The sequence below is a fragment of the Spirillospora sp. NPDC048824 genome (assembly GCF_043198455.1).
Taxonomy (GTDB): Bacteria; Actinomycetota; Actinomycetes; order Streptosporangiales; family Streptosporangiaceae; genus Spirillospora.
Genome location: NZ_JBICUS010000010.1, coordinates 53,432 through 278,736 on the forward strand (window position 1 = coordinate 53,432; position 225,305 = coordinate 278,736).

General features: G+C 70.8%; 214 protein-coding genes, 4 tRNA genes, 2 pseudogenes and 1 riboswitch (2 of these 221 running past the window's edge). Of the genes and pseudogenes, 106 read left to right on the top strand and 114 right to left on the bottom strand.

The features are described 5' to 3' along the window. Both ACGFIS_RS20950 and ACGFIS_RS20955 read right to left on the bottom strand, forming a co-directional pair. On the bottom strand, nt 1-445 hold the 5' end (the start) of the coding sequence (locus ACGFIS_RS20950; RefSeq protein WP_392972193.1) for an epoxide hydrolase family protein. The gene continues 683 nt to the left of window position 1, outside the view; only the first 445 of its 1,128 coding nucleotides appear in the window; the start codon lies at nt 443-445; the stop codon falls past the left edge of the window. After that, nucleotides 438-821 carry a nuclear transport factor 2 family protein gene (locus tag ACGFIS_RS20955; protein WP_392972195.1) on the bottom strand — a complete coding sequence of 128 codons (384 nt, stop codon included), beginning with the start codon at nt 819-821 and terminating at the stop codon, nt 438-440. Before ACGFIS_RS20955 ends, ACGFIS_RS20950 begins: the two co-directional genes overlap by 8 nt. Before the next feature lie 89 nt (nt 822-910). Here ACGFIS_RS20955 and ACGFIS_RS20960 point away from each other — a divergent pair, with 89 nt between their 5' ends. The 3 genes from ACGFIS_RS20960 to ACGFIS_RS20970 all read left to right on the top strand — a co-directional run bounded on the left by ACGFIS_RS20960 (nt 911) and on the right by ACGFIS_RS20970 (nt 2,792). Beyond that, complete coding sequence (locus ACGFIS_RS20960; RefSeq protein WP_392903860.1) at nt 911-1,369, top strand: MarR family winged helix-turn-helix transcriptional regulator; 459 nt, start codon at nt 911-913, stop codon at nt 1,367-1,369. Next, nucleotides 1,366-1,869 carry a GNAT family N-acetyltransferase gene (locus ACGFIS_RS20965; protein ID WP_392903857.1) on the top strand — a complete coding sequence of 168 codons (504 nt, stop codon included), beginning with the start codon at nt 1,366-1,368 and terminating at the stop codon, nt 1,867-1,869. The genes ACGFIS_RS20960 and ACGFIS_RS20965 overlap by 4 nt, the downstream gene beginning before the upstream one ends. A gap of 275 nt (nt 1,870-2,144) precedes the next feature. Continuing rightward, nucleotides 2,145-2,792, top strand: a complete 648-nt coding sequence (locus ACGFIS_RS20970; protein ID WP_392972197.1) for a dihydrofolate reductase family protein — start codon at nt 2,145-2,147, stop codon at nt 2,790-2,792. 150 nt (nt 2,793-2,942) lie between these two features. On the opposite strand, the gene ACGFIS_RS20975 is transcribed toward ACGFIS_RS20970, so the two are convergent. Further along, nucleotides 2,943-3,335 carry an ATP-binding protein gene (locus tag ACGFIS_RS20975; RefSeq protein ID WP_392903852.1) on the bottom strand — a complete coding sequence of 131 codons (393 nt, stop codon included), beginning with the start codon at nt 3,333-3,335 and terminating at the stop codon, nt 2,943-2,945. 82 nt (nt 3,336-3,417) lie between these two features. Here ACGFIS_RS20975 and ACGFIS_RS20980 point away from each other — a divergent pair, with 82 nt between their 5' ends. Next, complete coding sequence (locus ACGFIS_RS20980; protein ID WP_392903849.1) at nt 3,418-4,308, top strand: Scr1 family TA system antitoxin-like transcriptional regulator; 891 nt, start codon at nt 3,418-3,420, stop codon at nt 4,306-4,308. After that, the gene (locus tag ACGFIS_RS20985; protein ID WP_392972199.1) at nt 4,305-4,484 is read left to right on the top strand and encodes a DUF397 domain-containing protein; all 180 of its coding nucleotides are present in this window, start codon (nt 4,305-4,307) and stop codon (nt 4,482-4,484) included. The genes ACGFIS_RS20980 and ACGFIS_RS20985 overlap by 4 nt, the downstream gene beginning before the upstream one ends. Before the next feature lie 73 nt (nt 4,485-4,557). Here ACGFIS_RS20985 and ACGFIS_RS20990 read toward each other — a convergent pair whose 3' ends face one another. Next, entirely contained in the window at nt 4,558-5,139 is a 582-nt protein-coding gene (locus tag ACGFIS_RS20990; protein ID WP_392903844.1) for a hypothetical protein, read from the bottom strand. 472 nt (nt 5,140-5,611) lie between these two features. Here ACGFIS_RS20990 and ACGFIS_RS20995 point away from each other — a divergent pair, with 472 nt between their 5' ends. Continuing rightward, nucleotides 5,612-5,974 (top strand): hypothetical protein, encoded by a 363-nt coding sequence (locus ACGFIS_RS20995; protein WP_392903841.1) that lies wholly within the window; start codon nt 5,612-5,614, stop codon nt 5,972-5,974. Here the strand turns inward: ACGFIS_RS20995 and ACGFIS_RS21000 are convergent, their stop codons facing one another. From ACGFIS_RS21000 to ACGFIS_RS21010, 3 genes are all read right to left on the bottom strand, one after another. Continuing rightward, a complete protein-coding gene (locus ACGFIS_RS21000) occupies nt 5,975-7,411 on the bottom strand; it encodes a hypothetical protein (protein ID WP_392972201.1) in 1,437 nt (478 codons plus the stop codon). Next, nucleotides 7,408-9,078 (bottom strand): NAD(P)/FAD-dependent oxidoreductase, encoded by a 1,671-nt coding sequence (locus ACGFIS_RS21005; protein ID WP_392972203.1) that lies wholly within the window; start codon nt 9,076-9,078, stop codon nt 7,408-7,410. Before ACGFIS_RS21005 ends, ACGFIS_RS21000 begins: the two co-directional genes overlap by 4 nt. Before the next feature lie 253 nt (nt 9,079-9,331). Beyond that, entirely contained in the window at nt 9,332-9,868 is a 537-nt protein-coding gene (locus tag ACGFIS_RS21010) for a MarR family winged helix-turn-helix transcriptional regulator (RefSeq protein ID WP_392903834.1), read from the bottom strand. Nucleotides 9,869-10,002: 134 nt separating this feature from the next. Between ACGFIS_RS21010 and ACGFIS_RS21015 the strand changes: the two genes are divergently transcribed. Continuing rightward, nucleotides 10,003-10,935: an NADP-dependent oxidoreductase gene (locus ACGFIS_RS21015; RefSeq protein WP_392903832.1), complete on the top strand. Its 933-nt coding sequence runs from the start codon at nt 10,003-10,005 to the stop codon at nt 10,933-10,935. An 11-nt stretch (nt 10,936-10,946) separates the two neighbouring features. Here ACGFIS_RS21015 and ACGFIS_RS21020 read toward each other — a convergent pair whose 3' ends face one another. Beyond that, on the bottom strand, nt 10,947-11,900 hold the full coding sequence (locus tag ACGFIS_RS21020) for an alpha/beta fold hydrolase (protein WP_392903830.1): 954 nt from the start codon (nt 11,898-11,900) through the stop codon (nt 10,947-10,949). Nucleotides 11,901-12,055: 155 nt separating this feature from the next. On the opposite strand from ACGFIS_RS21020, the gene ACGFIS_RS21025 reads away from it, so the two are divergent. After that, nucleotides 12,056-12,922, top strand: coding sequence for a helix-turn-helix domain-containing protein (locus ACGFIS_RS21025; RefSeq protein ID WP_392903828.1), 867 nt, complete (start codon nt 12,056-12,058; stop codon nt 12,920-12,922). Nucleotides 12,923-13,012: 90 nt separating this feature from the next. On the opposite strand, the gene ACGFIS_RS21030 is transcribed toward ACGFIS_RS21025, so the two are convergent. From ACGFIS_RS21030 to dnaB, 3 genes are all read right to left on the bottom strand, one after another. Continuing rightward, a complete protein-coding gene (locus ACGFIS_RS21030; RefSeq protein ID WP_392903825.1) occupies nt 13,013-13,996 on the bottom strand; it encodes a CU044_5270 family protein in 984 nt (327 codons plus the stop codon). 32 nt (nt 13,997-14,028) lie between these two features. Then, a complete protein-coding gene (locus tag ACGFIS_RS21035; RefSeq protein WP_392903823.1) occupies nt 14,029-14,586 on the bottom strand; it encodes an RNA polymerase sigma factor in 558 nt (185 codons plus the stop codon). Between the two features lie 136 nt (nt 14,587-14,722). After that, entirely contained in the window at nt 14,723-17,155 is a 2,433-nt protein-coding gene (dnaB, locus tag ACGFIS_RS21040) for a replicative DNA helicase (RefSeq protein ID WP_392903820.1), read from the bottom strand. Between the two features lie 340 nt (nt 17,156-17,495). Between dnaB and ACGFIS_RS21045 the strand changes: the two genes are divergently transcribed. Together ACGFIS_RS21045 and ACGFIS_RS21050 are read left to right on the top strand one after the other, a co-directional pair. Then, nucleotides 17,496-18,824, top strand: coding sequence for an MATE family efflux transporter (locus ACGFIS_RS21045; protein ID WP_392903817.1), 1,329 nt, complete (start codon nt 17,496-17,498; stop codon nt 18,822-18,824). 57 nt (nt 18,825-18,881) lie between these two features. After that, on the top strand, nt 18,882-19,070 hold the full coding sequence (locus ACGFIS_RS21050; protein ID WP_052357975.1) for a hypothetical protein: 189 nt from the start codon (nt 18,882-18,884) through the stop codon (nt 19,068-19,070). Between the two features lie 21 nt (nt 19,071-19,091). Here the strand turns inward: ACGFIS_RS21050 and ACGFIS_RS21055 are convergent, their stop codons facing one another. The 6 genes from ACGFIS_RS21055 to ACGFIS_RS21080 form a co-directional block, all read right to left on the bottom strand. Continuing rightward, entirely contained in the window at nt 19,092-19,919 is an 828-nt protein-coding gene (locus ACGFIS_RS21055; RefSeq protein ID WP_392903814.1) for a peptidoglycan recognition family protein, read from the bottom strand. Nucleotides 19,920-20,211: 292 nt separating this feature from the next. After that, nucleotides 20,212-20,658 (bottom strand): 50S ribosomal protein L9, encoded by a 447-nt coding sequence (gene rplI, locus ACGFIS_RS21060; RefSeq protein ID WP_358453198.1) that lies wholly within the window; start codon nt 20,656-20,658, stop codon nt 20,212-20,214. A 16-nt stretch (nt 20,659-20,674) separates the two neighbouring features. Then, on the bottom strand, nt 20,675-20,911 hold the full coding sequence (gene rpsR, locus ACGFIS_RS21065) for a 30S ribosomal protein S18 (protein WP_019631633.1): 237 nt from the start codon (nt 20,909-20,911) through the stop codon (nt 20,675-20,677). Between the two features lie 78 nt (nt 20,912-20,989). Continuing rightward, nucleotides 20,990-21,556 carry a single-stranded DNA-binding protein gene (locus tag ACGFIS_RS21070; protein ID WP_392903810.1) on the bottom strand — a complete coding sequence of 189 codons (567 nt, stop codon included), beginning with the start codon at nt 21,554-21,556 and terminating at the stop codon, nt 20,990-20,992. 37 nt (nt 21,557-21,593) lie between these two features. After that, nucleotides 21,594-21,884 carry a 30S ribosomal protein S6 gene (rpsF, locus tag ACGFIS_RS21075; protein ID WP_392903807.1) on the bottom strand — a complete coding sequence of 97 codons (291 nt, stop codon included), beginning with the start codon at nt 21,882-21,884 and terminating at the stop codon, nt 21,594-21,596. A gap of 268 nt (nt 21,885-22,152) precedes the next feature. Then, nucleotides 22,153-22,320, bottom strand: a complete 168-nt coding sequence (locus ACGFIS_RS21080; RefSeq protein WP_392903805.1) for a hypothetical protein — start codon at nt 22,318-22,320, stop codon at nt 22,153-22,155. Nucleotides 22,321-22,552: 232 nt separating this feature from the next. On the opposite strand from ACGFIS_RS21080, the gene ACGFIS_RS21085 reads away from it, so the two are divergent. The 4 genes from ACGFIS_RS21085 (at nt 22,553) to ACGFIS_RS21100 (ending at nt 25,402) form a co-directional block, all read left to right on the top strand. Then, entirely contained in the window at nt 22,553-22,858 is a 306-nt protein-coding gene (locus ACGFIS_RS21085; RefSeq protein ID WP_392903803.1) for a hypothetical protein, read from the top strand. A 51-nt stretch (nt 22,859-22,909) separates the two neighbouring features. After that, nucleotides 22,910-23,677 (top strand): deoxyribonuclease IV, encoded by a 768-nt coding sequence (locus tag ACGFIS_RS21090; protein WP_392903801.1) that lies wholly within the window; start codon nt 22,910-22,912, stop codon nt 23,675-23,677. A gap of 190 nt (nt 23,678-23,867) precedes the next feature. Beyond that, nucleotides 23,868-24,245 (top strand): DUF4190 domain-containing protein, encoded by a 378-nt coding sequence (locus ACGFIS_RS21095; RefSeq protein ID WP_392903798.1) that lies wholly within the window; start codon nt 23,868-23,870, stop codon nt 24,243-24,245. 218 nt (nt 24,246-24,463) lie between these two features. Further along, nucleotides 24,464-25,402 carry a MerR family transcriptional regulator gene (locus tag ACGFIS_RS21100; protein ID WP_392972205.1) on the top strand — a complete coding sequence of 313 codons (939 nt, stop codon included), beginning with the start codon at nt 24,464-24,466 and terminating at the stop codon, nt 25,400-25,402. 35 nt (nt 25,403-25,437) lie between these two features. Here the strand turns inward: ACGFIS_RS21100 and ACGFIS_RS21105 are convergent, their stop codons facing one another. From ACGFIS_RS21105 to ACGFIS_RS21120, 4 genes are all read right to left on the bottom strand, one after another. Continuing rightward, the gene (locus ACGFIS_RS21105) at nt 25,438-26,904 is read right to left on the bottom strand and encodes a glycosyltransferase family 87 protein (RefSeq protein WP_392903794.1); all 1,467 of its coding nucleotides are present in this window, start codon (nt 26,902-26,904) and stop codon (nt 25,438-25,440) included. A 207-nt stretch (nt 26,905-27,111) separates the two neighbouring features. After that, complete coding sequence (locus ACGFIS_RS21110; protein WP_392903792.1) at nt 27,112-29,649, bottom strand: transglycosylase domain-containing protein; 2,538 nt, start codon at nt 29,647-29,649, stop codon at nt 27,112-27,114. A 286-nt stretch (nt 29,650-29,935) separates the two neighbouring features. Next, the gene (locus ACGFIS_RS21115) at nt 29,936-32,518 is read right to left on the bottom strand and encodes a transglycosylase domain-containing protein (RefSeq protein WP_392903790.1); all 2,583 of its coding nucleotides are present in this window, start codon (nt 32,516-32,518) and stop codon (nt 29,936-29,938) included. Nucleotides 32,519-33,460: 942 nt separating this feature from the next. Next, the gene (locus tag ACGFIS_RS21120; RefSeq protein WP_392903788.1) at nt 33,461-33,718 is read right to left on the bottom strand and encodes a DUF5318 family protein; all 258 of its coding nucleotides are present in this window, start codon (nt 33,716-33,718) and stop codon (nt 33,461-33,463) included. Nucleotides 33,719-33,819: 101 nt separating this feature from the next. Here ACGFIS_RS21120 and ACGFIS_RS21125 point away from each other — a divergent pair, with 101 nt between their 5' ends. The 4 genes from ACGFIS_RS21125 (at nt 33,820) to ACGFIS_RS21140 (ending at nt 39,079) form a co-directional block, all read left to right on the top strand. Beyond that, complete coding sequence (locus tag ACGFIS_RS21125; protein ID WP_392903786.1) at nt 33,820-34,467, top strand: helix-turn-helix transcriptional regulator; 648 nt, start codon at nt 33,820-33,822, stop codon at nt 34,465-34,467. A 63-nt stretch (nt 34,468-34,530) separates the two neighbouring features. After that, on the top strand, nt 34,531-35,610 hold the full coding sequence (locus ACGFIS_RS21130; RefSeq protein WP_392903783.1) for an inositol-3-phosphate synthase: 1,080 nt from the start codon (nt 34,531-34,533) through the stop codon (nt 35,608-35,610). A gap of 254 nt (nt 35,611-35,864) precedes the next feature. Continuing rightward, entirely contained in the window at nt 35,865-37,634 is a 1,770-nt protein-coding gene (locus ACGFIS_RS21135) for an ABC transporter substrate-binding protein (RefSeq protein WP_392903780.1), read from the top strand. A 134-nt stretch (nt 37,635-37,768) separates the two neighbouring features. After that, complete coding sequence (locus ACGFIS_RS21140) at nt 37,769-39,079, top strand: MFS transporter (RefSeq protein WP_392903778.1); 1,311 nt, start codon at nt 37,769-37,771, stop codon at nt 39,077-39,079. Between the two features lie 7 nt (nt 39,080-39,086). Here ACGFIS_RS21140 and ACGFIS_RS21145 read toward each other — a convergent pair whose 3' ends face one another. Next, nucleotides 39,087-40,400, bottom strand: a complete 1,314-nt coding sequence (locus tag ACGFIS_RS21145; protein WP_392903776.1) for an adenosylmethionine--8-amino-7-oxononanoate transaminase — start codon at nt 40,398-40,400, stop codon at nt 39,087-39,089. Beyond that, entirely contained in the window at nt 40,397-41,860 is a 1,464-nt protein-coding gene (locus ACGFIS_RS21150) for a CCA tRNA nucleotidyltransferase (protein WP_392903773.1), read from the bottom strand. The genes ACGFIS_RS21145 and ACGFIS_RS21150 overlap by 4 nt, the downstream gene beginning before the upstream one ends. A gap of 380 nt (nt 41,861-42,240) precedes the next feature. On the opposite strand from ACGFIS_RS21150, the gene ACGFIS_RS21155 reads away from it, so the two are divergent. From ACGFIS_RS21155 to ACGFIS_RS21180, 6 genes are all read left to right on the top strand, one after another. After that, on the top strand, nt 42,241-42,786 hold the full coding sequence (locus tag ACGFIS_RS21155; RefSeq protein WP_392903771.1) for an aminoacyl-tRNA deacylase: 546 nt from the start codon (nt 42,241-42,243) through the stop codon (nt 42,784-42,786). A gap of 181 nt (nt 42,787-42,967) precedes the next feature. Continuing rightward, nucleotides 42,968-45,421: a DUF6049 family protein gene (locus tag ACGFIS_RS21160; RefSeq protein ID WP_392972207.1), complete on the top strand. Its 2,454-nt coding sequence runs from the start codon at nt 42,968-42,970 to the stop codon at nt 45,419-45,421. A 112-nt stretch (nt 45,422-45,533) separates the two neighbouring features. Then, nucleotides 45,534-47,147, top strand: coding sequence for a murein biosynthesis integral membrane protein MurJ (murJ, locus tag ACGFIS_RS21165; RefSeq protein ID WP_392972316.1), 1,614 nt, complete (start codon nt 45,534-45,536; stop codon nt 47,145-47,147). Nucleotides 47,148-47,339: 192 nt separating this feature from the next. Further along, nucleotides 47,340-48,965 (top strand): protein kinase family protein, encoded by a 1,626-nt coding sequence (locus ACGFIS_RS21170; RefSeq protein WP_392972209.1) that lies wholly within the window; start codon nt 47,340-47,342, stop codon nt 48,963-48,965. A 184-nt stretch (nt 48,966-49,149) separates the two neighbouring features. Then, nucleotides 49,150-49,758, top strand: coding sequence for an RNA polymerase sigma factor SigM (gene sigM / locus ACGFIS_RS21175; RefSeq protein WP_392903764.1), 609 nt, complete (start codon nt 49,150-49,152; stop codon nt 49,756-49,758). Further along, nucleotides 49,755-50,522, top strand: a complete 768-nt coding sequence (locus tag ACGFIS_RS21180; protein WP_392972211.1) for an anti-sigma factor family protein — start codon at nt 49,755-49,757, stop codon at nt 50,520-50,522. Before sigM ends, ACGFIS_RS21180 begins: the two co-directional genes overlap by 4 nt. 56 nt (nt 50,523-50,578) lie before the next feature. On the opposite strand, the gene ACGFIS_RS21185 is transcribed toward ACGFIS_RS21180, so the two are convergent. Continuing rightward, nucleotides 50,579-51,151, bottom strand: a complete 573-nt coding sequence (locus tag ACGFIS_RS21185) for a dienelactone hydrolase family protein (RefSeq protein ID WP_392903760.1) — start codon at nt 51,149-51,151, stop codon at nt 50,579-50,581. Nucleotides 51,152-51,274: 123 nt separating this feature from the next. Here ACGFIS_RS21185 and trxB point away from each other — a divergent pair, with 123 nt between their 5' ends. Beyond that, nucleotides 51,275-52,228, top strand: coding sequence for a thioredoxin-disulfide reductase (trxB, locus tag ACGFIS_RS21190; protein WP_392903758.1), 954 nt, complete (start codon nt 51,275-51,277; stop codon nt 52,226-52,228). 73 nt (nt 52,229-52,301) lie between these two features. Further along, nucleotides 52,302-52,616 carry a thioredoxin gene (gene trxA, locus ACGFIS_RS21195; RefSeq protein WP_392903756.1) on the top strand — a complete coding sequence of 105 codons (315 nt, stop codon included), beginning with the start codon at nt 52,302-52,304 and terminating at the stop codon, nt 52,614-52,616. 122 nt (nt 52,617-52,738) lie between these two features. Here the strand turns inward: trxA and ACGFIS_RS21200 are convergent, their stop codons facing one another. Beyond that, on the bottom strand, nt 52,739-53,356 hold the full coding sequence (locus tag ACGFIS_RS21200; protein ID WP_392903754.1) for a GNAT family N-acetyltransferase: 618 nt from the start codon (nt 53,354-53,356) through the stop codon (nt 52,739-52,741). Between the two features lie 379 nt (nt 53,357-53,735). Between ACGFIS_RS21200 and ACGFIS_RS21205 the strand changes: the two genes are divergently transcribed. Together ACGFIS_RS21205 and ACGFIS_RS21210 are read left to right on the top strand one after the other, a co-directional pair. Then, complete coding sequence (locus ACGFIS_RS21205; RefSeq protein ID WP_392972318.1) at nt 53,736-54,968, top strand: PLP-dependent aminotransferase family protein; 1,233 nt, start codon at nt 53,736-53,738, stop codon at nt 54,966-54,968. A 103-nt stretch (nt 54,969-55,071) separates the two neighbouring features. After that, nucleotides 55,072-56,013, top strand: a complete 942-nt coding sequence (locus ACGFIS_RS21210; protein ID WP_392972213.1) for a D-alanine--D-alanine ligase — start codon at nt 55,072-55,074, stop codon at nt 56,011-56,013. Between the two features lie 1,152 nt (nt 56,014-57,165). Here ACGFIS_RS21210 and ACGFIS_RS21215 read toward each other — a convergent pair. The 3 genes from ACGFIS_RS21215 to rsmG all read right to left on the bottom strand — a co-directional run bounded on the left by ACGFIS_RS21215 (nt 57,166) and on the right by rsmG (nt 59,992). Then, entirely contained in the window at nt 57,166-58,155 is a 990-nt protein-coding gene (locus ACGFIS_RS21215) for a ParB/RepB/Spo0J family partition protein (protein WP_392903748.1), read from the bottom strand. Beyond that, nucleotides 58,152-59,030 (bottom strand): ParA family protein, encoded by an 879-nt coding sequence (locus ACGFIS_RS21220; protein ID WP_392903744.1) that lies wholly within the window; start codon nt 59,028-59,030, stop codon nt 58,152-58,154. The genes ACGFIS_RS21215 and ACGFIS_RS21220 overlap by 4 nt, the downstream gene beginning before the upstream one ends. A 284-nt stretch (nt 59,031-59,314) precedes the next feature. Then, the gene (rsmG, locus tag ACGFIS_RS21225) at nt 59,315-59,992 is read right to left on the bottom strand and encodes a 16S rRNA (guanine(527)-N(7))-methyltransferase RsmG (RefSeq protein ID WP_392903741.1); all 678 of its coding nucleotides are present in this window, start codon (nt 59,990-59,992) and stop codon (nt 59,315-59,317) included. Between the two features lie 179 nt (nt 59,993-60,171). On the opposite strand from rsmG, the gene ACGFIS_RS21230 reads away from it, so the two are divergent. Further along, the gene (locus tag ACGFIS_RS21230) at nt 60,172-60,639 is read left to right on the top strand and encodes a DUF6458 family protein (protein WP_392903739.1); all 468 of its coding nucleotides are present in this window, start codon (nt 60,172-60,174) and stop codon (nt 60,637-60,639) included. Nucleotides 60,640-60,884: 245 nt separating this feature from the next. On the opposite strand, the gene ACGFIS_RS21235 is transcribed toward ACGFIS_RS21230, so the two are convergent. Genes ACGFIS_RS21235 through rpmH form a run of 5 tightly spaced genes read right to left on the bottom strand, consistent with a single transcriptional unit; the run spans nt 60,885 to nt 63,382 of the window. Next, entirely contained in the window at nt 60,885-61,370 is a 486-nt protein-coding gene (locus ACGFIS_RS21235) for a protein jag (RefSeq protein ID WP_392903737.1), read from the bottom strand. Nucleotides 61,371-61,407: 37 nt separating this feature from the next. Next, nucleotides 61,408-62,466 (bottom strand): membrane protein insertase YidC, encoded by a 1,059-nt coding sequence (yidC, locus tag ACGFIS_RS21240; protein WP_392903734.1) that lies wholly within the window; start codon nt 62,464-62,466, stop codon nt 61,408-61,410. Beyond that, nucleotides 62,459-62,866, bottom strand: coding sequence for a membrane protein insertion efficiency factor YidD (gene yidD / locus ACGFIS_RS21245; RefSeq protein WP_392972215.1), 408 nt, complete (start codon nt 62,864-62,866; stop codon nt 62,459-62,461). The genes yidC and yidD overlap by 8 nt, the downstream gene beginning before the upstream one ends. Then, nucleotides 62,863-63,231: a ribonuclease P protein component gene (rnpA, locus tag ACGFIS_RS21250; RefSeq protein WP_392903729.1), complete on the bottom strand. Its 369-nt coding sequence runs from the start codon at nt 63,229-63,231 to the stop codon at nt 62,863-62,865. The genes yidD and rnpA overlap by 4 nt, the downstream gene beginning before the upstream one ends. Nucleotides 63,232-63,244: 13 nt before the next feature. After that, the gene (gene rpmH, locus ACGFIS_RS21255) at nt 63,245-63,382 is read right to left on the bottom strand and encodes a 50S ribosomal protein L34 (protein ID WP_392903727.1); all 138 of its coding nucleotides are present in this window, start codon (nt 63,380-63,382) and stop codon (nt 63,245-63,247) included. Nucleotides 63,383-64,031: 649 nt separating this feature from the next. Here rpmH and dnaA point away from each other — a divergent pair. The 12 genes from dnaA (at nt 64,032) to ACGFIS_RS21315 (ending at nt 80,342) form a co-directional block, all read left to right on the top strand. Beyond that, complete coding sequence (gene dnaA / locus ACGFIS_RS21260) at nt 64,032-66,191, top strand: chromosomal replication initiator protein DnaA (protein WP_392903726.1); 2,160 nt, start codon at nt 64,032-64,034, stop codon at nt 66,189-66,191. A 663-nt stretch (nt 66,192-66,854) separates the two neighbouring features. Continuing rightward, nucleotides 66,855-67,997, top strand: coding sequence for a DNA polymerase III subunit beta (gene dnaN / locus ACGFIS_RS21265; protein ID WP_392903724.1), 1,143 nt, complete (start codon nt 66,855-66,857; stop codon nt 67,995-67,997). A 111-nt stretch (nt 67,998-68,108) separates the two neighbouring features. Further along, nucleotides 68,109-69,029, top strand: coding sequence for a phosphogluconate dehydrogenase (NAD(+)-dependent, decarboxylating) (gene gnd / locus ACGFIS_RS21270; protein WP_392903721.1), 921 nt, complete (start codon nt 68,109-68,111; stop codon nt 69,027-69,029). Between the two features lie 38 nt (nt 69,030-69,067). Then, nucleotides 69,068-70,213, top strand: a complete 1,146-nt coding sequence (recF, locus tag ACGFIS_RS21275) for a DNA replication/repair protein RecF (protein ID WP_392972217.1) — start codon at nt 69,068-69,070, stop codon at nt 70,211-70,213. Continuing rightward, nucleotides 70,210-70,743 (top strand): DUF721 domain-containing protein, encoded by a 534-nt coding sequence (locus tag ACGFIS_RS21280; protein ID WP_392903717.1) that lies wholly within the window; start codon nt 70,210-70,212, stop codon nt 70,741-70,743. The genes recF and ACGFIS_RS21280 overlap by 4 nt, the downstream gene beginning before the upstream one ends. A gap of 302 nt (nt 70,744-71,045) precedes the next feature. Continuing rightward, on the top strand, nt 71,046-72,962 hold the full coding sequence (gene gyrB, locus ACGFIS_RS21285; RefSeq protein WP_392904056.1) for a DNA topoisomerase (ATP-hydrolyzing) subunit B: 1,917 nt from the start codon (nt 71,046-71,048) through the stop codon (nt 72,960-72,962). Between the two features lie 85 nt (nt 72,963-73,047). Next, nucleotides 73,048-75,552: a DNA gyrase subunit A gene (gene gyrA / locus ACGFIS_RS21290; RefSeq protein WP_392903714.1), complete on the top strand. Its 2,505-nt coding sequence runs from the start codon at nt 73,048-73,050 to the stop codon at nt 75,550-75,552. Between the two features lie 42 nt (nt 75,553-75,594). Further along, nucleotides 75,595-76,836: a DUF3566 domain-containing protein gene (locus ACGFIS_RS21295; protein WP_392903711.1), complete on the top strand. Its 1,242-nt coding sequence runs from the start codon at nt 75,595-75,597 to the stop codon at nt 76,834-76,836. A 67-nt stretch (nt 76,837-76,903) separates the two neighbouring features. Further along, nucleotides 76,904-76,980: transfer RNA gene (locus ACGFIS_RS21300), tRNA-Ile, on the top strand. Nucleotides 76,981-78,133: 1,153 nt separating this feature from the next. Further along, nucleotides 78,134-78,367, top strand: a complete 234-nt coding sequence (locus ACGFIS_RS21305; RefSeq protein WP_392903710.1) for a hypothetical protein — start codon at nt 78,134-78,136, stop codon at nt 78,365-78,367. Continuing rightward, nucleotides 78,324-79,241 (top strand): AraC family transcriptional regulator, encoded by a 918-nt coding sequence (locus tag ACGFIS_RS21310; protein WP_392903707.1) that lies wholly within the window; start codon nt 78,324-78,326, stop codon nt 79,239-79,241. The genes ACGFIS_RS21305 and ACGFIS_RS21310 overlap by 44 nt, the downstream gene beginning before the upstream one ends. Before the next feature lie 183 nt (nt 79,242-79,424). Continuing rightward, a complete protein-coding gene (locus ACGFIS_RS21315; protein WP_392903704.1) occupies nt 79,425-80,342 on the top strand; it encodes a DMT family transporter in 918 nt (305 codons plus the stop codon). Nucleotides 80,343-80,457: 115 nt separating this feature from the next. Here the strand turns inward: ACGFIS_RS21315 and ACGFIS_RS21320 are convergent, their stop codons facing one another. Together ACGFIS_RS21320 and ACGFIS_RS21325 are read right to left on the bottom strand one after the other, a co-directional pair. Continuing rightward, nucleotides 80,458-81,249 carry an SDR family NAD(P)-dependent oxidoreductase gene (locus ACGFIS_RS21320; protein ID WP_392903701.1) on the bottom strand — a complete coding sequence of 264 codons (792 nt, stop codon included), beginning with the start codon at nt 81,247-81,249 and terminating at the stop codon, nt 80,458-80,460. A 17-nt stretch (nt 81,250-81,266) separates the two neighbouring features. Next, nucleotides 81,267-81,476: a hypothetical protein gene (locus ACGFIS_RS21325; protein WP_392903699.1), complete on the bottom strand. Its 210-nt coding sequence runs from the start codon at nt 81,474-81,476 to the stop codon at nt 81,267-81,269. Nucleotides 81,477-81,705: 229 nt separating this feature from the next. Here ACGFIS_RS21325 and ACGFIS_RS21330 point away from each other — a divergent pair, with 229 nt between their 5' ends. From ACGFIS_RS21330 to ACGFIS_RS21340, 3 genes are all read left to right on the top strand, one after another. Further along, nucleotides 81,706-81,825: a DLW-39 family protein gene (locus ACGFIS_RS21330; RefSeq protein WP_392903696.1), complete on the top strand. Its 120-nt coding sequence runs from the start codon at nt 81,706-81,708 to the stop codon at nt 81,823-81,825. A gap of 22 nt (nt 81,826-81,847) precedes the next feature. Then, the gene (locus tag ACGFIS_RS21335) at nt 81,848-82,204 is read left to right on the top strand and encodes a hypothetical protein (protein ID WP_392972220.1); all 357 of its coding nucleotides are present in this window, start codon (nt 81,848-81,850) and stop codon (nt 82,202-82,204) included. 117 nt (nt 82,205-82,321) lie between these two features. Beyond that, nucleotides 82,322-82,394 (top strand) — tRNA-Ala (locus tag ACGFIS_RS21340). 560 nt (nt 82,395-82,954) lie between these two features. Here ACGFIS_RS21340 and ACGFIS_RS21345 read toward each other — a convergent pair. The 16 genes from ACGFIS_RS21345 to ACGFIS_RS21420 form a co-directional block, all read right to left on the bottom strand. Continuing rightward, nucleotides 82,955-83,440, bottom strand: a complete 486-nt coding sequence (locus tag ACGFIS_RS21345; RefSeq protein WP_392972222.1) for a hypothetical protein — start codon at nt 83,438-83,440, stop codon at nt 82,955-82,957. Next, a complete protein-coding gene (locus tag ACGFIS_RS21350; protein WP_392903690.1) occupies nt 83,437-83,742 on the bottom strand; it encodes a hypothetical protein in 306 nt (101 codons plus the stop codon). Before ACGFIS_RS21350 ends, ACGFIS_RS21345 begins: the two co-directional genes overlap by 4 nt. A gap of 45 nt (nt 83,743-83,787) precedes the next feature. Further along, nucleotides 83,788-85,527 carry a thiol reductant ABC exporter subunit CydC gene (gene cydC, locus ACGFIS_RS21355; RefSeq protein WP_392972224.1) on the bottom strand — a complete coding sequence of 580 codons (1,740 nt, stop codon included), beginning with the start codon at nt 85,525-85,527 and terminating at the stop codon, nt 83,788-83,790. A 46-nt stretch (nt 85,528-85,573) separates the two neighbouring features. Then, nucleotides 85,574-87,229 carry a thiol reductant ABC exporter subunit CydD gene (cydD, locus tag ACGFIS_RS21360; protein WP_392972226.1) on the bottom strand — a complete coding sequence of 552 codons (1,656 nt, stop codon included), beginning with the start codon at nt 87,227-87,229 and terminating at the stop codon, nt 85,574-85,576. Continuing rightward, entirely contained in the window at nt 87,226-88,242 is a 1,017-nt protein-coding gene (cydB, locus tag ACGFIS_RS21365) for a cytochrome d ubiquinol oxidase subunit II (RefSeq protein WP_392972228.1), read from the bottom strand. The genes cydD and cydB overlap by 4 nt, the downstream gene beginning before the upstream one ends. 14 nt (nt 88,243-88,256) lie before the next feature. Then, nucleotides 88,257-89,678, bottom strand: coding sequence for a cytochrome ubiquinol oxidase subunit I (locus ACGFIS_RS21370; protein ID WP_392972230.1), 1,422 nt, complete (start codon nt 89,676-89,678; stop codon nt 88,257-88,259). 138 nt (nt 89,679-89,816) lie between these two features. Further along, nucleotides 89,817-91,106, bottom strand: a complete 1,290-nt coding sequence (locus tag ACGFIS_RS21375) for a hypothetical protein (protein WP_392972232.1) — start codon at nt 91,104-91,106, stop codon at nt 89,817-89,819. A 15-nt stretch (nt 91,107-91,121) separates the two neighbouring features. Next, nucleotides 91,122-92,384, bottom strand: coding sequence for an ATP-grasp domain-containing protein (locus ACGFIS_RS21380; RefSeq protein WP_392972234.1), 1,263 nt, complete (start codon nt 92,382-92,384; stop codon nt 91,122-91,124). Nucleotides 92,385-92,451: 67 nt separating this feature from the next. Then, nucleotides 92,452-93,720 carry an MFS transporter gene (locus ACGFIS_RS21385; protein WP_392903673.1) on the bottom strand — a complete coding sequence of 423 codons (1,269 nt, stop codon included), beginning with the start codon at nt 93,718-93,720 and terminating at the stop codon, nt 92,452-92,454. Then, on the bottom strand, nt 93,717-94,985 hold the full coding sequence (locus ACGFIS_RS21390; RefSeq protein ID WP_392903672.1) for an ATP-grasp domain-containing protein: 1,269 nt from the start codon (nt 94,983-94,985) through the stop codon (nt 93,717-93,719). The genes ACGFIS_RS21385 and ACGFIS_RS21390 overlap by 4 nt, the downstream gene beginning before the upstream one ends. Before the next feature lie 31 nt (nt 94,986-95,016). Further along, nucleotides 95,017-96,117: a serine/threonine protein kinase gene (locus tag ACGFIS_RS21395; RefSeq protein ID WP_392903670.1), complete on the bottom strand. Its 1,101-nt coding sequence runs from the start codon at nt 96,115-96,117 to the stop codon at nt 95,017-95,019. Next, on the bottom strand, nt 96,110-97,531 hold the full coding sequence (locus ACGFIS_RS21400) for an iron-containing redox enzyme family protein (RefSeq protein ID WP_392903668.1): 1,422 nt from the start codon (nt 97,529-97,531) through the stop codon (nt 96,110-96,112). The genes ACGFIS_RS21395 and ACGFIS_RS21400 overlap by 8 nt, the downstream gene beginning before the upstream one ends. Then, complete coding sequence (locus ACGFIS_RS21405; protein ID WP_392972236.1) at nt 97,528-98,646, bottom strand: 50S ribosomal protein L11 methyltransferase; 1,119 nt, start codon at nt 98,644-98,646, stop codon at nt 97,528-97,530. Before ACGFIS_RS21405 ends, ACGFIS_RS21400 begins: the two co-directional genes overlap by 4 nt. A gap of 56 nt (nt 98,647-98,702) precedes the next feature. Beyond that, nucleotides 98,703-99,110 carry a Rieske (2Fe-2S) protein gene (locus tag ACGFIS_RS21410; protein WP_392903664.1) on the bottom strand — a complete coding sequence of 136 codons (408 nt, stop codon included), beginning with the start codon at nt 99,108-99,110 and terminating at the stop codon, nt 98,703-98,705. Between the two features lie 179 nt (nt 99,111-99,289). Then, complete coding sequence (locus ACGFIS_RS21415) at nt 99,290-100,672, bottom strand: iron-containing redox enzyme family protein (protein ID WP_392903661.1); 1,383 nt, start codon at nt 100,670-100,672, stop codon at nt 99,290-99,292. A gap of 639 nt (nt 100,673-101,311) precedes the next feature. Next, nucleotides 101,312-101,569: a hypothetical protein gene (locus ACGFIS_RS21420; protein ID WP_392903659.1), complete on the bottom strand. Its 258-nt coding sequence runs from the start codon at nt 101,567-101,569 to the stop codon at nt 101,312-101,314. Nucleotides 101,570-101,731: 162 nt separating this feature from the next. Here ACGFIS_RS21420 and ACGFIS_RS21425 point away from each other — a divergent pair, with 162 nt between their 5' ends. Both ACGFIS_RS21425 and ACGFIS_RS21430 read left to right on the top strand, forming a co-directional pair. Then, nucleotides 101,732-102,208: a rhodanese-like domain-containing protein gene (locus ACGFIS_RS21425; protein ID WP_392903656.1), complete on the top strand. Its 477-nt coding sequence runs from the start codon at nt 101,732-101,734 to the stop codon at nt 102,206-102,208. A 210-nt stretch (nt 102,209-102,418) separates the two neighbouring features. Then, nucleotides 102,419-103,900: a DEAD/DEAH box helicase gene (locus ACGFIS_RS21430; protein WP_392972239.1), complete on the top strand. Its 1,482-nt coding sequence runs from the start codon at nt 102,419-102,421 to the stop codon at nt 103,898-103,900. Nucleotides 103,901-104,006: 106 nt separating this feature from the next. Here the strand turns inward: ACGFIS_RS21430 and ACGFIS_RS21435 are convergent, their stop codons facing one another. Together ACGFIS_RS21435 and ACGFIS_RS21440 are read right to left on the bottom strand one after the other, a co-directional pair. Beyond that, a complete protein-coding gene (locus ACGFIS_RS21435) occupies nt 104,007-104,834 on the bottom strand; it encodes an acyltransferase (protein WP_392903650.1) in 828 nt (275 codons plus the stop codon). A gap of 127 nt (nt 104,835-104,961) precedes the next feature. After that, on the bottom strand, nt 104,962-105,435 hold the full coding sequence (locus ACGFIS_RS21440; protein ID WP_392903647.1) for a hypothetical protein: 474 nt from the start codon (nt 105,433-105,435) through the stop codon (nt 104,962-104,964). Between the two features lie 173 nt (nt 105,436-105,608). Here ACGFIS_RS21440 and ACGFIS_RS21445 point away from each other — a divergent pair, with 173 nt between their 5' ends. Both ACGFIS_RS21445 and ACGFIS_RS21450 read left to right on the top strand, forming a co-directional pair. Beyond that, entirely contained in the window at nt 105,609-106,133 is a 525-nt protein-coding gene (locus ACGFIS_RS21445) for a peptidylprolyl isomerase (protein WP_392903645.1), read from the top strand. Nucleotides 106,134-106,208: 75 nt separating this feature from the next. Next, nucleotides 106,209-107,108 (top strand): rhomboid family intramembrane serine protease, encoded by a 900-nt coding sequence (locus tag ACGFIS_RS21450; protein ID WP_392903643.1) that lies wholly within the window; start codon nt 106,209-106,211, stop codon nt 107,106-107,108. Nucleotides 107,109-107,219: 111 nt separating this feature from the next. On the opposite strand, the gene ACGFIS_RS21455 is transcribed toward ACGFIS_RS21450, so the two are convergent. Then, nucleotides 107,220-107,477 (bottom strand): cell division protein CrgA, encoded by a 258-nt coding sequence (locus ACGFIS_RS21455; protein ID WP_392903640.1) that lies wholly within the window; start codon nt 107,475-107,477, stop codon nt 107,220-107,222. 147 nt (nt 107,478-107,624) lie between these two features. On the opposite strand from ACGFIS_RS21455, the gene ACGFIS_RS21460 reads away from it, so the two are divergent. Genes ACGFIS_RS21460 through ACGFIS_RS21475 form a run of 4 tightly spaced genes read left to right on the top strand, consistent with a single transcriptional unit; the run spans nt 107,625 to nt 109,743 of the window. Next, entirely contained in the window at nt 107,625-108,296 is a 672-nt protein-coding gene (locus ACGFIS_RS21460; protein WP_392972241.1) for a DUF881 domain-containing protein, read from the top strand. A gap of 35 nt (nt 108,297-108,331) precedes the next feature. Continuing rightward, nucleotides 108,332-108,964, top strand: coding sequence for a class E sortase (locus ACGFIS_RS21465; protein WP_392904053.1), 633 nt, complete (start codon nt 108,332-108,334; stop codon nt 108,962-108,964). A gap of 8 nt (nt 108,965-108,972) precedes the next feature. Next, nucleotides 108,973-109,161, top strand: coding sequence for a hypothetical protein (locus tag ACGFIS_RS21470; RefSeq protein WP_392903635.1), 189 nt, complete (start codon nt 108,973-108,975; stop codon nt 109,159-109,161). Nucleotides 109,162-109,179: 18 nt separating this feature from the next. After that, a complete protein-coding gene (locus tag ACGFIS_RS21475; protein WP_392972243.1) occupies nt 109,180-109,743 on the top strand; it encodes an anthranilate synthase component II in 564 nt (187 codons plus the stop codon). A gap of 211 nt (nt 109,744-109,954) precedes the next feature. Here ACGFIS_RS21475 and pknB read toward each other — a convergent pair whose 3' ends face one another. Genes pknB through ACGFIS_RS21510 form a run of 7 tightly spaced genes read right to left on the bottom strand, consistent with a single transcriptional unit; the run spans nt 109,955 to nt 119,130 of the window. Beyond that, nucleotides 109,955-111,772: a Stk1 family PASTA domain-containing Ser/Thr kinase gene (pknB, locus tag ACGFIS_RS21480; RefSeq protein ID WP_392972245.1), complete on the bottom strand. Its 1,818-nt coding sequence runs from the start codon at nt 111,770-111,772 to the stop codon at nt 109,955-109,957. A 22-nt stretch (nt 111,773-111,794) separates the two neighbouring features. Beyond that, complete coding sequence (locus ACGFIS_RS21485) at nt 111,795-113,213, bottom strand: serine/threonine-protein kinase (protein WP_392903627.1); 1,419 nt, start codon at nt 113,211-113,213, stop codon at nt 111,795-111,797. After that, nucleotides 113,210-114,691, bottom strand: a complete 1,482-nt coding sequence (locus tag ACGFIS_RS21490; protein WP_392903624.1) for a peptidoglycan D,D-transpeptidase FtsI family protein — start codon at nt 114,689-114,691, stop codon at nt 113,210-113,212. The genes ACGFIS_RS21485 and ACGFIS_RS21490 overlap by 4 nt, the downstream gene beginning before the upstream one ends. Before the next feature lie 10 nt (nt 114,692-114,701). Beyond that, a complete protein-coding gene (locus ACGFIS_RS21495) occupies nt 114,702-116,288 on the bottom strand; it encodes an FtsW/RodA/SpoVE family cell cycle protein (RefSeq protein WP_392903622.1) in 1,587 nt (528 codons plus the stop codon). Next, entirely contained in the window at nt 116,289-117,869 is a 1,581-nt protein-coding gene (locus ACGFIS_RS21500) for a Stp1/IreP family PP2C-type Ser/Thr phosphatase (protein ID WP_392903620.1), read from the bottom strand. After that, nucleotides 117,866-118,363: an FHA domain-containing protein gene (locus ACGFIS_RS21505; protein ID WP_392903617.1), complete on the bottom strand. Its 498-nt coding sequence runs from the start codon at nt 118,361-118,363 to the stop codon at nt 117,866-117,868. The genes ACGFIS_RS21500 and ACGFIS_RS21505 overlap by 4 nt, the downstream gene beginning before the upstream one ends. 11 nt (nt 118,364-118,374) lie before the next feature. Next, nucleotides 118,375-119,130 carry a DUF3662 and FHA domain-containing protein gene (locus tag ACGFIS_RS21510; RefSeq protein WP_021596783.1) on the bottom strand — a complete coding sequence of 252 codons (756 nt, stop codon included), beginning with the start codon at nt 119,128-119,130 and terminating at the stop codon, nt 118,375-118,377. A gap of 127 nt (nt 119,131-119,257) precedes the next feature. Here ACGFIS_RS21510 and ACGFIS_RS21515 point away from each other — a divergent pair. Then, nucleotides 119,258-119,340: transfer RNA gene (locus ACGFIS_RS21515), tRNA-Leu, on the top strand. Nucleotides 119,341-119,740: 400 nt separating this feature from the next. On the opposite strand, the gene ACGFIS_RS21520 is transcribed toward ACGFIS_RS21515, so the two are convergent. Both ACGFIS_RS21520 and ACGFIS_RS21525 read right to left on the bottom strand, forming a co-directional pair. Then, nucleotides 119,741-120,367, bottom strand: coding sequence for a pyridoxamine 5'-phosphate oxidase family protein (locus ACGFIS_RS21520; protein ID WP_392972247.1), 627 nt, complete (start codon nt 120,365-120,367; stop codon nt 119,741-119,743). Nucleotides 120,368-120,529: 162 nt separating this feature from the next. After that, nucleotides 120,530-121,615 carry an AraC family transcriptional regulator ligand-binding domain-containing protein gene (locus ACGFIS_RS21525; RefSeq protein ID WP_392972249.1) on the bottom strand — a complete coding sequence of 362 codons (1,086 nt, stop codon included), beginning with the start codon at nt 121,613-121,615 and terminating at the stop codon, nt 120,530-120,532. 334 nt (nt 121,616-121,949) lie between these two features. Here ACGFIS_RS21525 and ACGFIS_RS21530 point away from each other — a divergent pair, with 334 nt between their 5' ends. The 3 genes from ACGFIS_RS21530 to ACGFIS_RS21540 are packed head-to-tail and all read left to right on the top strand — an operon-like array spanning nt 121,950 to nt 124,640. After that, nucleotides 121,950-122,486 (top strand): carboxymuconolactone decarboxylase family protein, encoded by a 537-nt coding sequence (locus ACGFIS_RS21530; protein ID WP_392903609.1) that lies wholly within the window; start codon nt 121,950-121,952, stop codon nt 122,484-122,486. 57 nt (nt 122,487-122,543) lie between these two features. Next, nucleotides 122,544-123,746, top strand: a complete 1,203-nt coding sequence (locus ACGFIS_RS21535) for an MFS transporter (RefSeq protein ID WP_392903607.1) — start codon at nt 122,544-122,546, stop codon at nt 123,744-123,746. A gap of 15 nt (nt 123,747-123,761) precedes the next feature. Continuing rightward, nucleotides 123,762-124,640 (top strand): alpha/beta fold hydrolase, encoded by an 879-nt coding sequence (locus ACGFIS_RS21540; RefSeq protein ID WP_392903606.1) that lies wholly within the window; start codon nt 123,762-123,764, stop codon nt 124,638-124,640. Nucleotides 124,641-124,736: 96 nt separating this feature from the next. Here ACGFIS_RS21540 and ACGFIS_RS21545 read toward each other — a convergent pair whose 3' ends face one another. From ACGFIS_RS21545 to ACGFIS_RS21555, 3 genes are all read right to left on the bottom strand, one after another. After that, entirely contained in the window at nt 124,737-125,879 is a 1,143-nt protein-coding gene (locus tag ACGFIS_RS21545) for a site-2 protease family protein (RefSeq protein ID WP_392903604.1), read from the bottom strand. 91 nt (nt 125,880-125,970) lie between these two features. Next, the gene (locus ACGFIS_RS21550; protein WP_392903602.1) at nt 125,971-126,204 is read right to left on the bottom strand and encodes a hypothetical protein; all 234 of its coding nucleotides are present in this window, start codon (nt 126,202-126,204) and stop codon (nt 125,971-125,973) included. Between the two features lie 76 nt (nt 126,205-126,280). Beyond that, nucleotides 126,281-127,528 carry an APC family permease gene (locus ACGFIS_RS21555; protein ID WP_392903600.1) on the bottom strand — a complete coding sequence of 416 codons (1,248 nt, stop codon included), beginning with the start codon at nt 127,526-127,528 and terminating at the stop codon, nt 126,281-126,283. 225 nt (nt 127,529-127,753) lie between these two features. Here ACGFIS_RS21555 and ACGFIS_RS21560 point away from each other — a divergent pair, with 225 nt between their 5' ends. Continuing rightward, the gene (locus ACGFIS_RS21560; protein ID WP_392903597.1) at nt 127,754-128,560 is read left to right on the top strand and encodes an SDR family NAD(P)-dependent oxidoreductase; all 807 of its coding nucleotides are present in this window, start codon (nt 127,754-127,756) and stop codon (nt 128,558-128,560) included. Between the two features lie 240 nt (nt 128,561-128,800). Here ACGFIS_RS21560 and ACGFIS_RS21565 read toward each other — a convergent pair whose 3' ends face one another. Continuing rightward, nucleotides 128,801-130,189 carry an MFS transporter gene (locus ACGFIS_RS21565; RefSeq protein WP_392903595.1) on the bottom strand — a complete coding sequence of 463 codons (1,389 nt, stop codon included), beginning with the start codon at nt 130,187-130,189 and terminating at the stop codon, nt 128,801-128,803. A gap of 84 nt (nt 130,190-130,273) precedes the next feature. On the opposite strand from ACGFIS_RS21565, the gene ACGFIS_RS21570 reads away from it, so the two are divergent. Next, complete coding sequence (locus tag ACGFIS_RS21570) at nt 130,274-130,873, top strand: TetR/AcrR family transcriptional regulator (RefSeq protein WP_392972251.1); 600 nt, start codon at nt 130,274-130,276, stop codon at nt 130,871-130,873. A 42-nt stretch (nt 130,874-130,915) separates the two neighbouring features. Then, nucleotides 130,916-131,323, top strand: coding sequence for a phosphoribosyl-AMP cyclohydrolase (locus tag ACGFIS_RS21575; RefSeq protein WP_392903590.1), 408 nt, complete (start codon nt 130,916-130,918; stop codon nt 131,321-131,323). Nucleotides 131,324-131,344: 21 nt separating this feature from the next. Here ACGFIS_RS21575 and ACGFIS_RS21580 read toward each other — a convergent pair whose 3' ends face one another. Next, nucleotides 131,345-132,370 (bottom strand): saccharopine dehydrogenase family protein, encoded by a 1,026-nt coding sequence (locus ACGFIS_RS21580; protein WP_392972253.1) that lies wholly within the window; start codon nt 132,368-132,370, stop codon nt 131,345-131,347. Between the two features lie 101 nt (nt 132,371-132,471). Between ACGFIS_RS21580 and ACGFIS_RS21585 the strand changes: the two genes are divergently transcribed. Both ACGFIS_RS21585 and ACGFIS_RS21590 read left to right on the top strand, forming a co-directional pair. Beyond that, nucleotides 132,472-133,416 carry a helix-turn-helix domain-containing protein gene (locus ACGFIS_RS21585; RefSeq protein ID WP_392903584.1) on the top strand — a complete coding sequence of 315 codons (945 nt, stop codon included), beginning with the start codon at nt 132,472-132,474 and terminating at the stop codon, nt 133,414-133,416. A 139-nt stretch (nt 133,417-133,555) separates the two neighbouring features. Continuing rightward, on the top strand, nt 133,556-134,359 hold the full coding sequence (locus tag ACGFIS_RS21590; RefSeq protein ID WP_392972255.1) for a transporter substrate-binding domain-containing protein: 804 nt from the start codon (nt 133,556-133,558) through the stop codon (nt 134,357-134,359). Between the two features lie 32 nt (nt 134,360-134,391). On the opposite strand, the gene ACGFIS_RS21595 is transcribed toward ACGFIS_RS21590, so the two are convergent. Together ACGFIS_RS21595 and ACGFIS_RS21600 are read right to left on the bottom strand one after the other, a co-directional pair. After that, nucleotides 134,392-135,090 (bottom strand): hypothetical protein, encoded by a 699-nt coding sequence (locus ACGFIS_RS21595; RefSeq protein ID WP_392903581.1) that lies wholly within the window; start codon nt 135,088-135,090, stop codon nt 134,392-134,394. Next, nucleotides 135,087-135,731, bottom strand: coding sequence for an RNA polymerase sigma factor (locus tag ACGFIS_RS21600; protein ID WP_392903578.1), 645 nt, complete (start codon nt 135,729-135,731; stop codon nt 135,087-135,089). Before ACGFIS_RS21600 ends, ACGFIS_RS21595 begins: the two co-directional genes overlap by 4 nt. Nucleotides 135,732-135,857: 126 nt before the next feature. Here ACGFIS_RS21600 and ACGFIS_RS21605 point away from each other — a divergent pair, with 126 nt between their 5' ends. The 3 genes from ACGFIS_RS21605 to ACGFIS_RS21615 all read left to right on the top strand — a co-directional run bounded on the left by ACGFIS_RS21605 (nt 135,858) and on the right by ACGFIS_RS21615 (nt 139,437). Further along, complete coding sequence (locus tag ACGFIS_RS21605) at nt 135,858-136,388, top strand: hypothetical protein (RefSeq protein WP_392972257.1); 531 nt, start codon at nt 135,858-135,860, stop codon at nt 136,386-136,388. After that, nucleotides 136,385-138,637: a bifunctional polysaccharide deacetylase/glycosyltransferase family 2 protein gene (locus ACGFIS_RS21610; protein ID WP_392903572.1), complete on the top strand. Its 2,253-nt coding sequence runs from the start codon at nt 136,385-136,387 to the stop codon at nt 138,635-138,637. Before ACGFIS_RS21605 ends, ACGFIS_RS21610 begins: the two co-directional genes overlap by 4 nt. A 194-nt stretch (nt 138,638-138,831) precedes the next feature. Further along, nucleotides 138,832-139,437 carry a TenA family protein gene (locus ACGFIS_RS21615; RefSeq protein WP_392903570.1) on the top strand — a complete coding sequence of 202 codons (606 nt, stop codon included), beginning with the start codon at nt 138,832-138,834 and terminating at the stop codon, nt 139,435-139,437. 46 nt (nt 139,438-139,483) lie between these two features. Here ACGFIS_RS21615 and ACGFIS_RS21620 read toward each other — a convergent pair whose 3' ends face one another. Further along, entirely contained in the window at nt 139,484-140,566 is a 1,083-nt protein-coding gene (locus ACGFIS_RS21620; RefSeq protein WP_392903567.1) for an alkene reductase, read from the bottom strand. Between the two features lie 92 nt (nt 140,567-140,658). Here ACGFIS_RS21620 and ACGFIS_RS21625 point away from each other — a divergent pair, with 92 nt between their 5' ends. Continuing rightward, the gene (locus ACGFIS_RS21625) at nt 140,659-141,108 is read left to right on the top strand and encodes a MarR family winged helix-turn-helix transcriptional regulator (protein ID WP_392972259.1); all 450 of its coding nucleotides are present in this window, start codon (nt 140,659-140,661) and stop codon (nt 141,106-141,108) included. Nucleotides 141,109-141,165: 57 nt separating this feature from the next. On the opposite strand, the gene ACGFIS_RS21630 is transcribed toward ACGFIS_RS21625, so the two are convergent. The 3 genes from ACGFIS_RS21630 to ACGFIS_RS21640 form a co-directional block, all read right to left on the bottom strand. Beyond that, nucleotides 141,166-143,478 carry a heavy metal translocating P-type ATPase gene (locus tag ACGFIS_RS21630; protein ID WP_392972261.1) on the bottom strand — a complete coding sequence of 771 codons (2,313 nt, stop codon included), beginning with the start codon at nt 143,476-143,478 and terminating at the stop codon, nt 141,166-141,168. A 27-nt stretch (nt 143,479-143,505) separates the two neighbouring features. Further along, a complete protein-coding gene (locus tag ACGFIS_RS21635) occupies nt 143,506-144,459 on the bottom strand; it encodes a hypothetical protein (RefSeq protein ID WP_392903558.1) in 954 nt (317 codons plus the stop codon). A gap of 61 nt (nt 144,460-144,520) precedes the next feature. After that, a complete protein-coding gene (locus ACGFIS_RS21640; protein WP_392903555.1) occupies nt 144,521-144,727 on the bottom strand; it encodes a heavy-metal-associated domain-containing protein in 207 nt (68 codons plus the stop codon). A 361-nt stretch (nt 144,728-145,088) separates the two neighbouring features. Here ACGFIS_RS21640 and ACGFIS_RS21645 point away from each other — a divergent pair, with 361 nt between their 5' ends. Beyond that, on the top strand, nt 145,089-145,952 hold the full coding sequence (locus ACGFIS_RS21645) for an Fpg/Nei family DNA glycosylase (RefSeq protein ID WP_392903552.1): 864 nt from the start codon (nt 145,089-145,091) through the stop codon (nt 145,950-145,952). A gap of 107 nt (nt 145,953-146,059) precedes the next feature. Here the strand turns inward: ACGFIS_RS21645 and ACGFIS_RS21650 are convergent, their stop codons facing one another. Then, nucleotides 146,060-146,497: an SSI family serine proteinase inhibitor gene (locus ACGFIS_RS21650; RefSeq protein WP_392903550.1), complete on the bottom strand. Its 438-nt coding sequence runs from the start codon at nt 146,495-146,497 to the stop codon at nt 146,060-146,062. Nucleotides 146,498-146,567: 70 nt separating this feature from the next. Between ACGFIS_RS21650 and ACGFIS_RS21655 the strand changes: the two genes are divergently transcribed. The 4 genes from ACGFIS_RS21655 to ACGFIS_RS21670 all read left to right on the top strand — a co-directional run bounded on the left by ACGFIS_RS21655 (nt 146,568) and on the right by ACGFIS_RS21670 (nt 151,488). Further along, nucleotides 146,568-146,903, top strand: a complete 336-nt coding sequence (locus ACGFIS_RS21655) for a rhodanese-like domain-containing protein (protein WP_392903548.1) — start codon at nt 146,568-146,570, stop codon at nt 146,901-146,903. 99 nt (nt 146,904-147,002) lie between these two features. Continuing rightward, nucleotides 147,003-147,119: riboswitch (TPP riboswitch) on the top strand. After that, nucleotides 147,112-148,467, top strand: coding sequence for a purine-cytosine permease family protein (locus ACGFIS_RS21660; protein ID WP_392972263.1), 1,356 nt, complete (start codon nt 147,112-147,114; stop codon nt 148,465-148,467). (Overlaps the previous riboswitch by 8 nt.) A 75-nt stretch (nt 148,468-148,542) precedes the next feature. Further along, nucleotides 148,543-150,558: a PAS domain-containing protein gene (locus ACGFIS_RS21665; RefSeq protein WP_392903542.1), complete on the top strand. Its 2,016-nt coding sequence runs from the start codon at nt 148,543-148,545 to the stop codon at nt 150,556-150,558. A gap of 390 nt (nt 150,559-150,948) precedes the next feature. Next, nucleotides 150,949-151,488, top strand: a complete 540-nt coding sequence (locus ACGFIS_RS21670; protein ID WP_392903539.1) for an ATP-binding protein — start codon at nt 150,949-150,951, stop codon at nt 151,486-151,488. Nucleotides 151,489-151,532: 44 nt separating this feature from the next. On the opposite strand, the gene ACGFIS_RS21675 is transcribed toward ACGFIS_RS21670, so the two are convergent. After that, nucleotides 151,533-152,741 (bottom strand): arginine deiminase, encoded by a 1,209-nt coding sequence (locus ACGFIS_RS21675; RefSeq protein WP_392903536.1) that lies wholly within the window; start codon nt 152,739-152,741, stop codon nt 151,533-151,535. Nucleotides 152,742-152,809: 68 nt separating this feature from the next. Between ACGFIS_RS21675 and ACGFIS_RS21680 the strand changes: the two genes are divergently transcribed. From ACGFIS_RS21680 to ACGFIS_RS21690, 3 genes are all read left to right on the top strand, one after another. Then, nucleotides 152,810-154,174 (top strand): MFS transporter, encoded by a 1,365-nt coding sequence (locus tag ACGFIS_RS21680; RefSeq protein WP_392903534.1) that lies wholly within the window; start codon nt 152,810-152,812, stop codon nt 154,172-154,174. Between the two features lie 286 nt (nt 154,175-154,460). After that, on the top strand, nt 154,461-155,657 hold the full coding sequence (tuf, locus tag ACGFIS_RS21685; RefSeq protein ID WP_392903531.1) for an elongation factor Tu: 1,197 nt from the start codon (nt 154,461-154,463) through the stop codon (nt 155,655-155,657). 230 nt (nt 155,658-155,887) lie between these two features. Next, a complete protein-coding gene (locus ACGFIS_RS21690) occupies nt 155,888-156,772 on the top strand; it encodes an endonuclease/exonuclease/phosphatase family protein (RefSeq protein WP_392903529.1) in 885 nt (294 codons plus the stop codon). Between the two features lie 49 nt (nt 156,773-156,821). On the opposite strand, the gene ACGFIS_RS21695 is transcribed toward ACGFIS_RS21690, so the two are convergent. Continuing rightward, entirely contained in the window at nt 156,822-158,381 is a 1,560-nt protein-coding gene (locus ACGFIS_RS21695) for a long-chain-fatty-acid--CoA ligase (RefSeq protein ID WP_392903526.1), read from the bottom strand. A gap of 87 nt (nt 158,382-158,468) precedes the next feature. Further along, nucleotides 158,469-158,639, bottom strand: coding sequence for a hypothetical protein (locus ACGFIS_RS21700; protein ID WP_392903523.1), 171 nt, complete (start codon nt 158,637-158,639; stop codon nt 158,469-158,471). Between the two features lie 214 nt (nt 158,640-158,853). On the opposite strand from ACGFIS_RS21700, the gene ACGFIS_RS21705 reads away from it, so the two are divergent. After that, nucleotides 158,854-159,579 (top strand): response regulator, encoded by a 726-nt coding sequence (locus ACGFIS_RS21705; RefSeq protein ID WP_392904050.1) that lies wholly within the window; start codon nt 158,854-158,856, stop codon nt 159,577-159,579. Continuing rightward, nucleotides 159,576-160,691, top strand: coding sequence for a sensor histidine kinase (locus ACGFIS_RS21710; protein ID WP_392903521.1), 1,116 nt, complete (start codon nt 159,576-159,578; stop codon nt 160,689-160,691). Before ACGFIS_RS21705 ends, ACGFIS_RS21710 begins: the two co-directional genes overlap by 4 nt. A 79-nt stretch (nt 160,692-160,770) precedes the next feature. On the opposite strand, the gene ACGFIS_RS21715 is transcribed toward ACGFIS_RS21710, so the two are convergent. Next, the gene (locus tag ACGFIS_RS21715) at nt 160,771-161,148 is read right to left on the bottom strand and encodes a hypothetical protein (RefSeq protein ID WP_392903519.1); all 378 of its coding nucleotides are present in this window, start codon (nt 161,146-161,148) and stop codon (nt 160,771-160,773) included. Between the two features lie 209 nt (nt 161,149-161,357). On the opposite strand from ACGFIS_RS21715, the gene ACGFIS_RS21720 reads away from it, so the two are divergent. From ACGFIS_RS21720 to mptB, 3 genes and pseudogenes are all read left to right on the top strand, one after another. Next, nucleotides 161,358-161,693, top strand: coding sequence for an STAS domain-containing protein (locus ACGFIS_RS21720; RefSeq protein ID WP_358453622.1), 336 nt, complete (start codon nt 161,358-161,360; stop codon nt 161,691-161,693). A gap of 187 nt (nt 161,694-161,880) precedes the next feature. Further along, nucleotides 161,881-162,612 (top strand): glycosyltransferase family 2 protein, encoded by a 732-nt coding sequence (locus ACGFIS_RS21725; protein WP_392903515.1) that lies wholly within the window; start codon nt 161,881-161,883, stop codon nt 162,610-162,612. Further along, nucleotides 162,609-163,499: pseudogene (gene mptB, locus ACGFIS_RS21730) on the top strand (polyprenol phosphomannose-dependent alpha 1,6 mannosyltransferase MptB); the annotation flags it as partial. The gene ACGFIS_RS21725 and the pseudogene mptB, both read left to right, overlap by 4 nt. A 526-nt stretch (nt 163,500-164,025) precedes the next feature. On the opposite strand, the gene ACGFIS_RS21735 reads toward mptB, so the two are convergent. Beyond that, complete coding sequence (locus tag ACGFIS_RS21735; RefSeq protein ID WP_392972265.1) at nt 164,026-166,296, bottom strand: hypothetical protein; 2,271 nt, start codon at nt 166,294-166,296, stop codon at nt 164,026-164,028. A 54-nt stretch (nt 166,297-166,350) separates the two neighbouring features. Here ACGFIS_RS21735 and ACGFIS_RS21740 point away from each other — a divergent pair, with 54 nt between their 5' ends. The 5 genes and pseudogenes from ACGFIS_RS21740 to ACGFIS_RS21760 all read left to right on the top strand — a co-directional run bounded on the left by ACGFIS_RS21740 (nt 166,351) and on the right by ACGFIS_RS21760 (nt 170,185). Beyond that, nucleotides 166,351-167,694, top strand: coding sequence for a glycosyltransferase 87 family protein (locus ACGFIS_RS21740; RefSeq protein ID WP_392903511.1), 1,344 nt, complete (start codon nt 166,351-166,353; stop codon nt 167,692-167,694). Continuing rightward, nucleotides 167,694-168,152, top strand: a complete 459-nt coding sequence (locus ACGFIS_RS21745) for a DUF4446 family protein (protein WP_392904048.1) — start codon at nt 167,694-167,696, stop codon at nt 168,150-168,152. The genes ACGFIS_RS21740 and ACGFIS_RS21745 overlap by 1 nt, the downstream gene beginning before the upstream one ends. Before the next feature lie 170 nt (nt 168,153-168,322). Then, nucleotides 168,323-169,261, top strand: a complete 939-nt coding sequence (gene pheA, locus ACGFIS_RS21750) for a prephenate dehydratase (protein WP_392903508.1) — start codon at nt 168,323-168,325, stop codon at nt 169,259-169,261. Nucleotides 169,262-169,404: 143 nt separating this feature from the next. Continuing rightward, nucleotides 169,405-169,533: pseudogene (locus ACGFIS_RS21755) on the top strand (UbiC family transcriptional regulator); the annotation flags it as partial. A gap of 28 nt (nt 169,534-169,561) precedes the next feature. Continuing rightward, on the top strand, nt 169,562-170,185 hold the full coding sequence (locus ACGFIS_RS21760) for a GntR family transcriptional regulator (protein ID WP_392903505.1): 624 nt from the start codon (nt 169,562-169,564) through the stop codon (nt 170,183-170,185). Here ACGFIS_RS21760 and ACGFIS_RS21765 read toward each other — a convergent pair. Both ACGFIS_RS21765 and ACGFIS_RS21770 read right to left on the bottom strand, forming a co-directional pair. Beyond that, nucleotides 170,096-170,527 carry a type II toxin-antitoxin system VapC family toxin gene (locus tag ACGFIS_RS21765; RefSeq protein ID WP_392903503.1) on the bottom strand — a complete coding sequence of 144 codons (432 nt, stop codon included), beginning with the start codon at nt 170,525-170,527 and terminating at the stop codon, nt 170,096-170,098. The two genes, ACGFIS_RS21760 and ACGFIS_RS21765, sit on opposite strands and share 90 nt — an antisense overlap. Further along, entirely contained in the window at nt 170,512-170,883 is a 372-nt protein-coding gene (locus ACGFIS_RS21770) for a hypothetical protein (protein ID WP_392903501.1), read from the bottom strand. Before ACGFIS_RS21770 ends, ACGFIS_RS21765 begins: the two co-directional genes overlap by 16 nt. A 133-nt stretch (nt 170,884-171,016) precedes the next feature. Between ACGFIS_RS21770 and ACGFIS_RS21775 the strand changes: the two genes are divergently transcribed. The 5 genes from ACGFIS_RS21775 to ACGFIS_RS21795 all read left to right on the top strand — a co-directional run bounded on the left by ACGFIS_RS21775 (nt 171,017) and on the right by ACGFIS_RS21795 (nt 176,513). Further along, a complete protein-coding gene (locus tag ACGFIS_RS21775; RefSeq protein WP_392903498.1) occupies nt 171,017-171,739 on the top strand; it encodes a DsbA family oxidoreductase in 723 nt (240 codons plus the stop codon). 126 nt (nt 171,740-171,865) lie between these two features. After that, on the top strand, nt 171,866-173,509 hold the full coding sequence (locus ACGFIS_RS21780; RefSeq protein WP_392903495.1) for a hypothetical protein: 1,644 nt from the start codon (nt 171,866-171,868) through the stop codon (nt 173,507-173,509). Nucleotides 173,510-173,523: 14 nt separating this feature from the next. Beyond that, on the top strand, nt 173,524-174,372 hold the full coding sequence (locus ACGFIS_RS21785) for a class I SAM-dependent methyltransferase (protein ID WP_392972267.1): 849 nt from the start codon (nt 173,524-173,526) through the stop codon (nt 174,370-174,372). Nucleotides 174,373-174,382: 10 nt separating this feature from the next. Beyond that, complete coding sequence (gene serS, locus ACGFIS_RS21790; protein ID WP_392972269.1) at nt 174,383-175,642, top strand: serine--tRNA ligase; 1,260 nt, start codon at nt 174,383-174,385, stop codon at nt 175,640-175,642. 64 nt (nt 175,643-175,706) lie between these two features. Then, nucleotides 175,707-176,513 carry a Cof-type HAD-IIB family hydrolase gene (locus ACGFIS_RS21795; protein ID WP_392903488.1) on the top strand — a complete coding sequence of 269 codons (807 nt, stop codon included), beginning with the start codon at nt 175,707-175,709 and terminating at the stop codon, nt 176,511-176,513. Between the two features lie 52 nt (nt 176,514-176,565). On the opposite strand, the gene ACGFIS_RS21800 is transcribed toward ACGFIS_RS21795, so the two are convergent. Continuing rightward, nucleotides 176,566-177,114: a bacterial proteasome activator family protein gene (locus ACGFIS_RS21800; RefSeq protein ID WP_392903486.1), complete on the bottom strand. Its 549-nt coding sequence runs from the start codon at nt 177,112-177,114 to the stop codon at nt 176,566-176,568. A gap of 10 nt (nt 177,115-177,124) precedes the next feature. Continuing rightward, nucleotides 177,125-178,081: an NAD(P)H-quinone oxidoreductase gene (locus ACGFIS_RS21805; RefSeq protein WP_392903483.1), complete on the bottom strand. Its 957-nt coding sequence runs from the start codon at nt 178,079-178,081 to the stop codon at nt 177,125-177,127. Nucleotides 178,082-178,254: 173 nt separating this feature from the next. Here ACGFIS_RS21805 and ACGFIS_RS21810 point away from each other — a divergent pair, with 173 nt between their 5' ends. The 4 genes from ACGFIS_RS21810 to ACGFIS_RS21825 all read left to right on the top strand — a co-directional run bounded on the left by ACGFIS_RS21810 (nt 178,255) and on the right by ACGFIS_RS21825 (nt 181,266). Beyond that, entirely contained in the window at nt 178,255-180,456 is a 2,202-nt protein-coding gene (locus ACGFIS_RS21810) for an AAA family ATPase (RefSeq protein WP_392972271.1), read from the top strand. Nucleotides 180,457-180,480: 24 nt separating this feature from the next. After that, a complete protein-coding gene (locus tag ACGFIS_RS21815; RefSeq protein ID WP_392903478.1) occupies nt 180,481-180,855 on the top strand; it encodes a signal peptidase I in 375 nt (124 codons plus the stop codon). 83 nt (nt 180,856-180,938) lie between these two features. Beyond that, nucleotides 180,939-181,027, top strand: a tRNA-Ser gene (locus tag ACGFIS_RS21820). 74 nt (nt 181,028-181,101) lie between these two features. Then, nucleotides 181,102-181,266 (top strand): hypothetical protein, encoded by a 165-nt coding sequence (locus ACGFIS_RS21825; protein WP_392903475.1) that lies wholly within the window; start codon nt 181,102-181,104, stop codon nt 181,264-181,266. 7 nt (nt 181,267-181,273) lie between these two features. On the opposite strand, the gene ACGFIS_RS21830 is transcribed toward ACGFIS_RS21825, so the two are convergent. Further along, on the bottom strand, nt 181,274-182,005 hold the full coding sequence (locus tag ACGFIS_RS21830; RefSeq protein ID WP_392903473.1) for a M15 family metallopeptidase: 732 nt from the start codon (nt 182,003-182,005) through the stop codon (nt 181,274-181,276). A gap of 162 nt (nt 182,006-182,167) precedes the next feature. Between ACGFIS_RS21830 and ACGFIS_RS21835 the strand changes: the two genes are divergently transcribed. After that, nucleotides 182,168-182,590: a hypothetical protein gene (locus ACGFIS_RS21835; RefSeq protein WP_392972273.1), complete on the top strand. Its 423-nt coding sequence runs from the start codon at nt 182,168-182,170 to the stop codon at nt 182,588-182,590. Between the two features lie 5 nt (nt 182,591-182,595). On the opposite strand, the gene ACGFIS_RS21840 is transcribed toward ACGFIS_RS21835, so the two are convergent. After that, nucleotides 182,596-183,057, bottom strand: coding sequence for a MarR family winged helix-turn-helix transcriptional regulator (locus ACGFIS_RS21840; protein ID WP_392903469.1), 462 nt, complete (start codon nt 183,055-183,057; stop codon nt 182,596-182,598). A gap of 165 nt (nt 183,058-183,222) precedes the next feature. Here ACGFIS_RS21840 and ACGFIS_RS21845 point away from each other — a divergent pair, with 165 nt between their 5' ends. Then, the gene (locus ACGFIS_RS21845) at nt 183,223-184,233 is read left to right on the top strand and encodes a pirin family protein (protein ID WP_392972275.1); all 1,011 of its coding nucleotides are present in this window, start codon (nt 183,223-183,225) and stop codon (nt 184,231-184,233) included. A gap of 273 nt (nt 184,234-184,506) precedes the next feature. Further along, nucleotides 184,507-185,700 carry an ATP-binding protein gene (locus tag ACGFIS_RS21850; RefSeq protein WP_392903463.1) on the top strand — a complete coding sequence of 398 codons (1,194 nt, stop codon included), beginning with the start codon at nt 184,507-184,509 and terminating at the stop codon, nt 185,698-185,700. A gap of 176 nt (nt 185,701-185,876) precedes the next feature. Here the strand turns inward: ACGFIS_RS21850 and ACGFIS_RS21855 are convergent, their stop codons facing one another. Both ACGFIS_RS21855 and ACGFIS_RS21860 read right to left on the bottom strand, forming a co-directional pair. Beyond that, a complete protein-coding gene (locus tag ACGFIS_RS21855; RefSeq protein ID WP_392903461.1) occupies nt 185,877-186,716 on the bottom strand; it encodes a MauE/DoxX family redox-associated membrane protein in 840 nt (279 codons plus the stop codon). Further along, the gene (locus ACGFIS_RS21860) at nt 186,710-187,708 is read right to left on the bottom strand and encodes a hypothetical protein (protein ID WP_392903458.1); all 999 of its coding nucleotides are present in this window, start codon (nt 187,706-187,708) and stop codon (nt 186,710-186,712) included. Before ACGFIS_RS21860 ends, ACGFIS_RS21855 begins: the two co-directional genes overlap by 7 nt. A 290-nt stretch (nt 187,709-187,998) precedes the next feature. Here ACGFIS_RS21860 and ACGFIS_RS21865 point away from each other — a divergent pair, with 290 nt between their 5' ends. The 3 genes from ACGFIS_RS21865 (at nt 187,999) to ACGFIS_RS21875 (ending at nt 192,081) form a co-directional block, all read left to right on the top strand. Then, nucleotides 187,999-188,478 carry a SigE family RNA polymerase sigma factor gene (locus tag ACGFIS_RS21865; RefSeq protein WP_392903456.1) on the top strand — a complete coding sequence of 160 codons (480 nt, stop codon included), beginning with the start codon at nt 187,999-188,001 and terminating at the stop codon, nt 188,476-188,478. A gap of 104 nt (nt 188,479-188,582) precedes the next feature. Beyond that, on the top strand, nt 188,583-190,205 hold the full coding sequence (locus ACGFIS_RS21870; protein WP_392903454.1) for a long-chain fatty acid--CoA ligase: 1,623 nt from the start codon (nt 188,583-188,585) through the stop codon (nt 190,203-190,205). A 262-nt stretch (nt 190,206-190,467) separates the two neighbouring features. Further along, entirely contained in the window at nt 190,468-192,081 is a 1,614-nt protein-coding gene (locus tag ACGFIS_RS21875) for a sigma-70 family RNA polymerase sigma factor (protein WP_392903452.1), read from the top strand. A gap of 4 nt (nt 192,082-192,085) precedes the next feature. Here the strand turns inward: ACGFIS_RS21875 and ACGFIS_RS21880 are convergent, their stop codons facing one another. After that, nucleotides 192,086-192,847, bottom strand: coding sequence for a MerR family transcriptional regulator (locus ACGFIS_RS21880; RefSeq protein ID WP_392903450.1), 762 nt, complete (start codon nt 192,845-192,847; stop codon nt 192,086-192,088). Between the two features lie 92 nt (nt 192,848-192,939). Here ACGFIS_RS21880 and ACGFIS_RS21885 point away from each other — a divergent pair, with 92 nt between their 5' ends. Beyond that, complete coding sequence (locus tag ACGFIS_RS21885; protein ID WP_392903447.1) at nt 192,940-193,932, top strand: adenylate/guanylate cyclase domain-containing protein; 993 nt, start codon at nt 192,940-192,942, stop codon at nt 193,930-193,932. A 3-nt stretch (nt 193,933-193,935) separates the two neighbouring features. Here the strand turns inward: ACGFIS_RS21885 and ACGFIS_RS21890 are convergent, their stop codons facing one another. The 20 genes from ACGFIS_RS21890 to ACGFIS_RS21985 all read right to left on the bottom strand — a co-directional run bounded on the left by ACGFIS_RS21890 (nt 193,936) and on the right by ACGFIS_RS21985 (nt 214,544). After that, entirely contained in the window at nt 193,936-194,397 is a 462-nt protein-coding gene (locus ACGFIS_RS21890; protein ID WP_392903445.1) for a MarR family winged helix-turn-helix transcriptional regulator, read from the bottom strand. Nucleotides 194,398-194,529: 132 nt separating this feature from the next. Then, nucleotides 194,530-195,888: an alpha/beta hydrolase domain-containing protein gene (locus ACGFIS_RS21895; RefSeq protein ID WP_392972278.1), complete on the bottom strand. Its 1,359-nt coding sequence runs from the start codon at nt 195,886-195,888 to the stop codon at nt 194,530-194,532. A gap of 78 nt (nt 195,889-195,966) precedes the next feature. After that, nucleotides 195,967-197,400 carry an FAD-dependent oxidoreductase gene (locus tag ACGFIS_RS21900; RefSeq protein ID WP_392903439.1) on the bottom strand — a complete coding sequence of 478 codons (1,434 nt, stop codon included), beginning with the start codon at nt 197,398-197,400 and terminating at the stop codon, nt 195,967-195,969. Nucleotides 197,401-197,441: 41 nt separating this feature from the next. Beyond that, nucleotides 197,442-198,263 carry an IclR family transcriptional regulator gene (locus ACGFIS_RS21905; protein WP_392903438.1) on the bottom strand — a complete coding sequence of 274 codons (822 nt, stop codon included), beginning with the start codon at nt 198,261-198,263 and terminating at the stop codon, nt 197,442-197,444. 90 nt (nt 198,264-198,353) lie between these two features. After that, entirely contained in the window at nt 198,354-199,583 is a 1,230-nt protein-coding gene (locus ACGFIS_RS21910; RefSeq protein WP_392972280.1) for a DUF4437 domain-containing protein, read from the bottom strand. Nucleotides 199,584-199,648: 65 nt separating this feature from the next. Next, a complete protein-coding gene (locus ACGFIS_RS21915; RefSeq protein WP_392903434.1) occupies nt 199,649-201,142 on the bottom strand; it encodes a class I adenylate-forming enzyme family protein in 1,494 nt (497 codons plus the stop codon). A 223-nt stretch (nt 201,143-201,365) separates the two neighbouring features. After that, the gene (locus ACGFIS_RS21920; protein ID WP_392972282.1) at nt 201,366-201,887 is read right to left on the bottom strand and encodes an alpha/beta fold hydrolase; all 522 of its coding nucleotides are present in this window, start codon (nt 201,885-201,887) and stop codon (nt 201,366-201,368) included. 44 nt (nt 201,888-201,931) lie between these two features. Continuing rightward, nucleotides 201,932-203,107: a hypothetical protein gene (locus tag ACGFIS_RS21925; RefSeq protein WP_392972284.1), complete on the bottom strand. Its 1,176-nt coding sequence runs from the start codon at nt 203,105-203,107 to the stop codon at nt 201,932-201,934. A 151-nt stretch (nt 203,108-203,258) separates the two neighbouring features. Next, the gene (locus ACGFIS_RS21930) at nt 203,259-204,119 is read right to left on the bottom strand and encodes an HpcH/HpaI aldolase/citrate lyase family protein (protein WP_392903429.1); all 861 of its coding nucleotides are present in this window, start codon (nt 204,117-204,119) and stop codon (nt 203,259-203,261) included. After that, entirely contained in the window at nt 204,116-205,276 is a 1,161-nt protein-coding gene (locus ACGFIS_RS21935) for an acyl-CoA dehydrogenase family protein (RefSeq protein WP_392972286.1), read from the bottom strand. The genes ACGFIS_RS21930 and ACGFIS_RS21935 overlap by 4 nt, the downstream gene beginning before the upstream one ends. Then, complete coding sequence (locus ACGFIS_RS21940; RefSeq protein WP_392972288.1) at nt 205,277-205,708, bottom strand: Zn-ribbon domain-containing OB-fold protein; 432 nt, start codon at nt 205,706-205,708, stop codon at nt 205,277-205,279. It abuts the gene before it with no gap. After that, nucleotides 205,705-206,853: an acetyl-CoA acetyltransferase gene (locus ACGFIS_RS21945; protein ID WP_392903422.1), complete on the bottom strand. Its 1,149-nt coding sequence runs from the start codon at nt 206,851-206,853 to the stop codon at nt 205,705-205,707. Before ACGFIS_RS21945 ends, ACGFIS_RS21940 begins: the two co-directional genes overlap by 4 nt. Further along, a complete protein-coding gene (locus ACGFIS_RS21950) occupies nt 206,850-207,305 on the bottom strand; it encodes a MaoC/PaaZ C-terminal domain-containing protein (RefSeq protein ID WP_392903419.1) in 456 nt (151 codons plus the stop codon). Before ACGFIS_RS21950 ends, ACGFIS_RS21945 begins: the two co-directional genes overlap by 4 nt. Then, nucleotides 207,302-207,802: a MaoC family dehydratase N-terminal domain-containing protein gene (locus tag ACGFIS_RS21955; RefSeq protein ID WP_392903416.1), complete on the bottom strand. Its 501-nt coding sequence runs from the start codon at nt 207,800-207,802 to the stop codon at nt 207,302-207,304. The genes ACGFIS_RS21950 and ACGFIS_RS21955 overlap by 4 nt, the downstream gene beginning before the upstream one ends. Beyond that, a complete protein-coding gene (locus ACGFIS_RS21960; protein WP_392903413.1) occupies nt 207,799-209,106 on the bottom strand; it encodes a RidA family protein in 1,308 nt (435 codons plus the stop codon). Before ACGFIS_RS21960 ends, ACGFIS_RS21955 begins: the two co-directional genes overlap by 4 nt. After that, on the bottom strand, nt 209,103-210,494 hold the full coding sequence (locus tag ACGFIS_RS21965) for an MmgE/PrpD family protein (protein ID WP_392903411.1): 1,392 nt from the start codon (nt 210,492-210,494) through the stop codon (nt 209,103-209,105). Before ACGFIS_RS21965 ends, ACGFIS_RS21960 begins: the two co-directional genes overlap by 4 nt. Then, nucleotides 210,491-211,741, bottom strand: a complete 1,251-nt coding sequence (locus ACGFIS_RS21970; RefSeq protein ID WP_392903408.1) for a CaiB/BaiF CoA transferase family protein — start codon at nt 211,739-211,741, stop codon at nt 210,491-210,493. The genes ACGFIS_RS21965 and ACGFIS_RS21970 overlap by 4 nt, the downstream gene beginning before the upstream one ends. Further along, entirely contained in the window at nt 211,738-212,772 is a 1,035-nt protein-coding gene (locus tag ACGFIS_RS21975; RefSeq protein WP_392903406.1) for an LLM class flavin-dependent oxidoreductase, read from the bottom strand. The genes ACGFIS_RS21970 and ACGFIS_RS21975 overlap by 4 nt, the downstream gene beginning before the upstream one ends. Beyond that, a complete protein-coding gene (locus tag ACGFIS_RS21980; protein WP_392903404.1) occupies nt 212,769-213,305 on the bottom strand; it encodes a MaoC family dehydratase in 537 nt (178 codons plus the stop codon). The genes ACGFIS_RS21975 and ACGFIS_RS21980 overlap by 4 nt, the downstream gene beginning before the upstream one ends. Nucleotides 213,306-213,785: 480 nt before the next feature. Continuing rightward, the gene (locus tag ACGFIS_RS21985; protein ID WP_392903402.1) at nt 213,786-214,544 is read right to left on the bottom strand and encodes a FadR/GntR family transcriptional regulator; all 759 of its coding nucleotides are present in this window, start codon (nt 214,542-214,544) and stop codon (nt 213,786-213,788) included. A gap of 418 nt (nt 214,545-214,962) precedes the next feature. On the opposite strand from ACGFIS_RS21985, the gene ACGFIS_RS21990 reads away from it, so the two are divergent. The 5 genes from ACGFIS_RS21990 to ACGFIS_RS22010 all read left to right on the top strand — a co-directional run bounded on the left by ACGFIS_RS21990 (nt 214,963) and on the right by ACGFIS_RS22010 (nt 218,332). Then, a complete protein-coding gene (locus tag ACGFIS_RS21990; RefSeq protein ID WP_392903399.1) occupies nt 214,963-215,388 on the top strand; it encodes a Fur family transcriptional regulator in 426 nt (141 codons plus the stop codon). Nucleotides 215,389-215,419: 31 nt separating this feature from the next. Continuing rightward, a complete protein-coding gene (locus tag ACGFIS_RS21995) occupies nt 215,420-216,883 on the top strand; it encodes a catalase (RefSeq protein ID WP_392903396.1) in 1,464 nt (487 codons plus the stop codon). Nucleotides 216,884-216,956: 73 nt separating this feature from the next. Next, nucleotides 216,957-217,343, top strand: coding sequence for an ankyrin repeat domain-containing protein (locus ACGFIS_RS22000; protein WP_392903393.1), 387 nt, complete (start codon nt 216,957-216,959; stop codon nt 217,341-217,343). A gap of 217 nt (nt 217,344-217,560) precedes the next feature. Continuing rightward, nucleotides 217,561-217,698: a hypothetical protein gene (locus ACGFIS_RS22005; protein WP_392903391.1), complete on the top strand. Its 138-nt coding sequence runs from the start codon at nt 217,561-217,563 to the stop codon at nt 217,696-217,698. A 25-nt stretch (nt 217,699-217,723) separates the two neighbouring features. Beyond that, a complete protein-coding gene (locus tag ACGFIS_RS22010; protein ID WP_392904044.1) occupies nt 217,724-218,332 on the top strand; it encodes a sigma-70 family RNA polymerase sigma factor in 609 nt (202 codons plus the stop codon). A 250-nt stretch (nt 218,333-218,582) separates the two neighbouring features. Here the strand turns inward: ACGFIS_RS22010 and ACGFIS_RS22015 are convergent, their stop codons facing one another. From ACGFIS_RS22015 to ACGFIS_RS22035, 5 genes are all read right to left on the bottom strand, one after another. Continuing rightward, complete coding sequence (locus ACGFIS_RS22015; RefSeq protein WP_392903388.1) at nt 218,583-221,189, bottom strand: tetratricopeptide repeat protein; 2,607 nt, start codon at nt 221,187-221,189, stop codon at nt 218,583-218,585. Beyond that, complete coding sequence (locus tag ACGFIS_RS22020; protein WP_392972290.1) at nt 221,189-221,557, bottom strand: hypothetical protein; 369 nt, start codon at nt 221,555-221,557, stop codon at nt 221,189-221,191. Before ACGFIS_RS22020 ends, ACGFIS_RS22015 begins: the two co-directional genes overlap by 1 nt. A 207-nt stretch (nt 221,558-221,764) precedes the next feature. Beyond that, nucleotides 221,765-222,946, bottom strand: coding sequence for a hypothetical protein (locus ACGFIS_RS22025; RefSeq protein ID WP_392903382.1), 1,182 nt, complete (start codon nt 222,944-222,946; stop codon nt 221,765-221,767). Nucleotides 222,947-223,027: 81 nt separating this feature from the next. Next, on the bottom strand, nt 223,028-223,219 hold the full coding sequence (locus ACGFIS_RS22030) for a DUF397 domain-containing protein (RefSeq protein ID WP_392903380.1): 192 nt from the start codon (nt 223,217-223,219) through the stop codon (nt 223,028-223,030). Beyond that, entirely contained in the window at nt 223,210-224,079 is an 870-nt protein-coding gene (locus ACGFIS_RS22035) for a helix-turn-helix domain-containing protein (RefSeq protein WP_392972292.1), read from the bottom strand. Before ACGFIS_RS22035 ends, ACGFIS_RS22030 begins: the two co-directional genes overlap by 10 nt. Before the next feature lie 75 nt (nt 224,080-224,154). Here ACGFIS_RS22035 and ACGFIS_RS22040 point away from each other — a divergent pair, with 75 nt between their 5' ends. Beyond that, entirely contained in the window at nt 224,155-224,550 is a 396-nt protein-coding gene (locus ACGFIS_RS22040) for an ATP-binding protein (protein ID WP_392903376.1), read from the top strand. Between the two features lie 223 nt (nt 224,551-224,773). Beyond that, nucleotides 224,774-225,305: the 5' portion of a carotenoid biosynthesis protein gene (locus ACGFIS_RS22045; protein WP_392972294.1), read on the top strand. The gene runs 212 nt beyond the window's last position; 532 of the gene's 744 nt are visible here — the first part of the coding sequence; it begins with the start codon at nt 224,774-224,776; the stop codon falls past the right edge of the window.

The window sequence follows — 225,305 nt, forward strand, 5'->3', positions numbered from 1 at the left end:
CCTCGCGTGTCGCCCCGGACAGCGTGAATCCCGGCAGCGACGGGATCACGACGTGGAACGCGTCCGCCGGGTCGCCACCGTGCGCACGCGGGTCGGTGAGGGGCCCGATCACGTCCAGGAAGTCGGCGACCGTGCTCGGCCACCCGTGCGTGATGATCAGCGGCAGCGCGTCCGGCTCCGGCGACCGCACGTGGACGACATGGATGTTCGCCCCGTCGATCTCCGTCGTGAACTGCGGCAACGCGTTGAGTTTCGCCTCCTGTGCCCGCCAGTCGTACGTCGTCCGCCAGCGCTCGGCCAGGTCCTTCACCCGGCCGAGCGGGATGCCGTGATCCCATCCGATGCCGGGAAGCTCGTCCGGCCACCGCGTGCGGTCGAGCCGCTCGGCGAGGTCGTCGAGGTCGGCCTGCGGGACGTCCAGCCGGAACGGCGTGATCTCAGACATTCGCGACCTCCCAGATCGGACGCGCCTGCACCCGCGAGATCCGCCAGCCGCCCTCAGTGCGGGCGGCGACCAGCTCATAACGCTCACCCAGCAGCCGAGGCCCGCCTTCATGCGCGAAGACGACGAGCAGGTTCGCCCTGATCGTGGCCTGGTCTGCGTCCACATCGATCAGCCGGTCGGTGATGAAGTGCTGGGTCGGCACCGTGTGGTTGCGCCGCGCCTGCGCGACCAGCGCGTCGACGCCCTTCGCGACCCCGCCGAGCGTGTGGGCCTCCGCGTCTTCGGTGAAGAGGGCGCGTCCCTCATCGAAGCTCTTGTCGTCCAGCCACAGCCCCAGCCGGCTGACCAGCTCGGTCAGTTCACGACGATCGTCCATGATCCCCTCATTTCATTGGTAGTGCCAACGTTGGTGAGACCAACGTTATCAATCGTTGGCAGAACCAACAACCCGGTAAACTGATCCGCATGATGACGGCCGACACCCGGACGCCCGCACGCCTCCGGCACGCCCCGAGCTGGCTGATCAACCTGGCCTCCGCGCACAGCCACCGCCTGGTCAGCGACGGTTTCGCCGCCGCGGGCGCCCGCGGCTACCACTACCGGCTGCTCGCCGCCCTCGATGAGAACGGCCCGTCCAGCCAGGCCGCCCTCGGCCGCCGCACCGGCATCGACCGCAGCGACGTCGTCGCCGCCCTGAACGAACTCGCCGGGAAGAACCTGGTCGAACGCTCCCCCGACCCGTCCGACCGCCGCCGCAACGTCATCACCCTCACCCCGGACGGCTCACGCCACCTGAACGAACTGCAGGAGGTGGTGGACCAGGTCCAGGACGACCTTCTCGCCGCCCTCACCCCGTCCGAACGCGACCAACTCACCGACCTGCTGACCCGGGTCATCGACCACCACACCCGGAGCCGCCCATGATCCGATTCGTTGAACTCCCCACCACCGCGATGACCGCCCTGCTGGACGGCGACCTGGCCGCCGCGAGCGCCATCGCCGGAGTCGCCCTCACCGACTACTTCGTCACCGACGACGCGAAATCCCTCTGGAAGTTCCGGCTCGCCCAACTGGCCCGCGAACCGGGGGACACGCCCTGGATCGTGCGCGCCGTCCTAGCGGAGCCCCAGGGTGTCGTCATCGGACACGCCGGCTTCCAGAGCGCACCGACCCCCGAGGGAAGGGTCGAGGTCGCCTACGCCGTGGACCCCGCTCACCGCCGCCGGGGTTACGCCCGCGCGATGCTCACCGCCCTGCTCGACCGCGCCGCGTCCGAACCGTCCGTCAAGACCGTCCGCGCGTCGATCAGCCCCGACAACGCCGCATCGCTGGCGACAATCGCAGGCCACGGCTTCACCCACGTCGGCGAACAGTGGGACGAAGAAGACGGCCGAGAGCTGCTGTTCGACCGCCCCGCCCGCTGAAGGCAGGGGGCCCGCCGCCCCGGACGCCGCCGGTGCTCGATCACTCGACCACATGGTCGTCGACACCATCTCCGAACTGTCAGTTGCTCCCCGTGGCTCATCTCCCTGTGCAGGGCAGTTGGTCCTGGTGTGCCGGGAATAGGTGCCACCTGGACGCTGACGTGGTGAGCGAGATGACCAAAACCACGACGAGGTGATGTCGAGACGGTCGGGTCGGCTCCGACCTTCTCGTGACGGCACCGGACGATGGTGCCGATGGAGAGAAGGAGCACCCGATGTCCAAGGTTCGCGTTCACAACTTCGCCATCTCGCTGGACGGCTTCGGCACCGGTGCCGGGCAGGCCCCGGACGCCCCGTTCGGCCACGCCGGCGAGCGCCTGCACGAGTGGATGTTCGCCACCCGGTTCTGGGGCGAGATGACCGGCGCCCAAGGCGGCGGCTCCGGCGCCGACCACGCGTTCGCCGCGATGCACGGCCCCGGCATCGGCGCCGAGATCATGGGCGCCGGAAAGTTCGGCCCGCCCGGCTGGCAGGACGACCCCGGCTACAGGGGCTGGTGGGGCCCCAACCCGCCGTTCCACACGCCGACCTTCGTGCTCACCCACCGGCCCCGGCCGGCGATCGAGATGGAGGGCGGCACCACGTTCCACTTCCTGGACGCCTCACCCGCGGAGGCGCTCGCCACGGCCCGCGAAGCGGCCGGTGGCCAGGACGTCCGCCTGGGCGGCGGGCCTTCGGTGATACGCGACTTCCTCGCCGAGGGTCTGGTCGACCACATGCACGTGGTTCAGGTGCCGATCCTGCTCGGCCGCGGCGTCCGGCTCTGGGACGGCCTGGAGTCGCTGGAGGACACGTACGACATCGAGGCGGTCTCCACGCCCAGCGGCGTCACGCACCTGACGTTCACCAACAAGCGTCTGTGACCAGGAAGCCGCGAGGTCTCCGGTAACCGGGACGGACCCGACCGATTGCCCGCCAGATCCCGCGCTCGTCCCGCGCGATCGTCCAGCCGGGGAAGAGGTGCTGGAGCAGCAGCAACGTGACGGGCTCGTTCGCCTCGGGCCGCCGGTGGGTCAGCGAAGCTCGGCCCACACGACCTTCCCTTCCTCGTTGAGGGGGCGGACGCCCCACCTCTGTACCAGCTCCGCCATCAGGGCCAGCCCACGGCCGGACGTCGCGGCGTAGTCGTCCGGCTTGATCACCGGCCGGCCCTCCCCGCCGTCCCACACCTCCACGACCACGAGGCCGTCGCGCTCGTCCTGGAACACTCGCACGACGATCGGCCCTTTCCCGTGCTGCCATGCGTTGGTGACCAGCTCGCAGACGACGAGCCGTCCCACGTAGTCGTCGGCGATTCCCCACTCCGCGAACCGCTCGGCGAGGAACCGCCGCGCCAGCCGCGGAGCCTCGTCTGTGGGATCGAGTACGAGCGTCGGGGTCTCGGGCGCACATGTCGGAGCGGCCACTTCAGATCACCTCCGGAACATTCCGTGATTGGGCTGTAACGGAGCGTCCCGCGCGAAAGAATGCCAACGAGGCACAGAACACGTGGTCGCGGGCATCACGGCGACTCTGCGTTCGCCACCGTTCATCGTTCGGTCATCACCGGTCGGAGGAGACGACATGCCACAACGTCCGAAGCGCCTGACCCCCTCGCGCGGCCCCCTGGACCTGTTCGGATCCGAGGTGCGCCGATACCGGCAACTGGCGGGGTTCTCCCTCGCCCAAGTCGCGGACCAGATCCCGTACGCCGCGTCCACCATCGGTGAGATCGAGCGAGGCGAGTCAAGCTGCGACCGAGTGTTCGCCGAGCAGTGCGACCAGGTACTCGACACCCGAGAAGCCCTCGCCCACCTCCACGACGGCCTCTTCGACGGCCGCACGGCCGTCTTCCCCGAACACTTCGCCCGATGGCCCGAGTACGAGGCCAAGGCCGAGACCTTGCGTTCCTACCAGCCGCTCGTGATCCACGGCCTGTTGCAGACGCCGAGTTATGCCGAGGTGCTCCTGTACGGCGACCAGCAAGCGGTGCAAGGCCGGATCGACCGGCAGGCCATCCTCGTCAGGGACGAACCGCCCCCGCCGAGGCTGATCTACATCCTGCCGGAACGGGTCCTGCGCTCACGGGTCGGCACCGCCGAGGTGATGTACGAACAACTTCACCGACTCGCCGATGCCGTATCCCCACGCCTGTCCGTTCAAGTGATTCCGGACGGTGCCCCACATCCGGGCAACTCGGGAGCCTTCATCATCGCGACCCTGCCCGGCAGCCTGCGGGCCGCTTACACTGTCTCCGAGCCGCACGGCAGGATTTTGGATGGGCTGTCCGACATCGAACGACTGGACGAGCGGTTCGCGGACATTTCCACTTACGCACTTCCGGCCGAACTGTCGGCAGTGCTGATCAGGGAGATCGCGGAGGAAGTATGGAAGCCATGACCCCCCACCCCGCGTGGCGAAAGAGCAGCCACAGCAGTTCACAGGGGGACGACTGCGTTGAACTGGCCGGCCTCAACGGAGTCATCGGTCTCCGTGACAGCAAGGACCCGGACGGCCCCAAGCTGCTCATGGACGCCGACGAATTCACGGCCCTTGTGGCGGCGCTCAAGCGCTGACCTTCCGGAGAACGGAGGAGCGATGAGAAACGTGACCCCTCGCCTCACCTGGATCGGGGCGCAGGAGAAGCTCCTATAGGCCGGAACGATGGGTGGAGAGCCAGTCGGGATGCGCGGCCTTGAGGGCGTCTCTGATAGCGCTGTTGGGCGCGAACACATCTCCACCACCGTCGTAGGGATGGTAGAGCCAGCGGAGGTCGAGTGGGGCCAGGCCGACTCCCGCGATAACGTCATCGGTCACCAGCCGGAACAGGGGATCCAGGGCCTCTCTGCTGCGCGGACGGCGACTGATGTATAGATGCTCATAAAGAACGTCATCGGGGAACTCATCGTCGTGGACGCGACTACCCCAGTGCCGGGCATCCGGATCGACTTCTTGGAGCCGGCTCATGCGAACGGCCGGTTGAGAGTCCCCGTTCCACTCGTGAGTGACCACATACAGCTCATCTTCATTCGGCCCCAGCTCGTTCAACAGGGTGTGATGCCGTTCGAGCACGATTGCGTACTCGGCCTCGTCATCGGGGTATCTCTTGGACTCCGGGAGGCTGTGAAAGCGAACCCATCGGTCTTGACACACAGAGCGCATCTGAACATCACCTGCTCGGGCCGGCCACTGCCGCTCCCACAGAGCCGACAGCGCTTCGAGATCGTTCATGCTCGTCACCCCGTTCTCGAACCATGCGCCCGCGCAGAATACGAGCCCTCTAATGCAGGCCGCCACGCCGGCAGCCACGACAAGCCTGGCGAATCGTTTCGCCCCGCACGCTCCAGCCGCCCACCGTCGTAACCGTTTGAAGGCTGGGTCCTGCATCTGACGGGGGCATCCCGCGAACAACTCAGGGCAACTGGCGATCAGCGAACCTGTTTCCGGCGGTGACGGCGTCCAGCCAAGCGAGCATCTTGAGCAGGGTCAGCTTCCAGTGCAGCGCGTCTGGGTTTCGTGCCTCGCTTCGTGTTCTGATGGCATCAGGTTCCGCGTGTGTCGTTTGGGAGGCGGCGATCGGGGTGCGGCCCACAGGCCGGGCTGACGCGGGAAATGACGAGCGGGGAGGACAGTTATGGCGTCGCTGCCGCCAAATCCGGTGTTGGAGTCGCTTGAGCCGCTGATAGGTGAGTGGAGAGTCGAGGTGCCCCAGTTCGGGGACGGGTCCGCACCGGTGAGCATCGAGTGGCTTGAGGGGCGGGCCTTCGTGCGCATCCAGGCCGAGCCGCCGGATCCGGCGCCGAACTCCACGCAGCTCGTCAGCGGGGACGACTCGTCCAACGTCTACACCGTCCTCTACTACGACTCGCGTGGCGTGTCCCGCGTCTACCGAATGACCTTTGAGGGCGGCGTCTGGAAGATGTGGCGGGACGCGCCGGGCTTCGACCAGCGCTTCACCGGGACGCTCAGCGACGACGGGCGCACCATCCGGGCGACGTGGGAGAAGTCCCTGGACAACGCCACCTGGGAGCACGACTTCGACCTGATCTACACCAAGGTCGGCTGATCAGGCGCCGGCCACCATGACCGGGATCGTCAGCGCGATCAGGGCCGTCAGGGTCCACAGGGCGGGGGCCGAGCCGAGGACCTGTTCGCGGCGGGCGGTGGCGCGGGCCGCTTCCAGGTCGTTGCGGGTCAGCCACCACGGATTCTCCCGGTGTTCCAGCCAGGCGTGGACGGCGCCCAGCGCGCCCCCGTAGGCGAGATGGCCGATGAGGCTCGCGAAGTCCGCGGCGATGGTCGGGGCCGTCCACCACAGGGGGACGTCCAGCACCGCGGGCATCAGGGTCAGGCCGCCGAAGACCCACCAGAAGAACCCGTAGGAGAGCCCCCAGCCGACGCCGGACACCAGGTCGTAACCGCGTCCGCGGAACAGCAGCGCGTAGGACACGCCGATGCCCTGGGCGATGAGGAGGTGGACGGCCCACCCGGCGACATCGCCGCCCGCGCCGACGAGTTTCGCCACCGTGGTCAGCACGTCCACGGCGCCCCACACGAGACCGAAGAGGACGCCGCCGACGAGTCCGGACAGCGCGCCGTAGCCGACGACCCGCAGGCCGCGTGTCCCGATCGGACGGTTGCGGAGCCGCACGTCGTCGACGAACAGGGCGCGGGCGAGTGCGCCGAGCCAGCCGAAGACGGCCGCGATCCCGGCGCCCGCCAGCAGGTACGGCGGCAGCCTGGTCGCGGCGTCCGCCACGGCGGGCCGCGACCAGTCGAGGGTGCCCTCGTCCAGCAGCGGCGCGACGGTGAGGCCGGCGACGACCCACCACAGGAAGCCGTAGGCGGTGCCGCGGACGATCGCCGGGCCGGTCCCCTCCGCGCGCCCGGTGAACAGCAGCGGGTAGGCGATGCCCATGCCGACCGCGACGGCCGGCAGCCATCCGAGCCGCGCCCCGGCGCCGACTCCGAAGGCGAGGACGAGGAGGCCGCCGACGATCACGGCGGCGAGCAGCCCTCGCAGGAGGGTTCTCGGACGGAGATGGTCCCGTGCGGCGGACCGGCCGTCCCGCTGGAGGAGCGCGAAGCCGACCGCGGTGACCGCGCCGTAGTAGAGCTGGCCCAGCAGGCTCGGCAGCGCCGCCTGCGCGGCGTCCAGGCTCCAGGTCATCGGCGTTCCCGACAGCAGCGGCAGCAGCGTCAACGTCCCCAGGAACCACCAGAACACGCCGTAGGCCAAGCCCCAGAACAGCAGCTCGCTCGACCGGATCCGCTGGTGCACCGCGAGCAGCCCGAATCCGGCGCCCACCGTGACCGCGATCATCATGTGCAGGACGAAGCCGAGCCACGGCGCGCTGGACCCGGCGAGCACCGCGACGTCCGGGAGTGTGCCGAGCGACAGCATCGCCGTGCCCCAGACCAGGCCCCCGGCCGCGCCGGCGAAGGCGCCGGCGGGTGCGCCGCGTCCGGGGAACGCCGGCTCGCGGACCGCCTCCGCCGTCATCGCGCACCTTGCCCGGGCAGCGGCGCCGGAGCGTCGGCGGGTGGGCCGGTGACGACGATGTCGCGTGGGAACGCCGTGTCCAGGACCCAGTCGAGGAGGACGCGGACACGGCGCTCGACGCCGGGCAGCTTGGCGAGGTAGATGCCGCGCCACAGCAGCCAGGCGACCAGGCCGGAGAAGGGACGTCCGCGGATCTCCCCCGCGGCGGTGCGATGGCCGAGCGCGACGAAGGTCCCGATGGTCCGGAAGCGGAACGGGTGGGGGCGCTGGCCCCTCAGGACGGCGGCGATGTTGTCGGCGACCGCCTTGCCCTCGCGCATCGCGTGCTGGGCGGTCGGCGGGTAGAGGGTGCCGTCCTCGGTGGGGATCTGGGCGCAGTCACCGATCGCCCAGACGCGGTCCAGTTCGAACGCGCGCATGGTCCGGTCGACGACGACCTGGCCGCGGCGGCCGCTCTCACCGGGAAGGATCCGCAGCAGCGGGTTCGACCGGTTGCCCGCCGTCCACACGAAGGTCGCCGTCTCGATCACCTCGCCGTCGTCGAGCCGCACACTGCGGCCGGTCGCGCCGGCCGCGCGGGCACCGAGCCGGAACTCGATGCCGCGGGCCCGCAGCTTCTTCAGCGCGTAGTCGCCCAGCCGGTCCGACAGTTCGGGGAGGATGCGCTCGTCAGAGTGGACGAGGATGAAACGCGGCTCGTCCGGGTCGATGGCGGGGTAGAAGTGGAGCACGTCGTGGGTGAGGTCGTACAGTTCGGCGACCGACTCCGTCCCCGCGAACCCGCCGCCCGCCACGACGAAGGTCAGCAGCCGCCTCCGCTCCGCCGGATCGGCTTCCTGGTCGGCGCGCTCCAGCAGCGCCAGCACCCGGTCGCGCAGCCGCACCGCGTCCGCGAGCGACTTCAGCGTCAGCGCGTGCTCCGCCACGCCCGGCAGGTCGGGGAAATGCGGGACGGACCCGGCCGCCAGCACCAGATGCTCGTACCCGACGGGCTCGCCCCCCGACTCAAGGACGACGCGCCGCCGTGCGACGTCGACGCCGGCGACCCGCCCGTGCCGGAACCGCGTGTGGGACGCGGCGGCCCGGACCGGTGAGCTGATGTGCCGCTCCTCCAGCCCGCCGGACGCGACCTCGGCCAGCATCGGCGTGAACAGCAGATAGTTGGAGTCGCTGATCAGCGTCACGTCGATGCGGTGACCGCGCAGGTTCAGCCGTTCGAACCGGCGCGCGGCGCTGACGCCGCCGAAACCTCCCCCGACGATGACGACGCGCGGTGCGGGCTTTTCCGAAGTTTCCGGGCGTGCGGGCAGCCGCCGCACGGAGACGTGGAACAGCATCCCGGCGAGCGTCCCCTGGAGCAGTGAGCCGACCAGTTCCGGATACACGGCCGTGGCGGCCCCGACCGACCAGGTCGGGCTGCTGCCCCGCAGCCACGGATCCAGCGTCAGCCACCACACCGTCCAGCCGAGGAGGCCGAGCAGCAGCCCGCCCGCCGCCGACACCGCCGGGCCGGACGGCCGCCGGCCGACGAACACGCCCAGCAGTTCACCGACGACGGCCGCGTACACGGCGAAAACCGCCCAGCCGAACGTCCCGTGGGACGCGAGCAGGTTCTGCGAGGCCATCAGCGCGCCGACCGCCAGCCCCGACACCAGCCCGCTGCCCATCCCGATGAGCACCCTGACGCCACCCCTGAGCGCCGTAGGTCCCTGCTCCCGAAGCCGCACGTCGAATCACCGTCCCCGCCGTGGGCGGGGCCGCCCGCTCGTCCCCGTCCCAGCGCACCCCGGGACCGCGCGAACCGCCACCCGTGAAAACCGGCGCGTCCCGACTCCGAGGCACTCGCTTCCCCGTACGGGCGGACGCGGCCGGCCGGTTCAGCGGAGCGACCTCGAATTCCGCCGCGAGGGGCGGGGCCGGTCACGGCGCGGCCGGGGCCTCCGGAGGAGTGCGGCGCTTGCGGGGGGCGGCGGAGCGGGGCGGCCGGGTGCGCATGTGGTCGCGCACGCGGGTCATGATGTCGCCGAGGTGGTGCAGGTCGTCGCCGGAGAGCGGATCGAACAGCAGGCGGCGGACGCCCTCGACGTGGCCGGGCAGGACGCGGCCGAAGAGGGCCAGCCCGTCCTCGGTGATGGTGACCAGGGTGGCGCGCTCGTCGTCGCGGCCGGGCGCGCGGGTGACGAGGCCCGCCTTCTCCAGCTGTCCGGCCTGGTAGGTGAGGCCGCTGCGGCTGTAGACGACGCCGTCGGCCAGCTGCGTCATGGTCAGCGGGCCGTTCGCGTCGGCGAGGCGGGCCAGGAGCTGGAACTGCACGTAGCTGAGGTCGCCCTCGGCACGTAGCTGCTGCTCGACCTGATGCTGGAGCAGGCTGACGGCCTCCATGAGCATGAAGTAGGCCCTGAGCTGCTGGGGATCGAGCGCCTCACCGGCGTCGGCGTCTGGGCGGGTGGCGCTCATGCCGTCATCGTACGTGCTTCGAAATCAAAGCAATGTGACGAGGCCCACCCGTCCGACGGGTATTGCTTCGAAGTCGAAGCAGGTTACGGTCCTTACATGCTTCGACTTCGAAGCACTGACGGAGGAGAGAGATCATGAAGGCAGTGCGCTACCACTCCTACGGCGACAGCGGCGTCCTGGTGTACGAGGACGCCGACCGTCCGGCGGCGGGAGCGGGACAGGTGGTGGTGAAGGTGGCCGGTACCTCGTTCAACCCGGTGGACGCCGGGCTCCGCGGCGGATACCTGCGAGAGCCCTTCCCGCTCGCCCTCCCGCACACCCCGAACTTCGACGTGGCGGGCACCATCGCGGAGGTCGGCGAAGGGGCCGGCGACTGGAGCATCGGCGACGCCGTGGTGGCGTTCCTGCCGATGAACGAGCCGGGAGCAGCCGCCGAATACGCCGTCGCACCCGCCGAGGCGCTCGCCGCCGCCCCCCGCACGGTCGAGCCGGCCGACGCGGCGGCACTGCCCTCGTCCGGCCTGACGGCCTGGCAGGCGTTGTTCGAGCACGCCGATCTGAAGGCCGGGCAGAGCATCCTGGTCAACGGCGCGGGCGGTGCGGTCGGCGGCTACGCCGTCCAGCTCGCCGTGCAGGCGGGCGCCACCGTGACCGCGACCGCGAGCGCCCGCAGCGCCGACCGCATCCGTTCCTACGGGGCCGACCGGATCGTCGACTACACCGGCACGCCCCTTCCGCAGGCGGTCGCCGGGCAGCGGTTCGACGTCGTCCTGAACCTGGTGAGGACCACCCCCGGGGAGACCTCGCAGCTCGTGGACCTGGTCGCCGACGGCGGAGCCTTCGTCAACACCGTTCCGCCCGGCCCGCAGGACGCCGGACGCGGAGTACGGACGGTGCAGATGTTCGTGCGCAGCGACGCCTCCCAGCTCGCCGGCCTCGTCACCCGCGTCGACGCCGGCGACCTGAAGATCGACGTCGCCCAGCGGCGCCCCCTGGCCGACCTGCCCGCCGTCCACGACGATTCCGACGCCGGACGCCTGCCCGGCAAGACCGTCCTGATCCCCTGACCCGGTCTCGGTCAGGCCCGCGGCGCGCCGTGAGTCTCCGCGAAGGCCAGAAGGTGCTCGGCGGTCCGCGACGGATCCTCCAGCATGGGTGAATGTCCCAGGCCGGGCAGCAACACGACCCTCGCGCCCGGGACGGTGCGGTAGTCGGCAGCGGAGGAGGGCCGCCATCTCCGGTCCTCCTCGCCGAACATCACCAGCAGCGGCTTGCCGAGGGCCGCCAGCCGATCGGGGAGAGCGCGCCGCTCCAGAAAGTCGTCCGCCGCCCGCGATGTCGCGGTGAGCGCGTGGTAGGTCATGGCGCGCACGTCGTCGACGAGTTGCTGCGGGACGTCGTAGCCGCGGCGGCTGAACGCGGTGCCCAGACCTTGGCGAACGACCCTGTCGGTCCGGAACCGCCACAGCAGTTGCCCGACGGCGGGCACGAACAGGAGCCGGCCGACGAACCCGTCCGAGACGAAGGCGTCCAGGCGGGGCCCGGAGTCGATGAGCGCCACCGCACTCACCAGATCGCGCCGCTGCTCGGCGAGTGCGGTGGCGACCGAACCGCCGGTGGAATGGCCGACCACCAGGGCGTGCTCCACGCCGAGCCGGTCCAGTACCTCACCGACCCGGCGTCCCTGCTCCGGTATCGCGTAGCCCTCGCCGGACGGTTTGGCCGACCGGCCGTGCCCGAGCAGATCGACCCGGAGGACGCGGTAGGACCCCGCCAGCTCCGGAACGAAGGAGTCCCACCAGCGGGTCGACCCGGCGAGCCCATGAATGAGGACGAGCGCCGGGGCGTCACGGGGGCCGTCCTGGCGCACGTGGACGCCCCCGCCGTCGAGAGGCAGGATCGAGGTCCCGGCGGCCTGCGCGTCCTGCCGCGACACCACCGCCGCGTTCGCCACGAGCAGCCCGCCGACCGTGAGGAGGACGGCCGAGACAACGATGACGCGGCGCCCGCGGCGGCTTCCCGCGCGTCTCACGTCCGGCCGCCCGGGAGAGGACCTCGGAACGGCGTCGTCCAACGGCCGGGGTCACCGGCCCCCAGAAAAGTGACCATGGGCCCACTGTCGCCGTCCGCTCGCGCCGTGGCTTGAACGAATGTTCCCGGTCGGGCGGCTCCGCCTAGCATGTGGGGATGCGGCGCAGCGCGCACGAACGTGACGATACGGCCGTGTGGGACGTCGTCCGTCCGGCGCGGTCCAGCCGGGTCGCGGGTGTCGGCATGGCCGGGTTCCGCGACCGCGGCACGTCCGCGGCCGCCCACCGGGCGGTGCCGCATCCGGCCGTGACGCTGGCGCTGATGTTCGGCGGCGGCTCACTCGTCGTGGACGACGCAGGCGGGCGGCGGCACCGGGGAAGTCTCGTCGCCGGGCTCGGGTTCGGACTCGGCCCGGTCTGGATGCGGGGCGAGAACTTCGAGGGCGTGCAGGTGCGCCTGTCCCCGGTGGTCGCACGCGCGATCCTGGGCGCGTCCCCGGCGGAGTTGGACGGCGCCGTGGTGGCCCTCGACGACCTGTGGGGCCGGGAAGCATCACGGATCCAGGAGCAGCTCAGCGAAGCCTCCTCGTGGGAAGCCCGTTTCGCGTTGACGGACGCGCTGCTCTCCCGCCGACAGGAGGCCCGGTCGTCCGTGGACCCGGAGGTCACCCGCGCCTGGAACCGGATCGTCGCCTGCCGCGGTCTGCTCCGGGTCGACGAACTGGCGGCCGAGGTCGGCTGGAGCCGCAAACGCCTGTGGTCCCGGTTCCGCTCGCAGATCGGCCTGCCGCCCAAGCGCGCCGCGAAGCTCGTCCGATTCGACCATGCCGCCCACCGCCTGGCCGCGGGCGGGGACCCGGCCCGGGTCGCGGCGGAGAGCGGCTACGCCGACCAGCCCCACCTGCATCGGGACGTCGTGGCGCTCACCGGGGCGACCCCGTCGACCGTCGCCGGTGAACCATGGCTGGCGGTCGACGACACCGCATGGACGAGCCACGGGGACCGGCAACCCCCGCCCCCGTAGGTTCTCCGCCTCGGCGTTGAACTCTCCGCACCCCGCGCGGTGCGCGCCGCGGAGGAAACCACCGCGGCGCGCACCGTCCGGGATGCCCCGTCAGGGCCGCCGGCCGGGATCGTCGACGACAGCGATGGCGTCGCGGACGATGAGACGCTGCAAGGTCCCCGCCTTCACCGTGTCCGAGGGTTCGCCGTCCGACTCGGTCGTGTGGTTCTTGACCGCGATCGCACGCTCCCCGAGGTAGGCGTAGGTCTTCGGATCGAGGAGCACCTCCTCGTGCAGCCACCCGTGGAAGGTCCGTCCCAGGGCGATCACCGGCCGGCCGTTGACGTCGACCCTGCCCTCGATCGGCTTCACGTCGGGGATCAGCTTGATGGCCCGGAAGATCGCCGCCTCCCTCTCGGGGGACTGGACGCTTTCACGCAGAATGGTGACCAGCGTCTGGTAGGCCATCTCGTAGTGGCCCTTGCTCCCACCGACCTTCCGCAGCAGCGCCTCGGGGTCGCTCGGAAGAGGATCGAACTCGGCCGCGACGGACGGGGTCCGGAGTTCGGGCCCGGTCTCCACCTTGCCGTCCTTGTAAGCGGCGTACCGCTTGCCATCGACCCGCCGCCAGAGCTCCTCGGTGTTCGTCTTGTACGGACCGCCCGTGACGAGCCCGCCCGCCTTGGCCGACGTTGTCAGCTGCATCTTCGTGTAGACCCACTGCCGGGGCTTCGGGGCGGTGAACGGCCGGGTCTCCGCGGCCTTGGCGGCCTGGTCGAGGACGTGTGCCGCCTGGACGACCGAACCCAGCGGAACGTCCGGGGGCAACGGCTGGGTCCGCTGTCCATCGTCGCCGGTCAGGACGATCACACCGGCGGCCATCGCCGCCAGCGCGCCGGCGGCGACGAGGCGTACACCCAACCGCGGCAGGCGGAACCGGCCGTGCGGCCGCTCCGGCTTCACCGCACCGCCACCGGCCGGGATCCCGGCGAGGGAATCCTCGTCCGGCGCGGCCGCCATGACGTCGTTCACCAGCGTCCGCGCGGCCGGCCGATCGGCGAATCCGGCCAGGGACTCGTCGCGAACGCGAGCCATCGACCGCACCATCTCGTCCGTGGAATGAGGCTTCATGTGAGGGAACTCCGTTCGCTGATGGGACGCTTGTTGACGGTGGGCATCACATCGGTCTGCGCCGCACGCAGCGCATGGGAGAAGCGCCTGCGCGCCCGATGCAACCGGACGCGCGCCGCCCCCGCCGAGCAGCCGAGGACCGCGGCGATGGCGGAGTGGTCCAGCCCCTCCCAGGCGACCAGGCCGAGCAACTCGCGATCGTCGTCGGACAGGCCGCGGAACGCATCGGCGATCGCCGATGCCTCCACGGGATCCCCGGCGCCGACCGCGGCGATCTCGTCCCTCAGGTCGTGGCGCAGGCTCGTCGTGCGCCGCCGGCGCTGCGCCTCGCCGCGCCAGTGGTTGGCCAGCACCCGGCGCGCGACGCCGTACAGCCACAGCCGCGACCGGCCACCGGACGGGATCTCCTCCAGCCGCCTCCACGCGATGGTGAACGTCTCCGCGACGACATCGGCGGCGTCATCCGGCGACGGACAGCGGCGCAGCACATAGCCCAGGATCGGCTCGTACGTCGCGGCGTACATCGCCTCGAATCTGGCCTTGCGATCATCCATCGAAGCCCCGATGGCCGGATCTCTCATGGCACACGCGCATCTCCTTCGCTTGGGGGGACACCCCTTACGTGTCGAGAGATCCGCCGGTGTTACCGCCCCCGGTGGCCGGGCCGGCGCCGGGTTCGGTGGCGCCGGTCTACTGCGCCATGTCGACGAAGCGGCTGTAGTGGCCCTGGAAGGCGACGGTGACGGTGGCGGTGGGGCCGTTGCGGTGCTTGGCCACGATCAGGTCGGCCTCACCCGCGCGCGGCGACTCCTTCTCGTAGGCGTCCTCGCGGTGCAGCAGGATCACCATGTCCGCGTCCTGCTCGATCGATCCACTTTCACGGAGGTCGGACACCATGGGCTTCTTGTCCGTCCGCTGCTCTGGGCCTCGGTTGAGCTGCGACAACGCGATGACCGGGACACCCAGCTCCTTTGCGAGGAGCTTCAGTGAACGGGAGAACTCCGACACCTCGACCTGGCGGCTCTCCACGCGCTTCCCCGAGGTCATCAGCTGCAGATAGTCGATGATGACCAGCCGCAGATCATGCTGCTGTTTCAGCCGCCGGCACTTCGCCCGGATCTCCATCATCGACATGTTGGGCGAATCGTCGATGAACAGCGGAGCCTCGGCGACCTCGCTCATCCGCCGGGCGAGGCGCGTCCAGTCCTCGTCCTGCATCGTGCCGGACCGCATCGCATGCAGCGCCACCCGCGCCTCCGCCGACAGCAGCCGCATCGTGATCTCGTTCCGCCCCATCTCCAGACTGAAGAACGCGGATGTGAGCCCATGCTTGATGGACGCGGCCCGAGCGAAGTCGAGGGCGAGGGTCGAGTTGTGCGTCGGGATGCACGACCGCCCCGCCAGGTACATGTGGTCGGCGTTGTCGACCTGGACGCACCGGACCGGCACGCTCTCTACCGGCCGGACGTCCACGATGTACCGCACCCGCGCTTTCGGATGGACGTTCTTCCGTTGCCGAGCCGCCTTGCGCGACAGCCGGAACACCGTCTCGGTCGGCGTGAAGTTGATGCGGTAGAAGATCGAGGTCTCTGGAGAGCGTCCCGCAACCGGCTCGGTCGTCATCGTCGCGCGGTAGCCGAGACTGAGAATCAGCTCGTGCGCCCCCTCCGCAAGGCGCTTGTTGACGAACCCGAGCTGCACCTGCCCGATCTCCGACACGTATCCGTCGGTGTCGAGCATCCCGGCCAGCAACGCCCGCCGCTGCTCCTCAGACGCCCGCAGATACTCGGCCGGGATGTGCTTGTTTCGCCACAGCCCAAGTTCCTTGACCATGGTGACCAGACCGGGAAGGCCGAAGCTTCCCGGCGTCTTTCGTCGTGAGACCGGCTGACCTGCCGCTTCAATCTCTTCCAGGATCTCTTCGTCAAAACAAGTGATGGAGCAGTGAGTGCGACATCCATCACCGAGCCATGCACCGAGAACATAAGGATCAATGAGCAACTTGGCGGTCGGAAACTGGAATGGCGCGGCCACCTCGACCGCGTGATTGAGGCGGTTGTCGCCGTCGCAGCGCAGCGTCGCGGCGATATCCTCGGTCGTCTCCGTCGCCTCGCGATGCGTAAGGAGGCGACGAGGTCTCTCGTTAGCATCCGCCGTCACCCACCGGACCCGGTTGATCGCCTCATCGGACCAGTAATAGGTCGTACGCGTCTCACTCTGCTGGCGACGGGCTGCTCGGGTTGTCGTTCGCCACTGGTGCTCGGCGTCGGCGATTATCACCTCGCCATCTGAGAACTCGATCTCGTAGCACGGACGGTCGTGCATCACCTCGGTCGCGGCGACAACGCGAGTCGGTTTGCCGTCGGCTCCGATCAGGTAGTCCCCAACAGACACTTCGCCCATAGTGGTCCAACCCTTTGGGGTCGGAAGGGGAGTTTTTAGACAAATCGCCTTTCCCATCGCAGGCCGAGCAGCGACTACTACCATTTGTCCGGGATGTAGGCCGTTGGTCAGGGCGTCCAGGTCGGCGAAGCCGGTGGGGCAGCCGACCATCTGGCCGCCGCGGCTGCCGATCGCCTCGATCTCGTCCAGCGCGCCCGGCATGATCTCGCTGAGGGCGACGTAGTCCTCACCGGCGCGCTTCTCGGCGATGGCGAAGACCTCGGCCTGGGCGCGGTCGAGGACGTCGTCGGCGTCGGCGCCGTCGGCGGCGTAGCCCATCTGGACGATGCGGGTGCCGGTCTCGACCAGGCGGCGCAGGATCGAACGCTCGTGGACGATCTTGGCGTAGTACCCGGCGTTGGCCGCGGTGGGCACCAGGGAGATCAAGGTGTGCAGGTAGGGGGCGCCGCCGATGCGGCCGATCTCGCCGTTCTTGGTGAGCTCGCCGGCGACGGTGACGGCGTCGGCGGGGTCGCCGCGGCCGTAGAGGTCGAGGATGATGTCGTAGATGATCTGGTGCGCGGGACGGTAGAAGTCCGGGGTGCGCAGGAGCTCGACGACCTCCGCGATGGCGTCCGGTGAGAGCAGCATCCCGCCGAGCACGCCCTGTTCCGCGGAGATGTCGTGCGGTGGAGTGCGCTCGAACTCCGGCTCGTGCGGTCCAAGCTCGGCCACGCTCACCGTCGCACCCCCTTCATCTCGGTCGCCTGCGGCCCCGTCCGCCTCATCGCCGACCGTTCATCACACGTCTACCTGACGCGTCGGACATTCTCCCGAGCCCACGCGGCGGCGAGCAAAGCGTCCTGTGGACGAGGCTGTGGAGTCCCTGTGCAGACACGCCGGAAAGGTTGTGCACGACCTGTGGAAAACTCTGTGGATTCATCGTGGAAGACTCCGGCAGCAGCCTGCTGAACTGCGAAAACGTCATCCACCGGGTGTGCGGTAAAGAAAGTCGGCCTTCCCATCCGATGTAAGGGGTCAAGTCGCTGACGAGAATTACAAGGCTGGTACTCTCGGCGCGGTGACGACCTCCCGGCAGCGGCCCGCGACCGCGCACGACCGCGAGATCCTGCGCCTGGCCGTCCCGGCGTTCGGCGCACTCGTCGCCGAACCCCTCTTCCTGCTGTCGGACTCGGCGATCGTCGGGCATCTGGGCACCGCACAGCTCGGCGGCCTGGGAGTCGCCGGGCAGGCCCTGAGCACGCTGGTCTACCTGTGCGTCTTCCTCGCCTACGGAACGACGGCCGGGGTGGCCCGGCAGGTCGGCGCGGGGGACCTGCGCGCCGCGATCCGGCAGGGCATCGACGGCATGTGGCTCGCGCTCGCCATCGGGGTCGCGCTGATCGTCGCCTGCTGGCCGCTGATCCCGCCGATCGTAAACGCGTTCGGCGCATCCCCCGTCGTCGCCCCCTATGCCGAGACCTACCTCCGGGTGAGCCTGTTCGGCATCCCGTCGATGCTGGTCATCCTGGCCGGGACGGGCGTGCTGCGCGGCCTGCAGGACACCCGCACACCGCTTCTGGTCGCGATCGGCGGGTTCTCACTGAACATCGTCCTCAACGTGCTGTTCGTGATCGTCCTGAACTGGGGGATCGCCGGCTCGGCATGGGGGACCGTGATCGCCCAGACGGGAAGCGCCGCCGTCTACGTCCTGGTCGTCCTGCGGGCGGCGCGGCGGCATTCGGCGCCGGTGCGTCCCGACATGGCCGGGTTGAAGACGTCCGCTACGGCTGGGTTCGGGCTCCTGCTCCGGACGGCGGCCCTGCGCGTCGTCCTCATCGTGGGCACCTCGATCGCGGCCCGCATGGGGGACGAGGAGATCGCCGCGTACCAGGTCGGCTTCCAGGTGTGGACGCTCCTGGCGTTCGCGCTCGACGCCATCGCGATCGCCGGGCAGGCGATCACCGGGCGCTACCTGGGCGCGTCCGACATCACCGGCACGCGGGCCGTCACACGCCGGATGGTGTGGTGGGGGATCGGCTGCGGCATGGCCTTCGGACTGATCATCCTGCTGGTGCGTCCGTGGCTGCCGGGCCTGTTCACATCGGACGGCGGAGTCCGCGAACTGCTGCTGGCCTCGCTGCTCCTCGTCGCGCTGATGCAGCCCGTCGCGGGCGTGGTGTTCGTCCTGGACGGAATCCTGATCGGGGCGGGCGACGGCACCTACCTCGCAGCGACGACGCTGATCGCGACGGTCGTCTTCCTGCCCGCCGCCATCGTCCTCTACCGGGTGGACGCCGGACTGATCGGGCTCTGGGCGGCGATCGGCCTGTGGATGCTGACCCGGATGCTCACCCTGGGCCTGCGCGCCCGCGGCGACCGCTGGATGGTCACCGGCGCCGTCCGCTGAGGGCCGATTTCCGCGAAGCACACCCGCACCGCCCACCACACTCGCTACTATTCGAACATGTGTTCCACGCATGGCGAGCGGATGGCCCGGCTGACACAGGCGATCGACGACCTGGCGGCGGAGGGCCTCGCAGGACTGCCCCCGGAGACCCTGGTGGAACGCGTCGCGGGCATCTGGTCCCTGGTCGAGGGCATCGACCCCGAGATCGCCCGCCGCCGCACCCGTTACACCACCCCCGAAACGTAGCGGCGCTGACCGGCGGGCCGGTCAGCCGAAGTCGTCGAAGGGCGGGAACACCGGCATTTCCTGCCCGCCGGGGCCGCCGCCCGAGCTCGGGGAACCGTCCAGGCGGCCGGCCACCGCCCTGCGGAGCTTCGGCAACCGGGCGTAGAGCACATCGCCGGGGCACGCGGTGCTGTTGTAGTCCCGGTGGCCGACGATCGCCTCGGACGGGTCGAGGTCGTAGGACTGGCAGAGCCAGACGCACACCTCCACCAGCGAATCCCACAGCCGGCCCGGAACCGCCTTCTTCGTGTACGTGCCCTCGTTCTCGATCCCGATGGTGTGCCCGTTGTGGTGGAGGACCTGCGCGCCGACGGCGAGATCGCCCGCCCGGACCGCCTTCAGGCTCCTGTTGCGTCCCTCCATCACGATGCCGCCGCGGCTGATCGTGAGCTGCTGGCCCGTGTCGTCCCAGCCGTTCTTGTCCATGTGGAAGTCCTGGATGAACCGGGACAGGGCGAACGCGTGGCCGAGCGAACGGTCACCGGAGTTCGCCGTCGCCGTGTGATGCACGATGATGCGGTCGGGCGGCCGGTCGAGCACCTTTGCGGGACGCCGCGGCCGCCGCGCGTTCCACTGTGCGCGCGTGTACACGTGTGGGGCGTCCGCCTTGAACGCGACGTGTTCGCCCGCCATGGAACCCGGCCCCGCGGAAAGCTCGTCCGCCATGGCCGCATTCTGGACGGAAGACCCCATCGCCAGGGCCTCCAGCAGGCCCGCCCCCACCACGCCGCCGATGAGCGACCGGCGCGTCACCGGCGGGCCGCACCGCTCCCGGCCGTCCGCGCCGTCCCCCGAATGCGCGATCAACACCGTCCCCCTTCGTTCCGCGTCGATCTGGTTACGGAACGTATTGGCCGCTCAGTTGATCAACCAAACACAGGGCGGTTCGCGGACGTTTCACATGAAACCCCGGGCACAGCACCCTCGCTTGAACAGGGCAACGCCAGGTCTTGCAACAGAGATTGCCGACATGAGAGCCGCCCGGCCCCCGATGCGGCCCTCGTGTCGAGCGGTTCTCGGCGGCGAAGGTGTCGTGGCGAACACGAAACGACCCTCGCGCCTCGGGTGGTCCCGGGGCGCGAGGGTCGTTCGGTGGAGCGTGTCAGGCCTCGACGACGTCGACGTCGATGGTGGCGTTGACGTCGCTGTGAAGGCGGACGCTGACCCGGTGGGTGCCGACCGTCTTGATCGGGTTGCCGATCTCGATGCGGCGGCGGTCCAGGTCGGGTCCGTCGGCGGCGCGGACCGCCTCGGCGATGTCGGCGGCGGTCACGGCGCCGAAGAGGCGGCCGCCGCTGCCGGTGCGGGTGCGCAGCGTCACCCGCAGCGCCGCCAGCCGGCCGGCGACCTCCTTGGCGTGCTCGACCGTCGCGATCTCGCGGGACGAACGCGCCTTCTTGATCGAGTCGATCTCCTTCTCGGCGCCCCGGGTCCACCTGATCGCGAAGCCGCGGGGGACGAGGTAGTTGCGGCCGTAGCCGTCCCGGACCTCGATGACGTCCCCGGGCTCGCCGAGCCCGGAGACCTGCTGGGTCAGGATGAGCTTCATGATCGTTCCCCCTGCCTCAGCGCGCGGTGCTGGTGTAGGGCAGCAGCGCCATCTCGCGGGCGTTCTTGATCGCCGTGGCGACATCGCGCTGGTGCTGGGTGCAGTTGCCGGTCACCCGCCGGGCACGGATCTTGCCGCGGTCGGAGATGAACTTCCGCAGCAGGCCGGTGTCCTTGTAGTCGACGTAGGAGATCTTCTCCTGGCAGAAAACGCAAACCTTCTTCTTCGGCTTGCGGGGAGGTGGCTTCGCCATCGTGGTGCTCCTTTGGGAGAGCCCCGCTCACGCGGGAATGGACGTGTACTTAATCTTGCTGGTCCGGAAACGGCCGGTCTAGAACGGCGGGTCGTCGGAGAATCCGCCTCCGCCGCCACCGCCGGTGGCCCAGGGGTCGTCGGCAGGGGCGCCGCCGCCCTGCTGGCCGCCGCCGAAGCCGCCGCCCTGCTGGCCGCCGCCACCACCGCCGAAACCGCCGCCGCCCTGGCCGCCGCCATTGCCGCCGCCGCCGAAACCGCCGCCACCGCCGCCGCCCTGCCGCTGGGTCTTGTTGACCTTGGCGGTGGCGTTGCGCAGTGACGGACCGACCTCTTCGACCTCGATCTCGAAGACGGTGCGCTTCTCACCCTCGCGGGTCTCGTACGACCGCTGCTGGAGACGGCCCTGCACGATCACGCGCATGCCGCGCTGCAGGGTCTCGGCCACGTTCTCGGCGGCCTGCCGCCAGACGTTGCAGGTGAGGAACAGGGCCTCGCGGTCCTTCCAGTCACCCGACTGGCGGTCGAAGTACCGCGGGGTCGAGGCGATGCGGAAGGACGCGACGGCCTGGCCGCTCGGGGTGAAGCGCAGATTCGGGTCCTCGACGAGGTTCCCGACGATCGTGATTACGGTGTCGCCTGCCATGGGGCTCGCTCCGGCTGGTGAGAGGGCTGAGCCTGGCTCAGTGGACCTCGGGGCGGATGACCTTGGTACGGAGGATCGACTCGCTCAGGTTGAGCTGCCGGTCGAGCTCCTTGACCGTGGCAGGCTCAGCCGACAGGTCGACCACCGCGTAGATGCCTTCGGACTTCTTCTGGATGTCGTACGCCAGGCGCCGGCGGCCCCAGACGTCGACCTTCTCCACGCTGCCGCCGTCGTCCTTGACGACCTTCAGGAACGGGTCGAGCGCCGCGCTCGCGGTGCGCTCGTCGATGGCGGGGTCGAGAATGGTCATGAGTTCGTAACGACGCATGCTGTCCCTACCTCCTCTGGACTGATGCGGTCACGGTCTCTCCGTGACAGGAGGGCTGTTGCGTCTCCCGCGGCGGCGCCGGACCCCGGATCGCCGGGCGCACCTGCCGCGAGACCGCTCCAGGCTACCAACAGTTTGCAGCGTACGAGCCGGTTCGGAAGTGGAGCACCGGCGAGACGGAGGGGCCGGCTCGCACGCCACCCCCGCGGTGCGGTGAGGGACCGGCCTTCGCCGCGAAACCCGTGCCGGCCCCCGGTGGACCCCACCGTCAGCGCCGCATGCTCGGCCGGGCGTTCTTGGTACAGCGCCGGCGCTCCAGTTCGGCCATGATGTCGGCCATCCGGGCGCGCATGCGGGCGGCCTGGGTCGTCAGCAGCGACAACTCCTCCACGAGCTCCGCGTCACCGATGAGCCCCAGCTCCGCTTTCGTCACCATGGTTCACCTCCTGCTCTCCCCCGCTTCCCCCCGGGGGCCGTACCGGGCCGGTGTTCTCGAATCCATGTTCTCGAATCTGTGTTCGACACTACCGGGTGCCGCCGACAATTTCCGGGCGTCCGCACCGGTTGATCTTCGGTCCGGCTGGGAATCCCTACGAGCACGGTCCGTCCGTTCCCCGCGGGCAGCGTGTGCCCCTCACGCGGGAGACTCGACGTGGAGGAGGGTCCCGATGCCGCAGGAGGCAGCAGGCACCAAGAGGCAGGCCATCGGCCTCGACGGCCGACCTGAACGGCACCGGCTCCAGGACGTGCTGGCGGTGGCGTCGATCACGATCGGGCTCGCCGCGCTCATCCTCGGCTGGATCCCGGCGACCCATTTTCCCGGAGCCGTCGCCGGCCTGATCGGCCTGCCGCTCGCCCTGTACTCCCAGATGATCTCCGAGACCACGAACGAGCGGTGGCTGAACGTCATCGGCATGGTGGCATCGTTCCTGGGCATCGGCTTCGCACTGAACAACGGCGGCCTCACGTTCTGACCCCCGTTTCCGTTCGTGTGCGTTGTCCGATGGCCGGGCTAGTCTCGTGGCATGCGCATCGGAGCCCATGTCGACCAGACCAACCCGCTCGACAACGCCCGCGCGATCGGGGCGGACGTCGTTCAGTTCTTCCTGGGCGACCCGCAGGGCTGGAAGAAGCCCGTCCTGCCGGAGGGCGTCGAGGCGCTGGCGGGTTCAGGGGTGGACGTCTATGTCCACGCGCCCTACACGATCAATGTGGCGACGTCGAACAACCGGATCCGCATCCCGAGCCGTAAGAACCTCGCCCAGCAACTGGAGGCCGCCGCGTCCATCGGCGCGAAGGCGCTGATCGTGCACGGCGGCCATGTGCTGAAGGACGACGACCCCGAGATGGGGTTCGAGAACTGGCGCAAGGTGTTCGAGCGGGTCGAGTGCCCCATCCCCGTCTACATCGAGAACACCGCGGGCGGCGGGAACGCCATGGCGCGCAGGTTCGACCGGATCGCACGGCTGTGGGAGGTGCTGTCCGGAGTCCCGGGGCTGGAGTCGAAGATCGGCTTTTGCCTCGACACCTGCCACGCGCACGCGGCGGGGGAGGAACTCGTGGACGCCGTCGACCGCATCAAGGCCATCACCGGCGGCATCGATCTGGTGCACTGCAACGACAGCCGCGACGCGTTCGGGTCCGGCGCCGACCGGCACGCCAACCTGGGCGGCGGAAGCATCGACCCCGAGCTGATCCTGGGAGTGGTGCGGGCGGCGGGCGCGCCGGTCGTGGTGGAGACGCCGGCGGACGGCCAGGCGGAGGACATCTCCTGGCTGCGCTCGAATCTCTGACCCCGCGTAGCCTGCCCGACCACGCGGAGCCGGACGATGGAACCCTTCCGGCGGGCACGTCATCTAAGAACGTGTAAGACCAGCATGGCGACAAAAACCGAAGGTCGCGTCACACTGGCATAATCCGGAACCCAGCCTCAGCGCACGCGCGTACTCTCGGCGGCGGGCGCGCGAACCGATCGGGAAGCACATGGCATACGACCCCTACGGCTACGGCTCTCAGGACCCCTACGGCCAGTCCTACTCCCAGCAGCCGCCCGCCGTGCAGCACCACTACTACGGGCCCTCGGCCCCCGTCGCCCCGCCGACGAACGGGATGGCCACCGCGTCGATGGTGTGCGGGCTCATCGGTTTCTTCGCCTGCGGACTGACGTCCATCCTCGCGATCATCTTCGGGCATGTGGCACAGAGCCAGATGAAGCGGACGGGTGAGGGCGGCCACGGAATGGCCGTTACCGGCCTCATCCTCGGCTACCTCATCTCGGCGGGCTGGATCGTCTTCTGGTTCCTCTACATCCTCGGCCTGGCGATGTTCGCCGCCGAGACGGGCAGCACGAGCACCTACTGACGTCCGGTCAGGCAGGGCGGGGGACGCCTGCGGCTTGATTCCAGACTCGGATTCACACCGACGCTCGACATCAGGACGGTCACGGGGGTGAAGGTGTCCCGCCACACCTTCACCGACTCGTCCAGAAACTCACGGGGCGTGCCAGTTCCCCTCGTCCAGCGACTCCTCGGGGACGAGCGCTTGAGTCTCCAGTGACTGGAGGCCTCATGGTGGACGGCATGGAAGGCGACACCCGGTACACGATCGGTGAGCTGGCGCGGCGCACCGGGCTTTCGGTGCGCACGATCCGGTTCTACTCCGACGCGGGCGTGGTGCCGGCGACATCCCGTACCGCCGCCGGCTACCGGCTGTACGACATGGACGCCGTCGCACGCCTCGACCTGGTGCGGACGCTGCGCGACCTCGGCGTAGATCTCGGGACGGTCCAGCGGGTGCTGGACCGCGAGATCGGCGTCGGAGAGGTCGCGGCGGCGCACGCCGAGGCGCTGGACGTGCAGATCCGCACGCTCCGGCTGCGCCGCGCCGTGCTGCGGGCCGTCGCCGAACGAGCATCCAGTCCCGAGGAGATGGAACTCATGCACAAGCTCGCACGCCTCTCCGACGAAGAGCGGCGGCGCATCATCACCGACTTCATCGACGAGTCGTTCGCCGGACTCGACGTCGACCCCGGCTTCGAGGCCAAGATGCGGTCCGCGCTGCCGGAACTGCCCGACGACCCCGAGCCCGAGCAGGTCGACGCGTGGGTGGAGCTGGCCGAGCTGGTCGGCGACCCCGGATTCCGGGCGTCGGTACGGCGGATGGCCGAGGCCCAGGCCGCCGAGATCGAACAGGGCGCGTACCCGGAGGACCCGGCGCAGCTCGGCCGGCTCACGGGGGAGAAGATCGCGGCGGCGATCGAGAACGGGATCGAGCCGGGCTCGGACGCGGCCCGCCCCATCGTCGACGAGCTCGCCACCGCCTACGCGCGGGCTTACGGCGCCACGGACGGCACCGAGTTCAGGCGTGAGCTGCTGAGGCGGACGGAACTCGGCACCGACCCGCGCGCGGAGCGGTACTGGCAGCTGCTCGCCGTCATCAACGGATGGCCTGTGTGGCCGGCGATGACCCCGTCGTTCGAATGGTTCATCGAGGCCCTGCGCAGCCAGGACGCCGAATAGGGCGAAGGCTTCTTCCTGGGTGACGCTGCGCCCGGTCAGGACGGCACTGGGACGCCGGCGTGGTGGCGGCCACGCCAGCGTCCCAGTGAGATCACGTCCTTCGCGCCGTCGAGCACGCCGCCCGCGGGGTCGTCGACTCCGTCGGACCGCACGACGTCGCTGGACGGGCGCAGCACGTCCCACACCACCAGAGCCGCCAGCGCCAGAACGGTCACGAACCGCGCGAGCAGGGCCAGGTGGTACACGTCCTGGCTGATACCGCCCTCCGGCGCGCCCAAACCCAACACCGCCGACACCGTGTCCGGAAGGTTCGCGCCGGGCGTCTGGGCGGAGACCGACAGCAGGAACCACCAGATGCCGAAGAAGTAGATGATCTCCCCGACCTGCCAGGCCACGAACGCGGGCAGCTTCGGGCGCGCCAGGACGACGAGGGGCAGCAGCCACAGCACATACTGCGGTGACCAGACCTTGTTCGGCAGCATGAACGCGACCAGCACGAGGAACATCAGCTGCGGCAGACGCGGCCGGCGCGGCGCGGCGAGGGCGAGAACGGCGATGCCCGCCGCGAGGACGAGGAACGTGCCCGTCCCGAGGAGGTTGAGCAGCTCCGTATCGGACGCCGGCCCGTCCAGCCCGTGGTCCCCCAGGTAGAAGAAGATCGAACCCCAGTCGACGCCGCGGCCCTGGCTGAAGGTGTAGAACTCCTTCCACCCGTCCCACGCGAAGACCATCACCGGCAGGTTGACCAGCAGCCAGGTGGCGGCGGTGCCGGCGAGCACCCGTCCCATGGCGCGCCACTGCCCGGCGCGCAGACACAGCAGGACCAGCGGGCCGAGGAACAGCAGCGGGTAGAACTTCGCCGCGATCGCCAGGCCGAGCATCGCGCCCGCGAGCGCCGGGCGCCGCGCCGACCAGGCGGCGAGGGCCAGCGCGGACAGCGCCACGGCGAGCAGATCCCAGTTGATGTACGCGGTGAGCAGCAGCGCGGGGGACAGCGCCACCATCAGCCCGGCGCGCAGCGAACGCCGACCCGCCACGTACGCGGTCGCGAGCACGGCCACGACGGCGAGGACGGCGAGGAGCAGAGCGGTGACGTTGTAGAACGCCATCCCGCGGGCGTCCACACCGAACGGCTGGACCAGCCATGCGACCAGCTGCATGAAGGCGCCGCTCAGGACCGGGTACTCCACGTAATGGATGTCGGACCCGGCGAACGAGTCGAAGTACGGGAGCTTGCCGTCGCTCAGCCCACGCACGTAGTAGAGCGGATAGATGTCGGTGTAGCAGGCGTTCGTCGTCGTCTTGATGAAGTCGAAGTTCGTCGACGCGCACGGCCGTTTCTGCAGCCAGCCGAGCAGGCACACCAGGGCGGTGAGGCCCGTCAGCACCGGCACCGACCGCATCAACCGGTCCCGGCGGCGGGACGGCGGACCATCCGCCTCGTCGCTGTCGGTGTCGGTGTCGGCGGCGGACATCGCGAGCCTCTCAGAAGACGACGACATGAACAGAAAGACTATTGGTCATGGCACCCACCTCGGTCCGGACGCTCCGAAACAGACGCTCATGAACAGGGGCTCATAGAACGGAGAGTCGTGGGACGAATGCTCAGCACCGACGCCTTATCAAAACGGAACGGCCCGGAGCCGCTGCGGGCTCCGGACCATTTCACTTCGGCGGGGACGCCGGGACGGTCGTCCCCGCCGCGGCGGCTACTGTTGGGTGCCGCTGTTCGGGTCGTCGGCCGGACGGCAGGCGGGATCGTCCCGGTGCTGGGGTTGCGCGCACCACCAGTCCTTGTCACCTTCGGGCGGCAGGTTGGGATCGCAGCCGACCGGCATGCCGATCCGGTTGCAGGGCTCCCCCTGCCCGGGCGGAGGCGTCGGTGAGAACGTCGGACCCGGCGAGCTCGTCTGGCAGCCCGGCGCCGGGGTCGGCTGGCCCGGCCGGCAGTCCGGCGTGGTCGACGGGGACGGCGTCGTCGACGGGCTGGGCTCCGGCCTCGCCTTCGCCCACGGGGCGATCTCGCCACCGTAGACCGCCGGGGGGAACTGCTTGATCTCCTTGCCCTCGAGCGCCTTCAGCATGAACGTCTTGAACAGGTCGGCGGGGACCGTACCACCGTAGACCTGGCTGTAGTTGCCCACGCCGATCAGCGACTTGCGGTTCCCGTTCTTGTCCTGGCGCCACATCGCCGACGCCGTCGCGAGTTCCGGTGTGTAGCCGACGAACCAGGCCGACTTGTTCTCGTCCGTCGTACCGGTCTTGCCGGCGACCGGGCGGGTGCCGAGGCTCGCGCGCTTACCGGTACCGGACGTGACGACCGCCTGCATCGCCGACGTGGCGTCCCGCGCGACGCCCTGGGAGAACGCCTTCACCGGCGTCTCCCAGGGAAGCTTCTCCAGGAGTTCGCCTTCCTCGTTCGTGATGGGGTTGCCCTGGTTGTCGGTGATCTTGGCGATCACGTGGGACTGGCGGTGCTGCCCATCCGCGGCGAACGTCGAGTAGACCGAGGCCATGGTGACGGGTGTCGTGTCGATGACGCCCAGCGGCAGCGACGTGTAGCTGGGGTTGAGGTTCTCGGTGTCCTTGGGGATGCCCATCTTCTTGGCCATCTCCACGACATTGGACAACTGGACCTTCTGCCCGAGCTCGACGTACGCCGTGTTGATGGACATCGCCGTCATCTGCTTGAGCGTGTAGACGCCGTTCTCCGCCCGGTTGTCGTTGGTGAACGTCGCGCCGTTGATCGTCCGCTTGTAGCTGCCGTCCATCGTCGTCTTCAGGCTGATGCCCTGATCGAGGGCGGTGGCGAGGACGATCGGCTTGAACGACGAACCGGGCTGCACATTTCCCTGGAAGGAGTTGTCGAACTGCTGCTTGCGGAAGTCGGGGCCACCGTAGGCGGCCACCACCGCTCCCGTCTTCGGCTCGACCGCCGCCAGCCCGAAGTGGATCTCCTTGCCGAGGCCGTTCTCCTTCTTGATCTGCTTGACGGCCTTGTTGGTGTAGTCCTGCAGATCCTTGTTGAACGTGGTCTTGATCTTCAGGCCGCCGGTCTCCAGCATCTGGTCGTTGATGCCGAGCGCCTTCAGCTCCGCGATCACCCGCGCCTCCAGATAGCCGGCGTTCGGGTCGTCCGGGACGTCGCTCCAGTTCTGCTGCGTCTGCGGGAACTTCGCCGCCGCGCGCTTGCCCGAGTCGAGCCAGCCCTCCTCGACCATCCCGTCGAGGACGTAGTTCCAGCGGTCGATCAGCGCCTGCTTGCGCGGGTTGGACGCCGGGCCGTAGGTCGCGAAGTATCCGGGGCGCTGGATCATCGCCGCCAGCACCGCCGCTTCCGACTCGTTGATCTTGGTGACGGGCTTGTGGAAGTAGGCCCGGGACGCCGCCTGGATGCCGTACGACCGGCGCCCGAAGGGAACGGTGTTGAGGTACAGCTCGAGGATCTTCTCCTTCTTCATCTCCTTGCCGAGGCGGACGGAGATGAGGATTTCCTTGAGCTTGCGGCTGACCGTCCGCTCCTGGCTGAGGCCCGCGTAGTAGTTGCGGGCCATCTGCTGGGTGATCGTCGAGGCGCCCGCGATCTCTCCGCCGCTCAGGGCCCGGTACGCCGCGCCCGCGATGCCGGTCGGCGAGATGCCCGGCTCGGTCCAGAAGCCCCGGTCCTCTGCGGCGAGGATCGCGTTCTGCACGTGCTTGGGGACCTTCTCGAGCGGGATGTTCTCGCGGTGCGTGCCGATCCGGGCGAGCGGCGAGCCGTCCGCGTACGTGATCACCGATTCCTGGCGGATCGCGTCCTGCTGCTTCTCCGTCGGGATCGGGGTGTTGGCGTACGCGACGATGACGAGCGTCGCCATCCCGAGGATCATCACGCTGACGACGGCGACCATGATCTTCCAGGACGGGATGTACCGCCGCCAGCCGGTCTTCGCGTCCGGATCGTCCGACCGCTTGCCGCGGCCTTCTTCGTCCCAGAAGCCGCCGCCACCGGAACCACCGGAGCCGCCCGAACCACCACGTCCACCGGGGCCACCAGGACCACCGGGACCGCCTGGGGCACCCGGCCCGGGTGGACGGCCGCCCGGGCCCGAACGCATGGCCGACGGCGCGGCACGGCGCCGGCCGCCGCCGGAGCCGCCCACCCTCGCGGGCCCGCCGCCCCGCCCACCCGGCCTGCCGCCGGGACGTGGGCCCTTGCCGGGCGCGGGCGAGCCGGACGGCCCGCCGCGCGGCGCACCGGCGGGCATGCCCGAACCGCCGGGGCGGGGGGCGCCCCTGCGGCCGGGGCCATCTCCGTGTTCCGGTCCGTATCGGCTTCGGTTACTCACGCGACCTCATCAACTGGGATACGGCTGTGCGTCGTCAGAGGGTACTGCGCACCCGGAGCCGCGGGGGCCGAGGGAGCGATGCTCCCCGTCCCGCGCCCGTCCGGACGCACTCGATCATGCCCGCTGGCGTGCGGCAATCCGCGAACATGCTTCATGTCACACCACCGCCTCCATAGGACGGTTCGCACGCGACGGCCCCCCGGGTTCATTCCGGCGGCCTTGACAGCGGCAACAGCGGCGCGATGCTCGCCGCGTTGGGTTCCGTGGCGCGGCCACCCCGCGGGCGGCAGGCGCGGTCACCCTGGTGAAGCTGGCACCACCACCGGGGCGGCGGGTTGCTCGGCGGCTTGCTCGGGTCGCAGTCGTCGTTCGGGATCGGCGACTGGCACGGCGGCTTCCTGCCCCGGTCGCCGCCGTCACCGTCGCCCTGGCAGCGCGGGTCGAACCGGCCGATCGGGTTGTCGCACCACGGCGGCCTGTCGTCCTTCTTCTTCTTCGGCGGCCTCGCCCACTTCTGCACGATTCCGCCCCACGCCGGCGGCGGGAACGCCTCGACCTCGATGCCCTGCATCGCATTCGCCATGTAGGACCGCCAGATGCGGGCGGGGATCGTACCGCCCTCCACCGTGCCGATCCCGGGAAGGACCACCGACTTCTTCTTCCCGTCCGGCCCCGTGTCGTCGTTGTAGATCGTCACGGCGGTGGAGATCTGCGGGGTGTACCCGACGAACCACGTCGCGACGTTCCGGTCGGTGGTACCGGTCTTGCCGGCCACCGGACGGTTCGGCAGCGCCGCCGCCGTCGCGGTACCGCCCTTGACGACCTGCTGCATCGCGTACGTGGCGTCCGCGGCGACGGGCGCCTGGAAGACCCGGCGCTTCTCGTACTTCGGCTTCAGCCGGACCGTCTTGTTGTCGGACTCCTTCACCTGGCGGATCACGTGCGGCTCGTGGTACACGCCGCCGTTGGCGAACACCGCGTAGCCCGCCGCCTGCTCGATCGGCCGGATGTTGTTGACGCCCAGCGCGAGGTTCAGGCAGCAGTCGTGCGGCTCCAGCAGGTACTTCTCGATCCCGGCATCGGTCTCGGTCTTGATCACCTCTTCGATGCCGACCTTGCCCATCAGCTGGATGAACGCCGTGTTCACCGAGTCCTTCGTCGCCGTGATCATGTTGATCGGCGTGCCCACGTCATGGCTGTTCGGGACGATCACCGCGTTCGGGGCGTCCTTCGACACCACGCTGCCGTCCGGGCCGATCGGCGTCTTCGACCGTCCCTCAAGCGTGCTCTTCAGGCTGTAGTTCTGCTTCAGCGCAGTCGCGAGCACGTACGGCTTCATCGCCGACCCGCCCTGCGCCGATCCCTGCCAGACGTTGTTGAAGGACTGGTCGAGATAGTCGGGGCCGCCGTAGAACGCGACGACCTCGCCGTTCGCGGCGTTCACCGACACCAGCCCGACGCGGATCTTCTTCTTCGCGAGTTTCTTCGGGTTCACCTGCGGAACGGTCTTCTCGGCCGCCTTCTTGGCCATCGCCATCCGCTTGCGGTCGAACGTCGTGTAGACCCGCAGGCCCTTGGTCGTCAGCTCCTTCTCGTCGATCCCCATCCGGCGGAGCTCTTCCTTGGCGCGCATCAGCATGTACCCGCGCTGGCCGCCGAACAGCTGGTCGCTGGTACCCGCCTTCCGGACGTCGGGCAGCCCCTGCTTGAGGTACTTGTCGGCGTCGGCCTGGCTGAGCTTGCCCATCGAGACCATGCCCTTGAGCGTGTACTCGTACCTCGCGTTCGCCCACGCCGCGTTCGCCTTGGCACCCGGATCCCGGTTGGGGTTCTGGATGATGCCGCCGAGGAGGGCGGCCTGGTCGGGGTTGAGCTTCCACACGTCCGTCCCGAAGTACTCCCGGGACGCGGCCTGGATGCCGTAGGTGTTGCGGCCGAAGTAGATGGTGTTCAGGTACAGCTTGAGGATCTCGTCCTTGCTGTGCTTGTCCTCCAGCTTCAGCGAGATGAACAGCTCCTTGAACTTCCGGCTCATCGTCCGGTTGTTCGGGTCGGAGTAGTAGTTCTTCGCCAGCTGCTGCGTGATCGTGGACCCGCCGCCCGACCCGCCGGTCAGGTTGTCCCACACCGCCCGCGTGGTGCCCTTGACCGAGAACCCGGGGTCGGTGCGGAAGCTGCGGTTCTCCGCCGCCAGCACCGCCTCCTGGACGTGCGGCGGGATCTTGTCCAGCTCGACGCTCTGCCGCTTCTTGCCGATCCGGCCGATCTCCTGGCCGTTGGTGTAGTAGAAGATCGACGCCTGGTCCTCGACACCCGCGACCGTGGGTTCCTCGGGCGTCGGCGTGTTCGCGTACGCGACCCAGATCAGGGTGATGAACGCCGCGAACCCCAGCCCGCAGACACCGGCCACGACCTTCCATGACGGGAGGTACCGCCGCCAGCCCGACTCCCGCGACCGCAGGTGATCGATGAAGCCGGTCTTCTTCTGCCCGGGGCCACCGGGCACACCGGGTCCACCGGGCACACCGGGCCGTCCGGGACCACCAGGCCGTCCGGGACCGCCCGGCCCGCCGGGGCCTCCGGGTCCTGCGGGGCCGCCGGGTCCCGCAGGGCGGTTCGCCCCACCCGACCGGTTGGCCGCGCGGACGCCGCCGCCACGGAACTTCGCGGTGACCTTGGAGCCGAGATCCTGGCCGGCCTTCCCGAGCTCGCCGAGCTTCCCCTTGACACCGGGCTTGCCGGCGACCCCGAACCCGGCCGCACCCGCGGCACCCGGGACGCCGCCCATCCCCGGCCCACCGGGACCACCGCCAGGACCACCGGGACCGCCCGGCACGCTCCCCATGGTGTGCCTACCGGGCGGCCTTGGAGCACCTGCCCCACCGGCTCCACTCGGAATCCCGGGACCACCGGGACCGCCCGCTGCCCCTGGACCACGCCCGATTCCGGGACCGTTGAAACCACCTGGGCTCCCCGGACCGGCGGAACCACCCACACCACCAGGGCCACCAGGGCCGCCGGGGCCGCTCGGCGTTCCGCCCATGCCGGAGCCGCTCAAAGCGCCCTGGCCGCCGGGTGCACCTGGGCCGCCAAAGGCACCTGGGGCGCTCGGCGTACCCGGTCCACCGCTCATCCCGGAACCGCCGGGACCGCCATGGCCGCCGGGCTGATTCGGCGCGGCGGGAAGGTGGGGGCCGCCCGGGGCGCCGCGAAGGCCGGAGTCCGCGGGGATGGCGGGGCCGGGGGCCGTCGGCGGGGCACCGGAGCCGGCGCCGGGGCCGCTCAAGGGGCCGGGGGCCCCCGGCCCGCCGGGGACGGCGTGGCCGCCCATGAAGCCCGGGCTTTGAAGGTTGTCCGGCGGTCCGGCCGGTGTCACCTGCGCGCCGGCATCGCCCGGCACGCCGGGGAAGCCCGCGGCGGACTCGCGGTGGACTCCCGGATGGCCGGGGTCGTCAGAGTCGCCGGGACGGGGGACCTGCTGCCCGCCCGGCCTCTGCGACCCGGGTTCCGGTCGGGGCTGGCTTGGATTACTCACGCGACCTCATCAACAGGGGACAGCTGATCGATGCCGAGGGCAGGGGATCGCTCCCCAGCGTTGCCACGACTCGTGTGCCGTCCGAAGGGTACTGTGCGGGCTGGTGAGCGGGGGGAGCATGTGCACGTCGAAGCTACCTCCTGGCTGGTCACGCCCCCGCCGGACGTTGCGGTCGGCGGGATCCTCCTTGTTCGTCTACCGCTCGGGGCCTTGCTCCCCGTGGCCGAGGACGTACGACATCGCCAGATGATTCCAAGCGCAACTTTGACACACTTCCACCACATACACCCTGAATTCGCCGTATTCGCGGTCCATCTCTGCCAGCTCGGCGGCGTCCTTCACGCGCCCCGCGTAGCGTCCCGACTCATCCCCGTATACGTAGGTGACGTGGGTCAAGGGTTCATGACGGCAGACGGAGCAGGGCCCGCCCGGCGGGCCGGGACAGGTCGCCACTTGCCAGGACGGGCCGGTCTACGTATCGTGTCGATGTATCGAGCCGATACATTAGCTCGATACATCGGATCGAGACATCGGCTCTGCTGAGGAGTGACCGGATGGCGGCCAGGAAGGGCGCGGGCGTACTTGAGCTCGCCGTGCTCGGCCTGCTGCACGAGTATCCGATGCACGGCTACGAACTGCGCAAGCGGCTCAACGCCCTGCTCGGCATGTTCCGCGCGTTCTCCTACGGCTCCCTCTATCCGTGCCTCAAGCAGCTCCTGGCCAGCGGGCTGATCATGGAGGACCGGCCGGAGGAACCGAACACGGCGCTGGCGTTGCAGAGCCGCCGGTCGAAGATCGTTTACAAGCTCACCGCCGATGGCAAGGAACGCCTCCAGGAACTGCTGACCGAGGCCGGTCCGGCGTCGTGGGAGGACGAGGGGTTCGGCGTGCACTTCGCCTTCTTCTCGCACACCCGCGCCGACGTCCGGCTGCGGATCCTCGAAGGCCGGCGCAGCCGGCTCGAGGAGCGCCTGGAGGGTTTCCGGGCGGCCCTGGCGCGCACTCGCGAAAGGGTCGACTCCTACACCCTGGAGCTGCAGAACCACGGGCTGGAGTCCGTCGAACGCGAGGTCAGATGGCTCAACGAGCTCATCGGCCGAGAGCGGGCCGAGCAGGCCGAGCAGGAACAGCAAGCCAAGCAGGAACAGCAAACCAGGTCTTCAGAAACCACACAGGACATGCCTCGGGAGAACGACCGCTGAGCGGTGGCACCGGGGTCGGGTGAAGAAACACCACATGTTCCACAAGAGAGAAGGAGCAACAGGATGGGTTCGGTGCGCGTAGCCATCGTTGGTGTGGGCAACTGCGCCTCTTCGCTCGTCCAGGGTGTCGAGTTCTATAAGGACGCGGCCCCCGAGACGCGAGTCCCCGGCCTGATGCACGTCCAGTTCGGCGAGTACCACGTGGGTGACGTCGAGTTCGTCGCGGCATTCGACGTGGATGCCAAGAAGGTCGGGATGGACCTGTCCGAGGCCATCCACGCGAGCGAGAACAACACGATCAAGTTCGCCGACGTCCCGCCGACCGGCGTGACCGTCCAGCGCGGCCCGACCTACGACGGTCTCGGCGAGTACTACCTGGACATGGTCGAGGAGTCGGACGCGAAGCCGGTCGACGTGGTGCAGGCGCTGAAGGACGCCGAGGTGGACGTCCTGGTGTCGTATCTGCCGGTGGGGTCGGAGGACGCCGACCGCTTCTACGCCCAGTGCGCGATCGACGCCAAGGTCGCGTTCGTGAACGCGCTGCCGGTGTTCATCGCCACCGACCCCGAGTGGGCCCAGAAGTTCACCGACGCGGGCGTCCCGATCGTCGGTGACGACATCAAGTCGCAGGTCGGCGCGACCATCACGCACCGCGTGATGGCCCGGCTGTTCGAGGACCGCGGCGTTGAGCTGCTGCGCACCTACCAGCTCAACTTCGGCGGCAACATGGACTTCATGAACATGCTGGAGCGCAAGCGCCTCCAGTCCAAGAAGATCTCTAAGACGCAGTCGGTGACCTCGCAGATCCCGCACGAGATGGCGAAGGCGGACGTGCACATCGGCCCGTCCGACCACGTGCCGTGGCTGGACGACCGCAAGTGGGCCTACGTCCGGCTGGAGGGCAGGTCGTTCGGTGACACGCCCCTCAACCTGGAGTACAAGCTGGAGGTCTGGGACTCCCCGAACTCCGCCGGCGTGATCATCGACGCGGTGCGCGCCGCGAAGATCGCGAAGGACCGCGGCATCGGCGGCCCGATCCTGTCGGCGTCCTCCTACTTCATGAAGTCGCCGCCGGAGCAGTACACCGACGACCAGGCGCACGAGGCCGTGGAGAGCTTCATCCGCGGCGACGTCGACCGCTGAGCCGTCGACTGAGCGCCAGCGAAGGAGCGGCTCTGCCCGGGGGGTCTGGGGGGTCGTCCCCCCAGCGGCGGCTCGACCGCTGAGAGTCTGATCACAAACTCCCGGGGACGCCCTGGCAGTGGACATTCCACTGTCAGGGCGTCCTTACTTTTGTAGAGAAAACGGTGATGTACCGGCCCCTCGTCACGCTCCGGCCCTACTGTGACACCGCCGGTGACTACGGCCACGTTCCGAGTCTTCGAGGTGAGAACCTGATGGCACGCGAGATGTTCAAGGTGACGGTGGGGCTGACGGGGCTCGTGCTCGGCCTTGCGGGGTGCGCCGGGGGAGGTGACGACGCGTCCGCGGCGGGCAGTCCCCGCGACGGCGGGACGCTGAAGATCGTCGGCTCGTCCGACGTCGAGCACCTCGACCCCACGTCCGTGGCCAGCGTCGGCGCATACGGGCTCGCCCGCACGTTCGCGCGGACGCTGTTCGGGACGCGGGCGTCAAACGACTTCCAGGAGACGATCCCCGTCCGGCCCGACGTGGCCGCGCGGATCCCGACCCGGGAGAACGGCGACGTCGACAAGGACCGCAGCACGTACACGGTGCGGCTGCGCGACGGCGTCCAGTGGAACACCGACCCGCCGCGTCCGGTGACCGCGCACGACTTCGTCCGCGGCTTCGAGCGGCTGTGCAACCCGGCGTCGCCGTCCGCCGGCAAGGGGTACTTCGTCTCCACGCTCAAGGGCATGGAGGAGTTCTGCGCGGGCTTCGGCTCCGTGGACGCCAAGGACGCCGAGGCGATGGCGGCCTACCAGCGCGACCACGAGATCGAGGGTGTCCGCGCGAAGGACGACCGGACGCTCGTCTTCGAACTGAAGCAGCCCGCGAGCGACTTCCTCCATCTGCTCTCGCTGCCGTACACGGCCGCCGCGCCGAAGGAGTACGACACGTACATCCCGGACTCGGCGGAGTTGAGGCAGAACACGATCTCGAACGGCCCGTACCGGATCAGCGAGTACCGTCCCGGCATGTCGTACCTGCTCACCCATAATCCGGCATGGCGGCAGAACAGCGACCCCCTCCGCGAACGGCATGTGGAGAAGATCCAGGTCACGCTCGGGCAGGACTCACCGGAGACCGTGCAGCAGCAGATCGAGCAGGGCGTCGCCGATCTCGCCTGGGACCAGCCGGTCCCGACGTCCGCGATCCCCCGGCTGCGCGACGATCCCAGGTTCGCGATCAGGGACACCCCGAGCAACAGCCCGTACCTGGTGTTCAACACGCTCAGCCCGAGCAACGGCGGCGCGCTGGGCGAACGCGAGGTCCGGCAGGCGCTGGAGTACGCCGTGGACCGCAGCGCCCTCATCAAGCTCGTCGGCGGCCCGTCGGTGGCCAAGCCGCTGCACACGGTCATCCCGCCCGGCAACTCCGGCCACGCGCCCGCCAATCACTACCCGACGCCCGGCGAATCCGGCGACCCCGCCAAATGCCGGGAACTACTCGCCAAGACCGGCCACACCGACCTCACGCTGCGGTTCCCCTACCGCACCAACAGCGTCCACAAGCTCATCGCCCAGTCCATCGCCGAGAACCTCGACGCCTGCGGCGTGAAGACCGAACTCAGCGCCGACTCCGGCGGCTCCTTCTACGCCGGCACGATCTCCACGCCCGCGAACGCCCGCGAAGGCAAATGGGACATCGCCGCCCCCGGCTGGACACCCGACTGGTACGGCAACAACGGCCGCTCGATCATCCAGCCGCTGTTCGACGGCCGCACCTACGGGCAGAACTCCACCAACTACGGCGGTTACGACAACCCGGAAGTCAACGCCCTCATCGACGCGGCCCTCACCGCATCCGACCCGTCCCGCGCCGCCGGCTACTGGCAGCAGGCCGACCAGAAGATCATGCAGGACGCGGCGATCATTCCGCTGCTCGACCGCGCCCACACGATCTTCCACTCGTCCCGCGTCCGCAACGCCTACTTCCTCCCCACCACCGCCGGCTACGACTACACGCGCGTTTATTTGCAGTGATTCTTAGGGTCGGCGCGGGGCCGGGGTGCGGGCTGGGGTCGCTGACACGGGTTCAAACGCGAAGCCCTCGGGCCCGGGGGCTGGCGTGGGCGGAAGCGGCTCTTCTTGGGCAAGGGAGCACATATGGTGATCTGATGCGTTCTGGCGAGTTGCGGGAGATCCTGCGTGGGCGGGATTTTCGGCGGCTCTATGCGACGCGGCTGGCCTCGCAGTTGACCGACGGTGTCTTTCAGGTGGCCCTGGCCGGTTACGTGTTCTTCTCCCCCGAGCGGCAGACGACGGCGGGCAAGGCCGCGGCGGCGTTCGCGGTGACGTTGCTGCCGTATTCGGTGCTCGGTCCGTTCGCCGGGGTGTTCATCGACCGGTGGCGACGGCGGCAGATCCTGGTGTGGACGCCGGTAGTGCGGGCCGTGCTGGTGCTCCTTGTCGCGGGGCTGGTCGTGGCCGGGCAGGACGGGGCGGGCTTCTTCCTCGGCGTGCTGGTCGTGCTCGGCGTCAACCGGTTCTTTCTCTCGGCGCTGTCGGCGGCGCTTCCCCTCGTGGTTCGACGCGATCAACTGGTCACCGCCAACGCGTTCTCGGTCACGTCCGGGACCGTCATCGCGTTCGCCGGCGGCGGGATCGGCTATCTGCTGCGGCTGCTGTTCGGCGGCGGGCACGACGGGACGGCGCTGATCCTCCTGGCGGCGGCGGCCCTGTTCCTGCTGGCGGGCTCGATCGCGACCCTGCTGCCGAAGGGGCTGCTGGGGCCGCACCCGTCCGAGGACGCCGTGGCGGGGCTGGTGAAGGCGGAGGCCCCGAGGCTGGTCGAGGCGCTCCGTACCGTCGTGGACGGCCTGGTGGACGGGGCGCGGCACATCGCACAGCGTCCGCATGCGGCGCTGGCGCTCGGCGCCATCTCGTTCCACCGGTTCCTGTACGGCATCGTCCTGATCATGACGCTGCTGCTGTGCCGGAACCACTTCGCGGACGGTCCCGACGAGGGCCTGCGGACGTTCGCGGTGATGCTCGGCGTGTCCGGCGCCGGCTACTTCGCCGCGGCGCTGATCACGCCGGCGGTGGTGCGGCGGATCAGCAAGCAGGCGTGGGTGGCGTGGCTGCTGGCCGGGGCGGCGCTCAGCCTGCTCGTGCTGGGGACGCCGTTCACCGAACGCGCCTGGGCGGCGGCGGCGTTCGCGCTGGGCGTCGTGTCGCAGGGCGTGAAGCTGTGCGTCGACACGACCTTGCAGGAGTCGATCGACGACGCCTACCGGGGCCGGGTGTTCGCCGTCTACGACATGCTGTTCAACGCGTTGTTCGCGGCGGCCGCCGCTGCCGCCGCGACCTGGCTGCCGGTCGACGGACGCGCCGGCCTCACCCTTCTCATGGTCATCGCCGCGTACGCCGGGGGCGCGGTCGCCTACCGGTCGGCCGCCGCCCGCAGGCCCGCCCACGCCCTCCGCTAGAGGGCCGCTAGAGGGATTCGGCGATGGCGTGGAGGGCGGCGGCGATGTGCAGAACCTCATCGTCCGTGCAGACGTAGGGCGGCATCGTGTAGATCAGCTTGCCGAACGGGCGCAGCCAGACGCCGTGCGCCATCGCGATCTCCTGCACGGACGGGACGTCGACCGGCTCCCGCGCCTCGACCACGCCGATCGCGCCGAGGACACGGACGTCGGCGACGCCGGGGAGGTCCGCGGCGTCGTCCAGTTCGCTGGTGAGGATCGCCTCGATGGTGTCCACTTCGTCCCGCCAGTCGCGCGACATCAGGAGGTCGACGGACGCGGCGGCGACGGCGGCCGCGAGGGGATTGGCCATGTAGGTCGGGCCGTGCATGAGGGCGCCCGCTTCGCCCGATGTGATGCCGTGGGCGACGCGGTCGGTGCACATGGTGGCGGCCATGCTCAGGTAGCCGCCGGTCAGGGCCTTGCCGAGGCACATGATGTCCGGGGTGATCTCGGCGTGGTCGCAGCCCCACAGCTCACCCGTCCGGCCGAACCCGGTCGCGATCTCGTCCAGGACGAGGAGGAGGCCGTGCTCGTCGGCGATGTCGCGGAGGGCGCGCAGGTACTCGGGGGCGTAGAAGCGCATGCCGCCCGCCCCCTGGACGACCGGCTCCACGATGATCGCGGCCAGTTCGCCCGCGTGCTCGGCGGCCAGCCGGGACAGCTCGTCCAGGTACGCCCGGTCGGGTTCGGCGGAGTAGCCGAGCGGTGGCGGCGGCGCGAACACGTGCTTCGCGAGGACGTCGGTGAACAGGTGGTGCATGCCGTTCACCGGGTCGCAGACCGCCATGTCCCCGAACGTGTCGCCGTGGTAGCCGCCGCGGACGGTGAGCAGCCGGTGCCGTTCCGGCCGTCCCCGCGACCGCCAGTACTGCAGCGCCATCTTGATCGCGACCTCGACCGCGACGGATCCGGAGTCGGCGAAGAACACCTTCGTCAGCGGCTCCGGGGTGATTTCGACGAGCCGCTCGGCCAGCCGGACGGCGGGCGGGTGGGTGAGCCCGCCGAACATGACGTGCGCCATCTTGCCGAGCTGCCCGGTGACGGCCGCGTTCAGCTTCGGATGGTTGTAGCCGTGCACGGCCGCCCACCACGACGACATCCCGTCGATCAGCTCGGTGCCGTCCGCCAGCGTCAGCCGGACGCCGTCCGCCGACACGACCGGCAGGGCCGGCGCCGACGCGGGAACCGGCGCGTACGGGTGCCAGATGTGCTCCCGGTCGAACTCCAGCATCCGCTCGGTCTCACGCGGGCTCATCCGCCCGAGCTGAAGCGGGATCATTCGGCGCGCCCCTCCTCGGGGAGGATGCCTTCGGCGGCGGCCCAGCGGCGCAGCTCGTCCGCTGCGGCGTCCTTGCCGATGATGCCGCGGTCGAGCCGCACGTCGAGCAGGAACCGGTACGCCCTGCCGACGAGCGGGCCGGGCGTGATGCCGAGAATGTCCTGGATCTCGTTCCCGTCGATCTCGGGGCGCATGGAGGCCAGCTCCTCCTCCTGCGCCAGCCGCTCGATGCGCGCCTCCAGGTCGTCATAGGTGCGGCGCAGCCGGTCGGCCTTGCGCTTGTTGCGCGTGGTGCAGTCGGCCCGGGTCAGCTTGTGCAGGCGGGAGAGCAGCGGGCCGGCGTCGCGGACGTACCGGCGGACGGCCGAGTCGGTCCACTCGCCGGTGCCGTAGCCGTGGAACCGCAGATGCAGCTCGACCAGCCGGGACACGTCGGCGATGACGTCCTTGGGATAGCGCAGCGCGACCAGCCGCTTGCGCGTCATCTTCGCGCCGACGACCTCGTGGTGGTGGAAGGAGACCCGTCCGCCCGGCTCGAACCGGCGCGTGCGCGGCTTGCCGATGTCGTGCAGGAGGGCGGCGAGCCGCAGGACGAGGTCGGGCCCCTCCTCTTCCTGGGCGATGGCCTGCTCCAGGACGATCAGCGAGTGCTCGTAGACGTCCTTGTGCCGGTGGTGCTCGTCGATCTCCAGCCGCAGCTTCGGCAGCTCGGGCAGGACCTGCGCGGCGAGGCCCGTCTCCACGAGCAGCGCGAGCCCCTGCCGCGGGTACCGCCCGCAGATCAGTTTGGACAGCTCGTCCCGTACCCGCTCCGCCGACACGATCTCGATGCGGCCGGACATGTCCGTCATGGCGCGGACGACGTCCGGTGCGACCGTGAAGCCGAGCTGCGAGGCGAACCGGGCGGCGCGCATCATCCGCAGCGGGTCGTCGCCGAACGAGTCCTCGGGCTTGCCGGGCGTCCGCAGCACCTTGTCCCGCAGGTCGGTGAGCCCGCCGAACGGGTCGACGAACTCGTGCCCGGGCAGCCGCGCCGCCATCGCGTTCACCGCGAAGTCGCGCCGCCGCAGGTCCTCCACCAGGGACGTCCCGTACGAGACGTCGGGCTTGCGCGACTTCGGGTCGTAGGACTCGCTGCGGTAAGTGGTGATCTCCAGCTCGACGCCGTCCTTGCGGAGGCCGACCGTGCCGAACTCGATGCCGATCGTCCAGTGCGCGTCCGCCCAGCCGCGGATGATCTCCAGGGTGCGCTGGGGCGGGGCGTCGGTGGTGAGGTCGACGTCCTTGGTCTCACGGCGCAGCAGCGCGTCCCGGACCGGACCTCCGACCAGCGCCAGCTCGTGACCGGCCGCCGCGAACCGGGTTCCGAGATCGTCGGCGACGGGGGCGATCCGGCGCAGCAGTTCGGCGATCGCGGTGCGCCGCGGCTCAGGGGTCACGTTGTGGTTGGGCACGGCCATCGAGCGTATTTCCTTGATAGACGGGCTGACAAAGGACTTTCCGACGATCAGCGGGGCCCTGCACGGGAGGCCTTGCAGGCCGAAGAAGGACGGGGCCCTTCACATGCCGCGATCCCCGGGTTACGTTCTGGACACTCCGATGACGCCAGCGCGACCGCCGGTGAGCCTCCCGCACGACAACGGTAGCGGGATACCGAAGGGCCACGGCCCGCCGCATGTGCGGCAGAGGCGCATCGTGAAGGTCTTACGTGACGTATGGCGGGGGTTAAACCGGACGTCTCGGGTATGTGGGGATATCCCTCGCAGAATGCGATGCAGGGGGACACAGGGACAACAGTCACGGGGGTGAGCGGGGCGACCCCCGCGGGATGGAGACGATCATGAAGGACGCTCTGACCATCCACCGCGCGCTGCTCGAACGGGAGGCCGTGCACGAGATCGTGCGACTGCCCATCGCGCTCACCACCGCGGACGAACTCCCCCGGGCCCTCGGCCTTCCGCCCGGACGGTGCCTGGTGACGCGCGTCTACTCCTGCGACGGCGGCTACCCGGGCCGCCGCTTCCTCACCGGCGTGATCGTCCCGGCGGGTGAACGCCCGTCCATGGAGGCGGTACGGCGCGCCGTCGGGGCCAAGGCCGTCCACCCGGCCCACGCCGACCTCGTCAACGCCGTCACCGAATACGCGGCGGGCCTCGTCTGCCCGTTGCTCCTACCGGACGACATGCCCCTGCTGATCGATCAGCGCGTCATGGACACACTCCCGGCCGACGACGTCGTCTACACGGCGACCGGCGAAGCGTCCACCGCCCTGGGCATCAGAGGCCGGACCCTCTACTCCCTCTCCCACGCCGAACCGGCAGACCTCTCCACCCCGGCCTCCACCCCGGCCGCGACCGCCCACGCCCCCCGGCACCCGGTCCCCTGACCCTGCCACCACCGCGCGAAACCAGGCTCAACCGGTGAGAAATGCCATGAGCACCCCGATGCCATAAACTCGCCGGTGTGGTGCGGGACATCTATGCCCGCCGTCCGGAGGCGGCCAGGTCCGTTGCCGCTGCGGCTCCTGCAGTCGGTGCGGCGCTGGGCGCGCCCTGCGCGGATTCGGCGTGAGAAGAGTCAAACGTGCGGTCGCGCTGGCCGCTCTACTCCCCTGCGTCGCGTTGGCGACACCACCGGCCCTGATGCCGTCGGCCGGCGCGCACGTCGAGAAGCGGGCCCCGGTGGGCCTCGCGGTCACGAAGGTCACCCCGAAGACCGTGCACGCGGGCTCGAAGATCCAGATCTCGGGCGTGGCGAAGAACCGCTCTGACCAGCGGTTGGACGGGCTCACGATGAGGTTGCGCTACAGCGCGCAGCCGGTCGTCAGCCGCAGCCAGCTCGACCAGTACGCGTCCGGCCGGCCGCAGCTGATGCCCAATATCGGCCCGCAGCAGCGGCTCACGGGCATCGCGGCACCCGGCGCGACGCAGAACTGGGGGTTCAAGACCAGCACCAAGGAGCTGCGGCTGCGCGCGCCCGGAGGCACGCCGGGCGTCTACCCGGTGGGTGTCGAGGTTCTGAACTCGGCGCAGCAGGTGGTCGGCGGGCTGACCACGTTCGTGACGTTCATGCCGAAGGACCCGCAATTCAAGCCGGTGGCGATCAGCTGGGTGTGGCCGCTGATGGACCGGATGCACCGGACGAACGACCGGACGTTCTTCGACGACCGGCTCTCCAAGGACATGTCGCCCGACGGGCGGCTCGGCGCGCTCGTCGAGGCGGCCGCCGCGACCGACACGCCGGTCACGTGGGGGATCGACCCGGCTCTTCTGGACGACGCGCAGCGGATGGCGTCCGGCGACTACACCGTGGACCCGTTCGGCGCGAAGAAGGGCACGCGCAAGGAGAAGAGCACGGTCGCGGCGGCGTGGCTGGCGTCGTTGAAGGAGGCCGTCAAGGACGACCCCTACTTCACCGTCCCGTACGCCGACCCGGACGTCGTCGCGCTCGTCCGCCACAAGATGCCGCGCGACATCGGTGTCGCGTTCGACGACCGGAACACCGGTGTCGCGACCAAGGCCCTCGGGCGGGCGGCGAACTCGCATGTCGCGTGGCCGCCGTACGGTGCGGCGGGGCCGGGGACGCTCGAACAGCTCGCCAAGCACGAGCTGAAGGACGGCGGAACGTTCCTGATGAGCAGTTCGCAGTTCCAGAACCCGCCGCAGGGATCGCTGCCGAACGCCACCACGACGATCCCGACGCGGCAGGGCAAGAAGAACGCCCTGCTGTACGACGCCGGGATCAACAAGATCGTCAGCGAGGGTTCGGACTCCGCCGGCGGGGCGCTGCTGACCGAGCAGCGTTTCCTCGCCGAGACGGCGATGATCGCGGCGGAGGCGCCGAACGTGCAGCGCACCCTGGTCGTCGCACCCGACCGGAACTGGGACCCGGCGCCCGGCCTCGCCGAGGACCTGCTCGATTACACCGCTGACGCGGACTGGCTGCGCGAGCTGCCGCTGAGCAAGATCGAGTCCGCCGAACCGCAGCCGAGGGTGTTCAACGGCTACCCCGACGCCTACGAGCGGCACGAGCTCGGTGACGCGCATCTGGAGCAGCTACGGGCCATCACCCGCCGGGCCGCGACGTTCCAGTCCGTGATGACGGGCCAGGTCAACATCTCCTACGAGCGCGCCCTGCTGCGCCTGGAGTCGGTGGCGTGGCGGGCGTCGCCCAGCCAGGCCAAGCGGGCCCGCAACGAACTCGCCGATCAGCTCGAAGCGGACATGAACCAGGTCCGCATCGTCACCACCAAGAACAAACGGGTACTGATGGGGGGCAGCACGGGCAAGCTGCCGGTACTCGTGGAGAACACCCTGAGTAACCAGTCGGTGAAGGTCCGGCTCGTCGCGACGTCCGAGAACACCGCGAAGCTGCAGCTCGGTCAGCTGGACCCGGAGGAGGCGGTCATCGAGCTGCGGCCCGGGGAGCGGGCGCAGCGCTGGATTCCGGCGCAGGCCGCGGGCAACGGCAACTTCCGTGTGCAGCTGGACCTGATGATCCCGGGCTCGGGCGGCAGGACGCTCGGCGACGGCGAGACCATCACCGTCGTCACCACCGGGTACGGGCGCATCGCCTTGCTCATCACGGGCGGCGGACTTGCCGTACTCTTCGTGGGCGTCGGAGTGCGGGCCATCAGAGCAAGGCGCCGCCGGAATTCGGAGGCAGCCGGTGACGGGTCGACCGGAACGGGACCAGCAGGGACCGCAGAACAGGGAAACGGGTTCCCCGGCACGTTCGCAGGGCCCGGGGTTCCCGCCTCCGCCGAATTCCCCGGGACACCCGGGGCAGGGCTATCCGGCACAGGGCCATCCGGCACAGGGCCATCCGGCACAGGGCGGCCCCCAGGGACAGGGATATCCCCAGGGCCCGCCGCCCCAGGGCCCGCCGCCGCAGGGGTATCCGGCGCGGGCGCCGCAGAACCCGGGGACGGGATACCCGACCCCGCCGCCGGCGGGAACTCCGCCGGGCACGGGAAACACGCCGCCGGCAACGGGGAACGTCGCGGCCGAGACGGCGATTGACCTTCCCGTCCCCGGCGGGAAGCCGCCCGCGGGTGAGACGGTCGTCGACACGCTCCCCGGCGAGCAGCCAGGTGAGGCGGGCGGCGGCGGCAGGGAAGCGGGCGGCGGCGTCCTGCGGTCCGGCGCGATCATGGCGGTGGGCACCCTCGCGTCCCGCGTCACCGGGTTCCTGCGGACGGCGGTCATCGTCGCCGCGCTCGGCACCGGATTGCTCGCCAACGCCTACAACACCGCCAACACCGTCCCCAACCAGATCTACGACCTGCTGCTCGGCGGCATCCTCGTCAGCGTCATCGTCCCGCTGCTGGTGCGGGCCAAGCAGCGCGACCGCGCCTACGGCGAGCGGTACGAACAGCGGGTGTTCACCCTCGCGGTGATCGGCCTCGGCGTGCTGACCGTGGTCGCCGTGCTGTGCGCGCCGCTGTTCATCGACGTGCTGGCGGGCAGCTTCACCGGCGACCAGCGGGCCGTCGCGGTCCTGTTCGCGCGGTTCTTCCTGCCTCAGCTGTTCTTCTACGGCGTCGGCGCGTTCGCCGGGGCCATCCTCAACACGCGAGGCAGCTTCGGCGCACCGATGTGGGCGCCGGTGCTGAACAACCTCGTGGTGATCGGCGTCGGCGGCGCGTTCCTGGCGATCACGGCCGGCGCGGTCGACCCGTCCGGCATCTCCGACGGCCAGATGCTGCTGCTGTCCATCGGCACCACCGGCGGGATCGTGCTGCAGACGATCGCGCTGTGGCCGTCCCTGCGCCGGGTCGGGTTCCGGTGGCGGCCCCGCCTGGACTTCCAGCGCGGAGAGCTCGGCGAGGTCGGCCGGATGGCCGGCTGGACGCTGGTGTACGTCATGGCCACGCAGGCCTCGCTCGCCGTGGTGACCGCGCTGTCGAACCGTGCCGGCAACCTCGCCGTGGACGAGGGCATCGGCCAGGGCTACGGCTACACGCCGTACTTCAACGCCTACCAGCTCTTCCAGCTGCCCTACGCGATCGTCGGGGTCTCGGTGATCACCGCGCTGCTGCCGCGGATGAGCCGGTTCGCCGCCGAGGGCAAGACCGCCGACGTGCGCGCCGCGTTCTCCAGCGGACTGCGGCTGTCCTCGGTGATCATCATGCCGGCGGCGGCGCTGATGCTGGTGCTCGGCCCGGAGATCACCACGGTGCTGTTCGCGCACGGCAACACCTCCGCCGAGGACGCCCTGGTCATCGCCCGGGTGATGCAGATGTTCGCGATCGCGCTCGTGCCGTTCTCCACCTACCAGCTGATGCTGCGGGTCTTCTACGCGCACGGCGACACCAAGACGCCCGCGCTGGTCGGCATCGTCGTCGTGACGACCAACATCATCATGGCGTTCACCGCCTACAGCGTCCTCGGCGTCAAGTGGATCGTGGTCGGCATCGCCGGCGGGTTCGCGATCACCAACGTGGTCGGCGCCATCACCTGCTGGCTGGTGCTGCGCCGCAAGCTCGGCGGCATCGACGGACGGCGCATCGTCGGCGGGCACCTGAAGCTGCTCGTCGCCATCTGGCCGCTGGTCGGGTTCGCCTACGCCGCGCAGCGGGTCGCCGACGCCGTCGGCGACACCACCACGATGCTCCCGGCGCTGGTCACACTGGTCGTCGGCTCCGCCGGCGGCGGCCTGCTGTACCTGCTGTTCGCCAGGCTGATGCGGGTGGACGAGGTCCAGACGGCGATCGCCACGTTCGCCCGCAAACTCCCCGGCCGCTGACCCGCGACCGGAAAGCCGCGCAAAGTAAAAAGGACGCGCGGCGATAAGGCGGGCCACTTGTGCGAGTAGCCACTACCATGTGGGGGACCACGGCTTGCGGGGCGACACCCTGGGGAACGCAAAGAGGAGGGTCGGAGGCGTAAGCTGCCACGCCACTAACATGGGATCTGACCACCTTTCCAGGACGCTGCCGTGAGCACGTCCGTCATTGAGCCCGGCACACGTCTCGCCGGCCGCTACCGGCTCGAAGAGCGCATCACCGACTCGGGCGGCTCCTGCCTCTGGAAGGCCATCGACGAGATCCTCGCGCGGGCCGTCGCCGTCCGCACCTTCGATCCGGAGTTCCCGCGGATCCACGAGGTCGTCACGGCCGCCCGCGCCGCCAGCCGGCTGACCGACCCGCGGCTCACCCAGGTGTTCGACGCCGACGACAGCGGCGAGAGCGCCTACGTCGTCAGCGAATGGGTCGTCGGCGAGAACCTGGAGGGCATGCTCACCAAGGCGCCGCTGGAGCCGGGCCGCGCCGCGACCCTGCTGTACGAGGCGTCCGAGGCCATCGCCGCCGCGCACTCCGCCGGGCTGTCGCACCTGTGCCTCACGCCCCGCGACCTCGTCTGGACGACCGGCGGCACCGTCAAGCTGCTCGGCGTCGCGACCGACGCCGTCCTCGGCGACCGGCACACCGACGACCCGGCGGCCGAGGACGTCCGCGGCCTCGGCCGGATGCTGTACGCGGCGCTGACCGCGCACTGGCCCGGCGACGAGGACGGATCCGGCCTGCCCGCCGCACCCGCCGTCGACGGGGTCCCGTACGCGCCCAGGCAGGTCCAGGCCGGGATCTCCCACGCGGTCGACGCGATCGTCTGCCGCTGCCTCGGCATCGGCACGCCGGCTCAGCACGCCGAGCCGCTCGCGTCCCCCGCCGACCTCGCCAGGGCGCTGCGCGGCGTCCCGCGGACCCCGCTGCCGCTGTTCGCCGGCCTCGGCCACAGCCAGCCGTCGTCCCCGCGGTCCGCTGGCCCACGTCGTCCCGCCACGGCGTCGACATCGGCGTCGACGCAACCCCATCGGCCGCCCGCGCACCCCCCGGCGCCCTCACACGTCCCGCCGCCGCGGACGCGGAACCAGCACGGCGACTACCCGCCTCCGCCGGTGTCGTCGTCCACCCGCACCACCCCGGCGCGTGGCCGCGGCGCGCACGGCGCCGACCACCGCCACGGCAACCGCGCCCTCATCGGCGTCGCCGCGGCCGCGCTCACCGTCATCGTCGGCATCGGCGTGTGGGCGGTGTCCGGCATCGCGGGCGACGGCGAGTCACCGGACGGCGGCGTCACCGACAAGGGCCAGCAGAGCACGCAGGCGGAGCCGTCCACGGTGAAACTGGACGTGCAGAGCGTCGCCGCCGCCCAGGACTCGAGCCCAGGCCATCAGGACACCTCGATCGGCCAGGGCGTCAACACGCTCATCGACGGGCGGCCGGACGGCAAGTGGGAGACCCAGAGTTACGCCGACCCCGACTTCGGCCGGTACTCCAAGGGCCTCGGCGTCCTGCTCGACCTGGGCAAGCCCGTCAAGGTCGCCAAGGTCACGATCCACTCACCGTCCAGCGGTGGAGTTCTGCAGGTCAAGGTCGGTGAATCGAGGTCACCGGGGAGCCTGAAGTCCGTCGGTCAGCAGCCCGCCAACGGCGGCGAGCTGACCATCACCGTGAAACCCCAGGCCACCGGCCAGTACGTGCTCGTATGGTTCACCCAGCTTCCCTCCTCGCCCCACAAGGGCAAGTTGGGCGAGATCACCGTTCACGGTTCCGCGGGCTGAACTCGCTCCTCACGGGGGCCATGAGCTGTGACGTGGAGTGGTGCATGTCTGTATCGTGCCTGTGAGCACGAATGTCCCCTCGCCCCCAGGAATCTGTGGTGCCTTCCCCAGCAGCCGGTCGCGGACGCCCGGCACCGACCGGGCGTCCCGAACGAGAAAGCGGTCGCTCATGACGTCGGTGAGCATGCGTCGCGTTGACGAGGTGCCCGACAAGGAGCTCCTCGTCCGCCATGCCCAGGGGGACCCGCACGCCTTCGCCGAACTCGTGCACCGCCACCGCGACCGCATGTGGGCCGTCGCGCTGCGGACCATCGGCGACCCCGAGGAGGCGGCGGACGCGCTGCAGGACGCCTGCCTTTCGGCGTTCCGCGCCGCCGCACGGTTCCGCGGGGACGCGGCCGTCACCACCTGGCTGCACCGGATCGTCGTGAACGCCTGCCTGGACCGCATCAGGCGCAAGTCCGTCCGGCCGGCGACGCCGATGGGCGACGACGCCACGTTCGACGCCGTCGCGCCGAAGATGCCCGACCCGACCGACGCGCACGGCGTGTCCCTCGACGTCCACACCGCGCTGAGGGAGCTTCCGTTCGAGCAGCGCGCGGCCCTCATCCTCGTCGACATGATGGGCTACTCCGTCGAGGACGCCGCGCAGGTCATGGAGGTCCCGCCCGGAACGATCAAGAGCCGGTGCGCGCGGGGACGTGCCCGGCTCGCGCCCCTTCTCGTCCATCACCGGAACCGACGGGAACGCAAAAACGTCGGAGGTGTGGAAGGAGGTGGCATGCCCAAGTGAACCCCGCACATCTTGACTACGACGTCCTGGCCGACCTGGCCGAGGGACTGCTCGAAGACGACGAAGCCGCCTCCGTCAACGCGCACCTCGACACCTGCGCCGACTGCCGTGACCTGTCCGCCGACCTTGCGGACGTGTCCCGGATCCTGGCGGAGGCACCCGCGCCGTCCATCCCCGCCGAACTGGCCGAACGCATCGACACCGCGATCGCCGCGGAGTCGCTGAACGAAGCCACCGTGGTGAGCATGGAGCAGCGGCGCGGAAGGCGGCATTGGCGGATACTGTCGGCCGCCGCCGCGGCCGTGATCGTGGCCGGCGGCGGCGCGGTGGTCGGCTCGGTCGCCTTGGGCGGGGCGGACGGCGGCGATGGCGCGGCCTCGGCCCCGGCACAGGACAATCCCAAGCCAACCGGTTTGGAAGGTATGGACCCGAAGTTCGCGCCGTCGGCCGCGCCGGAGTTCAAGGTCTACCGCAGCCGCACCGACTACCGGGCCGGGACGCTCGGCACCCAGGTCGAGAAGCTGCTGGACGGCCGGCGGGAGCAGGGCGCGGGCGAGTCGCCCGGGCCCAGGCTCAGGGGATGCGTCTACGGCGTCACCAAGGGGCAGGCACCCGCGCTGGTCGACCAGGCCGACTATGAAGGCAACCCGGCCATCGTCATCGCGACACGCGGCGCCGACTCCGGCAAGTGGAACGTGTGGGTCGTCGGGCCGGACTGCTCGGCCGGTGACCAGCACGTACTGAAGACGCTAGAGAACGCCTGACCACATATTTCGGAGGCCATGGGCGGGAGTGTCCGCCCATGGCCTCCGGTCGTCCATCAGAGGGAGCCCAGGAACTCCAGGGCGATCGTCCAGGCACGCTCGGCGGCCTCGGCGTCGTGGTCGGACAGGTCCGGGTCGGTGAACAGGTGCCCGGCGCCCCGGTACCGGAAGATCTCCACGTCCGCGCCCGCCCTGCGCATCCGCAGATACCAGGCGTTCAGCCAGTCGACGGGTTCGTAGGTGTCGGGGTCGGCAACGTGCAACTGCACCGGGATGTCGGTGGACACGCCGTCCGCCATGTCGGACGTCCCGTGCATCAGCAGCAGCCCGCCCGCCTTGGGGTCGGCGAACGCGAGGTTCTGGGCGAGGGAGCCGCCGAGCGAGAACCCCGCGTAGACGAGACCGCCGCCACCCACCAGCGGAGCGGCCGCCGCCACCGCGCGCCGCAGCAGCTCGTCCCGGCCGATCTCCTCCTTGATCTCGATGCCCGCCTCGGGCGTGTCGACGACCCGCCCGTCGTACAGGTCGGGGACGTGCACCTCGTGCCCCGCCGCCCGGAGCCGGTCCGCCGCCTGGCGCACCGCCGGACGCAGCCCGTACATCGAGTGAAGAAGCAGAACGCGCGCCATGTCACACACCCTAAGCCCGGCCGGTGACAGCATGCCGGGAATCAGCGGGGCTTAGGATCGGTTGACGCGACTGGCAGGCCGGGTCGTGCGGCCCAGACGGCCAACAAGGAGAGGCGCAGAACAGTGAGCGACGTCCGCAACGTCATCATCATCGGCTCGGGCCCCGCGGGCTATACGGCCGCCGTCTACGCGGCCCGCGGCGACCTGAAGCCGCTGGTGTTCGAGGGTTCGGTGACGGCCGGTGGTGCGCTGATGAACACCACCGACGTGGAGAACTACCCCGGTTTCCCCGACGGGATCATGGGGCCGGACCTGATGGACAACCTGCGCAAGCAGGCCGAGCGTTTCGGTGCCGAACTCATCACCGACGACGTCACCGGGGTCGACCTCACCGCCGACCCGAAGGTCGTCACGGTCGGCGACGAGACCTACCTCGCCAGGACCGTGATCGTCGCGACCGGCTCCGGTTACCGGGAGCTGGGACTGCCGGACGAGAAGCGCCTGTCGGGACGCGGCGTCTCCTGGTGCGCGACCTGTGACGGCTTCTTCTTCCGCGAGCAGGACATCGCCGTCGTCGGCGGCGGCGACACCGCGATGGAAGAGGCGATCTTCCTCACCAAGTTCGCCCGCTCCGTCACCGTGATCCACCGCCGCGACCGGCTGCGCGCGTCCAAGATCATGCAGGACCGCGCGTTCGCCAACGAGAAGATCAAGTTCCGCTGGGACGCCGAGGTCACCGCGATCGCCGGCGACGACCGCGTCACCGGCGTGACCGTCCGCGACACCAAGACCGGCGAGACGTCCTCGATGGAGGTCACCGGACTGTTCATCGCGATCGGCCACGACCCGCGCAGCGAACTGTTCGCCGGCCAGCTGGAGACCGACACCGACGGGTACCTGCTCGTCGACGCCCCGACCACGAAGACGAAGGTCCCCGGCGTGTTCGCCTGCGGGGACGTGGTCGACCACATCTACCGTCAGGCCATCACCGCCGCCGGCACCGGCTGCGCGGCCGCCATCGACGCCGAGCGGTGGCTCCAGGACCAGGACGCCGCGGAGACCGTCCCGCAGGCCTGACCCGGCCGGGGACACGAACGCCAGGCACGCGGTGGACGCTCGCCCGCTCCGCCGCGAGAACAGAGGGAGAACCATGAAAGCCGTGACCGACGCCGACTTCACGTCCGAGGTCCTGGACAGCGACAAGCCCGTCCTCGTCGATTTCTGGGCCGAGTGGTGCGGCCCGTGCCGGATGGTGGCGCCGATCCTGGAGGAGATCTCCAAGGAGCACGGCGACAAGATCGACATCGTCAAGCTCAACATCGACGAGAACCCGCAGGTGCCGCAGAAGTACGGCATCATGCAGATCCCGACGATGAACGTCTACAAGGGCGGCGAGGTCGTCAAGCAGATCATGGGCGCCAAGCCGAAGGCCGCCCTCCTGAAGGACCTCGCCGACTTCATCTGAGTCCCCGTGGCTGACAGAGGCCCGGCGGGCGGGAGCGACACTCCCGCCCGCCGGGCCTCGCCGTAAACCCCCCGCCGAAGGAAGGCGCTCCAGCGCCTGACGCCAAGGGCACTGAAATGAACTCAGACGGGTCGTAGAGCACCCTCGGGGGTCATGGAGCCCAGAAGGCGTTCCAGGGCCACCTCGACGTCCTCACGCCACGACAGGGCCGACTTCAGCTCCAGCCGCAGCCGCGGATACCGGTGATGCGGGCGGACGGTCTTGAACCCGACCGACAGCAGATAGTCGGCGGGCACCATGCAGCCGCCGTCCTCGCCTTTCAGATCGCCGAACGCCTCGATCGCCTTCACCGCGCGCCGGGTGAGGTCCTTCGCGACGCCCTGCACGAGCATCCGGCCGAGGCCGCCGCCCGAGAACTCCGGCAGGATGTGCGCGGTCATCAGCAGCACCGCGTCCGCGCTGACCGGGCTCGTCGGGAACGCCACCGAGCGGGGCACGTACAGCGGCGGCGCGTACATCACGAAGCCCGCCGGGACGTTGTCGACGTACACGATCTTGCCGCAGCTGCCCCATTCGAGGAGCGTCGAGGAGATCCACGCCTCCTTCTCCAGACCGGAGTCACCGGTTTCCAAGGCCCGGTCCCGGGTCACCGGGTCCAGTTCCCAGAACACGCAGCCGCGGCAGCGGTGCGGCAGATCACCCAGATTGTCCAGCGTGATATTGACGAGACGACGCGACACCGGGTCGGCACCCCCTGTTGCGATCCTCGACCGCCCGGCCTGAAGCCTGTGGCCGGGCCGTCGGCTTCTCGGGCGGAACGCCGTTCGCGGAAGTTCCCGGCAACATTCCGGGATCCTCGGGCATCGTATCGGACGGGGGAGTATCCACCCGGGCGGCACGCCCGGTGCGGATCTTACGGCGGGTCCGCCCGCCGGCCGAGGCGACGTTCGTCCAGCACTGCGTCCCGGACGGCATTGGACGGCACGCCGGGGTTCCGCCCGGATCGCCCCGGCCGATGCCGTAGTTTGCAGGCAAGCCAGTCCACCTCGGAGGTGCCTCGTGGAACAGCACTCGCGTTCAGACGCCTACACCGATCGCTACGCCGCCCGTGCCGCCGGCATGGTGCCCTCGGAGATCCGGGCTCTGTTCGCGATGGCCGCCCGCCCCGAGGTCGTCTCGCTCGCGGGTGGAATGCCGTACGTCTCGGCGCTCCCCCTCGACGCCGTCGGCCGGATGATCGGCGACCTCGTCGGCGGCAAGGGCGCGGAGGCTCTGCAGTACGGGTCCGCGCAGGGCGACGGGCTGCTCCGCGAGCACATCTGCGACGTGATGTCCCTCGAAGGCATCCAGGCATCCGCGGACGACGTCGTCGTCACGGTCGGCGCCCAGCAGGCGCTCGACCTCATCACCAAGATCTTCGTCGACCCGGGCGACGTCATCCTCGCCGAGGCCCCCTCCTACGTCGGTGCGCTCGGCACGTTCGCGTCCTACCAGGCCGACGTCGTCCACGTCCCCCTCGACGAAGCGGGCCTCATCCCCAGCGCGCTCCGCGAGACCCTGGCACGGCTGCGCCGCGAAGGACGCTGCGTCAAGTTCCTCTACACCGTGCCGACGTTCCAGAACCCGGCCGGCGTCACCCTCACCACCGCCCGCCGCGCCCAGATCCTCGAGATCTGCGCCGAGCACGACGTGCTGATCATCGAGGACAACCCGTACGGACTCCTCGGCTTCGAGGGCGAACCGATGCGGGCACTTCGAGCGGACGACGCCGAGCGTGTCATCTACCTCGGTTCGTTCTCCAAGACGATCGCCTCCGGCCTTCGCGTCGGATGGGTGCTGGCGCCGCACGCCGTGCGGGCGAAGCTCGTCCTGGCCGCCGAATCCGCGATCCTGTGCCCGTCGAACTTCTCGCAGTTCGCCGTCCGTGAGTATCTCGCCACGCAGCCATGGCGGGAACAGATCAAGGACTTCCGCGAGCTTTACCGGGCCCGCCGCGACGCGATGCTCGATTCCCTCGAACAGGTCATGCCGGACGGCTGCACCTGGACGCGTCCCGCCGGAGGGTTCTTCGTCTGGTTGACGCTCCCCGAGGGGCGCGACGCCAAGGCGATGGCGCCGCGCGCGATCGCCGAGCGTGTCGCCTACGTTCCGGGCACCGGCTTCTACGCCGACGGAACCGGCCACCGGCACATGCGGCTGTCCTACTGCTTCCCCGAACCCCACCGGATCCGCGAAGGCGTCCGCCGGCTCGGGGCGGTGATGGAACACGAGATCCGGCTCAGGGACACTTTCGGTGGGACCGTCGCGGGCGGCTCCACCGGCGTCCAGGCTCCGGGTCCGGACGTCGTCTGAATGTTTCACGTGAAACGCGCCGGCCTCCCGGACCGCTGAGTCTTCGCGCCCAGGGAAGCCGGCGCGTTCTTTCATCACCACATCACCTAGAGGGGCACCAGCAGTGGAACTCGGGCACGTCGTCGTCCTGGCCGGGGGACTGTCCTACGAGCGGGAGGTCTCCCTCCGCTCCGGCCGCCGAGTCACGGACGCCCTGCGCTCCCTCGACATTCCCGTCGAACTCCGCGACGCGGACGCCACCCTCCTGGACTCCCTCACGGACGATCCCCCGGACGCGGTGTTCCCCGTCCTGCACGGTGCCGCGGGTGAGGACGGCTCCATCCGGGATGTCCTCGAACTCCTCGGCATCCGCTACGTCGGTGCCCGCCCGGACGCCTGCCGCGTCGCATGGGACAAGCCGACCGCCAAATCCGTCGTCCGCCGCGCCGGCCTCCAGACCCCCGCCTCGGTCGCGCTCCCCAAGGAGGTCTTCCACGACCTCGGCGCCGCCTCCGTTCTGAGCCAGATCATCCGGAGCCTCGGACTCCCCCTCTTCGTCAAGCCCACCCGGGGCGGCTCAGCGCTCGGCGCCTCGGTCGTCCACGACGCCGCCGACCTGTCCGCCGCCATGGTCGGCTGCTTCGCCTACGGCGATGCCGCTCTGGTCGAACGCTTCGTCTCCGGCACCGAGGTCGCCGTCAGCGTCATCGAACGCGACGGCACCCCCATGGCCCTGCCCGCCGTCGAGATCGTCGCCCCCGGCGGCCTCTACGACTACACCGCCCGCTACGACGCCGGCGACACCGAGTTCGTCACCCCGGCCCGCCTCACCCCCGACGCCACCGCCCGCGCCACCGCTGCCGCCGTCACGGCCCACCGCGCGCTGGGTCTCCGGGACGTGTCCCGCACCGATCTCATCGTCACCCCCGACGACGAGGTCCACTTCCTCGAAGTGAACGTCGCCCCGGGCATGACCGAGACAAGCCTCTTCCCCCGAGCCGTCAGCGGCGCCGGTCTCGACCTCGGCGAGGTCTGCCGAGACCTCCTCCTCTCCTACTTCCCCTAGCGTCAGAACCACCCTCACCTCGGGCCGGCGGGGTGCATCAAGCCGCCCGATACGCGTGGCCTGGGTTTCACGTGAAACCCAGGGTTGGCCTTCAGAGGTCAAGGCATCCTCAACCTCGGTGCTTTGAGTCGCTCGATACGTGTCGTTGTGGTTTCACGTGAAACCGAGGGTTGGTCTTGCCTCCGAAACGACCGAGGCTTGACCGGGGTCGACGGAAGACGGTCCCTGGGCCGGTGCGTCCGCCCCGCACCGACGGCGAGTGGATCCGGCGCGCGGCCGCTCCGTTCGGCGATGATCGACACCGGCGGGCCGAGGAGGTCCATCGACCGGCTCAATTGGCGCGAGGGCCGCAGCACCGTCGGGCGTCATGCACGGTGGCGGCTCAGCGTGAGGTGTTTCACGTGAAACGAAGGGACGCTCAAGCCGTCGGCGAGGTGCGCTTGTCCGCGCCGCATTGAGGGTTGTGATCCACCCGGGCGCCGAGCCTGCACGGGGCCGGTGCTGTCACACGAAGCTGCGCCGCACACGGGGACGAAACTTCCTTCGCGAAGGGACTCATGCCCGAGGACGGCGGCGCCGCGGGAGGCGCCGTCTCTACCGTCCGCGTTCGTGGCATCGCACGGCTCCGCCCGCCAGGAGCGTTTCCCGGCAGGCAGTCTTCGCTCCACAAACGGCCTAACCCCGGCTGGGCCCCCTCGGACAGTTCTCCACGCCAGTGGGGGTCAGTGGTCCATGCCGGCCAAGCCCCAGGCCGCTGTTTCACGTGAAACACCGTCCCCGACCAAAGGGCGGAGCACGGATGAGGTCTCGAACGAGCGGCTCGGATGCGTCGGCTCCGGTGACGTCGATTCACCGTCGGTGCGCCTCGGCCTAATCCCGCACCGCTTGTCGCCGCACGCCGGAAACGACGCGGACCACCGGCGAAGGAAGCGCACCGGGTGAGGTCTCGAACGGGTGGCTTCGTGCGTCGGCTCAGGTGATGTTGCTCCGGCGGGCGGTGGTGGTCTGCCGGTCCGGCGGTGGCCGTGTGAGCGTGGCACCATGTCCGCGCGTTGGGGACGGCCCGGTCGGCCAGGTCGGGTGGATGTCGTTGACAGCAGAGCGCCCCGGGAGCTCGGGGCTTCCGGGGCGCTGGCGTGTTCGTGGTGGTGATCAGGGTTCGTTGACGCCGTCCTCGTCCGGGGCCATGGACTTGATGATGCGGTCGAGGTCTTCCAGCGTGGCGAACTCGACCACGATCTTGCCCTTGTTGCGGCCCATGTCGACGCGGACCCTGGTCTCGTAGCGGTCGGAGAGGCGGTCGGCCAGTTCCTTGAGGCCGGGGGCGACCGGCTTCTTGCGGCGGCCCTGGCGCGGCGCCTCCGGCTCGTCGACCTCGCGGATCGCGATGAGCTCTTCGAGCGCGCGGACGGAGAGGCCCTCCTGAACGATGCGCTGCGCCAGGTGCTCCTGGGCTTCGATGCTGTCGAGGGACAGGAGCGCGCGTGCGTGGCCGGCGGACAGGACTCCCGCGGCGACGCGGCGCTGGACGGCGGGCGGCAGGTTCAGCAGGCGGAGCGTGTTCGTGATGTGCGGACGCGACCGGCCGATGCGTCCGGCGAGCTGCTCGTGGGTGGCACCGAAGTCCTGGAGCAGCTGCTGGTACGCGGCCGCCTCCTCCAGCGGGTTGAGCTGCTGCCGGTGGAGGTTCTCCATGAGGGCGTCACGGAGAAGGTCGTTGTCGCCGGTGTCGCGGACGATCGCCGGGATGACGTCGAGGCCCGCCATCTGGGACGCGCGCCAGCGGCGCTCGCCCATGATGAGTTCGTAGTCGTGCTCGTCCGCCGGGGACCTCCGGACGACGATCGGCTGCAGGAGCCCGACGATGCCGATCGACTCCGCGAGCTCCGCCAGGGCCTGCTCGTCGAAGTGCTCGCGCGGCTGGCGCGGGTTCACGGTGATCGAGGCGAGGGGGAGTTCGGCGAAGTGGGCGCCGGCGACCGGTTCGAGCGCCGGGCCGGACGAGGCGGCGCCGTTCGGCGGAGGCTGGACGGGGCCGCCCGGGTAGCCCGGTTCGCCGGCTTCGCCGGACGCCGCCGGGGGCGGGGCGGTGGGGATGAGGGCGCCGAGCCCCTTGCCCAGGCCGCGTCGCTGCTGGCTCACTGGGAAGCTCCTCCGTGGGCCATCTCCGAGGCGGCCTCACTGTAGGCGAGGGCGCCGCTGGAACCGGGGTCGTAGGTCAGGACGGACTGCCCGTAGCTCGGGGCTTCGGAGACCCGGACGCTACGGGGGATGACGGTGTTGAGGACGACGTTGCCGAAGTGGTTGCGGACGTCCTCGGCCACCTGCGCGGCGAGGCGCGTCCGCGCGTCGTACATGGTGAGCAGGATCGTGGACACCTTCAGTTGCTGGTTGAGGTGTGCCTTGACGAGGTCGACGGTCCGGATGAGCTGCCCGAGGCCCTCCAGCGCGTAGTACTCGCACTGGATCGGGATGAGCAGTTCGTCGCCGCCGACGAGGGCGTTGACCGTGAGCAGGCCGAGCGACGGCGGGCAGTCGATCAGGACATAGTCGAATTTGTCGGTGTCGAAGGCGTCGAGCGCACGCCGCAACCGCGACTCGCGGGCAACCTTGGAGACGAGTTCGATCTCGGCACCGGCGAGGTTGAGGGTCGCGGGCGCGCAGTAGAGGTTGGGGATCTCCGCCGCCGGGACGACGATGTCGGCGAGCGCCATGTCCTCGATCAGCACGTCGTAGATCGACGGCACTTCCGCATGATGTTCGACCCCGAGGGCCGTGGACGCGTTGCCCTGGGGGTCGAGGTCCACGACGAGCACCTGGGCCCCGTGCATGGCGAGGGATGCGGCGAGGTTCACCGAACTGGTGGTCTTGCCCACGCCGCCCTTCTGGTTGGCGATGGTGATGATGCGGCATCTGTCCGGCCGCGGCCACTCCCGGTCCTTGCGGCCCGGTACCGCTTTGACCGCGGTGGCCGATGTTTCATGTGAAACCTTGGCGTCCTTGAGCGCCTCGCGCACGAGTTCTGACTCCCCCTGAGATGGTCCCTTGCGCGGCCCCGGCGGCTGAGCGCCGGTTTGCGTCGGTACATAGCCGACGTTCTCCGCGGTACCGGACGTCGTCGTACCCCACATTGCGTGTCCGGAGGGCGCGGTTCCCGGCGCGGCGCCCGAGGCCGCATCCCCCGGCATGACGGCGGGGGACACCGCGGTGGCGTCGTCCTCGCCGGTTCCGCCCAGGCCGGACGGCTGATCGTCGGGGGATTCGCCGGCGCGGTCAGGCCGGCCCAGTCCTGGTCCCGTGCTCATGAAGACCTCTTCCTCGACCCTTTGGCGCGCCGGGGTGCGCGCTGTCGTCCCCCGACAACCGCGCCCCGGCCGGCGACCACACGGACGAGTGTTGTCGGCGGATCGACCTTACCTTGCCCGACCTGAAGCAGTTCCGCGGTGCGCGCCCCGAACCGGTCCAGGACGGGTTTCGCCTCGTCCAGTTCGGTGGCGGCCCGCTCACCCTTGAGGGCGAGCAGCTCGCCGCCCGGACGCAGCAGCGGAAGCGCCCATGTGACGAGGCGTTCGAGCGGTGCGACGGCCCGCGCGGTGGCCACGTCCACGGAGAACTCGCCGGCCACGTCCTCGGCGCGGGCACGGCGGACCTCGACGTTCGGCAGGCCGAGCATGCCGACGCACTCGTTGAGGAAGGTCGTGCGCCGCAGCAGCGGTTCCAGGAGGGTCACGCGGAGGTCGGGCCGGACGATCGCGAGGACGATGCCCGGCAGGCCCGCCCCCGAGCCGACGTCGACGACCTGTGCGTCCGCCGGTACCGCCGCCGACACGACCGCGCAGTTGATCAGATGGCGTTCCCATAGGCGGTCGACCTCGCGCGGCCCGATGAGTCCGCGCTCGACCCCGGCTTCCGCGAGGAACGCCGCATAGCGCTCCGCGACCGGCAGCGCATCACCGAATACCTCACGTGCAATCCCCACCAGACGAATCGTTCCACAAAAACCGGCGGCGGCGTGCACGCAGGGCGTCCGCGCCGCGTCAGGGCACCGTGTCGGCCGACCCTTGCGATATGGCGATAACCACATGCCCCCTTCGCATACTCGGGGCACGTCGGGTAGAGGCGCAGTGTCGCCCAACCCCCCGGAAGGAGCTCCGACAGATGGGAATCGGAGTCAGTCTCGCATTCATCACCATCGGCGCGATTCTCGCGTTCGCCCTCCAGGTCGAGCTCAGCGGCATCAACATCCAGCTGGTCGGCTGGATCCTGATCCTGGTGGGCCTGATCAGCATGGGTTTCACCCTCAAGTACACGCGGCCGCGTCGTCGCGCCGGACGCATCGTCGGCGCGGATCCCGCCTACGGGGACGAGCCTGGGACCGTGGTCCGCGAGGAGCACATCATCGAGGACCCGGCGCCCGTCGGCCGTCCCGGCGAACGAGTCGAACGCGTGATCGAACACCCGGCGGACGAAGGTGTGACGCACGGCCAGATCGCCCAGGACCCGGCGTTCGCGCAGGACCCGGCGCACGCCCAGAACCCCGCAGAACAGCAGAACCCGGCCGTCGTCGACGCGGAGGGGCGGGTCGTCCGCCAGCGCCGCCGGTGGAGGCGGACCGCCAGGGGCTGACCCCGGCCGCCGAAACCGCTCGGTGTGTGCATGGGCGGCGGCGCACACCGAGCCTCCGAGGGCCCCGCGCCGGGCAGGGCGCGGGGTCCTCCCCGCTCCCAGGTCCTCAAAATCCATGATCCCCGCAACTCCCTGAAGATCAGGGTGTTGCGGGGATCACTAGAACCCGCCCGGTGGGCACCGGGGCCGTTCGACGGCCGGGCGGGACGTCGGGCGAAGATCGTCAGGGCGGACGACCCAGGTCGTCAGGCGGGGTAGACGACCACGTAGCGGTCGGGTTCCTCGCCTTCGGACTCGCTGCGCAGGCCCGCCGCGGCGATGGCATCGTGGACGATCTTGCGTTCGAACGGGGTCATCGGGGCGAGCGGCTTCGGCTCGCCGGCCTGCTTGACCTCGTCGGCGACGTCGGTGCCGAGTTTGGTCAGCTCGGCGCGGCGACGCTCGCGGTAGCCGCCGATGTCGAGCATGAGGCGGGTACGGTTGCCCGTCTGCCGGTGGACGGCCAGACGGGTCAGCTCCTGCAGCGCCTCCAGGACCTCGCCGCGCTTGCCGACCAGTTCGTCCAAGTCTGCGCCGACGACGGCGACCATCGCGCGTTCACCCTCGACGTCCATGTCGATGTCGCCGTCATAGTCACCGATGTCCAGCAGGCCCTCGATGTAGTCGGCGGCGATCTCGCCTTCCTGCTCGAGCGCCTGGACGTCGACCTCGGTCGTGTCGGTCTGGCTCAACGGGGTCTCCTTCTCCGGCACGGGCTCGGGGTTCAAACTAGCGCTTCTGGGTGCCGCTGCGCTTGCTGCGCGGCTTGCGGGTCGGCTGGTTGCGGACGACCTTCGGCTTCTCGTCGTCCTCGGGGACGGTGTCCGCCTCCTCCTTCTTCAGTCTGGCCTTGCCGCCGGACGGTGTCCGGCCGTTCTTCGAGCCGGCGCCCTTGGTGCCCGTCTTGGCCCCCGTCTTCGCGCCGGCCTTGGTACCGGCCTTCGTGCCCGCCTTCGCGCCGGACTTCGTTCCCGCCTTCGCGCCGGACTTCGTTCCCGCCTTGGTGTCCGCCGGGACGTCGTCCGTGCTGGGCGGCGGGTACTTCTTGTAGATGTAGTGCTGCTGCGCCAGCGTCCAACTGTTGGACGTGACCCAGTACATGAGGACGCCCAGGGGGAAGCCGAGTCCGAAGAGGCCGAACAGCGGCGCCATGAAGACCATCATCTTCTGCGCCTGCATCATCGGGTTGGCGTCGTCGGTCACGGGCTGGCGCCTCATGCTCGCCCGGACGGTGAAGAACGTCGTGACCGAGCTGATCACCACGGCGACGCCCGTGATGAGGATCGCGGTCCAGCTCTTGGGGTCCGAACCCCAGGCGTTGAGGAAGGTGTCCGGGATGTGGGCACCGAAGATGCTGGCGTTCTGGGCGCTCGCGACCAGCTCGGCCGATACCGCGAAGACGCTCTCGCCGGGGTCGGCGTCCGAGATCTTCTTCAGGGTCTGGAACAGCCCGATGAAGATCGGCATCTGGACCAGGAGGGGCAGGCAGCCCGCCAGCGGGTTGGCGCCGTTCTCCTGGTAGAGCTTCATGACCTCCTGGTTCATGCGCTGCTTGTCGTTCTTGTACTTCTTGCGCAGCGCCTGGACCTTGGGGTTCAGCTCCTGCATCTTCCGCGAAGCGTGAATCTGCTTCACGAAGAGGGGGACGAGGATGAGCCGCAGCAGGACCGTCAGCAGGATGATCGAGCCACCCCAGGCCCATCCACTGTCCTTGGGGACGACGGTGCTCAGCCCCGTGTGAATCCACACGATGAGCTGAGAGACGATCTCGTACAACCAATCAAGCACCGGGCAGCTCCTTGGGCTCTGCTAGGGCGGGGCCGCTCTCCTCGCGGCCGGAGTTCGAAGAAGCCGCCGCGGATCGCTCCTCGGCGGCGGGCCCCCCAGATCCCCCGGAGATGCGTCCTCCGGACGTCTTCTTCGGCGGCACCGGGTCGTAGCCCCCGGCGTTGAAGGGATGGCACCGCGCGATCCGGCGGGCCGTCAGCCACGTGCCGCGCAGCGCCCCGTGCACCTGGAGCGACTCCAGGCCGTACGCGCTGCAGCTGGGCTGGAATCGGCACTGCTGCCCGAGCAGGGGACTCAAGAAGCGGCGGTAGGCGCGAACGAAAAGGATCAGCAGGGTCGCGACGGGGCCCGGGGACCCCGGGTGTTGCGAGGGGAGCACCGTCCCCTGCCGACTCCTCATCTTCGCCCCTTGGACGCGGGCCGCATCAGCCGGTCGAGCGCCGACTCCAGATCCGCGGCCAGTTCGTCAGGACGCGCCGTCCCCGCCCGGGGGTTGGCGCGCACTACGAGCAGGCTACCCGCTGCGAGCCGGTCGAGGTGCGGGCGCATCAGATGGCGGAGCCGGCGCCGCACGGAGTTGCGGACGACGGCGTTCCCCACGGTGCGCGCCACGATGAACCCGACCAGCGGTGGGGTGGGCGCATCGGGGACCTCTTCCGGGTGAAGCAGGTGAACCACGACAGTTGGCCGTCCGGCGCGGCGTCCGCGCCGGACGGCCAACGTGAAGTCGTCCCGCCGCCGCATCCGGTTTCCGGACGGCAGCACAGTGAGCGGTGGGTCAGACCGCGATGCGGGAGCGGCCCTTGGCCCGCCGGTTGGTCAGGACCGCGCGGCCGGCGCGAGTGCGCATGCGCAGCCGGAAGCCGTGCTTCTTGTGGCGACGACGGTTGTTCGGCTGGAAAGTACGCTTGCTCACTTGAGGCTCCAGTGCTGCGGTCGGTTCGTCTTAGACAGGCTCGAAAGCTCGCATCGAGGGCCGCGTCCGGTCCCCCGCAGCGGGGGCCCACCCGAACTTGCCTGGAGGGGCTGCCGGCGGGCACGCGTCATCTCCGTCGATGCGACTCGACCTCAGCACGTTACGGGCAACCCGGGTATCCGGTCAAACTGAGCTACGTCTCCACCCGACCCCCACCGGGCATCTCACCGGCACGTCCGCCGCCCGGCAACCTGCCCGGATGTGGACGCGGAGGCCGGGAGGGACGGAGGTTGGATCGTGTTGCGGGTGTGGCTCACAGCGGTTAGGGTCGTCCGGGCGAGCCGACGCTCCTTCGACGAATTCGACGACCGATGTCGGTGTTCTGCCCCGCACGACGCCCCCGCTTGAGAATCGCCCCGCACCGGCCCTCAGAAGGCCGGAGACTTCCCGACCCCGATTACCGGAACCCGCCGTACGGGTTTTACACAGGGTCCCCGATGCCTATGCACAGCATGTGGACAACTCTGTGGACAACTCGTGAGAGAGTAAGTCTTCCGCGTCGCGACCGTGCCCTGTGAGGCCGGTCGAGACCCGCGGGAGAGCCGGGCAGTCAGGTACTCCGTAGAACGGAGGGGGAGGGACCTTGCGCATGGACGGTCAGGATCTCGGATCGGTCTGGGCCCGCACCCTCACCGCACTGTCCGAGAGTGATCTGTCTCCGAGTTACCGCGCCTGGCTGCCGATGGTCCGTCCGCTGGCGCTGGTCGAGGGGACGGCTCTGCTCGCGGCACCGAACGAGTTCGCCAAGGACGCGCTGGAGACCCGGCTGCGCAACCTCATCACGCAGGCTCTGTCGCATGAGCTGGGCAGGGAGATCCGTGTTGCGGTGACCGTCCAGCCGGACCCGCCCGCCGCGCCCGGTGCCGGCCCTGGAGGCGGCGCGCGCCCGGGAGCCGGGGAGCCGCTGTCCGCGCCGATCCCCGGTCCGGGGGCCGGGCTCGGGGCACACGAACCCACACCTTCTTCTTATGGCGATCCCTACGGGGAACGGCCGCAGGCCGAGCGCGACCGTGATCGCCCCTATCAGGATCAGGCGTACGGCGGCGCCGAGCAGCAGTACGGCGAGCAGCAGTACGGCTCCGATCCGTCCTACGGCGAGCGGTCCGACCGTCCGTACCCGGAGCAGCCTTTCGGCGATCAGGGGTACCGGCCGCAGCCGGGAGGTACCCGCAGCCATGGCTCGCCCGGAGGTTATCCACAGGCTCAGGACGACGACCGTGGGTCTTATCCGCCGGCGCCTCGTCCCCCCGCGTACGGGGCGGGCCCGGGCGGACGGGGCCCGTCCCCGTACGAGGGACGCGGCCCGCAGGGCTATCCCCCGGGTTACGGGGGGCAAGAAGGCTTCGGCGGTGAGCCGCCGGGACGGCCCCCGCATTCGCATCTGAACGACCGTACGCTCGGCCCGCGCCGTTCCGGCGGCCGTGCAGAGCAGATGGGGCACGAGCCCCAGCACGGTGGGAACGAGTCACAGCCCGGGCATGCGGAAGACACGTTCCAGGGCGGAGACCCGTCGTTCCCCAGCGGCGAGCAACAGCAGTACGGCTCCGAGCAGTACGGCGGTGGCGAGCAGTACCGCGGCGAGGAGCCCTACCGCGGTGAGAGCGCCTTCCGGGACGAGGCGGGCTCCGACTCCCGCGGCCCCGTGCCGGCACCGGGCGGCGGCGGGGGAGGGCCCGGCACCAGTGCGGGGTCGGGGTCGGGTGCGTCCGAGCACGCCCGGCTGAACCCCAAGTACACGTTCGAGACGTTCGTCATCGGGTCGTCGAACAGGTTCGCGCACGCCGCCGCGGTCGCGGTGGCCGAGCAGCCGGCTAAGGCGTACAACCCGCTGTTCGTCTACGGCGACTCGGGTCTCGGCAAGACGCACCTTCTCCACGCGATCGGGCATTACGCACAGAGCCTCTTTAATGGGGCACGTGTCCGGTATGTGAGTTCAGAGGAATTCACCAACGACTTCATCAACTCGATCCGTGACGGAAAGGCCGACGGGTTCCGCCGCCGCTACCGGGATGTGGACATCCTCCTCGTCGACGACATCCAGTTCCTTGAGGGCAAGGAGCAGACGCAGGAGGAGTTCTTCCACACCTTCAACACGCTGCACAACGCCAGCAAGCAGATCGTGATCTCCAGTGACCGTCCGCCCAAGGAGCTGGTGACGCTGGAGGACCGGCTGCGCAACCGGTTCGAGTGGGGGCTGACGACCGACGTCCAGCCGCCCGAGCTGGAGACGCGGATCGCGATCCTGCAGAAGAAGGCGCGCCAGGAGGGCCTGGCCGCGCCGCCGGACGTGCTGGAGTTCATCGCCTCGCAGATCGCGACGAACATCCGCGAGCTGGAGGGCGCGCTGATCCGGGTCACGGCGTTCGCGAGCCTGAACCGGCAGTCGGTGGACATGAAGCTCGCCGAGATCGTCCTGAAGGACCTCATCCCCAACGACTCCGGTCCCGAGATCACCGCCGCGATGATCATGGCGCAGACGGTGGAGTACTTCGGGACGACGATCGAGGACCTGTGCGGCCCGTCGCGGTCGCGGATGCTCGTGACCGCCCGGCAGATCGCGATGTACCTGTGCCGGGAGCTGACCGAGCTGTCGCTCCCCAAGATCGGGCAGCAGTTCGGGGGCCGCGACCACACGACGGTGATGCACGCCGAGCGCAAGATCCGGTCGCTGATGGCCGAGCGCCGTGCCATATACAACCAGGTCACGGAGCTGACGGGACGGATCAAGCACCAGGCCCGCAAGCGCTGACGGCGCGGGCGTACACATTGTGGACAGACCGGCAGGATCCCTGTGGACCGAACGCCATCGACTCGTCCACACCCCGTTCGCCAGGCGAAACCGGCAAAAGACGCGCATCCCCCGAGATCCGGAGCCGCTACTCACAAGTTGTGGAAAACTCTGGGGATTTTCGTGGATAACCCGGTGGGCAACCCATGGAGAAGCTGAGGATGAACTGTGGACGGATGTGGACCCGCTGTGCACCCGCACCCGGCCTCTTGGGGAAAACCAGTGGACGACCGGTGGACGACCTGGGGACGGGCCTGGGGGTGAACTCGGCGATCACAGGTCCCGTGTACACAGGCCGTCGAAACCACCGGCATACCCGTGGAGAACTCGTGGAAAACCGGGGGATGACATGAGGACGACGTGTGGGGATGATTTCGCCGTCCCCAGGCGCCTCCGCGCCGTCCACCGCCGATGCACAGGACCAGTGGACAAAGAAACGCGGCCTCACCTGGGAAAACGAGGTCTGTCCACACTATCCACCGCCCCTATGACTAGTACTGCACCTCTTCTCTATCCAAGAAAAGATTCACCTCAAGTCAGGGCCTGGGGAGAACCTGCCCCGAGTGCTCCGGCCGAGCCAGCACCACCTCACCGTTGTCCGACACCTGCAGGAGGCGGGTCCCCTTGAAGTTCCGCATCGACAGAGACGCCCTCGCTGACGCCGTCGCGTGGACCGCGCGCACGCTGCCGGTCCGCCCGCCGGTACCGGTCCTCGCGGGCATGCACATCGTCGCCGGAGGCGAGGAGAACAGTGATCGGCTGAAGCTGTCCGCCTTCGACTACGAGGTCTCCGCCCAGGTGTCCACGGAGATCGACGTGGAGGAGGCCGGGACGGCCCTGGTGTCCGGGCGGCTGCTCGCCGAGATTTCCCGCAGCCTTCCTCCCCACCCTGTGGAGGTGACGACGGACGGCGCAAAGGTGATGCTCCGCTGCGGCAGCGCGAAGTTCACACTTCTCACCATGCCCGTGGAGGACTACCCGACCCTGCCGGAGATGCCGCCCGCCGCCGGGTCCGTGGGCAGTGACGAGTTCGCCGCCGCCGTGTCGCAGGTCGCGATCGCCGCAGGCAAGGACGACACGATCCCCATGCTGACCGGTGTCCGTGTGGAAATCGAGGGCGAGACCGTCACTCTGGCGTCCACCGACCGCTACAGGCTGGCCGTCCGTGAACTGCACTGGAAGCCGGAACGTCCCGACTTCTCCGCCGTCGCGCTCGTCCCCGCCAAGACGCTCGCCGACACGGCCAAGTCACTGACGGCCGGTGCGGAGGTGTCGATCGCGCTCGCCGCGACGGGCGGTGCCGGCGAAGGCATGATCGGGTTCGAGGGCGGCGGCCGCCGGACGACGTCCCGGCTCCTGGACGGCGACTTCGTCAAGTACAGGTCGCTGCTGCCGAGTGAGTACGCGGGCCTCGCCGAGATCCAGACCGCGCCGTTCATCGAGGCCGTCAAACGCGTGTCGCTGGTCGCCGAGCGCAACACCCCCGTGCGGTGCTCGTTCAGCCAGGGCGAGGTCGTCCTGGAGGCCGGGACCGGGGACGAGGCTCAGGCCGTCGAGGCCCTGGAGGCGAAGCTGGAGGGCGAGGACATCGACATCGCCTTCAACCCCGCGTTCCTCCTCGACGGGCTCTCTGCGATCGGCTCGGACATCGCCCGGCTGTCGTTCACCACCCCGACGAAGCCGGCCGTCCTCACCGGTAAGCCGCCGCAGGACGGCGAGAACCCGAACTACCGTTACCTGATCATGCCCGTCCGGCTGTCCGGGTGATCCGGGGGTAAGGGAGCCATCAAGACCGGCGCGTGCGGCCACCCCAGCCGTGGGGATCGCGCAGCCGTGCGGTCGCGCACGCGTGCAGTTACGCAGGGAGAGTGAGCTTGCATGGAGCTTGGGATCATCGGCCTGGGCAAGATGGGCGGCAACATGGCCGAGCGGCTGCGCCGGGGCGGCCACACGATCGTCGGCTATGACCGCGATCCCGGCATCACCGACGTCGGCTCGGTGGAGGAACTGGCCGAACGGCTGTCCCCGCCGCGCGCCGTGTGGGTGATGGTGCCCGCCGGGAAGCCCACCGCCGACACCATCCACAGGCTGGGGGAAATCCTTCAGCCCGGTGACGTCGTCGTCGACGGCGGCAATTCACACTATGTGGACGACCAGAAACACGGCGAAGAGTTGGCCGCCAAGGGGATCGGGTTCGTGGACTGCGGCGTCAGCGGCGGCGTGTGGGGCCTGGAGAACGGCTACGCGCTCATGGTCGGCGGCGACGACGACACCGTGAAGCGCCTGATGCCGATCTTCGAGACGCTCAAGCCGGCGGGCGAGTACGGCTTCGTCCACTCCGGCAAGGTCGGCGCCGGCCACTACGTGAAGATGGTCCACAACGGCATCGAGTACGCGATGATGCAGGCGTTCGGCGAGGGCTACGAGCTGATCGAGGCCAGCGACCTCGTGACCAGGGTGCCGGAGACGTTCCTGAGCTGGCAGGAGGGCACGGTCATCCGCTCCTGGCTGCTGGACCTGCTGAACCGCGCCCTGGCCGACGACCCCGAGCTGGACGACCTGCGCGGCTACGCCAACGACTCCGGCGAGGGCCGCTGGACGGTGCAGGCCGCGATCGAGCACGCCGTCCCCCTGCCCGCCATCAGCGCCTCCCTGTTCGCGCGGTTCGCCTCCAGGCAGGAGGACTCGCCCACGATGAGGGTCGTCGCCGCACTCCGCAAACAGTTCGGCGGCCACGCGGTCGAGGCCGTAGGCGACGGCGACTCCCCCGGCGCCGACGTCACCCCGCCCCCGGTCTGAGACTCCGCGAGTCATCGGAGCCTCTACGCTCGTGTCTCGTGCACGTCGCCCACCTTTCCTTGCAGGACTTCCGCTCGTACCCGGCCGCGGAGGTCGCGCTCGAGCCGGGGGTCACCGCGTTCGTGGGCCCGAACGGCCAGGGGAAGACGAACCTGGTCGAGGCCATCGGGTACGTCGCCGCGCACGGCAGCCACCGGGTGGCGACGGACGCGCCGCTCGTCCGGCACGGCGCCCCCCGCGCGATCGTGCGCGCCGGGGTGGTGAAGGACGACCGCAAGGCGCTGATCGAGCTGGAGATCAACCCGGGGAAGGCGAACCGGGCGCGGCTCAACCGGTCCCCCGTCCCCAGGCCGCGCGAAATCCTGGGGATGCTGCGGACGGTGCTGTTCGCCCCGGAGGACCTCTCGCTGGTGAAGGGCGATCCGGGGGAGCGGCGGCGGTTCATGGACGAGTTGCTGACCGCGCGGGCCCCGCGTTTCGCGGGTGTGCGGTCCGACTATGACCGCGTCCTCAAGCAGCGCAACGCCCTGTTGAAATCGGCGGCCGCGCACAGGCGCTCCCCTGGCCCGGAGGTCCTCGCGACCCTGGACGTGTGGGATTCGCATCTGGCGCGCACCGGGTCCGAGCTTCTGGCCGCCCGGCTGGACCTGGTCGATGCGCTCACCCCGCTCGTCGTCAGCGCCTACGCGGCGCTCGCACCGGGCGGCGACGCGGCCACCCTTCACTACAGGAGCTCGCTGGGGGACGCCGAGTTGTCCACAGACCGTGGAGAACTGGCCGAGCAACTGCTGGCGGCGGTAGGGGAGTCACGCAAGCAGGAGCTGGAACGCGGAGTGAGCCTCATCGGGCCGCACCGCGACGAGCTCGTCCTGCGGCTGGGGGAGCTGCCGGCGCGGGGCTACGCCAGCCACGGCGAGTCGTGGTCGTTCGCGCTCGGGCTGCGGCTCGCCGCGTTCGACCTGCTGAGGGCGGACGGCGACGACCCGGTGCTGATCCTGGACGACGTGTTCGCGGAGCTGGACACCGGCCGCCGCGCCCGGCTGGCCGGGATGGTCGCCCCGGCCGAGCAGGTGCTCATCACGGCGGCCGTCCCCGCCGATGTGCCGGCCGAATTGACGGGGGCTTCCTATACCGTCTCCGACGGCGAGGTCGTCCGGGACCGACCGGAAGGGGCGAGCGCGTGACCGATGATCCACAGGATGTGCACAACTCCCCCGAGCTCGCGGAAGAGGCGAACGGCCCGCCGGCCAAGTCGGGCATCGAACTGGCCCGCGAGGCGCTCGCCCAGGCGAAGGCGGACGCCCTGAAGCGCGGCACGCTCCCCGGCCAGAACGGCAAACGCAGAAGCGGTGGACGGGTCGTCCGGACGAGGGATCCCGGGCGGGGCGGCGATCCCAAGCTGTTCGGCTCCGCGATCCGCGATCTGCTGGCGTCCCGCGGATGGGAGCAGAGGGCGGCGGTCGGCGGCGTGTTCGGCAACTGGGCCGGCATCGTCGGCGCTGAGCTCGCCGAGCACACCCGGCCGGAGCACTTCGAGGAGGGTGTGCTGACCGTCGCCGCCGACTCGACGACCTGGGCGACGCAGCTTCGCCTGCTGTCGTCCACGCTCGTCCGGAGGCTGAACGAGGAGCTCGGCCACGGCACCGTTCGCCGGGTGAAGGTGGTGGGCCCCTCGTCCGGCCCGCGCCGCACCGGCGCCTGGCGCGTCCGCTGACAGCCAGCGCCACGGAGGCCAGAGAATCCCCCCGGTCCTATAGGGGGGTGTAGCTCCAGGGCCACCCGGCCGCCACACGCGCACACAGCGCTCGGGAGTGCCACTTTTGGCCGCGTCACCCGGTAGAATGAAATCGGTTCAGGATGCTGCGCCGCCAAAGGGTGCCCGGGCCTCTGACCAAGACGAACAGAGCACGACCGGGCGCCCTCATGTGTGTTACGGGGCACACCGCACCTCCCTCGGGTGCGGAGCGGCAGACATCCCCGGCAGGAGGATCTCCTTTGGCGTACGACGCTAGTTCGATCACTGTCCTTGAAGGGCTTGAGGCGGTTCGCAAGCGCCCCGGCATGTACATCGGCTCGACCGGTGAGCGCGGCCTGCACCACCTCGTCTACGAGATCGTGGACAACGCGGTCGACGAGGCCCTCGCCGGCTATGCCGACGACATCGTGGTGAACCTGATGGCCGACGGCGGCGTGAGCGTGCTCGACAACGGCCGCGGAATCCCCGTGGGCATGCACCCCGTGGAGAAACGTCCGGCCATCGAGCTGGTGCTGACCACGCTGCACGCGGGCGGCAAGTTCGACGGCAAGTCCTATGCCGTCTCGGGCGGCCTGCACGGTGTCGGTTCCGCGGTGGTGAACGCGCTTTCGTCGCGGATGGAGGCCGAAGTCCGCACCGACGGCCACGTCTGGCGCCAGTCGTACACGTGGCAGGGCCCCGAGACCGAGCTGAGCAAGGGCGAGCCGACCGAGGAGACCGGCACCCTCATCACGTTCTGGCCGGACCCCGCGATCTTCGAGACCCTCGAATGGAACTTCGAGACCCTCTCCCGCCGCATGCAGGAGATGGCGTTCCTCAACCGCGGCCTGGCCATCACCCTGCGGGACGACCGTCCCGACTACATCAACGGCGAGCCGCACATCGTCCGGTACCACTACGAGGGCGGCATCGAGGACTTCGTGCGTTACATCAACGCGCGCAAGGACGCCGCCCACGAGTCGGTGGTCTACTTCGACGACGACACCACGGGCATGTCCCTGGAAATCGCCATGCAGTGGAACTCGTCGTACGCCGAGTCCGTGCACACCTTCGCCAACACGATCAACACGGCGGAGGGCGGCACCCACGAGGAGGGGTTCCGGGCGGCGCTCACCACGATCGTCAACCGGTACGCCCGCGACAAGGGCCTGCTGCGCGACAAGGACGACAACCTCACCGGCGAGGACGTCCGCGAGGGCCTCACCGCGATCATCTCGATCAAGCTGGCGGACCCGCAGTTCGAGGGGCAGACCAAGACGAAGCTCGGCAACACCGAGGCCAAGTCCTTCGTCCAGAAGGCATGCAACGAGCACCTGCGGGACTGGTTCGAGGAGAACCCCGGCGAGGCCAAGGAGATCATCAACAAGGCGTCGCAGGCGGCGCGGGCCCGGGTGGCGGCGCGGCAGGCGCGCGACCTGACCCGCCGCAAGAGCCTGCTGGAGTCGACGTCGCTGCCCGGCAAGCTGTCGGACTGCCAGTCCACCGACCCGGCCAAGTCGGAGCTGTACATCGTCGAGGGCGACTCGGCGGGCGGCTCGGCCAAGGGCGGCCGCAACCCGCACTTCCAGGCGATCCTGCCGATCCGCGGCAAGATCCTCAACGTGGAGAAGGCCAGGATCGACCGGATCCTGAAGAACAACGAGGTGCAGGCGATCATCACCGCGCTCGGCACCGGGGTGCACGACGAGTTCGACATCACGCGGCTGCGCTACCACAAGATCATCCTGATGTCGGACGCGGACGTCGACGGCCACCACATCAACACGCTGCTGCTGACGCTGCTGTTCCGGTTCATGAAGCCGCTGATAGAGGCCGGGCACGTCTACCTGTCCCAGCCCCCGCTCTACAAGATCAAGTGGGACTCGCGGGGCACCGAGGCCGACTACGCCTACTCCGACTCCGAACGCGACGCGATCATCGAGGCCGGGGTGGCCGCCGGCAAGCGCGACCCGCGTCCCCGCGACCTGGTGCAGCGCTTCAAGGGCCTCGGCGAGATGAACGCCAACGAGCTCTGGGACACCACCATGGACCCCGACAACCGGGTCCTGCTGCAGGTGCAGCTCGACGACGCCGCGCAGGCCGACGAGCTGTTCAGCGTGCTCATGGGCGAGGAGGTCGAGCCCCGCCGGGAGTTCATCCAGCGCAACGCGAAGGACGTGCGCTTCCTCGACATCTGAGGTACGGGCCTCGGCCGGGCTCCCAGCGGCCTGACTCCCAGAGGCGACCGTACTTGCATCCCACCGAGCAGAAGAGGTCTTGAGAGTGACGGACGTGACCACAGAGGGCGGCCACCCGGGCGAACGGATCGAACCGGTCGACATCCAGGTCGAGATGCAGAAGAGCTATCTCGACTACGCGATGTCGGTCATCGTCGCGCGCGCGCTGCCCGAGGTACGTGACGGCCTCAAACCCGTCCACCGCCGTGTCCTGTACGCGATGTACGACGGCGGCTACCGTCCCGACCGCGGCTACTTCAAATGCGCCCGCGTCGTCGGCGACGTCATGGGCAACTACCACCCGCACGGCGACTCCGCCATCTACGACGCGCTCGTCCGGCTCGCGCAGCCGTGGTCGATGCGGTACCCGCTGGTCGACGGCAACGGCAACTTCGGCTCGCGCGGCAACGACCCCGCCGCGGCCATGCGGTACACCGAGTGCCGCATGGCGCCCCTTGCGATGGAGCTTCTGCGCGACATCGACAAGGAGACCGTCGACTTCTCCCCCAACTACGACGGCCGTTCACAGGAACCGGACGTCCTCCCGTCCCGGTACCCGAACCTCCTGGTCAACGGGTCCGCCGGCATTGCCGTCGGGATGGCGACCAACATCCCGCCGCACAATCTGCGCGAGGTCGCCGAAGGCGTCCGGTGGTACCTGGACAACTACGGCGCCTCCGACGACGAGCTGCTCGAGGCGCTGATCGAGCGGGTCAAGGGCCCCGACTTCCCGACCGCCGGGCTGATCGTCGGCCGCAAGGGCATCGAGGACGCCTACCGCACGGGCCGCGGCTCCATCACCATGCGGGCCGTCATCGAGGTCGAGGAGATCCAGGGCCGCACCTGCCTCGTCGTCACCGAGCTGCCCTACCAGGTCAACCCGGACAACCTCGCGCTCAAGATCGCCGACGGGGTGAAGGACGGCAAGCTCGACGGCATCGCCGACGTCCGCGACGAGACGTCCGGCCGGACGGGGCAGCGCCTCGTCATCGTCCTCAAGCGCGACGCCGTCGCCAAGATCGTCCTGAACAACCTGTACAAGCACACCCAGCTGCAGGAGACGTTCGGCGCGAACATGCTCGCGCTCGTCGACGGTGTGCCGCGCACGCTGCGCATCGACCAGTTCGTGCGGCACTGGGTCACCCACCAGATCGACGTCATCGTCCGCCGCACCCGGTTCCTGCTCCGCAAGGCCGAGGAGCGCGCCCACATCCTGCGCGCCCTCCTGAAGGCCCTCGACCGCATCGACGAGGTCATCGCCCTCATCCGCCGCTCGCCGTCCGCGCAGGAGGCGCAGCAGGGCCTGATGGGCCTCCTGGAGATCGACGAGATCCAGGCGCAGGCCATCCTCGACATGCAGCTGCGCAAGCTCGCCGCCCTGGAACGCCAGCAGATCACCGACGAGTACGACAAGCTCATGGCGGAGATCGCCGACTACAACGACATCCTGGCCTCGCCCGAGCGGCAGCGCCAGATCGTCGGCGACGAACTCGCCCCCATCGTCGAGAAGTTCGGCGACGAGCGGCGCACCGAGATCATCCCGTTCGACGGGGACGTGTCGTACGAGGACCTCATCGCCGAAGAGGGCGTCGTCGTCACCATCACCCGCGGCGGCTACGCCAAGCGCACCAAGACCGACCTGTACCGGGCGCAGCGGCGCGGCGGCAAGGGCGTCCGCGGCGCGCAGCTCAAGCAGGACGACATCGTCGACCAGTTCTTCGTCACCTCGACGCACAACTGGATCCTGTTCTTCACCAACAAGGGCCGCGTCTACCGCGCCAAGGCCTACGAGCTGCCCGACTCGGGCCGCGACTCGCGCGGCCAGCACGTCGCGAACCTGCTGGCCTTCCAGCCCGACGAGCACATCGCCCAGGTCATGACCCTGCGCGACTACGGTGTGGCCCCCTACCTGGTGCTCGGCACCAAGAAGGGCCGCGTCAAGAAGACCGCGCTGCAGGACTTCGACTCCCCCCGCACCGGCGGGATCATCGCGATCAACCTCGTCGACGACGACGAGGTGATCGCCGCGCGGCTCGTCTCGTCCGACGACAACCTGCTGATGGTCTCCACCGGCGCCCAGGCGATCCGCTTCCGCGCCGACGACGAGTCGCTGCGGCCGATGGGACGTGCGACGTCCGGCGTCATCGGCATGCGTTTCGAGGAGAGCCAGGAAGTCCTCAACATGCTCGTGGTGCAGGACACCTCCCACGACGTCCTGGTCGCCACCCGGGGCGGCTACGCCAAGCGGACGCCGGTCGACCAGTACCCGCTCCAAGGCCGTGGGGGTAAGGGGGTACTCACCGCTAAGATCGTTGAATCGCGAGGAATGCTGGTAGGGGCCCTCATGGTGGGCCCGGACGACGAGGTGTTCGCGATGACGTCGAACGGCGGCGTCATCCGCACCACCGCCGCGGAGATCAAGCAGTCCGGCAGGCAGACCATGGGCGTCCGCCTGATGAACCTCGCGGACGGGGACAGCGTGGTGGCAATCGCGAGGAACGTAGAGTCCATGGAGGACTCAGACGACGCCGAGGGGGGCGACGGTGAATGATGGGTCCCAACGCGGCACCGAGCCGATAGGCCAGGAGGACACGTGAGCACCGAGCCCGGCAAGAGCAAGGGCGGGCCCGGCGCCGGTGGGGCCGGCGCGGGCGGATCCGGCAAGAAACCCGGGGCCAAGCCGGGCGCCAAGCCCACCGGCAAGCCGGGCAAGACGGTGGCCGCCGCGTCCGCGAAGTCGAGCCGGGACGAGACGACCGTCGAAATCAACTCCCCCGACACCGACGCCGACACCGACACGGCCGCGTCCGAGCCAGGTACCGCGCCTGAGTCCGGCACGGGCTCGGGCACGCCGGCGTCCGACACGGAGGAGACCAGGACCGACATCGCCTCCCTCAAGGACGAGCCGGTGAAGGGCGCCGAGTCGTCCGCATCGGATATCGCCCCGGTCAAGGACACCACCGAGCCGCCCAAGGACAGGGACTCCACGCCGGCGAGCCCGCCGCCGGGCAAGCCCGCGGTCCCGAAGGCCGCCGCCCCCGCGGTCCCGGCACCGGCGTCCTCGGAAACCGCCCCGGCCACCACCGGTTCGGCTTCGGGCCCCGCTTCCGGTTCTGGGTCCCGTCCCGCCTCCGGTTCTGGGTCCCGTGCCGCTTCCGGTTCGGGTTCTGGGTCCCGTCCCGCTTCCGGTTCTGGGGCCCGTTCGGGTTCCGGCTCGGCGGGCTGGGCCAAGCCCGCCGAACCGTCCGGTTCCGTTTCCACAGGTCGTACGGAACAGCCCGCCAAACCGTTCAACTCGGGCAGCCCGTCACCGGCCGCGGGCAACTCGTCCGGCGCCGACAGGGGCGACTCCGGCCGGTCGAACCGCTCGAGCTTCGCGAGCACCGTCCTCAAGAACCGCCCGTTCGCATCGGCGGCGCCCGCGAACTCCTCGTCCAAGACCGCCACCCCCGGCAAACCGGCGCGCAAAGCCCAGCTCCAGCTCGCCCGGCTCGAACCGTGGTCGGTGATGAAGTTCAGCTTCGTCATGTCCGTCGTCTGCTTCGTCATCCTCCTCGTCGCCGTCATCGTTCTCTACGCGATCCTGGCCGGCCTGGGCGTGTTCGACGCCATCAGCGACACGATCAACAGCCTCACCAGGGAGCAGGGCGAGACCACCGGGAGCGTCGATGCGGGCAACTGGTTCTCCTTCTTCCGCATCTTCGGCTACACGGTCCTCGTGGGCGCCCTGAACGTCCTGCTCATCACCGCCCTGACCACCGTCGGCTCCGTCATCTACAACCTCGCGGCCGACCTCGTCGGCGGCGTCGAGGTGACCCTCAAGGAGGCCGAGTAATCGATTTCCGGTTGCCGCGCCAGATGGGGTAACCTCTCGTTGCGCCGCCGGACCAGCGGCACAACCCGGGCCTATAGCTCAGTCGGTTAGAGCGCATCCCTGATAAGGATGAGGCCGGAGGTTCAAGTCCTCCTAGGCCCACCAGTAATCCCAGTTCAGAGGCCGGTTCCGCGTCCAGCGGACCCGGCTTCGAGATTTTTGGCACTCCGGTGGCACTGGGATCCCACACCACCGGGACGCACCAGCCAACATCCCGCGTCCGGAAATGTGTCGCCTGTGGCCGCGCCGAGATGCGTTGCGAAGCCTAGTTCGACGATGTCAAGCCACAGGCAGGCCCGGCCGTCGGCGATCACCGGCTCCGCGCTGCCGCCCTGGCCTCTCCGGTTGACCGCGTATCAACCCACGGCACCGTTCGATCACTCGACTCGCGAGATCAGCCATCGATCTTCGGGGATCATCGCCGGGTGGCCACGCAGGTCAGGGGTGGGTTATCCCGAGATGGAGAGTGTTTTTCCACAGGTTGTGGATAGCGCGGGCCCGGCAGATCGAGATCTGTTGGCTGCGATCATGCACACATCATCCTCTCCCGTGTCGTTCGGATGTGCTGCGAGCCGTTGTGCGGCTTGGGGATGCACCTGGGGATTCATGGTGGGCTGCTTGTCCACCGGTGTCGCCGGGTTGTGGAGGCGGATTGCCCACAGGGTGTGAACTGACTGTGGGCAACGACCCGCCCAGGGGCGCTTCCTTGCTGGTCAGCGGCTTTTCCACGACGTGGACAACTGGTCGCCGAGGTTGGGGGCAAGCTGGGGAAGAATGGTGGACGCTGGAACCGGCGGCCGTACCCAGGGTGTGCACACCGGTTATCCACAGGTTGTGGATTCCCTGCATCGCCGTCCGTCCGCGAGGATGCTGAAGTCGTCGGTGTCCACGTTGGCGCTCGAATCGTGGAAAGACCTGCTGTTCTGGGGATTTCCCTGTGGATGCGGCCTTCTGGAGCACCTGCCGGCGGGGGGAGGGAGGTGTGTGCGGATGGCGTCCCCAGCCTGTGGATAGAGAGCGGGCGGCGGTGCCTCACCGATGGCTTTTCGCGGCGGTGGGATGAGGGCGGTGGCGTTCTCCGTTGGTCTGGACATGGGCCATGCCTTCCGGCTGAATACCGGTATGACGTCGAGTGCCGCGCCACGCCCGGCGGTGTGCGGCCGCGGGTGCGTGCGAAGGCCTGAGTCCGGCGTCCACAAGGTCCGGAGACCCCTTCTGGCCTGCGAACACCAGTTCGAATGCGTGCTACGCTCGCCGAATGGGGCACTTGCTGAACGAGCCGGTCCGCGCAGAGCACGACCCGGCGGGACGTCTCACCGCCTACGAGTGGCGGGGATCGCGCTACGCGGTCGACGAGGTGCTGAAGACCTACGGGACCGCCCAGGAGGGCCGGGTCTACAGGGTCCGCGTCACGGGCGCCGAGGGAGTGGCCGTCGCGGAGCTCGGCCGTGACGAGGATCGCTGGCGGCTCCGGCACGTCTTCTCCGCCTGACCACGGGGTCGCCCCCGTCGACCGGACCCTCTGGACGCGGGTCGACGGGATTCAGGGGACCTCGCTCGACCTGCTGACGGCCCGGATCGCCCGCCGGCACTACGCGCCGCACATCCACGCCGAATACGCCATCGGGGTCACGGTCGACGGCCTGGAGACAATGCGCTACCGCGGCGAGAAGATCTACTCCGGCGCGGGCAGCGTCGTCGTGATCGAACCGGGAGAGGCGCACACCGGCGGCCCGGCCCGTCCCGAAGGCTTCGCCTACATGTGCGTCTACCCGGACGCCGAGCTGCTGGGCGCCGCGATGGCGGCCGACGCGGGCCGGGCGCAGGTGCGGCCGCACTTCCGGGAACCGATCATCGACGATCGGCGGCTGGGCGAGGCGCTGCGCCTCGCCCACCACGCCCTGCGGCTCGGTGAGGACCCACTGGAGGGCGAGTCGCGCCTGCTCGGCGTCCTCGGCACGCTCGTCCGGCGGCATGCGGGGCCGGGCCCGGGAACCGTCCCGGGACGCCGCCGGACCGACGCCGGACGGATCGCACGCGCCGTCGCGACCCGCCTGTCGGACGAGCTGCTCGCCACCCCGACCCTCACGGAGGTCGCCGCCGACCTGGAGCTCTCGCGCTACCAGCTGCTGCGCGCCTTCAGCGAAGCCGTCGGCATGCCGCCGTACGCGTGGCTCGCTCAGCACCGGGTGGCCAGGGCCCGCGCCCTTCTGGACGCGGGGCACCGCCCGGCGGAGGCCGCGACGCTCGTCGGGTTCGCCGACCAGGCGCATCTCACACGCTGGTTCCGGCGAGTCGTGGGCGTGACACCGGGCGCTTACCGCAACAGCGTTCAAGACAGCGCCCCCCGCCGCCGCGCATCCTGAACTCGTCCACCCGTTTCGCAGGCCGGGGGTGTGCTGGGCGGTCTCTCCGGCTCTCCGGCGGACGTGTGTGCCGGGTCGGTGCGACTGGCCGGAGTCCGTGCCGGCCGGTCTCGTCGGGCCGGGGGTGTGCCGGCGGGATGGCGGTGGAGTGTTGTCGGGCGGAGGGGAACGGGGAGGTCGGAATTGAGCCGGCGTGGCTGGATGCTGTTCGTGCTGATGGGTGTGCTGTGGGGCGTCCCCTATCTGATGATCAAGGTGGCGGTCGAGGGCGTCTCCGTACCCATGGTGGTGTTCGCGCGGACCGCGCTCGGCGCGGCCGTGCTGCTGCCGCTGGCGATCCGGGGCGGGCGGTTCGACGTGGTCCGCCGCCACTGGCGTCCGCTGCTGGCGTTCACGGCGGTCGAGATCCTCGGCCCCTGGGCGCTGCTGTCGGACGCCGAGAACCGGCTGACCAGTTCCATGACGGGGCTGCTGATCGCCGCCGTCCCGATCGTCGGGGTCGTGCTGGCCAGGCTCACCGGCGACGCCGAGCGGCTCGGCCCGGCGCGCTGGGCGGGGCTGCTGGTCGGGCTGGCCGGCGTCGGCGTGCTGGCCGCGCCGCACCTCGGCGGCGGCAGCGCATGGGCGGTCGGCGAGGTCATGCTGGTCGTGCTCGGATACTCGATCGCGCCGATGATCGCCATGAAGCGCCTCCAGGACGTTCCGAGCCTGCACCTGGCCGCGTACGCGCTCGCCATCGCCGCCCTCGTCTACACGGGACCGGCGATCTACACCTGGCCGGAGTCGATGCCGAGCGGGCAGGTCCTGGCCGCGCTCATCGGCCTCGGCCTGGTGTGCACGGCGCTCGCGTTCATCGTGTTCTTCGAGCTCATCCGGGAGGTCGGCACGTCCAGGGGGATGGTGTTCACCTATGTGAACCCGGCCGTCGCGGTCGCCGCCGGGGTGGTGTTCCTCAGCGAGCCCCTCACCGGGACGATCATGGCGTCGTTCCTGCTGATCCTCGGCGGTTCCGTCCTCGCGACCGTGCGCCGGGCCCCGGCGCCCGCGCGGGCGGCTCCGGTCGGCGACGCCTCCGCCGACGCCGAGGGCGCCCGGGCCTAGCGACTCGGCCGGGCAGGGAGCCCTGCCGTCCCGTCCGGTGGACGCCGTGCCCGTTCGCGGCCCCGCCGATCAAAAGGCGACCGCCCGGAACGCCACGTGCGGACCGGGCTGGTCGCTAGCGTTTGCCGCGCTGTCCGTCGGCGAGGCCGCGGGAGACGCGGGACCCGCCCGCCCGCCGCTGCACGGCCGCCGAGAGGACGGGTGCGACCCCGCCCAGCCTGGCCCCGAGCCGCAGCCCGAGCGGCGCCACGTCGATCTCCGCGATGTTCCTCTCGACGGCCCGGACGGTCGCCCGCGCCACGTCCCGCGGCGACTTCGTACCGACCCCCTTGGGCAGCGTGACCCCGGTGTCGGCGAACATGCCCGCGTCCCGGATGAAGCCCGGGAACACCGTCGACACGCCGACGCCGTGCGGCCGCAGGTCCTCCCGCAACGCCAGCGCGAAGCCCCGCATGCCGAACTTCGTCGCGTTGTAGAGGGACGCGTGGCCGGACGCGGTCTTCCCGGCCAGCGACGAGACGAACACCAGATGCCCGCGGCCACGATCGGCCATTCGCTCGCCCGCGAGCTTCGCCATCACGATCGGTGCGCGCAGGTTGACGTCGAGCGCCCGGTCGATCTCGTCGATCGAGTACTCGTCCAGCAGCCCGGACGCCGGCAGCGCCGCGTTCGCCACGAGCACGTCCACCCGGCCCGCCTCGTCCAGCAGCCGCTCGACCGCCGCACGATCCGCCAGGTCGGCCACGATGGACCGGCCGCCGAGCCGCTCGGCCAGCGGTTCCAGCACGTCCGCCCGCCGCCCCGTCAGGACGACCTGCCCACCGCGTTCGGCCAGCGCCGTCGCCAGTGCCCGGCCGATCCCGCCGGTCGCCCCGGTCACCAGGACGTTCGCTCCACGCAGCTCCATGGCGAGATCATGGCGGATCACATCCCGATCCGCCACAGCAGCAGAATGATCGACGCGAGCACCAGCCCGGCCGTGCCCAGCGAGACCTCACCCATCGCGATCATGGCGGTACATCCCGTCGCGATCACACCCGCGGTCAGTACCATTCCCCGGCCTCCGGACGGCTCGTCTTCCGGCGCGCCCAAGTCGAACTCGCGTTCCCAGCGCCGGAAGTCGTCGTCCGCCATCGGCTCTCCCGAAGGGTCGTCCCACCGGATTATGAGGCCGCCCGGCCGTCCCGGCGAGATGGCGCGGACGTGACAGCACCCGCACCGAGATTGGACGGCGGGTCCGATAACGGTGTGGGGTGCGGAACGACCATGAACGATTGCTAGGCTGCGAGGAGCCTGGGAAGCAGACGCTGATGCGAACGAATCCCGGGTTTTGACTTCATAGTCGAGGTGAAGGGGTCCCACCGTGAAGAAGCTGCTCATTCTCGCCGTTGTCGCTCTCGGTGGCTTCGCGGTCTGGCGTCGGCTGCAGCAGGATCGCGCCGAGCTGGACCTGTGGAACGAGGCCACGTCGTCCGACGGCTGAGACGCCGGCGATAGGCCCCGGCGTGAACGAAGCAGACCCGATCACCGTCGCCTGCCTCGATCTCGCCGGGACCACTGTCGCGGACGGAGACGCCGTCCACACCGCCTTCGCGGAGGCGATCGCCGCCCTGGGGATCGTCTCCGGCGCGGTGCCACATGAGCGTGCTCTGGCCCGCTTCCACGATTCGCGCGGCGAATCGAAGATCGACATCTTTCGCTCGCTCTTCGACGAGCCCCGCGCCCAGGCCGCGAATTTCGCGTTCGAGCGTTCCTATGGCCGGCTCCTTGACCGGCATGGCCCGAGACCCGTGTCCGGTCGCCGCTCCGGCGCGTCCATCGTCGCCGACGTCCTCACCGGCGCCCACGACGAGGCCGCCTGACCGCCGCCGGCGTCACCCATATCCTCCCCAGCGTCGCCGCCCTCCCGGACCGTCTTCTCCCCGCCCCCGTCGGTGCCACGGCGGGCGCCGACCACGGGTAGGCTTGTCCCGCCGCACGGGGCCTTAGCTCAGTTGGTAGAGCACTGGCTTTGCAAGCCAGGTGTCAGGGGTTCGAATCCCCTAGGCTCCACCCACCAAGAAGCCCAGGTCAGAACCGAACTTCCGACCTGGGCTCCTGCTTTTCACGATCTCTACTTTCCGTGCCCGCTCGCAAGGTGATCAAGGGGCTCGCGGAGCTCGGACGGGGCCGCGTAGGGCGGATATGTGCAGACCAGGCCTGGGCGCCGGAGTCGAGCGGGGGCTGGTCTCAACCAGGACACTGCTGGAGCGGCATGAGTAATTCTCCCTTGTCGGCCCTGACTTGGGGAGCGAGGATGATCGCATGTGGTGGCTGGTCCTCGGATTCTTGGCCCTTCTGCTCGCCTACGGCGTGGTTTTCGACTGGCGTCTCCGCCGGCGGGGGCATCGGCTGCGAGACGGTGCGGCGCTGACGGCCGAGACTCGGGAGAACCGTCGCGACATGCGCGCATGGGACAGAGGCTCCCAAGGACACAGTGGAGCCGATTTGTCTTGGACGGACGAAGCGCGGCGTCGCCGTGACCGATGACCGATGACCGATGGCGCGGGCTCCCGCGCCCGTCACGCTGTCAACGACGGCCATGCCCGCCGAGGAGGTCGGCGGCGGCTCGGTCAGATGCGCTCGATGACGATGTCCGCGTTGTCGAGGGTCGCGGCGTAGGCGGCCAGGTCGCCGGGATCGCTGGTGACGATGAGGGCGGGGATGTGCAGCGCGGCGGTCACCACGACGAGCGCGTCCGCGGCATCCGGGCGCTTCTTACCCGGGGGCACGGCCTTGGCGAGCATCGCGCCGGCTCGCTTGTACGAGTCCAGAGTGGCGGCCTTCGAGCAGGCCACACACCCCGCGTTCGCAGCGTACTTCCCCTGGACAGGCGCCGCGGCACCTCGCGCTTGGGGGACGGTGCAGTCCCGGAGGTATCCGCTGAACGCGTGGACGGTCTTGGGGTCGGGCCGCCATGCCTGTGCCAGGACCGGACCGATGATGACGGGCCTGTGAGGCGCGGCACGCAGGCCATGGTGCAGTACCAGGGCTACCCTGTCGCCGCTCAGCATGGCGAGCAGCATGCCGGTGTCGTAGACGACGGTACGGGCGCTCATGCGACGTCGGCGCTGTCCGAGCCGAGTGCCGAGGAGAGGATCCTGCGGACCTGCGCTTGCTCTTCGGACGTCAGTTCCTCGAACGCGGGCGGGCTGGAAGGTTGAATCGCCTCATCCAGCGCCGCGGCGTTGTCGGTGTCCAATGGGACGAACACGGCCGCCGCCGCGTCGTCCGCAGCCATCTGAGCCGTGGCGGCGGCGACCAGGTAGCCGGAGACGTCCATGCCGGCGGCTTCAGCGTGAACCTTGATCGCCGCGTGAACCTGCGGATCCGCCGAAATGCTGAACCTCATGTTCGCCATGGCTCTAACGTAACATGCCGTATGACGATTGGTGCCGGGCACCTTCTACCGTGGCCGGGCGGGCTCGGCGGTGCGTTCGCGGTGCCACAGGGACCGGTAGATGCCGGGGCGGGAGAGCAGGTCCGCGTGGGTGCCGCGGTCGGCGACGCGGCCCTCGTCGAGCACGATGATCTCGTCGACGGCGTCCAGGCCGGCGAGGCGGTGGGTGACCAGCAGGGTCGTCCGGCCCTCGGTGGCGGTGAGGAGGTCGGCGGTGAGGGCGTCGGCGGTCGCGACGTCGAGGTGCTCGGCGGGCTCGTCCAGCAGCAGGATCGGGAAGTCGGCGAGGAGGGCGCGGGCCAGGGCGATGCGCTGGCGCTGGCCGCCGGAGACCTGGGCGCCGTGCTCGCCGACGTGGGTGTCGAGGCCCCGAGGCAGGGCGTCGACCCAGTCGAGGAGGCGGGCGCGGCGCAGGGCGTCGCGGATCTCGGCGTCGGTGGCGGAAGGGCGAGCCAGGCGGACGTTCTCGCCGATCGTCGAGTCGAACAGGTGGGCGTCCTGAGCGCAGAGGCCGATGACCTGGCGGACGTCGTCGCCGGTGAGGGCGCGGAGGTCCACACCGTTGAGCGTCGCCCTGCCGCCGGCGGATTCCAGGAAGCGCAGGAGGACGGCGGTGAGCGTCGTCTTGCCGGAACCGCTCGGCCCGACGATCGCGCAGCGGCGGCCCGGGGTCAGGTCCAGGGAGATGCCGTCGAGGGCGTACGGTCCGGTGGGCGTCCACCGGGCTCGCAGGTTCTCCACCGAGAGGGTGTGGGGGGCCGCAGGCGGTGGTGTGGGGTCGGCCGGGTCTCTGACAGGTTCGGGGCTGTCCAGGACGGCGAAGATGCGCGAGGCCGAACGGCGGACACGTTCCATGTACTGGGCGGCCAAGGGCAGCCCGGCCACGACCTCGAACGCGGCCAGCGGCAGCAGGACGACCACGGCGAGCAGCACCCCGTCGAGCGTTCCCGAGCGGACGGCGGGGACACCGACGGCGAGGCTGCCCCACACGGCCAGGCCTCCGGCGAGGGCGGAGATGGCGGCGCCCGCGCCCGCGGTGGCGGCGGAACGCGCCGTGGCGCGGGTGAAGTCGCCGTCCAGCCGGGTGGCTTCGGCGAGTTGGGCGGGGGCGGCGCCGTAGGCGATGAGTTCGGGTGCGCCCTGGAGGGTGTCGACCACATGTGCGGTGAGTTCGCCGCGCAGGTCGGTCGTCCGCCGCTCGGCACGCCGTGCCATGGCGGCCGACAGCCAGGGCGCGACGACACCTGCGAGCAGCAAGGCGAACAGGAGGACGGCACCGGCCGAAGGGAGCAGCGCCCAGGCGAGACCGACGGAAGCGCCACCGACGACGGCGGCGACCGTGCAGGGCAGCAGGACCCGGAGAAAGAGGTCCTGGACGGCGTCGACATCGGCGACGAGCCGGTTCATGAGGTCGCCGCCATGGAAGGAGGGCAGCCCGCCGGGCGCGAGCCGTTCCAGCCGTTCGTACACACGCGCGCGCAGATCGGCGAGGATCCGGAACGTCGCGTCATGCCCGGCGAGGCGCTCGATGTAGCGGAACACGCCGCGTCCCAGGCCGAACGCGCGGACGGCGACGATCGCGACCATGAGCGTCAGCACCGGCGGATGCTGCGCGGCGCGCGAGATGAGCCACGCCGAGGTCGCCATCAGCCCCACGCCGCTGCCCAGGGCCAGCACACCGAACAGGACGGCGATGACGAGCCGCCCCCGAGCCGGCCGGGCAAGTTTCAGGAGCCGGAGGATCATGCCGCCACCTCCACGGACGGGGTGTGCGCCGCGGCGCGGCGGGCGGTCATGTCGTCACCGTCGCGGGTTCGATGTGGACGACGCGGTCGGCCAGGGCGGTGAGGGCCGGGCGGTGGGCGACGAGGATCACGGTGCGGGTGGCCGCCAGGCGGCGGACGGCGTCGATGACGGCGGCCTCGCTTTCCGCGTCGAGGTTCGAGGTCGGCTCGTCCAGCAGGAGGAGCGGCGCGTCCCGCAGGAACGCACGCGCGAGGGCGATGCGCTGCCGCTGGCCGGCGGACAGGCCGAGGCCCCGCTCGCCGAGGGGCGCGTCGAGGCCGCGGGGCAGGGCGTCGATGAACTCCAGCGCGTTGGCGGCGTCCGCCGCGGCCCGGACGTCGGCGTCCGTCGCGTCCGGGCGGCCGAGGCGGATGTTGGCGGCGACCGTCCCGGCGAACAGGTGGGGGCGCTGCGGCACCCACGCGATGCGGGCGCGCCAGGCGTCCGGGTCGAGGTCGGCGAGGTCGTCCCAGTCGGCCAGGACGTGCCCGGAGTCGGGCCGGACGAAGCCGAGGAGCACGGCGAGGACGGTGGACTTGCCGGCCCCGCTCGGCCCGGTGAGCGCGACGGTCTCCCCCGGGTGGACGGTGAGGGAGAAGCCGTCGAGGGCGGGGACGTCGCGTCCGTCGTAGGCGACGGTCACGCCGTCGAGGCGGAGCGTGGCGTGCGCCAGGTCGGGGACGTCGGTGCGCGTGCCGGTGGGTGGTGGCGGCGTCTCGATCACCTCGAAGATCCGCCCGGCGGCGGTGAGGCCCTCGACGCTCGCGTGGTACTGCGCGCCGACCTGCCGCAGCGGGAGGTACGCCTCCGGCGCGAGGATCAGGACGAGCAGCGCGGTCTCCAGGCCCATGCCGCCCTCGACGAGGCGCAGTCCGATCGACACGGCGACGAGGGCGACCGAGAGCGTCGACAGCAGCTCCAGGACGAGCGCCGACAGGAACGCGATCCGCAGCGTCGACATGGTGGCCCGCCGGTGCCGGTCGGTGACCTCGCGGATCTTCGCCGCCTGCGCCCGCGCCCGGCCGAAGATCTTCAGTGTGGGCAGCCCGGCGACGACGTCCAGGAAGTGCGCGGCGAGGACGGACAGCGTCCGCCACTGCCGGTCCATCTTCCGCTGGGTGGTGAGGCCGACGAGGATCGCGAAGATCGGGATGAGCGGCAGCGTCACGGCGATCGTGACGGCGGACAGCCAGTCGCCGAACAGGATCCGCGCGCCGACGGCGGCCGGGACGATCACGGCGAGCACGAGCTGCGGCAGGTAGCGGGAGAAGTAGTCGTCGAGCGCGTCGATGCCGCGGGTGGCGAGGGTGGCGAGTTCCCCGCTGCGTTCGCCGGACAGCCAGCGCGGGCCGAGCAGCAGGGAGTGCGCGAGCAGCCGGCCGCGCAGCTGCGACTTGACCGCGGCGGACGAGCGGTGCGCCGCGACCTCCTGCAGCCACGCCACGAGCGTCCGCCCGGCGACGGCGGCGAGCAGGAGCAGCATCGGGGTGCGCAGGTCGCCGAGGGACGCGCCGCCGAGGAAGACGCGGGTGAGCATGTCGGCGAGCAGCGTCGCCTGCGCGATGATCAGCCCGGCGGTGGCGGTGCCGAGCGCCACGGACGACAGGAGGAAGATCCGTGTCGTCCGGGCGTACTTCAGCAGCCGGGGATCGAGGGGTTTCATTTCGCGGGCTCGGGTTTGCGGGCGGGGATGTGGGACGTGCCGATGCGCTTGCGGAACACCCAGTACGACCAGCCCTGGTAGATCAGCACGATCGGGGTGAACACCGCCGCGACCCACGTCATGATCTTCAGTGTGTAGGGGGTCGAGGCCGCGTTCTCGGTGGTCAGGCCGGTTGCGGCGCCGAGGGTGGACGGCATGACGTCCGGGAACAGCGCCGTGAACAGGGTCGCGACGGCGAGCACGATGGCGGTTCCGGTGCCGATGAACGCCCAGCCTTCGCGTCCCCGCGCGTTGGCGAGGCCGGCCGCGACCAGCCCGGCGGCGGCGCCCCCGGCGGTCAGCCAGGTCACGGGCTTGCCGTGCTCGAGCTGCGTGATCAGCAGGAAGCCGCCGCCGGCGGCGATCGCCGCGACGACGGCGATGTTCGCGACGCGGCGGGCCTGGACGCGGATGTCCCCGGACGTCTTGAGCGCGAGGAACACCGCCCCGTGCAGGACGAACAGGATCATGGTGGTGAGACCGCCGAGCAGCGCGTACGGGTTGAGCAGATCGACGAGCGTCCCGGTGAACTCGTGGTCGGCGTCCAGCGGCACGCCGCGGACGATGTTCGCGAACGCGACGCCCCACAGGAACGCGGGGGCGAGGCTGCCCCAGAAGATCGCCTTGTCCCACCGGGCGCGCCACCGCGCCTCGTCGCGCTTGCCGCGGTACTCGAACGCGACACCGCGGACGATCAGGGCGAGCAGGATCAGCAGCAGCGGCAGGTAGAAGCCGCTGAACAGGGTGGCGTACCACTCGGGGAACGCGGCGAACATGGCGGCGCCCGCGACGATGAACCACACCTCGTTGCCGTCCCAGACGGGCCCGATGGTGTTGATGACGACGCGGCGTTCGACGTCGTCGCGGCCGAGCACCGGCAGCAGCATGCCGACGCCGAAGTCGAATCCCTCCAGGAAGAAGTAGCTCGTCCACAGGAAGGCGATGATGATGAACCAGACGGTGGTGAGTTCCATGACCGGCGGCCCTCTCAGTAGGCGAACGCGAGCGAGCGCTCGGAGTCGGAGTCGTCGTCATCGCCGTCGGAGGACGGCGAGGGCAGCACCTCGTCCTCCGAGGGCGGTCCGGCCTTGGCGTACTTGAGCATCAGCCCGGCCTCGATGACCATCAGGACGCCGTACAGCACGGTCAGCGAGACGACGGAGATGAGCATCGAGCCGGCGCCGACGCCCGGGGAGACGCTCGCCGACGTCTTCAGGACGCCCCACACCGACCAGGGCTGCCGCCCCATCTCGGTGAAGATCCATCCGGCGGAGTTGGCGATGAACGGGAGCGTCAGCGACAGCATGCCGATCCGGTACACCCAGGGGCCGGACGGCAGCCGCCCGCGCCGCAGCAGCCACAGCCCGCCCAGCGAGATCAGCGCGGTGAGGAGACCGGCCCCGACCATGATCCGGAAGTTCCAGTAGGTGACGGGGATCACCGGCCGGTAGTCGCCGGGTCCGTGCGCGGACTCGGCCTGCGCCTGGAGGTCGTTGATGCCCTGGACCTCGCCGTCGAAGCTGCCGGTGGACAGGAACGACAGGATGGCCGGCACCTTGATCCCGAAGATCTCCTCCTCGCCGTCCAGCGTCCCGACGGTGAACACCGACAACCCGGCGGGCCGTTCGGTCTCGTAGATGGCCTCGGCGGCGGCCATCTTCATCGGCTGCTGCTCGGTCATGACCTTGCCCAGGGTGTCGCCGCTGATGGCGACGCCGATCGAGGCGACCGCGGTGACGGCCAGCGCGAGCTTCAGCGACGGGCGGAACACCTCCACGTTCTTGCGGCGGGCGAGGTGCCAGGCGCTGACGCCGGCCATGAACATGCCGCCGGTGACGAACGCGGCGGTGACCGTGTGCGGGAACGCGGCGAGGTGCGTCGGGTTGGTCAGCACGGCCCAGAAGTCGGTGAGTTCGGCCCGTCCGGTCTCCTCGTTGATGCGGTAGCCGACGGGGTGCTGCATCCAGGAGTTGGCGGCGAGGATGAAGAACGCCGACAGCACGGTGCCGATGGAGACCAGCCACATGCACATCACGTGGAGCACCTTGGGCAGCCGGTCCCAGCCGAAGATCCACAGCCCGAGGAACGTCGACTCGACGAAGAACGCGAGCAGTCCCTCGATGGCGAGCGGCGCGCCGAAGACGTCGCCGACGAACCGGGAGTAGTCGCTCCAGTTCATGCCGAACTGGAACTCCTGCACGATCCCGGTGACGATCCCCATCGCGAAGTTGATCAGGAAGAGCTTGCCCCAGAACTTGGTGGCGCGGAGGTAGGCCGTCTTGCCTGTTCGGATCCACGCCGTCTCCAGGCCCGCGACCAGCGCGGACAGCCCGATCGTCAGCGGGACGAAGAGGAAGTGGTACACGGTGGTGATCCCGAATTGCCACCGTGCGATGTCGACAGGATCCATGGGCGCGGGCCTCTCACGACTATCTACTACAAGCTGTAGTACTACGTTTCGCTAGACATACTACGAGCTGTAGTACTACGGAAAGTCGTTGAGTGCGTCACACGCCCCGGGACGCCGTACGCCCGGCCCGGACTCCCGTCAGTAGTGGAACGCCGAGGCGACCTTCGCGCCCTTGCTGCCCAGGTTGACCACGGACGTGCCGCCGGACGGCACCGCACGGCAGGACGCGCCGCCGTACTCCTCCGGGAAGACGAACAGGCCCCAGACGACCAGCCAGTCCTGGACCGCGCCGCTCGCCGGATCCATCACCGGCTCCCGGACCGGGACGACGCGCCGCTGGACGATGTGGTCCCGGTCCAGGCAGTCGGAGATCGTCTCCGCCCATTCACGGTCGGTCTGGTCCCAGCCCGCGTGGATGCCCCGGCCCGCCAGGCCCGCGAACGGCTTGAGGATCAGCTCCTCCCGTTCGGCGCGGACTTGCTCGACCAGGCCGGGGGTGAGGGTCCGCGTCCACGGCAGGATCCGCTCGATCAGGGCGTTCTCGTCCGGGGTCAGATCCCCGCACAGGTCCGGGTCGGAGATCAGCGGCAGGCAGCTCTTGTAGGAGAGCATGGTGCTCGACAGGGGAGTCCAGAGGACGACCTTCCCGTCCTCGTGGGCGCGCATGACGGTCTCCGCGTGGACGTCGTTGCGCGGGTCGCGGGCAAGCTGGTTGACGGAGTAGTACCGCAGGACGAGGTCGATCGGACGGCCGTGCAGGAACAACCGGTCGCCCTTCACCTCCACCTGGTCCACCTCGCCGAGCAGCAGCTCGATCCCGCACCGCTTCATCGTCTCCTGGAAGGAACGGTGCAGCGGCTCGTACGCCATCAGCCCCCCGATCGCCTCCAGGGTCGCGACGACCGGCGCCTCCTTCTGCGTCGCCCGGACGAACTGACGCGCGATGGCCGCGGGCGTGTCGACGTGGGACAGCCCGTGCTCGCCCGCGAACTCGGCGAACTCCGGGTGGGCGAGGAGCACCCGGTTGACCTCGCTGACGTCGACGCCGCCGAGTTCGCTGCCGATGTTGAACTCCAGCAGCCGGAACCGCGTCCCGTCGTCGTAGAGGTCGGCCCGCCCGTACAGATGCGGCTCGCCGCCGAGGGCGGTCATGAGCGCGGTGCGCCGCTCGTCGGCGCCGATCGCCGCGCAGAACTTGCGCCGGTCGCCGTCGAACAGCCGGTCGGGCAGGGACGCCATCAGCGTGAACAGCCCGGCGAGGTCGGCCGCGGCGCGGCGGGTCCGGCCCTCCTCGGAGAACAGGGGACGCGGCAGCAGATACTTTTCCCACGCCTCGGTGAACACCGCCGGAAACTCGGCTTCCGCCATGACATCGCGCAGGCCGCCGCCCTCCGTGGCGCACGCGGCCAGGTACTTCTCGGTGACCATCTGCGGGCCTTTCCGTCAGGCGTCGGGGTCGACGATCAGGTCTTTCTCGATCTTCCGGATGGCCTCGCGGTCGGCGTGGATCTGGTCCGCGTCCTCGTGGGCGAGGATGATGTAGCCCATCGTCATGCTGGCGAACAGGTCCGTGCTGGCGTCCACGTGGTCGCCGGTGCCGACCACGTGCACCGGGGAGTGGTAGCTCGGCAGGTCACGGGCCTGGTCGTAGATCTCCGCGTTGCGGACGACGCCGGTGGAGTGCGACATCAGGAACACCGCCGTGACGTTGCGCCGCAGCGTGTAGCCGGGCGGCATCTCCGGGCCGAGACCGCGGCACACGTCCACGATCCGGGTGACCTGGCTCTCCCCCGTGGCGATCTCGGTCACCGCCGGGTTGCCCGCACCGGCCAGGCGCGCGTTGACCTCCAGCAGCCGCGGGCCGTCCGGAGTCATCATGATCTCGGTGTGCGCCGCCCAGTTGCGCAGCCCCACCGCGTCCAGCGCGCCGAGCCCGTAGTCGATCAGCTCGCCGTAGGCGTCGGTGTCGTAGGGGAGCCACTCGACGTAGTCGTACACCGCGATGCCCTCGCCGAACGGCACCCGCCTGTACTTGATCATGTCGGTGATCGAGTGCCGGCCGTCGTGGCTGACGGTGTCGATGGCGTACTCGGTGCCGGTCATCATCTCCTGGACGAGCACCTCCTCGGCCAGCACGTCCAGCTTGTCGCGGGTGCCGAGCATCGCGCCGAACAGCTCGCGCCAGCCCTGCCCGCCGGGCGCGCGGCTCACCCCGACGGTGCCGGCGCTGGTCGGCGGCTTGACGACGAGGTCCCGACCGGCGAGCCCCTCGCGCTCGATCCACGCGGCGACCTCCTCCGGGTCGGTGGTGGAGATCTGCCGGGGGACGGGCAGCCCGGCGTCGGTGAGCGCCTGGTGCATGAGGTACTTGTGCCGCCGGGCGTCGACGAGTTCGGCGACGTTGGAGAACTCGGGCGCGAGCGCGTCCGAGCACTCCTGCGCGAGCCGCAGCGCCGCCTCGACGCCGGGGATGACCGCGATCGGCTTCAGCCCGCCGAGCCGCGCGACGGTCCCGGCCATGTCGCCGTGGTGGTTGACGACCGCGTCATAGTTGCCGGGGTCGTGCGAGGAGTGCAGCGGGGCCAGCGAGGGCCCCGTGTAGTCCATCACCGCCACCGGGCTGAACCCCGCCTTCCGCAGCGCGGGGGCGACCATCGCCGCCGAGGTGAAGGGCCTCACGATCGCCACGACTGGTCTGTTCATCATGTTCACCCTGTCTCCGGTGTCTCCGGTTGGTCGGTTCGGTTGCGCGGTCGGGGTGGCGGGACGGACGTCAGTCACCACCCCCGGTGGTCTTGACGGGCGCAGGCTCGGGCTCGTCCGGTCCGTCGGCCTCGTCCGGCGGACGGCGCCGCGCGAGCCCCGCCCCGGCCGCGACGAGCGCGGCGGCGAGGAGCCCGAACGTCCCGGTCAGCACCCACACCCCCGAACCCCAGGTGTGCCACGCGGCGATCCCGATCATGGGGCCGACGGCGTAGCCGACCTGCTGCGGGACGGTCGCCGCCGCGATATAGCGGGCGCGCAGCGCCGGCGGCGCGACGAGGCCGGGGTAGGCCATCATCGACGGCGCCGCGATGACCTCGCCGAACGTCCACACGACGGTCGCGACGAGCAGCAGCGCGATCGGCGTCGGCCCGGTGAAGAGGAGGTGGCCGACGCCGAGCATCGCCATGCCGAGGGTCATCGGGAGCCCGATCGGGAGCCGCTGGAGCCACTTGGACAGCAGCACCTCGAACGCGATGACGATCCCCCCGTTGATCGTCAGCAGGGTCGCGTACACCCGCTCGTCGTGACCCGAACCCGTCACGAAGAGCGGCAGCGCCGCCGACGCCTGGATGTAGGCGACCGCCGTGAAGAAGAGGCCGAGGACGACGAGCATGAACCGCCGGTCGGCGAGGATCTGCGCATAGCCGGCGCGCTTGCCGCCGGACTTGTCGCCACCGGCGTCCGGCTCGGGGTTGGAGCGCAGCGCCGCGTAGGCGACGATGCCGAAGGCCAGCGACGTCGCCGCGTCCACGTAGAACAGGGCGCCGTAGGACGCGTAGGTCAGCAGCAGCGCGGCGCCCATGGGGCCGAGGGTCGCGCCGACGTTGAACGTCAGCCGCAGCACCGAGAAGACCATGACGTGCCGGTTCTTCGGCGTCAGCTCCACGACCCACGCCATCGCGGCGGGACGGTACGCCTGCGCCGCCATGCCCGCGCCCGCCGCGACGAGGGCGCCGGTCCACATGTCCGGCACGTGCACGAGGGCCGCGGTCAGGACGGCCGTGCTCACCATCGAGCCGACGATGACCGCGCGGTATCCGACCCGGTCGGCGGCGGCGCCGCCCACCGCGGAGCCGGAGATCCGCCCGATCATCAGGGCGGTCAGCACGAAGCCGCTCTCCCACGCGGTGAATCCCTTGTCGGTGAGGAACAGCACCAGGAACGCGTTGAGGAACGTCGCCAGGTTGCTGATCAGGTTGCCCAGGACCAGGATCCGGACGGTCTCGTTCATCTCCCGCAGCGTCGACATGACGGTCGGGTGCTCGGCGGTGCTCATGTCGCGGGCTCCAGCCTGGTCCCCTCGAACGTGAAGTACCGTCCGGGATCGGCGACCGCGGCGGCGGTCTCCTCCGGCGACGCGCCGACCGCGATCACGAAGCCGGTGCGGGCCAGGCCGTGCGGTGGCCGCCGGACCCGCATCCCCGGCTGGACGCCGACCTCCACCTCCGCGAGCGGCGGACGCATCAGCTCGCGGTGCGCCGTCGCCGAGGTGACCTCCATGTCGTAGGGCGGGTAGGCGAACCTGATCGACGCGGCCCGGAGGGGGCCCGGGAACGCCGGGGCCGGGGGACGTCCCGCCACGACGTCCGCGGCGGCGAGCGGCGCGTCCACGCCGGAGGTCAGGAGCCCGAGGTAGGGGATCATCCCGCCGCCGAGCCGGGCGTTGATCTCGATGACGTGCCGTGCGCCGTCCGGGGTGAGCTTGAACTCGATGTGGGTGAAGCCGTCGGTGAATCCGGCGGCGGCGTGGGCGCGGTTCAGCGTGTCGAGCATCGCGGGGTCGGTCAGCAGCGGGTCGTTCGCGTCCACGTCGTGGCCGATCTCCTCGAACGCCAGGTCGCCGCTGCCGCCGAGGATCTTGCGCGCGACGACCAGCGGCGTGCATTCGCCCCTGTGGACGACGCACTCGAAGGAGACCTCCGGGCCGTCGAGGAACTCCTCCACGATCACGTAGTCGTCGAACTGGCGGATGCCGCCCATCCGCGTGCCGTCGGCCAGCGCGAACGCGCGGTCCAGGTCGCCCGGCCCCTCGGCCTTGCTCAGCCCGAGGCTGCCGCCGAGGTTCCGCGGTTTGACGATGACCGGGTAACCGGTCTCGTCCGCGAACGCGCGGGCCTGCTCCAGCGACGCGACGGCACGGGACGCGGGCTGCGGCAGCCCCGCGTCACGCAGTGCCGTGCGGGCGGCGGACTTGTCGCGGCAGCGCGCCACCGCGTCCGGGTCCAGGGCGGGGAAGCCGAGCGCCGCGCTGAGATGCGCCGACGTCTCGATGTAGACCTCGTCGTAGCAGAAGACCCCGGCGACGTCGTGGTCGCGGGCGACCTCGCGGGCAGCCGCCGTCAGCTTCTCCAGGTCGAGGCAGTCGACGACGGTGTGCCCGATGATGTAGGGGTCCTCCCAGGTGGCCGGGGCCGGGTTGAGCAGCCAGAGCCGGTACCGCGCCGACACCGACTCCAGGATGTAGGCGCGGTAGACCCAGTAGCTGCTCGCGACCAGGAGAAGGAGCGGACGGTCGTCGCCCGCGGACGGGTTGTGCGACATGCGGACCTCGTTGGGGGGCGTCGGGGGAGCGTCAGGAGAAGTAGTCCTGGAGTCCGCCGCGCCGGCGGACGTCGAGGGTGGCGCAGTGGAAACCGCCGCCGAACGTGTTGACCGTGCGGAACGGGACGGGGATGGGCGTGAAGCCCTCCTTCTCCAGGAGCCGCAGCAACTCGGTCTCCTGCGCCTCCACGAAGATGCGGTCCTGGTCGAGCATCAGGGTGTTCATCGCGATCCAGCGGCTGCAGAAGTACATCGTCTGGTCGGCGGGGATGGCGGGCTCGGGGCAGATCAGCACGTCCCAGTCCGCGAACATCTCCGGCAGTTCGGGCACCCGCTCCGGGTTGATCAGGACGCGGCCGGGACGCAGCGGGACGAACGTGGCGTTGAGGTGCATCGGATGGTCGTCCATGAACGCCACCTCGTGCACCCGGAACTCGTCGCCGAGCAGCCGCCGCGTCCACTCGATGCCGAACCGGTTGGTGACGTGGCTGCGCTGGACGAGGATGTCGCGGCCGAACCGCATGAAGTCGCCCGCGTCCACGATCGGCTCGAACTCGGTGATGACGGACGTCATGTCAGGGAACGGGTCGTCCGGCGACGGAGTCTCCGGCTTCGCCGATGCGTAGCCGGGGTTGTAGGACGCGTCCGTGAGCTGCGGTTTCGGCGCGGCGACCCAGCGGGCGCCGCGGCGGAAGTAGTCCTTGAAGATCGTCCTGAACGGGTGGGTGGCGAAGTAGTACGACCGCCAGCCCATCGTCGCCTCGACGATCTGGTCCCCCGCCACCAGCGCGATGTCGCGGGGGAACGTGTGCGACGACCCGCCGGTGGACGACCAGTCGGCGGTGCCGAACGAGCGGGACTGGTCGACCGGGTCGGGCCGCCGGACCGTCACCCCCTCGCCCTCCAGGATCGACACGAACCCGTCGAGTTCCTCGCGGGCCGCGTCGACCTGATCGGCCGGGAAGCCGCCGCCGCCGTTGCGGCGGTAGAAGTCCCACGCCTCCGGCGGCACCGTCGCCTCGATCGCCGGATGCCACGGCGGGACGGCGGCGCCGTCGATCACGCCGACGATCACCTCTTCGAGCGGGTCCCACTCGTTGTACGAGCCGACCGGGGAGGAGTTCTCAGCCATCGTGGGACGTCCTTTCGATGGTTCGGACGGTCACGCGCGCCTCCGGCGAGGCGGCCTTCAAACCGTGCAGGCGGTTGCGCGGCACCAGCAGCACGTCGCCAGCACCGAGGCGGTGCGGGTGCTCGGTCGCCCACGCGTACACGTCCACCTCACCGGCGGTGACCTCGACGAGCCGGTCGGTCTCGTACACGCCGGTACAGAACGGGCTGTCGGGGCGAAGGGTGCTGGTCACGGCGTCGTCCAGCCCGGAGGACGCCAGCGCGGCGCCGGCCTCGGCGTGGTCGTCGAGCGTGTCGGCCCAGGCGATCTGGGCGCGGAAGTCGGCGTCGCCGAGCCGCAGCAGGAGCTTGGTGTCCTCGATGCCGCGCACCAGTTCGGGGATGACCAGCTCACCGTGGGTGCGCGCCAGCCCGAGCAGGAGGTTCTCGTACGTCATCCGCCCGTGGTGGATGTCGATGTGGGCGTGCTCGTCGCAGTACTTGGCGTCGACCCGGTCGCCGTAGACGGCGCGGAGCATCGCCCCGGTATCGGCGAACCCCTGGGCGAACAGCCACTCCAGGTACGTCACCGCGGCCATGTAGCGGAACATCCCGCGGTGGTCCTCGGTGAGCCAGTTGAAGTAGTTCACCCCGACCAGGGAGCTGGTCAGGTAGAAGTTCCAGTACGCGTGCACGTCGGTGCGCAGCCCGACGCTGGCCAGCATCTCCTTGAAGATCGTGCTGTGCTTGGCGCCGTACACGCCGTACCCGAACTCGTCGTTGAAGATCTTGAAGAGCTCGGACTGCTCGACGCCGTAGGACCCGCCCAGGTTGCGCGCCATCGCCGACGCCTCCGTCAGCGCGTCCAGCGCGAGCTGGATCAGGTGCAGCGCCGCCGCCTCCTCCGGGTGCCGGCACTCGGTGATGGTCCGCATCGTGCCGGTCACCGGCGCGGCCGCGTCCACCGCCGGGTTGTTCCCGGACGCGTCCGCCGGCGCCCCCGCCCCGCCGACCTCGGCGAGGAAGTACTCCTGCAGCTCGTCCAGCGTCCGGACCGGCGGGACCGGCACGGCGTCGTCCAGGAACGAGAAGGCGTAGCGCTCCAGATCCGGCCGGACGAGGTCGCGCAGCCGCCGCACCTCGTCGCCGTAGAACAGGTCGAAGTCGTCCTTGGCCGCCGCGAGGCCCTCGGCGGGCAACAGGATCATGTCGCTTTCGTAGGCGTTGCACAGCACGCGCCCCGCGACGAGCTGCCCGCCGCTCAGGAACTCCGCCTCGGTGGCCGGGACGGAGAAGTCCCGGTCTCCCGCGCCGGGCGGGCCGATCGGCCGCCGGAACGGGTTCCCGGCGATGTACACCTCCGGCCCCGGCTGGAAGATCCGCTGCGCGCAGTACGCCGCGAGGGCACCGGACCGTTCCGACGTGGTGATCGTCATCGCGCCGCCTCCGAGACATCGCGGTCCTGGCCGGGGGCCGTCCCGGCGGGAACGGTGAAGCGGACGCACTCGCCGTCGTGGGCCGCGTCCAGCACGACCGGCTCGCCCGGCTGGACGTGCACCGGGGCGGGCAGGCACTGGATCGCCTGCTTCCAGTGCGAGTCGTGCCCGGGTGCGTTGTCGAGGGTGATGCCGGGGAGCAACTCCATCTCGAACCAGAACGCGATCGCGTGCAGCTTTCCCGCGGCGGTGGGACGCACCAGGAGTTCGGTGCTGCGCGGTGTCGCGTCGGCGGTGTGGAAGTCGAAGTCGAACACCGTCAGCGGGTCCGACAGCGCCCGGTGCTCGTGCCGGTGGAGCCGGGAGTCGAAGTACTCGAGCGTCGACAGCCGGTTGAACGGCGCCAGGTCGAACCCGTACAGCTTGCCCACGTGGTTCTTGCGGTGCAGCGGCTCGCTCTCGATCAGCTGGGCGATGATCCGTCCCCGCGACGGCATGATCGTCGCGTCCCGGGTGAGCAGATGCTCGCGGGCGTGCGCGATCGTGCCGAGGATGCCCTCGCCGAGCAGCCCGCAGTCGACGATCTCGGTGACCAGCAGGTCGGCCCGCCTGGGCAGGTCCTCCGGCACCGTCATCCGGGTGGACATCTTCGGGACGACGGTGACCGCGTCGTCGTACCCCGCCACCCGGACGACCCGGGAGGTCGTCTCGGCCACGGCCTGCTGCCCCTCGCACGCCACGACCTGGCGCGCCCCGGCACGGGCGGCCATCATCGCCAGCAGTCCCGATCCGGCGCCGATGTCCAGCACGAGCGAGTCCGGGTCCGACGCGACCGCCCGCCGGATCGCCCGGTCGTAGAGCTCGGCGCGCTCCTCGTCGTGCAGCATCTCCCAGTGCCAGCGGGGGACGGCGCGGCGGACGGCGCGGTTCCGGCCGATCCGCGCCTCCTCGTTGTCGCGGTCCACGCCGAGGATGAGTTCGTACGCCTTGGCGGCGTCCTCGTAGCGGCCCTGGTGGTGCAGGTCGCGTCCCCAGCGCAGGAAGTGCGCGAGCTCCAGGTCGGCGTGGATCTCCGGAGCGGGCTCCAGCAGGTCGGATTCGTGCGTCGGCTCCACGACCGTGCCTCCTCGGTTCGGACCAGGTGGTGAGGTGTTGGTGGCGCTGTCCGTCGTCATCGGCGCACGGCCCCCTCGCCGCCGGCGGTGTCGAGCGCGTCGGCCGCGCAGGGCGCGTCCGGCGGCAGGTTGGCGAGGATCTCCCTGTGGATGACCGAGATCGGCGCGCCGCCGTCCCCGCCTTCGGCGCCGTCCGGGAGGACGACGACCGCCTCGTCGCCGCTGCGCACCATCGGCAGGCTGGTGCGCTTCACGGCCGATACGCCCACCTTGGTGCCGTGCCAGGGGCAGCTCAGGCGCCGCCCGTCCGGGGTGAGGCGGGCCAGGCTCAGCGGCCCGCCCCGGTGCGGGCAGCGGTCGAGGACGAGCAGCGCCCGCCCTTCGGTGTGGAGGACGAAGTAGCGGTCGTGGCCGACCATCACGGTGTTGTGGCGGCTCAGATCCATGACGATGACGCGGGCCATCGGCTCCTCTTGTCGTTCGGGCGCGGCCGGGTGACGGGCGGAGGGCGGGGCACCGGCACGGCGCGGGCGAGGGAGATCAGGGGGTACGGGGTAGGGGCACATGGCGAGGGCCGTACGTGCCCCACCGGTGTGTCCAGGGACGGAACGGACGCCGCTCCGGCACGGCGCCTCGCGCTGGATCAGCCGTCGGGTGCCGCGGTATGGAGCAGGTAGGCGGTTCCGGCGGCGGCCGGCCGCACCCCGTAGAGCCGGCCCGCCGGGATCAGCACCACATCTCCGCGTGCCAGCCGCTCGGGCGGACCGGTCGGGGTGGTGATGAGCTCCGCCTCGCCGCGCTCGACCTCCAGCACCATGGCGTCGTCATGGCCGCGCGTCCCGAACGGGCTGTCCGGCGTCAGGGCGACCCGCCGCGGCGGCGTGGGCCCGAGCCGGACCGTTTCGGCGAGCTCCCGGTGGCGGGGCAGGTCGTCCGCCCACCGGATCTGCGCCGCGGTGTCGTCCTCGAACCATCCGCCGATGAGCCGGGCCTCGGCGACGCCGCGCATCAGCTCGGGGACGACCCGGGGGCCGTGCCTTTCGGCCAGGGCCAGCAGCACCTGCTCCCTGGTGATGCGCCCATGATGCTCGTCGATATGTGCGTGCTCGTCGCAGTAATGCAGATCGACTTCGGCTCCGAAGATATCCCGGAACACCTTGACCATCTCGACGAAGGCGGGCGCGAAAACCGCCTCCGCATAGGTCACCGCACCTGCATAGCGGAAGAACTTCGCATGGTCGCGGGACAGGTAGTAATAGTAATTGTTCGTCGCCAGTGGACCCGCGAGGTAGAAGTTCCAGTACGCGTGCACATGGGTCGCCATCCCGCGGCTGCGCAGCATCTTGGCGAAGATGGTGGTGTGCTTGGCGTCGTAGACCCCGTACCCGAATTCATCGATGAAGATCTTGAACAGGGCGGATTGCTCCGGCCCGTAGGCGCCGGCGAGGTTGCGCGACATCGCGGACGCCTCGGTGAGGCCGTCGAGCGCGAGCTGGACCAGGTACAGGTCGGCGGCGCTCTCCCGGTCGCGGGCCCCGGCGATGGCGGCCAGCGCGGGCGATGGACCGTTCTCGGCCTCGGCGACCACGTGCTGGAAATAGGCGTCCAGCACGTCGGGTGTGGTGGCGCCGCTGACGTCCACGGCGTCGTCGAGGCAGGCGAACGCGAAACGTTCCAGGGCCGAGACGGACGACTCCCGGAGTTCGCGCAGCTCGGAGCCGTAGAAGAGGTCGAAGTCCTCGTGCAGGCCGGCCAGCCCCTGGTCGGGAAGCAGGACCGTGTCGGCCTCGTAGAACGTGCCGAGCAGCCGGTGCGCGGCGAGCGAGCGGTGCGCGGCCCACTGGCCGGCGCCCGGCGGCCGGTCGAAGTCGGCCGCGGCGAGCGCGTCCGGGACCAGCATCCGGCGGTAGGGGTTGGGAGCGTGCAGTACCTGGGCGTCACCTTGGAAAAGCGGGTTCCGGGCGAACGAGATAATCCGCTTTCCCAGGGTGCCGCCGACTTCCTTGTCGGCAGATTGAATTGTCATTTGCTTATACCGTTCACCTGACTACTTCATGGGGTCGGGTGTAGTTGTGTGCGCCTGGCCGGTTGTACCGGCAGGAACGCGAGAACGGTTTCGGTTCGATGGCGGGTATGGCGGGGTGTTGCGCAGCGGGCTTGAACTCTCACTTGTGGTGAGCGTCCGGGGTTCCCGCTGCGGAGGCACGTTAACAAAGGCCAGTGGCCCGATCAATGATCAACCATGACTTTATTGACAGGATGAACTGGCAGGTCTTGTGCGCGCCGATACCGGTCATGTCGCCGCCGAATTAGGACTCTCCCTATCCCGCTCGCCGGGTCCGGGCCCGATCCGCGTTCGCGGCAGGTGCGCTGACCTGGTGTTCCGCCGTCCGGGCGACGCTGACGTCATGGGCGCACCAGCCGCGGCCCGGCGGCCAACCCCGCTTGACGTGCGGTGGACACCCCTGTCAAGGAATATCCGGGGACCATCCCCGGTTCGTGACCGTATTCGGGTCCGCACGGCCGTCCGCCCCCGCCACGCCCCCGGACGGCATCCGCGCGTCCCCCGGGCGGGCGTTGCTACGCGGACGCGCCCGGGTCGCGGAAGGTGCGCCGGTAGCCGGACGTGAGGTCTTCATCGCCCGCGCGAAATGGTGCCGGAACGTCACCGGGCTCTCGAAGCCGACGGCCGCACCGACCTCCTCGACCGGCGTGACGCCCTCCTCCAGCAGCGGCAGGGCCGCCATGTGTCCGCGGACGCGAACGCGCCGAGGCCGTGCTCGGCCGTCAACGTGAAGCCGCCGACCGCGCGCATCGGGCCGCGTTCCAGCGAGCAGACCCGCAGGTCGTACCAGGGGACGTCCAGTTCCGGGCGCGGCAGCCCGAACACCTCGACGACCGAGCCGAGTTCGAACGGTGCCATCCCGTCGAACGCGAGCACCGACACCGTCTGCCGGCGTGCGGGGGGGAGCGACGAACATGGCGGAATTTTATCGATGGTCGTCGTTCACGCCACTGTCCGGCTGGGCCGCCATCGCCGCAGCATGGAGGCGTTCGCGAAAGCCCCCTGGTCAAGGAGCAACAGATGAGCGTCTCCCACCCCGCCGCGTCCAGCGAGGAAGCCGTCCGCCACTTCGCCGCCCGCCTCTCGTTCGAGACCGACGTGTCCGATGTGGCCGCACAGATCCTTGAGCGAGGCGAACCGGGTAACGCGGGCGGCGGCGGCATCGTGGTCGTCGACACGCGCAGCGCCGAAAGCTGGGACCAGGGCCATATCCCGGGCGGGCTCCACCTCCCGACCACCGAGATCGCCGGACGCGCCGCGACGCGGATACCCCGGGACGTGACCGTGGTCGTCCACTGCTGGGGCCCCGGCTGCAATGGTGCGACGAAGGCCGCATTGCTGTTCGCCGAGCTCGGCTTTCCGGTGAACGAGATGATCGGCGGAGTCGAATACTGGGCTCGTGAAGGGCTCCCCGTGGAGACCGCCGCGCGGACGGTCACCCGGCGCTCCCCCGACCCGCTCACCGCCCCTGTGACCACCATCTCCTGTGACTGTTGACACCCCGGGAAACCAATGACACGGAATGTTCTATCCGGGACTGGGCATAAGAAGCCACCACGGCGACGTTAGACTCTAGGAATCATTCTTCGACGCCCCATGGCGTCAGGCTCGTCCTTGCAGCCCACACACACCGTGGTGCCTCCCGAGACGTGCCCCCCTCTCGGAAGGTAATGCGTGACCTCAGCTGCCGCTGCACAGAACCCGTCCATGCCCGCCACCGCGGACGAGGAGCAGGTTCCCACCTTCGCCGAGCTCGGCCTGGCGCCGTCGCTGGTGAACTCCCTGAGCCGTCAGGGAATCGACGCGCCGTTCCCCATCCAGGTCGCCGCGATCCCCGACGTGATGGCGGGACGCGACGTCCTCGGACGCGGCAAGACCGGCTCCGGCAAGACCCTGGCGTTCGGCCTGCCGCTCCTGACCCGGCTCTCCGGCCGCAAGGCCGCCCCCAAGCGCCCCCTGGCGCTGATCCTGGTGCCGACCCGCGAGCTGGCCCAGCAGGTGCAGACCAACCTGGAGCCGCTCGGCCGCGGCCTCGGGCTGCACTTCAAGACCGTCATCGGCCAGACGTCGATGTTCAAGCAGATCGACGCGCTGCGCCGCGGCGTCGAGATCCTGGTCGCCACCCCCGGCCGTCTCAAGGACCTGATGCGGCAGGGCGCCTGCGACCTGTCCGACATCGAGATCCTGGTGCTGGACGAGGCCGACCACATGGCCGACATGGGCTTCCTGCCCGACGTCACCGACATCCTCGACGCCGCCAAGCCCGGCGGGCAGCGCCTGCTGTTCTCCGCCACCCTCGACAAGGACGTCGACGTCCTGGTCAAGCGCTACCTGAACGACCCGGTGAGGCACGCCATCGGCCCGGTCGACGAGTCCGTCGACACGATGGAGCACCACCTCCTCCTCGTCGCGCCCAAGGAGAAGGCCGCCGTCACCGCCGAGATCGCCAACCGCGAGGGCCGGACGATCCTGTTCGCCCGCACCAAGCACGGCGTCGACCGGCTCGCCAAGCAGCTCGTCCAGGTCGGCGTCCGCGCGGCGGGCCTGCACGGCGGCAAGAGCCAGGGCCTGCGCACCCGCACGCTCGCCGAGTTCCGCGAGGGCTCGATCAGCGTGCTGGTCGCCACCGACGTCGCCGCCCGCGGCATCCACGTGGACGACGTGTCGCTCGTCATGCACGTCGACCCGCCCGCGGACAGCAAGGACTACATGCACCGCGCGGGCCGCACGGCCCGGGCCGGTGAGAGCGGCACCGTCGTCACGCTCGTCCTGCCGCACCAGGTGCGCGCGACGTCCGCGATGACGCGCCGCGCCGGCATCAACGCGCCCCGCACCCGGGTCGCCACCGGCGACGCGGAGCTGGTCAAGCTGACCGGCGCCCGCCCGCCGTCCGGCATCCCGATCGAGGGCCCGATCATCCCCGAGCGCCCGCAGCGCGCCGGCGGCGGCCGGGGCCGCCAGGGCGGACGCCGCGGCGGACGCGGCTTCGGCGGCGGCGGCCGGGCCCCGCGCTCGTACGACCGCCAGGACGGCGGCGGCCGTCCCCGCGAGGGTGGCGAGCACCGCGGCTCCTACTCCGGCGGCGAGCGCCGCGGCGGCGGCCCCCGCACCGGCGGCGGCTCGCACCCCAACCGCCGGGGCGGCTCCTACCGCGACGGCGGCGACCGCCGCCCCGCCCGCTACAACTGACCCGACGTGGTCCGGAGCCCCGCCCCACCCGGGCGGGGCTCCTCCCTTTCCAGCCTGTGCCGGGGACGGCGCCGCACTGCTGGGCCGCCAGCCCGCTTCTGGGCCGCTAGCCCGCCTCTTCGTGCAACACGTCGTCTTCGCGGGGGACGTCGTCCTCGCGGGCGGCGGACTGCTCGCGCAGCCTGTCCTGGAGGATCTGGAGGCCTTCGAGACCGTCCACGGAGAGGGCGGCCAGCTCGTCCAGGGACATGAGGGGCTCGGTGCGCAGCGGCGGCTGCCAACCGTTCTCCTTGTCGTGGCTGCGGAGGATCTTGGCGGGGACGCCGCCGATGACGGCGTGGTCGGGGAACTCGCCGCGGACGACGGCGCCGCCCGCGACGGCGACGTTGCGGCCGAGCCGGGTGCCGGGGAGGATGATCGCGCCCGTTCCGATCCAGCAGCCGTCGCCGATGACGACGGGGTTGTTCTCCGGCCACTGCCGCCCGATGGGGGTGTGCAGGTCGCCGTAGGCGTGGTTCTGGTCGGTGATGTAGACGTTGGGGCCGGTGAAGACGTCGTCTCCGATGGAGATGGACTGGTGGCCGACGATGTGGGTACCGCGTCCGAGGGAGCAGCTCGCGCCGATCCGGACGATGACGTCCGGGCCGAGGTCGAGGCCGGGGACGAAGCCCGCCGAGATGGTGACGTGCGTGCCGACCAGCGTGTGGTCGCCGATGGAGATCCACGGCTCGCCGTAGATGGAGCCGACCGGGAAGCCGATGCACGCGCCCTCGCCCAGGTAGGCGAACTTGCGGCGGCCCGGTGTCCGCGGGGTGATCTCGCCGTGCCGCTGGATCCACTCCCAGGCGTGATGCACGGCCGTGTGCACGCCCCGGCGCGCCCGGTCTCTGGCCCGGGCCGCCAGCACCTGCCGGGTCGAGCGTTTCGGCGACATGGCGTTCACCGTACCGGGTGGTAGCTACCGCAGGGGATAAAGGGACGCGATCGACCGAACGTGAATCGGTGCACGCGGCGCATGACGGGGGCCCGGCCGTTTCCCGGCCGGGCCCCCGGTGTGCACGCTAGTGCGGAGTGTGCACCTGACCGTCGACATCGGCGCCGGTGACCGTCATGGAGTCGGCCGAAGTGGCGTCCTCCGCGTGCTCACCGGAACCCTTGGTCAGGTCTCGGATGACGCCGCGCCGTGTCGCCACCACACCGGCCACGCCGACGGCGGCGACCACCCCCATCATCGTCATGAAGGCGCCACGCCCGGGCTTGGACGATTTCGGCGGTTCCACCCGGTGGGCGGCATCGCTCAGGAACGTGCTCACCCGCGGGGCGAGCCCGGTCTCCACATACCGGGCCGCCTGCCGGAGCCTCGGTGCGCTCCAGCCACGGACGATCATGATGCGCTCACCCGCGGCGGGCCTGATCCGCTCCGCCGCGGAAGAGGCACCCTGACGGCACGCATCGGCGCCCTGCCGGGCGGCCTCCTGGGCGCGGCCGAACCGCGTGAGAACTGCCTCCTGCGGCTTCCGACGGATACTGATCATTAGGGACACGCTAACCTCCCTGTTTGCGAGGTCCTGTCATGCAGCCTTCCCAACGACAGGGGGGTAAACCCTGTATGCGCAACCGCCAGATCACGCAGGGTGACCACTTTCGGGCATGACGAGAGACCCCAAAGTCCAGACGTACAGACCAACTCCATGAGGAGGAGGCCAGGGTGGCCAACGAAATCTTCGCGACGCTCAACACGTCGCTCGGCAAGATCGTGATCCAGCTGTACCCGGAGCAGGCGCCCGAGACGGTGGCGAACTTCGTCGACCTGGCGGAGGGCAACCGGACGTGGCACGACCCGCGCACCGGCCAGAAGTCCGACGCGCCGCTCTACAACGGCACCGTCTTCCACCGCGTCATCGACCAGTTCATGCTCCAGGGCGGTGACCCGCTGGGCACCGGCACCGGCGGGCCGGGCTACCAGTTCAAGGACGAGTTCCACCCGGACCTGAAGTTCAACCGGCCGTACCTGCTGGCGATGGCCAACGCCGGGCCCGGGACGAACGGCTCCCAGTTCTTCATCACGCTCAGTGTCGCCCACACCCAGCACCTGACGGGCCGCCACACCATCTTCGGCAAGGTCATCGAGGGCACCGACGTCGTCGACCGGATCGGGAAGGTCCCGACGGGCCGCAATGACCGTCCGCAGGAGGACGTCGTCATCGAGTCGGTGACGATCGAGCGCCGTTAGACGTTCCTACGGTGAGACCTGAAACCGGGTGAGACCCGCGACGGGTGCGACCCGCACCGGCCCACGGAGCCCCAGATGAGCACAGAACCCAGTCCCGCCCCCGAGACCTCGGTGCCGACCTGCTACCGGCACCCGGGCCGGGAGACGTATGTGCGCTGCACGCGGTGCGACCGCTACATCTGCCCCGAGTGCATGCGGGACGCGGCGGTGGGACACCAGTGCGTGGAATGCGTCGCGGAGGGTAACCGGAGCATCCGCAGGGCGGTTCCCCGGACGCCCATCGGCGCACGGGCCTCCACGTCCGCGGTGCCGGTCGTCTCGTACACGCTCATCGGCGCGTGCGTGGCGATGTACCTCGCCGAGCTGGCGTCGTGGCGTGTCGTGTGGGAGTTCATGATGCTCGGACGCGGCGTCCTGCCCGACGGCGACGTCGGCGGGGTCGCCGAGGGCGAGTGGTACCGGCTGTTCACCACGATGTTCCTGCACCAGCGCGGCGGGACGTTCGGCATCACCCACATCCTGTTCAACATGTGGGCGCTGTGGGCGGTCGGCCCCGCGCTGGAGCAGGTGCTCGGCCGGTGGCGGTTCCTGGCCCTGTACATGCTGTCGGGGCTGGGCGGCTCGGTGCTGCTGTACCTGGTCGGCGACCCGGCGTCCTCGGCGGTCGGCGCGTCCGGCGCGATCTTCGGCCTGTTCGGCGCGTTCTTCGTGGTCGGCCGGAAGCTGGGCGGGCCGGTCGGGCCGATCGTGGTGCTGCTGGTGATCAACCTGGTGATCACGTTCTCGGTGCCGAACATCTCCTGGGAGGGGCACGTCGGCGGGCTCGTCGTGGGCGCGGCGCTGGCCGCCGCCTACGTGTACGCGCCGGCGGCGCGGCGGCGGCTGCTGCACATCGCGGCTCCGCTCGTCACGTTCGCCCTGCTCGCCGCGCTGGTCGTCGTCCGGACGGCGGAGCTGGCACCCGCCGCGGGGTAGCCGTGAGCCTTGCGCGGACGCCGCTCATGGCACGCGGCGTCCGCGCCCTCACCTGTGGAAAACCTGGGGAAAACCGGGGCCTACCCGCCCCGATCTGTGGACAACTGGCGGTCAGCGCCACCGGGTCGACAGGATCACACCGAGAATGATCGCGGTGAACCCGATGCCCAGGTTCCAGTTGTGCAGGTCGGACATGTACGGCACGTCGGTGCCGGTGCTGGCCGTCACGTAGAAGACGGCGATCCAGATCAGGCCGACGAGCCAGAGCCCGACCATCGTCGGCACCAGCCAGCGGGGGCTGACCTCGGGCGCCTTGGACTTCTGCGGGGGCGTGTAGACGGCCTTCTTGCGGGTTTTCGACTTGGCCACGGTGAGTCGATCTCCTCGGGCGTTCCGGCGGCCGGAGCGCCGGACCGCGCATGGGTGTTTTGTCGGTTAGCGTAGTCGCTGGTGAGCAGCGTACGGCGTCCAGCGTGGGGAAGCATCATCCCAGTTCTCACGCTCCTTGCGGGAACCTTGTTCGCGGCGAGCGCGAGCACGGCCCGCGGCACGAGCCTGCGCGAGCAGGGCCGCACCGAGATCACCGAGCTCATCGCGGCGGAGCAGCGCCGCAGCCGCCAGGAGCGCGACGAGTACCGGCGGCTCCGCCACGAGATCGACCGTATCTCGCGGGAGGCCGGACGTCACGACGCCCGCGTGAAACGGGCCCGGGCGGAAGCCGACCGCCTCGCCGCCCGCGCCGGGTTCACCGCGCTCAGCGGCGCCGCCGTCCGCGTCTCCCTGGACGACGCGCCGCTGCCGAAATCCGGTGACCTGCCGCGGGGTGTCCGCCCCGACGACCTCGTCGTCCACGAGAGCGACGTCCAGGCCGTCGTGAACGCGCTGTGGGCCGGCGGCGCCCGCGCGATGCAGATCATGGACCAGCGGGTGATCTCGACGAGCGCCGTCCGCTGCGTGGGCAATACGCTGATCCTCCAGGGCGTCGTGTACTCCCCGCCGTTCCGGATCACCGCCGTCGGCGACCCGGAACGGCTCCGCGCGGCGCTCGGTGCGTCCCCCGAGATCGCGACCTACCGCAAGTACGTCCGCGCGTACGGCCTCGGCTACTCGGTGCGGACGGTGGAGAACGCCACGCTGCCGCCCTTCACGGGCAACGTGACGATGAAGCACGCTACGGTGCCGGACTAGCCGGCCGGACCCCCGAGGAGGACGCACCGGTGCGGATGCTGATCCGTGGCATGGGCGAGCTGTGCATCACCGCCGGGCTGATCGTCATGCTCTTCGTCACCTACTCGCTGTGGGGCACCGGCCGCTACACCCAGGGCCAGCAGGATCGCCTCAGCGAGGAACTGCTGGGCAAGTGGCAGGCGTCCAAGGTCACCACGGAGAAGGTGAAGCTCGGCAAGGGCCTCGCGATGATCCGCGTCCCCGAGTTCGGGGACGACTACGGTTTCGTCGTGATCGAGGGCGTCGACCGCGAGGACCTGCGCAAGGGCCCCGGCCACTACCCCGGCACCGCGCTGCCGGGCCAGGTCGGCAACTTCGTGATCTCCGGGCACCGGACCACCTACTCGGCCCCCTTCAACCGGCTCGGCGAACTCGAACGAGGCGACGAGATCCTCATCGACACCCGGGACCGGCAGTACGTCTACAAGGTCACCGGCCGCGAGATCGTGGGGCCGTCGGCGGTGGAGGTGACCGCACCCGTCCCGGGCCACCCCGGGCGCGAGCCGACCGAACGCCTGATCACACTCACCACCTGCCATCCCAAATACTCCGCCGCCGAACGAATGATCATCTTCGGTGAGCTGGCGTCGTCCGTGCCCCGGGTGCGGCAGTCCGCCACCGGAACCTAGGAGGTCCCGTGTACGCCTGGATCTGGCGCCGACTGCCGGGCGCGTGGCCGGCCAAGACCGCCACGGCGCTGGGCCTCGCCATCGCCGTGGCCGCCGTCTTCTGGTACCTGGTGTTCCCGTGGGTGGAACCCAAGGTCCAGTTCGACCAGGGCGTCGTGGAGGGCCCGACCCCGACCGGCACGTCGCTCCCCGGCTGACCGGTGCGCGTCCTCGTCGTGGACAACCACGACAGCTTCGTCTACAACATCGTCCAGTACCTGCTGGAACTCGGCGCCGAGTGCACGGTCATGGACTGCCTCGACGCCACCCTCCGGGACGCCGCCGCGGCCGACGGCGTCCTGCTGAGCCCTGGCCCCGGCCACCCCGCCGACGCGGGCATCTGCCTGGACCTCGTCCGGGACGCCGAACTCCGAGCGAGGCCCCTCCTCGGCGTCTGCCTGGGCCACCAGGTGATCGCCCACGTGTACGGCGCGAAGGTCTCCCGTGCCCCGGAGATCGTCCACGGCTCCACCAGCGAGATCACCCACGACGCCGCAGGCGTCTTCCACGGCCTCCCGAACCCGTTCCCCGCGACGCGCTACCACTCGCTGGCCGTCCAGCCCGACACCGTCTCCGCGCCCCTGGACGTGACGGCCCGCACGCCCGAAGGCGTGATCATGGGCCTCCGCCACCGGACCCACCCCATCGAGGGGGTCCAGTTCCACCCCGAATCGATCCTCTCCGCAGGCGGCCACCACCTCCTGAGAACCTGGCTGACCACCTGCATCGCCCCACGGTGACCCGGCCTCGGCCCCGCGGCGGCCGCGCCGCGGAAAATTTCGGTTGAAATCCGTAACGTCCTGCGGCGTCAGGACGAAGTCCATGATGAGGGCTTCCGCCATTGCCCCCGAGTGGCGGAAGCCCTCTTGCATGCCCATGTGCGGTCCGAAGTGGCGAAGGGCCCCGGCCCGCCTCGGGGAGAGGCGGACCGGGGCCCTTCAACGCGTCGGATCAGCCGTCACCGCCACCGGGGAAGCCCGGGATGCCGGGGGTGGGAGGGGTGCCGGGGGTCGTCGGCGCGGGGGGCGGCTGCTCCGCGATGAAGATCGTGACCGTGTCGCCGGGGGCGACCGTCGCGTCGGGGCCGGGCTGCTGGTTGAAGACCAGGCCGGGCGAGACCTGCCGGTCGGGAGGCGCGACCCCCTTCTCCACCTTGCACTTCAGCCCGAGGTCCTCCAGCTTGCCGCAGGCGGCCCGCTGGCTGTTGTTGAACAGGTCCGGCACCTTGAGGTTGCTCGGGCCGTTGGAGATGGCCACGGTGACCGTCGCGTTCTTCGGCGCCTTCGAACCGCCGGGCGGGTCGGTGCTGATCACGCTGAGCCGCGGGACGCTTTCGCTGTTCTCGACGCGCTTCTCGACCTCGAACCCGCGCTGCTCCAGGATCTTCTTCGCCGTGCTGTACGGTTTGCCGGTCACGTCGGGGACCTCGATCTCCGTGGGCGGTTTCTTGCCCTTGGAGACCAGCAGCGACACCGTCGCGCCCTTGGCCGCGTCGGCGCCGGGCCTTGGGGTCGAGCTGATGACGAATCCCTTCCGGATCTCGTCGCTGTACTCCGTCTTCGGCGGGCCGACCTTGAAGCCCAGCTTGGTGAGCTGGGCCGTCGCGTCGCTCTGCGAGACGTTGACGATGCTCTTGGGGATGGCGACCTGGTCGCTGCCGTCGTTGCCGCTCATCATGAAGCCGATGAGGGCCGCTCCGCCGATGAACAGCACGGCGAGGCCCAGCCACAGGGCGGCCTTCTTGCCGGCGCCGCCGCGTTCGGGGAAGTCGTCATCGTCGTAGCGGGCCGGCGGCAGGCCGTAGCCGTTGTCGACGGGCCGCTGCATCTGCGTGCGCGGCGGTGCGCCGCCCGGGTATCCGCCCATGACCTGGGTGCCCTGTGCCTGCGAGCCCATCATCATCGTGGACGCGGCGTTGGACGCCACCGGCTGCCCCTGCAGGACGCGCTGGATCTCCTGCCGGAACTCGTTCGCGTTCTGGTAGCGGTTGTCGGCTTCCTTCGCCATCGCCTTCAGCACGATCGCGTCGGCCCACTGCGGGATCTGCGGGTCCACCTGCGACGGCGGGACGGGCTCCTCCCGGACGTGCTGGTAGGCGATCGCGACCGGGGAGTCGCCGGTGAACGGCGGTTTGCCGGTCAGCAGCTCGTACAGGACGCAGCCCGTCGAGTAGATGTCGCTGCGGGCGTCGACCCGCTCGCCGCGCGCCTGCTCCGGCGACAGATACTGCGCGGTGCCTATGACCTGCGCGGTCTGCGTCATGGTGGCGGCGGTGTCGGCCATGGCGCGGGCGATGCCGAAGTCCATGACCTTGACCTCGTGCTGCCGGGTCAGCATCACGTTGGCCGGTTTGATGTCGCGGTGCACGATCCCGCCGCGGTGGCTGTAGTCCAGCGCGCGCAGGATCCCGTCGGTGATCTCCAGCGCCTTGTCGGGGAGCAGCGCGCGGTTCTCCCGCAGCAGGTCGCGCAGCGTGCTCCCGTCCACGTGCTCCATGACGATGTACGGGATGGAGGTGTCGCCGATCATGTCCTCGCCGGTGTCGTAAACGGCGATGACCGAGGGGTGGTTCAGCGACGCGGCCGACTGGGCCTCGCGCCGGAACCGGGCCTGGAACGTGGGGTCACGGGCCAGGTCGGACCGTAGCGTCTTGACCGCGACGATGCGATCGAGGCGCAGGTCCCGGGCACGGTAGACCTCGGCCATGCCGCCTCGCCCGATCACCGTTTCGAGCTCGTAGCGGCCGCCGAGCAGCCGAGGTTGACTCATATGTGCACTTTCCCTCGTACGTCTACACCTTGTCCTCCGAACCTAGCTCCCCGCTCTCTTCCTGCGAGGGATCCGGGCTCGGAGTTGACGGAGTCGTGGTGGGGCTCTCCGTCAGCGTGGGTGTTGGCTCTGGGGCGGTGGGAGTCGCCCGGGGCGGATTGCTTGATGGCTTGTGTGAAGGGGACGCCTTGCGGGTGTCCGGCGTTGACGGACGGATCCTATGCGTCTGGTACCGCTGCGTGACAGTCGGCCTTGGCGAACTGCGGTTCTGGTTCCTCGTCGGGGCGGTGGGGGTGCCCGGGTGGACGACAGGTTCGTCGACGACGTCGTCTCCGACCGGCAGGGTCGCCGGGGAGCCGGGCGGGACCCGTTCGTCGCCGGATCCCGTGAACGCGTAGCCCTTCCACAGTGACCCGATCACGATGGTGCAGACCAGCAGGACGGCCGCGACCGACGTGTACGTCAGTGTCGTGCGCCGTTGCCCGCGCACTGACCCCGTGGTGAGGTTATCCGTCCCCAGAGCTACGTCAAATCCCGACAAAGTAGTCGATTGAGTAACGATCTTCGGGTGGGGTGCCCGGCCGGGCCCCGCCGCCTCGGCGTTCGTCCGCGGCAGACGCCCCGTGCTGAGGGCCGCGCGGATCCGCTGGGCACGCGCGGCGACCGTCTCCGCGTCCGCCGGACGGTCCGCCGGGTCCTTCGCCAGCATCTCCATGACCAGCTCGCGTGCCGCCTCCGGGAACCGCGACGGCAGCTCCGGCGGCGCGTCCCGGACATGCTTCAGCGCCACGTCCACCGGGGTGGAGCCGTCGAACGGCTGCGCACCCGTCAGGCACTCGTACGCCACCACGCCCAGCGAGTACAGGTCGGTGGCCGGAGACAGCTCAAGTCCCTGCGCCTGCTCCGGCGAGATGTAATGCGCCGTCCCCATGACCATCCCGGTCTGGGTCTGCGACGCCGCCGCCAGCCGCCGCGCGATTCCGAAGTCGGTGATCTTCAGGGTGCCGTCCGGCGACACCATCAGGTTCGCCGGCTTGACGTCGCGGTGCACGACCCCCGCCTGGTGCGCGACCGTCAGCGCCCGTCCCGCCTGCACCATCAGGTCCAGGACGGCCTCCAGCGGCAGCCCGCCGTCGCGCGCCAGGATCTCGTCCAGCGGCTCGCCCGGCACCAGCTCCATCACCAGGAACGCCCGGCCGTCCTGCTCACCGAAGTCGTACGCCCGCGCGATCCCCGGATGCCCGAGCTCCGCCGCGAACCGCGCCTCCGACTCGAACCGGCCACGCGCCGACATGTCCGACCCGAACTCCAGCCGCAGCAGCTTCACCGCCACCTGCCGCCCGAGGGTGTCGTCGGACGCGCGCCAGACCTCGCCCATCCCGCCGATGGCCAGCCGCTCCAGCAGCCGGTACCGGTCGTTGAGGACGAGGCCCCTGCTCACTTCTGCAAAACCTTAGCCATGATCGCCCCGGCGACCGGGCCGGCGTCGGCGCCGCCGGAGCCCGCGCCCTCGGTCATCACGGCGAACGCGTAGCGCGGGTCCTCGACCGGGCTGAACCCGACGAACCAGCGGGCGTTCGGGTTGCCCGTCCCCTGCTCGGCGGTACCGGTCTTCCCGGCGATCCGCATGCCCTGCAGGTTCTTCGCGGTTCCCTCGCTGATCACTGCGCGCATCATGTCCGCCAGCTGCTCGGCCTGCTCGTCGGTAATGGGCTGCTTGAACTCCTCCGGCGAGGCGTTGTAGAGCTCACTCTGGTCCTTCGCCCGGACCTTCTGCACCACATACGGGCTCATGATCTTGCCTTCGTTGGCGACGGCGGCCGCGACCAGCGCCATCTGCAGCGGGGTGGCCCGCACGTTCTCCTGCCCGATGCCGGACCGGGCCGTCCCGTCCTGGCCGGTCTGGATGGTCTTGCCGTCGGGGCCCGTGTACGACACGGGAACGTCGCTCTCGGCCGCGAACATGTCCGGCTCCAGCTGGACGCGCTCATTGAAGCCGAACTTCGAGGAACCTTCGCTGAGCTGCCGGATGCCCATGTCGAGCGCCATCTTCGCGAACGAGGTGTTGCAGGACTCGGCGAACGCGCCCCGCAGCGGGGCCGTGCCCGCGCAGCTGCCGCTGTCGTGGGAGTTCGGCAGGGGCCGGTTCGACTCCGGCAGGATGAGCTGCCCCGTCTGGATCGTGGTCGAGCTGTCGATGCCGAGCTTCTGCATCGCGATCGCCGACGTCACCGTCTTGTACGACGAACCGGGCGGGAACGTCTGGCTCAGCGCGTTGTCGACCAGCGGCTTGACGACGCCGTTGCCATCGTTCAGCTGCTCCAGCTTCTTCGCGCCCTTCTCGCCCGTCTGCGGCGCCACCTCGTTCGGGTCGAACGACGGCCACGACGCCGCCACCTTCAGCGCGCCCGTCTTCACGTCCATCACCACCGCGCCGCCGCGGCGCCCCGGCGCCGTCTTCGCCTTCAACTGCTGGTACGCGGTGCGCTGCGCCTCCGGGTCGATCGTCAGCTCGACGTTCGCGCCGTCGGCCGGCTTGCCGATGAAGGAGTCGAACCAGCGCTGCTGCGTGATGCGCTTGTCCTTGCCGCCGAGCAGCGAGTTGTAGGCCCGCTCGACCTGCGTGGCACCGCCGTTGAAGTACCCCGTGACCGGTGCGAAGACCGGGCCGTCCTTGTAGGACCGGCCGTACTTCGGGTTGTCCTTGCCGGTCGGCTCCGACGTCACCAGCACCTCGCCGCCCGCGGATATCTGCCCCCGCGGCGAGTTGAACACGTCCGCGAACTGCCGGCTGTTGTTGGAGTCGGTGCGCAGATCCTCCGCCTGGCTCCCCTGGACGTAGTTGATCTGCGCCATCAGCCCGAAGAACAACAGCAGCGCGAAGATCGCGACCCGGCGTATCGGCTTGTCCATGTTCATGCGGCGGAACTCACCTCGTGCTCACGATCTGGGTCATGCCCTCGTCCTGGATCGCCTGCGGGGCCGGCTTGCGCGCGTCATGGCTCATCCGCACCAGAATCGCGATCAGGATCCAGTTGGCCATCAGCGACGAGCCGCCCTGGGACAGGAACGGCGTCGTCAGGCCGGTCAGCGGGATGAGCCGGGTGACGCCTCCGACGATCACGAAGACCTGGAGGGCCAGGACGAACGAGACACCGCCCGCGAACAGCTTCAGGAACGGGTCGCGCGCCGCCACGGCGGTCTTCATCCCGCGTTGCACGATCAACGCGTAGATCAGCAGCAGCACCATCAGCCCGGTCAGCCCGAGCTCCTCGCCGAACGAGTCGAAGATGAAGTCGCTGAAGGACAGCGGCGTCCGCCACGGCTCGCCCTGCCCGAGCCCGGTGCCGAGAACACCGCCCTCGCCGAGCGCGAACAGCCCCTTCATCAGCTGGGCGCTGTCGGAGTACTCGCCGCCGAGCTCGGCGCAGGCGGTGAAGCCGGGGGAGATGGTGCCCTCGGTGTCGTACTTCTTGTAGATCTCGGTGTTCGGGTTGACGGGGATGACCTTGCCGCTCTCCATCAGGCAGCCGCCGTCGAAGTACGGCTTCGGGTTCTGCCAGATGTCGATGCGCTGGTTCACGTGGCCCATGAACGGCAGCAGCGTCGCGATGAACACGCCGAACGCGAGCAGCCCGGTACCGATCACGACCCAGGAGACGCGCTGGGTCGCGATGTAGAGCATCGAGATGAACAGGCCGAAGAACAGCAGCGCGGTGCCGAGGTCCTTCTGCAGGAACAGCACGCCCAGGCAGAAGAACCAGATCACCATGATCGGGCCGAGGTCGCGGCCCCGCGGCAGGCTGAACGGGCCGACCTTCTTGCCGATCAGCGACATCGCCTGCCGCTTGTTCACCAGGTAGCCGGCGAAGAACACGACGAGCAGCAGCTTGGCGAACTCGCCCGGCTGGACCGAGAACGGTCCGACGCTGATCCACACGCGGGCGCCGTTGATCTGCTGCCCGAGGCCGGGGACGATCGGCAGCAGCAGCAGGATGACCGCGGTGAGGCCGATCAGGTACGTGTAGCGCTGCGCGGTCTTCGGCGTGAACGACAGCGGGGCGTCGGTCTTGTCGGTGTCCCGCATGATCAGCACGGCGGCGACGAACAGCCCGATGCCGACGAACGTCCACATGAGCTGGCTGGGCGCGTCTGCGGCGTCCTCCAGCAGCTTCTTGCCCGCCGCCGCGGCGGCCTTGCGGTCGGCGCTGGTGTCCAGGTCCAGCCGGTAGATCATGGCCAGCCCGACGCCGTTCAGCGCCACCGCCAGCGGCAGCAGCAGCGGGTCGGCGTACGGGGTGAACTTCGCCTGGGCGAGGTACGCGGCGAGCGCCAGCACGACCAGGCCGCCGCCGTACACGAACAGCCCGGCGGGGATGCTGCCGTCACGGGCGAGGCCGACCTCCGCGAACGCCGACAGCGTCAGCACCATCGCGAAGACCAGCAGCGCCAGCGAGGCCGCGTTGCGCCGCTGGTACGGCAGCCGCGCCCTGATCTGCTCCCCGAGCGAATGCATCTACGATTTCCCCCCGTTGGAGGGACAGTCCGGGATGCCGGAATCGGGTGTCTTGCACTGGTCCCGGCGGGTGGTCAGCTCCTGCAGCTTCTGCTCCGCGGCCGCCTGCCCGATGAACGCCATGCCGCCCTTGTCGAGCGCCGTGGCGTCCGACCCGGGAAGCTCGCCCACCGAGACGCCGCTGGTCTTGATCTTGGCCTGCTCGCAGTTGTTCTGGTCCTTGCCCTTCACGATGGCGACCTTGCCGCCGTCGTCGACGAGCGAGTACTTGCAGACGGCGCTCTCCAGCCTCTTCCACGCCGCTTTCGGGGCGTCCACCGTGTAGGTGCCCTTCACCTGCTGCTGCAGGTCCTGGGGGAGGTCGGCCACCATGATCGTCGGGTTCGGCTGGTTCTCGTCCTTGCGGGACAGGCTGAGACCCGGCACCTCCTGCGTCGTCCCCCGGAACAGGACCACCCTGCCGTCCTGCTCGCCTATGTAGTAGCCGTTGCGGACGTTCTGCACCAGCACGAACCCGCCCGCCACGACACCCACGACGACCACCCCGGCGACGACCACCAGCCACGTCCACCGGCGGGCACCGCCGCGCCGGGGCCGCTCCATGGGCGCCTGCTGCATCGCGCCCGGCGCGGGCGGGCCGCCCATCGGGTCGCTCATCGGCGCCGGAGCCGGAGGCGGCGGCATCTCGTCCACCGCGACCGGCGGCTGCGGCCTCGTGTCCCGCAACTGCGCCGCCCGGCTCGCCGGCGTGTCCGTCGCCGTCGTGTTCGAGCCCGGCCCCCCGCCCGGCGGCTCCGGCGGCGCCGCGTTCGCCGCCGCGCCCACCGCGTGGCCCGGGCCGCCCGTCGGCGGCTGCCGGTCCAGGTCGACCACGTCGGCCACCACGCACGTGATGTTGTCGGGGCCGCCACCGCGGTTCGCCAGATCGATCAGCTGCCGGACGGCCTGGTCCGGGTCGTCCACGTCCGTCAGGACCTGGAAGATCGTCTCCGCCGTGACGACGCCCGACAGGCCGTCCGAGCACAGCAGATACCGGTCGCCGGCCTGCCCCTCCCGCAGCGACAGATCAGGATCGACCTCGCCGCGGCCGTCCAGCGCCCGCAGCAGCAGCGAACGCTGCGGATGCGACGCCGCCTCGTCCGGGCTGATCCGGCCCTCGTCGACCAGCGACTGCACCAGCGTGTGGTCGTGCGTGATCTGGAACAGGCTGCCGTCCCGCAGCAGGTACGCGCGCGAGTCCCCGATGTGCACGAGCGCGACCTGGTTGCCCGCCCACAGCATCGCCGTCAGCGTCGTCCCCATGCCCTGGAGGGCGGGGTCCGACTCCACGATGCGGTGCAGGTTGTCGTTCGCCGCCTTGACGGTGTGCTCCAGCGCGGCCAGCAGCTCCGTGGCCGGCAGGTCCTTGTCGAGCGCCCGCAGCGCCTCGATCGCCGCCGCACTGGCGATCTCGCCGCCGACGTGGCCGCCCATCCCGTCGGCCACCGCGAGCAGATGCGAGCCCGCGTACGCCGAGTCTTCGTTGCCCTCGCGCAGCATTCCTACGTCGGAGCGCGCCGCGTAGCGGATTCCCAGAGTCATTTGCGCAGCTCGATCACGGTCTTGCCGATACGGACCGGTACGCCCGGTGGCACCGGCATAGGCCGGCTCACCTTCGTGCGTCCGAGATATGTCCCATTGGTCGAGCCGAGATCTTCCACGATCCACTGACCGTCCTGCGCATAAAGTCGGGCATGCCGGCTCGAAGCGTAGTCGTCGGTCACGATGAGCGTGGAGTCATTCGCCCGACCGATGGTGATGGGCACCCCCGTGAGGTCTATGACGGTGCCGGCCCTTTCGCCCTGGACGACCACCAGCTTCGTCGGGGCGCCATGCTGGGCGCTTCGCTGCTGTCGCGGCGGCTTCGGCTGCCTCGCCGGACGGGACGGCCGGGGCTGGGACGCGCGCGTGGCCGCCTTCGACGCGGCCTTCGAGCCGAACAGGTCGGCCCGGATCACGCCGACGGCCGCGATGACGAACAGCCACAGCACCGCGAGGAACGCCAGCTTGATCAGCGTGAGGGTGAATGGGGACATCGGAGTCGGGGTTACTCCCTATCGCGGCGGAACACAAGGGTGGTCCGGCCCATCGTGACGCGGGAGCCGTCGACGAGGGTGACCCGCCGGATCGGCTGCCCGTTCACGAACGAGCCGTTGGTCGACCCTAGATCCACGAGAGCGATTTCGGGACCTTCTACGCGTATCTCGGCATGATGCCTGGACACGCCCGGATCGACGAGACGCAGGTCGCAGTCGGTGCCGCGACCCAGCAGAGTCACAGGTGTATTGATCTCATAGGTGCGCTGAGTCGTGTCTGAACCCTCCACGGCCGTGGTCACCAGAAGCCTCGGATGCCCCCCGAAGACGCCCCCGCGCCCACCCTGCGGGACATCGCTCACCGGCTGGCGGATCTCCCCGCCCTCCACGGTCGAGCCCCTGATCACCCCCGACCTGATGCGGAACATGCCCGTGGCGAGATCGCCCGCGTTCTCGAACCGCACACGCACCGGCCCCACGAAGGAGTACCCCTGCTCCTTCGCGTACTCCCGCGCGAGATTCGCCAGCTCCTGGCTCAGGCTGTCGGCGTACACCTGCAGCCGCTGCCCGTCCTGCTGAGAGATCTCCACGACGAAGTCGTTCGGAACCAGCGTGCGGCCCTGTGCCACGATCGCCGCCCGATCGTCCATCTCGCGCTGCACAGCACTGGCCACCTCGACCGGCTGGAGCTCAGACTTGAAGGCACGGGCGAAGGCCCCTTCGACCATGCCCTCGAGCCGTCGCTCGAAGCGCTGAATGACACCCACGGGCACCTCCCTTCCCCACTGGTAGACGATCGTATCGGTGCGAAGGTTCGCTCGAAGTATCTGGATACCTAACCACTGCTCCGACCGTGCTAGCCTTTTCAGGCACCCGGAAACGGGTGCACACCCGGGGCGGGTGGCGGAACGGCAGACGCGCACGGTTCAGGTCCGTGTGTCCGAAAGGATGTGAGGGTTCAAATCCCTCCTCGCCCACTCGGAGTTGGGAGTGGTGTGCCCGCAGAAGGCGCGGGCTGCCACTCCTTCGTCGTGTCTGCCCGGGGGGCGACCCCCGGACCCCCGATGTGGGGGCTCCGCCCCCACGCCCCCCTGTGGCTGGTGTCCGTGTGCCGGCTTGGGGTGTTGGTGGTTGGTGTTCTTTGCCGGGCTTCGCCCGGGTTTGGGGGCTGCGCCCCCTTGTCCCCCGTTGGGGGCTTTGCTCCCTTGCCTTTTCGTTGTTTGGGGGTGGGGCGGGGTGGCTGGGGTGCGGCACGCGCAGTGACCTGGGGGTCGGAGGCATGTTTCCACTCTCCCCGCTCTTGGGCGCCCTGACCAGTGGGTGATGGGGTGAGGGCGGCCAGCGGTTACGCCGGCACGGCATCCTTGGGCGCGGAGGCTACGAGCCAGGGGGCACCGTCATGCCGGTCCTGCGCAGTTCGGTGTTCTGCCGTTCCAACTCGGCGATCCGCTCCTGGAGCGAGGTCAGGGTGTGCTCGACGGCGTCGAGCGGGACGAGCCTCGGGATGTGCTGGCGGCAGTTCCAGTCGAAAGCCTCGACCTCGATCAGCACGGCGCGTTCGACCTTGGCGCGATACCCCGGCACGGTCAGCCCGGCGAGCAGGGCGGGGTCTTCGACCGCCCTCGCCCGGCCCATGATCTTCATCCGCGCCTGGTGGCCGTAGTCCATGAGGAAAAGCGCGACCCTGTTGTCGTGGTCGAGGTTTCCGAGGGTGATGTACTGCCGGTTGCCGCGAAAGTCGGCGAAGCCGAGCGTCCCGTCGTCCACGACCTTCAGGAACCCGGGCGGCCCACCGCGGTGCTGGACGTAGGGCCATCCGGTCTCCCCGACGCTGGCCAGGTAGAAGCTGTCGCGCTGCCGGACGAACTGCCGCTCGGCCTCACCGAGCCGGTCGGCGACCACGGGGCCGTCGAGCAGCGGCCGGTAGGCGCGCGCGCTGCCATTCTCCCGCTGATGACGCTGGACCCCGGGTGTGAAGGCGAGCTGTGCGAATCGGCTGGACATCGCTTGTCCTCTCCTCGCGGCCCGAAGAACGTACGCGGTCCCGGCGCCGACCGGCCCCGCGGCCGGCGATCTCAATCTAGAAACCGCGCCCTTCCCGTCACAGGGACCGAACACGCCACCGACAGGTCCGAACCCGCCACCGCATCGGCGGCTCGCCAGTTCCTAGGTCTGGTCGGTGCCGGCTCCGGAGGGCTCGGTGGGCCGGGTCTGCCAGCGGCGGACGGCGCGGCGCAGTGCGCGCACGTCGCTGTATCCGACCCGGCCGGCGATCGAGGTCATGGGCAGCCGGCCGTCCTGCAGCAGCGCCAGCGCCTTCTCCTGGCGCGCGTTCTCCACTTCGCCGCGCCAGGTGCTGCACCGTTCCGCCAGGCGACGCTGCAAGGTGCGGGGGCTCATCGCCATCTGCTGTGCGACCGTCTCCAGGGACAGTGAGTCCAGTTCGAAACTGGCGTTCAGCGTCAGACGGAAAACGTCGTACCAGTCCCGTACAGGCCTTGCCGCGCCCATGGTCATGATGGCGTGTTCGCACAGCATCTCCAGCAGCCCGTGCTGGGCCTTGGGCAATGGCCGGCGGGCGTCCTGGGCCAGGAACGTCAGCGAGGTGGCCGACGACGCGAAGTCCACATGGGAGGTGCCGAACAGCTGTAGCAGCGCCGCGCGTGAGCGCGGGGCCTTCTGCCGCAGTTCCACGCGTACCGGGACCAGCGGTGCCCCGGTCGCCTCGCGGCAGCGCCGCAGCAGCACCGCCAATGCGAACACCTCCTGCGCCGCGCTCACGTCCGCCTCGTACGGACCGCTCGAATAGCTGATCGTGAACAGAGCGCCGTCCTCCACCCCCTCCAGGTTCTCCACCGCAGGGTCGGCCAGGACGCCCATGTGCCGCGCGGTACAGCGGATCGAGTCCATGAGGGTCGGCCCGGAGGTGAGCATGTAGTCCCACAGCCCGAAGCTGCCGGGCGGCGGTGTGGTGAGCAGCAGCGCGCCGTCGCGGGTCTGCGCGGAATTCCTGGAGACCATGTAACTCCACATCGCGATCGCGGAGCTGGTCGGCACCCGGGAGAGGTCGTCGTCGAGGACGTCGGTCCGCAGGTCCGGCAGGCGTGCGACCTTGCCGGGGTCGCCGCCGGCCTTGCGCACCTCCCCCGCCAGGAAACGCGCGAAGTGAGCGGAGATCGTCCCTTCCAGGCGTGGCGGTGGGGCGGAGGCCGGGGCGCCGTGGGCGGGCTGCCCGTCACGGGACTCGGTCATGTGGTGAACCCTTCGTCGTCGGCCGGTTCGCCGGAGTGCGCCGGTCGGCATCGGGGCTCGCGCAGATCCCCAGGTCGTGCGACTAAGGCCGGACGACCACGAGGTAGACGCTACCCGCGCACTGTGCGACTTGGAAGTCCAGGTGCAAGGCATGTCAGCGCCGGAACGGGCCGTCGGAGGCCCGCCGGTACGGGCGCACGTGGGCGCGAGAGGCGATGGCGGGTTTGGTCCTGTCGGTGGCGTGTTCGGTCCCTGTGTCGGGGGTTGTGTCGGTTCTAGCTTGAGATCACCGGTGCTCACCGGTTCCCGATCCCCCGCTTGAAAGGACCTGACCATGTCCCGACTTCCCCTGATCCAGCCGGAGACCGCGGGCGCCCAGGCCGCCGAGCTGCTGGCCGGTGTGCAGAAGGCGCTGGGCGTCACCCCGAACATGACCAAGGCGATGGCCAACAGCCCCGCGGTGCTGAAGTCCTACCTGGAGTTCTCCGGCGCGCTGTCGGGCGGCGTGCTGCCGGCCGCGGTGCGCGAGCGGATCGCGCTGCTGGTCGCCCAGCAGAACGGCTGCGACTACTGCCTTTCCGCGCACACCTACATCGGCACCAAGCTGGCCGGGCTGAGCCAGGACGAGGCCGAAGCGGCCCGCGGCGGCCGGGCAGGCGACCCCAAGGCCGAGGCCGTGCTGGCCTTCGCCGCCACCGTGCTGCGCACCCGCGGCGGCATCGAGGACACCGACGTCAAGCAGGCCCGCCAGGCGGGACTGTCCGACGAAGAGATCGCCGAAGTCGTGGGCCACGTCGCGCTCAACGTCTTCACCAACTACTTCAACAAGGCCGCCGGCACCGACATCGACTGGCCGGTCGTCCGCCACTGACCCCCGACCGGATACGGCGGACGCGTCCGCCGTACCCGGTCACCTCCGGGAGCGACCATGACCACTGAACTGGACGTGAACGAGCCGAAGGCGGAACCCGGCACCGGCCGCACCCGCCGTCCCGGCGACCGGGCGGCGTGGTCGGGGCTGGCGGCGATGACGGTGTCGTTCGGCCTGAACTTCTCGGCGGGCGTCTTCTTCGCCCCCGCGGCCGCCGCGTACGGGATGGACGCCACCGCGCTGGCGGTGGCCGCGGCGTTGAGCACCGCGCTGACCGGGCTGCTGCAGCCGGTCATCGGCATCCTGCTGGACCGGATCGGCGCCCGCGCGGTGCTGCTGGCCGGGCTGGTGTTCATGGCGGCCTCCTATCTCGCGCTGGCGGTCGTCCAGGAGACCTGGCAGTTCGTCGTGGTCTACCTGGTGCTGGGCGGGATCGGGTTCGCCGCCTCGTCCAGCCTGGCGACGACCACTCTGATCGGCCGGATCCGCGGCGAGCGGGCCGGGCCGTCGCTGGCGCGCGCCTCCACCGGGATCAACCTGGGGCAGCTGCTGGTCCCGTGGGCGGCGACCGCCCTGTTCGAGCCGGTCGGCGTCCGCGCGACCTACGCTCTGCTGGGCGCGGCCGGGCTGGCCGTCACGGCCGTGCTGGCGGTCGAGCTGCCCAAGGACCGGTTCAAGGCGTCGGCGGCCGGGCGCGAAAGCCTGCGCGGACGCGTGCGGATGCTGATCTCCTTCGGGCTGCACTCGGCCACGCTGTACGTGATGGTGCTGCTGCTGCCCAAGCACGCCGTCGAGCTGGGCTGGTCGGCCGTCGACGCGGGCCGGCTGGTCGCGGTCGCCGCCGTGGCCGCCGGGATCGCCTCGGCTGCCAGCGCCCGGCTGCTGCGCCGCCACCGCCCCGAAACGCTGCTGCGGACCATGCACGTCGTGCGCACCGTCTCGCTGGGGCTGGCCGCCGTGGTGAGCGAAGGTCCCGCGCTGGTCGCGGTCGCGGTGCTGTTCGGTGTCGCGTCCTTCCCGGTGATTCCGCTGACCATGGCCGTGGTCTCCCGCGGTTTGGACCCCTCCCGGATGGGCCGGACGCTGGCGCCGGCCTGGCTGATCCACCAGTTGTCGGCCGCCGCCGGGCTGGTCGTCGCCACCGCGCTTCATTCCGTCTCCGGTGACTACCGGAGCTACTTCGCCCTCGGCCTGCTGCTCAGCACCACCGCCGCGGTGCTGGTCCCGCCCGGCCGCCGGGAAACCGTTACCACCCACTGACTGGAGTAGACAGAAATGACCGTCCACCCGATCCGCCACGCCACCGTCGAGATCCACGGGCAGCCCGTCTTCTACCGGGAGGCCGGCGACCCGGCCGACCCCACGCTCGTCCTGCTGCACGGCTTCCCCAGCAGCTCGGCCATGTACCGCGACCTCATCGCCGACCTGGCCGACGGCCACCACCTGATCGCGCCCGACCACATCGGCTTCGGCCAGTCGGCGATGCCGCCGGTGGACGAGTTCGAGTACGGCTTCGAGAACCTCACCGAAGTCACCCTCGCGCTCCTCGACGAGCTGGGCGTGGACCGGTTCGCCCTCTACATCCAGGACTACGGGGCCCCGATCGGGCTGCGTATCGCCAGCCGTCATCCCGACCGGGTCACCGCCATCATCAGCCAGAGCGGCAACGCCTACATGGAGGGCTTCACCCCGTTCTGGGAGGTGCTGTTCGCCCACGCCAAGGACCGCGCCGCCCACGAGCCCGCCGTCCGCGAACTGCTCACCGCCGAGGCCACGCACTGGCAGCACACCCACGGCGTCCCCGCCGAAATGCTGGATCGCGTCAGCCCGGACGCCTGGGTCCTCGACCAGGCGTACCTGGACCGCCCGGGCAACAAGGAGATCCAGCTCCAGCTCTTCTGGGACTACCAGTTCAACCTGGACGGCTACCCCGCCTTCCAGAAGTACTTCCGAACCCACCGGCCGCCCGTCCTGGTCGTCTGGGGCCAGAACGACGAGATCTTCGGCCCGGACGGTGCGAAGGCCTTCGCCCGCGACCTCCCCGACGCCGAAATCCACCTTCTCGACGCCGGCCACTTCGCCCTCGCGACCCACGGCCACGAGATCGCCGGCCTGATCCGCGACTTCCTCGGACGCACGGTCACCGCGGCCTGACCACCGATCCCACCGCCCCCGGTGCACCCGCGCCGGGGGCCGGAATCAAAGCTGACAGGAGTGCCCGCCCCGGCGGCGAAAGCCGGCGGTGACGGGTCAGGACGACCAGGACCGGGTCGGGCGCAGGTCGCTGGTCTGCAGTGCGCGGCTGATGTCGCTCGGGGTGATCAGCCCGACCACGCGGCCGTCGTCGTCCAGGACGACGGCGCGGCCGTCGGTGCAGCCGGCCATGCGGGGCAGCAGGTCCGGCAGCGGGTCGTGCGGGTGGGTGGTCGGGACGTCGTCCGGGGGGCAGGCGATGTCGGCCAGGCGGAGTGTCCGCCGCTGGTCGGGCGGGGTGGCGCGGACGCGGTTCAGGGTCACCAGGCCGGCGAGGCGGCCGTCCTCCACCAGCGGGTAGGTGGAGTAGCGGTGGGTGAGGACGACGTTGTCGACGAGGTCCTGCACCGGTGTCGCCGCGTCCGCCACGAAGGGGTCGGGCGTCATGACATCGGCGACGCGGACGTCCTGCAGAGCGGCGTTGACGCGCGTCTGCTGCTCTTCGGCGCCGGCGGCGGTGACGAGGAAGAAGCCGATCAGGGCCAGCCACAGTCCGCCGAAGCCGGCTCCGACCACGAACTGGACGAAGCCGAGGGCGATCAGGGCCAGCCCGAAGACGCGGCCCGCGCGGGCCGCGGTGACGGCGGCGCCGGTCCGGTCGCCGCGCCGCCACCACAGGAACGCCCGCAGTACCCGGCCGCCGTCCAGCGGGGCCGCCGGGATCATGTTGAACACCGCGAGGATCACGTTGATGCCGGCCAGGTAGGCGAGCGTCGCCACGACCAGTTCCGGTCCGGAGGCGGCCGCCGCCAGCGTGGCCGCGGCCGCGAAGACCGCACCCACGACCAGGCTGGTGACGGGGCCGACGACGGCGATGCGCAGGTCGGCGCCCGCCGTGCGCGGTTCACCGCGGAGCTGGGCGACACCGCCGAGCAGCCACAGCGTGATGCCCGTGACCTCGATGCCGTTGCGGCGCGCGACCACGGCGTGCGCCAGTTCGTGGGCGAGCAGGGACGCCAGCAGCAGGACCGCGCTGATCGTCCCCGCCAGAAGATAGGCCCAGACTCCGTGGCCCGGATACACCTCCGGGAATCGGCCGAATGCCAGCCCGAAGACCAGGATCGCGACGATCACCAGCACGCTGACATTGAGCCCGACCCTGATTCCGGCGATGGTGCCGAGCCGGATCGACTCACGCATCCGGTCTCCTTCGTCCGAGAGCCGGCTTTCTACCCCCGGGTCGGGCGGTCATGCGGTTCCGGGCTCGCGAACGCGCCCAACGGCAGGTGGTTCAACCGGACATGCGGCGGCGCAGGTGCTCCTTGCCCTGCTCGGCGCCCTTGCGGCTCTCCGCCTGGGCACGGCGGAAGAGATCGGCCAGCTCGGTGTCACCGGCGCGCTCGGCGTCGCCGATGTAGGTCTCCAGCCGCAGCGCGTTGCTCAGGCACTGCTCGACGAACCAGACGAGGTCGTAGTCCTTGTCCTTGGTGCCGGTGATCCCACCGGTTTCCTGTGTCGTGCTCATCTGCTTGCCTCCCTTGTCGTGCAGCCGGCCGGACGGTCGGCTTCGCGTCCCCTACCCGGGAGGTCATGGCCCATGCTCAGCGGGCGCGGCGCAGGCCGTAGAGGGCGGCGCCGGCGGCGATGACGGCGGCGCCGGAGGCCACCGACGAGAACGGCAGCGCGAAGGCCAGCGTCAGGCAGCCGGCCAGCCCGACGACGGGCACGACCCTGGGTGGGCGGTTTTCGTCCGGCGTGAGGGTCCAGGCGGAGGCGTTGGCGATGGCGTAGTACACGAGGACGCCGAAGGACGAGAACCCGATCGCGCCGCGCAGGTCCGCCGTCGCGGCCAGCACCGCCACCACGACGCCGACCAGGAGTTCGGCGCGGTGCGGTACCCGGAAGCGGGGGTGGACGGCGGCCAGGGCATGCGGCAGGTGCCGGTCGCGGGCCATCGCCAACGTGGTGCGTGAGACGCCCAGGATCAGGGCGAGCAGTGAGCCGAGGGCGGCCACGGCGGCGCCCACCCGGACCGCGGGTGCGAGGCCGTTCACACCGGCCTCGTCGACGGCCTGGGCGAGCGGGGCGGTCGCCGCGCCCAGGCCGGCGGTGCCGAGGACGTACAGGACCGCCACCGCGACCGCCGCGTAGACGGCCAGGACGATGCCGAGCGCGAGCGGGATGGCCCGGGGGATCGTGCGGGCCGGGTCGCGGACCTCCTCGCCGAGGGTCGCGATGCGGGCGTATCCGGCGAAGGCGAAGAACAGCAGGCCAGCCGCCTGGAGGATCCCGCCGGGCCCGGTTCCGGCGCCGAACTCCAGCCGTCCGCCGCCGGCGGGACCGGAGGCCAGGCACGCGACGACCACGGCGGCGAGCACGGCCAGCACCACGGCGACGATGCCGCGGGTGAGCCAGGCGGACTTCTGTACGCCGACGTAGTTGACGCCGGTCAGCAGCACGACCGCGGCGACGGCCACCGCGTGCGCGTGGGCGGGCCACGCGTACGACCCGACGGTCAGCGCCATCGCCGCGCAGGAGGCCGTCTTCCCGACCACGAAGGCCCAGCCGGCGAGGTAGCCCCAGAAGTCGCCGAGGCGCTCACGGCCGTAGACGTAGGTGCCGCCGGACGCGGGGTGGCGGGCGGCGAGCCGCGCCGAGGACGTCGCATTGCAGTAGGCGACCACGGCGGCCACGGCCAGGCCGGCCAGGAGCCCGGACCCGGCCGCGCGTGCCGCGGGAGCGAGGGCGGCGAAGACACCGGCGCCGATCATCGACCCCAGGCCGATCACCACCGCGTCGGCCAGGCCCAGCCGCCGCCGCAGCTCCTCGCCGGTCGGCGATCCGCTCATGGCGCGCTCCTCCGTGCTCCCGTCCTCGTCCAACGGCGAATGTTCTCACCTCCGCGTGAACGCCACGAAGAATGCGACGCGCCGTTCGACCTGGAATGGATGCAGCCGGCCTGACCGCGTCCGGGGTCGCGGCGTGCGGTGACTGCAACCGGGGCGGGCGGGGCGGGGTTCCTAGGGGCGAGGTACGTCCGGAAGGGGCGTGCTCGCCTATGAAATGGGGATTCCATGGACTTGCAGCTCGCGGGCCGCGTCGCCGTCGTCACCGGCGCGTCGAAGGGGATCGGGCTGGCCGTCACGCGGACGCTGCTCGACGAGGGCGCCCGCGTCGCCGCCGTGTCCCGCAAGCCGGGCGGCGAACTGGACGCGCTCGCCGGGCCGAACCTGCTGCACGTGCCGGCGGACCTGATGGACCCGGACGCCCCGGCGCACGCGGTGGAACGCGCCGTCGAGGCGTTCGGCGGGCTCGACGTCCTGGTCAACAACGCGGGCGGGCCGCCGCCCGGCGCGGACCTGCCCCGGTTCGGTTTCGCGACCCTGGCGGACGACGACTGGCGCGACATGTTCGAGTTCAACCTGTACGCCGTCGTCCGGGCGGTGCGGGCGGCGATCCCGCATCTGCTGAAGAGCGACGCGGCGTCCATCGTGAACGTCTCGTCGGGGAACGCCCGCCGCCCCGGGCCGATGAACTACGACTACAACGCGGCGAAGGCGGCGCTGACGAACCTGACGAAGGGGCTGTCGGAGGAGTACGCGCCGCAGGGAATCCGGGTCAACACGGTCTCGCCGGGCCCGGTCCGGACGCCGTGGTGGACGGACGAGGGCGGCGCGGCCGACATCATCGCCGGGGCGACGGGCTCCGACCGTGTCGCGGTGCTCGAGCGCGGAGCGGCGGAGATGATGAGCCTCACGACCGGCCGTCTCGCCGACCCGCAGGAGGTCGCCGACGTGATCGCGCTGCTGGCGTCGCCGCGTTCCGCGAGCACGACGGGCGCGGACCTCGCCGTCGACTCCGGCTTCCTCAAGGAGATCTGAACCCGTCCACCCCCGGCCGGCCGGTGCGTCGGCCGGGGGACACCGCTGAACACGAACGTTCACCGGATGTGAGGTCGTGCCGGCGTCCCGTTCAATCCCGGGAAAGCAGTGTTCTCAAAGGCGTTCGCGACGGCGTCGGATGTCAGGAGGGCAGGTCCTTGACGTAGCGGTGGACGGGGACGGGGACGGGGACGGGGACCGTGCCGGTCGAGGTGGGGGCCTGGTAGGTCAACGGGCCGGTCACCGTCCCCGGCCGGGTGTCAGGACGGCGGCCGCGACGGCTCCGGCCGCTGCGGCGACCGCGGCGACGACGAAGCCGTCCGTGAACCCCGAGAGCGTGTCGCCGACGAGGCTGACGGCGGCGACGCTGGAGATGACCGCGGCTCCGATCGAGGCGCCGAACTCGTGGAACGTGCTGACGATGCCGGAGGCGATGCCCGCTTCGTGCGGCGCCACCTGGCCGAGCGCGGTCGCCGACGCGACGACGAACATCGCGCCCGTCCCGGCACCCGCGATCGCCGTCCCGGCGACGACGGTGGCGGGATGCATCGACAGGGCGGGGATGGCCATGCCGATCGCGGCGATGACGAGCCCTCCCACGGCGAGCGGGCGTGCGCCCGTCCTGGCGATGGTCCGGCCGGTGAGGTTGGCGCCGAGCATCGTCGCCACCGCGACCGGCAGGAACAGCAGGCCGGTCTGCAGGGCGCCGAAGTCCTCCCCGTGCTGGAAGTAGAACGTGCCCAGGAAGAACACCGCGATCATCAGCGCGGTCGCCATCAGGATGAGGAACGTGCCGGTGGCCACCGGGCGCCGGGCCAGCAGCGCGACGTCCATCATGGGCGACTTGGCGGTCTTCTGCCTGGCCACGAACGCCAGGTAGCCGACCGCGGACAGCAGCACGAGCGCCCCGGTGGCCATGCTGAACCAGCCGTGGTCACCGGCGCGGATGAACGCGTAGATCAGGGCACCGGACGAAGCGGTCACCAGCAGCGCACCGAGCACATCGAGCCCCGGACGCGGCGTCGCCGCCTCCTGACGCGGAAGCATCCGGGCGAGCGCGGCCACGATCACCAGCCCGAGGGGCACGTTGACGTAGAAGACCCAAGGCCAGCCGGGGCCGGCGGTGAGCAGTCCGCCGAGGAGGACGCCGAGGGCCGCGCCTCCACCGCCGAGCGCGGACCAGACGCCGAGCGCCTTGTTCCGCTCTTCTCCGTCGAACAACTGCACCACGAGTGACAGGGCGGCCGGGGACATCAGCGCCGCCCCGAGTCCCTGCGCGATGCGGCCGCCCAGCAGCAGGGCGGCGGATCCGGCGAATCCGGTCGCCAGGGAAGCCACCGTGAAGATCAACAGGCCGGTGAGGACGACGCGCTTGGCGCCGATCAGGTCTGCGGCCCGTCCCCCGAGGAGCATCAGGCCGCCGAACGTCAGGGTGTACGCGCTGACCGTCCAGGTGATGGCCTGGCGGCTCAGTTCCAGGTCGGCCTCGATGTTCGGCAGCGCGATGGCCACGACGGTGACGTCGAGGATCAACATGAGCTGCGCCACGCCGAGGAACCCCAGGATGCGCCACCGCAGCGGATGGGGCGAGCCGTCTCGCGCGGCCGGGTCGTGTGTCTTGCTCGTCATCAGAACCTCCTTAACTCGTACTACGCAATACGAGTTCTGGGAGGAGAGTAACACGTACATCGGCGTACGAGTTAGGGTGATGGCATGTCCACCTCCACTTCCGGCCGCCGCCGGCGCGCGGACGCCGAGCGCAGCATCGCCCGCATCGTCTCCGCGGCGCGCGAGAGCCTGAGCCAAGACCCGACCGCGAGCATCGACGACATCGCCAAGGCCGCCGGAGTGGGCCGGATGACGCTCTACGGCCACTTCCGCAACCGGGCGGACCTGGTCGAGGCCGCCCTGGTCGACGCGCTGCGCGCGGGTGAAGAGGTGCTCGCGGCCGTCGACCTCACCGGCGACGCACAAGACGCCCTGACCCGGCTGCTCGACTCCAGCTGGTCACTGGTGGCCGAGTCCACGGCGCTGTTGGCGGCGGCCCAGGGGACCCTTCCGGCCGGACGCATCCGCCAACTGCACACCGCCCCCGCCGAACGCGTCGAAGAGCTCATCCGCCGAGGCCAGGAACAAGGAGCCTTCCGCACCGACCTGCCAATGACGTGGCTGGTCGGCGTCATCCAGCACGTCCTCCACGGCGCCGCCGAAGAGATCAGGGCCGGTCGCCTGAAATCAGCCGAAACCGCCCGCGTCGTCATCGCGACCGTGCAATCGATCCTGGCCGTCCCCGCAGCCGCCGGGCCGAGCTAGCGCTTCCGTCGGCCGGGCCCGGCGAGAGGGCAGGATGGTCGGGTGAACGAACTCGAAGAAGGCACCCGGCTCACTCTGGACTTCGACAAGCTCGCCGGCGTCGCGGCGACCGGGGCGCGGGTCGTCCCCGTGGTCCTGCAGGACGCGGCCGGCGGGGACGTCCTGTTCATCGGATACGCGAACGACCAGGCGCTCAAGGCGACGCTGGACGAGCGGATCGCCGTCCTGTGGTCGACGTCCCGCAACGAGCTGTGGCGCAAGGGCGCGACGTCGGGGGACGTCCTGGAGGTGGTGGACGTCCGCGTCAACTGTGAGCAGAATTCGCTGCTCTACCTGGTGAACCGGACGACCGGCGGCGCCTGTCACACGACGCTTCCGTCCGGAGAAGCCCGTCCGACCTGCTACTACCGCTCGGTGACCGACGGGGCGCTCCGGCCCGTCTCGCAATGAACCGCGGCGGCGCCCGCCGGTCTACCGACGCAGTTCGAACGAGAGGTGTGCGGACAGCGCGCTGAGGAAGCCGGCCGCGTCGAAGATCTTCCCGGCGGAGGCGACCCCGGTCGTCCTGGTCCGCCCGGTGAGGATCCGGTGGACCGCCTCGACCGCGAGCGGCGCGGTGATGGCGTAGATGTCCTGGCCGCTCGCCGTGGCGCGCCGTTCGGCGCCGCCGGAGCGCACGACGACGTCGATGAGGAACGTCTGGTCGGAGCGGCCTCGCTCGTCGGCCGCCGCCGGCGCCGGCGTGTCCGGGGCCGACAGGTCCCCGACCGCCTCGACCGTCATGTACGAGTGCAGTTCGGGGACGGCCAGGTGGCTGGGGATCGTGACGACGTCGGCCATGCTGAACTCCCCGATGACGGGCCGCACGCCCATCGGCTCGGGAAACGTCCACTTCAGGGACGGAAGAGCGTCCTCGTGGTAGTCCAGCTTCCCGTTGGTGAAGCGGACCCGCCGGCCGTCCCGCCGCTCCCGGGAGACCGTGCCGGAGGCGCGCGTTCCGGCGGTGGGGTGCCAGCTGCTCAGCGCGTACGCGACGTGCGCCTCGTCGGCGGCCGTCCAGTCGCCCATCGCGGCGGTGGCCAGCAGGTCGCCGAGGCCGCCGAAGAAGGCCATCGCGGGGACGATCACGGACCCGGCGGCGCGGTCCGCGAAGTGCGCGAACGTGTCGGCGTTGGCCTCGATCTCGGCCGCCACGTCCACGTAGGGGACGCCGGTGCGCAGCGCCGCCTCGATCACCGGGGCGGCCGTCGCGGCGAAGGGGCCGGCAGTGTTGATCACCGCCGCCGTGCCCGCCAGTGCGCGGTCGAGTGACGCGGGATCCCCGACCGACGCCGGCCGGACGTCGAGCCCCGGGAACGACACCGCCAGTGCTTCCAGCTTCCCGGCGTCGCGGCCGGACAGGACCGGGACGTACCCGCGATCCCGCAGCTCCGCCACCACGAAGCGCCCGGTGTGCCCGTAGGCGCCGAACACCGCGACCGCCTGACCCGATCCCATGGTTTCTCCTGTTGTGCTCGGTTGATCCACTGCGGAGATCATGGCGGCGACGGTCGTCTCGCACGAGTGTCTGGAACGCCATGCCTCGTACAATTCCGGACATGAGAACTGTCGCGGTCGCCCTCGCCGACGGGATGCTGAACTTCGAGCTGTCGGTGGCCTTCGAGGTGTTCGGCACCGCCCCGGACGGCGTGACCGGTCCCTGGTACCACCTCGTCGGCTGCGGGCCGGGCGTCGTCCAGGCCGGCAGGTTCCGGCTGGAGCCCGACCACGGGCTCGACCGGCTGGCGAGCGCCGACACGGTGATCGTTCCGGCGTGGGCCGATGTCGACGTGGACCCGCCCGGCGACCTCGTCGACGCGGTGCGCGGGGCCCACCGGGCGGGTGCGCGCGTGGCCGCCCTCTGCACGGGCGCGTTCGTGCTGGCCGCCGCCGGGCTGCTGGACGGGCGGCGCGCGACCACGCACTGGGTGCACACCGAGGCGCTGGCCGCGCGCCATCCCCGGGTGGAGGTCGATCCGGATGTGCTCTACGTGGACGACGGCAGCGTGCTCACCTCGGCGGGCAAGGCCGCCGCGATGGACCTGTGCCTGCACCTCGTCCGCCTCGACCACGGTTCGGCGGTCGCGAACGCGGTCGCGCGCCGCCTGGTCGTGCCGCCGCACCGGGCCGGCGGCCAGGCCCAGTTCGTCACCTCACCGGTGCCGGCGCAGGACGACCATCCGCTCGCGGAGCTGTTCCCGTGGGCCATCGAGCGGCTGGACCATCCCCTGACCGTCGAGGATCTGGCTCGCCAGGCGGCGATGAGCTCGCGCAATCTGGGCCGCCATTTCAGGTCGGTGACCGGTACCACCCCGCTGCAGTGGCTGCTGACCCAGCGGATCCGCCGCGCCCAGGAGCTTCTGGAGACGACCGGCGACAGCGTCGAGGCGATCGCGGCCGCCACCGGCATGGGCACCGGGACGACGCTGCGCCGGCATTTCAACCGCACGGTCGGCGTGCCACCCGACACCTACCGCCGCACTTTCCGCAGCCGGGCCGGATAAGGCCTTCGTGCGTTGCCGTCCGGTGTCGGGCCGGTTGTGGTCAGGAGGGTGGAGGCATGATCGCCCGGCTGCGACTTTGTAGGCGGGCGCTCCCTGTTCGGTGGGACCAGGGCCGCGCACGGATTGGGGGGATCCGCGGATGCGGCGACCGATCGCTTCGGTCCTGCTGAGCTGTCTCGCTCTGACCGGGTGCGGGGACGCCGGGAGTGCGTCCATCATCGGGGAGACGACGCTGATCGCCGGGGTGCGGCCGGATCTTCCGGGGATCGGGTTCCGGCGCGCGGACGGCACGTTCGAGGGGCTGGACGTGGACGTGTCGCGATACCTGGCGGAGCGGATGGGGAAGAAGGTCCGCTTCGTCCCGGCGCTGGCGGCGGATCGCGAGGAGCTGCTCCGGACCGGGAAGGTCGACATGGTGCTGACGTTCTGGCTGGAGCCGGAGTGGACGCAGCGGCTGGCGTTCGCGGGGCCGTACCTCCTGTCGTACCAGGACATTCTCGTGCGGAACGGCGAGCGCGAGGTGCACGACGTGCGGGATCTGGAGGGACGCAGGATCTGCGCCGTCACCGGGTCCGGGGCGGCGGAGGCGGTGACCGTGGAGCGGCAGGTCGCGGCGGTGCCGGTGGCGGCGAGGTCCTACCGGGAGTGCATGGCGATGCTGGGGGACGGCCGGATCGACGCCATCACGACGAACGACACGATTCTGGCCGGGTTGAAGACGCGGCAGGGCGCGGATTTCCGGTTGCTGAACTCCCGCTTCGGGGAGCGGCGGACGGGCATCGCGATCCGGAAGGGCGACCCCGACGGGTGCGAGGCGCTCAACAAGGCGATCACCCAGATGTATCAGGACGGGACGATGGCCACGTTCATGCACAAGTGGTTCGGCTCGTCGGGCCTGGACCTGTCGGACGTGGACGTCCCGCAGTTCGAGGGCTGTCTTTAGCGCCGCAGCCGGCGGCCCGTGGAGAGGCCCTGTCAGTCCGGCCTGCCGGTCACGGCGCCGTCCTTGCCGTTGCCCGACGGCACCTCGGTCGGGGGAGCGTTGCCGCCGGTTCCGTTCTGGTTGCCGGTCCCAGTGCCCGTGCCCGTCTCAGGGTCGTTGCCGGGGTTCGCGTCCGGCGGGGTGCCCTGGTTGGTGCCGGGGCCGCGAGGTGACTTCTTGGTGATCCCCGGATTCTCCGGCCGGCCAGGCGCGTCGGAGCGGCCGTTGCCCTTCTTGGACGTGCCGGGCGGGCCCGACGCGTCCGGCGGCGCCGCCGGTGCTCCGGACGGTGCGAACTGGTTTGCCGGTGTCCGGTCCTGGCGGTTGCCCGTGCGGTCGCCGGGCGTCGTGCTGGGCGCGGGCGACGCCTCCTGCCCCGGGATGTTGCCGGTGATCGCGGCGGCCGCCCCACCGGTCAGGATGAGCGAACCGCCGACCAGCACCATGATCTTGACCGTCAGGAAGCGGCGCAGGGCGGCCACGCGGTGCATGCGGGACGCCCGCGCGGGACGCGGGGCGGCTCTGAAGGCGGCGACGGCGGCGTCCTCACCCGCGACCTCCTCCGGGCGGGCGGGCCCGGCGGCCGCCGAGAGCAGGGCGTGGAGCCGGGCGTGCCCGTGGGCACCGTCTAGGTCGAGGAGGCCTTCGAGGGTGCGATCGTCGAGCCGTCCGGCCCGGTACTGGTCGCTCATGACACCCCTTCAGCGCCGGTACCGCCGTTTTTGTCACCGGGGATGAGGGGCAGGGCCTTCGGGGACTCCGGCGGGGACGGCGCGTTCGCGTGGGACGGGCCCAGCAGTTCGGCGAGGCGGCGCAGACCACGGTAGGAGGCGGTCCGCACGGCCCCGGCGCGCTTGCCGAGGACCTTGCCGGCCGTCTTGGCGTCCAGGCCCATGACGACGCGCAGGAGCACCGCCTCCGCCTGGTCGCTGGGGAGTCCGTTGATCAGCCGGAGCGCGTCCTGGGTGGCGACACCGGTGAGGGCGTCGCGTTCGGTGTCGCCGTCGGCGGCCATGGTGACCAGTTCCTCGACGGGCAGGTCGCACACGGGGCGGCGTGACTTGCGGCGCAGATGGTCCAGTGCCCGGTGCCGCGTGATCGTCGCGGTCCAGCCGCGGAAGCCGTCGAGGTCGCCGCGGAACGAGGGCAGGTCCCGGGAGATCTGCAGCCATGCCTCCGAGGTCACGTCCTCGGCGTCCGCGCCGACGAGCGCGCCGGCGAAGCGGATCAGGCGGGGCTGGACGTCGCGGTAAAGCATGCGGAAGGACTGCTCGTCGCCGTCCTGCGCCGCTCGCAGGGCACGGCCGAGATCTTCCTCGTCCGCTCGTTCCATTCCGGCCATTGTGCAGGGAATCCGCCGGGCGTGTGACACGTACGTGGTTGTTCGCGCTGAAGCATTGAGCGTTCACGCCGCCCCTCGTGCTCGGGCGTTCCCCACCGGACGAAGTGATGGACGAAAATGACCGGCAGTACCCCGCAAGACCGGGACGCATTGCTCATCACGGGCATCCCCCCTGTTGTCGATTCGCCACCGGCGGCCCCGCGTGAATCACCGCGTGCGACGCGTCCCGAGACCCGCGTCCAGGCGAAGGCGGTGTTCGTCGACGCGACCGGGTGGCGGGCACGGTTCGGGAGGCGGCTGGGCCTGGGCGCGGGGGCCGTGCTCATCGTGGTCCTCGGCGCGCTCGGCCTCGGCATGACGACCGGGCCGAGCGTGCCCCTGACGTCGTGGAGCGAGCCGTCGCCCGATCCGGGCACTCCCGTCATGCCGCCGGCGAACCCGGAGCGGAACGCCACGAGCCCCGAGCCCACGGGACCGGGCGCCGGGGGGCCCGGAGGTGGCGGGCAGGGTACGGGCGCTTCCCCGTCCGCGCCGTCCGCGGCGACACCGCCGGCGGCGCCGGCGCCCGCGTCGACCGCGAGCCCCCCGGGGAAGGGGAGGTCGGACGCGAGCCCGCCCGCCTGGGGGCGTAAGAAGAACGACCCTTGACGCGCCGACGCGGTGAACCCAGGGGCCACTGGATCCTGCTGATGCTCGGCGGCCTCCTGCTGACCGTGCTCCTGCTGCTGGACGGCTTCTCCCGCGGCGTCGTCGGCGAGGCGCCACGGGACGTGCCCGAGCGTCCCGTCCCGGCGCCGGAGGAGATCACCTCAGGCGGGCCGGTCGTGAACCTCACCGGCGACGCCCCGCAGAGCCGGCGGATGCCGCCGAAGACGATCGCGCTGACCTTCGACGACGGCCCCGACCCGACCTGGACGCCGCGGATGCTGGACGTCCTGCGGCGCCACGACGCCCACGCCACGTTCTTCACGGTCGGCGCCCGCGTGGCCGAGAACCCGGGGCTGACCCGCCGGATCCTCCGCGAGGGCCACGAGATCGGCTCGCACACGTACACGCACGTCGACCTCGCGACCGCGCCGGCGTGGCGGCAGCAGCTCGAACTCGACCTCACGCAGCGGGCCCTGGCCGGGGCGGCGGGAGTCCACACGAGGCTGATGCGGATGCCGTACTCGTCCCGTCCGGACGGCCTGACCGCGCCGGAGTGGCGCGCCGCGCGGCGGGCGGGCGAGGACGGGTACGTCGTGGTCCTCACCGACCGCGACACCAAGGACTGGGCGCGGCCCGGCACCGCGAAGATCGTGCGGGCCGCGCTGACGGCCGGTGAGCGCGGCGAGGGCGCCGTGGTGATGCTGCACGACTCGGGCGGCGACCGGTCCGCCAGCGTCGCGGCCGTCGAGCAGATCATCGAGCGGCTCCAGCCGAAGGGCTACCGCTTCACCACGCTCACGGACGCGCTCGACATGCCCTCCGCCGAGGTTCCCGTGCCCGCGCACGAGCGGGCCGCCGGCTGGACGCTCGTCGGCGCGCAGCACGCCGCGTCCGCCCTTACCGGGACGATGGGCGTGCTGTTCGGGGCGGCCGGGATCCTGTACGTGCTGAGGCTCGTGGTGATGCTGCTGTTCGCGCACGTCCACGTCCGCCGGGTGCGGTCGCCGGCGCGTCGCCCACCGGACGCGCCCGAGGCGACCGGCTTCCTCGCGGCGCCCGGGTACGGCGGGGCGCCCGGGTACGGCGGGGCGCCCGGGTACGGCGGGGCGCCCGGGTACGAAGGCATGCCGCCCGATCCGTTCCCGCCCGTCTCCGTGGTCGTCCCCGCCTACAACGAGGAGGCGAGCATCGGGGCGACGGTCGCCTCGCTGCTGGACACCGACTATCCGGGCACCGTCGAGGTGATCGTGGTGGACGACGGGTCCCGCGACCGCACCGCCGCGATCGTCGACTCGATCGGGCTGCCCTCCGTCCACCTGATCCGCAAGGCCAACGGCGGCAAGCCCAGCGCGCTCAACGCGGGGATCGCCGTCGCCCGCGCCGAGTTGCTGGTGCTCGTGGACGGCGACACCGTCTTCCAGCGCGACACCATCCGCCACCTCGTCGCGCCGCTCGCCGACCCGCGGGTGGGCGCGGTCAGCGGCAACACCAAGGTCGCCAACCGCGGCGGCATCCTCGGACGCTGGCAGCACATCGAGTACGTGATCGGCTTCAACCTCGACCGGCGGATGTTCGACGTCCTGCGGTGCATGCCGACCGTGCCCGGCGCGATCGGGGCGTTCCGCCGGTCGGTCCTCGTCGAGGTCGGCGGCGTCCCGGGCGACACCCTCGCCGAGGACACCGACCTCACCATGGCGATCTGCCGTACCGGCCTGCGCGTCGTCTACGAGGAGAAGGCCCTGGCGTGGACGGAGGCGCCGTCGTCACTGCGGCAGCTGTGGAGGCAGCGCTACCGCTGGTGCTACGGGACGATGCAGGCGATGTGGAAGCACCGCCGCTCCGTGTTCGAACGCGGCGGCTCGGGCAGGTTCGGACGCCGATGCCTGCCTTACCTGGCGGTGTTCCAGGTGCTGCTGCCGCTGTTCGCGCCGGCGATCGACCTGTTCGCGTTGTTCGGCCTGGTCTTCCTCGATCCGGCCGGGCCCGTCCTCACCTGGACGGTCTTCGTCGCCGCGCAGGCCGCCGCCGGGGCCTACGCCCTGTGGCTGGACGGCGAACGGATCCGCCCCCTGTGGACGCTGCCGCTCCAGCAGTTCGTCTACCGGCAGCTCATGTACATGGTCGTCGTCCAGTCCGTCGTCACCGCGCTTCTGGGGGCGCGCCTGGGGTGGCACACCGTCCGCCGGACGGGGACCTTCAGCGATCTGGGGGGCCGGGAACAATCCCGGGGGCCCGTCGGTTACACATGACAGCCGGTGTGCCTGGTGTCCCCGGGCCTCACCTTTTGCCTTCACGGAATACCGTCCGGCTGGAGCCGTGTTGTGCCTTTCGCCGAGAGGCGACCCACACACCGGCCGCAAGACCAGGGCCCCGCCGGGTCGCATGACTCGGCGGGGTCTGGTCGTTTCCGGGGTGCGGTCACGGCGGTGCGAGACTTGCGGGCATGAGTCTCGCGGCGCATCTGGAAGAACTCGGCCGTCCGCTGGTCGACGAACAGCTCAGGCACCCCACCGTCGAGGGCATCGCCCAAGGGAATTTGGACGAGGCGGTGTTCCGCTCCTGGCTGGAACAGGACTACCTCTTCCTGCACGACTACGTGCGCGTGTTCTCCAGGCTGGCGTGGCAGGCGCCCGCCGCCCATCTCGGTGATCTCGTCGACCTCGCCTATGCGACGTTCCATGACGAGCTCGACCTGCACAGGTCGTTGTCCGCGAGCTTCGACGCCGATCTGGACGGTGCGAAGAAGGGCCCGGCCTGCACCGCGTACACGTCGTTTCTTCTGGACAGTGCCGCCACGTACGCTGACGGCCTTGCCGCCCTCTATCCCTGCATGTGGGGCTATTCCACGCTCGGCGCCCGCCTGGTCGAGAACCCGCCGTCCGAGCCGCGCTACCGCCGCTGGGTCGACACCTACGCCGACCCCGGTTTCGCCGAGCTGACCGGGCGCATCGCCCAGATGATCGACGAGTCCGGCGCCGACCGCGAGTCCGCGGAACGTCTGTTCCTGGAGGGCATGCGTCACGAGATCGCCTTCTGGGACGTCCCGTGACGCCCCGCCCGGCCTGACGCCCGGGGCCGCTGGGGCGGAGGCCGGGCTAGCGCTGGGGCGACAGGGCCGGGTAGTCGACGTAGCCTTCGGCGCCTCCGCCGTAGACGAGTCCGGGGACGTGCGTGTTGAGCGGCGTGCCCCCTTCGAAGCGGGCCGGCAGGTCGGGGTTGGAGATGAACAGCCGCCCGAACGAGAAGAGGTCGGCCAGGCCCACGGCGACGACCTGCTCGCCGGCCTCCCGCGAGGTGGGCTCGGGGCCGTTGAAGTTCCCGATCAGGGTGCCCGACCAGCGCGGGCGCAGATCGGCGAGCGCCCCGTAGGCGCCGCGCTCGATGACGTGCAGGTAGGCGAGACCGAGCGGGTCGAGGGTGTCGACGAGTTCCCGGTAGGTGCCCTGCGGATCCTGCTCGGCGATCTCGTTCTCCGGGTTGTGCGGGGAGATGCGCAGCCCGACCCGTCCGGGCCCCACCTCGGCGGCCACGGCCTCCACCGCGTCGAGCGCGAACCGCAGCCGCCCGGCGCGGGAGCCGCCGAACCGGTCGGTGCGCCGGTTGGTGTTCTCGGCGAGGAACTGCTGGATGAGGTAGCCGTTCGCGCCGTGCACCTCGACGCCGTCGAACCCGGCCCTGACGGCGTTGCGGGCCGCGGCGGCGAAGCCGGTGATCAACGTTTCCGCCTCGGCGGTCGTCATGGCGCGCGGCGTGACGTGGTCGACGTCGCCTTCGCACGTGTAGATCTGCTCGCCCTCGATCCGGACGGGTGAGGGGGCGACCGGCGTCGCGCCGCCGGGCAGGTTGAGCGGGTGCGTCATCCGGCCGACGTGCCAGAGCTGGGCGAAGATCGTCCCGCCTGCCGCGTGGACGGCGTCGGTGACCGCGCGCCATCCGTCGACCTGCGCGTCGTCGACCAGGCCGGGGATGCCGGGCCCGCCCTTGCCGAGGACGTCCGGCCAGATCCCCTCGGTGACGATCAGGCCGGCGGTGGCGCGCTGCGCGTAGTACTCCGCGGTCAGCGGATGGGGGACGCCGGTCGCGTCGTCCGCCCTGCCCCGCGTCATCGGCGCCATGGCGATCCGGTTGGGCAGGTTCAGGTGCGGCCCGTCGTAGGGAAGGAGCAGCGGACTGGTCATCGTGGGCCTCCACCAGACTCAAAGAAACTTGCATGTACATGCAGATATTCGCATTGCATGTAAGGTGGTGTCAACAGAAGAGGGGGCGCGAGATGAGCGCAGGCGCGACCGGCACCACGACGGGCACCTTCACGGCGGACGACCTGCTCTGGGACGGCGTCGTCACCCTGCACGGACGCGTCGAGCACCAGCTCGCCAAGGCGATGCAGCGCCTGCACGGAATCGGGCTGTCGGAGTACCGGGCCCTGTGCCGGCTGTCCCGCGCCGACGACGGTGAGCTGCGGATGCAGGAACTCGCCGACCTCATCGGCCTCAACCAGAGCTCGGTCAGCCGCCTCGTCGCCCGGCTGGAGGCCGCCGGCCTCACCCGCCGCGCCATGTGCCCCAAGGACCGCCGCGGCGTCTACACCGTCATCACCGAGGAGGGCCGCGCCGCCCAGGCGGAGGCCGCCCCGACCTACACCGCGACCCTCGCCGAGGCCCTGGACGCCGCCGCCGCGGACCCCGCCCTGGCGCCCCTGATGGCCACCCTCCGCACCTGACGGCCTCATCCACGAAGCGCGCGGCCCCTCGCCGGGACCGCGCGCTCTGTGTAAGGACTAGCCGGCTGCGGACAGTTCTTCCCGCATCGGCTTGGCGGCCGGGGCGACGGGCTCGCCGCGGTTCGCGTTCAGTGCCTTGAAGCGGCGGAGCCGCAGGCTGTTGCTGACCACGAAGACCGACGAGAACGCCATCGCGCCGCCCGCGATCATCGGGACGAGCAGCCCGGACGCCGCCAGCGGGATGGCCGCCACGTTGTAGGCGAACGCCCAGAACAGGTTGCCCTTGATCGTGCCGAGCGTGCGCCGGGACAGCCGGATCGCGTCGGCGGCGGCCCGCAGGTCCCCGCGGACGAGGGTCAGGTCGGACGCCTCGATCGCGACGTCCGTGCCCGTCCCCATCGCAAGACCCAGGTCGGCCTGGGCGAGGGCGGCGGCGTCGTTGACACCGTCGCCGACCATCGCGACCGTCCGGCCCTCGGACTGGAGGCGCTTGACGACGTCGACCTTGTCCTGCGGCAGGACCTCGGCGATCACCTCGTCGATGCCGACCGCGTCCGCGACCGTGCGGGCGACCGTCGCGTTGTCGCCGGTCAGCAGGACCGGGCGCAGCCCCAGCGACCTGAGCTGCTGGATCGCCTCCCGCGAGGTCGGCTTGACCTGGTCAGCGACGGTGATCACGGCGCGGGCCTCGCCGTCCCAGCCGACCGCGACGGCGGTGTGGCCGAGCGCCTGGGCCTCCTCCATGGCTTGTTCGAGGCCGGGAGTGAGCTGCTGCGACCATTCGGCGAGGAGCTGCGGCCGGCCGGCGAGGACGCCGTGGCCGTCCACCACTCCCTGGACGCCGAGTCCCTCGATGTTGGCGAAGTCCTCGACCGAGCCCAGTTCACCGATCCGTTCGGTCGCACCCTTGGCGATGGCCTGCGCGATGGGGTGCTCGGACGCGTTCTCCAGCGCCCCCGCCAGCCGCAGGACATCGTCCTCGGAAACGCCGTCGGCGGTGACGACGTCGACCAGCGCCATGCGTCCCGTCGTGACGGTGCCGGTCTTGTCCAGGACGATCGTGTCGATCTTCCGGGTGGACTCCAGCACCTCGGGGCCCTTGATCAGGATGCCGAGCTGGGCGCCGCGTCCCGTCCCGACCATGAGGGCGGTCGGGGTCGCGAGGCCGAGGGCGCACGGGCAGGCGATGATCAGCACGGCGACCGCGGCGGTGAACGCGGCGGCGAGGCCGGTGCCGGTTCCGATCCAGAAGCCGAGCGTGCCGAGCGCCAGCGCGATCACCACCGGGACGAAGATCCCGGAGATTCGGTCGGCGAGCCGCTGCGCCTGCGCCTTGCCCGTCTGCGCGTCCTCCACGAGCCGCGCCATCTGCGCGAGCTGGGTGTCGGAACCGACCCGGGTGGCCCTGACCAGCAGCCGCCCGCCCGCGTTCACGGTGGCGCCGACGACGCTGTCGCCCCGCGCGACCTCCACCGGGACCGACTCTCCGGTCAGCATGGACGCGTCCACGGCGGACGAGCCCTCCTCGACCGTCCCATCGGTGGCGATCTTCTCTCCGGGACGGACGACGAACACATCGCCCACGGAGAGCCGGTCGACCGGGATGCGCTCCTCGCGTCCGTCCCGGATGACCGCGACGTCCTTGGCGCCCATCTCCAGCAGGGCGCGGAGGGCGGCGCCGGCGCGGCGCTTGGACCGCGTCTCGAAGTACCGTCCGGCCAGGATGAACATGGTGACGCCGGCGGCGGCCTCAAGGTAGATGTTCATCGACCCGTCGGAGCGTGTCAGCGAGAACTCGAAGCCGTGCTTGACGCCCAGCTCACCGGCCGTGCCGAAGAACAGCGCCCACAGCGACCAGCCGAACGCGGCGATCGTGCCGACCGAGATCAGCGTGTCCATGGTGGCCGCGCCGTGCCGCAGGTTGATCGCCGCGGCCCTGTGGAACGGCCATCCCGCGTACACGACGACCGGGGCGGCGAGGGTCAGCGACAGCCACTGCCACGCCTCGAACTGCAGCGCCGGGATCATCGCCATCGCGATGACCGGGACCGACAGCACGACCGAGGTGATCAGCCGCTGCCGCAGCGGGCGCAGCCCGTCGTCCGGCTCCGGCGCCCCGTCCCCCTCGGACTCCGACCTCGGCGGGGCCGGGAGTTCGGCGGAGTACCCGGCCTTCTCGACCGTGGCGATCAGCTCGTCCGCCGATACCCCCTCGGGGAACTCGACACGGGCCTTTTCGGTGGCGTAGTTGACCGTCGCGGTCACGCCGTCCAGCTTGTTGAGCTTCCGCTCGATGCGGTTGGCGCACGACGCGCACGTCATCCCGCCGATCGCCAGCTCGATACGCCCGGACGCGGTGTCCGTGCTCATCGCTCCTCCTCTGCCTCGATCGTGCGGTCAGTGCCCGTGGGGCCGGTCATCGTGGCCCGGCTCGGTCTCGGTCTCCTGGACGGGTACCGCGGCGTCGCCGGCGTGCACGGTGAACTCGGCCGTGCGGACCTCGCCGTCGTGCTTGAAGTCCAGGTACAGACGGTATGCGCCGGTGCTGGGCGCCTCGGCGAAGAACGTGATGCCGGGCCCCGGCTTCGTCTCGCCGTCGCCGGGCTCACCGTCCGGGTGGACGTGGAGGTAGGCGAGGTCGCCCTGGCGCAGCGCCACCAGGTGGCCGTACGCCTCCAGGTACGGCTGCAGGTCGGTGACCGGCTTGCCGTCCTTGCTCACCGAAAGGGTGAGTTCAGTGGATTTGCCGGGAGTGAGTCCGCCGGACAGCGCGACCTCGTACCCGTCCACCTTCGCCACCTGCTCGGGCTTCGGCAGCGGCGTGAACCGCATGTCGCCCGGGGCGAAGACGTCGGTTCCCAGCGTCAGCTGGCGCGACGCCCCGTTCGGTTGGATGTCGGTGAAGAACCGGTACACACCCGCCTTGGGCAGCGTGATCGGCACCGTCCAGACACCGCCGCCGGCCTCGGTCGGGTGCAGGTGCTGGAAGCCCGACAGGTCACGCCGCGCGACGATCAGGTGGAGGCGCTTGCCGTGCAGGGGCTTGAACCCGGTGACGGGCTTGCCGTCCGGCCCGTTGACGGTGAACCGGAAGTCGGTCCGCTTGCCGGGCGTCAGCGTCGTCTTGCGCGGGACGAGCGTGTAGCCGTCCTCGGAGACCTGCAGGCCACCGGGCACAGGGGACGCCGCGGCGCCGTGCCCCCCGCCTTCGCCGCCGTGACCCGCGCCTTCATGGGACGCGGTCTCGGCCGTGGCCCCGACGGGTCCGACGACCTTGCCGATCCCGGCGGCCCCGCCGAAGACCACGGCCAGGCCCACGGCGTAGGCCCCCACTTTGGTCGCGCTGTTCATGCCGATCCACTCCGCTCGAACATCTGGGACGCACCCCGCCTGGACGCGAGATGCGCGCCGCTCATGACTTCAGTTCGTAACCGGCCTCTTCGACGGCGTCCTTGACCAGGGCGTCGTCGAGGGGCGTGTCGCTCGTCACGGTCACCCGGCCGGTCGGCAGGTCGACGTCGACGCCGGTCACGCCGGCGATCTGCTCGACCTCCTCGGTGACGGAGCTGACGCAGTGGCCGCAGGTCATCCCGGTGACGGTGTAGGTGGCGGTGCTCATCTGATGTCTCCCTTGCTCATTACCCTAGGGGGGTATCTCTGATCCTCATGCTGGCAGAACCGAGCGTCCTGGGCAACCCCTACCCCCCAGGGGTTATTTCGAGATCCCGGTCACACCTTGGGAATCCGGCCGGTGAGTCGCCCTCACAGGCCTTCCGCAGCGGTTACCCAAGGGTCGTTACATGGAAGTTATCCACACCCTGTGTGACCGCCGCACGGACCCCCCTCCAGCCGCTTTGACCGGATTCATTGAGGTATCGACCCCGAAAGAGCCGCACACGCAAGCGGATCCGACGTTGTGCACAAACTTTTCCACAGCCGTCCACAGCCCTGTGGACGACTTCATCGCCGATACTGAAGCCATGCCTGAGCTACCAGAGGTGGAGGCGCTGGCGGGGTTCCTGCGGGAGCGCGTGGTCGGCCATGCCGTCGCCCGGATCGATGTTCTCGCCATCTCCGCGCTGAAGACCTACGACCCGCCGGTCACCTCGCTCGGCGGGCTGACCGTCACCGGCGCGTCCAGGCACGGCAAGTTCCTCGACCTGGACGTCGACGGCCTGCACCTGGTGATCCACCTGGCCCGCGCCGGCTGGCTGCGCTGGCGGGACGAGATCCCGTCCAGGCCCGTCCGGCCCGGCGGCAAGAATCCCCTCGCCCTGCGCGTCCACCTGGACGACGGCTCCGGCTTCGACCTGACGGAGGCCGGCACGAAGAAGGGCCTCGCCGTCTACGTCGTCCGCGACCCCGCCGACGTGCCGGGTGTCGCGTCGCTGGGCCCCGACCCCCTGGACGACGCCTTCACCCCCGGGGCGCTCGCCGCGATCGTCAACGGCAAGCGCACCCAGATCAAGGGGCTGCTGCGCGACCAGAAGGTGATCGCCGGAATCGGCAACGCCTACTCCGACGAGGTGCTGCACGTCGCGAAGATGTCCCCGTTCAAGATCGCCGCGTCCCTGACGGAGGACGACGTCGCCACCCTGCACGAGGCGATCGTCGCCACCCTCCGGGACGCCGTGGAACGCTCACGCGGCCTCGAAGCCCAGGACCTCAAGGGCGAGAAGAAGACCGGCCTGCGGGTCCATGCCCGCACCGGCCAGAAATGCCCCGTCTGCGGCGACACCATCCGCGAGGTCTCGTTCGCCGACTCGTCCCTCCAGTACTGCCCCACCTGCCAGACAGGCGGCAAGCCCCTCGCCGACCGCCGCATGTCCCGCCTGCTCAAGTAGAAGGCCGCGCGAGTCGTTCGTGGGCGGCGGAGCGGCTTCGGTGGCGGTATTCGGAGGGGGGCAGGCCGACCAGGGTCCGGAAGCGAGCCGGAACGGGGAGGGCTCCTTCAGCGGACCTTGGGGACGTTGCCGAAGAGGGGGGCCACCTGGGTCCAGCGGTGGAGCTGGCAGCCGTCCTTGCGGGTGAACGTGGTGTCGATCTCCTTGCCGTTCCAGGTGCCCTTGACCGTGGCGACCTCGGGGCCGCCGTAGATCTTGGTGCACATCTGGTCCTTGGGGACGGGCTTGAACGGGTCCTTGGTCTTGGCCAGGGCCGCGCAGGCTTCGGCGGCCTTGGGATGGCCGCCGCCGGGCGGTTCGCAGGTCAGGGTCCAGGTCTTGGCGGGGGCCTCCGCGGAGGCCTTGACATCGATGGTGAGCGTGTCCGCCGGCGAGTCGGAGGGCTGCACGGACGTTGCGCCCGAAGGCTTGTCGGCGGGGGTTCCGTTGGCCTGTTCGTCGCCGCAGGCGGCCGATGAGAGGAGCACGGCCAGCCCGGGCGCCACGAAAAGGAGCGTCCGATACCGCATGCGTGATTCGACGCAGGGGTGCTTCGCACGGTTCCATGGGGGTGTGATGAATTTCGGGGACGACGTGCCGGCCGTGGTGGCCGCTGACGTTCCGCAGGACGCCTACCTGCTGGACGTGCGGGAACAGGACGAGTGGGACGCCGGGCACGCGCCGGAGGCGGTCCACATCCCCATGGGCCGGCTCGGTGACCGTGCCGGTGAGGTCCCGCGTGACCAGGAGGTCTTCGTGATCTGCCGGTCGGGGGCCCGGTCCGCGCAGGTCACCGTGGCGCTCAACCAGGCGGGCTGGCTGGCCAAGAACGTCGACGGCGGGATGCAGGGCTGGGCCGAGGCGGGACGTCCGATGGAGGGCGCCGGGGACGGTCCCCCGTTTGTGGCGTGACGGTGTGATCTGTTCTCTTTGAGGTGATCCGCGCCCTATTGGGGGAAGCCGGGTCCTTGTACGATCTGGTCTGAAACAGGGCCGGCCGAACATGTGCCGGCCGATATCCGCGGGAGCTCGGGCCACAGCCGGGCTGAGAGGGCGGCCTTCGAGGCGTCGCCGACCGCATGAACCTGTCCGGGTAATGCCGGCGTAGGGAGTGTGTTCCGTGGCGTCCGACGTCAAGCCTCCGAACGAAGTGCCCTTCACCCTCGAAGAGCCCGCCCCCAGGGTCCTCGGGTTCTGGGACCAGGGCGCGTTCTGGGCGAACCTCGGGGTCAGCCTGCTGGCCTTCTCCGGCGCGTACACCGTCCTGGCGCCCGACACCGACGGCAACCCGACGCTGTCGATCATGGCGGGCATCGTCGCGATGGCGGTCGGCACGGTTCTGGGCGGGCTGATGCTCGGTCTCGCCGCCGTCCCCGGAGCCCGCACCGGGCAGCCGGCGATGGTGCTGCTGCGCGGGCTGTTCGGCGCGAAGCTGTCGTACGCGCCCACGGTGCTGAACATCGCGCAGCTCGTCGGCTGGGGGACGTTCGAGCTGATCGTCATCGCGGACGCGGCGACCGAGCTGTGGGACGGGATACCCCGCTGGGGCTACGTGATCGCCGCCGGGCTGATCACGACGGTGCTGACGATCTGGCCGCTGGGGTCGGTCCGCCTGCTGCGCCGGTACGTGACGGTCGCCGTGGCGATCGCGCTGGTGTACTTCTACGTCCAGATCCTCCGCGAGCCGCTGCCGGACCTGTCGCAGGGGTCGTGGGGCGGTTTCTGGATCGGCGCGGACGCGGCGCTCGCGGTGTCGATCTCGTGGGTGCCGGTCGCCGCCGACTACACCCGGCATTCGCGGACGGAGCGCGCGGCGTTCGGGGCCGCGGCCGTCGGCTACTCGGTCACGCAGATCGTCGCCTACGTTCTCGGCCTGCTGGCGCTGGCGCTGGTCGCGGGCAACACCGAGAACGTCTTCGACCCGTTCCTGGGCGCCACGCTCGGCGTCGTGTTCTTCGCGGTGTTCGTGCTGCGTGAGGCGGACCAGTCGTTCGCCGACACCTACTCCACCGCCGTGTCCATCCAGAACCTCGCGCCCCGCGCCGACCGCCGTGTTCTGAGCGTCCTGCTCGGCATCACCATCACCGTCCTCGCGCTGGCCCTGGACATCGGCGACTATGCGGGCTTCCTGGCGCTGATCGGGTCGGTGTTCGTGCCGATGCTGGGCGTTCTGGCCACCGACTTCTTCCTCGGGCGCCGCCGCCGGGACGGCGCGGTGGCGGACGCCGCGCACCTGGACGGGTGGGACGTGTCGCGGACGGCGCCGTCACGCTGGGGAATGATCGGCGCCTGGGCGGCCGGGTTCGTCGTCTACCAGCTCATCAACCCCGGCACCGTCGACGGCTGGGCGGGCTTCTGGACGGGCGTCCGGGACGCCGTGCACTTCGCCCCGCAGAGCTGGATGAGCGCGTCGCTGCTGTCGTTCCTGGTGTCCGGGCTGGCCACGCTTCTGATCGGCAGGGTTACCCGGCGGTAGTCTTACCAAAAGGTAAGGGTGACGTGGGAAGTTTCGGTGCAAGTTACCCGGCGAGCGCAGGGGGCCGGTGGCACGATGACAGGCGTGCACCACCACGTCCACGACCCGATCGCGCGCGCCGTCATCGAGAGCGCCGCCGACGCGATCGTGGCCGTTGACCAGCGGCACCGGGTCACGGTGTGGAACCCGGCGGCCGAGCGCATGTTCGGCTGGACGGCCGAGGAGATGGCCGGGCGGGTGCCGCCGATCGTGCCGGACGAGCTGAAGGCCGAGCACAACGCCGTCCAGGAGCGGCTCCTCACGCGGCGGACGGGCGAGGGCGAGAGCGGGCAGATCTCGATCGCGACCCGCAGGTTCCACCGGGACGGCCGCCTGATCGACGTGCGGATCGACACGAGCCTGCTGAAAGACCCGTCCGGGAGCCTGCTCGGCTGGGTCGGGGTGTACCACCCGGTGGACGAGGACGAGATCGTCCAGCACCACATGACCGAGCGGGCCCGGCTCGTCCGGCGGCTGAACGACATCGTCGCCGACCTGAACGCGGAACTGAACCTGGCCGTCGTCCTCGACCGGATCACCGCGGCGCTGATCGAGCTGACCGGCGCCGACGCGGGCGGGTTCGTGCGGATCGAGGGCGAGCGGCTGCGGCTGGTCAGCATGTCCGGGCTGCCCGAGCACATGCGCGGGACGTCCGCGGACCTGCGGTCGAGCCTGGTCGGGGAGGTGCTGCGGTCCGGCAAGACCGTGCTGCTCGCGACGGGCGAGCGGCGCCTCGGCGACCTGATCTGGTCGGAGCTGTCCGGCCTGCACACGATCGCGCTCGGGCTGTCGTACCTGCAGAACCGGCCGTACGGCGCTCTCTACGCGCTCTTCTCCGGCCGCAAGATCGGACACACCGAGCTCGAGCTGCTGGAGCTGCTCGCCGGGCACGCGGGGGTCGCGGTCGGCAACGCCGTCGCCTACGCGGAGGTCGTCCGGCAGCGGGCGCACGAGCGCGCCGTCATCGACTCCAGCGCCGACGGCATCGCCGTGCTGGACCACGACCTCGTCGTCCGGCAGTGGAACCCCGCCGCGCACACCCTCACCGGCATCCCGCCGGAGGACGCGATCGGGCGCCCGCTGCCGTTCGACATGCCCGCGCTCGGGGAGATGCTGACGTTCCGGCTGGAGTCGGGGACGTGGCTGAACGTGCTGGCCGCCGAGATCGAGGAGACGGGCGAGCTGGTCGTCGACTTCCGCGACGTGTCGGAGGCGAAGGCGCTCGAAGAGGCCAAGGACCTGTTCCTCGCGACGACCAGCCACGAGCTGCGCACCCCGATCACGGTCGTGCAGGGGTTCGCGTCCACGCTGGTCAACCGGTGGGACGAGCTGGCCGACACCGACCGCCGCGCCGCCGTCGCCACGATCGCCGAACGCTCCCAGTCGCTCGGCCGCCTCGTGGAGCATCTGCTGCTGGGGTCCCGGGCGGGCGCCGACGAGCTGACCGTGACGATCGAGTCGTTCGACCTGGCCCGGGTGCTGGAGGGCGTCGTCGCGGGGTTCCGGTCGCTGTCGCCGCTGCACCGGGTCGAGCTGGAGATCGCGCCGGATCTGCCGCCGTGCCGGGGTGACGCGATGGCGACCGACATCGTCCTCGGGCAGCTGCTGGAGAACGCGTTCAAGTACTCCCCGGACGGCGGGACGGTCAGCGTCCGTGCCGTCCGCGAGAAGTCCGACGCCGTGGTGACGGTCGTGGACGAGGGCATCGGCATCCCGCCCGGCGACCATGAGCGGATCTTCGAGCGGTTCGTCCAGGGGGAGTCGGGGGACCGCCGGCGCTTCGGCGGCATCGGGCTCGGCCTCTACATCGTCAAACGCCTGACGGAGGCCCAGGGCGGAACGATCTCCGCACATCCGGGCGGAGCTGGCAAGCGTGAGGTATCTCACACAAGCGCGTACGGGCAGGGAGAAAACGGGTCGGCAGCCGCGGAGACGCTGCCGCCGCGGCTGCCCAACACCCTCCTGCGGGCGGCGGAGGGGCGCGGACCCGCAGGTGGCGCGCATCCCGGCGACGGCACGTGCATGCGGCTCGTGCTCCGCGCCGCGGACTGACCGCCCGGCCGGTCCCCGACCCGATCGCGGTTACTCACCGTAAGGACAGTCCGCAGAGGGTGCCGTGGTGAGACCGTTGTGACCAGGGCAATCAGCGGTCTCGACCGGTGGCAGGGTAGGTCTCTGCGGGAAAGTTCCGTGGCGCCGGAGTGTGACGGACGAAACGCGCGCGTGAGGAGTAAATCCGCCGTTGACTGGATAGATCCTTGATGGTTGCCGTTGGTGACGGAATTCCGATCCGGGGGTGATCACCGTGACCGGATGGGCGGTGACTCGTTGTGCAGGTGGCAGACTGAATCGTTCGTGTTTCCGGCCATGGCCATCAGGGCATTTCGGTCGTACTGGAAGCGCGATGACGGGAACCGTCCGGGTAAGCGGAGCCACGGGGAGGTGAGGGCGTCGAGCGTCGTACTGCTGCCACACGCGCCGTCGAGCGTCGCGGTCGCCCGTAAGCGCCTCAGCTCGGAACTGGTCGACTCGGGTGTCTTCGAGACCATCGTGGACGACGCGGCCGTCATCATCAGCGAGCTGATCAGCAACGCCCTCCGGCACGCGCGGCCGCTGCCGTCCGGGCAGGTCAGGGTGTGCTGGCTGCGCCGCGGAGACCTCCTCGAAGTCGAGGTGAGCGACGGCGGCGCCATGACCGAGCCGCGCCGCGGCCCGGGCACGCTGTCCTCGCTCGGCGGACGCGGGCTCGGCATCGTGGAGGCCCTGTCCGAAGGCTGGGGCGTACGCCACGAGGAGGGTGCCACCACGGTGTGGGCCGTCCTGCGGGCGCCCAGGGCGTCCGGTGACGGCGGGGTCGCCTCCCCGACCGGGGCCCAGGTCGCCGTCCCCGACCTGTCCGATTTTCCAGACCTCATGGACGAGCCGGACGACGAAGCCCGCAACCGCACCCGATCGACCCAGAGCAGCGCCCGCAGCGCCTAGCCGAGCGCCCGGTGGGCCGGTGCCTCAGACGCCCGCCGCCTGCCTCAGACGTCTTCGCGGAGGATCGGGCAGGACATGCAGCGCGGGCCGCCGCGGCCGGTTCCCAGTTCGCTGCCGCTGATCCGGATGACCTCGATGCCCGCCGCTTCCAGTTGCGCGTTCGTCTCGATGTTGCGTTCGTAGGCGACGCACAGGCGCGGCGCTACCGCGAGGGTGTTGTTGCCGTCGTCCCACTGCTCGCGTTCCGCGGTGACCGGGTCGAGGCCGGTGTCGATCACCTTGAGCCGGTCCAGGCCCATCGCCTCGGCCGCCGCGTCCAGGAACGGGCGCGGTTCGGCGACCTTCAGCCCGCCGTCGTCGAGCGTGACCGTGAAGGCCGTCAGGGAGTGCGCGATCGGCGGGTACATGACGACGGTGTCGACGTCGACCATCGTGCACACCGTGTCCAGGTGCATGGTCGCCCGCTCCTGCGCGATCGGGACGGCCAGGACGGTGTGCGCCAGCCCCGCTCCGATCACCTGGCGGGCCAGCCGCTCGACACCCGCCGGGGTCGTCCGCTCGCCCGTCCCGACCGCGATCACCCCCGGGCGCAGGAGCAGGACGTCCCCGCCCTCAAGATGTTCGAGGGACGGCGAGTACACCGGCTTCACGCCGTCGAACCGGGGATGGTGCGCGTAGACCAGGCCGGTCAGCGCCGCCTCCCGACGCCGGGCCTCCATGGCCAGGCTGGTGACCGCCACCCGGTCGCCGATCCAGGTGCTGTTGTCGCGCGTGAACAGCAGGCCCGGCAGCGGGTCGACGATGAAGTCGAGCCGGTCCATCAGCCGGTAGACCAGGCCGTGCCCGGACTTCAGCTCCTCGTGCGCCAGCCCGGCGATCAGCGTGTGCGCCAGGTTCTCCGGGTCGAGGTCGCGCAGATGGCCCTCGACGGCGCGGCGGAGCTGGTCGCCGAGGCGCAGGTCGACGACGGCGTCCGCGATCGCCTGCTCCCGCGCCGCCTGGTACTCCAGCGCGTCCTGCAGAAGCTCCGTCACGTACAGGACCTCGACGCCGTGCGACCGCAGCTCCTCGGCGAACGCGTCGTGCTCCTCCTGCGCCCGGCCCACCCAGGGGATCGCGTCGAACAGCAGCTTGTCGCTGTTGCGCGGCGTGAGCCGCTTCAGCTCCGCGCCGGGACGGTGCAGCAGGACGGTCCGCAGCCGCCCGACCTCACTGGTGACCCGGTGCTCGTGTGCCGTGCCCAAAGCCGTCACACTGCGCAGTCTAGGTGGGCGCCGGCGGACCGGATCGGCCGGGCCGTCCCCTGTGCCAGGATGCGATCGTGCTCGGCAGGACGGCGGCGCTCCCGCTTCACCTCACCTCGGCGACGCTGCTGCGGGTGTCCGCCGAGGGTGTCGCGACGGCGCTGGTCCTGACCGTCCAGGCGCGCACCGGCGACGCCGCCACCGCCGGATACCTGCAGACCGCGATGACGCTCCCGTACGTGCTGAGCGGCCCGCTGATCGGGAACGCGCTGGACCGGGTGGGACGGCCCCGCCGCGTCGCGGTCGTCCTCGCCGCCGGGTACGCCGTCGCGACCGTGGTGCTGCTGGCGATGGCGGGCCGGTCGCCGCTCGTCCTCGCGCTGTGCGTCGCCGCCGTGATCGGCTGCACCGAGCCGATCGTGGTGGCGCTGACGAGCCTGCTGCCCCGTTTCGTCCCCGCCGGGCGGCTGTCCCGCGCGTACGGGCTGGAGGCGTCCAGCTACAACCTCGCGGGCATCGCGGGCCCCGGCCTCGCCGCCGGGCTCGCCTCCCTGGCGGGCGGCCAGTACGCCGGGGTCGCCATCGTCGCCGTCGGCGCCCTCGGCCTGCTGACCCTCCCGCTGCTCCCCTTCCCCGGCCCCTCCGCGTCCTCGGACGGAGAGCCGGGAACACCCCCCGGCCCGGACAAGAGCCCGGACCCGGGTCCGCCCCTGGAGGCGGGCCCGCCCTTGGACGCGGGCCCGGCCTCGGATGTGGGCGCGGGCTCGGGCGTCGCGGTCGGGTCGACGGGGGAAGGCGCGGTGTCCGGGGCCGCGGCATGGTTCTCGATGATGACGGGTGGGCTGACCGTCCTCGTCGAGGGGCGGGTGCTGCGGGCGCTGACCGTGGCGACGACGCTCGCGTGGATGGGGTTCGGCGGTGTCGCGGTGACGGCGGTGCTGCTCGCCGGGCACATCGGCGCCGCGCCCAGCGCGGGCGGGCAGATGCTCGTGGCTCTGGCGGTCGGCTCGCTGGCCGGCTCGCTCGCGTCCAGCCGGTGGCTGACGCCGAGGCACGGGGAACCCGTCATGATCGCCGGGCTCGTCGGGTTCGGGACGTCCCTCGCGGCCCTCGCGGTGACGCCGTCCCTGCCGTGGGCGATGGCGGCGTGCGTCGCAGCGGGAATCTGCGAGGGACCCGTGTTCGCGGCCACGCTGATGCTCCGGCAGCGCGAGTCCCCGCCGGACCGGCTCGGCCAGGTCAACACGACGGCCGGCAGCCTCAAGATCGGCGCGTCCGCGGTCGGCGCCGCGCTGACCGCCGCGTCCGCCGAGGCGATCGGGCCCGTCGGCCTGGTCTTGGCGATCGCCGGGTTCCAGTTCGCGGGCGCGGCCGCCGGGCTGCTGCTCCTGCGCGTCCCCGCACGTGAAAAACCTGTCGACCCGGTCGGGCGCGGCTCGTAATCTTCGAACCATGTTCTTCGCAGCCGGCACCCGGACGCTCGCAGGCCACGGCCTGCCGAGCGCGGTGCCGGCTGCCTCCCTGGCAGCCGCAGCGAACGCGGCCGTCGTCGACGGCGCGCGGACCTCCTGTGGGGGGACGACCCCCCACGCCCCCCGGTTCACTTCGCTCATCCGAAGCTGACCCCTCTCCGTCCCACCTCCGGAGAACCAGCGGAGGGGGGTGGTCACGTACTGCGCGTGTGCACGCGCAGGGGTTCTCACCGGATCCACCAGTGAGGACGAGACAATGGCCAAGCAGCGTTACGAGCGCGACAAGCCCCACCTGAACATCGGGACGATGGGGCACGTCGACCACGGCAAGACGACCCTGACCGCGGCGATCACCAAGGTGCTCGCCGACCGCGGGCTGGCGTCCGCCACGCCGTTCGAGCGCATCGACCGCGCCCCCGAGGAGCGCGACCGCGGCATCACCATCAACGTCGCGCACGTCCAGTACGCGACCGCGACCAGGCATTACGCCCATGTCGACATGCCCGGCCACGCCGACTACGTGAAGAACATGATCACTGGTGCGGCGCAGGTGGACGGGGCGGTGCTCGTCGTGTCCGCGCAGGACGGGGCGATGCCGCAGACCCGCGAGCACATCGTCCTGGCCCGCCAGGTCGGGGTCCGGCACATCGTGGTGGCCCTCAACAAGGCCGACATGGCCGAGGACGCCGAACTGCTCGACCTCGTCGAGCTGGAGGTCCGGGAGCTGCTGTCGGAGTACGGGTTCCCCGGCGAGGAGATCCCCGTCGTCCGGGTGTCGGGCCTGCGGGCGCTGGAGGGCGACCCGTACTGGACGGCCCGCATCGGCGACCTGCTCGACGCGATCGACGCGTACGTGCCGGTGCCGCCGCGGGTGCTGGACGAGCCGTTCCTCATGCCGGTCGAGAGCGTCCTCACCATCACCGGGCGCGGCACCGTCGTGACCGGCGTCGTGGCGCAGGGCTCGATACGCGCCGGTGACGCCGTCGAGGTCGTCGGGCTCGGCGACACGTTCGGCACGGTCGCGACCGGGCTGGAGACGTTCGGCCAGTCGATGGACCACGCCGAGGCCGGGGACAACACCGCGATGCTGCTGCGCGGCGTCAAGCGGGACCAGGTCCGGCGCGGCCAGGTCATCAGCGTGCCGGGCGCGATCCGGCCGCATCTGCGGTTCCGGGCGCGGGTCCGGGTGCTGACCGCCGACGAGGGCGGACGCAGCAGGCCGTTCTTCCACGGCTACCGCCCGCAGTTCCACTTCCGCACCACGGACGTGGTCGGCGGCATCGACCTCGGCGGCGACGGCCGCATGGCGCTGCCCGGCGACTCGGTCGAGATGGCCGTGGAGCTGGGCAGTCCGGTCGCGATGACCGAGGGCCTCGGCTTCGCCATCCGCGAGGGCGGCAGGACGGTCGGCGCCGGTACGGTCACCGGGCTGCCCGGGACGCGAGCGGACTGAGGGGCGAAGGCCGCACGCGTCTGCGCCGAGGGCTCGCCGGCGCGGAAACAAGACCGGCGGGACGGGGGCCCGGCGAGATCACTCGCCGGGCCCCTAGCCTTGGTCGCGGAAATCGCCGCATCCTTCCACCCGAATCGTGAATGACCGACTGGTCGCGAACCGCTGACAAAAGCGATCTTGATGTGGTGAGATTCCGCCATCATCCCCGCTGACTGTCCCCTGGAGAACGTGTGCGATCCCCCCGCGCCCTGATCCCCCTCTTCGCGGTCTGCGCGGCCGCCGCGGTCGTGACCGCGGCCGCCACCGGTGCCGGCATCGAGGACATGCCGGGCGGCGGAGGCCCCGCCCACGCCGACGGTGCGGCCCCCCGCCCCGACGCCGTGACGATCAATGCGATGACCTGGAACGTCTGCGGCGACGCCGACCCCGGCTGCCCGCTCGGCACCGCCCCGGCCGCCCTCGGAAAGCAGATCGTCCAGCGGATGGGCGCCACCGAGGTCGGCGGACGCGAGGTCGCCACGAACGCCGTCCTCCTCCAGGAGGTCTGCGAAGGCCACATCCGCGACTTCAAGAAGGCCCTGGGCAAGTGGAGCTGGGCGTTCACGCCGCTCCCCAAGGGCCCCGAGTGCGCGCGGGGACAGGGCCGCCTCGGCGTCGCCATCGGCACCGACGCCCCGCTCACCGGCACCGGCGAGAGCAAGCTGCCCGCGCCTCCCGGCCAGGCCCACGTCGCGCTGTGCGGCGAGGTCACGTCCTGGGCGACCCGGGTCTGCGTCACGCAGCTCAGCTCGTCCGAGAACGGTGAATGGCGCCGCAAGCAGGCCCGCGCCCTCGTCGACCTCGCCGGCGCCGGCCGCGTCCTCGTCGGCGGCGACCTCGCCGACACCCCGGGCAGCCCGGCCCTCGACCCGCTCTACGACGTCTACGCCGAATGCGACCAGTCCGGCTCGTCCCGCACGGGCGCCAAGACGCGCCAGAACTGGCAGGGCACCGCGGTCGCCAAGACCGACTACCTCTTCATCACCAAGTCGGCCGCCGTCTCCTGCAGCGTCCCCGCCACCCGCACCAAGGCGTCCGACCACCGCCCGCTGTCCGCCGTGGTCCGGTACCTGTGATGCGAAAGCCCCCGGTGTCAGGCGGCTGACACCGGGGGCCCGCGATGGCCTAGTTCACGGCGCGGTCCTGGCCCTCCCAGTAGGGGTCGCGGAGTTCGCGCTTGAGGATCTTGCCCGTGGGGTTGCGGGGGATCTCGTCGCGGCGCTCGACGGAACTGGGGCACTTGAAGTGCGCCAGATGCTCCCGGCAGTAGTCGATGATGTCCTGCTCCGGGACGTCCGACGCCAGCACGACGAGGGCCTTGGGCGTCTCGCCCCACTTCTCGGACGGAACGCCGATCACCGCGCAGTCGGTGATCTCCGGGTGGCTCATCAGGGTGTTCTCGATCTCGGCGGGGTAGATGTTCTCCCCGCCCGAGATGATCATGTCCTTGACCCGGTCGTGCATGTAGACGTAGCCGTCCTCGTCGAGGTAGCCGATGTCGCCGGTGCGGAACCAGTTGTCGTCGGAGAGGGCGGACGTGGTCGCGTCGGGCAGGCCCCAGTAGCCCTTCATGTTCTGCGGGGTCTGGCAGACGATCTCCCCGACCTGGCCGACGGGGACCTCCTCCTGCGTCGCCGGGTCCACGATCTTGATCTTGGTGTTGGCGTTGGGCAGGCCGGCGCTGCGCAGCCGGTGCGGGTTGGGGCCGTCCGGGTCGTGGTCCTCGGCGGGCAGCATGGTGATCGCGCCGGTGACCTCCGTGAGCCCGTACACCTGCATGAACTCGGTGCCCGGCAGCATCCGCATGGCGCCGCGCAGCACGTCCTCGCTGATGGGGGACGCGCCGTACAGCAGCAGCTGGAGGCTGGACATGTCGGCCTCGGCGACCTCTGGGATCAGCTGCATGAACTGCAGCAGAACCGGGACGAGGAAGATGTGCGTGACCCGGTGCCTCTCGATGCCCTTCGCGATCAGCGTCGGGTCGGGCTCGCGCGCGATGACGCCGGTGAGGCCGTTGTAGACGGAGGAGACCGTGAGGACGTTGCCCGCCACGTGGTACATCGGCATCGCGACCATCAGGACGGACGACTCGTCGATGTCCCACACGTCGTTGGTGACGGTCAGCGCCGCGAAGAAGTTGTCATGCGTGAGCATGACGCCCTTGGGCCGGCCGGTGGTGCCCGACGAGTAGAGCTGGACGAACACGTCCGAGGTGGCGGGCTCGTGGTCGGGCCGGGTGCCGGACGCGGAGTCGATCCAGGCGGCGTAGTCCTCGTAGGCGGCGGTGTCGGTGCCGTTGATGACCACCTTGTGGGTGGTGTGCTCCAGCCTGTCGGCGATCGCGTCCAGGACGGGGACGAACTCGGGGCCGACGATGAAGATTTTCGCCTGTGCGTTGTTGACGATGTAGGCGACCTCGTCCGGCGCCAGCCGGTAGTTCACCGGCACCTGGACCGCGCCGATCCGCGCCGCGCCGAAGAGCTGCTCGGCGTACTCCAGGGAGTTCTTGTCGAGCACCGCGACACGGTCGCCCTGCCCGACGCCGGCGGCCGACAGCGCGGAGGCGACCCGGTCGACGCGCCGGTCGAAGTCGCCGTAGGTGATCTCCGTTTCGCCCGCGATGTACGCGACACGATCGGGATGCGAGCTTGCGCGTTCGCGCAGCACCTCGGTAAGGCCTGGCACGATATGTCCCTTCGCCGATGACCGCCTGGTTATTCCGGCATCATGCGGTCACCGGCGATGCCCCGGCAAGAGGGGCGGCCCACTTGGCTAGTTGCTTTTTGACATCTTGGACACGGCGGTTACGGCAAGTACCACCACGACGGCGATGAGTCCGATGAAGAAGAAGAACTTCAGCATCGCGAACAACGACCCGATGAGGGTCATCACCAGCCATATCGCGAGGATGACACCGAAGACGGTCAGGACTGTCTTACCCATGCCCCCACCGTAGGCGCTCCTCTTGCGGCAGTCATCACCCTTTGGGACGACCCTGGGCAGATCAGGCCCCGCCGCTCGGCGGAGGCCCACCCTGATGCAGACCTCCGGGGTGCCGCCGGCGGGTAGTCCTGCTCGGGACGTGGATGGTTCTTACAGGGTGATGACGGACGAGGCGGTTCCGTTGTGCGCGCCGTAACGTGTGGACGTGAACTCCGTGTCCCATGCCGGCCGCGTCCTGGTGGTCGACGACGATCCGACCGTCGCCGAGGTCGTCGCCCGCTACCTGGCCCGCGACGGGCACGAGGTGGTGTGCGTCGCCGACGGCAGGGCCGCCCTGCGCAAGGCCGTCGACCATCCGCCCGACCTCGTCGTCCTGGACCTGATGCTGCCCGGGATGGACGGCCTGGAGGTGTGCCGGCGGCTCCGCGAGACCTCGACCGTCCCGATCGTGATGCTGACGGCGCTCGGCACGGAGACCGACCGGCTCATCGGGCTGGAGACCGGCGCCGACGACTATGTGACCAAGCCGTTCAGCCCGCGTGAGCTGGCGCTGCGCGTCCGGTCGGTGCTGCGCCGGGCGCGGGGCGCGCTCGTGCCGACCGGCCCGTCCGGTCCGCTGCGCGACGGCGACCTGGTCGTGGACGTCAGCGCGCACGAGGCCGGGCTGCGCGGCGAGCATCTGGCGCTCACGTCCCGCGAGTTCGACCTGCTGGCGTTCCTGCTCCGCCATCCCCGGCAGGCGTTCACCCGCGACGAGCTGCTCGAACGCGTCTGGGACTGGACGTTCGGCGACTCCTCCACGGTCACCGTGCACGTCCGCAGGCTCCGCGAGAAGATCGAGGACGATCCGACCGCGCCGCGCCGCATCGTCACGGTCTGGGGCGTCGGCTACCGGTACGAGCCCGCCGAACCGGAGACCCCGGGAGACGACCGATCATGATCCCTTTCGAGGACCTCCTCTGGGTCGTCTTCTACGCGGCCCTCGCCGCGTTCGTCGTCGCGGCCGTCGCGCTCGGCGCCCTGTACCTGCTGCGCGCCCGCTCTGTCGCCACCCAGCTGATCGTCGTGGGTGCGGCGACCGTGCTGGCGACCATCTCCGGCATCCTCGTGATCTCGTTCATGATGCTGCTGAACGACCATGACCGCGCGGTCGTGCTCGCCGTGGTGACGTCCGCCGGGCTGGTCGCGATGGCCGTGTCGGTCCTTCTCGGACGCCGCCTGGTGGCGGCGAACCGGACCCTCGTGGAGGCCGTCCGCGCCGACCGCTTCCGGCCGCCGTCCGCGCACCTGCCGGCGGAGCTGGCCGAGCTGTCGCGCGAGCTGGAGGCCGCCTACGACCGGCTGGCGGAGTCCCACCGACGCGAGCAGGCCCTCGAAACCAGCCGCCGCGAGCTTGTCGCCTGGGTGAGCCACGACCTGCGCACCCCGCTGGCGGGCCTGCGGGCGATGGCCGAGGCGCTGGAGGACGAGGTCGTCGCCGACCCGGGAACCGTCCACCGCTACCACGGGCGCATCCGCGTCGAGGTGGAGCGGCTCACCGAGATGGTGGACGACCTGTTCGAGCTGTCCCGCATCCATGCCGGGGCGCTGCGCCTGTCCCGGCAGCGCGTCGGCCTCGCCGACCTGGTCGCCGAGGCCGTCGCAGGCGCGGAGGCCCTGGCCCGCGCGAAGGGCGTCCGGCTGCACGGCGACGTCCGGGAGGGCCTGCCCGTCCAGGTGGACACGGGTGAGCTGGGACGCGCGCTGCGCAACCTCGTCGTCAACGCGATCCGGCACACGCCGAGCGACGGCGCGGTCGAGATCATCGGTGAGGTCAGCGGCGGGGAGGCGCGGGTGACGGTGGCGGACGCCTGCGGCGGCATCCCCGAGGACGACCTGCCGCGCGTGTTCGACGTCGCGTTCCGCGGCGAGGCGGCCCGGACTCCGGGCGGCGGCGCGGGTCTCGGCCTCGCGATCGCCCGCGGCATCGTGGAGGCCCACGCGGGCGAGATCGGCGTCGCGAACGACGGTCCGGGCTGCCGTTTCGAGGTCCGCCTGCCGCTGATGACGTGAGGCGGAACCGGTGCCGGGCGGGTTCCCGTTCGAGCAGGTTCCCGGTCGTGCGGGCTTCGGTCGTGCGGGTTCCGGCCGGTCAGGTGCTGAGGGTCTCGTCGATCGCGCGGAACGTGGGGCAGGGCCAGCGGGACATGCAGGCGCGGCAGCGGCGGATGGGGCTGCCGGGGTCGCTGGTGATGCCGCCGGCCTCCTGGGGGCGGTGCAGATCGAGGAGGCGCACGCTCAGTTCGGCGAACGTGATGACCTCCTCGCGGGCCCCCGCGAGGAAGGCGAGGTCTTCGCGGGACAGACGCGCTTTGACGGGGATGAACCCGCTCGCGTTCACGAGGCGTGACAAGTATTGGGTGGACGTCCGCCACGAACTGGACTTCGCGGAGCGCGCGCGGATCGTCTCCAGGCGTTCCCGCAGCCGGGTCTCTCTAGGGTCGGCGTCGTGTCCATGCCGCTGTTGCACCTGCTCAGCCTCTCCTACTCGGGTCGCCCGCGAGGCGGGAACCGGGAGAACGCCGGACCGGCCGCGAACATCACCAACGGTGAGATCATGACATTACGGTGCGTAGTTCTCAAAGCGTACGGGACTGCCCGCGCGCCGACACGCCCGCCCCACAGGGGACTTGGTGAACTGTCTGGCCCGCGGGCCTTTCCCGAGATAGTGTGCCGGACGTGGAGCTAAACGTCTCGACCGCGTCTCAGGAGGGTCACGCCGTCGTCACAGCGATCGGTGAGCTTGACCTGTACACCGCGCCCAGGTTGCAGGCGGCCCTCGCGGGTCTGCTGCGCGACCAGGTCAACCGCATCGTGGTCGACCTGAGCGGTGTCGAGTTCTGCGACTCGACCGGCATGAACGTGCTGCTTGCGGCCATGAAGCGGCTCAAGGAGCAGGGCGGCTCGCTGGAACTCGCCGCCCCCCGCCCGGCCGTGAAGCGGATCCTGCAGGTCACCGGGCTCGACACCGTTTTCACCGTGACCGACGCGGCGCCGGCCATGGACGCGGGCTGATCCGTCCGACCCGCCCGATCGGCGGCTCGCCGGGGTGAACCTCGGGGGGTCGCCGCTTCAGCATCCCCTCCGTCTTGCGCGGCCGGGGTGAAGAGCGCCCCTCACGCGGGTGGCCCGCGGGTAACGGGTCGGGGCGTTCCTCCCGCCGATCCCCGCCGCGCGCCCGTCCCCGACTACCATCGCGGATATGCAGGACGTAGCGGTGATCATCCCGGCCAAGGACGAAGCCGACCGCATCGCGGCCACCGTCAAAGCCGCCCAGGAACTCCCGGGCGCCGACCTGGTCGTGGTGGTCGACGACGGCTCGTCCGACGGCACCGGGCGGGTCGCCCGCGACGCCGGGGCCCGAGTCGTCCGGCACAGCCGCAACCGGGGCAAGGGCGCCGCGATGGAAAGCGGCGCCGAGGCCGTCCGGCTCCTCGACGACGGCCGCGACCAGCCGCGTCACCTGCTGTTCCTCGACGCCGACCTGGCCGAGACCGCCCGGGAGGCCGCGCCCCTCACCGAGCCGGTGCGGGCCGGCGACGCCGACATGACGATCGCGGTGTTCACCACGACGGTGAAGCTCGGCGGGCACGGTTTCGTCGTCCGGCTCTCCCGCGACGGGATCCGCCGCGCCACCGGCTGGGAGGCCACCGCCCCCCTCAACGGGCAGCGCTGCCTGACCCGCGCCGCGTTCGACGCCGCGCTGCCGCTGGCCGCCGGGTTCGGCGTGGAGACCGCGCTCACCATCGACCTCCTCCGCAAGGGGTTCCGGGTGGAGGAAGTGGAGGTCCCGCTCGCGCACCGCGCCACCGGGACGGACTGGCGCGCCCAGTTGCACCGCGCCCGGCAGTTCCGGGACGTGGCCAGGGCCCTCGCCGTGCGCGAACCGGCGGTGGCCCGCCGCGTGGACCGCCTGCGCGGCAGCCGCCCATGACCCGTCTCGGGACGGGCGGGCTGTGCGGCATCGGAGCCGGCGTCGCATGCTTCCTCGTCACCGCACTGCTGGGCCCGTCCGTCTTCCAGCCCGCACTGGAGGGCGCGCCGGGTGAGCCGCCCTACTCACTGACCGCCCACCCGTCGCCGTACCTGGTGATCGGGCTCGTCGTCGCGGGCATCGTCGCGAGCGCCGTGGGCCTCGGGCTCTGCCTCGCCGCGGTCCGGAAGGGCTGGCGCGTCCGGCCGCTGCCGCTGCTGATGGCCGGGCTGCTCGCGGCGGTCGCGTTCATGATGATGCCGCCGGTCGGGTCCACCGACCACCTGAACTACGCCTCCTACGGGCGGATGGCGGCGACGGGCCACGACCCGTACGCCACCAGCGCCGCCGAGCTGCCGCACGACCCGGTCGCGGGGGCACCCGAGGAGTGGCGCACGACACCGTCGGTGTACGGGCCGATCGCCACGGGGGAGCAGGCGCTCGCCGCGTGGATCGGCGGCGGGTCCGTGCGGCTGACCGTGTTCGTCCTGTCGGTGTTCAACGTGCTCGCGTTCGCGGTGACGGCGCTGATCCTCTACCGGACGGCCGGGAGCGAGACACGGCGGCTTCGCACGGCGCTGCTGTGGACGTGCAACCCGCTGGTGCTGTTCCACCTGGTCTCGGGTGCGCACAACGACGTCCTCGCGATCGCGCCGATGGTCGCGGCCCTCGCCGTCGTCGGCGGCCGGGCACGCCGCGGCCGGGCGCGCGGCGGCTGGCTGCGCGCGCTCGCCGCGGGCGCCCTCGCCGGGGCCGGCACGGCGGTCAAGCTGCCCGCCGCCCTCGTCGCCGGCGGGCCCGCCTGGGTCCTGCTACGCGAGACGTGGACGCGGCGCGCATGGCGGCCGGCCGCCCGGCTCGCCGCGCTGGCGGGCGGCGCCGGAGCCGTCACGGCGATCTCCTACCTGCTCGCTGGGCCGCACGCGCTCGACCAGGTCCGCGAGGCGAGCGACATGGTCTCGTTCGCCACCCCCTGGCATCTGCTGGACGAGTCGCTCGGACGCGGCTCGCAGCGCGACGTCATCAAGGCGGGCGCGCTGCTGCTCGGCCTCGGGCTGTTCGTGCTGCTGGCCCGCACGCTTCCGAAAGACCCACTGCCCAAGGACGCGCTGCCCAAGGACGCGATCCGCGACGACACGGTCGCATCGGACGGTGACAACCGCCGTATCGCGGCGGCGTTCGTCCTCGCCTGGCTCTTCGCCGCCCCCTACGCGCTGCCCTGGTACGACGGGTTCGGCTGGGCGCTGCTTGCCCTGCTCCCCTGGACGCGTGTCGACTGGGTCCTGCTCGCCCACACCGCCGCGCTCAGCCTCGCCTACCTTCCGGCCCGCGCCCCCGCCCGGATCATGCTGCCGGACGACCTGTCGTGGCTGTTCACCGTCGTTCGGCCGACGGTGATTCCGTGGACTCTGGTCGCGGTTCTGACGGTTCTGGTGGTGCAGAGTCTTCGTTTCTCAGGTCGATCTCCAGTGACCGGACGCCCGCGGCGAGCATCAGCGGAGTCGACAGGCTGAACGCGACCGACAGGATCACCACGCCCGAGTCGTTCACCAGCATCCCGATGACGCCGACCGCCAGCGCGCAGATCAGCGACGGGCGCATCGTCAGGCTGTGCTCGTAGGCGCGCTGCAGCAGCGACACCCGCCACCGGGTCGGGCGCGCCAGAACGAAGAACAGGAACACGACCGCCGCGGCGACCGCCAGCGTGTACGGCCAGTACCCGAGGCTGTTCACCATGGCGTCGAACTTGCGGGTGACGATGCCCCAGGCCTCGCCGTCCATGAGGTCCCGCCAGAACCGGCCGAGATGCGTCGGGTTGGCGCTCCGGGAGTTCAGGAAGGAGATGAACAGCACCAGCGCCGCGCCGGCCAGGCCGAACGACGCGAGCCTGACCGCCGAGACGCGCCGCCCCGTCACCATCAGGCCGAGCATCGCGAACGCCGGCACCATCGCCAGCACGCCGCCGAAGTCGCTGCCCCATGCGGGGAGCCCGTCGACCGCGACGGCGAACGCACCGATCACCACGACGATTCCGAGCGCGAGCCTCTTGCGGCCCGCGCGCAGCGGGTACTCCGCCAGCCACCCCGCCGTCAGGATCGAGGCGACGGCGAACAGCGAGAACGCCTGGTTGCCGAACCCGTAGAAGCGCCCGGCGACCAGCGCGGTGTACCCCATCAGCGTGTTGAGCTGGAGGTTCGACCCGGTCATGACGTCCAGCGCGAGGACGCCGGCGGTGACTCCGGTGATCACCAGCCCGGGCGCGAACGAGGACCGGCGCCACGGACCGGCGAGCGCCAGGCCGGTCAGCAGCCCGGCGAAGCCGAGCACGGTGCAGATCAGCACGGGGGTCGGATGCGCGGCCCGCCACCACGGCAGCAGCCCCGCGAGGAACGACGCGGCCGGCGCCGCCCCGCCGAGCAGCGCTATCACGCGGGTGCCGCCGAGTATCCGCGCCCGTGACCTGCGGTCGCCGCCGAGGCGCCGCAGGGCGAGCGCCGCGATCCCGTACAGGACGAGCTGCGTCGCGAACAGCACCCAGTAGAACGACGTCTGGACCGTCCGGATGCCCTGCGCCGCGACGTCGGAGTCCTCCAGCGACTCCACGCGTTCGGCCGTGCTGTCGTCCGACGGCTGCGGCTGCCAGACCGACCCGACGGCCTGCTTCGGCTGCGGCAGCCCGAGGAACTTCATCGTCGTCGCGGTGAGGTCGGTGAGCGTGACCAGGCCGTCCTGCCGGGTGGCGGTGGACGTCATGTACCCGGGGCCGTAGGTGAGGTCCCCGCCGGCTTCGCCCTTGGCGATGGCGACGCGCAGGTGCGGGTCGACACCGACGTCGGACAGCCCGGCCAGCAGGACCGTCGTCCCCGCGGGGATGTTGTTCACGACCTGCGAGACCCGGCGGTCGGCGGCGGCCGTGGCGTCGGCGCGGGTCCGGTCCGACAGCGGGATCTGCTCGCCGTCCGGGTCGACCCCCGCGTCGATGTAGCCGCGGAACAGGCCGTCCACGTCGACCGCGGTGAGGGGGCAGCGGGCCCAGTCGGCGGCGGTCGCCTCGTCGGGGGACGGGACGTAGTGGTCGACCCGCCCGCCGCCGTCGCCGACGCCGAACACCGCGCCGGGCCCGACCGCCGTCGTGCAGCCGCCCGCCGCCTTCACCGCGTCGCCGAGCAGGCCGATCTGGGCGTGGTAGTCGGTGTCGGCGTTGTCGCTCTTGATCGCCGGCCAGCCGGGGGCGATGGCGCCGCCCTCGGGCGGCGGGCCCGTGGGGGAGTGATGCCCGGACAGGATCGGGGCGGCCGGGAGCGCGCAGTCGCCGTGCGGCAGCCGGGACCGCTGCCCCGCCGACAGCGTCAGCCACGCGTCCGTCGGGCACGTGTTGACCCGTGTCGTGCGGACGGACAGGCTCGCGGCGGAGCCCTGCGCGGTCAGCTCCCACAGCGCGGGCGTGTTCTCCCGGTCGACGTCGCTCCACAGCAGCCCCGGAACACCGACGACCACGACCCGGCCGCGGATGGCCGACGCGCCCGCGGCCGCCTCCTGAGCGGACGCGCCGCCGGCCTGGGCCGCGGACGACCCGGGCAACCCCACCAGTACCGTGACGAGGGTCGCGAGGAACATGGCGATCTTTGCTCCCCGCGAAGTCATGGCGTTCAGGCTACAAGAGCCATACCGTGCCAGAGGGGCCATATCCTGCGGGCTGTGGACGGTCCCAAGGCGCAGGTCGTGAGCGAACCCCGTGACGGGGCCGAGCCCCCGCCCGTCCCCACCGGGCGGCGGTGGGCGCGGGCCGATCTGCTGATCCTCCTGGCGGGCGTCGTCGTCGCCGTGGTCGCCGTCACACCGGTCGTCACCCGCTGGCTCGGCAACGAGCCCGACCAGCGGCTCGTCGACCTGGAGGTGTACCGGGACGGCGGACGGGCCATCCTGCGCGGTGCGCCGCTCTACGAGGTCCTGACGCAGCCGCCGCAGTTCCTCCCGTTCACGTATCCGCCGTTCGCCGCGGTCCTGGCCGTCCCGTTCACCCTGCTCCCCTGGCGCGCCGCGCAGCTGGTGTGGACGGCCCTCGTCTACGCCGCGCTGGTGGCCGCGGTCTGCTACGCGTTCCGCGACCTCATCCGCCGGTTCGGACGCTGGGCTCCGCTCGCCGCGGGCGTCCTGGTCGCCGCGATGACGTGGCTGGAACCCGTCCGGGACCAGTTCCGCTTCGGCCAGGTCGGGCTGTTCCTCCTCGCCATGTGCCTGGCCGACTGCTGTGCCCGCACGGCCCGCTGGCCGCGCGGGATGCTCGTCGGCCTCGCCGTCGCGATCAAGCTGGTGCCGGGCGTCTTCCTCATCTGGTTCCTGATCACCGGGCGGCGGGACGCGCTGGGCAACGCGCTGCTCACCGCCGCCGCGGCGACCCTCGGCGGGTTCGCGCTGCTGCCGTCCGACTCGTCCGACTACTGGTTCCACGTGCTGCTGCAGGGCGGCGACCGGACGGGTGCGGTCGACGGCACCACGAACCAGGCGGTCCACGGCATCGTCGCGCGGATCCTGGACGAGGGGCCCGCCCGCACGCTCGTGTGGCTCGCCCTCGCGCTGGTCGTCGCGTACTACGGCTTCCGGTGGGCGCGCCGCACGTCCCAGGCCGCCGATCTCCGGGCCGGGGCCGACTCCGCGAGCCTGCTCCTCGCCTCGGTCGCGATCGCCGGGCTCCTGTCCGTCGTGCTGTCGCCTGTGGGGTGGATCCACCATCTCGTGTGGATGATCGCCGTCATCGCGGCTTTGGCCGGTGATGGTCGCGACACGCGAAGATGTCTTTTCGCGTTCGTCCTGTGGCTGCTGTTCCTGTTCCCGATCCCGTGGTGGGCGCGAAGCATGATCGGCCCAGATCACTCCGTGGTCTCGGTTTTCGCGGGCCAGGTCCTCCGCGACTCGTTCGGCATCGCCGCCCTCGTCTCGGTTCTCGCGCTCGGAACCTGGCTCGTGAAACGGGTCCGGCCGCAAGTCGCCCACGAGGATCTTTCGCAACACGAGGTCCGGATGGGTACTCTCAGCCCGTGATGCTTGTCGCGGTGGCCGTCGCCGGCCTGGTCGCGGGGGTTGCGGGCCTGTCCATCGCGGTGGTCGCCCACAACCGGGTGAACCAGGTCGTCGACGAGTGCGGAGAAATGCTCAGGCGCCAACTCCAGGTCGCCAGTGGATCGGTGGACGAGCGCGCCATGCGCGACCTCGCGATCGTCCACTACGACGCCCTCAAGGAGATGTCGGGACACCGGTCCTTCTCACTCGCCCTGATCAACGCGGTCGGGGACGGGGTCGTCGTCAGCTCCATCAACGGGCGGACCGAGACGCGGACCTACGCAAAGGCCGTCCAGGCCGGGCATCCCGTCGAGATGCTCTCCCCCGAGGAGAACCAGGCCCTGCGCGCGGCGAAGCTCGGCAAGGGTCCCGCCGTGTCGATGGACGACCCGCTCGCCGACTTCGGCAACGGCGACCGTACCTCCACCGCACGTGCTTGAAGCGCCCCGCGCCTGATCGGGCCGGCGGTCTTCCCTGGCCGGACGGCCTTGACCGGCCGGGCGGTAGCCTTGAGGCACATTCCGCTCACCAGTGACACGCGCACCGGTGACCCAGCACAAGCGACCCAGCACAAGCGACCCAGCACAAGCGACCCAGCACCGGGGGACCCGTGACCGCAGACAGCAGGCCAGCGCGCTACGCCTACCTGGGTCCGCGGGGCACGTTCACCGAGGCGGCGCTGCTGACCCTCCCGGACGCCGCCGCGGCCGAGCACGTCCCGTACTCGACCGTCCCGGCCGCGCTGGAGGCCCTGCGCCGCGGCGAGGCCGACTCCGCCGTCGTGGCTCTGGAGAACTCCGTCGAGGGCTCCGTCCCGACCACGCTGGACGAACTGGCCACCGGTGAGGCCCTCCAGATCGTCGGCGAGATCCACCTGCCGGTCTCGTTCGCGCTGCTCGTCCGGCCCGGCACCGCGATGGCCGACATCAAGACCGTCGCGTCCCACCCGATCGCGCAGCCGCAGTGCCGCCGCTGGCTGCTGGAGAACGTCCCGGACGCCGAGTGGCGCGCCGCGACGTCCAACGCCGAGGCCGCCCAGCACGTCGCCGACGGCCACTACGACGCGGCCCTCGCCGGCTCGTTCGCCGCGTCCCGCTACGGCCTGTCCGTCCTCGCCGAGGACATCCACGACGTCGCCGACGCCGTCACCCGCTTCGTCGTCCTGCACCGCCCCTGCACGCCGCCCGCCCCGACCGGCATGGACAAGACGACCGTCGTCGCGTTCATCGGCGAGGACCACCCGGGCGCGCTGCTGGAGATCCTCACCGAGTTCTCCGTGCGCGGCATCAACCTCACCCTGATCCAGTCCCGACCCACCGGGGCCGGTCTCGGCTCCTACCTGTTCTGGATGGACTTCGAAGGCCACGTCGCGGACGCCCGCGTCGGTGAGGCCCTGATGGGCCTGCGCCGCGTCTGCTCCGACCTCCGCTTCGTCGGTTCCTATCCCCGCGCCGACCAGATCCGTCCCGAGATCCGCCGCGGCACCCACGACGACGCCTTCACCAAGGCCGCCGCCTGGCTCGAAGCCATCCGCACCGGCCAGGGGTAGCCGGCGTGGCCTTGGTAACCGTCGGTTGACCCACGCACCTCGTACTCCCCGCCCCTCAGCGTGGCCGGTTAGGGATCATCGGACCCGTCCACATCCATAATGGTTCTCGCGAGAAGTACTCCCTCAATGAGGGCGCGGCGGCGGTGGTCCGGCGGCGGACGATCAGTCTTGACGACAGACCAGTCGAGCTGGCCGATTCGTGGTATCCCACCGCAATCGCGGCCGGGACCGCTCTTGCTCAGCATGGAAAAATCAAGGGCGGTGCGGTGACGCTCCTGGCCGATCTCGGGTTCACCGTTCATGAGGCGCGAGAAGAGATCGAGGTTCGCGCCCGGGGCGCAGTTGCCCTCGACCGCGTACCTGGTGGACGAGTTCGGGGTGTCCAACACCACCGTGCAAAAGGCCCTGAGCGTACTCAAGGGCGAGGGCTATCTGACAAGCCGGCAGGGCAAGGGCGTGTTCGTTCGCGAACGCCAGCCGTTCAGAGTCGAGGCCGACACCTACTTCGAACCTACGCCGGGAGGGTATTCGTACGAGTTGCTGGAGGTGGCCGAAGTGGCGTCGCCGACCGAAGTCGCCAGGGCGCTCGGACTGGAGGCCGGTGACCCGGTGCAGTTGCGTCACCGATTGCTCAGGCACGGCGGACGGCCGGTCGAGGTCGATTGGTCGTACTACCCGCTGGAACTGGCCCGCGGCACCGGTCTGGCCGAACAACGCAGGATACGGGGCGGTGCGCCGCGAGTGCTGGAGGAGCTGGGATCCCCGCAGCGTGCGCCCCCGGAGAGGGCGGCCCACGATTCTCGGTCTTCGGTGGTCGCGCGACCCCGAGTCTTCTCACACGTGGAAGACGGCGATGCGCTCGTTCTTGGGGCGCTCGGGTTCTTCGACCAGCCGGTTGAGATCATCCGGGTCGCTGGTGAGTAGCACGACCGGGCGAGCGGCCCCCAATGCGGTCACGGCCACCACCGCGTCTATGGCGCACCGATGTCCGGACAGCCCGGTGTTGCCCAGCAACTCTCCAGCGCGACGGGCCATGAGCGGTGTGACGGGAAGCGTCGTGATACGCGACAAGACCTGGTGTATCCGCGCGTCACGCGGCCTGCCGCGCAGTACCTCGGTCAGCGTGATGGCGCTGACCACGACACTGGCCCTGCGGGCACGCGCCGTGTCGAGATATGCGCGCGGAAGCGGGTGACCCTCGGCGAGTTTGGCCAGGCCCTCACTGTCGAGGACGAGAGTTCCACCGGTGGCTACTCGTCTGGCCACGTGTTTCCTGCCTGCGCGAGATATTCCTCGGGTATCGGGCCGTGCTCGTCTTCCAGAAGCGTGGACAACTCGGCCAGCAAGTCCAACTCCAGTTGGTGGGCGACGGCCTCGGTCACGTACCGGCTGAACTCTCCCTTGCCGACACGCTGCTGCACAGCGGCGGTGAGCTCTTCTGGCAACGAGACACTGACCTTGCGGGCGCGGCCCAGCGAGTGGAGATTCTCGGCGGGTTCGTCCAATTGGTCGCCAGCATTGTGAAGCCACTCGGTCACGGACCGGAGCGCCTTCTGAGCCCCGGTGTCGGTATCCGTCGACTCCGGTTCCCCGGCCGCGGGCTCATACGGCATAGCGTTCATGCCTCGATGCTACCGCCGGTGGTAAGTGGATGGTCAAGGACTTCGATCTTTCGTCCGCTTCGTCCGGCCGGAAATCGATCAGGGCCGGGGATTGTTGTAGAAGATTCAACCGTCCCGGGAGAGGTGCCCTGCCATGCGCGTCGAGATCTGGTCCGATGTCATCTGCCCCTGGTGCTACATCGGGAAGCGGCAGTTCGAGCAGGCGCTGGACGGGTTCGGGCATCGCGACCAGGTCGAGGTGGTGTACCGGGCCTTCCAGCTCGACCCGTCGTTCCCCGAGGGCGAGACCATGGACGTCGCCGACATGCTGGCCGGCAAGTACGGCATGTCGCGTGAGCAGGCCGTCGAGATGAACCGGCAGATGGAGGAGCGCGCGGCCGGGGTGGGTCTGGAGTACCACCTGGAGGGCGGCCGCTCGGGCAACACCGCGGACGCGCACCGGATGATCCACCTCGGGGCGGAGCACGGCGTGCAGGACGCGGTCGTCGAGGCCCTCTTCAAGGCCCACTTCACCGACCGCCGCTCGGTCTTCGACCACGACTCCCTGGTGGAGGTCGTGGCGGAGGCGGGCCTGCACGCGACCGAGGCGCGCGAGGTGCTCACGTCCGGCCGGTTCGCCTCGGACGTGGACGCCGAGCAGCGCGCGGCGCGCGACATCGGTGCGACCGGCGTCCCGTTCTTCGTCATCGACCGCCGCTACGGCGTCTCGGGCGCCCAGCCCACCGAGACGTTCGCGGAGGTCCTCGGCAAGGCGTGGGCGGAGGCCAACCCCGCGCTGACGACGATCGGTGACGAGGCCGCCGCCTGCACCGACGACACCTGCGCCGTCCCCGCGGACGACTCCCCGCCCAGGTAACCCAACTGTGACCGCCCGGTAGACCGGAGCCGGTAAACCCGTGGTGGATCTTGAGCGTCATCTCCACACCAGCAATCAGTGGCACGTCCGCTGACCGCTGGATGGACATGACGATGGAGGTTCCTGGTGCGCCGGTTGATCGCCCTGTTGACGGCTCTCGCCGTGACGTTCTCACTCGCCTCCGTGCCGGCGGACGCCGCCGCCGTCTCGGCGCGGATCAAAGACGTGCGGATCCTGTCTCCCGGTGCGGCCACGACGCAGATCGAAGTGGCGGCCGAAGGCATCGCCGACATCACCAAGGTGCGCGCCGTCGTGTACGCGTACATGCACGGTTCCCCGAAGACGCTCAGCGTCGACGACTTCGAGTTGGTCGAGGGGACGGTGCGGGACGGGGTGTGGCGAACGAAGTCCGCGGTCACCGTCGACCCCGGCCGCTGGTGGGTGGACGTCGAGCTGACCACCACCGAGGACACGCGCCTGTGGCCTCAGCGCGTGATCATCGAGAACGGGCTCGACTCAGTGATCACCGACTTCGAGGTCACCCCGGACATCGTCGACGTCGACCACCCCGAGGTCGCGTTCAGCGCGCGGCTGATGAGCCGTAGCGCCGGCGGTGACCTGGCAGCGGTGCAGGGCGCCACGCTGCGCCTGATCGGCGTGAACGGCCCGATCCCCTCGGCGGTCACCGGGGCGGACGGCCGGGCGCAGGGGACCGCGAACTTCACCTGGACGGGCTACGCCCGGCTGCACTACGACGGCGGCTTCATGTACCGGCCCAGCCGCAGCGCGGAGGTCCAGGTCACGATGCGGCGGCTCCAGACCCGGGTCACGCTGAGCATGCCCGACCGGCTGATCGTGGGCGACCAGGTCACCGTCAGCGGGCGGCTCGAACGGCAGGACCGCGACGGTGCCTGGGCGCCGCTGGCGGGCAAGCAGGTCAACCTCCAGTTCGACCCGGCGACCGGCGGCGACTGGAGGACGGTCGCGACCCCGACGACCGACGCCGCCGGCGACTACAGCACGAAGGTGACCGTCACCGAGAACGGCGCGTGGTCGATCCAGTTCGCGAACGACCCGGTCGGCCTGCCGGGCGACTACCATTACTATGTCTCGTCCGAGGCGCACACCAGCGTCCGGATGGTCGCGTACCGGACGAAGATCATTGACGGGAACGCGTGGCCTGAGCCGGTCGGCAGGGGCAACATGGTCACCGGGAGCGGGCGCGTGATGAACCAGCTCGCGGACGGCAGCTGGGTCGGTGCTCCGGCGAACGCGACCGTGCAGCTGCAGTTCTCCACCGACCGCAGCAAGTGGAGCAACAAGGGCCTCGTGGGCGTCAGCGGTGACGGAACGTTCAACGTCCAGGGGCGCGCGGACCGGGACGGATACTGGCGCCTGGTCGTCCCCCGCAGCGGCTACGCCGAGCCGTCCGTCAGCGGCACCGACTACATCGACGTCAGGTACCGGACGCGGATCCTCGACTTCAACGCGGCACCGGAGCCTGTGACGAAGGGCGGCACCGTCACCGTGATGGGGTCGCTCCAGCGGGAGACCGACAAGTGGAAGCCCTACGCGTCGAAGAAGATCAAGTTCTACTTCCTGCCCAAGGGCTCGTCCACGTGGACCTACCTGGGCTCGCAGAACACCGACGAGTACGGTCGTTTCCGCAAGGGCTTCAAGGCGTCCAAGGACGGCACGTGGCGTGCGTACAGCGGCGCCGCGACCAGCTACATCAAGACCTACCGGGACGACTACGTGGACGTGCGCTGACGTAGGCTGCCTGGGTGGCCAAGGACTTCGATCTCTACGAGCGGGAACTGTGGGCCGGGCGCGCCTCCGCGTACGAGCGGGGGTTCGCCCGGCTCACCCGTTACATGGTCGGCCCGCTGCTGGACGCCGCCGGTGTCGCGGACGGGATGCGGTTCCTCGACGTGGGGACGGGCCCGGGGTTCGTGTCCCGGGAGGCGGCCCGGCGCGGCGCCGACGTGTCGGCGATGGACGCCGACCCGGACATGGCCGAGACCGCCCGCCGGAACGTCCCCGGCCTCGACGCGCACGTCGCGATCCTGCCCGACGTGCCGTTCGCGGACGGGGAGTTCGACGCCGTCGCCGGCAACTTCGTCATCAACCACGTCGGTTCCCCCGGCAGGGCGCTCGCGGAACTGCGGCGCGTCCTGCGGCCGGGTGGGCGGCTGGCGCTGAGCTGCTGGGTGATGCCGGGCAGCGGCGCCCTCGGGATCGTCCGGGAGGCGATCGAGGAGGCGGGCGTGCCGTGGCCGGACGACATTCCGGAGCCGCCGTTCATGGAGTACGGCGAGGCGGTGGCGTTCCGGCGGCTGGTGGCGGAGGCGGGGTTCACCGACGTGGCCGTCGAAGAGGTGACGTGGGAGCACGTCGCCGACCCCGAGGACTGGTGGGAGGCGGGCGCGCTGTCGAAGGTCGGCACCAACGGCGTCATCGTCGGGCGGCAGGACCCCGGGACCGTCGCGCGGATCAAGGACGCCTACGACCGGATCATCGCCGGGTACGCGGTGGAGGACGGCAAGGTCGCGCTGCCCGCGCACGCGCTGCTGGCCAGCGGCGTCCAGGAGAACGGCGATATGCGCGCGCGGCGGAGGGGCCCGGGCCGGTAGCCTCGGGTCTGTGATTGACCTGCGAGCTCTTCGAGAGGATCCCGAGCGGCTGCGCGCCTCGCAGCGCGCCCGCGGTGAGGATGACGCCGTCGTCGACCGGCTGCTGGACGTGGACGAAAGGCGCCGCTCGGCGCTGACGTCCTTCGAGCAGCTCAGGGCGGAGCAGAAGAGTTTCGGCAAGTCGGTGTCCAAGGCGCAGGGCGACGAGCGGCAGGCGCTGCTGACCCGCGCGAAGGAGCTGGCGCAGCAGGTCAAGGAGCGCGAGGCGGAGGCCGACCGGCTCGGCGGGGAACTCGAGACGCTGATGAAGGGCGTCCCGAACCTCATCGAGGACGGCGCCCCGCCCGGCGGCGAACAGGACTTCGTCGTCCTGGAGCATGTCGGCGAGCCGACGGCGTTCGACTTCGAGCCCAAGGACCACCTGGAGCTGGGGGAGAGCCTCGGCGCCATCGACATGGAGCGCGGCGCGAAGGTGTCGGGCGCGCGGTTCTACTATCTGACGGGTGTGGGCGCGCGGCTGCAGTACGCGCTGCTCAACCTCGCCATGGAGCAGGCCGTCGCGGCCGGGTTCGTCCCGATGTACCCGCCGGTCCTGGTGAAGCCGGAGGCGATGGAGGGCACCGGGTTCCTCGGCGCGCACGCCGCCGAGGTGTACCGGCTTCCGGACGACGACCTGTATCTGGTCGGGACGTCGGAGGTGCCGCTCGCCGCGTACCACATGAACGAGATCATCGACGACCTGCCGCGGCGGTACGTGGCGTGGTCGTCGTGCTTCCGCCGCGAGGCGGGCTCGTACGGCAAGGACACTCGCGGCATCATCCGCGTCCACCAGTTCGACAAGGTGGAGATGTTCTCCTACTGCGACCCGGCCGACTCGCACGCCGAGCATCTGCGGCTGCTGGAGTGGGAGAAGGAGATGCTCGCCAAGGTCGAGATCCCGTACCGGGTGATCGACGTGGCGGCGGGCGACCTGGGGTCCAGCGCGGCGCGCAAGTACGACTGCGAGGCGTGGGTGCCGACGCAGAACACCTACCGCGAGGTCACCTCCACGTCCAACTGCACCGAGTTCCAGGCGCGGCGTCTCGCGGTGCGCCACAAGGACGCCGACGGCAAGAACCAGCCGGTCGCCACCCTGAACGGGACGCTGGCGACCACCCGCTGGATGGTCGCGATCCTGGAGAACCACCAGCGGGCGGACGGAAGCGTCCGCGTGCCGGAGGCGCTTCAGAAGTTCCTCGGCATGGACGTCCTGGAGCCCGTGAAGCGTTGACGCCCGGCGGTGAGGGTGTCCGGGGTGTGGCTTATGGTGTGAGCCATATGCCCTGGAAGGTGACATGACCGACTCCTCCGTGCCGCGCGTGATCGCCACCGACCTCGACGGAACGATCGTGCGCTCCGACGGGACGATCTCCGCCCGCACCGTCGCCGCCCTGGCCCGCGTCGAGCGGGCCGGGGCGATGCTCGTCATGGTCACCGGGCGGCCGCCGCGCTGGATGAAGGAGATCGCCACTGCCGTCGACCACCACGGCGTCGCGATCTGCGCCAACGGGGCCGTCCTGTACGACCTGCACACCGAGACGGTCCTGAAGGCCGAGGAGATCCCGGCGCCCGTGATCGCCGAGACGGTCGGGCGGCTCCGCTCCATCGCACCCGAGCTGCGGTTCGCCGTCGAGCACCCGGACGGGTTCCTCTTCGAGGACAGCTACGACCTCGGACGCTGGGACGCGAAGGCCCTCGGCGGCCGTCCCGTGGGCAGCGAGGAACTCGTGACCCACCGCGGAACCAAGCTGCTCGCGTTCCATCCCGAGGCCGATCCGGACTCGCTCTCGGAGAAGGCGGTCGAGGCCGTCGGCGACCTCGTCACCGTCACCCACTCGTCCGGGCGGGGTCTGCTGGAGATGAGCGCGCAGGGCGTCACCAAGGCCAGTGCACTCGCCGCCCTGTGCATCCGGCACGGCATCACGTCCGACGCCGTCACCGCCTTCGGCGACATGCCCAACGACCTGCCGATGCTCACCTGGGCCGGCACGTCGTACGGCGTCGCCAACGCGCACCCGCTCGTGCTCGGGGCCGTCACCCACAAGACGTCCCGCAACGACGACGACGGCGTGGCCGAAGTCATCGAACGACTCTTCCCCTGACGACGCGACGGCCGCACCCCCCGGGCGGGAGTGCGGCCGTTCACGCGGCGTCCTACAGGTAGGGGCCGGACGAACGCGGCCCGGGCTTGGGCGGCTCCTCCTCCGCGCCGGGCGGGAGCATGCCGGCGGGCAGGGCGCGCCGCATCTGCTCAAGCTGGGCGCGCGCCGCCATCTGCTGCGCGAACAGCGTCGTCTGGATGCCGTGGAACAGGCCCTCCAGCCAGCCGACGAGCTGGGCCTGCGCGATCCGCAGCTCCGCCTCGCTCGGCACCGTCCCCTCGGTGAACGGCAGCGACAGCCGCTCCAGCTCCTGGACCAGCTCCGGCGCGAGACCGTCCTCGAGTTCCTTGATGGACGACTTGTGGATCTCCCGCAGCCGCGCCCGGGACGCCTCGTCGAGGGGGGCGGCCTTGACCTCCTCCAGAAGCTGCCGGATCATCCCGCCGATCCGCATGACCTTCGCCGGCTGCTCGACCATCTCGGTCACCGACTTGCCCTCGGACTCGCCCTCACCGCCGCCCTCGAAGGCGATGCCCTTCGGGCCGACCACGAGCACCTGGGGGTCCTGTTCAGATTGGTTCTTCGAAGGCTCGCTCATCATCCTCATATCCTCACACGGTCAACAGGATCTTGCCGATGTGAACGCTCTGTTCGAGCAGGCGGTGCGCGCTCGCCGCGTCCGCCATGGGGATCCGCCGGTCCACGACCGTCCGGACGTCCCCCGACTCCAGCAGCGGCCACACATGCTCCCGGACACCGGCCACGATCTCCGCCTTCTCCTCCGGCGGACGGGCCCGCAGCGTCGTCGCGTGCACCAGCGCCCGCTTGCGGAGCAGCTTGCCGATGTCCAGCTCCGCCTTCGCCCCGCCCTGCAGCCCGATCACCATCAGCCTGCCGCCGACGGCCAGCGCGTCGACGTTCCGGGCCAGGTACTTCGCGCCGATCAGGTCCAGGATGACGTCGTAGGGGCCGCCTCCGACGAAGTCCTCCTCGCGGTAGTTCACCGTCACGTCCGCGCCGAGGTCCCGGCAGCGGGCCGCCTTCTCCGCGCTGCCCACCGTCGTCACCACCCGCGCGCCCCGCGCCTTGGCGAGCTGGATCGCCAGCGTGCCGATGCCGCTGCCGCCGCCGTGCACCAGGAGCGTCTCCCCTTCGCGCAGCCCGGCGAGCTGGAAGACGTTCGACCACACCGTGCACGCGACCTCGGGGAGTCCGGCCGCCTCGACGACGTCCACCCCGCGAGGCACCGGAAGCACCTGCGCGGCGGGCACCGCGACCCGTTCGGCATACCCTCCCCCGCTGAGCAGCGCGCACACCTCGTCCCCGGTGTTCAGTCCGGTCACGTCCGCGCCCAGCTCCGCGACCCGCCCGGACACCTCCAGCCCCGGATACGGGGGAGCGTCCTCCGGAGGCGGGTAGAACCCCTGCCGCTGCATGACGTCCGCGCGGTTCACCGCGCTCGCCGCGACCTCGATCAGCACCTCGCCCGGCTTCGGCGCCGGATCCGGCACCTGCGTCCACTCAAGGACGTCGGGGTCCCCCGGTTCACGGATAACGATCGCATGCATACCCGTCACGCTACCGGGCGCCGCGCACCCCGCCCCCGGCCCCGGCCCCGGCCGCCCCAACGCCTATCTCCACGTGGGATACGTGGTATTGGTGCACAGGTATCCTGCACGGGGACCATTTTGCCCACCTGCTCCGTGTTGATCATCAGAGGCGTGCCCGAGGGGGAAGAACGGTGGCAAGGAACGAGCACGACGGGCGTTCCCTGGAGGAGCGGCTGGCCTCTCTGGACGCGATGAGCGGCGACACGGGCGCGCAGTCCGCGGAGGGCGAACAGAGTGCGCAGCAGGAGAACGCGCCACCGGACGAGGACGCCGGCCGGCCCGAGGCGGAGTCCGCCGCCCAGCCCGAGCCGGAGTCCGAGCAGTCCGACCCCAACGCCAACCCCTGGCTCGCCGCGCCCCCCTCGTTCCAGCAGGCCCCCGAGACCGGTTACCCGCCCCAGACCTTCGGCCCGCCGCAGCCCCCGCCGTACGAGGGCGGCCCCACGCCCCAGCCGTTCGACGGGGGAATGCTGCCGCCGCCGTACGCGGCCGGCGGCTACGACCCGTCCCAGGCCCCCCAGCAGCCCCCGCACCAGCCGCAGCTGTCGCCGTACGACGCCAACGGCAACACCGCCCCGCCCCTCGACCGGCTCCCGCCGTACCCGGCCGACCAGAACGCGCTCGGCCAGCAGTACCAGCCGATCGATCCCGCCACGGGCCAGCCCTTCCCCCAGGACACCGACGCCTCCGGCCGGCCCTACGTGCCGATCGACCCGAACACCGGCCAGCCCCTCCAGCCCGACGCCGGCGCCCAGCCCTTCCCGCAGGACCCGAACGCCGCCGCAGCCCAGTACCCACCGGTCGACCCGGCCACCGGGCAGCCGTACCCGCAGGACCCGGGTGCGGGCGGCGGGCAGTTCCAGGCGGTCGATCCGGCCACCGGCCAGCCGTACCCGCAGTACCAGCCGGTCGACCCGAGCACCGGCCAGCCGTACGGGCAGGACCCGAACGCCGCCGGAGCCCAGTACGCGCCGGTCGACCCCAACACGGGGCAGCCGTACGGGCAAGACCCGAACGCGGGCGGCGGCCAGTACGCGCCGGTCGACCCCAACACGGGGCAGCCCTACATGCAGGACCCGGGTGCGGGCGGTGGGCAGTTCCAGGCGGTCGATCCGGCCACCGGGCAGCCGTACGCGCAGGACCCGATCGCCGCCGGAGCCCAGTACGCACCGGTCGACCCCAACACGGGGCAGCCGTACGCGCAGGGGCCGGCGGGGGCGCAGTACCCGACCATCGACCCCGGCACCGGGCAGCCTCAGCCGCGGTACGGCTACCCCGGCGGGCCGCCGCAGGATCAGCAGGGGTATCCGCAGGCGCTCAACCAGATGATGCAGCCCGCGCCGGGCTACCCGGCGGCGCACCCGCAACAGCCGCAACAGCCGCAGGAGCCGCAGAACGCCGACAGCCTCAGCTCCGAGAACCTTCTCGGTGAGCGGCGCATCGCTCCGTCCTCGGGGTGGCGGCGTGCCGTCTACAAGGCGACCGCGGGCGGCATCCACCCGGGTGAGTCGCAGACCGACCTGCGCCGCAAGGATCTGATCGCACGGGCGCGCACCGTCGTGGCGGGCGGGCACCACCGGGTCGCCGTCATGTCGCTGAAGGGCGGCGTCGGCAAGACGACCACCACGACCGGGCTCGGCTCGATGCTGGGGTCCTTCCGCGGCGACCGCGTCATCGCCGTGGACGCCAACCCGGACCGCGGGACGCTCTCGGACAAGGTCAGGCTGGAAACGGCCGCGACCGTCCGGGACCTGCTCAACAACCGGGACCAGATCCACCGGTACGCCGACGTGCGCGCGTTCACCTCGCAGAACGAGGCCCGGCTGGAGATCCTCGCGTCCGACCGCGACCCGGCGGTCAGCGAGGCGTTCAGCGCCGAGGACTACGCAGCCGTCGCCGTCGTCCTGGAGCAGTACTACTCGGTCTGCATCACCGACTGCGGCACGGGGCTGCTGCATTCGGCGATGGCGGGCGTGCTCAGCCTCGCCGACCAGCTCGTCCTGGTCAGCTCCCCGTCGGTGGACGGTGCCCGCTCCGCGAGCGCCACGCTGGACTGGCTGGAGGCGCACGACCACAGCCACCTCGTCCGCAACGGCGTGGTCGTGCTGTCGATGGTGCGCAACCGCACCCGCAGCCAGGTCGACCTGGACAAGCTGCAGGCCCACTTCGAGAGCCGCTGCCGCGCCGTCGTCCGCATCCCGTACGACGACCACCTGGAGGAGGGCGCCGAGGTCGAGCTGGAGCAGCTCGCTCCCGCGACCCGCGAGGCGTACCTCACACTCGCCGCCGTCGTCGGCGACGGCTTCGCCTACCAGCGTCCCACCGAGTCCTGACCGCCGGGAGTACGGTCGCGACCTGTGGACGGTGTGTACGTGGGGAAGGCGGGGCCGGATGCGGCCGGTGACCGCGGCTGGCTGCTCGGGCACTTCAAGCCGGTCGGTGATCTCAGGCACAGTGGCGAGGTCGAGATCAAATGGGGGGTTCATCCGAAGGGTGAGCGCCGCGGCGAGTGGACGGACGGGGAGAAGCGGACCGCGCTGCTCGTCCTGATCAGCGGCCGGTTCCGGCTGGAGTTCCCCGAGGGGGACGTGGTCCTGGCCGAGCAGGGCGACTACGTCGTGTGGGGACGCGGTGTCGACCATTCGTGGCAGGCCGAGGAGGAGTCGGTCGTCATGACGGTCCGCTGGCCCTCGATCCCCGGCTACGCCGTCCCGGACGCACCGAAACCGTGAGCGTTGAACTCGCGTTATGCGGTCGAAGGTACCGGGCGGTGACCGCTATCGTGGGCGATGGCCGCCGGGGACGGCGGTCATCTGGAGAGTTCGCATAGTGGACTAGTGCAGGCGCCTTGAAAGCGCCCAGGGCTGGGGACAGTCCTCGTGGGTTCGAATCCCACACTCTCCGCCCAGCGTCCAGATGGTTGGTCCGTGGCGAGAACGGACGGACCGTCCTGTTGTGTATCCGTTACCCTCTTCGGCATGTCGCAGACACCCAATGATCCGGCAGGCACGACACACCAGTTCCAGAACTTCGCCAACCAGGCACAACCCCAGAAGTCCGGGCCGAACGTCGGCCTGATCGCCGGCGTCGCCGCAGGCGTGGTCATCGTGGCGGTCATCGTGATCGCCTTGATGATGATGTAGCGCCCGCTCAGCGGGCGTTGCTGGAGAAGTGCTGGTAGTCCCTGGCGCCGCTCCACTCGCCGCCCCAGCCCCAGCCGATCGAGTCGAACGCGTCGACGACCTTGTCGCCGGCATGGATCATGCCCGGGGCGTCCTTCTCGCGGTTCTTGTACTTCGCGCACTGCTCGTGGGCGATGCGCCCGTCGGCGTAGACGTAGGGGTTCTGGCACGGGTTGACGTCGAGGGCGAGGCCGTACGCGTGCTGGGAGAACGAACTCGATCCGGTCGCCTGGCGGCAGTTGAAGGCCGAGGTGTTGTTGGCCTCGATCGACTGGAAGTCACTGCCCTTGTACTTGTCGACCGGTTCCATGCGTTCGATGGGGTAGCGGATGTCGTACAGCTTCCGGAACACCTTGACGAGGTCCTCGGCCGCCTTGGCGTTGACGACGAGCCGCCCGCCGGTGTGCGGCTTGTCGTCCATCCCCCAGTAGGTCATCTCGATCATCCGCAGCCCGGACGGCGCGACCGGGCAGCCCTCCCGCCACGAGTGCTCAAGGTCCCCGGCGGTCACCTTCTTGATCTCCGACTGGAAGCCCTGTTCGGCCGGCGCCGACGGGGACGCGGCCGTCCCCGACGCGGTGGGCGGGGTGGCGGAAGGCGTCGGCTCGTCGGAGCCGCGGCCACAACCGGCCGCGGCGGACGTCACGGTGACCAGGGCGGCGATCGCCGCCGCGCTGCGAATAGCCCGTCTACCTGGCATCTTTCCAGCATGGCACGTCGGATGGGCTGTGTGCGCCACCCCCCGATCCGCTACCGTGCGTTTGAAGGTGCGCCCGCCGGAAAGGGGCCGGGGCGGACGGGCCGTGAACCTCGATCATCCGCCGGGCATGTCGTCAGGCGGCTTCCGGCCTCAGGGAGCGGGATGGCGGAACCTCAGGAGAGGGACCTCCCAAGCCTCGAAGACGAGATCTTCGCCGTGGCGCACAATGTGGAGGTCGAGCCGGCGGCGCAGGCGCAGCCGCGGCTGCAGACGGACAGGGCCGAGGTGCTCGTGGGACGGGCCCGCGCCTTCCTCGGCCGCGATGTGAAGGCGCTCGCGGCGGGGTTCGGCCTGTTCCTGTTCGTCGACGCCGTGATGATGTGGGCGCCGCTGATGATGAGCCGCCGCCCGAGCCTGCTGCCGCAGTTCATCACCCTGCTCGTCCTGGCGTTCGGGCTCGGCAGCCTGCTCATCTGGAAGGTCGGCGGACGGTGGCGGACGTTCGGCATCGGGATGATGCTGGCCTGGGTGTTCCTGACCCTGGTGTCCGTCGGGTTCCTCACCGGGGTCACCGTCCCCCTGTAGGCGGGTCAGGCGGTAGGGCCCAGGCGCTTGCGGACGAGTGCGAAGGCGCGGCCGATGGCTTCGAGGTCTTCGGGCTGGACGACGTCGATGAAGTAGGTCCGGACCGTTTCGACGTGATCGCGGGCGGCCTTTTCGAGTGCGGCGTAGCCCTCGTCCGTCAGGTGGGCGAAGACGCCGCGCTTGTCGTTGGGGCAGCTGTCCCGCTTGACCAGGCCCTTGGACTCCAGGCGGGAGCACGTGTGCGACAGGCGGCTGCGTGACTGGCTGGCGTTCTCGGCGAGTTCCGCCATGCGCAGCCGCCGTTCGGGGGCCTCGGACAGCCGGACGAGGATCTCGTACTCCGACACCGACAGGCCGTGCTTGGTCTTCAGATCCCGGTCCATGACCTCGGTGAGCCGGACGCTGCCGTCCACGTATGCCCGCCAATCGCGCTGCTGGGTGGCATCGAGCCAGCGAGGTTCGCTCATACCGCCAAGTATACGACACAGGTTGAAGGTTCAACTAAGCCCGGCTAACTTCACGGTAGCAGGATCGCGCCGCACCGGTCCGTGGAAATAGTTGAAGCATCAACCATGTTGTGGCATGCAGTGCACCGCCCGGTCATGGACGGGCACCCGAACGAGGGAGAACCGATGCCCGCCGTGATGGCCGACCCGCTGACCCTTCCCCGCCTGCCCCTGCTGCCCGAGGCCGAAACCGGCTGGCGCCGCGTCGCGAAGGTCGTGACCGCCGCGCGTCACCTGGAGGGCGAGGGCTTCGAGGTCAGGCGCCCGTTCCCCGGCACGGACCTGGCCCTGGCCGACCCGTTCCTGCTCCTCGACCACATGGGCGCCGTCGAATACGCGCCGGGTGAGGCGATGGGCACCCCGTGGCACCCGCACCGCGGGTTCGAGACCGTCACCTACATCATCGACGGCGCGTTCCAGCACCAGGACACGACCGGCGGCGGCGGCCTCATCTCCGACGGCGCCACCCAGTGGATGACCGCCGCGTCCGGGATCCAGCACATCGAGCAGCCGCCGCCGGAACTGGTCACCAAGGGCGGCCTGTTCCACGGCGTCCAGCTCTGGGTGAACCTGCCCCGCGCCCAGAAGTGGGTGCCGCCGCGCTACCAGGACATCGAGGCCCGCGACGTCAAGCTGCTGGCGGCCGACGACGGCTCGTCCCTCGTCCGCGTCATCGCGGGCTCGGTCGCCGGATACGACGGCCCCGGCGTCACCTACACGCCCATCAACTACCTGCATGCGACGGTCGCGCCCGGTGCGCGCCTCACCCTGCCCTGGCCGCGCGATTTCAACGCGATGGTGTACGTGCTCTCCGGGCGCGGGACGGCGGGCTCCGAGGAGACCGGGCTGGACGAAGGGCAGCTCGGGGTCTTCGCCGGCTCCCACCACAAGGGCACCGGTGACGGCCTCGTCGTCCGCGCCGCCGACAGCCAGCCCGTCGCGAGCGCGAACGGCTGGGAGATCCTCATCCTCGGCGGCCTCCCGATCCGCGAGCCGATCGCCCGGTACGGCCCGTTCGTGATGAACACCCGCGAGGAGATCGTCCAGGCGTTCGAGGACTTCCAGGCCGGCCGCATGGGCACGATCCCCGCGGAGAAGGTCCCACATAGGTCCGACGCGGACGAATCTCTCGCGTGATGCAAGCTCCGTTCTCGTTCCGAATCCGTCGCCGGAGTTCCCCGAGTTCGGATGACGGGGGCGGCGGTGTGCGCTAGTGTGTTCGAACAGTCGAACAGAGGTTCGACGAAAGTGCAGGCGCTCGCCCGGGGAGGCGGCATGGTGGCGACGGCGGCCGCGAGGGGGGTGGACGGTCCCGCGCGCTGCGGACGGAGGCGGGAGCACGCGACACGCCGCAGCGGTTTCTACGCAAATCTACGGCCTCAGCTATATCGCCTCATAGAGTCCGAGAGCGTGGACCCCGTGCGCAATCCCTATGCCCCTGGCGCCGGGCAGCGCCCTCCAGAGCTGGCCGGCCGCGACCGTGAGCTCAAGCAGTTCGAGGTGGTGATCGAGCGGGTGGCCCGCGGCCGACCCGAGCGCAGCATGATCGTCACCGGTCTGCGCGGGGTGGGCAAGACCGTGCTGCTCAACGCGTTCCGTTCGATGGCCATCCAGCGCCTGTGGGGGACCGGGAAGATCGAGGCCCGGCCCGACCAGTCGATCCGACGGCCGGTCGCCTCGGCGCTGCACCGGGCCGTCCGGGAACTGGCGCCCCGGCATCGCGCGCCCGACCGCATCGAGGAGTTCCTCGGCGTGCTGAAGGCGTTCGCGCAGGCCGAGCCGGAGCCGTCCGGCAAGGGCAGGGCGCGGGTGCACCGCTGGCAGCCCGGCATCGACGTGCCCGCCTCGCGGGGCCGAGCCGACTCGGGCGACCTGGAGATCGACCTGACCGAGTTGTTCGTGGACGCGGCGTCCGTCGCCACGGACGTCGGCGTCGGCATCGCCCTGTTCGTGGACGAGATGCAGGACATCCCCGCCGACGACGTGTCCGCGCTCTGCGCCGCGTGCCACGAGCTGTCGCAGGTCGGCGGCCCGCTGATCGTGGTGGGCGCCGGGTTGCCGCATCTGCCGGCCGTCCTGTCGGCCAGCAAGTCCTACTCCGAGCGGCTGTTCCGCTACGCCCGCATCGACCGGCTCGACCGCGAGTCGGCCGACTTCGCCCTGCTGGCCCCCGCCGAGCGGGAGGAGGTCACCTTCACCGAGGACGCCCTCGACGCCCTGTACGGCGCGGCCGACGGCTACCCCTACTTCGTCCAGGCGTACGCCAAGGTCGTCTGGGACGTGGCACCCGACACCCCGATCACCGCCGACGACATCAAGGTCGCCGCGCCGGAGGCGGAGAGCGAACTCGCGGTCGGCTTCTTCGGCAGCCGCTACGAACGCGCCACCCCGGCCGAGCGCGACTACATGCGCGCGATGGCCATGCTCGGCGACGACCCGGTGCCCACCGCGTCGGTCGCGGACGAGCTGGGCCGCAAACCGTCCAGCCTGTCGCCCGCCCGCGACGGGCTCATCAAGAAGGGCCTCATCTACAGCGCCGAACGCGGCATGGTCGCGTTCACCGTGCCGCACTTCGGCAAGTTCCTCCGCTCCCAACCCGCCTGACGCTTCGGCTTTGTAGAGATCTCTAGCGAGAATGCTAGAGATCGATAGAAAGACGCATCGAGCCGCATCGTCAGCCGAATATTCGGCTCTCTAGTGGTGGCCGTAGAAAGCCGTAGATTCTTCTCGCATGCCCTCTGGGCCTTTCTAACGCTCTCTAGCCTTTCTTCTAGAAATGCCTAGAGAGCGGCAGACGGGCTCGGTTCCGGTGCCACGAGCGCCGACCTGACGGCCCGGTCGCGCTCGGCGGTCGACACCGCGAACACGACCTCCATGTCCTGGCCGTCCACCCGGGCCGGGAAGACCACGAACCGCCAGCAGCCCTCCCGCCACACGTCCATCGGCACGGCGCTCGCGATGACGTTCTCGCGCTCCACCCACGCGGCGCTGTCGTAGAGTGCCGCGTACGTCTCCGCTATCGGGCTGCGCCGCCGCTCGCACGGCGTCACCGGGCGTGCGCGGCCGTGCGGCAGTCCGCGGCGGTCGAGCAGGGCCGACAGCTCCGGGGACAGCGCCGCGAACAGTGCGACCTCCGCCGCGAGCACGAGTGCGACCTGCATCTGGACGTCCCGCAGCACGTCCACGCCGGCGAGCGGGGCCCCCATCGAGGTGATGGCCGCGCCGGTGAACAGCACCGCGCGGAGCACGCTCCGCCGCCCGACCCGCTTGCCGCTGAGCCCGCCGAAACAGCCGCACCCGGCGTCCGGGCGGCTGACCCGCAGCTCGCCGACCACCCACGTCGCGGCGGCGAACGCCACCGTCGTCGCGAGCCGCACCGACAGATGCGACGTCACCAGCAGCGCCAGCCCGAGGACGCCCTCGCCTGCCGCGAGCCCCACCGCCATCCCCCGGCTGCCGCGCAGCGCGGACAGTCGGGCGAGCCCCGCCGGCACCGGCACGCCGTGGACGTGATCGGGCGCGTCCGCCGCCTCTTCGCGGACCGTCAGCTTCGCCAGGCACGCGGCCAGCAGCACGGCCGCCAGCAGCAGCACCTGCGTGTTCTGGAACGCCGTCACCATGACGCGGCCCTCCCCGGCACCGCGGCCGGGGCGCCCGGCCGGACCGCGGCGTTGAAGCAGCCCGCTTCCAGATCGCCGCCGAGCCCGACGAACGCGGCGGGCGTCAGCTCGGCGATCCGGCCCCGCGGGGACGCGTCGCACTCCACGCACCGGTCGCAGAAGCGGGCCGCCGCGCAGCCGCACTCCACCACCGGGACGGTGGCGGAGCGCCCGCCGCACTCGTTGCGGACGGCGACCTCGCTGCCGAGTGACAGAAGCGGGAAGGCGACGCAGCCGGACGGGGCGTCCGCGCATCCCCCGGCATCCCCCTCGGAATCGACGGCCGGGTAGGCGGCACCGTCCGGTGCCTCGTCGGCCGCGCTGCCGAACCACGTCACCGTCCCGCGCAGCTCGCCGGGTGCGGGCGTGCCGACCTCCGGCGCGGCGAGTTCATCGGCCCGGTAACCGGGCTGGGAGGTACCGGGGCACACCGCCAGCGGGCCGTGCGGGGACCGCACGCAGATCACGTCGATGAGGTATCCGGGCTCCAGGCGCGGATGCCGGACCAGGACGCGTTCGAAGGCGCGCGGAGGGATCACCACATGGGTCCGCCCCCGGTGCGGACCCATGTCCACCTCCACGGCGTCCTTCCCGCACGCCAGGATCGTGCCGCTGACCCGTTCGGCGTCGACCCAGACGCGGTCGGCGCCGAGCCCGCCGTCCCTCGGCCGGACGATCACGGACCGGCCCGGCCGGAGCACGGCGAGGCCCCCGCGCCCGCCGTGCCAGACGGTCGTTGCGGCGCTCATCGCGAGACGCGTCTCCGTGCCGCCCGTGCCCGGCCGTGCCGCCGAACCCAGCACCAGCAGGTGTGGGCTGGCGTCCAGGACGATCCCGGTCACCGCGTCCAGCGGCCGCCCCGCGCGCTCCGCGGGGCCGTGACCGGCGGATGCCGGGAGGACGGCCGCGCGGTGTCGGCGGCGGTTCGCTCCACGGCGGTGGGGTGGCGGCATCGCGGTGCTCCGGCGTAGATCGTTACCCTGAGTCGTCGGCATGTGGACAGCGAGTCAAGGGTCGGGCCTGGTGACAGCTTTTGTCGACGGATTTGTCGCGATAAGTCAGCCGGTGGAAGACCATTGATCTACCTCGGTTGAAGATTATGCACTGGTTGACCCGGATATGGGCTTTATGTAGGCCCGAAATTACGATCTACGTGCGATCGTCAAACAACCGGGAGTGCGCACGGCCGGGATCCTGGAATCGTCCCGCCGGACGCCTCCACAACCCCTGGCCCGGTGGTGATTTGAACGACACGCGCCACGAGGAGTTCCGCTCGTACGTGACGGAACGCCGAGCCGTGCTGCTGCGCGCCGCGACCCAGATCACCAGCGACCGCGCCGAAGCCGAAGACCTCCTCCAGGCCGCCCTCGCGAAGACCTACCTCGCCTGGCACCGCATCGAAGACCGCGGCGCCGTCGACGGCTACGTCCGCCGCGCCATGGTCAACACGCAGATCTCCTGGTGGCGGCGCCGGAAACTGGACGTCTACCCGACCGACCAGCTCCCCGACCGTCCCGTCGACGACGACACGAGCAGCAGCGAACTGCGCGACGCGCTCTTTCGAGCCCTCCGCCGCCTCCCCGAACGCCAGCGCCTCACCGTCATGCTCCGCTACTACGAGGACATGTCCGAAAGAGAGATCGCCGAAATCCTCGGCGTCAGCGTCGGCACGGTCAAGTCCACCGTCTCCCGGGCCATGGTCAAACTCCGCGAGCTGTACTGACGGGGTTTCCCCATCCGCCGGTAGCGGGGATCAGGGGGTCGTCAGCCTGGGCCATCACTGCAAGAATCCGGTTCTGGAACGCGCTGCGAGCTGGGAGGGCCCCCATGTTGAGCACCATGCAGGATTTCCCGCTGACCATCACAACGATCATGCGTTACGGCACGGACGTCTTCGGCGACGCCCAGGTGTCCACCTGGACGGGGGACGGCGCCCGGCGCCGCACCTACGCCGAGGTCGGTGAGCGTGCCGCGCGTCTGGCCGGGGCGCTGCGCGGCCTCGGCGTGGACGGCGATCAGCGGGTCGGCACGTTCATGTGGAACAACACCGAGCATCTGGAGGCGTATCTGGCGGTCCCGTCCATGGGCGCCGTCCTGCACACGCTGAATCTGCGGCTGTTCCCCGACCAACTCGTCTACATCGCCAACCACGCCGAGGACCAGGTCGTCATCGTCGACGGCTCGCTGATCCCGCTGCTCGCGCCGGTGCTGCCGCAGTTCAAGACCGTCCGGCATGTGGTCGTCGTCGGGGAGGGCGACACCGCGCCGCTGGAGGCCGCCGGCAAGGAACTGCACTCCTACGAGGAGCTGCTCGCCGCCGCGCCCGCCACGTTCGACTGGCCCGAGATCGACGAGCGGTCCGCCGCCGCGATGTGCTACACGAGCGGCACGACCGGGAATCCCAAGGGCGTCGTGTACTCCCACCGGTCCGCCTATCTGCACTCGATGGCGACGTGCACCGGCAACGCGATCGGCCTCAGCGCGTCCGACATCATCCTGCCGGTGGTGCCCATGTTCCACGCCAACGCCTGGGGGCTGCCTTACGCGGCGGTGATGGCGGGTGCCGCGCTCATCATGCCGGACCGGTTCCTGCAGGCCGAGCCGCTCGTCCGGCTCATCGAGTCCGAGCGTCCGACGGTCGCCGGGGCGGTGCCGACGATCTGGTCGGACGTCCTGCGCCACACCAAGGAGCACGGCTCGGACCTCGGCTCGCTGCGGCTCGTCCCGTGCGGCGGTTCGGCCGTCCCCGAGGCGCTGATGCGCGGCTTCGACGAGCTCGGCGTCCGCATCGTCCAGGCGTGGGGGATGACGGAGACCTCGCCGGTCGCGACGGTCGCGCACCCGCCCGTCAAGGCGACCGACGAGGAGGCGTGGCAGGCCAGGATCAGCCAGGGCCGCGTCCTGGCCGGGCTGGAGATGCGCATCGTCGGCGACGGCGACGTCGTGCTGGCCAACGACGGCGAGGGGGTCGGCGAGGTCGAGATCCGCGGGCCGTGGATCACCGGGTCGTACTACCTCGACGAGGACCCCGGGAAGTTCCACGACGGCTGGCTGCGCACCGGCGACGTCGGGACGCTGTCGTCCGGCGGGTACCTGATCCTCACCGACCGGGCGAAGGACGTCATCAAGTCGGGCGGCGAGTGGATCTCGTCGGTGGAGCTGGAGAACCACCTGATGGCGCACCCGGACATCGTCGAGGCCGCCGTGGTGGGCGTCCCCGACGACCGGTGGCAGGAGCGTCCGCTCGCCTCCGTCGTCGTCCGCGAGGGGGCCTCGGTCACGGCGGAGCAGCTCCGGGAGTTCCTGTCCGGGCGGATCGCGAAATGGCAGCTGCCGGAACGCTGGGCGTTCATCGCCGAGGTGCCGAAGACGAGCGTCGGCAAGTTCGACAAGAAGGTCCTGCGGCGCCGCTACGCGGACGGTGAGCTGGAGATCCGGCGGGCCGACTGACCGCCGGCCGGGCGGCCGCCCGCCGGTGTCCTTCCGGCGGCCGCCCGCGCCGCGGCCGGATCGGGTCGCTGACTCGATTCTGACGCCGAGTCATTGATAGCGTGATCACGGAGAGAAGCGGCATCTCACCCCGGGGTCACCCTAATGGTGATTTCGGCCGATCATGTGGTGCGGATGGGGTTCGCGGGTGTATGCAAGGTGGGCTGATTGTCCGGACGACTCCCATGGGGACGGACGCCTCATGCCGCTGCCGGGAGCGTGAATGCCCAGGTTGTCCCCCTCCTCGCACACAGCCGACCGTAACCTCGTCAAAGGCCTGAACGAAGGCGACGAGGCCGCACTCGCCGCGCTCTACGACGAGTACGGTGAGCGCCTTTATGACTACGCGCTGTCAATGTCCGGTGATGCGAAAGTCGCCGCCGACATCGTCCACGACACGTTCATCGACGCCTGCCGCCGCGCCCCCCGGATGCGCGACCACCTGCATCTGAGCTCCTGGCTGTACGGGGCGGCCCGCCGCCGCTGCATCCGCCGCGGACGGGCGAAGGTCCTGTTCTGGGACCGGGACGGCGAGTTCTCCGACATCCCCTTTCTGGACCGCGCCGAATCGGACGGTCCCGTCCCCGACCGGCCGCCCTCCGACGAGCTGCACCGGCTGCTCAACGGCACACTGGCCAGGCTGGAGCCCGTGGAGCAGGAGGTGATGCTGCTCGCGTTCCGGCATGGGCTGCGTCCGGCCCGCCTCGGCGCGGCGCTCGGCCTGTCCGCGCGCCGGGCCGCCATGCGGGTGCGGCAGGGACGGGCCGAACTCGAAGCCGCACTCCAGAAGGAGCTGAGCCGCGCCGTCCGCGCCTGCGCCGCCGACTCGCCCGGCGAGACCGCCGCCGACGAGGGGGCGGAGTCGCCCGGCGTCGCCGTCCTGGCCGCACGGACCGCGTCCCGGACGGACGAGCCGGATGCGCCGCCGACCCCGCCGCGCACCGCCCGGCCGTTCCGGCGGGCCTTTCACCGGCGCCCCGAGGTCTCCCCCGCCGATCCGTCGGACGAGCGGCACGTCGCCGGCTGCGCCGGCTGCCGCCGCCTCGGCGGGCTGACCGCGGCGGCGCTGCTGAAGCGGGCGCCCGCCCCGGTGCTGCCCGCGGCGCTGCGGCACCGCGTCATGCACACCGCGACCGATCCCGAGCTCGCCGGCTACCGGGCCGACATCGCCGCGCGCGGCGGCGCGCTCACCCCGTCCGGCCTGCCGTGCCAGCCGGACGTACCCTCGCCGTTCACCCGCCGGTGGCTGTTCACCGGGGGCGGCATGGCGGGTGCGCTGGCCGCCGCCCTCATCGCCGTCTTCGTCATGGGGCCCGGCATCAGCGGCGACTCGCTGTCCTGGCCGCCGTTCCGCACGCAGCCGCAGCCGTCCATCACGCAGCATTCGCCGCCGGAGGGCTCGGGCCGCGAGTCGCAGCCGTCCCGGGGACCGGACGGGGACGCGTCCGGCCGTCCGGAACAGCCGCCCCTCAGCCCCCAGACGGACACCCCGGAGGAGCCCGCGGAACCGGGGCGGCCGCCGCCTTCGTCCAACCCGCCCGTGCGGCCCGGCGTCCTCGTCGTCAACCCCGCCAAGGTCGAGCTCTACGGCACCAAGACCGCCCAGGTGAGCCTCGCGGCCAAGAGCGGCCCGGTGACGTGGACGGCGATGACGTCGACGAACCAGCTCGTCCTGTCGGACATGCAGGGCGGCATGCCCGCGGACGGCACCAGCCAGGTGACGATCAGCCTGCGCACCTTCATCATCGGCCTGCCGGGCCAGGGCACCCTCACGTTCACCGACTCCGAGGGCGCGCCGCACACGGTGACGGTCGTCTGGGGCGCCTCGCTCCTGTGACGGCTCAGCCGGGCGTCTCGCCGAGATGGTCCCTGATCGTTTCGAGGTGCTCGCCGAGGGCCTCCTGGACGCGGGCCTCCATCGCCCTGGCGATGAACGGCTCGACGACGGTCTTCACCAGCGGCCGCATCCGGCGGACCACCGCGGCGACCTCGGTGACCTTCTCGCCGTCCGGGGCGGGCGGGTCCTCCAGACGGGCGAACACGTGCTCCTGGACGAGGCTCACGAACCGGCCCGCGATCACGTCGCAGTCGTCGCGGATCTGCCCGGCGATGTCGAGGACGGCGTCGAGCGGGATGCCCGCGGCGACGAGTTCGGCGCCGACGTGCAGCAGCCGGGGGCTCGGTACCCGGTACTCGTCTCCGTGCGGTTCGATGAGGCCGAGTTCGATGGTCCGGTCCCGCACGCGGGCGAACTCGTCGGCGTTCAGCCCGGTACCGAAGATCTCGGCGAGCTCGTCGTAGGTGGTGGTGCCGGGGATCTCGTCCGACCACGGGTCGGTGAGCACCTTCTCCAGCCCGAGGACCTCGCCGACGTCCTTGCCGGTCTCCCACGCCGACAGCAGGTCCTTGATGATCGCGAACGTGTAGCCGCGGCCGAGCAGCTTGCCGATCAGCCGGAGCCGCGCGAGGTGCTGCTCGTCGTACAGGCCCACGCGGCCTTCGAGGCGGGGTGGCGGCAGCAGCCCCCGGTCCTGGTAGGCGCGAATGTTGCGCACGGTGCTTCCGGCCAGCCGCGCCAGCTCGTCGATTCGGTACTCGGCCATGCCCCCGCCCGCCGGACTCGTCCACCTTGACCGCCGTGATCTTACTCCGGCACTATTGTTACATCGGTCAATGACACATAGGGGCGGGCGTCATGGGGGACCCGGACGACATCGAGGAGACCCTCCTCGGCGGCCCGCTGCGCTACACGCGCAAAGAGGTCGAGCCCCTTTCGGGCGTCCCCGACGAGTACGCGCGCCGCATCTGGCAGGCGCTCGGCTTCCCGACTCCTCCCGACGACGAGGTCGCCTTCACCGACGGGGACGTCGCCGCGCTCCAGGAGATCAAGGAGCTGCTCGGCACCGAGCTGGTCGATGAGGACATGGTCCTCCAGCTCGCCCGCGCCGTCGGCCAGACGATGGGCCGCCTCGCGAGCTGGCTCGGGGACGTCTGGCTCCAGCGGCTCGGTGAACTTCCCTCCGACGACCCGGCCGCGGCCGATCTCGTCACCGCCGCCCTCGCCGCCACCGAGGAACTGCGTCCCGCGTTCGAACGCCTCCTGCTGCACGGCTGGCGCCGCCAGCTCACCGCCGCCGGGATGCGCGCCGCCGCCACGACGGCCGCCGCCCAGTCCGACCCGGCCGCCGGCATCGCCCACCTCGCGGTCGGCTTCGCCGACGTCGTCTCCTTCACCCGTCTGAGCCGCCGCCTCGACGGCGACGCCCTCGCCGCGTTCGTCGAACGGTTCGAGGTCACCACCGCCGAGATCATCGCCGAACTGGGCGGACGCGTCATCAAGACGCTCGGCGACGAGGTCCTGTTCGTCGCGTCCGAACCCCGCGCCGCCGCCGACATCGGCCTGCGCATCGCGGAGCGCTTCAACGAGGACCCCGACTTCCCGAAAGTGCGCGTCGGCCTGGCCTACGGCGAAGTCATCCAGCGGCTGGGCGACGTGTTCGGTACGCCCGTCAACCTCGCCGCGCGCCTGACCGCCGCCGCCTACCCCGGAACGGTCCTCATCGACAGCGGACTGTCCGCGGCGATCCCTGCCGACGCCTACGACATCTCCACACTCCGTCCCCGCCCCTTGCAGGGCCTGGGCCGGGTCCGCCTGTTCCTCCTGCGCCGCCCCAGAGGCCGCACGTAGTGATCAGGCGGCGGAGCCGGTCGCCGCGTCGAGATGCCGGGTCATGTGCTGCAGGGTGCGGCGGAGCTGGGCCAGTTCGTGCGCGGTCAGGCCGGTCGAGTCGAGCATCCGCCGGGGGACGTCCACGGCGCGGTCACGGAGGCCGGTGCCCTCCTCGGTCAGGTGCACCGACACCGAACGTTCGTCCTCGCGGCCCCGGCGGCGCTCCACGAGACCGGCGGTCTCCAGGCGCTTGATGAGCGGCGAGAGCGTCCCGGAGTCGAGGCGGAGGCGCTCGCCGAGCTGCTTCACCGTGAGGCCGTCGGTCTCCCAGAGAGCCAGCATGGCCAGGTACTGCGGGTAGGTCAGCCCCAGGTCCCGCAGCCGTATCCGGTAGAGCGCGTCGAACGCCCGTGAGGTCGCGTGCAGCGCGAAGCAGACCTGCGTGTCCAGCTTCAGCAGCTCGTCGTCGGCCGTGCCCGTCATCCCCCCATCCTACGTTTGCGCCGATTGAGTTGGCCGCAATCGATGTGCCCGGTGGTTCGCATGTTCGCGGGCCGGTGGAACGGCAGTGCTCCCCGTGCGGGCGGGGAGCACTGCCCGAATGATCAGGACCTTTCAGTCCTTGCCGACGTCCGAGCGGATCGCGTCGATGCGGTTCTGCCGGGCGTCCGCCGGGAGCAGGTAACCGTTCCGCACGTTGCGGACGTCCGCCTTCGAGACGGCCGCGACATAGCGGCCGTGGGACGGGTAGAGCGAGCCGAGTTGCGCATCGTCGAACGGCACGTGGGTGCCGAACAGGAAGCAGAACGTCTCGCCGGAGTTCTCCCCCGTGTTGAGCGCGGTCGGGGCCTCGACCTGGGAGAGGCGTATCCCGCCCTTGGCCAGCCCCAGCGAGTCGCGGACCTTGCTGCCGTCCGGGTTGAGCTGGAGCGGCGGCGCGGACGGCGGGGCCGCGTCCCACTTGGTCCACCGCACCAGATGGGCGTACGCGGTGGCGATCGCATGGTGCAGCGGGACGCGGCTGAACGCGGGCCTGGCGCACTGGTAGGTGGGGGCGGAACCGAGGTCGCGGGTCAGGATCGGCCGCCGGTACTGCTGCCCGTGCCAGCCGGAATGAGCGGCCCCCGCAACCTCCCAGCGGCGGAACGTCTCCGAGTCCGGTGGCCGCTCGGACGAGCGGACGTCGGTCTCCGAAAGGACCTGGAACACCGGTTCGGGGCCGCGCCGGCCCGGGGCGGGGCCGACGACGAACGCATACCCGTCGAAGACCTTCTCGCCCTGCGGAAGAACCGCGTCGTAGTAGGTGGTCATCCGGAACGCCGACTGTGACGCGCCCGCGCCCAGCAGCGTGTCCGCCTTCAGTCCGCCCAGCGGCGCCGAGGCCCCGCGTTCACGCAGCGTCTTCGCCACTTGGGCGAAGACGTCGTACGACAGTTCGTCGCCGGTGAACCGCCCGCCGCCGGTGACGTCCAGGCCGCCGTAGCGGGCCGGACTCCACTCGGCGAGGTGTTCCACGCCGACCCGCTGCGCGGAGATGCCCACCCAGGCGTACCCGTCCCGGATGATCTGCTCGCTGCTCCACAGGGCGTCCAGGTCGTATCCCGCCGTGACGTTCTGCCATTCCGCGATCACCGTGCCGTTGAACCGGTGGGCCTTGGCCGGCCTCCGCACGATGACACGGGTCTTGTACGGGACGCCGGTGGCGAGCCGTTCCCCCGTGGCGCTGTAGGCGTCGGCCTCGCCGGAGACGAAGAACTCCTGTTCCACATATCCGTGCGAGGCCAGGTCGACGTTCGTGGCCATCCACGGATAGGTGTTCTTCACGTCGGGCGACGACGGGTCACCGGGCGGCGCACCCGGTATCGGCCCCTCCACGGTGGGGCCGCCCTGCGCCTGCGCGGTCCCCGGCGCGGCGGCGAGCCCGGCGGCGACCAGCGCCGCGACCAGCAGCCGGGTGACTGGTGAGTACCTCACTTCGATCCCTCCACGGGCCGGCGAGTGACGGAGTCGAGTCATGATCTCCGTGCTCCCCGGATGCCCGCATCGGCAGAATCACCGGCCGGGACGCGACGCGAAGAGGCGGTGGGCGAGGAGGCGGCCGAAGGTGAGGGCGGGGGTGACGAGCATCCCGCCGCAGAAGCTGTTGCCGCAGGTGGCGGCGGCGCCGATCAGTTCGCCGAGTGCGTACACGCCCTCCATGGGGGTGCCGTCGGTGCGGCGGACGCGCAGGTGTTCGTCGACGTCCACGCCGGAGAAGGTGATCAGGGTGATGCCGTGGTTCTCCATCGCGAAGAACGGGGCGTCCGTGATGGGGGCGGGCAGGTGGGTGCGGCCGAATTCGGCGTCGTGGCCTGCGGCGACCGCGGTGTTGTAGCGCTCGACGGTGGCGGTCAGGCCGTCCGGTGAGATGCCGGTGAGGGCGGCCAGTCCGGTGAGCGAGCCCGCCTTGTGGACGCCGGGGCGGGCGCCCGCCTTGGCCAGGACGTCTTCGGGGCTCCAGCCGACGACCATCGGGACGGAGGCGAGCCGTGCCCGGTCGTCGAAGACCGTCCAGAACGTCCCGTCGGTGGCGGCGGCGAGGGCGCGTTCCTTGAGGTCGATGCTGGGTTCGTCCTCGGCGACGAACCGGCGTCCGGCGCGGTCGACGTAGATCTCCCAGGGGAGCCGTTCGTTGGCGACCAGCAGCGGGCGGTCCTCGTAGTACGCCTTGCCGGGCGTGGTGGGGTGCGGGAGGCCGCCGAACGTCGGAAGGTACCGGCCGCGTCCGGCGATCGCGGCGCCGGCGTCGCGGGCGATGACGAGGCCGTCGCCGGTGGACGTCGGGTGGGCGGCGCTGACGAGGGGGAAGCCCTCGACCTCCGTGAACAGCTCCTCGTCGGCGCCGAATCCGCCGGTGGCGAGGACGACCGCGGGGGCCGTCACCTCGACCTCGTCGACTCCGCGGCGCAGGACGCCGACGGCCGGCGCGCGGCCGGGCCCCTCGGTGAGGCCGATCGCGGTGCTGCCGAGCCACAGGTCGACCCGCCCGGCGGTGATCTGCTCGTCCAGCAGCCGTTTCAGGACGGCGAGGATCGACAGGCCGCCGTCCTTGCCGTAGTAGGTGCGGGGGACGCCGTACGGCTCGTGGCCGTAGACGAGCCGGGGCGACTCGGGCGCGAAGTCGAAGCCGAGGTCGTCGAGCCAGTCGATGGTCTCGGGCGCGTGCCGGGCGGCGAGTTCGACGAGGTCGGCGCGGGCGGTGCCGCCGCTGATGCGCTCGATGTCGGCGAGGTGCGCCTCGACGGAGTCGTCGATGCCGTGCTCGCGCTGCCGGCGGGTGCCGCCGGCGGACATCTGCCCGCCGGAGCTGTGCAGGGTGCCGCCGATCCGGGAGTCCTTCTCGACCAGCAGCACGCGGGCGCCGCACGCCGCCGCCTCCGCGGCGCACGGGATGCCCCCGGTGCCCGCGCCGACGATGACGAGGTCGTAGTTCAGGGCCGTCGTCACGCTCGCTCCTCCATCCGTTCCGTGCGAAGGAAGGCCGGACGTCAGGCGGGGCGGTGGCCGAAGCGTTCGGACAGCCGCCGCACCGTCTGCAGCAGGGCCGCCGCGCACGCGCCGGCCTCGGCGGTGAACCGCTCGATGGGGCCGCTGACGCTGACGACGGCGATCGGCCGGTCGTTGTGGTCGAGGATCGGCGCGGCGACCGACGCCGCGCCCGCCTGCCGCTCGGCGTCCGAGCGGGCGTAGCCGCGGGCGCGGATCTCCTCGATCTCGCGCCGCAGCCGCGGACCGCTGGCGATGGTCGCCGCGGTGAGCTGCTCCAGCGTGGGCTGCGCCAGGTAGTGGTCGATCTCGTCGTCGGACAGGTACGCCAGGAACGCCTTGGACGACGCTCCGGCGTGCAGCGGATACGGGACGCCGAGCGTCACCGACATGATCAGTTCGCGGCGCGGGGTCACCTGGTCGATGTAGGAGCGCGTCCAGCCGGACCGGACCGACAGCGTCGCGGTCTCGGCGGTGCGCTCGGACAGCGCGACGAGTTCGGGGTGCGCGACCGTCCGGACGTCGAGCCGCTCCAGGTAGGCCACGCCGAGCTTCATCGCGCCGATGCCGAGCGAGTAGCGCCGCGTCGCCTCGTTCAGTTCGATCAGGCCGTGCCCGCGCAGGGACGTGAGGATGCGGTGCACCGCCGCCTTGGACAGCCCGAGCGCGGTGGCCACCTCGGTGACGCCGAGGGTCGCCGACCGCTGTTCGGCGAAGTACATGAGGACGTCGGCCGCCCGTTCCACCGTGGCGATGGTCTGGCCGGTGCCCCCGCGCTCCTCGGTGCGCGGGGACAGGCCACTGGGCTGGACGGTGCTGGCCATGGACCTGGTTCCTTCGGACGTCCGGACGGATCTGTTCCGATTAGTGTAAAGCCGTTCCGCCAGGTGAACGATCTCCGTCGCGCGTGGCCGCTACATGCCGTCGCCGTTCCAGCGGCCCGCGCTGCGGCTGCGGACAGGGCGGCTGGACAGGATCGGGGCGGGGACGGGGTCGCCCTGCTTCCAGCTGCGTCCGGCGCCCCAGACGTGCGCGAGGTCGTCGGTGCGGTCGCCGGGGTGTTCGAGGGAGCCCGGGTCCGCGCCCCAGTCGGCGTTCACCGGGGCGTGCGCGTGCCCGTGCCCGTGCTCGTGGTCGTGCCCGTGGCCGTCTTGGAGGCGGGCCGAGTCGAGGGCCTTGGCGATGGCGATGAGGCTCTTGTCGGTGCCGGTCCCGTGCTGGACGTAGTCCTCGTCGATCTGCCCCTGTTCACGCTGGTATTCGACGGAGGCCCGCAGGTCGGCCAGGTCGCGTTCGCTGCGGCCGGGGGATCCGGCGCCCATGTCGTGGGTGGACGTCGACCAGCGCAGCCGCCCGTCGCCGGGGCCCCAGTTGATGGCCTCGCCGCCCCAGCGGACCCATTCGCTCTGCGTGTACCAGTTGAACAGCTCGCCGTCGGAGCGCAGCAGCCAGGTCGCGCCGCCCTCCATGCTGGTGAAGTGGCCGTGTTTCACACGGGCGGGACGGAAGAAGTAGGTGCCGAGGTCCAGCGTGCCGAAGTTGTACTCCATGTGCCCCTGGACGGTGTACGCCTCCTCGTAGCACGGGTGGTGTGCGAGGCGGTGGTCGGTCCAGCCCTCCTGGGCGTGGACGAGCCGCGTGTAGAAACCGGTGACCGGGTCGACGTGCAGGTACTTGATGAACAGTCCGGGCATGGGGCCGGGGTTGGGCACCGCGTCCCACGTCATGGCGTCGGAGTCCATGACGATGACGTCTTCGCGGGCGTCCTGCCAGCGGGGGGCGTGGGTGTTCTCGACGGCGTCGAAACCGGCGTCGCCGTACTCGCGGTAGTGCAGCAGGCGGGTGCCTTCGCTGAACGTGATGGCCTCGGTGGGGACGCCCTTGGGCGCGTACACGTAGCCGCCCTTGCCGAGCCGCTTCCCGTTGTAGGTCATCGACCCTTCGAGCACGTAGTACTCGGTGTCGGCGTGGTGGATGCCGGGGCCGCGGCCCCAGTCGGTGTGGAAGGCGATCCGGAGCGAGCAGGAGCCGTCCTCCTCGTCGGCGGAGAGCCTGCGCTCGCTGGCACGGCCCTCCCCGCCGACCAGTTCGGCGGCGTGCCAGATGTAGTCGTCCTCCTGGATGAGCTCGACATGCGGCCGCATAGGGGTACCTCTTTCAGGTCGGGGGGACGGGCACGGTCCGGGTCCGGCCGGCCGGCCGGGCCGGGTCAGCGGCCGCGGAGCTCGCGCTTGAGGATCTTGCCGGCGGCGTTGCGGGGAAGGGCGGGCAGGAACTCGACGCTGCGCGGCACCTTCGGGCCGGACAGCCGTTCGCGGCAGTGCTCCTCAAGGGCGTCGGCGTCGACGGACGCGCCGGGGAGCGCGACGACGTACGCGGCGACCAGCTCGCCCCACCGCTCGTCCGGCCGCCCGACGACGGCGCACTCGGCGACGCCGGGGAACGCCGCGATGACCTCCTCGACCTCGCGGGGCGCGATGTTGGTGCCGCCGGAGATGATCATGTCCTTCTTGCGGTCCACCACGTAGATGAACCCGTCCTCGTCGCGGACGACGATGTCGCCGCTGGTGAGGAAGCCGTCGTCGGTGGTGCACGCGTCGGTGGCGGCGTCGTCGCGCAGGTAGCCGTTCATCAGGAACGGGGAGCGGCTGAACAGTTCGCCGCGCTCGCCCGGCCCGGCCGGATCGCCCGCCGCGTCCACGACGCGGACCTCGGTCATGTACCAGGGCAGCCCGACCGAGCCGGTGCGTTCGGCGTCGGCCGGACGGCAGTTGGTGACGATGCCCGCCTCGGTGGAGCCGTACAGTTCGTGGACGCCCGCGTGCGGGAACGCGTCCATGACCCAGTCCTTCAGGACGGCGGGCAGCGCGGCGGCGTTGAAGTAGAGGGTGTCGAGGCTGGACGCGTCATGGCGGCCGAGGGCGCCGGACGCGCGGAGCGTCTGCGCGTGGGTCGGGACGAGGAACGCAGACTGGGCGCGGTGCTTCTCGGCGAGCGCGAGCATGTGCTCGGGGTCCCACTTGGGCAGCATGACCACGGTGCCGCCGGCGACGACGGGCGCGTAGTCGAAGACCATCCCGGCGCCGTGGTACATCGGCGCCACGGCCAGGCTGACGCGGCGGGCGCCGAGGCCCCACTCCATGGCGGACAGGTAGCACATGAGGGTTCGCGCGCGGTGGCTGCTGAGGACGCCCTTGGGCTTCCCTGTCGTGCCGGACGTGTAGTAGAGGCAGAAGGGCTCGTTCTCGTCGACGGCGACCATCGGGTCGGCGGCGGGCGCGGACTCCAGAGCCTTCTCGTACGACGCGGCGCCCGTCTCGCCCATCCCCAGGACGACGTCGACCGGGACGGGCGGCTCGGTGCCGGAGACGAAGGCGCGGGCGCCCGAATGCTCCATGATGTAGGACGTCTCTACGTCGGTGAGCCTGGTCCCGACGGGGACGAGCACCAGCCCGGCCTTGGCCGCCGCGGCGATGACCTCGGGGTACTCCAGCCGGTTGCCGAGCCGGACGGCGACGCGGTCGCCGGGCCGCAGCCCCCGCGAGAGGAGGGCCCCTGCCAGCCGGCTGGACCGCTCGTCCAGGGCCCGGTAGGTGAGGCTGCGGTCCCCGTCGATGACGGCGACGGTGTGCGGTGTGGCGGCGGCGAACTCGCGGACGCCCCCGGCCATCGAGAGCGGCGCACCGCCCGGGAACAGTGCCACGACCCCCACCTTCCGTTCCGTTCACCGGAATCGAGTTCCATCCTGCGTTATCCGAGAGCTTGCCGGGTGCCCACACGGCGAGTCAATCCCCGCCATCGGGAAAGCCCGCCATCGGGAAAGCCCGCCATCGAAAAACCCGCCATCGAGAAGGTCGGCCATCCGCGCCCTACGCGCTCGGGAGACGGGGAGCGGACCGTGTCGGCCACCGTGACGTCGACCTTGGTCATGAGCGTGGATCCCCTTCCGGATCGGTGACTTCCCGGACGAACTCCAGCAGCGCCGCGGCGAAGTCGTCCGGGGCCCGCAGGTGCGGCTGGCCCCGCAGGCCGGGCAGGACGACGAGCCGCGCGTCCCGCGCCAGCTCCATGGCGAGCGCGTCCTTGGGGGCGAGCAGGTCGAACTCGGCGTCGAGCAGCAGAACCGGGACGTCCGCCGCCGCCAGCGCGCCGGACGGGTCGTAGCGGAACGCCGCCTGGTAGCCCCACGCGTAGCGCTCCGCGACGCGCATCAGTTCGGACACGGCCAGGTGCAGCATGCCCGGCGGAACGTCCGGCCCCCAGGTGCGCAGGTAGCGCTCGACGGCCCAGGTGAACTGGGAGCCCTGGTCGTCGATCGGCGCGTCGGGCGTCCAGTTCGCGAGGAACCCGGCCCGCTCCTCCTCGTCGAACAGCGGGACACCGCTCAGCATCAGCCCCGAGGACGGCAGGTGGCCGGCGGTCGCGACCGCGATCGACGCCCCGCTCAACCGTGGACGACGTCCTCCGCGCCTGGGCCTGAACCCGGTCCGGCTCAGTGGCCTGCCAGCCCGCCGAAGATCGGGGAGGTGAGGTGGCCGACGATGTCGGTGATGGGATCGAGCGGGCCGTCCGTGCGCGACCGCTCGTCCGGCTGCGGCTCCGGTGACTCCTGCGTGGGCGGAGGCGTCTCCTGGCGCGACGTCGGCCGGGTGGGGGAGGGCGTGGGCGGGGTGTCGCGCTCCGGCGCCGTCGTCGGACCGGCCGTGCCGTTGCCCGAAAGCGCGGGCTCCTCGGTGACGGGGGCCCGCTCCTTCGTCGTCGGGGCCGGGGCCGGCGCGGTCTCGTTCCGCCCGTCGTCCGGACTCTTCGAGGCGCCCGGCTCCTCGGTGACGCCGCCCGCCGGGACGGGCCCCGGACGGGAGGTGCTCTCGTGCGGCCCCAGGGCGCCCACCGTGCCGCTGTCCGCGGACGGCCACGTCATCATCAGGCCGGCCGCGACCGTGGCGGCCACCCCGGCCACGCCGCCGACGCCCTTGAGGGCGGCCTTGCGGCGGCCGGGGCGCTTCCGTGCCGGGGCGGCGGAGTCGGGACCGGAGTCGATCACTACGAGCGGGCCGTCCGGCATGACGGCCTCCGCGGAGGCGGGGCCGGACGCGTCGCGCTCGCGGTCGGCGGCGGCCAGCACCCGGTCGCGCAGCGGGGCGGGCGCCCAGGTGGGGGCGCGGCGGGCCAGAAGGTGCGGGAGCCGTCCCTTTTCGAACGCCGAGATGACGTCCATGTGCTTGGCGGGATCGGCGGTTCCGCGAATGAGAACGTCGAGGACGAAGCGTTCCAGCGCGGTGCGCGCCTGGTGGAGGAGTTCGTGCACGCGGTCCGGCGAGATGCGCAGGACGACGGCGATGTCGCGGACCTCCAGCCACTGACCCGCGGACAGCAGCAGGGCCTCGCGGTGGCCGGCGGACAGGTTGCCGATCCCGTCCAGCAGCGGGTCGATGGCCGCCTGAACGAAGACGGGACGGACATGGCCGAACGCGCCTCGCTCAGCGCAGACCGTACGAGCGATGTGATGCAGCCCCAGCACCGTCTCACCGCGCGGTGGCTGCCGTATCGCCCTGGTGAGCGTCTCCCTGAGGGCGTCGGCCGCACCGTGGTCGCCCAGCAGCGACCAGCAGTGCGCGTACAGACGGTGTGCGTGGGCGTCGTAGAGGGTTTCCAGGTCCCCGTGCATGTGACCTCCTCGTGAGGTGGTCGAGGGAGCAACCGTTCCGGAGCGGACGAGAGGGGCAGACCGCCCGAAACCCCGCTTGGGCACGGGACTCTAGTGCACCAGTGCGACAGATGAGAAGCGAATGGTGCCTGAGCGTAGCGATAGGCGTCCCTTACCGGTCCTGACCTGAGCGGGCGAGGGTGGTGAGGAGGGTGCGGATGACGGCCGCGTCGATGAGGCGTCCATCGGCGTCCAGGACGACGCCCGATCCCGCCGCGGCGGCGGCCTTGTACCTCGCCAGGACGTCCTCGGCCCGCGCGACCTCCGCCGCCGACGGCGTGAACACCTCGTGGACGACCGGTATCTGCGCGGGATGGATGCACGCCCGCCCCACGAAGCCCTGCCGCCGGACCCGGTCGGTGGACCGTGCCAGCGCCTCGGCGTCGGACGTGATCACCGAGACCGGCCCGACCGGCGGGTGGAGCCCGGCGGCGGCGCTCGCCATGACGGTCATGCCGCGGGCGAACGCCAGCTCCGCCTCGTCCGGTCCCGGGTCCAGGCCGGCGTCGGCGGCGAGGTCGACCTCGCCGATCTGGAGCCGGTGGACCCTGGGCGCGCCGGCGATGTCCCGCACGTCCAGGATCGCCCCCGCGGTCTCCAGCAGCGGCATCAGCAGGGTCGTCACGTCGCCGAGGGCGGCCAGCAGCCCGGCGGCCGCCGCGACGTGCGCGGCGTCCTCGGACTTGGCGAGGACGAGGCCGGTCAGCGCGGGGATCCCGGCGAGCGTCCGGACGTCCTCCTCCCCCGTCTCGCCGCCGTTGACGCGGACCCACAGCTCGGCGCCGCCCGTCCTCAGGCCGGAGCGCAGCCAGCCGGCGACCGCGCGCCGCGCCGCGTCCTTGCCGCCCGGCGGGACGGCGTCCTCAAGGTCGACGATCAGGGCGTCGGCGCCGCGCGCCAGCGCCTTGCCGAGCTTGTCCGGGGCGTTCCCCGGGACGTACAGGTAGCTGCGCGGCAGCCGCCCGGTGCTCACCGCACGACCGTTTCGCCGCGCAGCAGCGACTTGGCCACGACCGTCCGCAGGACGTCGTTCGTGCCCTCCCCGATGCTCATCAGGATCGCGTCGCGGTACAGCCGCTCCACCTCGTACTCGGTGGAGTAGCCGTAGCCGCCGTGCACCTTCATGGCCTCGATCGAGGCCTGGAGGGCGACGTCCGAGCAGAAGATCTTCGCCATCCCGGTCTGCCCGTCGGCGCGGCCCCGCCGGACCGCGTCCGCCGCGAAGTACGCCATCAGCCGCGCCGCCTGAAGCTGCGTCGCCACGCTGGCGAGCTGGAGCTGGACGGCCTGGAACTCGCCGATGGTCTGCCCGAACGCCTTGCGCTGCCCCGCGTAGGCGAGCGCTTCGTCGTGGGCGCGCTGCGCGATGCCTACCGACCGCGCGGCGATGTTGACCCGGCCCCACTCCAGCGCGGACAGCGCGTGCTGCATGCCCTTGCCCTCGACGCCGCCGAGCAGGTTCTCCTTCGGCACCCGCACGCCGTCCAGGACGATCTCGCACGACTCGGTGCCCTTGTAGCCGAGCTTCGGGATGTCCTTGGTGATCTGGTAGCCCTCGGTGCCGGCGTCCACGAGCAGGATGCTCATGCCCTTGTGCGCCGGGGACGCGGACGGGTCGGTCTTCACCAGCACCGGCAGCGGGTCCGCGTGCCGGGCGTTGGTGATCCACATCTTGGACCCGGTGACGACGTAGTGGTCGCCGTCCAGCCGGGCCGTGGTGCGGATGCCCTGGAGGTCGGTGCCCGCGTCCGGCTCGGTGAGGCCGATGCCGGTGCGGCGCTTGCCGGTGGCCAGGTCCGGAAGGTACGTGCGCTTCTGCTCGTCGGTGCCGTGCATCGCGATCATGCGGCAGGCGAGGGAGTGGCTGCCGAGGATGCCGGCGATGCCCATCCAGCCGCGCGCGATCTCCTCGAAGACGAGCGCGAACGAGACGGGGTCGAGGTCGAGGCCGCCGTACTCCTCCGGGACGGTGATCCCGAACAGGCCCATGTCCCGCATGCCCTTGACGATCTCGGTGGGGTAGCGGCCGGACTGCTCCCAGTCGCGCGCCACCGGGATGATCTCTTTGTCGACGAAGTCGCGCAGGACGGCGCGGAACTCGCGCTGGTCCTCGTTCAGCTGGAAATCCACTCAGCTGCCGCCTTTCTCCGGGACGAACACGGGGAGCGCCCGCCCGTCGTCAAGACCGACCCAGGTGACCTGGACCTTGTCGTCGATGTGCCAGCCGTCCGGTTCCCGCCCCTGGAGCCGGGTGAGGAGGACGACCCCCTCGGCCAGGCGCACACGCGCGATGACGTAGGGGACGGCGAGGTCCGGCCGCGGGGCGCGGTGCACGACCGTGAAGGAGTCGACGACGCCGGCGCCGCCGGACCCGACCCAGTCCAGTTCGTCCGACCCGCAGCGGACGCAGAGCGCGCGCGGCGGATGCTGTGCGGCGGGCCGCCTCTCCCGGACGCAGCGCGTACAGGTCTGCAGGACGAGGCGGTGCTCCCGCGTCGCGTCCCACCAGGGGGCCGTGACCTCGTCGGGCTCGGGGACGCCGGGTTCGAAGGCATCGGTCATCGGTCCACCCCCAGGACCACCGTGGCATGCGTCGAGAGGATCCCGCCGGTGCCGTGCGCGACGGCGAGCCGCGCGTCCGGGACCTGCCGGTCGCCGGCGTCGCCGCGCAGCTGCCGCACCGCCTCGACGAGCAGCAGAATCCCGAACTGGCCCGGATGGCAGTAGGACAGGCCGCCGCCCGAGGTGTTGAGCGGGACGTCGCCGCCGGGCCTGATCCGGCCGCCGGCGATCCAGTCGAGGGCCTCGCCGCGTCCGCAGAAGCCGAGCCCCTCCAGCGTCAGCGCGACCGTGATCGTGAACGAGTCGTACACCTGCACGACGTCGATGTCGGCCGGGGTGACGCCCGCGCGGGCGAACGCGTCGGCGCCGGAGCCGGCGGCGCCCGTGGCGGTCAGGTCGGGTACGGCGGTCATCGACGTGTTGGTCGTCCGTTCGCCGTACCCGAGCACCTCGACGGGCGTGCGGCGCAGGTCCCGGGCCCGTTCGAGGGACGTCAGGACGATCGCGCCGCCGCCGTCGGTGACCAGGCAGCAGTCCAGCGCGGTCAGCGGACTGGAGATCATCGCGGAGCCGGTCACGTCGGCCGCGGTGAGCGGGCCCTTGCCGTGCCGGAACGCCACCGGGTTCAGCAGCGCCCATTCGCGTGCGGCCACGGCGATCTCGGCGAGCCGCTCGCGCGTCGCGCCGTAGGTGTGCAGGTACCGCTGCGCCGCCATCGCGTAGTACGACAGCGGGTACAGCGGCCCGTACGGCGTCTCGAACTGCGCTTCGGGCGTGTGGTCCTCGACGACGCCGCCGAGCGAGCGGGACCGGGCCGACCGCTGGTCGGACGCGAAGCTGATCACGATCGTCTCGGCCTGCCCGGCCTGGATGGCCTGGGTGGCGCGGGCGACGAACATCTCGAACGCCGAGCCGCCCGCGAACGTCGAGTCCGTCCAGCGCGGCTGGAGCCCGAAGTAGTCGGCGAGCTGCGTCGCCGAGAACCGGGACACCCCGGTCGTGGCGATGCCGTCGACGTCGCGCAGGCCGAGGCCCGCGTCGTCCAGCGCCCGCGAGACCGCCTGCGCCTGGAGGCCGAGGATCGACCGGTTCGTCACCCCGAGGTCGCACTCGGCGGCGCCGGCGATCGCGACACCCGTGCTCATGGCGCCTCCGCCGCGCCGGGCCCGTCGGCGCCGCCGAGCAGGACGCGGGCGCGGGCGGGCGCGACGGCGACGCGGTCGGCTTCGCCGCCGTCGCCGACGACGACCACCCGCAGGTCGAGGTCCACGAAGCCGTCGCCCGCCTCGGTGACCGTCCCCTCGCAGCGGACGGTCTCCTCAGCGAACACCAGCGCCTTGAAGCCGAACTCCAGCGTGCGGACGAAGCACTTCGGCCCGAGCCAGTCCTGGATCTGCTCGACCAGCAGCGCGCCGAACACCTGGCCGTCGACGACCACGCCGGGCAGCTTCGACGCCTTCACGAACTCGGTGTCGTAGTGCAGCCGGTACCAGTCCCAGGTGGCGCCCGCGTAGGCGATCATGTCGGGGAGCCCGATGCGGCGCTCCAGCGGCGGCACGGCGTCCCCCGCCTTGTGCGCTGCCTGTGCGGCCGTCATGCCCGGGCCTCCAGCGAAACGAAAATGACGGTCTCCTCGTTCTCCGCGAGCGTCTCGCCGTCCTGCTGCGTGTACGTCGCCCGCGACGTGACGATCAGCATCTCCGCGCCCGCGCGGTTCGTCTTGCCGGCCACGTCGGTGATCTCCCAGGTGGCGGTGACGATGTCGGACGGCAGGATGCGGCGGTGGAAGACGTAGCGGTTGCCGCCGCGCACCCGCCGCGTTCCGGGGATCTCGATGCCCCAGTTGTGGCCCGAGTCGCCGTCCGGCCCGACGGGCAGGTTCGTGTACTGGTTCGTCTCGCAGATCAGCGTCGGCGGTGCGGTCACGTCGGGGAGGCCCTGCGCCCGCGCGTACCCGGGGTCGGAGTACAGCGGGTTGTGGTCGCCGATCGCGAGGCCGAAGTAGCGGCCGGCGGCGGCTCCCATCGGCTCGGGCGCGGTGTAGGCCTTGGTCCGGCCGACGAGCGCGCGGATGTCGTCGGTGAGCAGCGTCATGACGCGTCCCCCGTGGCCGCGTCGCCCGTGGTCGGCGTCCCAGTGGTCGGCGTCCCCGTGGTCGGCGTCCCCGTGGTCGGCGTCCTCGTGGTCGGGGCGCCCTCCGGGTAGAGGGCCGTCGGGAACACCTCCAGCAGGAACTCGGGACGCAGCAGCGCCTTGCAGATCGCGCCGGTCGACGCGGGCCACGGCGGCGACAGCAGCCGTTCCCGGACGGGCGCGACCGCGCGGTAGTCCCGCAGCGCCGACTCGACGCAGAACTCGATGGTCGAGAGCAGGTCCGCCGGGCCGAGGCCCGCGTGGTCCAGCAGGTGCAGGACCGAGCCGTAGGTCGCCTCGGCCTGCGCGCCGATGTCGCCCGGGTGCAGCGCCTCCTGCGTCGTCATGTCGAGCGCCGCGAACCCCGACATGAACAGCGTCCGGCCCGCCCGGACGCCCGGCGCGTAGGTCAGCGTGTCGTACCGGGACCAGCCCGGGTTGACCGGCTCCAGCGGATGCCGCGACGCCGTGACGTCGATCGCGACGAGCGCCTCGGGGTGGTGCAGCCGGCTCATCAGGATGCCGCCCGCGCCCGGGTACACGCCCGCGCCGCCGAGCCGCTCCTTCCGGACGCGGTGGGTCCTGCGGTACACCTCCCGGGTCTCCGGCGTCGAGTAATCGTAGGTCGTGACCGCGTTGTCGAGCGACAGGCCGGCCTTGCGGAGCAGCACGTCCGCCTGGTCGAGGCAGTAGGCGTACTGGCCGGCGAGGTCGCCGGGGCTGACGATGTCGCCGGACGCGTCCACCGGGACCATGGTCGGCAGGTGCACGGTGCCGTCGTGGCCTTCGCGGACCGGCGCGGGCACCCACGTCCCGGCCTCGCGCCGCTCGCCGGCCGCGAGCAGCTCCGCGCCGCCGCCCCGCACGGCGTGCACCTCGACCTCCAGCAGCGCGGCGGACCGGACGAGCCGCTCCACGACCACGGTCGCCACCGTCGGCTCGTGCGCGCCGAAGACCTCCTCGCGGGCCGCCGCGGCGGCCTCGTAGTCGGCCAGCCCGGCGACCGTGACGTTCTCCGTCACGTGCACGACGTCACCGGGGCCGTACCCGGCCGCCTCCATGATCGCCATGACCTTCGCGTAGGCGGTGGGGGCCTGCTCGGCCATCGTCCCCGAAACGGTCATCTTCCCGGCCGCCGCGTCGTGCGCGGCGGAGGTGTGCCCGGACGACCACGCGCCGCCGTCCTCGGACAGGCCGAGGCAGAACGTGAACCCCTCGTAGGGGAACCACGGGAACTCGGCGGGCTTGATCGCTTGCAGTGTCATTCCTTCTCCTGCGCACTGTGGGTGAGCTGGGCGAGCCGCGCGGCGGCCCGCATGACGGCGGCGGCGTCCGGCTGCCCGCCGAGCGTCTCGACGACGCCCGCGAACTCCTCCGCCTCCGCCGCCGGGACGCCGGCGTTGCCCTGGAACTTGGCGAGCAGCGACGCGCGGCCGAGCGGGCGGTCGCCGCCGCCCTCGCTGCGCGGCACCGACCCGGTGACCTCCCGGCCGCCGGCGAGCGTGATCGTGACCTGGCCGGACGCGTCGGCGGCGGCCACGCCGGGGACGCCGGCGACGTCCCAGCGGACGCGGGCCGCGAGCCGGGTCACCTCGGGCCTGGCGATCGAGTCCGCCGCGAAGGTCTCCAGCGTCAGCCCGCCGTCGGCGATCAGCGCCGCGACCGTCCACGGCAGTGAGAACTTCGCCGCGTACGGGCTCGCGGGACGGGTCAGGTCGCGCGCGGTGTCGCAGACGACCGGCGCCGAGTCCGGGTGGACCCGGGCGTGGACGCTCACGACGTCGTCCGGGCCGAACCGCTCGCGCTCCATCGCGTCCAGGACCGCGCCGATCGTGGCGTGCGAGAGCTGGCATGCCGCGTACGGCTTGATCCCGATCCGGGTGGTCTCCCAGCGCTCCCCCAGCCCGTCCACGATGGACGCGGCGTCGGCGGGATGCGCCGAGAGGGTGTCGAACACGCCGTGCGGGCCGTCGAAGACGGTGTCCGGCCCGGTCGCGCCCGCCGCCGCCAGCCGCGCCGCGATGATCCCGGACTGCGACGCGAACCCGGGGTGGAGCTGCTTCGTCGACGCCCCGGTGCCGAGGAAGGCGAGCAGGCCGCCCGCCTGGCTGCCCGCGATGCCGAGCGCGTTCGCGGCCCGGCCGGTGTCCAGCCCGAGGAGCCGCGCGCTGACCAGGGCGGACGAGAACACCCCGGCGACCATCGTCGCGTGCAGGCCGCGCGCGTGGAAGCCGTGCGGCGCGGCCGCGGCGACCCGGCAGGCCGTCTCGTATCCGGCGACCGCCGCCGTCAGGATGTCCCGCCCGGAGGCGCCGGTCTGCTGGCCGACGGCGAACGCGGCGGGCAGCACGACCGCGGTCGCGTGCACCAGACCGCCCGCGTGCGTGTCGTCGAAGTCGAGGGCGTGCACCAGCGTGCCGTTCGCGAGGGCCGCGGCGGGCGCGGACAGCAGCTCGGCGGTGCCGAGCACGGCCGCCTCGGGCGGGCCGCCGAGGCCGCGCGCCACCTCGGTCGCGGGCAGCGCCGCGCCCGTCCGGAGGGCGCCGAGCGCGGTGCCGAACCCGTCCAGCAGGTGCCGGGTCGCGGCGGCGCTCACCGGCCCGGGCACCTCGGCGAGGCCGAGCGCCCAGGCGGCCAGCTCCCGTGCGATCATCGCGACGCCGCCTCCGGCTCCGTCCCGGTGGTCTCGGCGGACGCCGCGGCGTCGCCGAACGCGCCGCCTGCCCGCAGCTCCGCCACCGTGGCGTCGTCATACCCGGCGATCTCGCGTATCACCAGGTCGAAGTCCTCGTTGCGCTGCGGCGCCCGGCGGTACTCGGGCGGCTCGAGGCCCACCCGGACGGGGGAGGCGAGCTGCTCCACCGTCCCGAAGCGCGGGTGCTCGGTCGTCACCCGCAGCCCGCGCGCCTTGGTGTGCTCCTCCTGCATGGCCTGCTCGACGTCGTTGATGGGGCCGCAGGGGATGGACGCCGCGTACAGGTCCGCCAGCCATCCGGCGACGGTGCGCCGCCGGAAGATGTCCTCCAGGAGGGGGATCAGCGTGTCCCTGTTGCGTCCGCGGTCGGCGAACGACCCGAAGCCGGACTCGGGCTCGGCCCACTCGGGGTGGCCCACGACGGAGGCGAGCCGCGTCCAGAACTTCTCCTTCGCGCAGCCGACGATGAACCAGCCGTCGCTCGCCTCGAACGCCTGGAACGGCACCAGCGACGGGTGCGCCGAGTGGCGTGTCCGCACCGGCGTGAAACCGGCGTTCAGGTGCCACGTCGCCGGGTAGGTCAGCAGCCCGATCGCGGTGTCGTACAGGCTGACGTCGCAGTCCATGCCGACGCCGTCGCGGCGCGCCGCGTGCAGTCCGGCCAGCAGCGAGACGGCGGCGACGAACCCGCCGGAGTAGTCGACCATCGACAGCCCCGACTTGGTGGGCGGGCCGTCCGGTTCGCCGGTCAGGTCCATCCAGCCGGCGAGGCCCTGCAGGACGTAGTCGTAGCCCGGCTCCTTGCTGCGCGGCCCCGTCATGCCGAACCCGGTGAGCGAGCAGCACACGATGGCCGGGTTCAGGTGCTTCAGGTCGTCGTAGGTGATGCCGATCTTCTTCGGGACGTCGCCGCGCAGGTTGGAGTACACGGCGTCGGACACCTTCACCAGGTCCTCGAAGACCCGGCGGCCCGCGTCCGTCGACAGGTCGAGGGACAGGCTGCGCTTGTTGCGGTTGAACGTCTCGAAGAACAGCGAGTCCTCGCCCTCGCCGTACGGGGGGACGTAGCGTCCGACGTCGCCGCCCGACCGGGGCTCCTCGATCTTGATCACCTGGGCGCCCAGGTCGGCGAGGTGGACGCTGCCGAACGGTCCGGCGCCGTACTGCTCGACGGCGATGATGCGGACGTCTTCCAGAGGTTTCACGAGGCGCTCCCTGTGAGGTCTGGCAGCAGCGCCAGGAGTTCGTCCTGGGCCGCGCGGGTCTCGGCGGCGCTGAGGCCGTGGGTCGGCGGGCTGAGCTTCACCGAGTCGGCGAGGCCCTCGTACGCGGCGATGCGTTCGGCGACCTCGTCGCGTCCGCCCGCCATCGTGAGCGCGTCGATCATGTCGGGGGAGACCGTCTCGCCGAGGTGTTCGGCGCCGCTGCCGTTGCGGAACGCGCCGATGACGGCCTGCTGCTGCTCCGCCAGCCCGTGGAAGGCGAAGAAGTCGGTGTAGGTGCGGACGCTGGCGTAGAAGCCGACGAGCCCGGACACGCGGCGCAGCGCGGTGGCGCGGTCGTCCGCGACCGAGCAGCACGCGGAGACGACGACGTCGACGTCCTCGCGCCGCTTGCCCTCCGTGCGGCCGATCCCGGTCTCCAGCTCCGGCATGACCCGCTCGGCCAGGTAGCGCGGAGAGCACAGCTCGTGGCTGATCCAGCCGTCGCCGATCGTCCCGGCGAGGCGGGTCATGGCGGGGCCCATCGCGGCGATGTAGACGGGGATGCCGGTCCGGCGCACGGCGAAGGGACGCTGGTAGCCGCGGATGCGCATCGGCTCCTCGTCGCCGGGCAGGTCGATCGGCTCGCCGGTGGTGCAGGTCTCCCAGAAGGCGCGGATGTTGCGGACGGCCTCCCGCATGTGCCGGACGGGCTTGCCGAACGGGACGTTGTGCCAGTCCTCGTTGAGCCGCTGGACGCCGCTGCCGAGGCCGAGGACGAACCGGCCGCCGGACATGTCGTCCAGGTCCAGCGCCTCCAGTGCGGTGGTCATGGGGCTGCGGGTGAACGCGAGCGCGATACCGGTGCCGACCCGGGCCCGTTCGGTCGCGGCGGCGGTCGCGGCGGCGGCGACGGTGGCGCTGCGGTGCAGCTCCGGTACCCAGACGGCCTCCGCGCCGGCGGCCTCGGCGCGGCGGGCCGCGTCGGCCAGCTCCGCGAGCGTCTCGCCCCAGGGAGCGAAGGTGATCCTCATGCGCGCTCTTCCTCGGCTTCGAGGGTCAGCGGCGTCCTGCCTTCGGGGAACAGGTCGTTCAGCGGCTCGGCGCCCCGCTTGTAGACGAGGAACGTGCGGCGGAACGTGCAGACCTCGTCGCCGTCCTGGTTGAGGGTGCGGGTGCGGATCGTGACGATGCCGGCGTGCGGGCGGCTCGCCGACTCGCGCTTGTCCAGTACGAGCGACTCGCTGAACAGGGTGTCGCCGGCGAAGACGGGGTGGGACATCGTGATGTCCTCCCAGCCGAGGTTGGCGAACGCGTTCTGGGTGGTGTCGATGACGCTCTGCCCGACCGCGATCGCGACGGTCAGCGTGGACACGACCAGCGGCCTGCCGAACTCCGACTTCGCGGCGTACTCGCCGTTGAAGTGCATCTGGTTCGTGTTCATCGTCAGCAGCGTGAACCACGTGTTGTCGCTCTCGGTGACCGTGCGCCCGAGGGGATGCCGGTAGACGTCGCCCACCTGGAAGTCCTCGTAGAACCGTCCCTTCCACCCGTCCTTGAGCGTCATGGCCGTCCTCTCAGATCGCACTGTCTCGTTAAAGTCAGACGTATCGATATTAGGGCACGGCCTGCCCGGTGTCCAAGGTGGTGACCTTCCCGGCTTCCCCCGGTTGTGGCCCATACCCTCGCGTAATGACCCAGCCGTGGTTGACGAGTGGCGGCGAGCTGCGGATACTCGACTGAGTCGATACATCAGATATATCAGGACGGGACGGTCGTGGCGCCGTCCGGGAGGGTGGGCCCGTGCCGACGCGCACGCCGAGTTCGGCGTCATCCCCGCGGGCGGCTCCACGGCGCGGCCGCCCCGGATCGTCGGCCGCCGGCGGGCCAGGGAGATCTTTCTCACCGGCCGGTGGATCACCGCCGCCGAGGCGGTCGTCCCCCCGAGATCGAGGAGTTCGTCGCCTACGTCACCCCGCCGGACTCCGACGGCCAGGAAGGGCTTCCGCGTCTACCGCGAGAACCGTCCGCCCGCCTGGGCCCGACCTCAGCTCTCGTGGTAGGCGGGGCGGATGTAGCGCAGGTGGTCGCGCATGGCCGCGCTGGCCGCCTCGCCGTCGCCCGCTTCGAGCAGGGTGATGATCTGCTCGTGCTGGTCGTCGACCTGCGCCCAGAACTCGGTGGGCTCGTCGGCGCTCAGGAACCGGCTCCGCAGGACGTGGAAGACCGGCTGCGTCATCATGGTGAGCAGCCCGTTCCCGGTCGCCTCCATGATGATCCCGTGGAAGTGCCGGTGCTCCTGGAACTTCATGCTCCGGCCGCGGGACCGCTGCTCGCGCTCTATGGCGGCGCGCAGCGCGTCGAGGTGCTTCTGCTGGCGGCGCTCGGCGGCGACGGCGGTGGCGGGCACCTCCAGCATCTCGCGGGCTTCGAGGATGGCCGCCAGCGGCAGCGCCGCCGAACCCGACATCAGCCCGATGCCGGCCTCCAGGAAGTCGCTGATCTGGTCGGGGTCGATGTGCGAGACGAACGTGCCGCCCGTGGTGCCGCGGACGGTCTTGACCAGCCCCTGGGAGGCCAGCACGCGCAGCGCCTCGCGGACCGTGCTGCGGCTCACCCCGAAGTTGCCGCCGATCTCGCCCTCCGGCGGAAGGCGGTCGCCCGGCGCGAGCGACCCGTCCAGGATCAGCTCCCGCAGCTGGTCGGCGACCTGCTGGTAGGCGGGGCGCAGCCGGCTGACCGGCAGGGCGGCCGCCGCCCCGGTGCCGGAGCGGCCGCCGGAGGTGTTGTCATTGGTGCTGGACACGTAGCCGTCCCCCTGGTCGGGCCTTCGAAAGGGTGCTGGTCTCTTGAGTCGGGAACTCCGCGCCACCGGGACTCACAGCAGGTCGAGCATACATCAGACATCATGTTCCCCCGGGGTGAAGAGCGCGATCGGGACGCCCGGGTCGGAGGGGCGCGTCCCGCCTGTACCAGGGGTCTCATCAGAGGAGCCGGAGTAAACCTCGGACACTGTGGGGGCGGCCCCCGGAGAAGCCGGTGATTGCGGCGGGCGTCGCCCTCCGCGGCGCGCTCCGGTAAGCCTGGATGCAACCAAGTAATACATCAGACTTTTTCGTGGCGATGTCCTGGTCCGGGCGATGGTCGTCGTCGAATGACCACCTTCCAAACCAGTAATCCTCGTTTAATTGAATGATTCAAGAAAAGCGGCTATGGTCGGGGTCATGCCGACCATCGATGCCACTGCCCTCCTGCGGGGCGCCTCACTGCGGGTGACCCGTCCGAGGGTCGCCGTGCTGACGATGGTCGCGGAGAATCCCCACGCGGACACCGACACCATCGCGACGGCCGTCCGCCGCGAGCTGGGTTCGGTGTCCACGCAGGCGGTGTACGGCGTCCTGCACGCGCTCACCGACGCGGGCCTCGTCCGCCGCATCGAACCGGCCGGCTCGCCCGCCCGGTTCGAGACCCGTGTGGGCGACAACCACCACCACCTCGTGTGCCGCACCTGCGGCGCCATCGCGGACGTCAGGTGCGCGGTGGGCGAGGCGCCCTGCCTGGACGCCGAAGACCCGCGCGGATTCGTCCTCGACGAGGCCGAGGTGACCTACTGGGGAACCTGTCCCGACTGCCTGGCACGCGGCGAATGAGCCCGACGAGCAACTCACCAAGGAGCGAGCTTTGCCTGAGAACAACCAGAAACCACTGACCACGGTCGCCGGCGCACCGGTTCCCGACAACCAGAACTCGGTGACCGCCGGTCCCCGCGGTCCGATGCTCCTGCAGGACGTGTGGTTCCTGGAGAAGCTCGCTCACTTCGACCGCGAGGTCATCCCCGAGCGGCGGATGCACGCCAAGGGCTCCGGCGCGTTCGGCACCTTCACGGTGACGGGCGACATCACCCGGTACACCAACGCGAAGATCTTCTCCGAGGTCGGCAAGAAGACCGAGATGTTCGCGCGCTTCTCCACCGTCGCCGGTGAGCGCGGTGCGGCCGACGCCGAGCGCGACATCCGCGGCTTCGCGCTGAAGTTCTACACCGACGAGGGCAACTGGGACCTCGTCGGCAACAACACCCCGGTGTTCTTCTTCCGCGACCCGCTGAAGTTCCCCGACCTCAACCATGCCGTGAAGCGCGACCCGCGCACCAACATGCGCGACGCGGAGAACAACTGGGACTTCTGGACGAACCTGCCCGAGGCGCTGCACCAGGTCACGATCGTCATGTCGGACCGCGGCATCCCGGCGACGCTCCGCCACATGCACGGCTTCGGATCGCACACCTACAGCTTCGTCAACGCCGAGGGCGAGCGGTTCTGGGTGAAGTTCCACCACCGCACCCAGCAGGGCATCAAGAACCTCACCGATGCCGAGGCCGAGGCGCTGATCGGCAAGGACCGCGAGTCCCACCAGCGCGACCTCTTCAACGCGATCGAGAACGGCGACTTCCCGAAGTGGAAGCTGTGCGTCCAGATCATGCCGGAGGCCGACGCCGAGACGTACCGGTACCACCCGTTCGACCTCACCAAGGTCTGGTCGAAGAAGGACTACCCGCTGATCGAGGTCGGCGAGTGGGAGCTGAACCGCAACCCCGACAACTACTTCGCGGACGTGGAGCAGGCCGCCTTCACCCCCGCCAACGTGGTGCCGGGCATCGGTTTCTCCCCCGACAAGATGCTGCAGGGCCGGCTGTTCTCCTACGGTGACGCCCAGCGGTACCGCCTCGGCGTGAACCACCACCAGATCCCGGTCAACCAGCCGAGGAACCCGGTGAACTCCTACCACCGCGACGGCGCCATGCGCGTCGACGGCAACCAGGGCGCCACCCCGGGCATCGAGCCGAACTCCTACGGCCGCTGGCAGGAGCAGCCCTCCTACCGCGAGCCGAGCCAGGCCGTGGGCGCCGTCGCCGACCGGTTCAACTTCCGCGAGGACGACGACAACTACTTCGAGCAGCCCGGCATCCTGTTCCGCAACATGAGCCCCGAGCAGCAGCAGGTGCTCTTCGAGAACACCGCCCGCGCGATCGACGGCGCTTCGCAGGCGACCGTCGAGCGGCACATCGCCAACTGCACCCAGGCCGACCCCGCCTACGGCGAGGGCGTCCGCAAGGCGATCGAGGCGCTGGCGGCCGGCCGGCTCTGAGCCCCGCCCCCGTCCCCGGCGTGACACGCGATCACGCCGGGGACGGGGAACACGCGATCAGGAAGAACCACTCATGAGCGACGCCACACTGACGAACGAGCAGACCGAGCGCATCATCGCGATCGCCATGGACTTCGCCAGGGAAGGCGACACCGGGCAACTGGCCGAGTTCATCGACCATGGACTCCCGGTCGACGCGGCCGACCCGAACGCGAACACACTGCTCATGCTCGCCGCCTACCACGGGCACGCGGAGACGGTCCGCGCCCTGCTCGACCGCGGCGCGAACCCGGATCTGCGCAACGCGCGCGACCAGTCCCCCATCGCCGGTGCACTGTTCAAGGGCGCGGACGACGTCGTCACCGTCCTCCGCGAGGCCGGCGCGGATCTCGACGCGGGCACGCCGAGCGCACGGGCCGCCGCGGCCATGTTCGGCCGGCAGCACCTCCTGACCGGCTGACATCGAGAAGCTGGACCTGCCCGGCTACCGCCTGCTGCCCGCGACCCGCGCCGACCTGCTCACCCGCCTCGGCCGCACCGCCGACGCCGTCGCCGCCTACGACGAGGCGATCACCCTGGCGGCCAACGACACCGAACGGACCTTCCTGCGGACGCGACGCACGCGCCTGACCCCGGACACCGGGATATCCGGAGACGGCTCGGGTAGCCCCCCGGTCATGAGCAGAGATGACAAGGACGCTCGCGAGGTCGCCGAAGAACTCGCCGAAGAACTCGCCGAGAACCCCGACGATCCGAGGTTCCGCGACCGTCGTCCTGGCGTTCGCGCGCGCTCGCCCGAAGAAGGGGAGACCTGAGCAGGAGCGGAGCCCCCTGATGTTCATGACCGACCCCGGCACGGACCGGGAGAGAAGGCGGTTCGAACGGGACGCGGTGCCCTATCTCGACCAGCTGTACGCCGCCGCGCTGCGCATGACCCGCAACCCCGCCGATGCAGAGGACCTCGTCCAGGACACCTACGCCAGGGCCTACTCCTCGTTCCGCCAGTTCAAGGAAGGCACCAACTTAAGGGCCTGGCTCTACCGCATCCTGACCAACAACTTCATCAACGAGTACCGCAAGAAGCAGCGGCGGCCCGTCCAGTCGGCGGGAGAGGACATCGAGGACTGGCAGCTGGCGGAGGCCGCCTCGCACACGCCGGCCGGCCTCAAGTCGGCCGAGACCACCGCGCTTGAACGCCTCCCCGATTCGGAGGTGAAACAGGCCCTGGCCGACCTGCCGGAGGAGTTCCGGCTACCCGTCTACTTCGCCGACGTGGAAGGCTTCGCCTACAAGGAGATCGCGGAGATCATCGGGGTTCCGATGGGGACGGTCATGTCCCGGCTTCACCGGGGCCGCCACCGGCTGCGCGCGCAACTGGAGGACTACGCCCGCGAACACGGATTCGCCACCACCGCCACCACCGCCGGCGCCCCGGCCGCCGGTCGCTGATCCGTCTCGACTCGTGCGTCCGGATCGCGATTGTTCAGCGGATTGCCGGGCAGTGGCCAACGAGCCGCCGACCGCGGGCGTGAGCTCAGATGGAGAACGACGTCCGCCCGGCAAAGGAGGGAACCATGCCGTACGCCTCATTTCATGGGCAGACCGACAGCGATCAGGCCACCGGCCGCATCACCGTCGAACCCGCCCGTCGACCGGCCCGGGACAACGGTGATCGGTGCTCGACGGCGATTTCGCGGCCCTACTCCGGATGCCGCGCCGGCGCCGCGGGCGGGGAGGCGTCCCAGGGTTCGGCGATGGACCCGTCGACGTCCCAGCCGTAGCGTTCGAGCCGGTCGGCTTCGTCGACCAGGCCGCTCTTTCTCAGGAGCCGCGCGGCCGCGTTGAGCGGCCCCTTGCTTTCGGGGCCCTCCCGGCGGATGAGGTCGAGAGCCTCGGCGGGTATGTTCCGGTCGGCCAGCAGCCTGGCCAGCCTCGTCGTCTCCTCGGACGCCTGGGACTCGGCGATCTGGCGGAACAGCGCCATGGCCTCCGCCCAGCGTTCGTCCTCGGCCAGCAGGTCGGCGGCGACCCGGAGCGCCTCCAGGTCGCCAGCCGCCCCCCGCTCGTGCAGCAACAGCAGCGCCTCGTCGTGCCGCCCGGACTCCCAGAGCACCTCGGCCGCCTCACCGGCCCCCGGGTCGTCCGCCGGCCGAGAAGGCGCCGTGGTGTCGCCGAGCCTCCGCAGCGTGGCGGCCACCTGCGGCAGGGCATCCGGATGACCTCCGCGGAGCGCCGCCAGCCACCAGTCCAGCGCCTCCTCGAACCGCCCGGCCCTGGCCCGCCCCCCCGCCATCGCGGCGCTCGCGTAAGGGTTGCCGCCCTCGGCCACGTCCCGCACCCACTCCGGGACGGCGGCCGAACCGTACTCCAGCAGCACCAGCCTGGCACTCTCCTCGAACGCCTTCTGGCCGCCGAGGTCGGCGGCACGCCGGAACAGTTGCAGCGCGACCGTCCGCCGGCCGGTGGCGCACACCGCCCGTGCCGCGGACATCCAAGCCGCCGGGTCGTCCTCGGTGAGAAGTCCCGCCTCGACCAGGAGGCGTTCAGCGTCGTCGAGCGTCTCGTCGTCGCCCGCCTTGACGCGGTCGGCCACCCACCTGCGTGGAGTCCGCGCCTCCCGGTCAGCGTCTCCGGGCGGCGCACCGGCGTCCCCGCCGACATCGGACGGCCATGAATCGAGCTCGGCCGACCGTAACCCTGCCTCCGGGGCCGGTGACTCGGCCTCGGCCGCCGCCTGGGCGGCGTGTCGTTCGGCCAGCATCTCGTCCAGCATCGCGTGGCCGCCCGCGGCCTCATAGAGACGAAGGATGCGCTCGTCTCGGGTGAACCCGAATCCGTACCAGTAGTCCATGTCATGGGCGGCGGCGAGGCCGAGGTATCCCAGTTTGTCGGCGGCGTCCATGAGGATCTCGGTCAGCCGCTCGCGGGCTTCGGGGATCCCGGCTCGTGCGGCCGCCAGGCACCAGGCGGCGGACTCCTCGTTCCGCCCGGCCGAGCGCAGCAGGTTCGACACCTTGAACTGCCAGAGGGGCCCGCCGCTCCTGGCGTACAGCCGCACCGCGAGTTCGAGGAGCCCCCGGTTGCGGGCCGCGTCGGCGACCCAGGCCAGCTCTCCCGGCTCGGCGTGATCGATGATCGCCTCCCACAGCCGGGCGGGCGGCAGCAGCGCGTGCCGGGTGCCCAGTCCCGTCTGCTCCAGGTAGTCGGCGAGCCGGAACGTCTCCACCCCGTCCGCCGGTGAAGAGACCCTGCTCAGCGGGCCGCGTATCCCGTGCAGGGGCGTCGAGGCGTGGCCGAACGCGGCGTCGGCCCAGTCCTCCGGCAGCCCGTCGCGCTGGGCGTCGGACAGGTATCCGGCGGCGGCATGTGCCAGCAGCGCGCGCGGCAGATCCACGCCGTGCCCGAGGCGGCGGGCGTCGATGGCCGCGTCGATCAGCGCCCGCACGGGCGGCGGCGCGTTGCGGTAGCGCTCCAGCAGGGCCGGGGCTCCGGCCAGGAACTGGGGAACCCGGCCGTCCGCGGCACGCGCGGCGGCCTCGGCGAGCCTCGCGTCCTCGCGTGCGAACAAGCGCAGGGCCTGCAGATCCCGCTCGGAGAACACGGCGGGTACGGAGATGTCGCCGCCCCGCAGCAGGGCGCGGGCCTGCGCGTGCGGATCCGATCCGTCCGCGGTCACGGCCGGCGTGGTGAGCCGGTACCAGGGCTCGGGCCAGATCGTCCCGAGGATCAGCACCGGCCCGCGATCCGGGTCGCGGACGAGCGTGCGCAGCCCGGCCGCCGCCTTCTCGCCCAGGCCGTCGCCGGGCGTCAGAAGAAGGTTCTGCGCGTCGTTCAACCAGATGACCGTGTGCGGGGCGACGGCGTCGAGTCCGCCCAGGAGCCGGTCCGGGTCCGTCGGGTGCCACAGCGTCCACGGCTCGGGCAGTTCCTGCACGGCCTCCCACGCGGCCCGGGTCTTGCCGGTCGACGACTCGCCGACCAGCATCGCCGTCGTGCTGCGCCCTGCGCTCGCCGCCCGGACGCGGTCGCGGAGCACCTCGTCGTGCGGGCGAGGCACGTAGCGCGGCAGCGGCGGAACGTCCCGGTCCGGCTCCACGACGATCGCCCGGTGTACCTCCAGATCGAACGGATCGTGGCGGGAGACGGGCTGTCCGGGCGGGACGGGCGGCGGGCTGCCGGGGGACGCCTCGAAGATCACCGTGGCATCGCCCTTGATCTTCTCCAGCCTGACCAGATGCCCGGCCACCTCGGTGCCCGTCTCGCCCGCCGGTGGGGGACGATCCTTGCCGCGCCGCCGGCGCGTCATCAGGGCTCGTCCTCGATGTGCAGCGGGCCGTCGACACCCGAAACCCGGTCGTAGTTCCCGCCGACCGCCGTGCCCGGTCCTGGCGCGGGAAGCGCCCCCGGTCGGGACCTGCGCCGGATCACCACCGATCCCTTGACCTTGCGCACGTCCGTGTAGGAGCCCCCGACCCGGAGGCCGCCTCCGCCGCCCGCCGCGACGGCGCCCCAGACCGCCACGAGCACCCCGGCCAGCGCCACGAACAGGTTCACCACACTGGCGACCTTGTCGGCCTTGTCCCAGCCGACCGACGCCATGTACATCGCGAGCACCGCGAATCCCACCACCGCGACGAGCCCGCCGGACCAGATCAGAACCTTCGCTCGCCGCATCCCCACCCCAGCTTCGCCGACATCGGATGCCGGCAGAACGCGCACGCCTGAACGCGGATTCCCATATGAGGTGACCAAACGCGGCCATCCGGCGATCGCACGTACCGGCCCCGGAACGAGCCCTACCTCGCACGGCGTGCCAGGCGGCGGGCCGGTCTGGGATCGTCCCGCCCGCTGTGAGGGACAACTCGGGTGCCTGCCGGGTCATCAGGCCGTCGGCCTGGAAGGGCCGGCACGCGGAAGCACGCTGATCCCGGGATGGTCGGCGCGGAACCTGGCCAGCTTCGCGGCCGTCACCTGTGTATCGACGAGGTCGAGGTGGTCGAGGTCGTACTGCTCGACCACCGGAACGATCGCATCGCTGACCGGTGTCCCTCGGAGACTCAGCGACGTGATGTGCGTGACGCCGCCGAGTAGCGTTTTCACGTCCTCATCGGCGGCGGCGGTGAGACGGATGGTCAGGTTGTCCAGCTTCGCCGGCAGCCTCGTCGAGCCGGCGACATTGGCTGCCGTAAGGCTCACCCTGCGCAGAGACGAAGAGAAGGCGGCGTCCAACCAGAGAGCTTCCTTCGCGCTGAGATTCACGCTCGTAAGGTGGGGAGCGACTTCGGCCAGCATTTCCTGACCCCACGGGCGCGGCGGAAGGTCGGCAATCGTCAGATCGGCGAGGGCGCCGAGTCGTCCGCCGTTGGCGCCGGCGTGGAAGACGCTCGGTTCCTTGAGATGCAGGCGCAGGATCCGCAGTTTCGGGAATCGGAGGAAAGCCGACATGGCTTCGCCCTCGATCGTGCACACCCCATGTTCGAAGATTTCAACGCATGGCAGGTCCGGCAACGCGGAAAGCAGATGGTCATCGAACTCTTCGGTCATCAGGGCGAACGACCACACCGCGCCGGAAGCGGTCGCCAGAGGTTCGAGGTCGAAGCGATGCCAGCACTCAGAACGCGTGTGAATACTGAACGGGGTGCCGTCATGCCGAGGCGGCAGAGCCGGCCCCAGAACGTGAAATGGTGGTGCGCCTTCTTCGGAATGATAAAGACGGGAATCGTCATTCGTGAAGCGCCCGCAACACACGACTTCGATGACCGTCGCCGTGCCCGTCTCGCTGACCGCCCCGACATTCACCCATTCGGGGACGTGGCCGTCGCGCCACAATTCGGCCACGACGGTTTCCGCGTCGCATCTGTTCAGCGCGGCAGCCCGGCGATGGGCGCTGTCCTCCGGAAACCGCAACTCGCCGGGTCGTGGTGCGTGCCCGTCGTAGGACTGGTTGAGCCGCACCCGGAACACCAGCGGCTCCGGCAGCTCCTCGGAGACCAGCGACTGGGCGAACTGCCACGCGGCCTGAGCCGATGCGGCGAACCGCGCGGCGAACACCTCCCGATCCACCCGGCCAACCTACGCCCGAAGAGTGGAGAGGAGGTACCGGCCCGGTCGGCCGGCCCCGGCGTGATGATCGGTGCCGAGTGGTCAGTAGGCGTCGGCGACGGACTGGACGGCTGTGCGCAGGGCCGCGCGGGTCAGTAGGAGGACGGGGCCGTCCGGGTCCTTGCTGTCCCGCACCGCCACCGCCGCACCGGCCACGTCCGCCAGCTCGACGCACTCACCGCCGTTGGGCCCGCTGTGCGTGCTCTTGCGCCACTTGGCGTTTGTCAGGTCCATTTTTCCTGGATGACCTTTCGGATCAGTTCACCCGACATCTCCTGCGAGAGTGCCTGAGAACGGAGCTCGAACAAGGTTCGCGCCAGGCTGGACAGCTCGGCCGGGTTGTCCGTGGTGATACCTCGGATCGCTGTCTCGATGTACGCGATCTCGCTCCGATCCTCCATCGTCGCAACCACGAAGGCACCTAGGACGCCCTCGTGCTCAGCACTAGACAACACTACTTGAACCGTGACGTAGGGCAACAAACTCAGCTTTAGAAGGTGTTCGAGTTGTTCCCGCATCGTCTCGGGGGTTCCCACGCGGTTGTGGAGCACGTGTTCGTCGAGCAGGAGCACGACGATTGGGGGGTTGGTCTCTTTGTCCCCGGAGAGGATGGCTTGGCGACTGATGCGAGCGTCTGCCGCTTCTTGGTTATCCCGTAGCAGGGCCAAGGCGTAGGCCGGAGTCTGGGCCAGGCCGGGAATCACCGAATGCTGCCAGCAGACCAGCATTACCGCGTCGGCCTCGACCTGTGGCCAGTCGAACCAGAGCGGGACCGGGTGGCCGTCCTTGTTCAGGTCCTCCCACAGGCTGATGAGAGAGCCGCCCGCTTCCAGGTAGTCGTCCACGGCGACCACGAATGACCGTGTGGCGCGCTTCTTCCCGCTCTCGATGCGGCTGACCTGGGGGCCGCTCACCTTCGCCAGATGAGCGATGGTCTCCTGCTTGACGTCCTTGGCCTCCCGCATTCGGCGCATCTGACGGCCGAAGGCGACGAGGGCGGGCGACTCGCGGGGGCGTTGGCGTCGCGGGGGCATGGATCCTGCCTCTCGGCGGCATCTGTCGAGGTCCGGGGTTGACCTACCGCTCTTTGCCATCTCTGGGCGGTAGGCACATCGTAACCCGAAGATGGCGCACTGTGTGCTGCAAGCCACACACAGTGAGGAGAGGTCATGGGGCAGGCGGCGACGGAGAACGAGATGGTGGTGAAGCAGGACCTCAGAATGGTCGCGGAGGTCCGGGAGTTCGTGCGGCTGGTCACCGGCCAGTGGGGCATGGACGACTTCGTGCCGTGCCTGGTGGCCAGTGAGCTGGTCACCAACGCGCTCCGCTATGCGTCCGAGCAGGACGGCGACGTGATCCTGCGGCTGGACCGCACCGCGGACGACGCGCTGTGGATCGAGGTCCAGGACGCGACCGGCGACCTGCCCCACGTCCAGCAAGCGGACATGGTCAGCGAGGTCGGCCGGGGCCTGTTCATCGTCGACCAGTTCTCCCGCCGCTGGGGCGTCCGCCCCCTGGCCGGCAACGGCGGCAAGGTCGTTTTCGCGGTCATCGACCGCACCTGAAGAACACGCGGAGGGACGGACCCCCGGTGCGTCCCTCCGCTACCTGCCTGCCGTACGTGCGGCCTCGCGGCGGTTCGTGTCGCACCGATCTTCTCCCTTGGGCGTCCGGAGGGCGGGGTTGGTCCGAAGAACAGGTGTGGGGTTGATGAGGAGGGGCCGCGCGGTGGGGCGCGGGCGGGGGCCGGACGGGCTGGTGGTGGCGGGTGCCGGTTGCCTGGGGGGAATGGTCGCGGCTCAGGTGGCGTCGGGCGCGGGTTCGGATCCGGTGCGGCTGACCGGTCCGGTGGTGGGTCTGCTGGCGGCGGGGGCCGCGTGCTTCGTCGCGTCGCGGCGGGGGTTCGGGCGCGCGGGCGGGGCCGTTGGTGCGGCGGTGGCCATCGGATACGCGGCGGAGTGGATCGGAGTGCGGACGGGTGTCCCGTTCGGGAGGTACTCGTACACGCCGGTGCTGCGGCCCCAGGTGGGCGGTGTTCCGGTGGCGGTCGCGGGGGCGTGGGCGGGTATGGGGCTGGCGTCGCACGCGGCCGCCGCCACGCTCGTCCCGGAAGGGCGGAAGGGGACGCGTGTGGCGGTGGGGGCCGCGGCGCTGACGGCATGGGACGTGTTCCTGGACCCGCAGATGCTGCGGCTCGACCTGTGGAGGTGGGAGGACCCCGGGGTGTACCGGGGTGTGCCCGTGGGCAACTTCGCCGGGTGGCTGGGTGTGTCGGCGCTGCTCATGGCGGTGACGGACCCGATCGTGGGGTGGGAACGAG

Bases quoted from the DNA above. Each gene is read 5' to 3' on its own strand.
- ACGFIS_RS21945 (WP_392903422.1), bottom strand. From the start codon at position 206,853: ATGAGCACGGGTGTCGCGATCGCCGGCGCCGCCGAGTGCGACCTCGGG.
- ACGFIS_RS21640 (WP_392903555.1), bottom strand. From the start codon at position 144,727: ATGAGCACCGCCACCTACACCGTCACCGGGATGACCTGCGGCCACTGC.
- dnaA (WP_392903726.1), top strand. From the start codon at position 64,032: ATGGACGGTCAGGATCTCGGATCGGTCTGGGCCCGCACCCTCACCGCA.
- ACGFIS_RS21025 (WP_392903828.1), top strand. From the start codon at position 12,056: ATGCGGCGCAGCGCGCACGAACGTGACGATACGGCCGTGTGGGACGTC.
- ACGFIS_RS21855 (WP_392903461.1), bottom strand. From the start codon at position 186,716: ATGGTGACGGCGTTCCAGAACACGCAGGTGCTGCTGCTGGCGGCCGTG.
- ACGFIS_RS21925 (WP_392972284.1), bottom strand. From the start codon at position 203,107: ATGCACGGGGACCTGGAAACCCTCTACGACGCCCACGCACACCGTCTG.
- sigM (WP_392903764.1), top strand. From the start codon at position 49,150: ATGCGTCGCGTTGACGAGGTGCCCGACAAGGAGCTCCTCGTCCGCCAT.
- ACGFIS_RS21965 (WP_392903411.1), bottom strand. From the start codon at position 210,494: ATGATCGCACGGGAGCTGGCCGCCTGGGCGCTCGGCCTCGCCGAGGTG.
- ACGFIS_RS21775 (WP_392903498.1), top strand. From the start codon at position 171,017: ATGCGCGTCGAGATCTGGTCCGATGTCATCTGCCCCTGGTGCTACATC.
- ACGFIS_RS21885 (WP_392903447.1), top strand. From the start codon at position 192,940: ATGGGGGACCCGGACGACATCGAGGAGACCCTCCTCGGCGGCCCGCTG.
- ACGFIS_RS20965 (WP_392903857.1), top strand. From the start codon at position 1,366: ATGATCCGATTCGTTGAACTCCCCACCACCGCGATGACCGCCCTGCTG.
- ACGFIS_RS21425 (WP_392903656.1), top strand. From the start codon at position 101,732: ATGAGCGTCTCCCACCCCGCCGCGTCCAGCGAGGAAGCCGTCCGCCAC.
- ACGFIS_RS21565 (WP_392903595.1), bottom strand. From the start codon at position 130,189: ATGACGAGCAAGACACACGACCCGGCCGCGCGAGACGGCTCGCCCCAT.
- ACGFIS_RS21495 (WP_392903622.1), bottom strand. From the start codon at position 116,288: ATGCATTCGCTCGGGGAGCAGATCAGGGCGCGGCTGCCGTACCAGCGG.
- cydD (WP_392972226.1), bottom strand. From the start codon at position 87,229: ATGAAACCCCTCGATCCCCGGCTGCTGAAGTACGCCCGGACGACACGG.
- ACGFIS_RS21595 (WP_392903581.1), bottom strand. From the start codon at position 135,090: ATGAGCGACCAGTACCGGGCCGGACGGCTCGACGATCGCACCCTCGAA.
- ACGFIS_RS21760 (WP_392903505.1), top strand. From the start codon at position 169,562: ATGAGGCGCGAGAAGAGATCGAGGTTCGCGCCCGGGGCGCAGTTGCCC.
- ACGFIS_RS21890 (WP_392903445.1), bottom strand. From the start codon at position 194,397: ATGACGGGCACGGCCGACGACGAGCTGCTGAAGCTGGACACGCAGGTC.
- ACGFIS_RS21845 (WP_392972275.1), top strand. From the start codon at position 183,223: ATGCCCGCCGTGATGGCCGACCCGCTGACCCTTCCCCGCCTGCCCCTG.
- ACGFIS_RS21520 (WP_392972247.1), bottom strand. From the start codon at position 120,367: ATGTCCAGCCGATTCGCACAGCTCGCCTTCACACCCGGGGTCCAGCGT.
- ACGFIS_RS20970 (WP_392972197.1), top strand. From the start codon at position 2,145: ATGTCCAAGGTTCGCGTTCACAACTTCGCCATCTCGCTGGACGGCTTC.
- ACGFIS_RS21030 (WP_392903825.1), bottom strand. From the start codon at position 13,996: ATGGCTCGCGTTCGCGACGAGTCCCTGGCCGGATTCGCCGATCGGCCG.
- ACGFIS_RS21410 (WP_392903664.1), bottom strand. From the start codon at position 99,110: ATGGCCCGCGTCATCGTCATGGATCTGAGCCGCCACAACACCGTGATG.
- ACGFIS_RS21430 (WP_392972239.1), top strand. From the start codon at position 102,419: ATGCCCGCCACCGCGGACGAGGAGCAGGTTCCCACCTTCGCCGAGCTC.
- gnd (WP_392903721.1), top strand. From the start codon at position 68,109: ATGGAGCTTGGGATCATCGGCCTGGGCAAGATGGGCGGCAACATGGCC.
- ACGFIS_RS21580 (WP_392972253.1), bottom strand. From the start codon at position 132,370: ATGGGATCGGGTCAGGCGGTCGCGGTGTTCGGCGCCTACGGGCACACC.
- ACGFIS_RS21350 (WP_392903690.1), bottom strand. From the start codon at position 83,742: ATGGCGAACATGAGGTTCAGCATTTCGGCGGATCCGCAGGTTCACGCG.
- ACGFIS_RS21450 (WP_392903643.1), top strand. From the start codon at position 106,209: ATGAGCACAGAACCCAGTCCCGCCCCCGAGACCTCGGTGCCGACCTGC.
- ACGFIS_RS21540 (WP_392903606.1), top strand. From the start codon at position 123,762: ATGACCGTCCACCCGATCCGCCACGCCACCGTCGAGATCCACGGGCAG.
- ACGFIS_RS20990 (WP_392903844.1), bottom strand. From the start codon at position 5,139: ATGAACGATCTCGAAGCGCTGTCGGCTCTGTGGGAGCGGCAGTGGCCG.
- ACGFIS_RS21490 (WP_392903624.1), bottom strand. From the start codon at position 114,691: ATGAACATGGACAAGCCGATACGCCGGGTCGCGATCTTCGCGCTGCTG.
- ACGFIS_RS21570 (WP_392972251.1), top strand. From the start codon at position 130,274: ATGTCCACCTCCACTTCCGGCCGCCGCCGGCGCGCGGACGCCGAGCGC.
- ACGFIS_RS21620 (WP_392903567.1), bottom strand. From the start codon at position 140,566: ATGACCAGTCCGCTGCTCCTTCCCTACGACGGGCCGCACCTGAACCTG.
- ACGFIS_RS21860 (WP_392903458.1), bottom strand. From the start codon at position 187,708: ATGCCGCCACCCCACCGCCGTGGAGCGAACCGCCGCCGACACCGCGCG.
- ACGFIS_RS21880 (WP_392903450.1), bottom strand. From the start codon at position 192,847: ATGGCCGAGTACCGAATCGACGAGCTGGCGCGGCTGGCCGGAAGCACC.
- ACGFIS_RS21115 (WP_392903790.1), bottom strand. From the start codon at position 32,518: ATGGGCGGCGTCCCGGGTGCCGCGGGTGCGGCCGGGTTCGGGGTCGCC.
- ACGFIS_RS21800 (WP_392903486.1), bottom strand. From the start codon at position 177,114: ATGATGAGCGAGCCTTCGAAGAACCAATCTGAACAGGACCCCCAGGTG.
- ACGFIS_RS21955 (WP_392903416.1), bottom strand. From the start codon at position 207,802: ATGACGCTGCTCACCGACGACATCCGCGCGCTCGTCGGCCGGACCAAG.
- ACGFIS_RS21420 (WP_392903659.1), bottom strand. From the start codon at position 101,569: ATGGCACCGTTCGAACTCGGCTCGGTCGTCGAGGTGTTCGGGCTGCCG.
- tuf (WP_392903531.1), top strand. From the start codon at position 154,461: ATGGCCAAGCAGCGTTACGAGCGCGACAAGCCCCACCTGAACATCGGG.
- ACGFIS_RS21035 (WP_392903823.1), bottom strand. From the start codon at position 14,586: ATGGATGATCGCAAGGCCAGATTCGAGGCGATGTACGCCGCGACGTAC.
- ACGFIS_RS21400 (WP_392903668.1), bottom strand. From the start codon at position 97,531: ATGACGATCACCACGTCGGAACGGTCCGGTGCCCTCGCGGCGTACTGC.
- ACGFIS_RS22030 (WP_392903380.1), bottom strand. From the start codon at position 223,219: ATGGACCTGACAAACGCCAAGTGGCGCAAGAGCACGCACAGCGGGCCC.
- ACGFIS_RS21440 (WP_392903647.1), bottom strand. From the start codon at position 105,435: ATGATCAGTATCCGTCGGAAGCCGCAGGAGGCAGTTCTCACGCGGTTC.
- ACGFIS_RS21735 (WP_392972265.1), bottom strand. From the start codon at position 166,296: ATGACTTCGCGGGGAGCAAAGATCGCCATGTTCCTCGCGACCCTCGTC.
- cydB (WP_392972228.1), bottom strand. From the start codon at position 88,242: ATGGAACTCACCACCGTCTGGTTCATCATCATCGCCTTCCTGTGGACG.
- ACGFIS_RS21725 (WP_392903515.1), top strand. From the start codon at position 161,881: ATGCAGGACGTAGCGGTGATCATCCCGGCCAAGGACGAAGCCGACCGC.
- ACGFIS_RS21050 (WP_052357975.1), top strand. From the start codon at position 18,882: ATGTGTTCCACGCATGGCGAGCGGATGGCCCGGCTGACACAGGCGATC.
- ACGFIS_RS22035 (WP_392972292.1), bottom strand. From the start codon at position 224,079: ATGGCAAAGAGCGGTAGGTCAACCCCGGACCTCGACAGATGCCGCCGA.
- ACGFIS_RS21015 (WP_392903832.1), top strand. From the start codon at position 10,003: ATGAAGGCAGTGCGCTACCACTCCTACGGCGACAGCGGCGTCCTGGTG.
- ACGFIS_RS21975 (WP_392903406.1), bottom strand. From the start codon at position 212,772: ATGAGGATCACCTTCGCTCCCTGGGGCGAGACGCTCGCGGAGCTGGCC.
- ACGFIS_RS21770 (WP_392903501.1), bottom strand. From the start codon at position 170,883: ATGAACGCTATGCCGTATGAGCCCGCGGCCGGGGAACCGGAGTCGACG.
- ACGFIS_RS21840 (WP_392903469.1), bottom strand. From the start codon at position 183,057: ATGAGCGAACCTCGCTGGCTCGATGCCACCCAGCAGCGCGATTGGCGG.
- pknB (WP_392972245.1), bottom strand. From the start codon at position 111,772: ATGAGTCAACCTCGGCTGCTCGGCGGCCGCTACGAGCTCGAAACGGTG.
- ACGFIS_RS21305 (WP_392903710.1), top strand. From the start codon at position 78,134: ATGGGGCACTTGCTGAACGAGCCGGTCCGCGCAGAGCACGACCCGGCG.
- ACGFIS_RS21140 (WP_392903778.1), top strand. From the start codon at position 37,769: ATGCGTTCTGGCGAGTTGCGGGAGATCCTGCGTGGGCGGGATTTTCGG.
- ACGFIS_RS21370 (WP_392972230.1), bottom strand. From the start codon at position 89,678: ATGGATCCTGTCGACATCGCACGGTGGCAATTCGGGATCACCACCGTG.
- ACGFIS_RS21655 (WP_392903548.1), top strand. From the start codon at position 146,568: ATGAATTTCGGGGACGACGTGCCGGCCGTGGTGGCCGCTGACGTTCCG.
- ACGFIS_RS21530 (WP_392903609.1), top strand. From the start codon at position 121,950: ATGTCCCGACTTCCCCTGATCCAGCCGGAGACCGCGGGCGCCCAGGCC.
- ACGFIS_RS21630 (WP_392972261.1), bottom strand. From the start codon at position 143,478: ATGAGCACGGACACCGCGTCCGGGCGTATCGAGCTGGCGATCGGCGGG.
- ACGFIS_RS21415 (WP_392903661.1), bottom strand. From the start codon at position 100,672: ATGACAATTCAATCTGCCGACAAGGAAGTCGGCGGCACCCTGGGAAAG.
- ACGFIS_RS21990 (WP_392903399.1), top strand. From the start codon at position 214,963: ATGCCGACCATCGATGCCACTGCCCTCCTGCGGGGCGCCTCACTGCGG.
- ACGFIS_RS21010 (WP_392903834.1), bottom strand. From the start codon at position 9,868: ATGAGCGCCACCCGCCCAGACGCCGACGCCGGTGAGGCGCTCGATCCC.
- ACGFIS_RS21185 (WP_392903760.1), bottom strand. From the start codon at position 51,151: ATGGCGCGCGTTCTGCTTCTTCACTCGATGTACGGGCTGCGTCCGGCG.
- ACGFIS_RS21665 (WP_392903542.1), top strand. From the start codon at position 148,543: ATGACAGGCGTGCACCACCACGTCCACGACCCGATCGCGCGCGCCGTC.
- ACGFIS_RS21500 (WP_392903620.1), bottom strand. From the start codon at position 117,869: ATGACTCTGGGAATCCGCTACGCGGCGCGCTCCGACGTAGGAATGCTG.
- ACGFIS_RS21870 (WP_392903454.1), top strand. From the start codon at position 188,583: ATGTTGAGCACCATGCAGGATTTCCCGCTGACCATCACAACGATCATG.
- ACGFIS_RS21395 (WP_392903670.1), bottom strand. From the start codon at position 96,117: ATGGCTGAGAACTCCTCCCCGGTCGGCTCGTACAACGAGTGGGACCCG.
- ACGFIS_RS22020 (WP_392972290.1), bottom strand. From the start codon at position 221,557: ATGCGGCGAGCGAAGGTTCTGATCTGGTCCGGCGGGCTCGTCGCGGTG.
- ACGFIS_RS21700 (WP_392903523.1), bottom strand. From the start codon at position 158,639: ATGGGTAAGACAGTCCTGACCGTCTTCGGTGTCATCCTCGCGATATGG.
- ACGFIS_RS21345 (WP_392972222.1), bottom strand. From the start codon at position 83,440: ATGAGCGCCCGTACCGTCGTCTACGACACCGGCATGCTGCTCGCCATG.
- ACGFIS_RS21095 (WP_392903798.1), top strand. From the start codon at position 23,868: ATGGCATACGACCCCTACGGCTACGGCTCTCAGGACCCCTACGGCCAG.
- ACGFIS_RS21645 (WP_392903552.1), top strand. From the start codon at position 145,089: ATGCCTGAGCTACCAGAGGTGGAGGCGCTGGCGGGGTTCCTGCGGGAG.
- ACGFIS_RS21325 (WP_392903699.1), bottom strand. From the start codon at position 81,476: ATGGCGGACGACGACTTCCGGCGCTGGGAACGCGAGTTCGACTTGGGC.
- ACGFIS_RS21555 (WP_392903600.1), bottom strand. From the start codon at position 127,528: ATGAGCGGATCGCCGACCGGCGAGGAGCTGCGGCGGCGGCTGGGCCTG.
- ACGFIS_RS21625 (WP_392972259.1), top strand. From the start codon at position 140,659: ATGAGCGCAGGCGCGACCGGCACCACGACGGGCACCTTCACGGCGGAC.
- ACGFIS_RS21390 (WP_392903672.1), bottom strand. From the start codon at position 94,985: ATGTCGCACAACCCGTCCGCGGGCGACGACCGTCCGCTCCTTCTCCTG.
- ACGFIS_RS21100 (WP_392972205.1), top strand. From the start codon at position 24,464: ATGGAAGGCGACACCCGGTACACGATCGGTGAGCTGGCGCGGCGCACC.
- ACGFIS_RS21960 (WP_392903413.1), bottom strand. From the start codon at position 209,106: ATGACACTGCAAGCGATCAAGCCCGCCGAGTTCCCGTGGTTCCCCTAC.
- ACGFIS_RS21145 (WP_392903776.1), bottom strand. From the start codon at position 40,400: ATGATCCCGCTTCAGCTCGGGCGGATGAGCCCGCGTGAGACCGAGCGG.
- rpsF (WP_392903807.1), bottom strand. From the start codon at position 21,884: ATGCGTCGTTACGAACTCATGACCATTCTCGACCCCGCCATCGACGAG.
- ACGFIS_RS21320 (WP_392903701.1), bottom strand. From the start codon at position 81,249: ATGGAGCTGCGTGGAGCGAACGTCCTGGTGACCGGGGCGACCGGCGGG.
- ACGFIS_RS21150 (WP_392903773.1), bottom strand. From the start codon at position 41,860: ATGGCCGTGCCCAACCACAACGTGACCCCTGAGCCGCGGCGCACCGCG.
- ACGFIS_RS22005 (WP_392903391.1), top strand. From the start codon at position 217,561: ATGAGCAGAGATGACAAGGACGCTCGCGAGGTCGCCGAAGAACTCGCC.
- ACGFIS_RS22040 (WP_392903376.1), top strand. From the start codon at position 224,155: ATGGGGCAGGCGGCGACGGAGAACGAGATGGTGGTGAAGCAGGACCTC.
- cydC (WP_392972224.1), bottom strand. From the start codon at position 85,527: ATGATCCTCCGGCTCCTGAAACTTGCCCGGCCGGCTCGGGGGCGGCTC.
- ACGFIS_RS21825 (WP_392903475.1), top strand. From the start codon at position 181,102: ATGTCGCAGACACCCAATGATCCGGCAGGCACGACACACCAGTTCCAG.
- ACGFIS_RS21155 (WP_392903771.1), top strand. From the start codon at position 42,241: ATGAAGGACGCTCTGACCATCCACCGCGCGCTGCTCGAACGGGAGGCC.
- yidD (WP_392972215.1), bottom strand. From the start codon at position 62,866: ATGAGGAGTCGGCAGGGGACGGTGCTCCCCTCGCAACACCCGGGGTCC.
- ACGFIS_RS21005 (WP_392972203.1), bottom strand. From the start codon at position 9,078: ATGGGCAGCGGGCTGGTGTCGGGGCTGGCGGTCGGCGCGCTGATGGCC.
- ACGFIS_RS21905 (WP_392903438.1), bottom strand. From the start codon at position 198,263: ATGGCCAGCACCGTCCAGCCCAGTGGCCTGTCCCCGCGCACCGAGGAG.
- ACGFIS_RS21545 (WP_392903604.1), bottom strand. From the start codon at position 125,879: ATGCGTGAGTCGATCCGGCTCGGCACCATCGCCGGAATCAGGGTCGGG.
- ACGFIS_RS20960 (WP_392903860.1), top strand. From the start codon at position 911: ATGATGACGGCCGACACCCGGACGCCCGCACGCCTCCGGCACGCCCCG.
- ACGFIS_RS21875 (WP_392903452.1), top strand. From the start codon at position 190,468: ATGCCCAGGTTGTCCCCCTCCTCGCACACAGCCGACCGTAACCTCGTC.
- ACGFIS_RS21550 (WP_392903602.1), bottom strand. From the start codon at position 126,204: ATGAGCACGACACAGGAAACCGGTGGGATCACCGGCACCAAGGACAAG.
- ACGFIS_RS21835 (WP_392972273.1), top strand. From the start codon at position 182,168: ATGGCGGAACCTCAGGAGAGGGACCTCCCAAGCCTCGAAGACGAGATC.
- ACGFIS_RS22000 (WP_392903393.1), top strand. From the start codon at position 216,957: ATGAGCGACGCCACACTGACGAACGAGCAGACCGAGCGCATCATCGCG.
- rplI (WP_358453198.1), bottom strand. From the start codon at position 20,658: ATGAAGCTCATCCTGACCCAGCAGGTCTCCGGGCTCGGCGAGCCCGGG.
- ACGFIS_RS21585 (WP_392903584.1), top strand. From the start codon at position 132,472: ATGAGAACTGTCGCGGTCGCCCTCGCCGACGGGATGCTGAACTTCGAG.
- ACGFIS_RS21560 (WP_392903597.1), top strand. From the start codon at position 127,754: ATGGACTTGCAGCTCGCGGGCCGCGTCGCCGTCGTCACCGGCGCGTCG.
- ACGFIS_RS21940 (WP_392972288.1), bottom strand. From the start codon at position 205,708: ATGACCGATGCCTTCGAACCCGGCGTCCCCGAGCCCGACGAGGTCACG.
- ACGFIS_RS21795 (WP_392903488.1), top strand. From the start codon at position 175,707: ATGACCGACTCCTCCGTGCCGCGCGTGATCGCCACCGACCTCGACGGA.
- ACGFIS_RS21980 (WP_392903404.1), bottom strand. From the start codon at position 213,305: ATGACGCTCAAGGACGGGTGGAAGGGACGGTTCTACGAGGACTTCCAG.
- ACGFIS_RS21505 (WP_392903617.1), bottom strand. From the start codon at position 118,363: ATGTCCCCATTCACCCTCACGCTGATCAAGCTGGCGTTCCTCGCGGTG.
- ACGFIS_RS21525 (WP_392972249.1), bottom strand. From the start codon at position 121,615: ATGACCGAGTCCCGTGACGGGCAGCCCGCCCACGGCGCCCCGGCCTCC.
- ACGFIS_RS21615 (WP_392903570.1), top strand. From the start codon at position 138,832: ATGAGTCTCGCGGCGCATCTGGAAGAACTCGGCCGTCCGCTGGTCGAC.
- ACGFIS_RS21070 (WP_392903810.1), bottom strand. From the start codon at position 21,556: ATGGCAGGCGACACCGTAATCACGATCGTCGGGAACCTCGTCGAGGAC.
- ACGFIS_RS21380 (WP_392972234.1), bottom strand. From the start codon at position 92,384: ATGATGAACAGACCAGTCGTGGCGATCGTGAGGCCCTTCACCTCGGCG.
- ACGFIS_RS21465 (WP_392904053.1), top strand. From the start codon at position 108,332: ATGCTGATCCGTGGCATGGGCGAGCTGTGCATCACCGCCGGGCTGATC.
- ACGFIS_RS21205 (WP_392972318.1), top strand. From the start codon at position 53,736: ATGGTGCCCTCGGAGATCCGGGCTCTGTTCGCGATGGCCGCCCGCCCC.
- ACGFIS_RS20955 (WP_392972195.1), bottom strand. From the start codon at position 821: ATGGACGATCGTCGTGAACTGACCGAGCTGGTCAGCCGGCTGGGGCTG.
- trxA (WP_392903756.1), top strand. From the start codon at position 52,302: ATGAAAGCCGTGACCGACGCCGACTTCACGTCCGAGGTCCTGGACAGC.
- ACGFIS_RS21745 (WP_392904048.1), top strand. From the start codon at position 167,694: ATGCTTGTCGCGGTGGCCGTCGCCGGCCTGGTCGCGGGGGTTGCGGGC.
- rpsR (WP_019631633.1), bottom strand. From the start codon at position 20,911: ATGGCGAAGCCACCTCCCCGCAAGCCGAAGAAGAAGGTTTGCGTTTTC.
- ACGFIS_RS20985 (WP_392972199.1), top strand. From the start codon at position 4,305: ATGACCCCCCACCCCGCGTGGCGAAAGAGCAGCCACAGCAGTTCACAG.
- ACGFIS_RS21375 (WP_392972232.1), bottom strand. From the start codon at position 91,106: ATGGTCACCGAGAAGTACCTGGCCGCGTGCGCCACGGAGGGCGGCGGC.
- ACGFIS_RS21950 (WP_392903419.1), bottom strand. From the start codon at position 207,305: ATGACGGCCGCACAGGCAGCGCACAAGGCGGGGGACGCCGTGCCGCCG.
- ACGFIS_RS21605 (WP_392972257.1), top strand. From the start codon at position 135,858: ATGACCGGCAGTACCCCGCAAGACCGGGACGCATTGCTCATCACGGGC.
- ACGFIS_RS21230 (WP_392903739.1), top strand. From the start codon at position 60,172: ATGGGAATCGGAGTCAGTCTCGCATTCATCACCATCGGCGCGATTCTC.
- ACGFIS_RS21910 (WP_392972280.1), bottom strand. From the start codon at position 199,583: ATGCGGCCGCATGTCGAGCTCATCCAGGAGGACGACTACATCTGGCAC.
- ACGFIS_RS21090 (WP_392903801.1), top strand. From the start codon at position 22,910: ATGCGCATCGGAGCCCATGTCGACCAGACCAACCCGCTCGACAACGCC.
- ACGFIS_RS21830 (WP_392903473.1), bottom strand. From the start codon at position 182,005: ATGCCAGGTAGACGGGCTATTCGCAGCGCGGCGGCGATCGCCGCCCTG.
- ACGFIS_RS21710 (WP_392903521.1), top strand. From the start codon at position 159,576: ATGATCCCTTTCGAGGACCTCCTCTGGGTCGTCTTCTACGCGGCCCTC.
- ACGFIS_RS21130 (WP_392903783.1), top strand. From the start codon at position 34,531: ATGGGTTCGGTGCGCGTAGCCATCGTTGGTGTGGGCAACTGCGCCTCT.
- ACGFIS_RS21805 (WP_392903483.1), bottom strand. From the start codon at position 178,081: ATGCATGCGATCGTTATCCGTGAACCGGGGGACCCCGACGTCCTTGAG.
- ACGFIS_RS21590 (WP_392972255.1), top strand. From the start codon at position 133,556: ATGCGGCGACCGATCGCTTCGGTCCTGCTGAGCTGTCTCGCTCTGACC.
- ACGFIS_RS21600 (WP_392903578.1), bottom strand. From the start codon at position 135,731: ATGGAACGAGCGGACGAGGAAGATCTCGGCCGTGCCCTGCGAGCGGCG.
- ACGFIS_RS21105 (WP_392903794.1), bottom strand. From the start codon at position 26,904: ATGTCGTCGTCTTCTGAGAGGCTCGCGATGTCCGCCGCCGACACCGAC.
- ACGFIS_RS21110 (WP_392903792.1), bottom strand. From the start codon at position 29,649: ATGCCCGCCGGTGCGCCGCGCGGCGGGCCGTCCGGCTCGCCCGCGCCC.
- ACGFIS_RS21435 (WP_392903650.1), bottom strand. From the start codon at position 104,834: ATGTCGCCGAAACGCTCGACCCGGCAGGTGCTGGCGGCCCGGGCCAGA.
- ACGFIS_RS21535 (WP_392903607.1), top strand. From the start codon at position 122,544: ATGACCACTGAACTGGACGTGAACGAGCCGAAGGCGGAACCCGGCACC.
- ACGFIS_RS21080 (WP_392903805.1), bottom strand. From the start codon at position 22,320: ATGGTGACGAAAGCGGAGCTGGGGCTCATCGGTGACGCGGAGCTCGTG.
- ACGFIS_RS21125 (WP_392903786.1), top strand. From the start codon at position 33,820: ATGGCGGCCAGGAAGGGCGCGGGCGTACTTGAGCTCGCCGTGCTCGGC.
- ACGFIS_RS22015 (WP_392903388.1), bottom strand. From the start codon at position 221,189: ATGACGCGCCGGCGGCGCGGCAAGGATCGTCCCCCACCGGCGGGCGAG.
- ACGFIS_RS22010 (WP_392904044.1), top strand. From the start codon at position 217,724: ATGACCGACCCCGGCACGGACCGGGAGAGAAGGCGGTTCGAACGGGAC.
- ACGFIS_RS21135 (WP_392903780.1), top strand. From the start codon at position 35,865: ATGGCACGCGAGATGTTCAAGGTGACGGTGGGGCTGACGGGGCTCGTG.
- ACGFIS_RS21635 (WP_392903558.1), bottom strand. From the start codon at position 144,459: ATGAACAGCGCGACCAAAGTGGGGGCCTACGCCGTGGGCCTGGCCGTG.
- ACGFIS_RS21085 (WP_392903803.1), top strand. From the start codon at position 22,553: ATGCCGCAGGAGGCAGCAGGCACCAAGAGGCAGGCCATCGGCCTCGAC.
- ACGFIS_RS21000 (WP_392972201.1), bottom strand. From the start codon at position 7,411: ATGACGGCGGAGGCGGTCCGCGAGCCGGCGTTCCCCGGACGCGGCGCA.
- ACGFIS_RS21385 (WP_392903673.1), bottom strand. From the start codon at position 93,720: ATGAGCACCGCCGAGCACCCGACCGTCATGTCGACGCTGCGGGAGATG.